Origin of the sequence: Chitinophaga tropicalis (genome assembly GCF_009758205.1) — a bacterium.
In the GTDB taxonomy this organism is placed as follows: domain Bacteria; phylum Bacteroidota; class Bacteroidia; order Chitinophagales; family Chitinophagaceae; genus Chitinophaga; species Chitinophaga tropicalis.
Genome location: NZ_WRXN01000001.1, coordinates 173,015 through 403,700, shown reverse-complemented (window position 1 = coordinate 403,700; position 230,686 = coordinate 173,015). Strand labels below are relative to the sequence as shown.

Annotated in this window: 181 protein-coding genes and 1 pseudogene (2 of these 182 cut by a window edge); 109 read left to right on the top strand and 73 right to left on the bottom strand. The window is 45.9% G+C overall.

Features of this window, described 5'->3' with window-relative positions; genetic code table 11:
• The 4 genes from kefF to GO493_RS01665 all read right to left on the bottom strand — a co-directional run.
• Positions 1–395 carry the 5' portion of a glutathione-regulated potassium-efflux system oxidoreductase KefF gene (kefF, locus tag GO493_RS01680; protein ID WP_157304326.1) on the bottom strand. Its footprint begins 154 nt before the window's first position, so the window shows 395 of its 549 coding nt (coding positions 1–395); the start codon lies at positions 393–395; its stop codon lies beyond the left edge, outside the window.
• 29 nt (positions 396–424) lie between these two features.
• Positions 425–2,269 carry a chloride channel protein gene (locus tag GO493_RS01675; RefSeq protein WP_157304325.1) on the bottom strand — a complete coding sequence of 615 codons (1,845 nt, stop codon included), beginning with the start codon at positions 2,267–2,269 and terminating at the stop codon, positions 425–427.
• A 22-nt stretch (positions 2,270–2,291) separates the two neighbouring features.
• A complete protein-coding gene (locus GO493_RS01670; RefSeq protein ID WP_157304324.1) occupies positions 2,292–3,200 on the bottom strand; it encodes a transglutaminase-like domain-containing protein in 909 nt (302 codons plus the stop codon).
• Between the two features lie 126 nt (positions 3,201–3,326).
• Positions 3,327–5,888 (bottom strand): NACHT domain-containing protein, encoded by a 2,562-nt coding sequence (locus tag GO493_RS01665; RefSeq protein ID WP_157304323.1) that lies wholly within the window; start codon positions 5,886–5,888, stop codon positions 3,327–3,329.
• A gap of 622 nt (positions 5,889–6,510) precedes the next feature.
• On the opposite strand from GO493_RS01665, the gene GO493_RS01660 reads away from it, so the two are divergent.
• The 3 genes from GO493_RS01660 to GO493_RS01650 all read left to right on the top strand — a co-directional run bounded on the left by GO493_RS01660 (position 6,511) and on the right by GO493_RS01650 (position 21,356).
• Positions 6,511–18,243, top strand: coding sequence for an Ig-like domain-containing protein (locus GO493_RS01660; protein WP_157304322.1), 11,733 nt, complete (start codon positions 6,511–6,513; stop codon positions 18,241–18,243).
• Between the two features lie 72 nt (positions 18,244–18,315).
• Positions 18,316–19,326 (top strand): PorP/SprF family type IX secretion system membrane protein, encoded by a 1,011-nt coding sequence (locus GO493_RS01655; protein ID WP_157304321.1) that lies wholly within the window; start codon positions 18,316–18,318, stop codon positions 19,324–19,326.
• Positions 19,327–19,343: 17 nt separating this feature from the next.
• Positions 19,344–21,356: an OmpA family protein gene (locus GO493_RS01650; RefSeq protein ID WP_157304320.1), complete on the top strand. Its 2,013-nt coding sequence runs from the start codon at positions 19,344–19,346 to the stop codon at positions 21,354–21,356.
• A 156-nt stretch (positions 21,357–21,512) separates the two neighbouring features.
• Here GO493_RS01650 and GO493_RS01645 read toward each other — a convergent pair whose 3' ends face one another.
• Positions 21,513–22,004: a hypothetical protein gene (locus GO493_RS01645; protein WP_157304319.1), complete on the bottom strand. Its 492-nt coding sequence runs from the start codon at positions 22,002–22,004 to the stop codon at positions 21,513–21,515.
• 560 nt (positions 22,005–22,564) lie between these two features.
• Between GO493_RS01645 and GO493_RS01640 the strand changes: the two genes are divergently transcribed.
• The gene (locus GO493_RS01640; RefSeq protein WP_157304318.1) at positions 22,565–23,977 is read left to right on the top strand and encodes an MATE family efflux transporter; all 1,413 of its coding nucleotides are present in this window, start codon (positions 22,565–22,567) and stop codon (positions 23,975–23,977) included.
• Between the two features lie 57 nt (positions 23,978–24,034).
• Positions 24,035–24,958: a PfkB family carbohydrate kinase gene (locus GO493_RS01635; protein WP_157304317.1), complete on the top strand. Its 924-nt coding sequence runs from the start codon at positions 24,035–24,037 to the stop codon at positions 24,956–24,958.
• Between the two features lie 37 nt (positions 24,959–24,995).
• Here GO493_RS01635 and GO493_RS01630 read toward each other — a convergent pair whose 3' ends face one another.
• On the bottom strand, positions 24,996–25,796 hold the full coding sequence (locus tag GO493_RS01630) for a S1/P1 nuclease (RefSeq protein ID WP_232538716.1): 801 nt from the start codon (positions 25,794–25,796) through the stop codon (positions 24,996–24,998).
• 274 nt (positions 25,797–26,070) lie between these two features.
• Here GO493_RS01630 and uvrB point away from each other — a divergent pair, with 274 nt between their 5' ends.
• The 4 genes from uvrB to GO493_RS01610 all read left to right on the top strand — a co-directional run bounded on the left by uvrB (position 26,071) and on the right by GO493_RS01610 (position 32,074).
• Complete coding sequence (gene uvrB, locus GO493_RS01625) at positions 26,071–28,128, top strand: excinuclease ABC subunit UvrB (RefSeq protein ID WP_157304316.1); 2,058 nt, start codon at positions 26,071–26,073, stop codon at positions 28,126–28,128.
• A gap of 435 nt (positions 28,129–28,563) precedes the next feature.
• Positions 28,564–29,952: an ammonium transporter gene (locus GO493_RS01620; protein WP_157304315.1), complete on the top strand. Its 1,389-nt coding sequence runs from the start codon at positions 28,564–28,566 to the stop codon at positions 29,950–29,952.
• 251 nt (positions 29,953–30,203) lie between these two features.
• The gene (locus tag GO493_RS01615; protein ID WP_157304314.1) at positions 30,204–31,283 is read left to right on the top strand and encodes a porin; all 1,080 of its coding nucleotides are present in this window, start codon (positions 30,204–30,206) and stop codon (positions 31,281–31,283) included.
• 125 nt (positions 31,284–31,408) lie between these two features.
• A complete protein-coding gene (locus tag GO493_RS01610; protein ID WP_157304313.1) occupies positions 31,409–32,074 on the top strand; it encodes a DUF2461 domain-containing protein in 666 nt (221 codons plus the stop codon).
• A gap of 181 nt (positions 32,075–32,255) precedes the next feature.
• Here the strand turns inward: GO493_RS01610 and GO493_RS01605 are convergent, their stop codons facing one another.
• On the bottom strand, positions 32,256–32,507 hold the full coding sequence (locus GO493_RS01605; RefSeq protein WP_012788212.1) for a hypothetical protein: 252 nt from the start codon (positions 32,505–32,507) through the stop codon (positions 32,256–32,258).
• Between the two features lie 308 nt (positions 32,508–32,815).
• The gene (locus GO493_RS01600) at positions 32,816–33,805 is read right to left on the bottom strand and encodes an aspartate-semialdehyde dehydrogenase (protein ID WP_157304312.1); all 990 of its coding nucleotides are present in this window, start codon (positions 33,803–33,805) and stop codon (positions 32,816–32,818) included.
• A 122-nt stretch (positions 33,806–33,927) separates the two neighbouring features.
• Between GO493_RS01600 and GO493_RS01595 the strand changes: the two genes are divergently transcribed.
• From GO493_RS01595 to GO493_RS01585, 3 genes are all read left to right on the top strand, one after another.
• Positions 33,928–36,183 (top strand): lamin tail domain-containing protein, encoded by a 2,256-nt coding sequence (locus GO493_RS01595; protein WP_157304311.1) that lies wholly within the window; start codon positions 33,928–33,930, stop codon positions 36,181–36,183.
• 122 nt (positions 36,184–36,305) lie between these two features.
• Positions 36,306–36,947, top strand: coding sequence for a DUF5606 family protein (locus GO493_RS01590; protein WP_157304310.1), 642 nt, complete (start codon positions 36,306–36,308; stop codon positions 36,945–36,947).
• Between the two features lie 252 nt (positions 36,948–37,199).
• The gene (locus GO493_RS01585) at positions 37,200–38,927 is read left to right on the top strand and encodes a M3 family oligoendopeptidase (RefSeq protein WP_157304309.1); all 1,728 of its coding nucleotides are present in this window, start codon (positions 37,200–37,202) and stop codon (positions 38,925–38,927) included.
• Positions 38,928–38,976: 49 nt separating this feature from the next.
• Here GO493_RS01585 and GO493_RS01580 read toward each other — a convergent pair whose 3' ends face one another.
• From GO493_RS01580 to purN, 4 genes are all read right to left on the bottom strand, one after another.
• Complete coding sequence (locus GO493_RS01580; protein ID WP_157304308.1) at positions 38,977–39,405, bottom strand: Fur family transcriptional regulator; 429 nt, start codon at positions 39,403–39,405, stop codon at positions 38,977–38,979.
• A gap of 6 nt (positions 39,406–39,411) precedes the next feature.
• Positions 39,412–40,044: an SCO family protein gene (locus GO493_RS01575; protein ID WP_157304307.1), complete on the bottom strand. Its 633-nt coding sequence runs from the start codon at positions 40,042–40,044 to the stop codon at positions 39,412–39,414.
• 227 nt (positions 40,045–40,271) lie between these two features.
• Positions 40,272–40,940 (bottom strand): hypothetical protein, encoded by a 669-nt coding sequence (locus GO493_RS01570; protein ID WP_157304306.1) that lies wholly within the window; start codon positions 40,938–40,940, stop codon positions 40,272–40,274.
• An 89-nt stretch (positions 40,941–41,029) separates the two neighbouring features.
• Complete coding sequence (gene purN, locus GO493_RS01565; protein ID WP_157304305.1) at positions 41,030–41,596, bottom strand: phosphoribosylglycinamide formyltransferase; 567 nt, start codon at positions 41,594–41,596, stop codon at positions 41,030–41,032.
• Positions 41,597–41,952: 356 nt separating this feature from the next.
• Between purN and GO493_RS01560 the strand changes: the two genes are divergently transcribed.
• The 15 genes from GO493_RS01560 (at position 41,953) to GO493_RS01490 (ending at position 58,205) form a co-directional block, all read left to right on the top strand.
• Positions 41,953–43,230 (top strand): c-type cytochrome, encoded by a 1,278-nt coding sequence (locus GO493_RS01560; protein ID WP_317165392.1) that lies wholly within the window; start codon positions 41,953–41,955, stop codon positions 43,228–43,230.
• A gap of 105 nt (positions 43,231–43,335) precedes the next feature.
• On the top strand, positions 43,336–46,422 hold the full coding sequence (locus tag GO493_RS01555) for a TAT-variant-translocated molybdopterin oxidoreductase (RefSeq protein WP_157304304.1): 3,087 nt from the start codon (positions 43,336–43,338) through the stop codon (positions 46,420–46,422).
• A gap of 122 nt (positions 46,423–46,544) precedes the next feature.
• Positions 46,545–48,023: an NrfD/PsrC family molybdoenzyme membrane anchor subunit gene (gene nrfD / locus GO493_RS01550; protein WP_157304303.1), complete on the top strand. Its 1,479-nt coding sequence runs from the start codon at positions 46,545–46,547 to the stop codon at positions 48,021–48,023.
• A 69-nt stretch (positions 48,024–48,092) separates the two neighbouring features.
• Positions 48,093–48,686, top strand: a complete 594-nt coding sequence (locus GO493_RS01545) for a DUF3341 domain-containing protein (RefSeq protein ID WP_157304302.1) — start codon at positions 48,093–48,095, stop codon at positions 48,684–48,686.
• Between the two features lie 78 nt (positions 48,687–48,764).
• Positions 48,765–49,409: a c-type cytochrome gene (locus GO493_RS01540; RefSeq protein WP_157304301.1), complete on the top strand. Its 645-nt coding sequence runs from the start codon at positions 48,765–48,767 to the stop codon at positions 49,407–49,409.
• Positions 49,410–49,450: 41 nt separating this feature from the next.
• Positions 49,451–50,659 (top strand): quinol:cytochrome C oxidoreductase, encoded by a 1,209-nt coding sequence (locus tag GO493_RS01535; protein ID WP_157304300.1) that lies wholly within the window; start codon positions 49,451–49,453, stop codon positions 50,657–50,659.
• Positions 50,660–50,756: 97 nt separating this feature from the next.
• Complete coding sequence (locus GO493_RS01530) at positions 50,757–51,815, top strand: cytochrome c oxidase subunit II (protein ID WP_157304299.1); 1,059 nt, start codon at positions 50,757–50,759, stop codon at positions 51,813–51,815.
• 102 nt (positions 51,816–51,917) lie between these two features.
• Entirely contained in the window at positions 51,918–53,741 is a 1,824-nt protein-coding gene (locus GO493_RS01525) for a cytochrome c oxidase subunit I (protein WP_157304298.1), read from the top strand.
• 80 nt (positions 53,742–53,821) lie between these two features.
• Entirely contained in the window at positions 53,822–54,697 is an 876-nt protein-coding gene (cyoE, locus tag GO493_RS01520) for a heme o synthase (RefSeq protein WP_232538715.1), read from the top strand.
• A 40-nt stretch (positions 54,698–54,737) separates the two neighbouring features.
• A complete protein-coding gene (locus GO493_RS01515; RefSeq protein ID WP_232538714.1) occupies positions 54,738–55,292 on the top strand; it encodes a cytochrome c oxidase subunit 3 in 555 nt (184 codons plus the stop codon).
• A 31-nt stretch (positions 55,293–55,323) separates the two neighbouring features.
• Entirely contained in the window at positions 55,324–55,998 is a 675-nt protein-coding gene (locus GO493_RS01510) for a cytochrome c oxidase subunit 3 (protein ID WP_157304295.1), read from the top strand.
• Positions 55,999–56,049: 51 nt separating this feature from the next.
• A complete protein-coding gene (locus GO493_RS01505) occupies positions 56,050–56,457 on the top strand; it encodes a cytochrome C oxidase subunit IV family protein (RefSeq protein ID WP_157304294.1) in 408 nt (135 codons plus the stop codon).
• A 129-nt stretch (positions 56,458–56,586) separates the two neighbouring features.
• On the top strand, positions 56,587–57,273 hold the full coding sequence (locus GO493_RS01500; RefSeq protein ID WP_157304293.1) for an SCO family protein: 687 nt from the start codon (positions 56,587–56,589) through the stop codon (positions 57,271–57,273).
• Positions 57,274–57,402: 129 nt separating this feature from the next.
• A complete protein-coding gene (locus GO493_RS01495) occupies positions 57,403–57,972 on the top strand; it encodes a DUF420 domain-containing protein (protein ID WP_157304292.1) in 570 nt (189 codons plus the stop codon).
• Between the two features lie 23 nt (positions 57,973–57,995).
• Entirely contained in the window at positions 57,996–58,205 is a 210-nt protein-coding gene (locus GO493_RS01490) for a hypothetical protein (RefSeq protein WP_157304291.1), read from the top strand.
• A 53-nt stretch (positions 58,206–58,258) separates the two neighbouring features.
• Here GO493_RS01490 and GO493_RS01485 read toward each other — a convergent pair whose 3' ends face one another.
• A complete protein-coding gene (locus GO493_RS01485) occupies positions 58,259–58,516 on the bottom strand; it encodes a DUF2024 family protein (RefSeq protein WP_157304290.1) in 258 nt (85 codons plus the stop codon).
• Between the two features lie 270 nt (positions 58,517–58,786).
• Here GO493_RS01485 and GO493_RS01480 point away from each other — a divergent pair, with 270 nt between their 5' ends.
• Positions 58,787–60,031, top strand: a complete 1,245-nt coding sequence (locus GO493_RS01480; protein WP_157304289.1) for a chloride channel protein — start codon at positions 58,787–58,789, stop codon at positions 60,029–60,031.
• Here GO493_RS01480 and meaB read toward each other — a convergent pair.
• Entirely contained in the window at positions 60,028–60,927 is a 900-nt protein-coding gene (gene meaB / locus GO493_RS01475; RefSeq protein ID WP_157304288.1) for a methylmalonyl Co-A mutase-associated GTPase MeaB, read from the bottom strand. The genes GO493_RS01480 and meaB overlap by 4 nt on opposite strands.
• Positions 60,928–60,987: 60 nt before the next feature.
• Between meaB and GO493_RS01470 the strand changes: the two genes are divergently transcribed.
• A complete protein-coding gene (locus GO493_RS01470; protein WP_157304287.1) occupies positions 60,988–61,860 on the top strand; it encodes a glycosyltransferase family protein in 873 nt (290 codons plus the stop codon).
• A 33-nt stretch (positions 61,861–61,893) separates the two neighbouring features.
• Here GO493_RS01470 and GO493_RS01465 read toward each other — a convergent pair whose 3' ends face one another.
• Both GO493_RS01465 and GO493_RS01460 read right to left on the bottom strand, forming a co-directional pair.
• Positions 61,894–62,937: a glycosyltransferase family 4 protein gene (locus tag GO493_RS01465; protein ID WP_157304286.1), complete on the bottom strand. Its 1,044-nt coding sequence runs from the start codon at positions 62,935–62,937 to the stop codon at positions 61,894–61,896.
• Between the two features lie 21 nt (positions 62,938–62,958).
• Positions 62,959–64,008, bottom strand: a complete 1,050-nt coding sequence (locus GO493_RS01460; protein WP_157304285.1) for a glycosyltransferase family 4 protein — start codon at positions 64,006–64,008, stop codon at positions 62,959–62,961.
• Between the two features lie 149 nt (positions 64,009–64,157).
• On the opposite strand from GO493_RS01460, the gene GO493_RS01455 reads away from it, so the two are divergent.
• A complete protein-coding gene (locus tag GO493_RS01455) occupies positions 64,158–64,793 on the top strand; it encodes an LON peptidase substrate-binding domain-containing protein (protein WP_157304284.1) in 636 nt (211 codons plus the stop codon).
• A 36-nt stretch (positions 64,794–64,829) separates the two neighbouring features.
• Positions 64,830–65,384, top strand: a complete 555-nt coding sequence (lptC, locus tag GO493_RS01450; protein ID WP_157304283.1) for an LPS export ABC transporter periplasmic protein LptC — start codon at positions 64,830–64,832, stop codon at positions 65,382–65,384.
• Between the two features lie 1,041 nt (positions 65,385–66,425).
• On the opposite strand, the gene GO493_RS01445 is transcribed toward lptC, so the two are convergent.
• The 3 genes from GO493_RS01445 to lysS form a co-directional block, all read right to left on the bottom strand.
• Positions 66,426–68,555, bottom strand: a complete 2,130-nt coding sequence (locus GO493_RS01445; RefSeq protein ID WP_157304282.1) for a S9 family peptidase — start codon at positions 68,553–68,555, stop codon at positions 66,426–66,428.
• Between the two features lie 89 nt (positions 68,556–68,644).
• A complete protein-coding gene (locus GO493_RS01440; RefSeq protein WP_198315429.1) occupies positions 68,645–68,995 on the bottom strand; it encodes a hypothetical protein in 351 nt (116 codons plus the stop codon).
• Between the two features lie 129 nt (positions 68,996–69,124).
• Positions 69,125–70,636: a lysine--tRNA ligase gene (gene lysS / locus GO493_RS01435; protein WP_157304281.1), complete on the bottom strand. Its 1,512-nt coding sequence runs from the start codon at positions 70,634–70,636 to the stop codon at positions 69,125–69,127.
• A gap of 178 nt (positions 70,637–70,814) precedes the next feature.
• On the opposite strand from lysS, the gene GO493_RS01430 reads away from it, so the two are divergent.
• Positions 70,815–71,648, top strand: coding sequence for a universal stress protein (locus GO493_RS01430; RefSeq protein ID WP_157304280.1), 834 nt, complete (start codon positions 70,815–70,817; stop codon positions 71,646–71,648).
• Between the two features lie 102 nt (positions 71,649–71,750).
• Positions 71,751–72,488, top strand: coding sequence for a DUF4197 domain-containing protein (locus GO493_RS01425; RefSeq protein ID WP_157304279.1), 738 nt, complete (start codon positions 71,751–71,753; stop codon positions 72,486–72,488).
• A gap of 226 nt (positions 72,489–72,714) precedes the next feature.
• On the opposite strand, the gene GO493_RS01420 is transcribed toward GO493_RS01425, so the two are convergent.
• Together GO493_RS01420 and GO493_RS01415 are read right to left on the bottom strand one after the other, a co-directional pair.
• On the bottom strand, positions 72,715–73,599 hold the full coding sequence (locus tag GO493_RS01420; protein ID WP_157304278.1) for a flavin reductase family protein: 885 nt from the start codon (positions 73,597–73,599) through the stop codon (positions 72,715–72,717).
• Positions 73,600–73,602: 3 nt separating this feature from the next.
• The gene (locus GO493_RS01415; RefSeq protein ID WP_157304277.1) at positions 73,603–74,610 is read right to left on the bottom strand and encodes a fumarylacetoacetate hydrolase family protein; all 1,008 of its coding nucleotides are present in this window, start codon (positions 74,608–74,610) and stop codon (positions 73,603–73,605) included.
• Positions 74,611–74,872: 262 nt separating this feature from the next.
• Between GO493_RS01415 and GO493_RS01410 the strand changes: the two genes are divergently transcribed.
• Positions 74,873–75,535 carry a sterol desaturase family protein gene (locus GO493_RS01410; RefSeq protein ID WP_157304276.1) on the top strand — a complete coding sequence of 221 codons (663 nt, stop codon included), beginning with the start codon at positions 74,873–74,875 and terminating at the stop codon, positions 75,533–75,535.
• Between the two features lie 4 nt (positions 75,536–75,539).
• On the opposite strand, the gene GO493_RS01405 is transcribed toward GO493_RS01410, so the two are convergent.
• The 6 genes from GO493_RS01405 to GO493_RS01380 form a co-directional block, all read right to left on the bottom strand.
• A complete protein-coding gene (locus tag GO493_RS01405; protein WP_157304275.1) occupies positions 75,540–75,866 on the bottom strand; it encodes a hypothetical protein in 327 nt (108 codons plus the stop codon).
• Positions 75,867–75,911: 45 nt separating this feature from the next.
• Positions 75,912–76,874: a DUF6263 family protein gene (locus GO493_RS01400; protein WP_157304274.1), complete on the bottom strand. Its 963-nt coding sequence runs from the start codon at positions 76,872–76,874 to the stop codon at positions 75,912–75,914.
• Positions 76,875–76,887: 13 nt separating this feature from the next.
• Positions 76,888–77,661 carry a TIGR02757 family protein gene (locus GO493_RS01395; RefSeq protein WP_157304273.1) on the bottom strand — a complete coding sequence of 258 codons (774 nt, stop codon included), beginning with the start codon at positions 77,659–77,661 and terminating at the stop codon, positions 76,888–76,890.
• A 75-nt stretch (positions 77,662–77,736) separates the two neighbouring features.
• Positions 77,737–78,876, bottom strand: a complete 1,140-nt coding sequence (locus GO493_RS01390) for a cystathionine gamma-synthase (protein ID WP_157304272.1) — start codon at positions 78,874–78,876, stop codon at positions 77,737–77,739.
• A gap of 421 nt (positions 78,877–79,297) precedes the next feature.
• Positions 79,298–79,906, bottom strand: coding sequence for a DUF2911 domain-containing protein (locus tag GO493_RS01385; protein ID WP_198315427.1), 609 nt, complete (start codon positions 79,904–79,906; stop codon positions 79,298–79,300).
• Between the two features lie 53 nt (positions 79,907–79,959).
• On the bottom strand, positions 79,960–80,541 hold the full coding sequence (locus tag GO493_RS01380; protein ID WP_157304271.1) for an acyl carrier protein phosphodiesterase: 582 nt from the start codon (positions 80,539–80,541) through the stop codon (positions 79,960–79,962).
• Between the two features lie 255 nt (positions 80,542–80,796).
• Here GO493_RS01380 and GO493_RS01375 point away from each other — a divergent pair, with 255 nt between their 5' ends.
• The 3 genes from GO493_RS01375 (at position 80,797) to GO493_RS01365 (ending at position 83,814) form a co-directional block, all read left to right on the top strand.
• On the top strand, positions 80,797–81,321 hold the full coding sequence (locus GO493_RS01375; protein WP_157304270.1) for a hypothetical protein: 525 nt from the start codon (positions 80,797–80,799) through the stop codon (positions 81,319–81,321).
• A 219-nt stretch (positions 81,322–81,540) separates the two neighbouring features.
• Positions 81,541–82,515, top strand: a complete 975-nt coding sequence (locus GO493_RS01370) for a deoxyhypusine synthase family protein (protein ID WP_157304269.1) — start codon at positions 81,541–81,543, stop codon at positions 82,513–82,515.
• Between the two features lie 117 nt (positions 82,516–82,632).
• Positions 82,633–83,814: an aldose epimerase family protein gene (locus GO493_RS01365; protein ID WP_157304268.1), complete on the top strand. Its 1,182-nt coding sequence runs from the start codon at positions 82,633–82,635 to the stop codon at positions 83,812–83,814.
• Between the two features lie 94 nt (positions 83,815–83,908).
• Here GO493_RS01365 and hemW read toward each other — a convergent pair whose 3' ends face one another.
• On the bottom strand, positions 83,909–85,036 hold the full coding sequence (hemW, locus tag GO493_RS01360) for a radical SAM family heme chaperone HemW (protein WP_157304267.1): 1,128 nt from the start codon (positions 85,034–85,036) through the stop codon (positions 83,909–83,911).
• 149 nt (positions 85,037–85,185) lie between these two features.
• On the opposite strand from hemW, the gene GO493_RS31305 reads away from it, so the two are divergent.
• The 8 genes from GO493_RS31305 to GO493_RS01320 all read left to right on the top strand — a co-directional run bounded on the left by GO493_RS31305 (position 85,186) and on the right by GO493_RS01320 (position 95,530).
• Positions 85,186–86,253, top strand: a complete 1,068-nt coding sequence (locus GO493_RS31305) for a DUF4271 domain-containing protein (RefSeq protein WP_157304266.1) — start codon at positions 85,186–85,188, stop codon at positions 86,251–86,253.
• Between the two features lie 36 nt (positions 86,254–86,289).
• The gene (locus GO493_RS01350) at positions 86,290–87,081 is read left to right on the top strand and encodes a uroporphyrinogen-III synthase (RefSeq protein WP_157304265.1); all 792 of its coding nucleotides are present in this window, start codon (positions 86,290–86,292) and stop codon (positions 87,079–87,081) included.
• 225 nt (positions 87,082–87,306) lie between these two features.
• Positions 87,307–89,349, top strand: coding sequence for a thioredoxin domain-containing protein (locus GO493_RS01345; protein WP_317165390.1), 2,043 nt, complete (start codon positions 87,307–87,309; stop codon positions 89,347–89,349).
• A gap of 434 nt (positions 89,350–89,783) precedes the next feature.
• Positions 89,784–91,079 (top strand): T9SS ring complex lipoprotein PorK/GldK, encoded by a 1,296-nt coding sequence (porK, locus tag GO493_RS01340; protein ID WP_232538712.1) that lies wholly within the window; start codon positions 89,784–89,786, stop codon positions 91,077–91,079.
• A 235-nt stretch (positions 91,080–91,314) separates the two neighbouring features.
• Positions 91,315–92,070, top strand: a complete 756-nt coding sequence (porL, locus tag GO493_RS01335) for a type IX secretion system motor protein PorL/GldL (RefSeq protein ID WP_157304264.1) — start codon at positions 91,315–91,317, stop codon at positions 92,068–92,070.
• A 59-nt stretch (positions 92,071–92,129) separates the two neighbouring features.
• On the top strand, positions 92,130–93,668 hold the full coding sequence (gene porM / locus GO493_RS01330) for a type IX secretion system motor protein PorM/GldM (protein ID WP_157304263.1): 1,539 nt from the start codon (positions 92,130–92,132) through the stop codon (positions 93,666–93,668).
• 12 nt (positions 93,669–93,680) lie between these two features.
• A complete protein-coding gene (gene porN / locus GO493_RS01325) occupies positions 93,681–94,727 on the top strand; it encodes a type IX secretion system ring subunit PorN/GldN (RefSeq protein ID WP_157304262.1) in 1,047 nt (348 codons plus the stop codon).
• A gap of 248 nt (positions 94,728–94,975) precedes the next feature.
• Positions 94,976–95,530: a DinB family protein gene (locus tag GO493_RS01320; RefSeq protein ID WP_157304261.1), complete on the top strand. Its 555-nt coding sequence runs from the start codon at positions 94,976–94,978 to the stop codon at positions 95,528–95,530.
• 6 nt (positions 95,531–95,536) lie between these two features.
• Here the strand turns inward: GO493_RS01320 and uvrC are convergent, their stop codons facing one another.
• The 3 genes from uvrC to gpmI all read right to left on the bottom strand — a co-directional run bounded on the left by uvrC (position 95,537) and on the right by gpmI (position 99,721).
• Positions 95,537–97,351 (bottom strand): excinuclease ABC subunit UvrC, encoded by a 1,815-nt coding sequence (gene uvrC, locus GO493_RS01315; RefSeq protein ID WP_157304260.1) that lies wholly within the window; start codon positions 97,349–97,351, stop codon positions 95,537–95,539.
• A gap of 13 nt (positions 97,352–97,364) precedes the next feature.
• A complete protein-coding gene (locus tag GO493_RS01310) occupies positions 97,365–97,934 on the bottom strand; it encodes a hypothetical protein (protein WP_157304259.1) in 570 nt (189 codons plus the stop codon).
• 263 nt (positions 97,935–98,197) lie between these two features.
• On the bottom strand, positions 98,198–99,721 hold the full coding sequence (gene gpmI / locus GO493_RS01305) for a 2,3-bisphosphoglycerate-independent phosphoglycerate mutase (RefSeq protein WP_157304258.1): 1,524 nt from the start codon (positions 99,719–99,721) through the stop codon (positions 98,198–98,200).
• Positions 99,722–100,030: 309 nt separating this feature from the next.
• On the opposite strand from gpmI, the gene GO493_RS01300 reads away from it, so the two are divergent.
• The 4 genes from GO493_RS01300 (at position 100,031) to GO493_RS01285 (ending at position 102,695) form a co-directional block, all read left to right on the top strand.
• Positions 100,031–100,450 (top strand): DUF4783 domain-containing protein, encoded by a 420-nt coding sequence (locus GO493_RS01300; protein ID WP_157304257.1) that lies wholly within the window; start codon positions 100,031–100,033, stop codon positions 100,448–100,450.
• Positions 100,451–100,585: 135 nt separating this feature from the next.
• Entirely contained in the window at positions 100,586–101,431 is an 846-nt protein-coding gene (gene nadC, locus GO493_RS01295; protein WP_157304256.1) for a carboxylating nicotinate-nucleotide diphosphorylase, read from the top strand.
• 26 nt (positions 101,432–101,457) lie between these two features.
• Positions 101,458–102,339 carry a diacylglycerol/lipid kinase family protein gene (locus tag GO493_RS01290; RefSeq protein WP_157304255.1) on the top strand — a complete coding sequence of 294 codons (882 nt, stop codon included), beginning with the start codon at positions 101,458–101,460 and terminating at the stop codon, positions 102,337–102,339.
• Positions 102,340–102,365: 26 nt separating this feature from the next.
• The gene (locus GO493_RS01285; protein ID WP_157304254.1) at positions 102,366–102,695 is read left to right on the top strand and encodes a translation initiation factor; all 330 of its coding nucleotides are present in this window, start codon (positions 102,366–102,368) and stop codon (positions 102,693–102,695) included.
• A gap of 58 nt (positions 102,696–102,753) precedes the next feature.
• Here GO493_RS01285 and GO493_RS01280 read toward each other — a convergent pair whose 3' ends face one another.
• Both GO493_RS01280 and GO493_RS01275 read right to left on the bottom strand, forming a co-directional pair.
• Positions 102,754–103,662, bottom strand: coding sequence for an AraC family transcriptional regulator (locus GO493_RS01280; protein ID WP_157304253.1), 909 nt, complete (start codon positions 103,660–103,662; stop codon positions 102,754–102,756).
• 421 nt (positions 103,663–104,083) lie between these two features.
• Entirely contained in the window at positions 104,084–104,872 is a 789-nt protein-coding gene (locus GO493_RS01275) for a biotin--[acetyl-CoA-carboxylase] ligase (RefSeq protein WP_157304252.1), read from the bottom strand.
• Between the two features lie 195 nt (positions 104,873–105,067).
• Between GO493_RS01275 and rsfS the strand changes: the two genes are divergently transcribed.
• From rsfS to GO493_RS01250, 5 genes are all read left to right on the top strand, one after another.
• Entirely contained in the window at positions 105,068–105,478 is a 411-nt protein-coding gene (gene rsfS, locus GO493_RS01270; protein ID WP_157304251.1) for a ribosome silencing factor, read from the top strand.
• Between the two features lie 44 nt (positions 105,479–105,522).
• Positions 105,523–107,547 carry an ATP-dependent zinc metalloprotease FtsH gene (gene ftsH, locus GO493_RS01265; protein ID WP_157304250.1) on the top strand — a complete coding sequence of 675 codons (2,025 nt, stop codon included), beginning with the start codon at positions 105,523–105,525 and terminating at the stop codon, positions 107,545–107,547.
• 6 nt (positions 107,548–107,553) lie between these two features.
• A complete protein-coding gene (locus tag GO493_RS01260) occupies positions 107,554–108,183 on the top strand; it encodes a LutC/YkgG family protein (RefSeq protein WP_157304249.1) in 630 nt (209 codons plus the stop codon).
• A gap of 72 nt (positions 108,184–108,255) precedes the next feature.
• A complete protein-coding gene (locus GO493_RS01255; protein WP_157304248.1) occupies positions 108,256–108,693 on the top strand; it encodes a hypothetical protein in 438 nt (145 codons plus the stop codon).
• A 39-nt stretch (positions 108,694–108,732) separates the two neighbouring features.
• On the top strand, positions 108,733–109,503 hold the full coding sequence (locus GO493_RS01250; RefSeq protein WP_157304247.1) for a UDP-2,3-diacylglucosamine diphosphatase: 771 nt from the start codon (positions 108,733–108,735) through the stop codon (positions 109,501–109,503).
• A 30-nt stretch (positions 109,504–109,533) separates the two neighbouring features.
• Here the strand turns inward: GO493_RS01250 and recO are convergent, their stop codons facing one another.
• Both recO and porZ read right to left on the bottom strand, forming a co-directional pair.
• Positions 109,534–110,265 (bottom strand): DNA repair protein RecO, encoded by a 732-nt coding sequence (gene recO / locus GO493_RS01245; protein ID WP_157304246.1) that lies wholly within the window; start codon positions 110,263–110,265, stop codon positions 109,534–109,536.
• 27 nt (positions 110,266–110,292) lie between these two features.
• On the bottom strand, positions 110,293–112,524 hold the full coding sequence (gene porZ, locus GO493_RS01240) for a type IX secretion system anionic LPS delivery protein PorZ (protein WP_157304245.1): 2,232 nt from the start codon (positions 112,522–112,524) through the stop codon (positions 110,293–110,295).
• 117 nt (positions 112,525–112,641) lie between these two features.
• On the opposite strand from porZ, the gene GO493_RS01235 reads away from it, so the two are divergent.
• The 9 genes from GO493_RS01235 (at position 112,642) to GO493_RS01195 (ending at position 131,512) form a co-directional block, all read left to right on the top strand.
• Complete coding sequence (locus GO493_RS01235) at positions 112,642–115,062, top strand: efflux RND transporter permease subunit (RefSeq protein ID WP_157304244.1); 2,421 nt, start codon at positions 112,642–112,644, stop codon at positions 115,060–115,062.
• A gap of 190 nt (positions 115,063–115,252) precedes the next feature.
• Positions 115,253–115,930 carry a LuxR C-terminal-related transcriptional regulator gene (locus GO493_RS01230; RefSeq protein WP_157304243.1) on the top strand — a complete coding sequence of 226 codons (678 nt, stop codon included), beginning with the start codon at positions 115,253–115,255 and terminating at the stop codon, positions 115,928–115,930.
• Between the two features lie 501 nt (positions 115,931–116,431).
• Positions 116,432–119,644, top strand: coding sequence for a SusC/RagA family TonB-linked outer membrane protein (locus GO493_RS01225; RefSeq protein WP_157304242.1), 3,213 nt, complete (start codon positions 116,432–116,434; stop codon positions 119,642–119,644).
• A gap of 20 nt (positions 119,645–119,664) precedes the next feature.
• Positions 119,665–121,113, top strand: a complete 1,449-nt coding sequence (locus GO493_RS01220) for a SusD/RagB family nutrient-binding outer membrane lipoprotein (RefSeq protein WP_157304241.1) — start codon at positions 119,665–119,667, stop codon at positions 121,111–121,113.
• Positions 121,114–121,415: 302 nt separating this feature from the next.
• Positions 121,416–124,403, top strand: a complete 2,988-nt coding sequence (locus GO493_RS01215; RefSeq protein WP_198315424.1) for a SusC/RagA family TonB-linked outer membrane protein — start codon at positions 121,416–121,418, stop codon at positions 124,401–124,403.
• 4 nt (positions 124,404–124,407) lie between these two features.
• Positions 124,408–125,847, top strand: a complete 1,440-nt coding sequence (locus tag GO493_RS01210) for a RagB/SusD family nutrient uptake outer membrane protein (protein ID WP_198315422.1) — start codon at positions 124,408–124,410, stop codon at positions 125,845–125,847.
• 524 nt (positions 125,848–126,371) lie between these two features.
• On the top strand, positions 126,372–129,473 hold the full coding sequence (locus GO493_RS01205) for a SusC/RagA family TonB-linked outer membrane protein (RefSeq protein WP_157304240.1): 3,102 nt from the start codon (positions 126,372–126,374) through the stop codon (positions 129,471–129,473).
• 18 nt (positions 129,474–129,491) lie between these two features.
• On the top strand, positions 129,492–130,964 hold the full coding sequence (locus GO493_RS01200) for a SusD/RagB family nutrient-binding outer membrane lipoprotein (protein ID WP_157304239.1): 1,473 nt from the start codon (positions 129,492–129,494) through the stop codon (positions 130,962–130,964).
• A gap of 32 nt (positions 130,965–130,996) precedes the next feature.
• Positions 130,997–131,512: a hypothetical protein gene (locus GO493_RS01195; protein WP_157304238.1), complete on the top strand. Its 516-nt coding sequence runs from the start codon at positions 130,997–130,999 to the stop codon at positions 131,510–131,512.
• Between the two features lie 69 nt (positions 131,513–131,581).
• On the opposite strand, the gene GO493_RS01190 is transcribed toward GO493_RS01195, so the two are convergent.
• Both GO493_RS01190 and gatB read right to left on the bottom strand, forming a co-directional pair.
• The gene (locus GO493_RS01190; RefSeq protein WP_157304237.1) at positions 131,582–132,742 is read right to left on the bottom strand and encodes a TlpA disulfide reductase family protein; all 1,161 of its coding nucleotides are present in this window, start codon (positions 132,740–132,742) and stop codon (positions 131,582–131,584) included.
• 12 nt (positions 132,743–132,754) lie between these two features.
• Complete coding sequence (gene gatB / locus GO493_RS01185) at positions 132,755–134,209, bottom strand: Asp-tRNA(Asn)/Glu-tRNA(Gln) amidotransferase subunit GatB (protein WP_157304236.1); 1,455 nt, start codon at positions 134,207–134,209, stop codon at positions 132,755–132,757.
• Positions 134,210–134,489: 280 nt separating this feature from the next.
• Between gatB and GO493_RS01180 the strand changes: the two genes are divergently transcribed.
• Positions 134,490–135,860 (top strand): aldehyde dehydrogenase, encoded by a 1,371-nt coding sequence (locus GO493_RS01180; RefSeq protein WP_157304235.1) that lies wholly within the window; start codon positions 134,490–134,492, stop codon positions 135,858–135,860.
• Positions 135,861–135,894: 34 nt separating this feature from the next.
• Here GO493_RS01180 and GO493_RS01175 read toward each other — a convergent pair whose 3' ends face one another.
• Together GO493_RS01175 and alaS are read right to left on the bottom strand one after the other, a co-directional pair.
• Positions 135,895–136,908 carry a PDZ domain-containing protein gene (locus GO493_RS01175; protein ID WP_157304234.1) on the bottom strand — a complete coding sequence of 338 codons (1,014 nt, stop codon included), beginning with the start codon at positions 136,906–136,908 and terminating at the stop codon, positions 135,895–135,897.
• A 131-nt stretch (positions 136,909–137,039) separates the two neighbouring features.
• A complete protein-coding gene (gene alaS / locus GO493_RS01170; protein ID WP_157304233.1) occupies positions 137,040–139,655 on the bottom strand; it encodes an alanine--tRNA ligase in 2,616 nt (871 codons plus the stop codon).
• Positions 139,656–139,911: 256 nt separating this feature from the next.
• Between alaS and GO493_RS01165 the strand changes: the two genes are divergently transcribed.
• The 3 genes from GO493_RS01165 (at position 139,912) to GO493_RS01155 (ending at position 142,196) form a co-directional block, all read left to right on the top strand.
• The gene (locus GO493_RS01165) at positions 139,912–140,880 is read left to right on the top strand and encodes a M23 family metallopeptidase (RefSeq protein ID WP_157304232.1); all 969 of its coding nucleotides are present in this window, start codon (positions 139,912–139,914) and stop codon (positions 140,878–140,880) included.
• 170 nt (positions 140,881–141,050) lie between these two features.
• The gene (locus tag GO493_RS01160) at positions 141,051–141,668 is read left to right on the top strand and encodes a MerR family transcriptional regulator (RefSeq protein ID WP_232538711.1); all 618 of its coding nucleotides are present in this window, start codon (positions 141,051–141,053) and stop codon (positions 141,666–141,668) included.
• A gap of 9 nt (positions 141,669–141,677) precedes the next feature.
• Complete coding sequence (locus GO493_RS01155) at positions 141,678–142,196, top strand: TlpA family protein disulfide reductase (protein ID WP_157304231.1); 519 nt, start codon at positions 141,678–141,680, stop codon at positions 142,194–142,196.
• A 90-nt stretch (positions 142,197–142,286) separates the two neighbouring features.
• Here the strand turns inward: GO493_RS01155 and GO493_RS01150 are convergent, their stop codons facing one another.
• Together GO493_RS01150 and GO493_RS01145 are read right to left on the bottom strand one after the other, a co-directional pair.
• A complete protein-coding gene (locus GO493_RS01150) occupies positions 142,287–143,378 on the bottom strand; it encodes a mechanosensitive ion channel family protein (protein WP_157304230.1) in 1,092 nt (363 codons plus the stop codon).
• Positions 143,379–143,408: 30 nt separating this feature from the next.
• A complete protein-coding gene (locus GO493_RS01145) occupies positions 143,409–144,563 on the bottom strand; it encodes an amidohydrolase family protein (protein WP_157304229.1) in 1,155 nt (384 codons plus the stop codon).
• An 89-nt stretch (positions 144,564–144,652) separates the two neighbouring features.
• Between GO493_RS01145 and prfA the strand changes: the two genes are divergently transcribed.
• Positions 144,653–145,717 (top strand): peptide chain release factor 1, encoded by a 1,065-nt coding sequence (gene prfA / locus GO493_RS01140; RefSeq protein WP_157304228.1) that lies wholly within the window; start codon positions 144,653–144,655, stop codon positions 145,715–145,717.
• Positions 145,718–145,884: 167 nt separating this feature from the next.
• Positions 145,885–146,562: an OmpA family protein gene (locus GO493_RS01135; RefSeq protein WP_157304227.1), complete on the top strand. Its 678-nt coding sequence runs from the start codon at positions 145,885–145,887 to the stop codon at positions 146,560–146,562.
• Between the two features lie 135 nt (positions 146,563–146,697).
• Here the strand turns inward: GO493_RS01135 and GO493_RS01130 are convergent, their stop codons facing one another.
• The 5 genes from GO493_RS01130 to GO493_RS01110 all read right to left on the bottom strand — a co-directional run bounded on the left by GO493_RS01130 (position 146,698) and on the right by GO493_RS01110 (position 149,277).
• Positions 146,698–147,102 (bottom strand): VanZ family protein, encoded by a 405-nt coding sequence (locus GO493_RS01130; RefSeq protein ID WP_157304226.1) that lies wholly within the window; start codon positions 147,100–147,102, stop codon positions 146,698–146,700.
• Between the two features lie 137 nt (positions 147,103–147,239).
• On the bottom strand, positions 147,240–147,620 hold the full coding sequence (gene gcvH / locus GO493_RS01125; RefSeq protein WP_157304225.1) for a glycine cleavage system protein GcvH: 381 nt from the start codon (positions 147,618–147,620) through the stop codon (positions 147,240–147,242).
• A gap of 82 nt (positions 147,621–147,702) precedes the next feature.
• Positions 147,703–148,362 (bottom strand): peptidylprolyl isomerase, encoded by a 660-nt coding sequence (locus GO493_RS01120; RefSeq protein ID WP_157304224.1) that lies wholly within the window; start codon positions 148,360–148,362, stop codon positions 147,703–147,705.
• Positions 148,363–148,371: 9 nt separating this feature from the next.
• Positions 148,372–148,902, bottom strand: a complete 531-nt coding sequence (locus GO493_RS01115) for a GNAT family N-acetyltransferase (protein WP_157304223.1) — start codon at positions 148,900–148,902, stop codon at positions 148,372–148,374.
• Between the two features lie 33 nt (positions 148,903–148,935).
• Positions 148,936–149,277, bottom strand: coding sequence for a hypothetical protein (locus GO493_RS01110; protein WP_157304222.1), 342 nt, complete (start codon positions 149,275–149,277; stop codon positions 148,936–148,938).
• 291 nt (positions 149,278–149,568) lie between these two features.
• Between GO493_RS01110 and GO493_RS01105 the strand changes: the two genes are divergently transcribed.
• From GO493_RS01105 to rsgA, 5 genes are all read left to right on the top strand, one after another.
• Positions 149,569–150,570: an AAA family ATPase gene (locus GO493_RS01105; protein ID WP_157304221.1), complete on the top strand. Its 1,002-nt coding sequence runs from the start codon at positions 149,569–149,571 to the stop codon at positions 150,568–150,570.
• A 35-nt stretch (positions 150,571–150,605) separates the two neighbouring features.
• Positions 150,606–151,472 (top strand): DUF58 domain-containing protein, encoded by an 867-nt coding sequence (locus GO493_RS01100; RefSeq protein ID WP_317165388.1) that lies wholly within the window; start codon positions 150,606–150,608, stop codon positions 151,470–151,472.
• Between the two features lie 26 nt (positions 151,473–151,498).
• Complete coding sequence (locus GO493_RS01095) at positions 151,499–152,482, top strand: BatD family protein (RefSeq protein ID WP_157304220.1); 984 nt, start codon at positions 151,499–151,501, stop codon at positions 152,480–152,482.
• 81 nt (positions 152,483–152,563) lie between these two features.
• Complete coding sequence (locus tag GO493_RS01090) at positions 152,564–153,574, top strand: vWA domain-containing protein (protein WP_157304219.1); 1,011 nt, start codon at positions 152,564–152,566, stop codon at positions 153,572–153,574.
• 190 nt (positions 153,575–153,764) lie between these two features.
• Positions 153,765–154,700 carry a ribosome small subunit-dependent GTPase A gene (gene rsgA / locus GO493_RS01085; protein ID WP_157304218.1) on the top strand — a complete coding sequence of 312 codons (936 nt, stop codon included), beginning with the start codon at positions 153,765–153,767 and terminating at the stop codon, positions 154,698–154,700.
• 12 nt (positions 154,701–154,712) lie between these two features.
• On the opposite strand, the gene GO493_RS01080 is transcribed toward rsgA, so the two are convergent.
• The 3 genes from GO493_RS01080 to GO493_RS01070 are packed head-to-tail and all read right to left on the bottom strand — an operon-like array spanning position 154,713 to position 155,615.
• Positions 154,713–154,868 (bottom strand): hypothetical protein, encoded by a 156-nt coding sequence (locus GO493_RS01080; RefSeq protein ID WP_157304217.1) that lies wholly within the window; start codon positions 154,866–154,868, stop codon positions 154,713–154,715.
• A gap of 18 nt (positions 154,869–154,886) precedes the next feature.
• Positions 154,887–155,042, bottom strand: coding sequence for a hypothetical protein (locus tag GO493_RS01075; protein ID WP_157304216.1), 156 nt, complete (start codon positions 155,040–155,042; stop codon positions 154,887–154,889).
• 42 nt (positions 155,043–155,084) lie between these two features.
• Positions 155,085–155,615, bottom strand: a complete 531-nt coding sequence (locus GO493_RS01070) for a gamma carbonic anhydrase family protein (protein ID WP_157304215.1) — start codon at positions 155,613–155,615, stop codon at positions 155,085–155,087.
• A 137-nt stretch (positions 155,616–155,752) separates the two neighbouring features.
• On the opposite strand from GO493_RS01070, the gene GO493_RS01065 reads away from it, so the two are divergent.
• Positions 155,753–156,958 carry an aspartate aminotransferase family protein gene (locus GO493_RS01065; RefSeq protein ID WP_157304214.1) on the top strand — a complete coding sequence of 402 codons (1,206 nt, stop codon included), beginning with the start codon at positions 155,753–155,755 and terminating at the stop codon, positions 156,956–156,958.
• A 24-nt stretch (positions 156,959–156,982) separates the two neighbouring features.
• Here the strand turns inward: GO493_RS01065 and GO493_RS01060 are convergent, their stop codons facing one another.
• Positions 156,983–159,490: a DUF5686 family protein gene (locus tag GO493_RS01060; protein WP_157304213.1), complete on the bottom strand. Its 2,508-nt coding sequence runs from the start codon at positions 159,488–159,490 to the stop codon at positions 156,983–156,985.
• A 239-nt stretch (positions 159,491–159,729) separates the two neighbouring features.
• On the opposite strand from GO493_RS01060, the gene GO493_RS01055 reads away from it, so the two are divergent.
• Genes GO493_RS01055 through GO493_RS01040 form a run of 4 tightly spaced genes read left to right on the top strand, consistent with a single transcriptional unit; the run spans position 159,730 to position 162,448 of the window.
• Positions 159,730–160,374: a hypothetical protein gene (locus GO493_RS01055; protein WP_198315419.1), complete on the top strand. Its 645-nt coding sequence runs from the start codon at positions 159,730–159,732 to the stop codon at positions 160,372–160,374.
• 28 nt (positions 160,375–160,402) lie between these two features.
• The gene (locus tag GO493_RS01050; RefSeq protein ID WP_317165387.1) at positions 160,403–160,702 is read left to right on the top strand and encodes a winged helix-turn-helix domain-containing protein; all 300 of its coding nucleotides are present in this window, start codon (positions 160,403–160,405) and stop codon (positions 160,700–160,702) included.
• A gap of 51 nt (positions 160,703–160,753) precedes the next feature.
• Complete coding sequence (creD, locus tag GO493_RS01045) at positions 160,754–162,061, top strand: cell envelope integrity protein CreD (RefSeq protein ID WP_157304211.1); 1,308 nt, start codon at positions 160,754–160,756, stop codon at positions 162,059–162,061.
• An 18-nt stretch (positions 162,062–162,079) separates the two neighbouring features.
• Positions 162,080–162,448: a diacylglycerol kinase family protein gene (locus GO493_RS01040; protein ID WP_157304210.1), complete on the top strand. Its 369-nt coding sequence runs from the start codon at positions 162,080–162,082 to the stop codon at positions 162,446–162,448.
• Positions 162,449–162,528: 80 nt separating this feature from the next.
• Here GO493_RS01040 and GO493_RS01035 read toward each other — a convergent pair whose 3' ends face one another.
• The gene (locus GO493_RS01035) at positions 162,529–165,918 is read right to left on the bottom strand and encodes a hypothetical protein (protein WP_157304209.1); all 3,390 of its coding nucleotides are present in this window, start codon (positions 165,916–165,918) and stop codon (positions 162,529–162,531) included.
• A 56-nt stretch (positions 165,919–165,974) separates the two neighbouring features.
• Between GO493_RS01035 and GO493_RS01030 the strand changes: the two genes are divergently transcribed.
• Complete coding sequence (locus GO493_RS01030) at positions 165,975–166,613, top strand: MBL fold metallo-hydrolase (protein WP_157304208.1); 639 nt, start codon at positions 165,975–165,977, stop codon at positions 166,611–166,613.
• A 38-nt stretch (positions 166,614–166,651) separates the two neighbouring features.
• Here GO493_RS01030 and GO493_RS01025 read toward each other — a convergent pair whose 3' ends face one another.
• Both GO493_RS01025 and arfB read right to left on the bottom strand, forming a co-directional pair.
• Positions 166,652–168,187: a lipopolysaccharide biosynthesis protein gene (locus GO493_RS01025; RefSeq protein WP_157304207.1), complete on the bottom strand. Its 1,536-nt coding sequence runs from the start codon at positions 168,185–168,187 to the stop codon at positions 166,652–166,654.
• Between the two features lie 26 nt (positions 168,188–168,213).
• Positions 168,214–168,594 (bottom strand): annotated as a pseudogene (arfB, locus tag GO493_RS01020) (alternative ribosome rescue aminoacyl-tRNA hydrolase ArfB); the annotation flags it as partial.
• A gap of 89 nt (positions 168,595–168,683) precedes the next feature.
• Here arfB and GO493_RS01015 point away from each other — a divergent pair.
• From GO493_RS01015 to GO493_RS00995, 5 genes are read left to right on the top strand one after another with little or no spacing between them, the layout of a single operon-like run.
• Positions 168,684–170,033, top strand: coding sequence for a hypothetical protein (locus tag GO493_RS01015; protein WP_157304205.1), 1,350 nt, complete (start codon positions 168,684–168,686; stop codon positions 170,031–170,033).
• 39 nt (positions 170,034–170,072) lie between these two features.
• Complete coding sequence (dtd, locus tag GO493_RS01010; RefSeq protein ID WP_157304204.1) at positions 170,073–170,525, top strand: D-aminoacyl-tRNA deacylase; 453 nt, start codon at positions 170,073–170,075, stop codon at positions 170,523–170,525.
• A gap of 13 nt (positions 170,526–170,538) precedes the next feature.
• A complete protein-coding gene (locus GO493_RS01005; RefSeq protein WP_157304203.1) occupies positions 170,539–170,865 on the top strand; it encodes a nucleotide pyrophosphohydrolase in 327 nt (108 codons plus the stop codon).
• Between the two features lie 26 nt (positions 170,866–170,891).
• Positions 170,892–171,845, top strand: a complete 954-nt coding sequence (locus GO493_RS01000) for a YihY/virulence factor BrkB family protein (protein WP_157304202.1) — start codon at positions 170,892–170,894, stop codon at positions 171,843–171,845.
• A gap of 44 nt (positions 171,846–171,889) precedes the next feature.
• On the top strand, positions 171,890–173,320 hold the full coding sequence (locus GO493_RS00995) for a glycine--tRNA ligase (RefSeq protein WP_157304201.1): 1,431 nt from the start codon (positions 171,890–171,892) through the stop codon (positions 173,318–173,320).
• Between the two features lie 36 nt (positions 173,321–173,356).
• On the opposite strand, the gene GO493_RS00990 is transcribed toward GO493_RS00995, so the two are convergent.
• Entirely contained in the window at positions 173,357–174,082 is a 726-nt protein-coding gene (locus GO493_RS00990; protein ID WP_157304200.1) for a ferredoxin--NADP reductase, read from the bottom strand.
• A gap of 104 nt (positions 174,083–174,186) precedes the next feature.
• Here GO493_RS00990 and mfd point away from each other — a divergent pair, with 104 nt between their 5' ends.
• Both mfd and GO493_RS00980 read left to right on the top strand, forming a co-directional pair.
• On the top strand, positions 174,187–177,561 hold the full coding sequence (mfd, locus tag GO493_RS00985; protein ID WP_157304199.1) for a transcription-repair coupling factor: 3,375 nt from the start codon (positions 174,187–174,189) through the stop codon (positions 177,559–177,561).
• Positions 177,562–177,790: 229 nt separating this feature from the next.
• Positions 177,791–178,513, top strand: coding sequence for an SIMPL domain-containing protein (locus GO493_RS00980; protein ID WP_157304198.1), 723 nt, complete (start codon positions 177,791–177,793; stop codon positions 178,511–178,513).
• A 227-nt stretch (positions 178,514–178,740) separates the two neighbouring features.
• Here GO493_RS00980 and GO493_RS00975 read toward each other — a convergent pair whose 3' ends face one another.
• The 5 genes from GO493_RS00975 to GO493_RS00955 form a co-directional block, all read right to left on the bottom strand.
• Entirely contained in the window at positions 178,741–180,129 is a 1,389-nt protein-coding gene (locus GO493_RS00975; protein WP_157304197.1) for a SusD/RagB family nutrient-binding outer membrane lipoprotein, read from the bottom strand.
• 17 nt (positions 180,130–180,146) lie between these two features.
• The gene (locus GO493_RS00970) at positions 180,147–183,185 is read right to left on the bottom strand and encodes a SusC/RagA family TonB-linked outer membrane protein (protein WP_157304196.1); all 3,039 of its coding nucleotides are present in this window, start codon (positions 183,183–183,185) and stop codon (positions 180,147–180,149) included.
• 216 nt (positions 183,186–183,401) lie between these two features.
• Positions 183,402–183,881, bottom strand: a complete 480-nt coding sequence (locus GO493_RS00965) for a hypothetical protein (protein WP_157304195.1) — start codon at positions 183,879–183,881, stop codon at positions 183,402–183,404.
• Between the two features lie 253 nt (positions 183,882–184,134).
• On the bottom strand, positions 184,135–186,114 hold the full coding sequence (gyrB, locus tag GO493_RS00960; protein ID WP_157304194.1) for a DNA topoisomerase (ATP-hydrolyzing) subunit B: 1,980 nt from the start codon (positions 186,112–186,114) through the stop codon (positions 184,135–184,137).
• A gap of 114 nt (positions 186,115–186,228) precedes the next feature.
• A complete protein-coding gene (locus GO493_RS00955) occupies positions 186,229–187,908 on the bottom strand; it encodes an AsmA family protein (RefSeq protein WP_157304193.1) in 1,680 nt (559 codons plus the stop codon).
• A gap of 180 nt (positions 187,909–188,088) precedes the next feature.
• Between GO493_RS00955 and GO493_RS31300 the strand changes: the two genes are divergently transcribed.
• A complete protein-coding gene (locus GO493_RS31300) occupies positions 188,089–189,012 on the top strand; it encodes a helix-turn-helix domain-containing protein (RefSeq protein ID WP_157304192.1) in 924 nt (307 codons plus the stop codon).
• A 693-nt stretch (positions 189,013–189,705) separates the two neighbouring features.
• Here the strand turns inward: GO493_RS31300 and GO493_RS00945 are convergent.
• Positions 189,706–190,173 carry a PepSY-like domain-containing protein gene (locus GO493_RS00945; protein ID WP_157304191.1) on the bottom strand — a complete coding sequence of 156 codons (468 nt, stop codon included), beginning with the start codon at positions 190,171–190,173 and terminating at the stop codon, positions 189,706–189,708.
• 250 nt (positions 190,174–190,423) lie between these two features.
• On the opposite strand from GO493_RS00945, the gene ileS reads away from it, so the two are divergent.
• On the top strand, positions 190,424–193,987 hold the full coding sequence (gene ileS / locus GO493_RS00940; RefSeq protein ID WP_157304190.1) for an isoleucine--tRNA ligase: 3,564 nt from the start codon (positions 190,424–190,426) through the stop codon (positions 193,985–193,987).
• Positions 193,988–193,991: 4 nt separating this feature from the next.
• Complete coding sequence (locus GO493_RS00935; protein ID WP_157304189.1) at positions 193,992–195,038, top strand: TraR/DksA C4-type zinc finger protein; 1,047 nt, start codon at positions 193,992–193,994, stop codon at positions 195,036–195,038.
• Positions 195,039–195,243: 205 nt separating this feature from the next.
• Here GO493_RS00935 and GO493_RS00930 read toward each other — a convergent pair whose 3' ends face one another.
• Positions 195,244–196,779 (bottom strand): HAD-IB family phosphatase, encoded by a 1,536-nt coding sequence (locus GO493_RS00930; RefSeq protein WP_157304188.1) that lies wholly within the window; start codon positions 196,777–196,779, stop codon positions 195,244–195,246.
• A gap of 186 nt (positions 196,780–196,965) precedes the next feature.
• Positions 196,966–198,792 (bottom strand): ABC transporter ATP-binding protein, encoded by a 1,827-nt coding sequence (locus GO493_RS00925; RefSeq protein ID WP_157304187.1) that lies wholly within the window; start codon positions 198,790–198,792, stop codon positions 196,966–196,968.
• A gap of 146 nt (positions 198,793–198,938) precedes the next feature.
• Here GO493_RS00925 and rbfA point away from each other — a divergent pair, with 146 nt between their 5' ends.
• Positions 198,939–199,313 (top strand): 30S ribosome-binding factor RbfA, encoded by a 375-nt coding sequence (gene rbfA, locus GO493_RS00920; protein ID WP_157304186.1) that lies wholly within the window; start codon positions 198,939–198,941, stop codon positions 199,311–199,313.
• An 11-nt stretch (positions 199,314–199,324) separates the two neighbouring features.
• On the top strand, positions 199,325–200,551 hold the full coding sequence (locus GO493_RS00915; RefSeq protein ID WP_157304185.1) for an FtsX-like permease family protein: 1,227 nt from the start codon (positions 199,325–199,327) through the stop codon (positions 200,549–200,551).
• Positions 200,552–200,622: 71 nt separating this feature from the next.
• Here GO493_RS00915 and GO493_RS00910 read toward each other — a convergent pair whose 3' ends face one another.
• Positions 200,623–201,465 carry a transketolase gene (locus tag GO493_RS00910; protein ID WP_157304184.1) on the bottom strand — a complete coding sequence of 281 codons (843 nt, stop codon included), beginning with the start codon at positions 201,463–201,465 and terminating at the stop codon, positions 200,623–200,625.
• A 177-nt stretch (positions 201,466–201,642) separates the two neighbouring features.
• On the opposite strand from GO493_RS00910, the gene GO493_RS00905 reads away from it, so the two are divergent.
• Both GO493_RS00905 and frr read left to right on the top strand, forming a co-directional pair.
• Positions 201,643–202,794, top strand: a complete 1,152-nt coding sequence (locus GO493_RS00905; protein ID WP_157304183.1) for a glycosyltransferase family 4 protein — start codon at positions 201,643–201,645, stop codon at positions 202,792–202,794.
• A gap of 113 nt (positions 202,795–202,907) precedes the next feature.
• A complete protein-coding gene (gene frr, locus GO493_RS00900; RefSeq protein ID WP_157304182.1) occupies positions 202,908–203,471 on the top strand; it encodes a ribosome recycling factor in 564 nt (187 codons plus the stop codon).
• Positions 203,472–203,527: 56 nt separating this feature from the next.
• Here frr and GO493_RS00895 read toward each other — a convergent pair whose 3' ends face one another.
• The gene (locus GO493_RS00895; protein ID WP_198315416.1) at positions 203,528–204,397 is read right to left on the bottom strand and encodes a DMT family transporter; all 870 of its coding nucleotides are present in this window, start codon (positions 204,395–204,397) and stop codon (positions 203,528–203,530) included.
• 107 nt (positions 204,398–204,504) lie between these two features.
• Between GO493_RS00895 and GO493_RS00890 the strand changes: the two genes are divergently transcribed.
• The 10 genes from GO493_RS00890 (at position 204,505) to GO493_RS00845 (ending at position 211,973) form a co-directional block, all read left to right on the top strand.
• Positions 204,505–205,251 (top strand): PPK2 family polyphosphate kinase, encoded by a 747-nt coding sequence (locus GO493_RS00890; protein WP_157304180.1) that lies wholly within the window; start codon positions 204,505–204,507, stop codon positions 205,249–205,251.
• A 57-nt stretch (positions 205,252–205,308) separates the two neighbouring features.
• The gene (mscL, locus tag GO493_RS00885) at positions 205,309–205,740 is read left to right on the top strand and encodes a large conductance mechanosensitive channel protein MscL (RefSeq protein WP_157304179.1); all 432 of its coding nucleotides are present in this window, start codon (positions 205,309–205,311) and stop codon (positions 205,738–205,740) included.
• A gap of 189 nt (positions 205,741–205,929) precedes the next feature.
• Complete coding sequence (locus tag GO493_RS00880; RefSeq protein WP_157304178.1) at positions 205,930–206,877, top strand: DUF3078 domain-containing protein; 948 nt, start codon at positions 205,930–205,932, stop codon at positions 206,875–206,877.
• Positions 206,878–206,959: 82 nt separating this feature from the next.
• On the top strand, positions 206,960–207,748 hold the full coding sequence (locus tag GO493_RS00875) for a segregation and condensation protein A (protein ID WP_157304177.1): 789 nt from the start codon (positions 206,960–206,962) through the stop codon (positions 207,746–207,748).
• Positions 207,745–208,644, top strand: a complete 900-nt coding sequence (locus GO493_RS00870) for a helix-turn-helix domain-containing protein (protein ID WP_157304176.1) — start codon at positions 207,745–207,747, stop codon at positions 208,642–208,644. Before GO493_RS00875 ends, GO493_RS00870 begins: the two co-directional genes overlap by 4 nt.
• A 201-nt stretch (positions 208,645–208,845) precedes the next feature.
• A complete protein-coding gene (locus tag GO493_RS00865) occupies positions 208,846–209,373 on the top strand; it encodes a YceI family protein (protein WP_157304175.1) in 528 nt (175 codons plus the stop codon).
• 206 nt (positions 209,374–209,579) lie between these two features.
• Positions 209,580–209,990 (top strand): OsmC family protein, encoded by a 411-nt coding sequence (locus GO493_RS00860; protein WP_157304174.1) that lies wholly within the window; start codon positions 209,580–209,582, stop codon positions 209,988–209,990.
• Positions 209,991–210,135: 145 nt separating this feature from the next.
• Positions 210,136–210,846 carry a pirin family protein gene (locus GO493_RS00855; RefSeq protein WP_157304173.1) on the top strand — a complete coding sequence of 237 codons (711 nt, stop codon included), beginning with the start codon at positions 210,136–210,138 and terminating at the stop codon, positions 210,844–210,846.
• A gap of 26 nt (positions 210,847–210,872) precedes the next feature.
• Complete coding sequence (locus GO493_RS00850) at positions 210,873–211,349, top strand: Dps family protein (RefSeq protein WP_157304172.1); 477 nt, start codon at positions 210,873–210,875, stop codon at positions 211,347–211,349.
• 249 nt (positions 211,350–211,598) lie between these two features.
• A complete protein-coding gene (locus GO493_RS00845) occupies positions 211,599–211,973 on the top strand; it encodes a hypothetical protein (RefSeq protein ID WP_157304171.1) in 375 nt (124 codons plus the stop codon).
• A gap of 19 nt (positions 211,974–211,992) precedes the next feature.
• Here GO493_RS00845 and GO493_RS00840 read toward each other — a convergent pair whose 3' ends face one another.
• Positions 211,993–213,051 carry a 2Fe-2S iron-sulfur cluster-binding protein gene (locus tag GO493_RS00840; RefSeq protein WP_157304170.1) on the bottom strand — a complete coding sequence of 353 codons (1,059 nt, stop codon included), beginning with the start codon at positions 213,049–213,051 and terminating at the stop codon, positions 211,993–211,995.
• Positions 213,052–213,139: 88 nt separating this feature from the next.
• On the bottom strand, positions 213,140–215,068 hold the full coding sequence (dxs, locus tag GO493_RS00835) for a 1-deoxy-D-xylulose-5-phosphate synthase (protein WP_157304169.1): 1,929 nt from the start codon (positions 215,066–215,068) through the stop codon (positions 213,140–213,142).
• 301 nt (positions 215,069–215,369) lie between these two features.
• On the opposite strand from dxs, the gene GO493_RS00830 reads away from it, so the two are divergent.
• The gene (locus tag GO493_RS00830) at positions 215,370–216,413 is read left to right on the top strand and encodes a sensor histidine kinase (RefSeq protein ID WP_157304168.1); all 1,044 of its coding nucleotides are present in this window, start codon (positions 215,370–215,372) and stop codon (positions 216,411–216,413) included.
• A gap of 57 nt (positions 216,414–216,470) precedes the next feature.
• Complete coding sequence (locus GO493_RS00825) at positions 216,471–217,199, top strand: LytR/AlgR family response regulator transcription factor (protein ID WP_157304167.1); 729 nt, start codon at positions 216,471–216,473, stop codon at positions 217,197–217,199.
• A gap of 39 nt (positions 217,200–217,238) precedes the next feature.
• Here GO493_RS00825 and GO493_RS00820 read toward each other — a convergent pair whose 3' ends face one another.
• The gene (locus tag GO493_RS00820; RefSeq protein WP_157304166.1) at positions 217,239–217,997 is read right to left on the bottom strand and encodes a geranylgeranylglyceryl/heptaprenylglyceryl phosphate synthase; all 759 of its coding nucleotides are present in this window, start codon (positions 217,995–217,997) and stop codon (positions 217,239–217,241) included.
• Between the two features lie 966 nt (positions 217,998–218,963).
• On the opposite strand from GO493_RS00820, the gene GO493_RS00815 reads away from it, so the two are divergent.
• Positions 218,964–219,545, top strand: a complete 582-nt coding sequence (locus GO493_RS00815) for a hypothetical protein (protein ID WP_157304165.1) — start codon at positions 218,964–218,966, stop codon at positions 219,543–219,545.
• Positions 219,546–219,563: 18 nt separating this feature from the next.
• Complete coding sequence (locus GO493_RS00810; protein WP_157304164.1) at positions 219,564–220,043, top strand: YcxB family protein; 480 nt, start codon at positions 219,564–219,566, stop codon at positions 220,041–220,043.
• 104 nt (positions 220,044–220,147) lie between these two features.
• On the opposite strand, the gene GO493_RS00805 is transcribed toward GO493_RS00810, so the two are convergent.
• From GO493_RS00805 to GO493_RS00790, 4 genes are all read right to left on the bottom strand, one after another.
• A complete protein-coding gene (locus GO493_RS00805) occupies positions 220,148–221,617 on the bottom strand; it encodes a SusD/RagB family nutrient-binding outer membrane lipoprotein (protein ID WP_157304163.1) in 1,470 nt (489 codons plus the stop codon).
• Positions 221,618–221,646: 29 nt separating this feature from the next.
• Entirely contained in the window at positions 221,647–225,162 is a 3,516-nt protein-coding gene (locus GO493_RS00800) for a SusC/RagA family TonB-linked outer membrane protein (protein ID WP_157304162.1), read from the bottom strand.
• Between the two features lie 137 nt (positions 225,163–225,299).
• Positions 225,300–225,746, bottom strand: a complete 447-nt coding sequence (locus GO493_RS00795) for a GNAT family N-acetyltransferase (RefSeq protein ID WP_157304161.1) — start codon at positions 225,744–225,746, stop codon at positions 225,300–225,302.
• A gap of 122 nt (positions 225,747–225,868) precedes the next feature.
• Positions 225,869–226,786, bottom strand: a complete 918-nt coding sequence (locus tag GO493_RS00790) for a ribose-phosphate diphosphokinase (protein ID WP_157304160.1) — start codon at positions 226,784–226,786, stop codon at positions 225,869–225,871.
• 244 nt (positions 226,787–227,030) lie between these two features.
• On the opposite strand from GO493_RS00790, the gene GO493_RS00785 reads away from it, so the two are divergent.
• Positions 227,031–227,786: a carboxypeptidase-like regulatory domain-containing protein gene (locus GO493_RS00785; RefSeq protein ID WP_157304159.1), complete on the top strand. Its 756-nt coding sequence runs from the start codon at positions 227,031–227,033 to the stop codon at positions 227,784–227,786.
• Positions 227,787–227,925: 139 nt separating this feature from the next.
• On the opposite strand, the gene GO493_RS00780 is transcribed toward GO493_RS00785, so the two are convergent.
• Both GO493_RS00780 and GO493_RS00775 read right to left on the bottom strand, forming a co-directional pair.
• Positions 227,926–229,239 (bottom strand): TolC family protein, encoded by a 1,314-nt coding sequence (locus GO493_RS00780; RefSeq protein ID WP_198315414.1) that lies wholly within the window; start codon positions 229,237–229,239, stop codon positions 227,926–227,928.
• A gap of 13 nt (positions 229,240–229,252) precedes the next feature.
• Positions 229,253–230,686, bottom strand: the end of a protein-coding gene (locus tag GO493_RS00775; protein ID WP_157304157.1) for an efflux RND transporter permease subunit. Its footprint extends 1,677 nt past the window's final position; the window shows 1,434 of its 3,111 coding nt (coding positions 1,678–3,111); the start codon falls outside the window, past its right edge; its stop codon occupies positions 229,253–229,255.

Here is a 230,686-nt window from a genome sequence, read left to right as displayed (position 1 = left end):
AAAGGCAGCAGAAAATCAGTTATACTGTGTTTGTGCCATCCGTTTGGATGATAGCTGGATTCCTGTGCTCCGGCAGAGATGACATTACCCAGGTATTTGCCGCGCAATGCGGTTCCTGTATGTCCGTATGCCCATCCGTGCTCCAGCACCAGGTCCATCCATTGTTTGATGATAGCTGGTGCGCTGTACCAGTACAGCGGATGCTGGAACAGGATAATATCGTGTTGTAATAATAAAGACTGTTCGTGCCTGACATCGATGTTCATGTCAGGATAAACTTCGTACAGATCGTGCAATGTCACTCCCTGTATACCCCGGAGGGCGGTTAATAATTGTGCATGCACCCTGGATTTTTCCAGCGCAGGATGCGCAAATAAGATCAGAATTCTGGCCATAAACCCGTTTTACTAAGACCCTGCGTTGATCAGGAGTATTCCTGTAATAGTAACCTGTATTGATTGAGGATACTTGATTTTGATATAAAGCCTACCAGTTTATTGTCGTCAACAACCGGCAGGTTCCATACCTGTACTTCATCAAATTTACTGATCACATTGGCAACATTATCATGCAAATGTATAATCGCGGGAGGAGGTTTCATCAACTGCCTGACAGTGACCGTGTCATACAGTGCAGGGTTGAACATGATAGGCCGTATATCGTCGAGCGTAATAATGCCATCCAGTTTATCTTCTCCGTTTGCAACCGCTATAATGTTACGGGTACCCAATTTCACCAGTTCTATCAGTTCGCGGAGATTGGAGGAGGGATCTATTTTTTGCATATTTCTTTCTACCAGGTCTTCTGTTCTGAGCATTGACAGGATATTCCTGTCATGTTCTGTTGTGAAGACCTGTCCTTTATCTGCCAGGTGTTTCACGTCAGGCGATATAGGGGAAAACCATTTGGCTATGAGGAAGGAAGTGGTGGATACGATCATCAACGGAATAAAAAGATCATATCCTGAGCTGGATTCTGCTATGAGGAAGATGGCAGTAAGCGGGGCATACATGACGCCGCTCATGACACCGGCCATTCCTACTATTACCATGTTGGTAACAGGTACATTTTCAAAACCCAGCTGTGTACATAGCATGGCAAAGAAATAACCCAGGAAGCCGCCGGCAAACAGGGAAGGCGCGAAATTACCTCCGTTGCCGCCGCTGTTAATAGTAAAGGCAGTTGCAAATACTTTCATGAGGCAGACGCAACCGGTGAAGAGCAGGATCATCCAGCTTTGTTCGGGGAAGTAGCGGAAGAAACTGTGCTGGATAATACTTTCTGACTGGCCGCTGGCCAGGAGTTTCACGCTTTGATAGCCTTCTCCGAACAATGGCGGCATCATTACGCACAGAACGGACAGTATCACACCTCCGATAATGGCTTTACGCAGTGCCGGCCATTTAAGGCCAGTCATGAAGTGTTCTATTCTTTTGGATATCACTATGAAATAGCGGGCGTATAATGCGCTTAGCAGGCCTAATACAATGTAAAAAGGCACATTATAGTAATTGAATGCCTGCCGGGATTCAAAGTGGAACAATACTTCTTCCTGCAGGATGATCTTTGACAGAAGGCTGCCGCAGACAGCGGCGAGGATGAGCGGGATGAAATCGGAGAACACTACGCCGGTGAGCAGGATCTCAAAAGCAAACATAACGCCTGCTATGGGAGCGTTGAAAGCCGCTGCGATACCTGAGGTAGCTCCGGCTGCCAGGAGTAATGTTCTTTCTTTATATCCCAGTTTATAATTGCGGGCATAGTTGCTGCCAATGGCTGCGCCTGTTACGGCAATAGGGCTTTCCAGGCCCGCAGAGCCACCTAATCCTACTGTAATAGCGCTCTGTATGATCTGGGAATACATCTTTACCGGGGGGATGAGGCTGGAGTTTTGGGCTATTTCATAAAGAATGACCGCAATACCCTTTCTTGACTGCCCTTTAAAGAACCAGATCACTATTATGGTGGTAAGTACTATGCCAAGGAAAGGGAAGAGAGCATAGAAAAAGATCTGTGTACTGAAATGCACTTTGTAGGTAATAAAGTAGTGGATGTAATGTACCAGTACTTTAAGTACCACACCTGCCATACCGGCAACCAGTCCTACCAGGATACCTGACAGGATCAGGAACTGGGTCCTGTTCAGTTTACTGTGCAGCCAGTGGATAATGATCTCATAGCTCCTTACCCTGCGGAGGCTGTAACGTTCAAAGTCGCGTTTAAATCTGAAAAAAGAGTAAAACTTTTTTATGGTCTTGAATTGGCTCATAGTCTGGTGCTTCTTGCTTTCATCATAATTCAATCACTGCATAAACCTTATCGTTCATATACGGACCGCCAGGATGCCGGGCTGTATAATCAAGGTTAATCCAATATTCGCCTTTCACTTCGTGGTAATGTATTTCTTTTACAGGTGGGTGCGGGAATAAGGTGACGATGGCCTGTTTCATGATCTCAAAATCTTCTTTGTTACCACAGTAGAGTTCCGGGTATGCATGACCCTGGATCAGTACTATGCGGCAACGGGCCCCGATAGATTGCAGGCAGGAGGCCATGAGAATGGAGTGGTCATCACAATCGCCTCCGAGGCCATTTTGGATGGTTTCCATGGGAGTGGCGAAGTATTCGTCACGGCGGGTGTCGGGCACATATTTGAAGTGCCGGTTAATATAATTGAACAGTGCCAGGTAGCGGGATACTTTCCCGTATTTAGGGAAGTATTCATCGAAATCGTTAACTGAATGTGCTACGGAGAAATTACGGACCAGGGAATCTTTATAGTTGGTCTTATCTCTTATTCCCCTTACGGTTTTGTCGCGATAGGGCTCTACACGGCGGGGGTAGAGGCTGAGAATGTCAAACTGTTTGTTGTTCTTGGCGCCCCAGTTGCCCTGGACCATTCCCTTATAATCGTTCAAAACGTTGGTGAACGTATAATTGTCTGTGAAGTAGTTGAAACATAAAATGCCTAATACCAGGGCAAATGCCGGAATAATAAGTGGTTTGAACACCCAGAGGAGCAGCCTGGTGAAAAGAAAGGCTATGAGCACAGCTACCAGCATATCCAGGTGCCAGCCCTGGAAAATCAGTGTGGGCAGGTACCGGTTCAGATATGGTGCCAGCGGTATAATTGTTAACAGGCTCAGCAGATTGAGCAAAAACTGTTGAAAGGTGGTGTATTTACTTTCATCTATTGCCATTACAAACTGCAATAACGCAAAATTATGCCAGAAGACATGGAAAAATCTGGCAGATAGCAGTGGCGGACCTATTTGCTATAGGTGTAATTGATTGATAGATAAAATGTTAATGTTCTGATGTTGAGGTCAGAATATGTTTGATAGTTTAAATGAGGTGCTTTTAGTGATCAGGGAGATCTGTAGCTGTGTCTGGTTATATTGCTTTTCGAAGCTAAGTTCCGGATATATTTTCCGCAACATTTTATGACCGATCAGCATGAGTAATTTCAGGTCCATTTTCTGAGAGATATCTATGGCGCTTTCTGCTGTACGCATGGCCTTTGTAAATTCTCCGTCGTGGAAATGGATATCTGACAGGATAAGTTTCTGGAAGACTTCCAGGTGCCGGCTGTTGGTGAAGTCAAAAGTGTAGGTCCGGATCAGCTTTTCTGTGTGGCGGCATATTTTGGCAGCATCGGCGGTATTGCCGGTGTTTAACAGGGAGAAAGCCTGCCAGCAGAGAAGTGATAATCTTAATGTGCTTGTTTTCTGGTATACAAGCTGTGGATGATGTTTAAAGACAAGCTTTGTGTAGTTGAACAGGTTTTTGTAGTCGGATAACACGGAGAATGCCATGCCGGTAAACCTGTATACTATTTCCTGTGATACGGAAGGGGTTTCGCGGGTGGGGCCGCTGAGATAGACAGCATAATTGTATATCTGGTCTTTTATGTTCTCATTGATAATACCAAACTTCATGTATTCATATATGAAGAGGTATAATTCATATGGTGTTACCCAGAGTTCCTGGTCTTTCTGGTTATCGCTGACCAGTTTTTTGATGCTGTTCACTTCCAGTTCACATTGTTCTGCATCCAGCTGGAGGAGTGATGTAGAGAAAAGGATACTCCGTACTTTTAATTTGTCATCTGCAGCTTCTGTCAGTTCCAGCAGGGCGCTGAGCACTCTTTTCTTGCCAAAGTGAATGAAGTTGTCGTTGATGATATTACTGAGTGGTAGTTTACGGAAGTAGCCCTGGGGGAAGACAGATTTAAGAGTGATCTGTTTTTCTTCTTCGTGTTCATGCTGGTAATGAACGGCCAGGTATTCAAGCAACAGGGATTTTTCCATGTTGCTAAGTGGAAGATAGAATATTTTATGGATGCTTTGTATCTGGCCTGTATTGATTGCATACCGCAGCATCCATTTTAACACGCCGGTGCGGTAAGAGGAAGCGGGCAGTTTTTTCAGAACGCGTTGCAGCATTGCATCGTCAATAATATCGTCTGACTGCCGGAGATAATGCATGGCGGTAAAGTATTCCAGCAGGAACTGGTGTGCAAACCGCACTTTTACTTTGAACATTACTTCCTGGCTAAGGTTTTCCTCTACCAGTATATTATCTGCCAGGAGTTCTTTGTAGGATGAGAAAAGGTCTATGTTTTTGTTCAGCAGTTCGCTTTTGTCAGCATATTGCCCTGTTCTTCCCAGGTCCAGCAGCCAGAGCATCTTTTCAATGATCCTGACTTTGAAATTATTGGTGGGAGAGTTGAATACTTTGTTCTGTACAAATTTGGAGATGATCTCAAATAGGCTCAGATGCTCATTTGAGAAGGGTTGACCGGGTCCGGTATTCAGCTGACAGAATAATTGCAGGTAATATGGATACCGCAGTTTCTGCATGAAGCTTTCGCTGAATGTACGGACGGTTGCCGGATCTATGCGGTGATTATATAATACTGACTTGGCTTCCTGTTCTGTTAAGTAAGGCAGGTTGACGTTTGTTTCTTCGTCCATCTCTGCGCCGAGGTACCAGTATCGTCTGAAAGCGGGGTATTGAAGTGAGTGCTGGAAAACTTCCGACCATGTGCTGCTGCGTATGGAGAGGATCACTTTTACCCAGGGGAACATGTCATTTGAATAGACAAATTCTTCCAGCTTTGTATATAATATTTTCAGTTTGTCTGCTGCGATGGTTATCTCGTCAAACCCGTCTATGATGAGGATAAGCCGGCCTTTTACTTTATCGAAGTGGGCTGCGAAATATTCTCTGAAGTTCTCGCCGTTTCCGAGGTTGAGCTGGTTGTCCAGCCAGGATGCGAGGGAGAAGCCTCTTAAGAGCAGGCTGCCGGCGGCGTGAGCATGAATGAACCAGCAGATGTCTTTTTTATATTTTGCGTCTTTACTGAACCAGAAATGTTCGGCCATATGTACCAGGGCGATTGATTTACCCCATCCGGAGGGGGCTATTAATGCGGTGGCAGCATAGTTGCTTTCCAGGAAGCGTTCTGTGTGTGCGAATATCTGTGGCCGGGGGACAGTATGGGAGAAGGGGATCCCTGACCTGTTTTTCAGGGTGAGGATCGTATAATGGGAAACGGTAGCAGCTTTATTTTTCAGCTCCAGCCATTTACCGTCATTGAGTTCGGCTGTATCTGTCTGCAGGTAATGTTGCGCCTGGAAATCGTCCCAATCTTTGTACTGACAGTACTGGGCTAACGTATTTAATGTATAACGTGAAAAGCTATGCTTTGTGGTGGCAAATCCGAATACTCTTTTCAATGTGGTTTCGCTGACTGCTTTGGCTGTTTCGTCTCTGATAAGATCTGACAGCCTTTTACAGTCACTGGGAGTAATAGAGTCCACACCAAATTTACGAGACACCTCGTTCTGAAGTGTTATGATAAAGTCATAGGAGAGATCTATCATACGGGGACAAGAAATGGATTTTATTAAGTAAATGGATTTTGGTTCTGTCGACATAAACTTACGTATAGGTTATGAGTTCAGATTTATTCAGATTAAAATGGATAAAATGAATGAATTGAATATAAATGAACACAATATGATTGTAATTGATAATGAGTGTATAATATTTGAAAAAGTATTTATGGTAAAATATTGGATTTTCTGATTAGTACTGCTTACTAAAATGTATTGCAGAACTACCCGTTTGGTAACACAACTCTTTATAAGAATATTTCCTGTTATTTCCAACTAATGAATGAAATGAACGGCCTTTAAAATAAAATGAACAGGCTGGTTAGCATCCCTAATACTGAATAGGAAAGGTTTATCTACTTTTTATTCTCACAACCTACATTCGTGCCTTATTCCTTTATACGCAATAAGGACGGCTGCACGTGTGACTGACCATTACTGTTTTTGACTGCTTTAACGCTCTATCCTTATCCCCCAAGCTTCATAGCCCTGCCATCCAAAGACTGAATACATCGTGTCCAGGCGAAGAAAGTTCTCTATGCGAAACGATCGGAGAGATTGCAGAAAACACATCATCATTACCCTTTATAACCCGAACCAATTATTAGCTATGTATTTGAAAGCTACTCCTAAAAGCCCGTTGAGAGCTTTTTCTATTATTGTCTTATGTTTACTTTGGTTGCTTGGAGGGCTTGCCAACGTAACTTATGCAATTCCCCTGTCCGGGACGAAGGTTATGAAAGCTGAAGACCAGAGTATGAAGAACTGGTTGAACAGCTATATGGCCAGTCATCCTTATTCCCCTTTGCTGAGAAGCGCCTGGAATGCCACTGACGCACGTGCAGACGGTCCTCTCTGGAGCTTTGCAGGCAGCCAGACCTCGGTTACTTTCGGGCTGGCATGCGCAGCCTGTACGGTTGAGAACGGGAATAATGCTATTGACGGTAATATAAACACCGCCGCCAGAATGGTGTTGCCTGTTGGTGCTATAGGAGGCGTTGGTCTTAAAATGAAATTTACAGGCAGTTACTTTGCCGGTGATAATGTAGCCGTTGATCTTGAAATTCCGGATCAGGGCCTTAGCGGGCAACTGTTGTCAGCATTATCAATAAGCACATTTAACGCCGGCGTTGCAAACAACGATGCCATATCGTTAGATAGTGCGATAGCAAGGATACAGATGCTGGGCGCGGGCTTTGGCTCTACTCCTAAGTTCCGTGTAATCGTTCCTGTAACACATAATTTCGATGAGATACAAGTGAGTTTTTCTGCGCTTGTTTCTGCTTTTTCCAGTCTGTATGTTTATGAAGCTACTGCATTTGTGCCGGTAACGGTAAGTCCGGCGGCACCTGTTGTAACCTCAGGTGGAACAGTTACTTTTTCTTCTTCCAGTCGCCTGCCTGTTACGGGCTTCCGCTGGTATGCGAGTGCAGAAGGCGGTACTCCCCTGGCTACGGGCAATTCCTTTACCACACCTGCTTTAAACCGTACCACTACATATTATGTTGAGGCATCGACAGGAGATGGTCTTACCAGTTATGTAAGAACACCTGTTACCGTACAGGTAAGCGGCGGCGCTGGTCCGCTGTGGACATTTGCCGATCAGCAGGAAAGTCCGATTACCGGCGGAATAGCTTGTGTAGCGTGTTATGTGACAGACCCCGGAAATGCTGTTGACGGAGATACTACTTCTGCGTCAAGGATAGTATTGCCGGTGGGCGTGATCACTTCAGTAGGTCAATTGCTGAAATTCCCGGGAGATTATATAGCCGGGGATCAGATCATACTGGACCTGGATATTCCAGACCAGATGATGTCTCTTCAGGCATTATCAGCTATACAGGTACAGACTTATAATAATGGTTCGGCCAATAATGACGCTACCTCACTTGGAGTAGCCGGTGTACGTACCCAGTTGCTGGGATTGGGCCTGGGCACAACTCCGAAGGTGAGGGTTACTATTCCTACTACAAGAGATTTTGATGGAGCATTGATCAACCTGACATCCGGGTTTGCGGCATTCGGCGCATTGCGTGTTTATGAGGCGGCAGCAGCTATACCGGTTACGGTTACTCCTGCTGCACCTACTATCACTGCCGGCAGTACGGCATCTCTTACTGCTGCTATTGATGGCCGGGTATCTTCTCCTATATTCAGGTGGTATACTACTCCTACGGGTGGTACACCTGTTGCGACAGGCAGTAATTTTGTTACGCCTGCGCTGGCGCGTACCACTACTTACTATGTAGAGGCATTTGATGCTACGGATAACCTGAGCAGTTACTCCCGTACTCCCGTAACCATTAAGGTAGCAGGAGGCCCGGGTACAATATGGAGTTTCGGACAGGATCAGGAAGGCCCCTTAACGGCAGGGGTAGCCTGTGCTGCCTGTATGGTAGATAATCCGCAGCTGGCTGCTGATGGCGATACCACTACGGCGTCGACACTGACAGTACCACTTGGCCTTGCAGCTACAGTAGGACAGCTGGTAAAACTGCCGGGTGTTTACCAGGCGCTGGACAGCATTGTGCTGTTCCTGGAATCGCCGGCGGAAGATATTGCAGGAGTGCTCCTGCCCCGTGTGACCGTTACTACCTATAATAACAGTATTGCAGGACCCGCCGTATCGAACAACGATCCTGTTACACTTGACCAGTCTGTAGTGAACGTACAGCTGATGGGTGGGGGATTGAACAATACCCGCAAATTCAGGGTTACCATACCTGCTACCAAAACCTTTGATGGCGTGCGGGTGGATTATGGCGGGCTGATTGGAGTGTCGGGATCCCTGAAGCTCTATGAAGTGGCAGCCATGATCCCAGTGAAGGTGCTGCCCGATCCGGCCAGAACGGCTTATAATACTTCTATTACACTTACACCTTCTATACGTATTATTAACCCTACTTTTAAATGGTATACCACTCCAACCGGCGGTGCGCCTGTGTTTACCGGCAGCGGTGCTTTTGAGACGCCTAAGCTGTTCCGTAACACTACTTATTATGTGGAGGCGCAGGACCCGGCCGGTACTACCAGCCTGTTAAGGACTGCGGTACCGGTTACTATAGGTGGTGGTAATGGTCCGCTGTGGACATATGGTGTAGATCAGCAGGCGCCTGTTATTACAGGTATATGTGCATTGTGTAATGTAACAAATGCTGCCCTGGCGGCAGATGGTGATACTACCACAGCATCCAGGCTGTCTCTCCCATTGGGAGTAGGCCCTACCCTGGGACAGAAGATCAGTTTCCCGGGAGTATATCATGCGGGAGACAGTATCATTTTAATACTGGGATCTCAGGGTGACCTTCTGGCAGATGCTTCTCTGCTGGGAAGTATCCGTGTGACCACTTCCCTGAATGGTGTCAGCAATAACGATGGACAGGCATTGAATGCTTCGCTGACACATGTGAATCTGCTGCAGCCCGGAGCTATTAATAAATTCCGTGTTGCTATTCCTGTTTCCAAGACATTTGATGGTGCACAGGTAGATATTGCAGGATTGTTATCATTGTCCAACCTCCTGTATATCTATGAGGCGGTGGCTATGATACCGGTTACAGTAGCTCCCAGCCCGGCTAATATAAGCGCGGGTCAGACCGCCACGTTGAACGCCACCTTGCCGGCTATTCCGGGAGCGGTGTTTAACTGGTATGAGTCGAAAGAAGGCGGTGCTCCTGTGTTTACCGGTAACAGCTTTACTACTCCCCCACTTTATCAGAATAAGACTTACTATGTAGAAGCGCTTTCTCCGACTGATGGCCTGATCAGCTTTGTACGTACCGGTGTACAGGTAAATGTAGACGGGCAGAGTGGCAATGGTGCTTTGAGCTGTAGCGGGGCAGAAACGCAGACCTCCGGTACCGGTGGGTTAGCCTGTTTGCTGTGTGTTACAGAGAATGGTGCACTGGCAGTGGATGAAAATCCGCTGACTGCTTCTACTTTACGTCTCGGTATTGGTGCATTGGGTTATGTATTCCAGGACATGATCTTCCCTGTTTCAGGCAAGGCAGGGGATTCCATACGCCTGGGCCTGGGTACTACAACAGGTTTGTTAGATCTTGCCCTGTTGGGTGGCGTTACTGTAGGTGTGGGTAATGGGGCCCGTCCGTTGGATGCGGATATGAGTCCTTTGCAGGATGAGCTGCTGACATTACGTATCATTAATAATGGTCCGCAGAATGCGTATACATTTGTTGCCAATAAGGACTTTGACCGCGTGGAACTGCGTTTCGGAGCGGTTGTTGGCGCTATATCAGCGTTGAATATATATTATGCACAGGTAGTAACACCGATAGCGCAGGTAAGCGCCGGAACTGTGTTTACATGTGCAGGTAACACTGCCACATTGAGTGCTGTAGGCCCGGCAGGATATACCTACCGCTGGTATACTTCTTACGCAGGCGGTACGCTGGTAGGTTATGGTACTACCTTTACTACTCCTGTTATTACGAAGGACACTACCTATTTTGTAGAAGCAGCAGGTAAAGACAGCTGCGGCAGTGAGAAACGTACGGCTGTACAGGTGAAAACGGGCCTGCCTGGCGTAAGTGTGACCCCTTCTGCCGCTTCAGTTGTTGAAAACGCTACTCCTACTTTTAATATCGTATCTCCGAGCGCTGGTAACCAGTACAACTGGTACAATGTGCCGACCGGTGGTACGCCCATATTTGTGGGCACCCAGTTTACAACGCCTCCGGTAACGGCGAATGTTACTTACTATGCGGAAGCGGTATCACTTGGTGATCCTGCCTGCCGTAGTCTGCGTACGCCTGTAGCTGTAACATTGAGCGGTAGCGGTGGGCCAGTACCTCCGGGAGATATTGATTGCGGTGGTGCAACCAGCCAGGTAACAACTACTGCAGGTATCTGTGTTGGCTGTTATGTAGAGAAGCAGGATTCCGCTGTAGATAACAGTACGCAGACAGCGTCAGTGATGCATACTATTCTTGGGGTAGGCTCTTATGTACAGCAAACCCTGATATTCCCAGGGGTTGGTGTGAAGGGAGACAGTATCCGTATTAAGATAGGCTTCCCGGTTACACTGGCTGATCTGAGTGCACTGTCAGGTATACAGGTTTCTTCTGCCAATGGAGCTATAAGTAATAATGATGCAGTTACGTTAAGCGGATCATTACTGAACTTTAAGTTTATAAATGCCAATGAGGCTCTGTTCTCCTTTGCTCCTGGTGCAAACTTTGACAGGGTGAACGTTCGCCTTAATGGCCTGGCAACGGCGCTGACAAGCCTTAAGCTGTATTCTGCGCAGATCTTTGCAGGCACACCTACTGTAGAGAAGGACACAGTGTATGTATGTCAGGGTAATACGGCTACATTAAGAGCTACCGGTCCGGGTACTGTGTTCCGCTGGTATAATCAGCCTACAGGTGGTACACCGCTGGCTACCGGTGCTACTTACCAGGTAACAGGCACCACAGATGCTATCTATTATGTAGAAGCAATTTCTTCTGCGGGTTGTATCAACCCTGTAAGGAAAGCAGTATATGTAATTGTAGGTCTGCCTCAACCACTGGTAACGCCGCTGGTAAGCAATATCAATACGGGTGAAACAGCCACTTTCACGGTAAACAATCCTAATCCTGCTTATCAGTATAACTGGTATACTGTTCCTGCGGGAGGTACGCCGGTATTGGCTAATTCGACTACTTTCACTACTCCTCCGTTAACTGCGTCGGCGGTGTATTATGTGGAGGTAAGAGATCCTGTGAGTAACTGTACCAGCCCAACGCGTACGATGGTACGTGCAGAGATCAACCTGCCTACAGAGCCAACACCATGTAGTTATGCTACACAACAGCAAAGTCCTATCATCAATGGCATCTGCCTGTTGTGTGGAGTGTCTGACCCTGGACTGGCCGTAGACCAGAATGCCAATTCTGCTTCTACTATTACGGCAACATTGAGTGCTGTGGGATATGTTGGTCAGCTATTACGTTTTGATAATGCTCATCCGGCAGGCGATAGTATTATACTGGACCTGGAAGTACCTGGTCAGGTAATAGATGCGTCATTGCTGGGAGGTGTAAGACTAGAAACATATGCTAATACTACTGCTAACGGGGATGCCAGATTCCTAAATGACCCTGCAGTTCACTTTACCTTCTTAAATACAGGTAATAAGGTAAGGGTTACTGTTCCTGCTACCAGGACCTTTAATGGGGTGCTGATAAGCATTAATGGCCTGTTAACTGCGGTTACCAGTGTGAAGGTTTACTTTGCAGCGGTGGTAACGCCAAGACCAACGGTGGATGTTCCCACAGTAGATATATGCAGTGGTAATACTGCTACACTTACCGCCACAACTACCAACGGCGCCAGCCTTTACTGGTATGCCGGCGCCGTAGGCGGTACTCCGATGGATACAGGCAGCACGTTTACAACGCCTGTATTAACATCTTCAACTACGTATTATGTAGAGGCATCCCGTTATGGTTGTGCTAATCCTACAAGGGTGCCTGTACGGGTGAATGTAGGTACTGTTCCTACTGCTCCTGTGGCAGCTGGTCAGAGCATCTGTTCCGGAGGTCAGGCTACTTTGCTGGCAACAGCGCCAACAGGGGCTACTTTCCGCTGGTATACTGCTGCAACTGGCGGCACCCTGCTGGCATCTACAGCAAACTACACTACCAATGCCCTCACTGCTGATACTGCTTTCTATGTGGAAGCATTTAATAATGGCTGCTCCAGTTCTGTAAGGACGAGGGTGCCGGTGATTGTCAGCCCGGCGCCGACCAACCTCACTGTTACGCCGATGGGCACTTCTGTGAGCAGTGGTCAGGGGGCTATCTTTACAGCCAACGCTACCGGTACCAATGTTATCTACAAATGGTACAATGCCGCCGGAGACTCTATCTTTACCGGTGCAGTGTTCAATACCGGCCCGCTTACCGCTACTACTACCTATACTGTGGAAGCAGTGAATGCAAGTGGTTGTAAGAATGGTCCGCGTGTATCTGTTACTGCAACAGTGATCTCCTCTAACAATGACGTGCCTTGTGATGCTGCCAAAACTGAAACTAATGGCGCTAATGGTATCTGCCTGGGATGTTTTGTGGAGAACCCGTTACTGGCGGTAGATAACAGCACTTCTACCAGTTCCAGTCTTCATGTGATACTGGGGCTGACCAATGGTTATATAGAACAGAAACTTATCTTCCCGCAGGTTAGTGAGCCGGGAGACAGTGTACAGGTTTCCATCTCGTTTGATGGTTCCCTGGCAGATATAGGACTGCTGTCTACCCTGCAGATAGGCTCTTTCAACGGAGGAACGTCCAATAATGACTTTGTTGCGTTGAACAGTTCTGCAATACGGGTAACATTGCTTAACGGTAATCAGCAAGCTATGGTAGGATTTAAGCCGGCAGCCCTGTTTGACAGGATCGCTATAAGACTTAATTCCGGGGTGGCAACTGCACTGAGCGCAGTGAATGTACATTATGCAAGCAGGCTGGTAGGGTTGCCGGTTATAACCGGTGATACCATCTGTGCCGGCAACAGCGCTACGCTTACTGCCAGTGGCCCTGCCAATGTATCGTTCCGCTGGTATACTACAGCGGTAGGTGGTACGCCGATCTTTACCGGCACCAGCTTCCCGACACCGGCGCTCAACACAAGCACTACCTATTATGTTGAGGCTGTGAAAACAAGCCTGAACTGTCCGAACCCTCAGCGTGTTCCGGTAGTTGCCAAGGTTGATCCTACCCCGGATGTTCCGGTACTGGATACTACTGCACTCACCATTTGCAGTGGCAGCACGGCTACCTTCAATGTACAAACGGCAGCGGGTGTTACCTATAAATGGTATACAACCCTGGCTGGCGGTACGCCTATCCATACAGGACCATCCTTCACTACTCCTGCATTGACGGCTACAACAGTTTATTATGTAGAAGCATCCAACACAGCAGGATGCGCCAATACCACACGCAGACAGGTAACTGTAAATGTCACTACACAACCTGTGGCGCCATCGGTAACTCCGACAGCCGCTACTATCTGCGCAGGCTCCAGCACCCAGCTGGTGGCCGCGTCTACTACTGCGGGCGTTGTGTTCCGCTGGTATACTACAGCTACCGGAGGTACTCCTGTATTTGAAGGAGCTTCTTTCCAGACGCCTCAGCTGAACACAACTACTACGTACTATGCAGAGGCAGCTGCAGGAGCGTGCGCCAGCAGTACCAGGACGGCGACTATTGTAACGGTTAACCCTGTTGCAGCAGCTCCGACAGTAACAACGGTGCCGGCAGACGGTAATGTGGTATCTGGTCAGTCAGCTACACTGACGGCTACTTCCACTACTCCTGGAGTAGTATATAACTGGTACACTGTAGCTACAGGCGGAAGCCCTGTATTTACGGGACAGGTATTTAACACGCCAATCCTCACCAGCAGCATTACTTACTATGCAGAAGCTGTTGTGCCGGGAGGTGATTGTCCGAGTGGCCGTACTGCGGTACCGCTCACTGTCAGCGTAATACCAAATACTGCGTGCGACTTTGCGAACTCACAAGCTAACAGCACTACTGCTGTATGTGTGCTCTGCTCAGTACAGGATGCGAATAATACTACAGATGCAGATCTGAATAACTTCTCCATACTGTCAATACCGCTTGCTGCCGGTAATAACGGAGGTGTACAGCAAAGCCTGATCTTCCCATCTGTTGCGGCAGCCGGAGACAGTGTACGCATCACTATGGAATTGCCATCACAGGTGATAGATGTTTCCCTGCTGAGTGCAATAGAAGTATCCAGCTTTAATGCCAATACGGCTAACAATGATGCTCAGTTGCTGAACAGCAGTAATGTAAGTGTGAGAATACTTACAGGCGGTACCAAGTTCACCGTGGCATTTGCGCCTGGAGCTGCATATGACCGCGTGCAGGTGCGTCTGAGAGCGGGTGTGATAAGCGCTCTGCTGAGGTTGAACCTTTATTATGCAACAAGGCAGGTATCTGCTCCGGTGGTGGCCACACGTAATGTGACCATCTGCAGCGGATCTACAGCTACGCTTTCGGCTACTGCAAGCGCGGTTGCGAAACTTGAATGGTATGATGCTCCGGTTGGTGGTAACAAGGTGTTTGATGGTGCAACCTTCGTAACACCGGCATTGACTGCTACGAAGACCTACTATGTACAGAGTGTACGTACCAGCAACGATTGCGCTAACCCGAACAGGGTATCAGTAACTGTGAGTGTGGTACCGGGCCTGACAGCGCCATCTGTCAATAACGCTACAGTTTGCGCTGGTCAGCAGGCTACACTTGCCGCTAATGTAACAGGAACAAATGTAGTGACCAGATGGTACAGTGCTCCGACAGGAGGTACTCTGTTGTTTACCGGTACTACTTATATAACCAACGCTGTGAATGCAGACACTGCATTCTATGTGGAAATTGCTAATGGTGCATGTACTCTGGCAACAAGGGTAAGGGCAACTGTGACAGTAGGTGCAGCAGCGCCTACACCAACCCTGGCGGCCAATAATGTAAATATCTGTGCAGGTCAGCAGGCAATCTTTAACGTAACCTCTGCAACAACAGGTGTTACCTACAGGTGGTATACGGCTTTGACAGGAGGTACTGCGATCTTCACCGGTCCGGCATTTACTACTCCTGCTCTCAGTGCTACTACTGTATACTATGTGGAAGCTACCAGCAATGCTTCACAGTGTGGTACCGGATCTGCAAGGGTGGCTGCTACTGCAAGCGTAGCGCTTAACCCGACAGCGCCTCAGCTGATAAGCGGCAACGTAAGTGTCTGCTCAGGCCAGGACGCTGTACTTGCGGTACAGAATCCGCAGGCAACGCTGACTTACCAATGGTATGATGCGGCTACTGGCGGCACATTGGTACATACCGGTGCAACCTTCACTGTACAGGCAGTAACTGCCAATGCTTCTTATTATGTACAGGCAGTGAATAACAACGGCTGTATCAGCACAGGTGCACGTGCACAGGTTAATATCACGGTTGCTCCTGCTCCGGCGGCTCCAACTGTAAATGCCGCTTCAATAACTGTTTGTGCAGGAAGTACGGCGACGCTGGCGGTTACGAATCCGAATGGCTCATTCACTTATCGTTGGTTTACGACAGCCACAGGCGGCACTGCTGTGTACACCGGCAGTACAGTTATCACAGGGGTCATCAATACAAATACCGACTTCTATGTAGAAGCCAGCAATGGTAACTGTAACAGTACCACCAGGACGCTGGTACGTGTAACAGTAACGCCGGGCGCACCTGTTCCGACCCTGGAATCCAATAACGTGAGCACCTGTGGCGGCTCTACAGCTACCCTGCGTGTTACATCGGCTACGGCAGGTATAGAATACAGGTGGTATACTGTGGCAACGGGAGGAACGCCGGTATTTACAGGTCCTGTATTTACAACTCCTGCGCTCAGCGCCACTACTGTTTATTATGTGGAAGCAATTAATACATCCGGCCAATGCGGCAGTAGCAGTGCGAGAACAAGCGCTACCGTTACCGTAGGACAGGCGCCGGAAGTGCCGGTACTGACCGCGGCTAATGTAAGGGCATGTGCAGGTGGGGATATAACCCTGTCAGTGCAGAACCCGCAGGCGGGCATCACTTATCAGTGGTTTAACGCGGCAACCGGCGGTACATTGGTATTTACCGGTCCTGACTTTACTGTAAGTGCTGTTAACAGTGATGTGACCTATTATGTACAGGCAGCTATCGGCACTACATGTGCAAGTGCTTCCCGTGCAGCGGCCAGCATTACTATAGACGCTGCAGCGCCGACACCGGATGTTGTGGCAACCAACCTGGTAACGTGTGTAGGTGGTACAGCTACTCTGAATGTGCAGAACCCGGATGCTTCACTGACCTATCGCTGGTATAATGCGCCGTCAAACGGCAACCTGCTGGCAACTGGTCCTGAATACACTACGGGGGCACTGAATACCAATACTACCTTCTATGTGGAAGCCCTGAACGGTACAGGTTGCAGCAGCCTGGCCAGGAAAGGAGTAACGGTGACTATTGTAAACACAATAGATGCACCGCTGGCAAACGGAACTACTATCTGTGCAGGTAACACAGCTGTACTCTCAGTAGAGAATCCGCAGGCAGGCATATCCTATAAATGGTATAATGCGGCAACGGGCGGTAATCCTGTATTTACCGGTGCGAACTTCACCACAGATCCGCTGACAGCTACTGTTACCTACTATGTGGAAGCAGCTACCGGTGGTTGTGTGAGCGCAAGCCGCACAAGTGTGATCGTGAATGTGAACAGTACTCCGGCAGTACCTGATGTAGACATTGCGAACCTGCAGGTTTGCGCTGGTCAGGCAGCAACGCTGAGTGTGCAGAACCCTGATGCGTCAGTGACCTATAACTGGTACACTACTCTTACCGGTGGTACTCCGGTGGGTACAGGTGCAACATTTGCAACACCAACCATCAATACAAACACTATGTATTATGTAGAAGCGCTGAATGCGAACGGATGCGCCAGCATGAACCGTGCGGCCGTAAGCGTGACAGTAGGCGCTCCTGTGAATAATACAACAGTAGTTGGTAATGATGCTGTTTGTCCGGGAAGTACAGTAACGCTTACAGCATCGACAACGACAGCAGGAGCTACCTTCCTCTGGTATACAACGGCTACAGGCGGAACAGCTATTGCAACAGGCGCGACTTACACAACTCCGGCGCTCACCGCAAATGCTACTTACTATGTAGAGACTGTTTCTCCAGGTGGTTGCAGCAGTGACAGCCGTACAGAAGCGCAGGTGACTGTGCTTGAACAACTGGATGCACCGGTGGTGACAGTAGATTCTACCAATGCTCAGAGTGTGACCTTCAAGTGGGATGCTGTACCAGGGGCCGTGAGTTATGAAGTAACGCTGGATAACGGAGTAACCTTCTCTGTTCCAAGTTCAGGTGCAGCGGGACTGTCTCATACTGTAACCGGTCTTACGCCTGCGCAATCTGTAAGTATACGTGTAAGGGCTATAGGCACCAGCAGCTGTCAGAACAGTGAGCTGTCTGCGTCTGTCACCGGCAAGGCTGAGAACCCGCTTGGCAACAAGATCTTCATACCGAACGTGTTCACACCAAACGGAGACGGTCTGAATGATGTGCATATGGTATATGGTAATACTATTGCCAATATGGTGATAAGGTATTACAACCAGTTTGGTCAGCAGATCTTTGAATCAAAAGACCAGCGTACGGGATGGGATGGCACGATGAGCGGCCGTCAGCAGCCGGTGGGCGTATACATCTACGTGTTCCGTGCAACGCTGCAGGATGGCTCTGTAGTGAATATGAAGGGAACTGTAACGATAGTCCGTTAAACAATCAACTGATAAAGGCCGGGATAGTTGGAAGACTATCCCGGTCATTCATAAAAGTTTAAACATCTTCCTATGAAGAAAAAGAATATACACATTATTGTATCGATGTTGCTGACTGTGCTGGTGCCCAGGCTGGTCCAGGCACAGGTTGATCCTCACTTTTCACAATATTACGCCTATCCCCTCTGGCTGAACCCGGCGCTTACCGGTGTTGTTGACGGCGATTATCGTGTCAGTGCAAACTACCGTAATCAGTGGGTGAATATAGGGAAGCCATTTTCTACTACCGGCGTATCGTTTGATGCGGCTACGGCAAACAATGTGGGTGTGGGGCTGAACATCATTAATATGTCTGCCGGTGATGCAGGATATAACTACCTAAATGCGATGGCCAGCTTCTCTTATCGCGGAGTAAGGTTTGGTGAGACGGGTACCAGCCAGCTGGTGTTTGGTGTGCAGGGCGGCATGATCAACCGGAAAATAGATCCTGCGAAATGGCGGCTGGGCAGTCAGTATGACCCTGTGATAGGATTTGATCCTTCCAAGGGCAGCGGGGAAAATATCAACACTACTTCCTCCAATGTATTTGATGCAGCTGCAGGGGTTATGTTCTTTGACGGCAATCCCAACCACCAGTTCAATCCATTTGCGGGATTTTCTGCGGGGCATATTACCCGTCCTAAAGACCCGTTTGTATCCGGCGACAATGACAGGCTGCCGGTTCGTTATATGACGCATGGAGGTACACGTATCAAACTGAATAATACAATCAGCATTATACCCAACGGATTGTATTTAAGGCAGGGTAATGCACATGAAACAGTAGTAGGCGTATACGGGCAAATGTACGTAAACGAGGAATTCGATTTTATGGCCGGTGGCAACTACCGCATTAAGGATTCTGCTATACCTTTTGCAGGATTCCACTATAAGAGCTTTGTACTGGGAGTCAGCTATGATATTAATACTTCAAATCTCAGAAGGCTGGCAAACGGAAGCAACAGCTTTGAAATATCCTTATCATTCATCAACAGGAAAAGAAGGGTCTTTTCCGAAGAAAATTTCTTCTGCCCGCGGTTGTAAAAATTAAAAAAACACGGATGAAAAAAATTGAACGCTACTGGCTGATTATCGCACTAATATGTACTGTTAGCTCTGTAAATGCACAATACGTTTACGATTACAAGCGGACCGGCGATATTTATTTTGAAGCCAAGGATTACTATTCTGCTGCCCAATACTACAATAAAGCGCTTGGTACATTTAAGATAAAGCCCCAACAGATACTTCCTTATACTGTGGGATTGAGGGGAAAGGAATCAGGGAAGATCAAGGATTATGAAACAGTGGTTTATCGTCTTGCGGAGTCATACCGTCAGTACAATGATTATGGCAATGCAGAGAAATACTATGAGCAGGTTGTCGGGTTTAACAATGAAACGCTTTTTCCTCTTGCCCGTTTCTGGTATGGAGTAAGTTTGCGGGCAAACGGCCGGTACCAGGAGGCGCTGGACCAGTTCCGGCAGTTTAAGGCAAAATATGCCAAGGTGGATGAATATGCCACCAGGGCTGGCCTGGAGATAGCCTGCTGTGAATTTGCTATATCTGAAGCAAGTAAAATGCCTGGATATACTATAGCGAAGATAACGGGTGATGTGAATGAAGGCGGAGCTAACTATGCTCCTGTTGTGATGAATGAAAATATGCTGATGTTCACGTCCTCACGTGCGGACAGCAGCATGCTGGAAAAGGAAAAGAAAACGAAAAAGGTAAACCCCTATGTGAATAACCTCTTCCAGGCAACAGGTAAGGGTAATAATTTTACCAACAGTAAGGCGGTCATTATGCCTGAGATGAAGGATGTTGACCAGGGAGTATCGGCGGTCAGTCCTGACGGGAACACCATTTACCTGACACGCTGGACCGTTAAGAACGGGGTCAAGGCCGCATCTATCTATATGAGCTCCCGTAAGGGAACTGAATGGGCGGAGCCGAGGGCGCTGGGGGCAAATGTGAATGTGGAGGGGTATAGTTCTATGCAGCCGTTCATTACTTCAGACGGCAAGTACCTGCTCTTTGCGTCTAACAGGCCCGGGGGGATGGGAAAAAATGACCTCTGGTATTGCCTGATAGAAAATGGTTCTATAGGCGCTGCCCGGAATATGGGTACCGGTATCAATACACGGGATGAGGAGCAGGCGCCGTTCTATGATTCGGAGAAAAATGCGCTGATCTTCAGTTCTGACGGCCGTGTAGGCCTGGGGGGGCTGGATTTCTATAAAAGCGAGGGTGACTTCAGTAACTGGGGTGTACCTCAAAACCTGGGGGCCCCGTTGAATTCTCCTAAAGATGATATCTACTATGCGGCAACGGACAGCAAGCGTCCTATGGCGGCAGGGTATATCAGTTCTGACAGGGAATCAGTGTGCTGCCTGGAACTTTTTAGCATCAAAAAGATCTCGAAAACAATTAATGGCCTGGTACTTGATTGTGATAATAAGCTGCCTCTTACAGGCGCTAAAGTGACCCTCCTGGACACGATTAAACAGAAAGTACTGCAACAGATCACGCTGGATGAATCAGGCAGGTATGAGTTTGAAGTAGAGCCATTAAAGCATTATAAGATAATGACGGAGAAGGAGAACTATTTTTCAAAAGCAGCCTATGTGAATACGGATGAGCTTACCAGGATAGATTCTATGGCAAGTCCCTCTCTCTGTCTGAAACGTTATGAAATAGGCAAACCTATTATACTAAAGGATATTTATTATGACTTTGATAAAGCTACATTACGCCCGCAGTCTCTGATAGTGCTGGATACCGTTGTGTCTATCATGATGGATAATCCGAACATCATTATAGAAATGAGTGCGCATACGGACAGTAAGGGTAAGGATGCTTATAATATGAAATTATCTCAGAGGAGGGCGCAATCCTGTGTTGATTACCTGATCAGCAAGGGAATATCAAGTGACCGTATGATTGCAAAAGGTTATGGGGAGTCCAGGCCTATTGCACCGAATACGTTACCTAACGGTAAAGATAATCCGGAGGGCAGACAGTTGAACAGGAGAACAGAATTTAAAGTGCTGCGTGTAACTCAGTTGAATTAGAGCTTACACGGCTAAACCTGGTAATTCCGGCCTGGCCGGGAGCCATATCCTAATCGAGAGTAGACCATCATAATAATGGCCGGATTTTTCCGGCCATTATTATTTCATCAACCTAAACCTATTACTAGTAGTGTCTCAATTGAGACATAAGAGATATTACTGAGCGCTTTTCCAGATATTGCCGATAGCAATGATGCTGTCTTTAGTTGCGCTGAATTTCATTTTTGCGAAGGCACTGATAGCTACTGCGCTGTCGTAGTTGAATTTGCGTGGTGCGCCGTTAACATCAACTGTTTTCAGGTTCTTCCAGATGGTTTTGGTAACTGCGTTACCTGTGCCAGTGATAGTATCGTTCAACAGTACAGTTTCTGTAGGTGCTGCAACAGTACCGGCTAACAACTGATAAGGGTGTTTTGTGCTTGCTGTTGTTTTGTTGATAGTGATAGTCATATCTACGCTGCTGTCTCTGTTTTCAGTCAGCTTAATGGTACCAACCTGTGTGGTTGATGTAGCGCTACCAGTAAGTTTGTATTCTTTACTACGCAGGGTTGGAGCCGGATCGTCATCATCACTGCAAGCTGCAAAAGAAATACCCAATACAAGGCCCAGAGCTCCCAGTTTGAGAGCATGTTTTTTAATCGTAAGCATGGTTTCCGTTTTAATTAATCAGGTTATAATTCGATGGTTTCCTATTAGTCTTTTTTTTCAATAATGGTTTTTCAATGTTGATGCAATTGTTAAACGGGAGTGTATCTGAAATGTTACAATGAGATTAGAAAAATTATTTAATGTGTTTTACTCATCAGTTTAATCTCTTCGGGAAGAAGCGGGAAAAGCTATAAGAAAAGGGAAAGTATACAATAGTTGTGCAGATAATGTCAGGAATGGAGTATATATGGATATATGCCAGGAACGTACCTGGAACTTGCTACTATCAATGCTTTTGATATGGGGTTGATGTGGATTTGATGTGGACTTGATCAGGAATTGATAAACGGAACTTTGTTGCAGGAAATGTTGATAAAAGGTAAGTGAATCTAAGGATGTAAGGAGAAATAAAAAAAACAATATACCTTTGTGCTCTTCAACCTAGAAACCATGAAAATGTAATCCAATATCCGGTACTTCCGGATATGTTCTTCGCCCCTTTTTTTAGCAGGTACAGATTGATACCTCAAGTTTCATTTATTAATATCCAAAGCAGAACTATGCGTAATACACAGGCAACATCCGGCCTGGGCAGGGTATTCCGGCTGTTTATCACGGCTATATCCGGCAAGGAGAAGGAGTTTACGAGCGGTAGTATTAACCGTGCCATCTTTTTATTATCGGTACCGATGATCCTTGAAATGGTGATGGAATCACTGTTTGCGGTAGTTGATATTTTCTTTGTAAGCAAGTTAGGCAAGCATGCCATTACTACTGTAGGTTTAACAGAATCTATGATGACGCTGGTCTATACGGCGGCTTTTGGGCTAAGTATGGCAGCCACAGCTGTTGTGGCAAGGCGTACGGGAGAGAAGGACGCTGATGCGGCGGCACACAGTGCTGTACAGACGCTTTATATTGCGTTGGCACTGGCAACGGTGATTGGCATTACGGGGGTGATATTTGCGCCTGATATACTGACATTGATGGGTGCATCTGCGGAGGTAAGGGAAAGTGGTCATATTTATACCCGGATCATGCTGGGAGGTAACCTGATCGTTGTGTTGCTATTTCTTATTAATGGTATTTTCCGTGGTGTGGGTGATGCCGCCATTGCCATGCGTTCTTTGTGGATAGCTAACATTCTGAACATTATCCTGTGCCCTATAATGATCAATGGCTGGGGGCCTGTTCCTGCGTTCGGCCTTACCGGAGCTGCCCTGGCTACTACTATTGGCCGTGGGTTGGGTGTTTGTTACCAGTTGTATCATCTCTTTGGTGGTAAGGGGCTGATAATGATCAAGAGGTCTCATTTATGGCCTGATGGGGAGGTTATATGGCGGCTGATGAAGATTGCAGGCGGTGGTACTGCACAGCTGCTGATCAACACGGCCAGCTGGATATTCCTGGTAAGGCTGATAGCCCGTTTCGGGGAGGATGCGGTGGCTGGTTATACTGTTGCCATCAGGGTAGTGATCTTTACGTTGCTGCCGGCGTCAGGTATGGCCAATGCGGCGGCGGCGCTGGTGGGACAGAACCTGGGCGCTGGTCAGCCGGACCGGGCTGAACGTTCTGCATGGAGGGCTGCGTTCTTTAACATGGTGTTCCTCGGTATGGTATCTTTAATGTTCCTGTTCAGTGCCCGGAGCATTATAATACTGTTCACGCAGGACCCGCTGGTAGTTACTTATGGAGCGCAATGCCTGCAGCTGGTAAGTGTGGGATATATCTTTTATGCGTTTGGTATGGTGCTTTCACAGTCTTTCAACGGGGCCGGGGATACGAGGACGCCGACCATTATCAATCTTTTTGCTTTCTGGATGCTGCAGATGCCGCTGGCATGGATACTGGCCGTTATGTATAACTGGGGGCCGGCGGGTGTTTTCTGGGCTATTTCCATTTCAGAATCATGCCTGGCCATAGCTGCCATCTTTATATTCCGTAAAGGATGGTGGAAGCAGGTAAAAGTTTAGTTACATTTGCGCGGTATTTTTATTTATCATGTAACTAAACCCAATAAAAAAATAAGCATGTCGCTAACAGTTGTAGGCAGTATGGCGTTTGATGATATAGAGACGCCCTTTGGTAAATCTGGTCGTATTATAGGTGGGTCAGCCACTTTTATTGCATGGGCAGCTTCAAATTTTGTACAGCCCATCAACCAGGTTTCTGTGATCGGGGGAGATTTTTCCCAGGAAGAACTCGACGCACTGGCATCTAAAGGAGTGGCGCTTGAAGGCGTACAGATAAAGAAAGATGAAAAATCTTTTTATTGGGCGGGTAAGTATCACATGGATATGAACACCCGTGATACACTGGCTACGGAACTGAATGTGCTGGCAGATTTTAAGCCTGTTATACCCGAGAGCTACCAGGGCAGTGAGTTCCTTATTTTGGGTAACCTGACACCACAGGTGCAGATGGATGTTATAAAACAGCTGAAGGTAAGACCCAAGCTGATAGTAATGGATACTATGAACTTCTGGATGGAAGTGGCTATGGACGATCTGAAGAAGGTGCTGAAAGAAGTGGATGTGCTGCTGGTGAATGATGGTGAGGCGCGTCAGCTGAGCGGAGAGTATTCCCTGGTAAAGGCTGCGCGTAAGATCCTGACTATGGGGCCGCGTTACCTGATCATCAAGAAGGGGGAGCATGGTGCGTTACTGTTTCATGAGAATCATGTATTCTTTGCTCCGGCCCTGCCGCTGGAAGATGTATTTGATCCTACCGGTGCGGGCGACACTTTTGCCGGAGGCTTTATCGGACATCTGGCTAAGACAAAGGATATCTCTTTTGAGAATATGAAGACGGCCATCATTGTAGGTTCTGCAATGGCTTCTTTCTGTGTGGAGAAGTTTGGTGTAGGACGTTTGCGTGAAATAACACAGGAAGACATCAATGCCCGCCTGGAGCAGTTCGTTGAACTGGTGAATTTTGATATTGATCTTGTATAGAAATATTCAGGCTGGCCTCTGGCCAGCCTGTTTCTCTTTATTTATAAATCTCATTCAGAATAGCCGCCAGCCTCAAGCCTCCTTTCAGTAACTGCTGATTCATATATCCTACAAACCAGTAATTATAACGATAGCTCAGCTTATCATTTGCATGAGTAAGTGAATAGATCTTATCTGCCAGCTGATGTGATTCAAACATCCAGTCAGCAATACTGCCACTCTGCAGTTTCGCAATTTCTGCTTTTGAAGCGGTGTCCAGTGCCGCAGTGTATTCTGTATAACTAAGCTGCTGGAAATCTACAAGGTGTTCATCCCATACCCTGTGCAGATTGGTTTGTTTGTCAAACCACATAACCTGTACTTTATTTCCGCCGAGGTCTTCATCCCTGCCTACATGTAACGGCTGATGCATATCTCCTATCATATGGATAAGGAAAGAAACAGCAAATACTTTATCTGCTTTTGATACGGCTGGATCTTTTAATTGCCTGATAAGCGCCTGCGTCTGCGTATAGAGGTTCTCTTCAGTATGTTTATGCAGGAGTTCATCAAACTGTACGCGGGTGCTGTTTGCAGGAAAGTCGAGATAGTGCCAGGGGGAGGTATTGTCATACTTATGAGTGGTATCAGATTTGATGAAATCAGGCCAGTTAGCCACCATTGCCATGCTTTGCGGGCCAAGCAATGCAAGGATAGCTTTGCGGGCTTTGGGCGTAAGATGATGGCTTGCGATTTCAGCCACTATGCGATGACCGGTAACACCCCATGCAAAGCCTGTAGCCGGAATAATGAACAGGAACAGCATTGCCGGTAAAACATGGTATAATTTTCTAAGCATAAAAAATGAGTCGGTTAATTAAAGTAGATGCCAATATATTATATAAAGGTGAGCCGGATTTCTGATATGAAAAAATGGGAGTGTGCCAGTTTGAGTTTCTTTTTGATGTAGAACCTGAAATAATTGCTCAAAAACAGGGTTTTGCCGAAGGCGAAACCCTGTTTTTGAGAGGAGAGGATTAACCGGCCGCAGGCCGGTTAAAATTCAGATTGCTGCACTACTGAAAAAGCGGTGACGATTATTTGTAAATTTGAAAACGTTATAATTAGAAGATATGCCATTCAAAATTAATGCACCATATGCCCCTGCGGGTGATCAGCCGGAAGCTATACGCCAGCTGGTGGAAGGAGTACAGAACGGAGCTCCTTACCAGACATTGCTGGGAGTGACCGGATCGGGAAAGACCTATACTGTAGCTAATGTGATCCAGCAGGTACAGCGGCCCACGCTGGTACTGACCCATAACAAAACACTGGTGGCTCAGCTGTACGGAGAGTTCCGCCAGTTTTTCCCTGATAATGCGGTTGAGTATTTTGTGTCTTACTATGATTATTATCAGCCGGAGGCTTACATGCCGGTGAGTGATACTTATATAGAGAAGGATCTGTCTATTAATGAGGAGCTGGATAAGTTGCGTCTGAGGGCAACTACGAACCTGTTGTCTGGCCGGAGGGACATCATTGTTGTGGCCAGTGTGTCCTGTATCTATGGTATGGGTAACCCTACGGATTATGAGAATGGTATTATACGCCTGCACCAGGGGCAGACCATTGGCCGGAACACTGTACTGCATGGATTGGTGAACTCTCTTTACACCCGTACCACGGGAGATTTTAACAGGGGGAATTTCAGGGTGAAGGGGGATACGGTGGATATTAACCTGCCTTATGTGGATTATGGCTACCGGATCACTTTCTTCGGGGATGAAGTGGAGGAAATAGAAAGCTTTGATATAGAGTCGGGGAAGCGTATCATGACGATGGAAAATGCCGCCATTTTTCCGGCTAACCTGTACCTGGCCCCGAAGGACATGATGGCGCAGATCATTTTTGAGATACAGGATGAACTTACGGCGCAGGTAGAATATTTCCGTTCAATTGGCAAGCACCTGGAGGCACAGCGTTTGTCTGAGAGGGTGAACTATGACCTGGAGATGATCCGGGAGCTGGGTTATTGCAGTGGTATTGAGAACTATTCCCGTTTCCTGGACAGGCGTAAACCGGGCACCCGTCCGTTCTGTCTGCTGGATTATTTCCCAAAGGACTTCCTGCTGGTGATAGATGAAAGTCACGTTACGATACCCCAGATAGGTGGTATGTACGGAGGGGACCGTTCCCGTAAGCTGACGCTGGTGGATTATGGTTTCAGGCTGCCTTCGGCGATGGATAACCGTCCGCTGAACTTCTATGAGTTTGAGAACCTGGTGAATCAGGCCATTTTTGTGAGTGCTACTCCCGGTGACTATGAGCTGAGGCAGACGGAAGGGGTTGTAGTGGAGCAGGTGGTAAGGCCTACCGGCTTGCTGGAGCCGCCTATTGAAATCAGGCCCAGTGTTAACCAGGTAGATGACCTGCTGGAGGAAATAGACAAGCATGTTTTAAAGGGTGGCCGTGTGCTGGTTACCACCCTGACCAAGCGTATGGCAGAGGAGATGGATAAGTACCTGCACAGGATCAATATCAAGTCCCGTTATATCCATTCGGAGGTAGATACGCTGGAGCGTATTGAGATATTGAGGGACCTTCGCCTGGGCAATATCAATGTGCTGGTAGGTGTAAATCTATTGCGTGAGGGCCTTGATTTGCCGGAGGTAACGCTGGTAGCTATACTGGATGCAGATAAGGAGGGCTTTTTGAGAGATGAGCGCTCTCTTACGCAGACGGCGGGTCGTGCTGCGCGTAACGTGGATGGGCTGGTGATCTTTTATGCAGATAAGATCACGGACAGTATGCAGCGGACCATTGATGAGACTACGCGCCGCAGGGAAAAGCAGGTTGCTTATAATACGCTTCACAATATTACGCCGAGGACGGTACTGAAAAGCAAGGAGCAGATACTGGGGCAGACTTCTGTGCTGGAGATCAAGCATTTCGATGAAAATTCGCCGTATGCTATACATGATGAGGTGAGCCTGGTAGCGGAGGATGTAACAGACCTGGCCAGACAGGAGGCATCGACTGCCAAAACGATACCTCAGATGGAAAAGGCTATTGGTAAGGTTAAGAAGGACATGGAGAAGGCTGCCAAGGATTTGGATTTTATGGAAGCTGCCAGGTTGCGTGATCAGATGTTCGCAATGCAACGTGAATTAGAAAGTATGAAGCAATCATAGCGCAGCCGAATCATTTTTTATGTTCCAGATCATAGAATTCAAATGTTGATTTTTTTAATGTATTGATAATTTTCAAAAAGGATTTCAAACCTGTTATAAACTTATTAATATTTATTATGTTGATATACATTTTATTAGGAGGTATATGACAGAATAGCAGTAGCATGCCACTACCCAGTGTTAGAAAATTGTTAAATGTACTACTATAATAGGTGTAATTATTTGGTAGCCAATACTTTGAAAGTGTTGGCTATTCTTTTTTATGCTATCTCAAATCGCTAAATCTAATATTAATATTATTATTATTTATAATATACTTGATCTTTGACCCCTAATACCACACTTTTCTTCAATCATTTCTATTTTTTGCCTATCCTATTTGATGTTTTGAATATGATTTATACTTTTATTAAAAGAATTTAAAAATCAAATGCTATGAAGAAAACATCATTTCAAGACTATTTGCCTTTCATTTTCCTGGCATTGGTTGCGATAATTGGGTTATTTATGCCAAGGGAGGCAAGTTTTGCCGATCCTAAGGGTCAATACAATTATGGTGACATTGCCTGGATATTGGTTGCATCTTGCCTGGTATATCTGATGACACCTGGTTTGTCATTCTTTTACGGTGGTATGGTTAACCGTAAGAATGTGATCTCTACCATGGTCCAGAGCTTTATAGCTACCGGTATAGTGAGTGTACTGTGGGTTGTTATTGGTTTCAGCCTGTCATTCGGTACCTCTATAAATGGTCTGATTGGTGATCCTACTACATATCCTTTCTTCAGCGGCGTTTCGTCAGGAGAGCCCTGGGAGTTTGGTAAGACTATACCTTTATTGGTGTTTGCACTTTTCCAGATGAAATTTGCGGTGATCACGCCTGCCTTGGTTGTGGGTGCGGTTGCTGAGAGGATACGTTTCACTTCCTATGTATTATTCATGGTGTTGTTCAGTTTGCTGGTATATGCGCCTATTGCTCACTGGACATGGCATCCTCAGGGTCTGCTGGCTGGTATGGGTGTGCTTGACTTTGCAGGTGGTACGGTAGTACATATCTCTGCCGGTTGCGCTGCTTTGGCTGGTGTACTGGTACTGAAGCGTCGTAAGGACCATATTGAAAAGAAGGAGCTGCAACCTGCAAACATTCCTTTTGTATTGCTGGGTACAGGTTTACTGTGGTTTGGCTGGTTTGGCTTCAACGCGGGTTCTGCGCTGGGTGCTAACGGTCTGGCTGCTTCTGCTTTCGCTACTACAAATACTGCTGCTGCTGCTGCTGGTCTTTCCTGGATCTTCTTCGATGTGATCCGTGGCCGTAAAGCTTCTGCACTGGGTTTCTGTATAGGTGCTGTAGTTGGTCTTGTGGCTATCACTCCTGCTGCCGGTTTCGTAGGTATTCCGCAGAGTATCATGATAGGTTTTGCTGCTGCGATCGTTTCCAACCTGGTAGCTCATTACAAATCCAAAACCGCTATTGACGATACGCTGGACGTATTCCCCTGCCATGGTGTAGGCGGTATGGTGGGTATGCTGCTGACTGGCATATTTGCTACTACTGCTGTGAACAGCGCTGGTAAGGACGGTTGGTTCTATGGTAACTTCGATCTGTTCAAGAGCCAGTTCCTGGGTCTGCTGATCGTGGTAGTATACAGCTTCACTGTATCTTATGGCATCTTTAAGCTGATTGACCTGATCCATCCGCTGCGTGTAACTGACGAAGAGGAAGCACTGGGTCTGGATGCTACACAGCACAACGAACAATATCATCCTGCAATGATGAGCGTGTACGACAACGGCACTCTCAAAGAAGAGCAGATGGTGCACTAAGATGCATATACGTGATTAAAATAGTTTGATACCCAAAAAAAGAATAGCTGATAGTTAATAAGGGAGTATAATAAAACATTCTATCAACCAGGAGTTTTATCAACCAATATCTATATTCTCTGACTTAACATTTTTTATCCCCCGTTAATTATCAGCTATTCTTTTCTCACTCTTCCGGCTTAAGAACAGGAAAACAGCATACCACAGGAAAAACACGCACGCACACCATTTTATCATCCAAATTTCATTGCATGAAAAAAGTTCTATTGGCAGTATTTGCTGCCTGCCAGGTTTCGATTGCCTTTTCCCAAACGGCCGATACAACGCAGGCTCCGGCATTCAAACTTTCCGGTTCAGCCGATGTTTATTACAAGTACAATTTCAATGGCAATGTTACAGACAACAAGACAAGCTTTACAAATTCCCACAACAGTTTTGAGCTGGGAATGATTTCCCTGAAGGCAGAGCATGAATTCAAAAAGGGAAGTATTGTTGCCGATCTTGGTTTTGGCAGAAGAGCCGCTGAATTTTCCTACAATGAAACAACCGATAAAAAGAATACTGCTGAATTGGCTATCAAGCAGTTGTATATAGGTTACCAGGTACTGGACAAGTTAAAGATCAGCATGGGTAGTTTTGCTACGCATGTAGGATATGAGCTGCTGGATGCGTATCTGAACAGGAACTACAGTATGAGTTATATGTTCAGCAATGGTCCTTTCTTCAGTACGGGTGTAAAAGCAGATATTACCATTAATAAGTCGCTTACTGCTATGGTGGGCGTTTTCAATCCCACTGATTTTAAATCAGCTTCCTGGAGCAATCATAAATATATAGGCGCTCAGCTGGGATATACTTCTACAGTTGCCCCGGTTAAATTATACCTGAACTACCTGGAAGGTAAAGACACTATCGGGATACAGAACCACCAGGTTGATCTTGTAGCTATATACCAGGTGAACAATGTTATTGGTCTTGGGTATAATGGTACTGTAAGCACTTATAATAATACGAGGGATAAGGAGTCTGGAGAGGGAACTAAAAAATGGTGGGGATCTGCGCTGTATGTTAACCTGGACTTTAATCCCAATCTGGGGCTGACATTGCGTGGTGAGTATTTTGACGATAGCGATGCTCTGAAAACGCATGCTGGCCGAGAGGGTGGAAATATAGTAGCGGGTACGCTCTCTTTCAATTATAAAGTCGGTAATCTCACAATTATACCTGAATTCAGGGTTGACAAAGCTTCAACAGATATTTTTAATAAGAAGTCAGGGGCTGCTACCAGCACGTCTCCGAATGTTCTGTTAGCTGCAACTTATCATTTCTAAGCAGGACATCCTCCCTGCCCTGCGTTCCTTTTCTCCTTTCCGGCATCGGGAGAAGGGAGCGCGGGGCATTTGCATATTCCCTTATTCAAGGGAAATTTTTTTATTTTGTGAGTAAAACTGATTACATGCTACAGGCCCCCACGTTGAAATTCTTAAAGTCGTTAAGTAAGAATAACAATAAGCCCTGGTTTGATGAACATAGGTCTGAATACCAGGAAGCAAAAGAGGATTATGAGAGTGTGGTACAACAGATACTGGACGGTTTATGCAAGCAGGACCCGGCTATAGCGGGATTGCAGGTAAAGGACTGTACGTTCAGGATCTATAAAGATGTGAGGTTCTCTAAAGATAAGACTCCATATAAAACCAATATGGGTGCCGCTTTTTCACCTGGCGGCAGGAAAACGCCACGTCCGGGTTATTATTTTCACCTGGAGCCGGGAGGAAATAGTTTTGCCGGTGGCGGGTTGTGGATGCCTGATGCGGCAGTACTGAAAAAAGTAAGGCAGGAAATAGATTACAACTTTGAGGAGTTCCAGCAGATCATATCTAATAAGGAATTTATCCGGTACTTCGGAAAAATAGAGGGAGAGTCATTGAAGACAGCTCCGCAGGGCTATCAGCCAGATAATCCGGCTATAGCATACCTGAAACTGAAAAGTTTTACCGTATGGCACCACATTCCGGATGAAGCTGCGCTGCAACCGGCGTTGGTGAGAGAGATATTAAAGATATTTTCGGTGATGCAGCCTTTTGTAAAATTTCTTGACAGGGCGCTCGATACTGAGTAATTTTCAGTCTTGATGTACTGTATAAAGCTATTACGTATGCTGCCTGTTCTCATGGACAGGCAGTTTTTTGCATATAGCTCATTCACATGACGGCTGTTTGTCTATCCGCCGGATAGGCACCTGATAAATATATGAGTACTCATCCGGCAGATAGCTACAGTGTAAAAATGTTTTATACGGGTTAGTTTTTGTGGATCAGAAACTCAAACGGTCTTGCTTTGCGGTTTTTCAACAGATTCTCCTTATCAGTCTTAGTGTGTGCAAACCTCTGGTTATACACATTAGCCACTTCGATGATCGGAATGATACCATCCAGTGTATCATGTTGATCTACAATATTCATGATGCGAGAAACCTGAGAAGAAAAGTTAGTACTCCACTCTTCTGTAAATTTGTGCATCAATAAAAGCTCACGATTGGCGTTGGTTTTCATAGGACTTAAGGGTGTTTACGGATTTGTGAATTTTAGTTCTTTCGCACCTTACTTTCTTACAAAGTATGTCTTTTGGAATAAGTAAGCTGGCATAGGATTATTAATACCAAAATTGAATTTTATCCTTCATAAAGCAATACTACTTCTGTGTAATTTTTGTTCTGGTGATACTAATTTCTCTCGAAATCGATACTAAAAGAGCAAGTGCAGGCGCACTTGCTCTTTTATTTTGAAATTAAAACGTATATCCGTTCCGGAAATCATTTTTAAAGAACTAACAACATCACTGACAAGAGCTTCCGGGATGGTTAAATCCATTTCTGTGCGTGCAGATATTCAGCTATCTGCACTGCATTGGTTGCAGCGCCTTTACGGAGATTATCTGCTACTATCCAGAGATTCAGTGTTTTAGCCTGAGTCTCGTCGCGGCGGATACGTCCTACAAACACTTCATCCCTTTCATGCGCGTCTTTAGGCATGGGATATTGTTGTTTGGAAGGATCGTCGACTACTATTACTCCGGGCGTTTTTTCCAGGATGCTACGTATATCGCTGAGTTCAAATTCATTATCAAAAGCTACGTTCACAGATTCGCTATGACCACCGATAACAGGAATACGAACGGTAGTAGCTGTAACACGGATACCATCATCGCCCATGATTTTTATGGTTTCTTTTACCATCTTCATTTCCTCTTTCGTGTAACCGTTATCGAGGAAAACGTCGATCTGTGGTATAACATTCAAATCTATTCTGTGTGCATATGCTTTTTCTCCTTCCACACCTTTACGCTCATTCATAAGCTGATCTACTGCTTTGACACCGGTACCGGTCACTGACTGGTAAGTAGATACCACTACACGGTTGATCTTATATTGCTCATGCAGCGGGTTCAGTACCAGTACCATCTGGATGGTAGAGCAGTTAGGGTTGGCAATGATCTTATCTTCAGGAGTCAGTGTTTTACCATTGATCTCTGGTACTACCAGTTTTTTGGTTGGGTCCATTCTCCAGGCAGAGGAGTTATCGATCACTGTTATTCCTGCAGCGGCAAATTTAGGAGCCCATTCCAGGGAAGTGCTTCCTCCGGCGGAGAACAGGGCAACATCCGGCTTCATTGAAATAGCCGTATCAGCATTCACCACCTTATATGGCTTGCCCTTAAATGTTACTTCCTTACCAACAGACTTTTCAGAAGCTACGGGTATCAGCTCTGTAACCGGAAAATTCCTTTCCGTTAACACTTGTAACATTTTTGAGCCTACCAATCCGGTAGCTCCTACTACGGCAACTTTCATTGTTTTTACATTTTAAATTTTTGGAAGTGCAAATTTAACATAAGCCAGCCGGTTTTCAATGTATTGATCAGAATCATAGAAATTCACTAATTTTCAGCCTAAACCAACCCAAATTTTTAGAAATGCGTTTTTCCATTGTTTGCGCATACCTGCTATTGCGGGTATCCTTCTCGTTTTCTCAATTCGTAGAACGTTTTGATTATCAACAAATTGGTCCGGATTTTCCATGGCAAGGTACTGATACTGCCTGGCAATTGAACAGCGGCCAGTTGCAAAGCAGCTTAAGGCGAGTAAACAGCAGCTTTTATATTGCCACGCCGCTGGCCCTGACAGGGAGTATTACCTGGGAGTGGTGGATCTGGCTGAATTTTAATACTTCCTCCCAGAATTATGTGGATGTATACCTGATGGCGGATACGTCTAACCTGCTATCGGAAGTAAAGGGCTATTATGTGAGGATAGGTAATACGAGGGATGAGATCTGTCTTTACCGGCGTGACGGCACAGGTACTCCTTCCCTACTGGTAGATGGAAGGGACGGTATCACTGATCATAGTTCAAATATTCTTAAGATAAGGGTGATAAGGAGTGCTACCGGTCAGTGGGAATTATGGACGGATGAAACAGGAAAAGGGGATGCCTATGTTTCTGAAGGAGGGGTTACAGACAATATATATAATACGTCCCGGTTCATGGGATTCCTGGTACGGCAATCCACTTCGTCATTTTTTCGTCGCCATTATATAGATGATGTAATTGTATGGACCGAGGCTACACCTCCGGACACGGTACAAACCGTTCCTGTAAAAAAGTATGATGTGCTGATACATGAGTTCCTGCCCAGGGCATTACCTTCTGCGGGTCTGCTGCCGGCGCGCTTTATTGAGCTGAGGAATAACAGTGAACATGCCATACAGCTGAAAGGCTGGAAGATAGGTAACAGTACCAGGGAGGTAGTGCTGCCGGCATACCTGCTAAAGCCGGACAGTTTGCTGGTGTTGTGTGATAAAGGGAGCGCCAGTGCTTACAGCATTAATAATATACTGGGCATCAGCGGTATGCCGTTGCCGGGAGACAGTGACGTTATTACCTTATATAATGACAGTAATGTCCTGGTCCATGCCGTGGGATATGACAGAAGCTGGTATAATGATGCTGTAAAGGCCAAAGGGGGCTGGAGCCTTGAAATGAGGTCTGTTCAGTGGCCCTGTGCGGGTGGAAGTAACTGGCAGCCGTCTGCAGCACCGGGAGGCGGAACGCCGGGAACAGATAATACTGCGAATGGAATACCATTGCCGGTATCGTTACAACGGTCATATATGTACGATAGTGTAACGGTGCAACTGATCTTTTCCGGCGCTATGGATAGTCTGACAGCAGTTGACATTGCAAGGTATTCTTTACCGTTAGAAGGGATCAGCATCTCTCCTCCCTTATATAACACAGTAATACTGCATCTGCAAAGACCTTTATCTCCGGATACCATTTATATGCTTTCTGTTGATGGGCTGAATGATTGTAAAGGGCTGCCTGTAAAGGCAGACAGTATACTACTGACGCAATCAGCAGTACCGGATAGCCTGGATGTAGTGATCAATGAAGTATTATATGACGGGGCCATTGAATTTATAGAATTATATAACCGCAGTAAAAGGAGTATTAACCTGCAGGAATTATATGTTAACGGAAAAACGGTGACAATACCTGCATTGTTATTGCCCGGAGAACTGGCTGTGTTTACATCTGATCCTGCCGGGCTATGTATGTTATATAATTGTATGACGGATGCAAATATTTATGATGTCAACATTCCTGTATTAAAAAATGGTGAGGGAGATGTTGTATTGAAACGCAGTGACGGGCAGGTACTGGATTCGTTCCATTATTCAGATGACCTGCATTTTTTGCTGGCGGGGAATACAAAAGGTGTTTCCCTGGAGCGGCTGGACCCGGATGCCCCTACACAGGATAAGTATAACTGGCATTCTGCGGCATCGACAGTGAAATATTCAACTCCTGGCACAAATAATTCGCAGCGATTGCAGCTGCCGGGGACAGAAGGTGTGTTTTCGGTAGCGCCCTCCTTATTTTCTCCGGATAATGACGGGACGGATGATGTGGCTGTGGTCAGCTATACGCTGCCCGGGCCCGGGTATGTAGCTAATATGATGATATTTGATGCTTTGGGGAGGTTGGTACGTACTCTTGAAAAGAATATTTTATTGCCGGTAAGCGGCCGCATCTTCTGGGATGGCCGGGGAGACGGGAACCGTGTGCCGGGTACCGGTATATATGTGATTTTTATAGAGATATTTGACCTTAATGGGAGAACCAGCCGGTGGAAATTGCCGTTGGTATTAGCAAAAAGGTTAAATTAGTTGATAGTGTCAAGATGAATAGCTGACAAAGTCAATAATGGAAAAAAGAATTAAATGAACGGGATCTCCAATTTGTCGGATAGAAACGATTTTTTATATTTGCGCTTCTTAAAAATTTGAACATGCAGTATAGAGAAATAGTTGCAGTAACCGGTTTGGGTGGTTTGTTTCAATTGATTGCCAGCAAACAGGATGGCGCTATCGTAAGATCTCTGGAAGACAAGAGCACAAAGTTTGTGAGCTCCCGTGTCCACAACTTTACTCCCCTGGAAAGTATAGAAGTATTTACTACCGGAGAGAATGTGAACCTGGCTGAGGTTTTCAAGGCTATGCAGGACCAGGAAGCGAAAACAGCTCCTGTTGATGCAAAGGCAGATAATAATGCTATCAAGGCTTATTTCAAGAGCGTATTCCCTTCTTTTGATGAAGAAAGGGTTTATGTGAGCGATATGAAGAAGATGGTGAAATGGTATGCCATCCTGAAGAGCAATGACCTGCTGAAATTCGAAGAAGTAGCTGAGGAAGCTGCTGAAGAGGTTGCAGAGGTGAGCGCTCCTGTAGTGGAAGAAGAGAAACCAGCTAAGAAAGCGGCTAAGCCTAAGAAAGCGGCGGCGAAAGAAGGTGCGGATGCTGAAGAAGCGCCTGCGGAAAAGCCTGTTAAGAAGGCAGCGGCTAAGCCTAAGAAAGAGGAGGCTCCTGTTGCTGAGGGTGAAGAAGCGCCTAAGAAGAAGGCTGCTCCTAAGAAGAAGAAGACAGAAGAATAGTCCGGATTACGGATTGATGATAAGAGCCTGGCACTGATTGTTTTAATCAGTGCCAGGCTTTATTATTCAGGGATGGTAAGGGGGAATTGCTCAAAACAGGGTTTTGCTGAAGGCGAAACGCTGTTTTTGAGAGGAAGATCTGGCCTGCGGCCGGCTGGGGGAAGGTGAGAGTTTTTTAGAGGAAGGGATGGGGGCTGGCGGAAGAAAAAGTGAGGGGTGTTTGGAAGCCTTATAATTTCTTATTTTAGTAAAATGAATACGTTAGACGCAAATATTGAGAAACAGCCACGTAAATTATTACCGGAAGATTTTACGGTAACTACGTGGGAGGCCTTGCAGCCTTTTTTTGAGGAACTGCAGCAAAGACCGATAGACAATGTGCCTGCACTGGAGCAATGGCTGAAAGATGTTAGTGAGCTGGAGGCGGTGGTCAGTGAGGATGCCTGCTGGCGGCAGATCCGTATGACCTGCGATACTACTGATAAGTCGCTCGAGGAGGCATTTGCCTACTTCTGCATGGAAATACAGCCCAAGTTACAGCCCTATGCAGATGCGCTGAATAGGAAGTTACTGGCCAGTGAAGCTGTAAAGGCCCTTGACCAGGAACTATATGCTACTTACCTGCGTAATGTACGCAAGCAGGTAAAACTGTTCCGCGAGGAGAATGTGCCGTTGCTGGCGGAATTAAGTGTACAGTCGCAGCAATACGGCGCTATTGCCGGTAAAATGACTGTGACCGTGAATGGACAGGAATATACCCTGCAGCAGGCTGCCCGTTTCCTGGAAAGCAGTGACCGTGCGCTGAGAGAAGAGGTATTTAGTAAAACAGCTACCCGCCGGCTGGAGGACAAAGATACCCTTGACCAGCTGTATACTTCCCTGGTGCAGAAGCGGGACCAGGTGGCAAAGAATGCCGGATTTGCCAATTACAGGGATTACAAATTTGAGGACCTGGGTCGTTTTGACTATACAAAAGAGGATTGTTTCCAGTTCCATACAGCTATAAAGGAGCATATTCTGCCGCTGGTAAAGCAGTTACAGGAGAAGCAGCGTGAAAAGCTGGGACTGGATGTATTGAAGCCATGGGATAGTGATGCTGAGCCGGCGGGGGTGAAACCGCTGGAGCCTTTTCATACAGGTGAGGAATTGATCAATAAAGCAATTGCCTGTTTTGATGAGCTGGGGCCGTTCTTTGGTAACTGTCTGCGGGTGATGCAGAAAATGGGGAGGTTGGACCTGGAGAGCCGTAAGGGCAAGGCTCCGGGAGGATATAACTGTCCACTGGCGGAAACAGGAGTGCCTTTTATTTTCATGAATGCTGCCGGTCAGATGAAGGACCTGACCACGATGGTGCATGAGGGCGGGCATGCTGTACATTCTTTCCTGAGCCATAACCTGCCGCTGAGTGCATTCAAGGAATATCCGATGGAGATAGCGGAAGTAGCTTCTATGAGTATGGAGCTGTTCACAATGGACCATTGGAATATTTTCTTCAGCAATGAGGAGGAATTGCGCAGGGCTAAGTTACAGCAGCTGGAAAGGGCTATAGTGATCTTCCCGTGGATAGCGACGATAGATAAATTCCAGCACTGGATCTATGAAAATCCGCAGCATACTGTGGAAGAGCGTACGGCCAGCTGGGTGAAGATCCAGGATGAGTTCTCTACCGGGGTGACTGACTGGTCAGGCTGGGAGAATTACCGTGCTATTGGCTGGCAGCGCCAGCTGCACCTGTTTGAAGTTCCTTTCTATTATATAGAGTATGGTATTGCTCAGCTGGGAGCTATTGCTATGTGGAAGCAATATAAGGAGAACAAGCAGCAGGCGCTGGATAATTATGTAAAGGCGCTGAGCCTGGGAAGTACCCGTACTTTACCTGAGCTGTATAAGGCAGCCGGAATCAGGTTTGATTTCTCTCCTGCTTATGTGAAGGAGCTGGCTGAGTTTGTGAGAAGGGAGATAGACCAGATCGGTCAGTAATGTATTATATATATTATATAGGCCGGCAGCGGGAAGCTGCCGGCCTTTTTTATTTACATTGTTTGCATACTCCGCTTACCACTACGTCTATGTTATGCATGGCGTATCCTTTTGGGAGGTGTATTTCAGGTACATCTGTATCGTCCAGGCAGATAGTATTGCCGCACTCTTCACATTTGAAATGTACGTGATGGTCATGATGATTATGCTCTGTGCATTCTGATTTGCAGAGGGCATAACGGATAGAAGTATCTGTGGTAGGGATGCTATGGATGATCCCTTTATCCAGGAATGTTTGTAATGTGCGATACACTGTGACGCGGTCAAATGTCTGTCCGGCCAGTTTTTCAAAACTGCTATGTTCCAGTGCGCCATTACTGTTCATGAACAGTTCCAGTATTTTCACCCTTGTATCTGTTATGCTAAGTTTGCTGGCTCTGAGCAGTTCTGTAATATTTGCTTTATTCTTGTTGCTCATACTGAATTATTGTTTTTCCTTTAGCAAACGGCCAATGTCTGCAATGAGCTTGTCGACATCCGGCTTTTTGGTGCCTTCATAGAGGCCTCTTACCCGGCCTACCCCGTCTACCAGGGCGAACCATTGGGTATGTACAAAATCTTCGTCGCCCGTATAGGTGCCGTCATCTACCAGGTAGCCGGCTCTGGCAAGTTTATAAAGTTCTTTTTTGGTGCCGGTGAGGAACCACCAGTTAGATGGGTTGGCTCCGTGTTCTTCCGCGTATTTCTTGAGTACAGGGATGCTGTCTGTTTCAGGATCTACTGTATGGGAGAGGATGCGGAAGCGAGGTTCATCTTTATAAGTGGCATATACCTTTTCCATGTTGGCGTTCATCTTTGGACAGATGCCGGTGCAGGTAGTAAAGAAGTATTCTGCGACATATATTTTACCTTCTACGTCTTTACTGGTAATAGTGCGTCCTTCCTGGTTGGTGAAGGAAAAGCCTCCTACAATATGACCATTTGTACCTAAAACCGGGAGTTTTTCTTCTCCGAAAAAGCTTCCTTTTTCTCCTTTGATTACGTAGCCGGAGTACCCGAGGAAGGCGATTGACAGCAGGACAAAAAAGATAAGATAAAACACGTTCTTCTTGGACATAAGGCCGTTCGTTTGTTATATATGCAAAGGTAGTACACAAAAGGGTAACTATGGACGAGGTTTTGGTTGAGGGAGGAGTGGGCTAAGCATTTAAATTATAATCATATTATGCAACTAAGTTGCAAACAATGGTTATCTTTATGGGGAAGTCATACGTTGTCCCCTATACAATACGCATACATAGAATTGGAATTATACCGTGCTGCAACTTCTGCTGCGGCACTTTTTTACATTTTCAGTCCCAGTTTAACGCCGAGATGCAGGCTGGGCAGTATGCTGACAAGCCGTCCGTCGTTGGCCTGGACGGTGCCGTTATTGTCGTTGAAGTTACGGTAGTTATATACTTTGGCGCGGACACCTATACCGATATATGGGTCTATGATGAATTTATCTTTCCTGATCTGCCGGCCCAGGAGGAGCTGGAGGCCATAAACGTCTTTATCGGCGGATTCCTTGTATTTGATATTGTTGAGGGTTACATCTTCATTTGGGTAAAATACTTTCCTGAAGAAGAGGACGGTTTGAAAGTAGGTACCCTGGGCGCGGAACAGGGTTTCATCTTTCTGGGAGAAGAGATACCAGCGGAGGGCGGCTTTGAACCCGAGGCCTCTGCCGTCTACAAATTGTTCTGTACTGATATCCGGTTTTTTTTGTCCGAAATCTATTTTTTTAGCCAGGATATAATCCGGGTAGTCGGTATATATTCCGCTGACGGCCAGTTCCAGGCTTAATTTCTCGTTGAGTTCCTGCTCTATGGAGACTTCCAGTTCATTAATAAGGGTAGTGGGATTTACCTTGATATAGGTAGATCTGCGAAAGGAGTTGTCATTGCTTTGCGAGAGGGCGGTCAATCCGCAAAGGCATGACAGGCATGTAACAAGCAGTGGTCGTTTCATATAATTGTCTGCAAATTATAGACTACAGGTAAATGGCTGTAAGCTGCGGGGGCAGGATCACAGACTGTGACAGTAGCTGTAGGTATTGCTTATTTAGTCAATAATCGTTCCACAATTAGCGGGTACCATTTATGTTCGAGCAGCTGGATTTTGCCTGCTAATGTAAGCGGGGTATCATCCGGAGTGATGATACAGCGTTCCTGGAGGATGGTGGCGCCATCGTCATATTTCTCGTTCACGTAATGGATGGTGATACCGCTTTCTGTTTCTCTGGCAGTGATGACTGCTTCATGAACGAAGTGTCCGTACATACCTTTTCCTCCGTATTTGGGTAAAAGTGCGGGATGTATATTAATAATGGTGTCTGGAAATGCCTGTACCAGGTTGGCAGGTACTTTCCAAAGGAAACCGGCTAATACTATGAGATCGATACCTGCTTCTTTGAGGATTGTAATGTAATTGTCTGTATGGAAGAAGGATTCTTTCTCTATTAAGACGGAGGGTATCCCTTCTTTTTCTGCGATCTGAAATACGCCTGCTCCTGGTTTGTTGCAGAGGATCATTGAGACCCTGGCAATGGCTGAATTTCTGAAATGGTCTATGATCTTCTGAGCATTACTACCTGTACCTGAAGCGAAGATGGCTATATTTTTCAATGTTATATATTATTAAGAACCCGGCGCAAAAGTAATTAATTGGCATTTATTATTCAGGCGGGAGATGGGGGAAGTTAAAAAAGTACAGGGGTGAATCAAAAATAATACCAGCCTGGTGTTTATATGTAAGATATACATATTAATATATGGATCCGACATGAAAGAGATCTCAGGATATGACATTTATCATGTTTTTTTTCATGCAAAACGTCCTGCTTTCCCGCGTCCTATATAGGAAAAAGGATTCTGTAGTGCAAGTAAGAAATTTTTATAATTGTTGGTAAATTGTCAACATTGTGTCTTATTTTTGTGAGCACTTTTAAGAAACTTAAGGTCAAATCTAAACTAAATAGGCTGTGTATCGTCGTGTTTCCATTCTTATGCGCAAGCATTTTGTGAGTGTTCTTGTCCTATGCGTTGGCATGATAGCATCCTTGTCTGTAAAGGCTGCTGATCCGTCAAAGGGTAAAACACTGTTTCAGCAGAATTGCGCAAGCTGCCATAATGTTTTCAAGCAAGTAACTGGTCCAGCCCTGATGGGTGTGGAGGAACGTTGGTCTGACAAGAAATTGTTACACCAATGGATTAAGAACTCATCTTCTGTGGTAGCATCCGGGGATGCGTACGCTACTGACCTGTTCAGCAGGTTCAACAAACAGGTGATGCCTGCTTTCCCTTCCTTCTCTGATGCTGATGTGGATGATATCCTGGCTTACATCTCTGAGACTGCTGCCAAAGGCGCCGGTGGAGATAAAGGCAAGGGTCCTGCAGGAGCAACTGCTGCTGCAGGAGCGGAAGAGGGTGGTAACAACAGCCTGCTGTTCGGTATCATTACCCTGATCCTGGCGGTTGTAGCGCTGATCCTGATGCAGATAAACAGCAACCTGAATAAGCTTGCTGCTGACAAGGATGGAGTTGCTGTTCCAGAGCCGGTTCCTTTCTACAAGAACAAAGCTTACATCGCACTGATTATCCTGGCACTGTTCATTGTTGGTGGTTATTTCACTATCAATGGAGCTATCAGCCTGGGACGTCAGAAAGACTATATGCCTGAGCAGCCGATCTTCTATTCTCACAAAGTACATGCGGGCATCAACCAGATCAACTGTCTGTATTGCCATGCAGGTGCAGAGAAGAGCAAACATGCCATGATCCCTTCTGAGAACATCTGTATGAACTGTCACAAGACCATCAGTGAATATGGCGGTCCTGATCTGTACACTGCAGAAGGTAAGAAAGTAAATGGTACTGCAGAGATCCAGAAATTATATGATCATGTAGGATGGGACTCTAAAGCCCAGAGCTATACTAAACCCGGCAAACCTATTGAATGGACCAAGATCCATAATCTGCCTGACCACGTATACTTTAACCACTCTCAGCACGTAGTAGCCGGTAAGCAACAATGTCAGACCTGTCATGGTGCCATCACTGAAATGGATGAAGTTCACCAGTTTGCAGACCTGTCAATGGGATGGTGCGTGAACTGTCACCGTACTACCAAAGTGCAGTTTGCTGACAACAAATACTACAGCATTTTTGAGAAATTCCACCAGGATATCAAGGATCACAAGATTGACAGTGTAACTGTTGAGATGATTGGTGGTACTGAATGTCAGAAATGTCACTATTAATATAATTGTTGTAAAAAATCTGATGAAGGAAGTGAAATGTATAGGTGATGTATGTCAACTTCCTCAGTTTCAAATTATAATCCGTAACTCGTTAGTATAAATAACATGGAGCAAAAAAAGTATTGGAAAGGCCTGGAGGAGTTGCACAATACCAAGGAACATCAGGAGAATGTGAAGAATGAATTCAGAGAGGATTTGCCTTTTGAAGAGAGTGAAAGCCTGTTGAATGCTACTACCCCCCGCCGGGATTTCCTGAAATACCTGGGGTTCACTACTGCAGCGGCTACTATTGCTGCCAGTTGCGAAACGCCTGTTAGAAAAGCAATACCTTATGTAAATAAGCCGGAAGAAATTACCCCCGGCGTTCCTAACTATTACGCTTCCACTTACGCTGTAGACGGAGAGTACGTGCCGGTTGTGGTAAAGACCCGCGAAGGCCGTCCTATCAAAATAGATGGTAACGAACTGTCTTCTGTTTCCGGCAGCGCTTCCACAGCAAGGGTACAGGGTGCTGTACTGAGCCTATATGATGCAGCCCGTCTGCGTTTCCCTACTATCAACGGTGCAGAAACCACCTGGGCGGAGCTGGACAAGCAGGTAACTGCTGCTCTGGCAGGTCTGGCAGGCGCTCCTATTGCGTTGCTGACCTCTACCATCATCAGTCCTTCTACTAAAAAAGTAATCGCAGCCTTCCAGGCTAAATATCCTTCCTTCCGTCACGTTACTTATGATGCAGTTTCCTACTCTGGTATGCTGCTGGCTAACGAGGCTTCTTATGGAAAGAGAGCATTACCTGTTTATCACTTCGAGAACGCGAAAACCATCGTGAGCCTCGGTGCTGATTTCCTGGGTACATGGCTGAACCCTGTAGAATACGCAAAACAGTACGGTGTTAACCGTAAGATCGATGAGAAGAAGCCGGAGATGAGCAAGCATTTCCACTTCGAGAGCATGATGAGCGTAACAGGTGCTAATGCAGACGAAAGATATACACATAAACCTTCTGAGACAGGTGCTGTGGCCCTGGCCCTGCTGAGCGCTGTAGGCGGTGCTGTAAGCAAACCGGCTATTGCTGACAAGCGTCTGGCTGAAGGAATTGAGAAAGCAGCTAAATCCCTGAGAGAGAACCAGGGTAAGGCGCTGGTAGTGAGCGGCAGCAATGATGTGAATATTCAGATCATTGTAAACGCTATCAACAATCAGATTGGTGCTAACGGCGCAACTATTGACTGGGCTTCTACAGTGGGCTACCGTCAGGGTATTGACAGCGACATGGTCCAGCTGGTAAGTGACCTGAAATCAGGTAGTGTAGGTGCACTGTTTGTTTACGGTGTAAACCCTGCATACGATTATTATGATGCAGCGGGTTTCACTGAAGGTATTAAGAAAGCGAAGCTGACTGTTACTTTCAACGACCGTAAAGACGAAACTTCCGAACTGTTCAAATATGCGGCTCCTGCCCATCACTTCCTGGAAAGCTGGGGAGATGCTGAAGGCCGTACCGGATATTACAGCTTTATACAGCCAACCATTGCACCGTTGTTTAAGACACGTGCATTCGAAACTACCCTGCTGACCTGGAGTGGTAATACTACTACCTGGGAAGATTTCCTGAAAAATGAGTGGATCACCAAACTGGGTGGACAGGAAGCATGGGATAAAGTACTGCAGGATGGTATCATAGAGCCTGCGCTGGCTCCTGCCCCGGGCAGTGCTGCTTTCACAGGAGATGTTGCTGCTGCTGCTGCTGCTATCAACAGCGCCAAGAAAGGTGGTAAACTGGAGCTGGTACTGTATGAGAAAGTAGCTATCGGTAACGGTAAAGAGGCTAACAACCCATGGCTGCAGGAAATGCCAGACCCGATTACCCGTTCTACATGGGATAACTATGCAGTTATTTCCAACACCCTGGCTAAAACGTATAACACTCAGCTGGGTGATGATTACGAGATCAACGCTGAAAGAAAAGTTCTGAAAATAAAAGCGAACGGTAAGGAAATAGAGCTTCCGTTGCTGATACTGCCTGGTATCCATCCTGATGTGATTGCCATTGCAGTTGGTTATGGCCGCAACCAGAATGCTGGTAAAGCTGCGGGTGGTGTAGGTAAAAATGCTTATCCACTGGTGAGCTACAACGGTAAAACCTTTGATTATTTCTCAGTAGACACTGCTGTTGAAGCTACGAGCAAGACTTACGAGATTGGTCTTACCCAGACGCACAATAGTTACGAAGGCCGTCCTATCGTAAAAGAAACCACCCTGGAAGAGTTCATCAAGAACCCTAAAGAGGTGAACGAAGACCGTGAAGAACTTGCTCAGCAGTTTGATCACGATTTCCGTAAAAATGGTACCCTGTATCCTGATGTACACCAGTATAACGGTATTAAGTGGGGTATGTCTATAGACCTGAACACCTGCTTTGGTTGCGGTGCGTGTACTATTGCCTGCCAGGCAGAGAACAACGTATCTGTTGTGGGTAAAGAGCAGGTGATCAAGGCGCACGAAATGCACTGGCTGCGTATTGACCGTTATTTTGCGGGTGATGAGAACAATCCTGAAGTGGTGTTCCAGCCTATGCTGTGCCAGCATTGTGATAACGCTCCGTGTGAGAACGTTTGTCCGGTTGCTGCAACCAACCACAGCTCTGAAGGTATTAACCAGATGGCTTACAACCGTTGTATCGGTACCCGTTACTGCGCTAACAACTGTCCTTATAAAGTTCGTCGCTTCAACTGGAGAGACTGGAACGGTGCGGACAGCTTTGATAATAACCTGTATGATGTAGGCGGTATGAATGACAGCCTGACACGTATGGTGCTGAACCCTGATGTAGTGGTTCGTAGCCGTGGTGTGATGGAGAAATGTTCTTTCTGCGTACAGCGTTTACAGGATGCCAAACTGACTGCCAAGAAAGCGGGCCGTCCGATGAAAGATGGTGAAGCTAAAACAGCTTGTCAGGTTGCATGTTCTGCCGATGCTATCGTATTCGGTAACGTGAATGACAAAGAAAGCCGTATCTACAAAGTACGTAACGAAGAGCAGACAAACAGAAGCTACTATGTACTGGAGCAACTCCACGTACTGCCTTCAATCAGCTACCTGGCGAAGATCAGAAACAAAGATGCTGAGCCTAAAGCTGAGGTAAAAGGTCATCACGAAGCGGCTCATGAAGGTGCAAAGCACGAAGCATAAGCCAGTTGGTTGCCTGCTAAAAGAACGAAAGATTAACAGAGAGATAAAGTTTTAAGTTTAGAACAATTAAAGCTCCTTATTCAGCATGAAAGTGCAGGTTAGGGGTAAAAGCTTAAAGAATTATGCATTTAAAGTACGAATCCACACTAAGAGAACCATTAGTTGATGGGGAGAAGAATTACCACCAGGTAACAGAGGATATTATCAGTCCTATTGAGGCGAAACCTGGTAAACTGTGGTATGTAGGCTTTTTCATTTCCTTATTACTGCTGGCCTTTGGTGCCTTCTCCGTAACCTGGGAGGTATACTATGGTACAGGTGTGTGGAACCTGAATAAAACCATCGGATGGGGTTGGGATATTACCAACTTCGTATGGTGGGTAGGTATTGGTCACGCTGGTACCCTGATCTCTGCGATCCTCCTGCTGTTCCGTCAGGGATGGCGTACAGGGGTGAACCGTGCGGCAGAAGCGATGACGATCTTCGCGGTAATGTGTGCCGGTCAGTTCCCGATCTTCCACATGGGGCGTGTATGGATGGCCTTTTTCGTATTGCCTTATCCTAACACCCGTGGCCCGCTGTGGGTTAACTTTAACTCTCCACTGTTGTGGGACGTATTTGCGATCTCTACTTACTTCACGGTATCTCTTTTATTCTGGTATTCCGGTCTGATCCCTGACTTTGCAACAGTGCGTGACAGGGCTAAAACCAAACTGCGTAAGCTGTTGTACGGTATTGCTTCTTTCGGCTGGACGGGTTCTACGAAACACTGGCAGCGTCATGAGGCTTTGTCCCTGGTACTGGCAGGTTTATCTACTCCGCTGGTATTGTCTGTACACACGATTGTATCTTTTGACTTCGCTACTTCTGTAATTCCAGGCTGGCATACTACCATCTTCCCTCCTTACTTCGTGGCGGGTGCGATCTTCTCCGGATTTGCGATGGTACAGACCCTGCTGATCATAGTACGTAAGGTATTAAATCTTGAGGAGTACATTACTATGGGCCACATGGAGGCAATGAACAAGGTAATTGTACTGACGGGTTCTGTTGTGGGTTGTGCTTACCTGACTGAGTTGTTCATGGCATGGTATGCAGCTGTTCCCTATGAATTCGATACATTCTATAAATTCCGTGCGGCTGGTCCGCTGGGTTGGTCTTACTGGATCATGATGACCTGTAACGTGATCACTCCGCAGGTGTTCTGGTTCAGGAAGATGAGAAGGAACGTTGCGGTAACATTCGTAATGTCTATCATTGTGAACATCGGTATGTGGTTTGAGCGTTTTGTGATCATCTGTACTTCACTGTACCGTGATTATCTGCCATCCAGCTGGGGTTACTATCGTCCGTCCTGGCCTGAAGTTGGTTTCTATATGGGAACTTTCGGTCTGTTCTTCACATGTTTCTTCCTGTTCGCTAAATACTTCCCGGTAATTGCTGTTGCTGAGATCAAGAGCATTCTGAAGACTTCCGGTGAGAACTATAAGAGAGGTATGGAGCAGTATGAAGGGCAGAGTGCTGAACAGTTTGAAAAAGGCCTGCACCATGATGATCATCATCATGATACACATGGCGCGGTAGCACATGCTCATAACTAATCTTTGGCAGGGTAACACCGGTCTGTAAGAGGACCGGACTTATTTCAGAATTAGAATTTTTTTAAACATATGGCGGTTAAAAATTTTGTTGTAGCAAGTTTCGATGATGAGGCGGTATTGTTTCCGGCAGTAAAGAAGGTCAGGACTGCGGGCTACAAGATTCACGATGTGTATACACCTTTTCCGGTGCATGGTCTTGATCATGCTTTAGGTTTGCGGGAAACCAGCCTGCACACCGCCGGCTTCATTTACGGTATAACCGGTACTACTACAGCATTATCCTGCATGAGCTGGGTATTTAATTCAGACTGGCCTTTGAACATAGGTGGTAAGCCTCACTTCCCGCTGCCGGCGTTTATTCCGATCACTTTTGAGTTGACGGTATTATTCTCTGCGGTAGGTATGGTGCTGACGTTCTGCTACCTGTGCCAGCTGATGCCTTTTGTAAAGAAGCATATATTCCATCCCCGTCAGACAGATGATCTGTTTGTAATGGCGATAGAGGTTACTCCCAAGACAAACGCTGAGGAGCTGAAGGCTTTCCTGGCGAGTGTTGGCGGACAGCAGATAAATGAACAGAAAGCGGAAGCAGGCTGGTGGTATGGTCGTTATGACCGTGAAGACCGTCTGTTTGAACAGAAGGCTGGAACTGTAAACGCATAAACGTAGATTTTAAAACTTCCCGGTTTGCAGACTTCCGGGAGGTTCACATAGAACATAAGCTTGAATTATAATAAACAGATGAAAAGGACTTCCAACATATTGATCGCGGCTGCTTTGGTAAGTGGAGCTTTGTTATCAGCGTGCAACAGGGGAGAAAACAACAGAAAGCCGGGCAGAATTTATATGCCTGACATGTATGAATCCCGTGCATATGAGTTCTACAGCGAGCGTGTTTCGTCACTGAAACCAGTGCCAGGAACAGTAAAAAGAGGAGAATTGCTGCCTTACCATCTGAAGGCTGAAGATACAGCGCTGGCTAACGCAGTTAAAAACCCACTGATTCTGACAAAAGCGGATCTGGAGGAAGGAAAACGTTTATTCAACATTTACTGCGGCATCTGCCATGGTACGAAGCTGGATGGTAATGGTCCGCTGTACAATGGTGGTAATGGTCCTTATGTAGCTGCTCCGGCCAACCTGGCCAGCGGTGCTAAGGCCAGCTATACTGAAGGCCGTCTGTTCCATGTAATGACCTATGGCTATAATGCGATGGGTAGTTACGCCAGTCAACTGGACAGGGAGCAACGCTGGAAAGTGGCTGCTTATATACGCAGTGTACAGAACGGCGGTGCTAATGCCCCTTCTTTAGGCGGTGACACAACGAAACCTGCAGCAGCCGCAGTACCTGCGCCTGTTGTGGCAGATTCCACTGCAACGAAATAATGAGTAAACTAGCATTCAATCAAGTATTTTAATATACAGTAATGAAGGACCAATTTGTAGTACCGGCAAGATTAAAAAGGACCAGCTTCGTGTTAATGGGAATCGGCTTGCTGACTTTGTTGATCGGATTATTTGCATTTCATGGTGAGCATGGCTCTACACGTTTCTGGGCTGGCCTGTTGCAGAACAGTACTTTCTTTCTGCTGATAGTATTAGCCAGCACCTTCTTTATAGGCGCTACGACACTGGCGCATGGTGGCTGGCAGATCGGTTTCCGCCGTGTGCCGGAAGCTATTTCAATGGCGGTTCCTTACCTGGGAGCTGTTCTGTTCGTAATATTAATGTTGATTGTTTTCCTGGAGAAGGAGCATATCTATCACTGGATAAATGCGCACCATGTAGCTGAAGATCCGATCCTGTCCTGGAAGTCAGCCTTTCTGAATAAAGGAATGTTTACAGGATTTGCTGCTGTGACAATAGGTGCATGGATCCTTTTTACAATAAAACTCCGCAGAATGTCCATCGAGGAAGATGGATGGGACCTTTCCCCTGCTACCGGCCGTCGTATTATCTGGAGAAATACCGTAATGTGCGGTGGTTTCATCGTAATATATGCACTGAGTGTTGGTTCTACCACTCCATGGTTGTGGTTGATGAGTATTGATGCTCACTGGTATTCTACTATGTACAGCTGGTATACTTTTGCCAGCACATGGGTATCTGGTCTGGCGCTGATCACTCTGTTCGTTGTTTACCTGAAACGTAATGGCTATCTGCCGATGGTAAACGAAGAGCACCTGCATGACCTGGGTAAATTCTGTTTTGCGTTCAGCATTTTCTGGACTTACCTGTGGTTCTCCCAGTACATGCTGATCTGGTATGCGAACATGCCTGAGGAGATTGTTTACTTTAAACCACGTGTGTGGGGTGAATGGAGACCTATTTTCTTCCTGAACCTGCTGATCAACTTCATCACTCCGTTACTTTACCTGATGAAACGTGATACCAAGCGTAACTATTCTTCCATGGTGTTCATTTCTATCGTGATCATTGCTGGTCACTGGATGGACTTCTGGCAGATGGTAGGACCTGGTACTTATAAAGAACTGGTGTTCCCATGGTACGAACTTGGTCTTGGTGTAGGTTTTGTTGGTCTGATCATACTCCTGGTTGCCAATCAGCTGACTAAAGCGGCACTGGTACCAAAGAATCATCCTTATCTTAAAGAAAGTATTGTTCACCATACCTGATCAGAAGCAAGCAATAGGACCGTCCGGGTTGCTCCGGAGGCAGTGATTGGTCAAAAAAGAAAAGCATCATTAGATAACTTAATTATTTCAAATAGCAATGTCAGGATATTTAGCAGTCTTAGTTGTTGTGCTCATATTCGTAGTCATCTTCCAGATTGCGAAGGCCAGCGAGTATGTGTCCATATTGAAGGGGGAAAAGAAGTCGCGTCAGCAATCAAACCGTGTAAATGGTTTCCTGCTGATCATTTTCCTGGTGCTGGGCTTGATAGGTGTATACTACTGTAACGATGCCCTGAAAGGCAGGCTTAATGGTGAAGCTGCATCTGTGCAGGGTGAAGGTATAGATAACATGATAGCCTGGACCCTGGGTATCACCGGTATTGTATTCGTGATAACCCAGATACTTCTGTTCTGGTTTGCGTTTAAATACCAGGAGAAAGAGGGGCAGAAGGCTTTCTATTTTCCTCATAACAACAAACTGGAGTTAATATGGACAGTGGTGCCTGCTATTGCGCTGACTATCCTGGTAGCTATCGGTTTAAGGCACTGGTTCCGTATCACTTCTGAAGCACCGAAAGATGCGATGGTTGTTGAGATAACCGGAAAGCAGTTCAACTGGCTGATCCGTTACCCTGGTAAAGACGGACAACTGGGCCGTAAATTCTTTACAAACATCAACGATGCAACCAATCCTGTTGGCCAGGACTGGGATGATGAACTGAACAAGGACGACTTCATGGCTACAGAAATGCACCTTGTTGTTGGTAAACCTGTTAAACTGATCATTGGTTCCCGCGACGTTATACATGACGTAGGTTTATCTCACTTCCGTCTGAAAATGGATGCTGTTCCCGGTATCCCTACTACCCTGTGGTTCACTCCTAAATACACCACAGCGCAGATGAAAGAGAAGACCGGTAATGCTGACTTTGTTTATGAAATCTCCTGCGATCAGATGTGTGGCTCAGGTCACTATTCCATGAAGGCCAACATAGTGGTTGAGACACAGGCTGAATATGATGCGTGGGCTGCAAAACAGGTTTCTCAGTATGCGGCGGCACATCCGGCTCCGGAAAAACCGGCAGCACCGGCTACTGAAGCTCCGGCAGCAGATTCCACTCAGAAAGTGGTAGCTTCTAATGACGTGAAGCACTAAATTTGCAGAGCAGTATTAATTAATTGACGCAGGAACATAAAACTATAATACAAACTGATAACGGTACTCCCTGGCATCAGTTTTATATAAACAGCACCGATTATGAGTAACGAAGCAACATTGCACAGTAAGGAGGTAGTTCATGGCGCGCACGCGCACGATGGGCATGATGACCATGAGCACCATGAGGGCGGCTTCATTTCGAAGTACGTTTTCAGTATGGATCATAAAACCATTGCCAAGCAGTTCCTGATAACCGGTATTATCTGGGCTATCATCGGCGCTTTCTTCTCCGTACTGTTCCGTTTGCAACTGGGTTTCCCTGATGCTACTTTCCCATGGCTGGAAAGCATTCTGGGACATTGGGCGAAAGGTGGACGTATTACACCGGAGGCTTACTATGCACTGGTAACAATGCACGGTACCATCCTGGTATTCTTTGTATTAACAGCTGGTCTGAGCGGTACATTCTCCAACCTGCTTATTCCTCTGCAGGTAGGCGCCCGTGATATGGCTTCTCCTTTCATGAACTGCCTGAGCTACTGGTTCTTCTTCATGGCGAGCGTAGTGATGATGAGTTCCCTGTTTGTACAGACAGGACCTGCATCTGGTGGCTGGACCTCTTATCCTCCGCTGAGTGCATTGGGAGACGCTTCTATTGGTTCTAAAATAGGTATGGACCTCTGGCTTACAAGTATGGCGCTGTTCGTTGTTTCACAGCTGCTGGGTGGTCTGAACTATATTTCTACTATTCTGAACATGCGTACAAAAGGTATGACAATGACCAAGATGCCGCTGACTATCTGGGGCTTCTTCTTCACTGCCATCCTGGGTGTACTTTCTTTCCCAGTATTATTATCTGGTTTTATCCTGCTGCTGTTTGACCGTCATGCAGGTACCAGCTTCTACCTGAGCGAACTGTTCGTTGCCGGTAAAGCACTGTCTAACGAAGGTGGTAGTGCCATCCTGTATCAACACTTGTTCTGGTTCCTCGGGCACCCTGAGGTATATATCATTATCCTGCCTGCGATGGGTATGGTATCTGAGATCCTGGCGGTTAACTCCCGCAAGCCGATCTTTGGTTACCTGGCGATGGTTGGCTCTATGTTCGCTATCGTTATCCTGGCCTTCCTGGTATGGGCGCACCATATGTTTGTAACGGGGCTGAATCCGTTCCTGGGTGCATTCTTCGTGTTGCTGACATTATTGATTGCGGTACCATCTGCTATCAAGGTGTTCAACTGGATCACTACCATCTGGAAGGGTAACCTGCGTTTTACTCCGGGTATGCTGTTCTCTATCGGTTTTGTGAGCACATTCATTTCCGGTGGTCTGACAGGTATCTGGCTGGGTAACTCTTCTATCGATATTCACCTGCACGATACTTACTTCGTAATTGCGCACTTCCACATTGTAATGGGTGTATCCGCATTCTTCGGTACGTTTGCCGGTGTATACCACTGGTTCCCCAAGATGTTTGGACGTTACATGAACAATACTATTTCTTACATACATTTCTGGGTTACCCTGGCAGGTGCTTACCTGATCTTCTGGCCAATGCACTATGAAGGTATGGCGGGTATGCCAAGAAGGTATTATGATTACTCCAGCTGGGAGTCTTTCAAACAGTTTGCTGATCTGAACCATTTCATCAGTATTGTGGTGATCGTGGTATTTGCTGCACAACTGCTGTTTGTATTCAACTTCTTCTACAGCATTTTCAAAGGACGTAAAGTAACTGAGACCAACCCATGGAATGCAACCACTCTTGAGTGGACCACTCCTATCAATCCTGGTCACGGTAACTGGGTAGGCGAGATCCCTGAGGTACATCGCTGGCCTTATGACTACAGCAAGAACGGAAAAGACTTTATTCCGCAGACTGTACCATTATCTCCTGAAGAAGAAGCTGAAGGAAGTCACTAAGAGATTGAAATTTTGGACAAGCTATGGACTATGGGCCATAGGCATGGACTGAAGAAATGATAAGAGAAAACTCCATAAAATTGTCGTCATCGTATGCAGTAGCCAGTAAAGTGAAAGATTACTCTCAGCTGATGAAGTTTAATCTGACCTTTATGGTAGTGTTTTCAAGTGTGGTGGGATATCTGCTGGTGCCGGGTATTGAGTTTTCACTGATAAAAGTTCTTATTTTATTTGCCGGCGGATTGTTGGTATCTGGTTCAGCCAATACCATCAATCAGTTGCTGGAGAAGGAAACAGATAAGCTGATGGCGCGTACGGCGGTACGTCCTCTGCCGGCCGGCCGGATGTCTGAGACAGAAGCTATTATTGTAGCGGCTGTAACGGGAGTAGCCGGACTGGTGATCATGGCCTGGGGCTTTAACCTGCTGTGTGCTATATTGAGCCTGGTATCCCTGGTGTTGTATGGTTTCGTGTACACGCCATGGAAAAAATGGAATTCACTGGCTGTGCTGGTGGGCGCTATACCCGGAGCGATGCCGCTGCTTATAGGATGGGCTGCCGGCGCCAATGAACTTGGTGAAGGCGGATGGTCTCTGTTTGGCATCCAGTTCCTGTGGCAGTTCCCTCACTTTTGGGCAATTGCCTGGATAGGGCATAAAGATTACAGCCGTGCCGGTTTCAAATTACTGCCAGGCAGTGGTGAGCCGAACAAGCTGATCGCGTTGCAAGCGGTGATGTACACGCTGTTGCTGGTGCCCGCGGGATTATTACCATATTTCTTTCATATCAGCGGTCCGATCTCTGCTATTGTAGTGATACTGGTGACATTGTTCTTCCTGTACCGTGCTATTAACCTGTACAGGAAATGTGATGTACCTTCGGCGAGGAAGCTGATGTTCGGGTCTTATATCTACCTGACCATTATGCAGCTGGCCTTACTGGCAGATAAGATCTGATTAAATATTTTGAAATCAATTTAGAAGAGTGATGCAGGCAATGAGCTTACAACGAAATAAGATACATCCGCACAAGTACTCCCTATGGATAGCTATGGGTAGTATTACTATGATGTTTATAGGTTTTACAAGTGCATATGTAGTAAAACGTTCGCAGGCTAACTGGTACACTTTTCAATTGCCGATGATCTTCTGGATCTCTACTGCCATTATTGTGGCCAGCAGTGTAACCATCCAGATGTCGGTAATGCAGTTCCGTAACCGGCACATGCAGCGTTATAAGCAGCTGATCACGCTTACAGCTATCCTGGGCGTGGCATTTGCAGTGTGCCAGTGGATAGGGTTTAAGCAGATGAATGATCAGGGGCTTCCTTTGAACGGGCCAGCATCGGTATCTTTCATCTATGTAATAGTGAGTGTACACCTGTTGCACGTATTAGGTGGTGTAGTGGCCCTGCTGGTTATGTTTGCCAGGGCGTTCCGCACCAGGGTACGTACTTACAGTCCGGTGCCGATTGAAGTAGCAGCCACTTACTGGCACTTTGTGGATGCGTTGTGGATCTACCTGTTGATATTTCTGAGTATAGCCAGATAAACTTTCTAAAAATTAATTTACAAATCAAACAATGGATACAGCAGTTACAGCGAAGAAAAAATGGTGGTCCGGGGGACATTCTCCTTTTAATGTGAGCTACGGCAAGTTGATGATGTGGTACTTCCTGATGTCAGATGTCTTTACTTTTGGAGCATTGCTGATATCATACGGTACTATCCGCTTCATGAGCCCTTCATGGCCTGACCCTAATGCCGTGTTCAAGTCATTCCCACTCATGGGCCATGCAGACCTGCCACTGGTATTCGTGAGCTTAATGACATTCATCCTGATCATGAGCTCTGTAACAATGGTACTGGCTGTACATGCTGGTCATATGAGAGACCGTAAAGCTGTAGCAAAGTGGCTGACATGGACAATCATTGGCGGTAGCGCTTTCCTGGCCTGTCAGGCATGGGAATGGACACATCTGTTCCATGAAGGTGCATGGTGGGGTAAAAATCCGTTCCTGAACGTAGATGGTACCCAGGCATCTACCAACTTCACTAACTTCTTCTTTACTATTACCGGCTTCCATGGTTTGCACGTAACTTCCGGTGTGGTACTGAACATTGTGATCCTGGCAAACGTACTGAAAGGTACTTATGAGGAAAGAGGTCACTATGAAATGGTTGAGAAAGTTGGTTTATACTGGCACTTTGTAGACCTGGTATGGGTATTTGTATTTACCTGCTTCTACCTGCTCTAATCGTACACGTCAGTAAGAATTTGTAATCGGAACTTTAAAAGCGAAAAACTAATGGCACATACACATACAGAAGCGGTACACGAGGAACACGTACATGATGCTTCCACCAAGGGTATCTGGAAGACCTTCTGGATATTATTAGTGATCACAATTATAGAAGTTGGTCTGGCATTCCTTCACCTGGAAACAGGCATTCCTCCAAAATGGTTGCTGAACTCAGTTTTTGTTGGCCTTACAGTACTGAAGGCGTTCTTTATCGTTGCTGAATTCATGCACTTACGTAATGAGATCAGGAACCTGATCATGACGATCCTGATACCTTTACTGCTGTTCGTATGGTTCATTATTGCTTTCCTGGCTGATGGCGATTCATGGAAGAACATGCGTAAAAACCTGTCTCCCGGTACTCCTGCACCTGTTGAAAAGGTAAAGGTTACCAACGAGGAAGCACATCACTAAAACAACTTTATATATTACGCTTTACAGGTGCTGTGTTATCCTTCTGATGGCCGGTATTTGTAAAGCGTAAGTTTTTTTAAGGACCTTTAAATTTTTTGGGCCATTTCCAGAACAGGACTCATAGGATTAATGCTGGCGATACTGGTGCCTTTAGCAGGCTACCTGATCGTGGACCACTATGGCAAAAATGTAGTGCCTATCCCTGCTTACTATATTTTTGAGCGTGTGGATACAGTGGTGAAGAATGGGAAGACTGTCTATGACAGTGTTTTTCATACAGTGGAAGATATTAAGCTGACCAACCAGCTGGGGCAACAGGTTACTCTGAGTGACCTGCCTGACAAGGTATTGCTGATCAACTTTTTCTTTACATCATGCCCAAGCATATGTCCACGCATGATGGGAAACCTGGAGAAAATACAACAGGCATATATCAAGAATGATACTTTACTGCAACTTCTTTCAATCACTGTAGATCCTGAAAGGGATTCTGCAGAGACGCTGCGTATGTACGGTGTGAAGCATGACATCAATCCGGATAACTGGTGGCTGCTTACAGGCAGTAAGAAAGAGATCTATGAGTTTGCGAGGAAACAGGTATTTGTGAGTGTTACGCAGGGAGATGGCGGACCGGATGATTTTATTCATACGGAGAAACTGATCCTTGTTGATAAGGACCATCATATCCGCGGATATTACGATGGACTGGATTCAAATGCGGTGCGTAAGTGTGCGAATGATATTGCCGTACTGCACCTGGAGAAAGACAAGCACAGGCCAGGATTACTAAAAAGGCTTTTCTCTACAACAGAATAGTTTAAGCAGGCATGTGAACACATGTTCTAAAAAATTGAAAATGAAAATTAAATGTAAGAGTGAAATATGAAGACGCTTTGAAGCGCTCATATTTCACTTTTTACTTTACAGATAAAACTAAACACTGCTATGGATATAAAGAGTAAGAACCTGAATACGCCGATCGCCATAATTTCAATAGCAATACCGGTAGTGGTAGCCATTCTTTTCTATTTACCCCGTCCAAACATTGAAGCGGGATTTAATGTATACATACTGCCATTGTTCCATGCCATATTGAATTCCACTACAGCTGTGCTGCTGTTGGGAAGTCTTTATTTCATACGCCGGGGGCAGGTTAAAGCGCATAAGGTCACTAACCTGATAGCAGTAGCGCTTTCTGCTCTCTTCCTGGTATCTTATGTTACTTATCACTTCTTTACAGAGAGCACCAAATACGGCGATATAAACCATGACCATATAATAGACGCGGCGGAAAAGGCTGCAGTGGGAGGTTCTGCCTATTTTTATTACTTTATCCTGCTGACGCATATTCTGCTGGCTATCGTGATAGTGCCGCTGGTATTGTTTACCTTGCTGCGTGGGTTTCAGTCTGATTTTGTGAAGCATAAGAAGATAGCCCGTATTACATGGCCTATCTGGTTTTATGTAGCTATAACAGGGGTGATAGTATATGTGATGATCTCTCCTTATTATTGATCAGGATTACTTAATTTTATAGTATGAAAAAGATCTGGCAGATAATAGTGTTGATGCTGTGCTTCAGTGTTCAGACAATGGCACAGTGCTCTCTTTGTACAAAAACGGCTCAGCAGCTGGGAGAAGGCCCCGCGAAGGGGTTGAATAATGGTATTCTCTACCTGGCTGTTACGCCTTTGGTCATTATTGGTATACTGGGGTTCCGGTACTGGAGGAATGCCCGTCAGTCATAACGTAATTTGCGGAAGATATAGAGAAAGGTCCTGCCAGGTGGCAGGACTTTTTTTTAGCAGCCTTCCATTTCATAAATGTGATAGCCATGCTGCCTGATATTCTGTTCCCAGACTGGAACGGTTTCCTGTATATGACAGAAACGACAGTCCCTAGCGGAAACGGATTGCCGGTCAATAGATTTGGATTTAAGGTATGCGTTTCCAAAAGTGAGGACACTTTCATAATTAGTGTCTGCAGAAACGATAATGTCGAAATGCATGTAGCCGCCTTCCCGGCGTTTTACGTAGGTGTCAAAGATAGCAACTTCCATAATGGTTAAAGGTTTAGTGGTGTACGGTAATGGATTATTAAGGTTGATACAAAAATGATTAACCGGATGAAACCTGAAAAATCTTTAACATCTTATTTGCTAGTAGGGAAAACGCAGGTGAAAGAAAGGCAAATCTTATTTAAAGAGCTGATTTATATGTTATAACGCAGACCCTATTTGTTAATGTATGGTTAATCATTTTATTTATTAACCGGTCATTAACATTTATGCAGTCGTAATTAATACTTATTTTGCCGGAAAAACAGCACGTTGAGAACCATCCTTAAAACCTTTGTACGCGGCGGCATACCTGTAATATCTCCTATAAGTTTTTTGCCGGAACGGCAGCCGGCCGGTAATCGTCCCCTGCAGTTAAAACGGGTGTTATTGGGCGCTGTAGTTACTGCAGTGTGCGCCTCTGCTATTGCATTGGGTATTCTAAAAAAGGGAATGCTGGTTTTTTCCACGGATAAAATGGGACCATTGACGGTGATCGTACCGTTGTTTGGTGCGGGGCTGGTAATAGCTATGTTGCGTATCAGGTCAGGTAATCTGCGGATATTACTGCAGCCACTCATGGTGTTTGTGGCTGTAATAACAGGGACGCCTCTGGGACATGATGGGGTAGTGACCAGTCTGGGTAAAGTACTGCGTGATGGCATGCGAAAGGGGCTACCCCAGGCGAAAGAGAGGGAAATTGTTGCAGTAGCTGGCCTGGCAGCGGGTGTGGCCGCCTTGTTTGGTACTCCTCTTGCGGCATTATTCCTGGTAGTGGAATTGTTGCTCACAGAGCTGACCCTGACCAGCATTCTACCTGTTGTATTGGGTGTGGCTATAGGCGGTGGATTACATTACTTATATGACGAATGGGCACTGATGTCAGTAGTATCTGCTGATGTTCCGTCTTTGCTGGGATACCTGGTAATGGGGCTTTTTATTGGTTTGTTTGCAACACTGGCAGAAAGGGTGCAGGCCGGTTTGCGGTTTCTGTTTGAGAAGATACCTGCTAACCGTTCCTGGCTGACGCTGGTCGTAGCTGCCCTGGTAATTGGCATCAGTATATTTTATATTCCGGAACTGGCGGGAGCACCTTTCGAGGATATAGACAAGCTGTTTGACGGACATGTGACGCTCAGTTTCCTGGTAATACTGGGTCTGATCAAGCTGGTGCTGGCGATGTTGTCAATTGCAGCAGGTGTGCCTGGCGGGAGTATGCTACCTCTGATGACTTCCGGAGGTGCTTTAGGGATGTTGCTGATTCTCCTTATACAATGGGCAATGCCTTCATTACACCTGGATATGATGATTGGTGTGCTGGCCGGAATGGCAGCCATGCTGGCGGGAGGATTGCGTATACTGCCGGCAGCTGTGCTGCTGATAATAGAACTTACACATGAACCGGATTTGCTTGGACCGGTGATCTGTGCAAGTGCAGCTTCTTACCTGGTAGTGTTCCTGCTGGCCAGGAAGAAGGGAGTACTGCGGGAAGCGGATATTAAGGCCTCAATGAACTAAATATCTCCTACAAAACGATAAAGATTAAACTTTCCTAATGAAAGTTGCTGCAGGATGTGCTGCTGCAGTTGTTTGCGGGTTATATCTTTCATTCTCCGGTGTTGTAATAGCTGGTAGGCTTTTTCTGCCAGCAGTAAGGCATGCCTTTGGCGGTCATTTTTTACCTGGTCCCGGTGATGATCTATAGCTGTAACCAGTGCGGCCAGTCCTTCTTCTTTTGTGGCAATGGTTTTAAGTACGGGTATTTCCCAGGTTTCCTTCTGCCGGGTATGCGCCAGCAGCCGGAGGTTCTTTACAAACTCGTCTGCATTATCCCGGTCGGCTTTATTTACCACAAAGATGTCGGCTATTTCCATCAGCCCGGCTTTCATAGTTTGTATCTCATCTCCTGCTTCGGGGACTACGACCACTATAGTAGTGTCGGCGACACCTGCAATTTCCACTTCACTTTGCCCTACTCCTACTGTTTCAATAAAGAGATAATCAAAGCCGGCAGCTTTTACCAGGTCACTCACTTCTATGATCTTGGGGCTGAGCCCTCCCAATGCTCCCCTGCTGGCCATGGAGCGGATAAATACATTGGGATCATTAAAATGTTGGGCCATACGGATACGGTCGCCCAAAAGCGCCCCGTAATTAAAAGGAGAGGATGGGTCTACAGCAATGATAGCGATACGTTTCTGCCGGTCAAGCAGGAATCCTATCAGGGCATTTACCAGGGTGCTTTTACCGGCTCCCGGTGGTCCTGTCACTCCGATCACCCGTGTACCTTCTACAGGTGGCAGGCTTTCCAGCAGCTGTTCATAACCTACGGCTTCATTTTCCGTGAGGGAAATGCAACGTGCCAGGGCTTTTATGTCACCATGAAGGAGCGAGGTTAAAAGAGAGTGATGCATGTTTCGAAATTACGCAATTCATAACTGATTATATATCTTCGCAGCCAATATATCCAGTATATGAAAGTATCCGGCTTCACATTTGTCCGTAATGCAGTAAAGTATGACTATCCTGTGGTGGCTTCAATCCGGTCTATTCTTCCCTTATGTGATGAAGTGATTGTGAGTGTTGGTAATTCTGATGATGGCACACTTGAACTGATAGAATCTATCGGTTCTCCGAAGATACGCATCACACATTCTGTGTGGGATGATTCGCTGAAGGAAGGCGGGCGTATCCTGGCAGTGGAAACAGACAAAGCATTTGCTCATGTTAGTGCGGATGCAGATTGGGCTTTTTATATACAGGCAGATGAAGTGGTGCATGAAAAGGATCATGCAGCTATTCTTGCTGCAATGGAAAAATATAAGGATGATCCGAAAGTGGAGGGATTGCTGTTCAAGTATATGCACTTCTTTGGCAGCTACGATTATATAGGCGACTCACGTGTATGGTATCAGAATGAGATCCGTGTGATAAGGAACGATAAGAATATTTCTTCTTACCGTGATGCGCAGGGTTTCCGTAAGCAGGGAGAGAAGCTGCATGTAAAGCGTGTAGATGCCAGCATGTATCATTATGGCTGGGTAAAAGATCCGGAGGCGCAGGCGCGTAAGCTTAATAACTCATTCCAGATGTATCATGGGCGGAATGAGGAGCGTATGAAGAAACGTGTACCGATAGAGCAGTTTGACTATGGCGTGGTTGATTCACTGGCACGTTTTACGGGAACGCATCCGGCGGTAATGCAACCGAGGATCAATGAGAAGAACTGGAAATTTGAGCATGATATCAGCCGTAAAAAATTCTCCTTTAAAGACAGCATTCTTTACTGGATAGAAAAGAGAACCGGCAGGCGTTTGTTTGACTACAGGAATTATAAGATCATATAATAAAGTTACTGCCGCGTAAGCGGCAGTTTTACTTTAGTACATACTCCTGTATAATTTCATATATTCTTTAGCGTTGGTATCCCAACTGAATTGCAAAGCGTGTTGCTGTATTGCAGAAACGGGATTGGTGTTGGCATAATGTGCCATTCCTTCTTCGAATACCTGTTGCATATATTCTTTACCAAAGTCTTTGAAGAAGTAAGCGACATTACCTCCTATTTCCGGCAGGCTTGTTTTATCTGACAGGAACACTGGTTTGCCAAAGTGCATTGCTTCAACTACCGGAGCTCCGAAGCCTTCTGCCAGTGAGGGGAAAAGGAATGCGCTGCAGTTCTTATAGTACCAGTATTTCTCTTCGTCGGTCACGGTTCCCAGCAGTTTAACGCGATGGCTTACACCGAGGGCGGCGGCTTCTTCTTCTACTTTTTTGATATAGTCGCCCTGCGCCCTGCCGGCAATGATCAGTTCATAATCATTGTGCTCAAGGAGAGCGGGTAATACATGAAAATTCTTTTTGGGAAGGATCATGCCTATACTAAAAAGGAAAGGTTTAGCCGGTTTATATGCGGGGGTGTCAAAACCGGGAAATTCTTTTACTTCAGAGCCCTGGTAGATGATCTTACATTTGCTTTTGGGCACCTGAATATATTCCATGATAGTGTTCAGGGTAAACTGAGAGATAGCTACTACCTGGTCTGTTTCATTTACCTGTTTCTGCAGTTCATGTAACCCCTGTCTTCTTTCTCTTTTACTTTTACGGCTGTCAAACAGGAAGTTAAGATCATGAATGGTGACGATGGTCTTTTGCGCGTGTGGTCTGGGCCAGGTATTGCCGGTTTGATGTACGGAGTGCCAGATGTCCATTTGCGGAGGATGGAATGTATAGCGGTGATACCATTTATAAGGCAGTTTTTTGTAACTGCCTTTAAAGTCGTTAAAGCCGGAAGGCATGTAATACAGCAACTTTTCATCTTCCTGCGCATGTTGCAGGAGCCTTTGTCCCAGTTGCAGACAAAAGGTGTACAAGCCGTTGTGAGGATATTTTAATTTCTCGAAATCTATTCCGATAAGATGCATAAGGAAAATGAGATAAATACTTTAGTAAAGACTGCGGTATACCTGTAAATACTTGTGTGCCATCTGATGATACGTTAAGGTGGCAGCATGTTTTACAATGGCATCTGCCCTGTTATTGATCTTGTAGTCATGTAATCCGTTAATAAAGACCTGTTGCATTACATCCGGCTCAAAGGTCTGAAAATAATAGCAGTGTTCACCGCCTACTTCCGGCAGGCTGGTCCTGTCTGAAATAAAGCAGGGCTTACCCTGGCTCATGGCTTCCACTACTGGTATTCCGAAGCCTTCTGCCAGGGAAGGGAAAAGGAATGCGGTACAGTGGTTATAATACCAGTATTTATCCTGGCCGGAGATGCTGCCGAGGACACTGACCCTGTTTGCTACATTGTGGGCTGCAGCCTCTTGTTGTATTTTCTGTTTATATAGCGGATCAAAGACAGGTCCTGCCAGTATCAGCTCATAATCATTGTTCTTCAGCAGGGCTGGCAGTACATGGAAGTTCTTTTTTGCATTGATACTTCCGATAGCAAAGAGGAAGGGCCGTTGGGGCCGGTAGCCGGGCTGATCGAAACCGGGAAAAGTCTCCAGATCACCTCCATTCAGGATCACGCTGGCAGGTTTGTTGTGCAGGTCCAGATGGCGGGTTACGTCTTCCATCACAAAGGTAGAGATGGTCACTACGTGATCTGCCCGATCGATATTCCTCTGTATCTTTTTGAGATAGGCGGCTATTCTGGCGGGCGACTTACCCTCATGGATGTAATTCAGATCATGGATTGTAAGTATATGCCTGGTACGGGAACCTGAAGGGCGGTAATGAGTGGTCTGAAAAGTGGAATGCCAGATATCTATATTCCCGGACGGGGGCATAAGGAACCTATGGTATCTCCTCTGGGTGCGATACCGCTGTTCCGGGCCAAAGATACCTTTCAATGCCGCAGGAGTGTAAAAGGTGAGGGATTCATTTTCCGCGTGCTGACGGATAAGAGAGTTACCTAATTGCCTGCAGAATTCAAAAAGGCCGGTATTGGCATATTTCATTTTCTCGCAGTCCAGCAGTATATGTGGCATTCAATTTACATGTGTGCGGGCAAATATAGGGATATTCAGCAGTGTATCAGTCCGAACTTTTTCTTAAGAGCGGTTTGGGGGCTATGGCAGCCAAACCGCGATAGAAGCAATATTTCGTTCCTAACGGTTAATTATATAATTTAGGCTATATGACCAATTTTATTCCCATATTCCCGCTTGGCATCGTGGTATACCCCCAGGAGCAACTGAACCTGCATATTTTTGAACCAAGATATAAACAACTGATCCGTGAATGCCTGGCAGATAAGAAAGCTTTTGGCATTCCGGCTGTAATTGATAAGAAAGTAGTTGAGTATGGTACACTTGTGGAAGTAGTGAAAGTGGAAAAGGAATATGAGAATGGTGAGATGGATGTTGTGACCAGAGGGGTACAGGTATTCCGTATACTGGAAATGATCGGAAGCATTCCTGAGAAGTTGTATACCGGTGCTATTGTCAGTTATCCAGAAAACCGTTTTAACGGCAGCGCCCGGCTGCATAAACAGGTAATGACGGCGCTGAGAGAGTTACACCATATTTTACAGATCAATAAGTCCTTTAAAAAGGCGGATGAGGACCTGTTATCTTATGATCTGGCTCATCATGCCGGTTTGTCATTGCATGAGGAATATGAAGTACTGCATCTCTTTGAGGAGCTGCAACGGCTGGAATACCTGAAGCGTCACCTGCTGAGGGTCATTCCTTTAATGGCGGAAATGGAACGTCTGAAGGACAGGGTAAAGCTGAACGGGCACTTCCGTAACCTTAGCGCCGGTGATATATAAGTGTAATTATTTTACATTTGGGTCTGAAAAATGAATATGAACAAGATAATAGCGCGTGTAGCGTTTGTTTTTTCCTTCCTGGTGCTGGTTGCCTGTGAGAATGATATGGAAGCTATTATGAATCTTGATAAAAAGACGGCGGCTGTTGAGGAGGGGAAGGATATTGAGTCGATGTACAGTCAGCTGGGTAAGGTCAAGGCGAAGTTGACGGCGCCTTCTATGCTGAGGCATTTGCAGGCTCCTGTATATGTGGAATTTAATAAGGGGCTTAAGGTGCTGTTCTTTAATGATACCCTGGATGTGGAGAGTACTTTGACGGCAAGGTATGGTAAGTATTTTGAGAATGATGCCAATATTTACCTGAGAGATCATGTAGTGGTTATTAATAAAAAGGGGGAAAGGCTGGATTGTGAAGAGCTGAACTGGGATTCCAAGAAGGAGATCTTTTATTCGAATAAGCCTGTGCGTATCAGTACGGCGACGGATACTTTATATGGGACGGGGTTGGAATCTAACCAGGATTTCAGTAATTATACTATACTGCATCCGAGTGGGCCTTTTGTGTTGCAGGATAGTACGACGTTGCAATAATTTGTTATTGATGCGGAGAAGCTACTCAAAAAAGATAGGTTTCGCCTTTGGCGAAACCCATCTTTTTGAGTAGGATTTTTTTTGTGCTGCACGCGGCTGGTTTTTTGAGGGGGATAAAGCGAAGCTTATTGTTAAAAGTAGATTGATCTGCGGCTAAAAGGAGATAAACGATAACGGCCCGACATTGCTCAGCAATGTCGGGCCGTTTCGCTTTAACCTATTTTTTAACCTAAAATTTTGTCATTATAGAAACGCAAGAACCATGCCATTAAGTATGTAATGATAGAAAGCTTTTTCTGTATATAAGGGGAATATGTTATGCAAGACAAATTTGATTTTTTTATGCAGTAGTGATTGAAAATGATGAGATTGTTTAAAATTTTACCTATATTAGAAAAATGAAATGACCATATGACCGGATTTTAAAAAATGCCCGTCAAAAATAGCCTGAGAATAGGCTAAAATGCTAAGTAATTGATCCTTCCCTCACTATTATATAGCCCTAATAAATAATTGGAAATTAATTTAATATGATAATATTTGGTATATGATTGCTGACCTATCCAAACTTACCGTTTTACGAACTATTTTATAACGTTCACGGAAATGGGAAGATAATGCATGGAAGCCTGGTATATCTTTGGCTCAGGTTTTTCATAGGATATGGTTAAAATTATTACAAGGGCGGTATTCTTACCGCCCTTCTATTTTACCCCTTACTGCATTTAATAATATTGAAGATCACTTTTACTCCCTGAATTCAGCTATTTTTCACCCGTTTTTCCCCTACGTTCACCTGTTTTTTCATTACGTTCCCAAACAAAAATATAGCATTCACCAGAATGGGTTAGGGAGATATGCAAAATAACGCCATCTTTGGTTCAGGTTTTTCAATAAAGATATGGTTAAAATTTTTCGGGGCTGTAGTCTTGCAGCCCCGTTTCTTTTTTTATAACTCTCCGTTCATGTCTTTCCGGCATCAAAAAAGCCGGTCAATCTTTCGACTAACCGGCTCTTCTGTTCAATAATCAGTTTTTATTATTATTCAAATTCCTGAGGAAAGGGTTTTTCCAGCAGATACCTGTATATGAAGCGATAGATCTCATTATCGCTGTGCCTGCTTTTGATACTGGTTCTCCAGCCGTGGCGTTCGCCGGGGTAAACCATGAACTCGAAATGTTTGCCCAGGTTTTCCAGCTTATCTACCAGCTGAATGCTGTTCTGCATATGTACGTTGTCATCCATGGTGCCATGAATGATCCTGATCAGGCCTTTGTATTTGTCGGCATAGTTGAGTACGGAGGTGGTCTTATACCCTTCCGGGTTCTCTGCCGGGGTATTCATATAACGTTCGGTATAATGGCTGTCATACAGGTGCCAGTCGGTCACTGCATAGTTGGCAATCCCATGGGTAAATACATCTGCTCCATAGGTGAGCGCCATACAGGTCATGTAGCCACCAAAGCTGCCACCGGTTATGCAGATCTTGGAAGGATCGGCCCAGGGCTGTGAACGCAGCCAGGTAGCTGCATCCATATAATCTTCTATTTCATATCTGCCCAGCTGCCGGTAAATATAGTTCATGCCCATTTTGCCCAGTTGTCCTGAACTGCGGTTGTCTATCGCCACCTGTATCACGCCTTCTTCTGCCCACCACTGTGAAGTAAGGGGTTGTTTCCAGGTATCGTATACGGTACCTGCACCGGGGCCACCATAGATACTGATCAGAACGGGGTATTTTTTGCCGGGCTGCATGTGCAGGGGCATGGTGATGGTCATAGGAAGCTCCAGGCCATCTCTTGTTTTATAGTATTGCAGTGTGGTGCCTGCCAGGTTGTACTGATCAAACTGGTTGCCTTTGCTATTTCCCAGCTCCCTGATCACCTTGCCTTTGTTATTGAGGAGGGTCATGCGTGCAGGGGTGGACAGGTTGGAATAGGTAGTGATGAAATAGCTGCCCCCGGGGCTGGCGCTTATGGTATGCATGTATTCGCCAAACGTGAGACGGGTAATAACGCCTGTTTTCAGGCTTACCTGGTAATAGTCTGTCCGGGTGGATGCTTCTTTGCGGGCAGTGAAATAAACCAGTTGTTGTTTATTATCAACATAGTCAAACTGTTTCACTGACCATTTACCTGAGGTAAGCTGTTTGTTCAGCGAACCGTCCATATTATACCAGTAGAGGTGGCTCCAGCCGCTTTTATCGCTCTGCAGGAGAAATCCTTTACCATTTTCGAGGAAAGGTAAGGTGAAGTACCAGTCTATCCAGGTAGATTGTTTTTCATCATAAATTTCTTTTTTAGCGCCGGTTTGCGGATCAATCTCGTAGATCTTCAGGTGATCCTGTTTACGGGGTTTCCATTGTATCCAGAGGTGTCCTTCAGGTGTGAAGAAGGGAGGGCCGAAGTACTGGTCATCATTTTCGTTGAAATCAGCCCAGACGGTATTACCGCCTTCTACTGACACCATTCCTACGCGTACGGCCGGGTTGGTATCGCCAGCTTTTGGATAGCGGGTATTCTCCAGGTAGCCATGTTGTCCTTTTTCGCTATAGATAGGGAATACCGGGACTTTGGAGTCATTAAAGTGCATATAAGCCAGGCGGCGGCTGTCGGGGCTCCACCAGAAAGCGCGGTAGCGGGAAGAGCGGCCCAGGATCTCTTCATAATATACCCAGGAGGCCCAGCCGTTGTAGGCTACGTCGGAGCCATCTGTGGTGTAACGGATCTCTTTATGTGTGGCTATTTCAATGCTGTAAAGGTCGTTGTTGCGGGTAAAGGCCACGTACTTACCGTCCGGGGAAAGTGTGGGGTTCTTTTCTTCGGCGGAATCGGCAGTAAGCTGTGTTTCCATTCCGTCTGCGGCAGTATAAAAGATGTTGTTGTTCCTTGTTTCAACGCTGGCGCCTTCAGGCGGAGTTGAATAAGGTGTGGCGCTGCCGGTTTTGACATCTACTTTCCATGCTCTTGCAGAACCGTTTTCCGGGCGCATTTCAATGTAATGGGTATCGTCTGCCCATCCTCTGATAACAGGTAGTGGTTGATAAAGCCCGGTAGCTTCTCCTTTGAAGATCTGCCGGAAGGTCAGGTCTTTTTTTTCCTGCGCTTTCAGGGTGAAAGAAGTAGCGCACAGTACTGTGAAACAGACTGACCAGTAATGTTTTGTGTGCATAAGTTCTTAGCTGTTGTTGTAACAAAGCAGCTAAAATAATGAAATAAGCATTGCTCAGTCAGGAATAACTGATGGGTGGAGAAATATCACTATTTCCCGGTGTTTGCTATCAATATGGCTCCTGCCAGCAGTCCCGAATCTTTGAGGAGCATGGTCAGGGATTGCTGATCGGTGGAGGCATGGGGGGCATGTACCAGCACTATGACAATAAGCAGGAAGAGGGCCAGCAGATATCCGGCGGGTTTTACGGCTATGTTGATAATGAAGGAAATACCAGCCAGCACCAGGCCCAGACCTGTAATATAGATCCAGATCTTACCTCCGGGAATGGGAACGCCTGGAGCCATAGCACTTGCGTAGAGGAAGTGAAAAGTACCGAAGACGAGCATGACGAGGCCGTAGATAATGATAGCCATCCTGTTGGGAATAATTGTTTGCATGATGTATTTATTTTATTTATAAAACAACAAACAGGTTCGGGAATAGTTGGCTCAAAAAGCTGGCCACAGGCTATAAAAAAACGCTTTTACCAAAGGCAAAAGCGTTTTCTAAGAAAAAATGATATCAGATTATATCTTCTCCGGTTTCATCTGCGGGAAGAACAGTACATCCTGTATGGATGGCTGATTGGTCATGATCATTGTGAGGCGGTCTATACCTATACCGATACCGGAGGTTGGCGGCATGCCATATTCCAGTGCACGGAGGAAGTCATAATCAATGTACATGGCTTCATCATCGCCACGTTCCATCAGCTGTACCTGATCTTCGAAGCGCTGGCGCTGGTCGATAGGATCGTTCAGCTCACTGTAGGCGTTAGCCAGTTCCTTACCATTTACCATCAGTTCAAAGCGTTCTACCAGGCCTGGTTTGCTGCGGTGTTTTTTGGTGAGGGGGCTCATTTCTACGGGGTAGTCGATGATGAAGGTAGGCTGAACATAGTGATGTTCACTGGTTTCGCCAAAGATCTCATCGATGAGTTTACCTTTACCCATGCTTGGGCTTACACCGATGTTCAGCTGCTGGCAGGTGGCGCGCAGCTGGGCTTCATCCATATTGGTAACATCGATACCCGTATGTTCTTTAATAGCGTCGTAGAGGCTTACCCTGCGGAAAGGCGCTTTAAAGTCTATTATTTTATCTCCTACCTGTACCTGTGTAGTGCCGTGCAGTGCCAGGGCTACTTTTTCCAGCAGGGTTTCGGTGGTACGCATCATCCAGTCATAGTCCCTGTAAGCGGCGTACATTTCCATTACGGTGAATTCCGGGTTGTGGGTACGGTCCATACCCTCGTTGCGGAAGTCTTTCGCGAATTCGTATACTCCTTCAAAGCCACCTACGATCAGGCGTTTCAGGTACAGTTCATTGGCTATGCGGAGGTATAATGGTATGTCCAGTGCGTTATGGTGCGTAGTGAAGGGACGGGCTGCGGCTCCGCCGGGAATTGGCTGGAGGATAGGCGTTTCCACTTCCAGGTAACCCATGCTGTTGTAGAAGTCACGGATGGTCTGCATGATGCGGGTACGTTTGATGAATACGTCCTTTACCTGCGGATTAATGATCAGGTCTACGTAGCGCTGGCGGTATTTGAATTCCGGGTCGGTTACGGCGTCGAAGGCCTCTCCTTCCTTCTCTTTCACCACCGGCAGGGGGCGTAAGGATTTGGCGAGGAAATCGAACCTGTTTATGTGGATGGACAATTCGCCGGTTTTGGTAATGAAAGCAAAACCTTTGATGCCGATAATATCTCCTATATCTGTGAGCTTTTTGAAAACAACGTCAAACCGGGTCTTATCGTCACCGTCACAGATATCGTCCCGGCGGATGTACAGCTGTATACGGGCGGTGCTGTCCTGTATTACAACGAAGGCAGCTTTACCCATATCGCGTACGCTCATGATACGACCTGCCAGGCACACGTCCTGGAACTGGTCTTTTGTTTCTTCCGTATACAGGGCCTTGATATTGGCAGCTGTATTGTTTACGGGATATTCTTCCGCCGGATAAGGGTTTATACCCAGTTTCTCCAGTTCCTGCAGTTTTTCCCTGCGTATGATCTCTTGCTCAGATAATGGTGTCATGTAGTACTGATTACAATAATGGAGTGCAAAAATAGTCGATTTAGGCAGGAAATATGTCAATGGCTGTTAACTCTCTGAAATACTGTAACTTTCATACATTGAATTGGCACTAAATTTTCTTTATAGTGATTGCCCCGGACCAAGACTGTATTGATTCATCAGAATAAAACAATATAAGATGAAAACCATTATCTTACCTACAGACTTTTCGGCAACTGCTTATAATGCAGCGCGTTATGCGTTGGGACTGGCACAACAGATGGGGACTGCCCGCATCGTTCTGTACCATGCCTATGAGCTGATAGTACCTATCCCGGATGTACCTACCTCCATACCCATGGTAGATCCGAATGAGCTGAAGGAGGCCAGCCTGGAGGGACTGCGTAATATGAAGGCAGAGCTGGAGCCAGACCTGCCGGAGGGGGTGATACTGGATTACAGGGCTGATAATCATCTGTTGGCTGCCCATGTCAATGCAACTGCCAAAGAGGAACATGCAGACCTGATAGTGATGGGCACCACCGGGGGGAGTCAGCTGGAAGAGATATTGATAGGTTCCAATACTATAGATGTGGTAAAGCATACCACCTGCCCGGTTATAGTAGTACCGGCGAAGGCGGTATTTGCACCTATAAAGAAGATCGTTTTTGCGTGTGACTTCAAGAAAGTGGCTACCTCCACTCCTATTCAGCCTTTGAAAAGATTACTGGACGTATTTAAGGCGGAACTGCATGTGATCAACATTGATAAGGACAGCAAGGGCATCAGCCCGGATACTCCGGCGGAGAGCCTGCTGCTGGATACCCTGCTTGCCGGCTATCATCCTCTATATCATTTCCTTGACCATAGTAATGTAGTACAGGGTATTATGGAATTTGCAGATAAGGAAGGGGCAGATCTTATCCTGACGATTCCGAGGAAGCATGGTTTGTTTGAGGGGATCTTTAAGCGGAGCAGGACGGCCCAGCTGTGTTTTCATACTCATATCCCGTTGCTGGCTATCCATGAGTAAAACCATTTATACCACTTTAAACTTCCGGTGGTTGAATTGTTCTAATTTTAGAACCCGATAAAAATATTGTTATTATTTTGCATATAAAACCACATCAACTTTATGTACAAGAAACTATGTCTTCTGTTATTGTCAGGTATTGTCTTTTTACCCGCATCCCAAGCCCAGTTATTAAATAAATTGAAGAAAGCTGCCAGTTCTGTTTCTTCCGGAAGCAGTTCCTCATCCGGCAGTGTTACTGAAAATGAAGCCGGCAGCGCCATTAAAGAAGCATTGGCAAAAGGTATTGCCAATGGTATTGCTAACCTGAACAAGAAAGATGGATTTTTTGGCAGTGAGATATACAAGATGTTGTTACCTGAAGATGCTGTGAAGATAGGAAACACCCTGCGTGCAGTAGGTCTGGGCAGCCAGGTAGATAAGGCTATCCTTACTATTAACAGGGCTGCTGAAGGTGCGGTAGGTCATGCTGCTCCTATTTTTGTGGACGCTATCAAGCAGATGACCATCACAGATGCGCTGAAACTGATACAGGGTGGTAATACTTCTGCTACAGATTATTTTAAATCAAAGACGACTGATAAACTGAAAGCTGCTTTCTCTCCTGTGGTGAAGAATTCCCTGGATAGTACCAGTGCCACTAAATATTACGGAGACATTGTGACTTCCTACAATAAGCTGCCTACTACCAGGACCAAAGCTAATCCTGACCTGCAGGACTATGTAACTACCAGAGCGGTGAGTGCATTGTTTGACCAGATTGCAAAAGAGGAAGCAAATATCCGTGCTAATCCGGCTGCCAGAACTACAGATCTGCTGAAGAAGGTATTTGGAATGTAGTCATCCTGAGATAAAAAAGGAGGCACTTTCTTTTGGGAAGCACTGTGGCGCTAAAGTGATACCGCAATGCATACACTATCCATACTTTATAGTAGGCTTTGAGTGGGAGTATCTATATGGGATCTATGCTCTAAGTCTGGTAAATATGGGGTGACTTAAGATAAAGAAACTGATAAAAAACGCCTTTGCCATTTTGGCAAAGGCGTTTTTTATCAGTTCAAAAAAATTAAATATTTCCTGCCAGCAGTACCTGCCATGCTTCCTGTACTTTATTGTTATCAAGCAGCTGTTTTGCATGCAGATGCAGTTCTTTTTCCATTTCATCCGGGGCGATACTGTAATACTGGAAGATGTTTTTCAGGTGATCGTCTGCATATGCTGCATCTACTACAGGTTGCTGATTGACATTAGCCAGCTGTGCGAGGTTATTTCCTGTCAGGACGTTGCTGTTCCTGACTGAAACAGGCAATGCGTCTATTCCTATTCCCAGACTGGTATTGGGTTTAGCGACTTCGAATACAGCGGCGCCGGAAGCGCGGCAATAGTAGTCGGCACCCATACGTGCTACAAGATCTATTTTATGAGGATCGATAGCACCTTTTGCGTCCAGTATTGCATCGCTGATATGGATCAGTAATGGTTCGCAGATAACAAGATTTCCTGCACCACCTTCGGTGCCTGTTTCGATGATCTGTTTAACAACGCATTCAAACTGTACGGGGCTTTCCTTTACGCGGAAAGGCTTTATCTTTTCTGATGGAACTGCTGTAAATCCGGACTTCTCAAATTCGTTGACGCCTTTGGGGTATTCGCAGCTGGAAAGGGAAGCCTGGTGCACCATCGCATAATTCACTACGTTGATGACCACTTCTTTTGTTTCATAAATATTTTCCAGTGTGTGTTTGATCGTGTTATCCCTTACGCGGCGGGAGGGAGAAAATATGAGGGTAGCAGGGTTGCTGCCAAAGATGTTAAAGAAGCTGAAGGGTGACAGGTTGGGCTGTCCGTTCTTATCGATGGTGCTGGCAAAGCAAATAGGCCTGGGGGCTATGGCGCCCTGCAGGTAGCCCTGAAGTTCTACTGTTTTTACCTGCCCTGGAATGATCTGCATGATTTATTTTTTCAGTTTCAGGATGGAGAAATCCGAATCCTCTTTTACGATGGTGTTGGTGAGTGTACCCAGTCCGTCTATTTCCATTTCCACTACGTCTCCTGGTTGCAGCCATTGTTCTTTATAGTCCGGATCATTGAGCTTACCGGTACCGTTTAATTCAAGAAAGCAACCGGTACCAACGGTGCCGCTTCCTATTACGTCGCCAGGGTGGATGGTAACGCCGTAAGCGCAGCGTTCAATGATCTCTGCAAAGGTCCAGTCCATGTCACCCATGTTGCCTTCGCTTACCTGGATACCATTTACGCGGCATATCATTTTAAGGTTGTAGTTATTGCCTGTATGACCTGGTCTGGCGGGGATGATAAGGTGTTCCAGTTCATCCGGTGTAACGAGCATGGGGCCTATTACAGTGCTGAAGTCTTTACCTTTTGCGGGCCCGAGGTTGAGTTTCATTTCTTCCATCTGCAGTGTGCGGGCGCTCATATCATTCATGATCATGAAGCCGCCTATATAGCTGTCAGCTTCTGCGGCTGTGATGTTACGTCCCTGTTTGCAGATCACCACGGCGGCTTCCAGTTCAAAATCCAGTTTATCGAAATGATCAGGCATGCAGCGTATTTCACCGGGGCCTTGTATGGCATTATGATTGGTGAAATAGAAGATGGGATACTGATCGAATTCGGGGATCATTTCTATTCTGCGGTTGCGGCGTGCGGCGGCAACATGTTGCCGGAAAGCGTACCCGTCACGGCAGGAGGTTGGGAATGGCACCGGGGCTAATACTTCGACAGAGGCATAGTCTACCGGGCGTGCAGAGCCGATATGCTGGCCGGTTTTCAATTGCTCATTTACTGTGAGCGCTATATCTATCACATCTTCCCACATGTGCAGGAAAAGTTGCATGGTGCCGGGAAGAGCAGGATGAAGGTCCTGTGTGTTATATAGTTTATCGCCTATTAATATGGCCAGTTGATCAGCCCCGTCGTGGAGGTAAGTAACAAGTTTCATAATTTGTTGTTCTGGTTGTATGATCTGTAAATATAGGTAAATTGGTATTTTTACGGCTGTGTGCGTAATGCAGGATAATTTATAAATTTGAGCTGTAGCAACCCCGTTAGTATGTACCCAATCTCCAAAAAATAGTAACGCTAAAGGATAAATACTAATATCGGCATAATATTCGCGGGTAGCATCTTTTTCCGACAGACTGTAGAACAGGAATCAACGCGACATTTGTTTTAGCATTTATTTGCATTAAATAAAGGGAGTTATGAAGTTTGATAAGATCAAGAACAAGGGACAGGCTAGACTATTTGAGAGCAGGTATCTGGAAATGCTTACTAAAACCCACCCCCTTGTAATCTGGGCCATGTATGTGCCTATTATCGGTTACATGCTTTATTACAGTTATGCTTCTCTTGGTTTCGGCATAGCCAGGGTAGCAACTGTTTTTTTCGGAGCCATGTTTTTCTGGACATTTTTTGAGTACATTATGCATCGCTACATTTTCCACCTGAGTAGCGAGAATCCCAGGGTAAGGCGTATTATTTATGTTATGCATGGCAATCACCATGAATATCCGAGAGATAAGCAGCGGTTATTCATGCCGCCGGTGCCCAGTCTTATACTGGCGTCAGTGATCTTTGGCGCACAGTATCTTTTCCTGCAGAACATTACATTTATGTTCTTCCCGGGATTTATGCTGGGCTATCTTATTTATGGGAGCATGCACTATGCTATTCATGCCTGGAACCCTCCGTTCCGGTTTATGAAGGCTTTATGGCGTAATCATCACCTGCATCATTATAAGGGAGATGAAAAGGGTTTTGGTGTAAGTTCCAGCCTGTGGGATTATGTATTTGGCACCAGTTTCGACCTTGAGAAAGAGAAGGAGGACAAATCGAAAGTAAAGGAGCTGATGTTTAATAAGTGATCAGTTACCATTTTTCTTCTCCGTCATTGGCGGGAGGTTTTGAGTGGGTTTTACGGGAGATGATCTTTTCCTGTTGTCTTTCTATCAGCATGGCGGCTATTTTCCGGTATACTTCCGGGCTGAGATCGGCAGCCAGTACATCGCGCACTTTCTGTTCAGCAACATCAATCTTATAAAGCAGCAGGACAAACTGCTGAAAATTGTTGCTGATCATTATTTCCAGCTGTTGCGCCAGAAGCGTTTCCAATGCCTCGTATGAGATCTGGGGATTGAGTTTCAGGGAAGCGTCTTCAGCAAGCTGAGAAACTGTTTCAGGAAGTAATGTTATCATAGAAAAAATTAAGGGAGGTTCACTGAGCCTCCCTTTTTATATTGTTTATTTCATTTGTTTGATCTTATAGGAGGCATTGGTAACGATCTTTACCGGTACCTTAATATCTTTTTTGATCCTTTTAGCTTTGTTGGCCTTATAGGTGTAAGTACCGTTCATTTCTGTGTTTTGCGCACATATGCTGGGCATGCCGGTATTACGGTCTATCAGGTAGTTGGTCATGATATCTCCGTTGATCTCTGCGGTTGCTTCAATTCCGTCTTCTATTGTAAATGTTTCTACTTTGTTGGTAGTGACTTTACCTGTACCGTTTATTTTGGCGGTCTGGGCATCCCATGTCTGGAGGTTCCAGTAGAGGTCTATGTTGCCTACCAGTCCTGTGCGGATAGGTACATTTTCTTCCCAGCGGGTACCTGTTTTGATGCTGCGTACCGGGTATATTACCAGCAGTTGTTCCAGCCAGGAGCGGAAGGCGTTTGTGCCAAACTGGTCCATCATGAGCTTTTTATAGGCGTCCTGTTCGTCTTTTTTCAGGTTGGTAAAGGTAGCGGAGGCTTTGTCCAGCAGTTCATCGAGCCCGGTAACTTTATTGATAAAACCGGAGTTCTGGATATCTACTGAGAACGGGTGGTTCAGTATGCTTTTCAGGGCTGCCTGGAAAGGTTCTTTATCATTCGGAACATTGGCATCTACCAGGATATTCTGGTTCCTGGCATTGAAGGTGAATTTCAGCTCTTTATAACGGAAGCTGAGAACAGAGTGGCTGGGAGAAATGTCTGTTACTTCTATGGCGATGGTGTTGTTAAAATCGCGTGATACGCGTTTCATTACATCATCTACGGTGGTATAGGTTTCACTACGGCTTTCCTGTTTCAGTTCAAACTGCTGACCTTTCTGGAAGTTGTAGCCAAGATCTATATAATCCCTCTTTTCATCCTGCTGCTGGGCTATTGCCGGCAATGCCAGGCCTGCACCCAGTGCCAGAGACACAAAAAATCGCTTCATCATTACGCTTTATTTATTATACATATTTTTCAATTACTCCCAGGCCAAACAGGGCAAAATCGTATTTGGCGGGATCCAGCGGGTCCAGTTGCCGGAGTTTCCCGGTAAGGGCAAGGGCGGTGCGCCAGTCAGACTTTGCGTCGTCTATCAGGCCAAGTCTTGCTGCTACCCTACCTACATGGACATCTACCGGGCACACCAGCTGAGAGGGCTGAATATGACGCCATACTCCAAAATCTACGCCATTTTCGTCCTTTCTGACCATCCACCGGAGGTACATGTTCAGGCGTTTACAGGCGGAGTTTTTGGCTGGAGTGGAGATATGTTTCCTGGTCCTTTCCGGGTGTTCCGGCAGGAAGAACATATGGTGAAAGCCGATGAGGGCTTTTTCCACTGTATCATCTTCCGGTGTAAGGTGCCCGCTGAAGGCGAACTCCAGGGAGGTGACGTCGTTATAGTATTGCTGCAGGTATTCTGCGAAATACATAAGGTCTATCCCGTTAAAGGTGCGATGCCTGAAGTTCAGCAGCTTCATCCTGTCTTTGGGGGCATGATTCCTGATAAAATCGTACGGTGCATTGTCCATCAGCTGCAGCAGTTCAGTGCATTTGTTGATGATGGTGGTGCGGTTCCCCCAGGCCAGCAGGGCGGCAAAAAGCCCTGATATCTCTATATCCTGCAACTGAGAGAACCTGTGTGGGATACAAACGGGATCTCCTGGAATAAAATCAGGAGTATTATAGTATGCCGCCTTTGTATCAAGGAAGGCCTTCAGTTGCTGGAATTTCATAATTCAGTGTGTATACGGTTCGGTGTGTGCCCGAAAAATAACGAAAGATGTTCACAATGTGACATCTGTTTTAATTTATCCGATGGCTTTCTGCAGGTCGGCAATGAGGTCTTCGGCATCCTCTATTCCTACGCTGAGGCGGATAAGGGAGTCTACCAGGCCGTTGCTGATCCTTTCTTCTCTTGGAATGGAGGCATGGGTCATGCTGGCCGGATGGCCTATCAGGGACTCTACTCCTCCGAGTGATTCTGCAAGAGAGAAAAGGTGAGTGCCGCTTAATACCTTCATCGCTGCTTCCTGGCTGTCATCTTTCAGGGTGAAGGATATCATACCTCCAAAGCCGCGCATCTGTTTTTTAGCGATACTATGATTAGGGTGATCTTCAAAACCGCACCAGTATACTTTATCCACTTTAGGGTGTTGACGGAGGAAATGTGCGATGGCGGCGCCGTTCTCGCAGTGGCGCTGCATGCGTACATGAAGTGTTTTCAGTCCGCGGAGCACAAGGAAGCAATCCTGCGGCCCGGGCACTGCGCCACAGCTATTCTGGATGAAGTAGAGTTGTTTGGCGAGGGCTTCGTCTTTTACAATGATGGCCCCGTGAACTACGTCACTGTGGCCTCCCAGGTATTTGGTAGCGGAATGTACCACGATGTGTGCGCCGAGGTCCAGCGGGTTCTGGAGGTAAGGAGAGGCAAAGGTATTATCGACAGCAAGCAGGATATTGTGTTCCTGTGCAATCTTTGCACTGGCTTCAATATCAATGATATTGAGCATGGGATTGGTGGGAGTTTCTATCCAGATCAGTTTTGTGTTTGCGTTGATATACTGACGGATATTATTTGCATCCTGCATTCCGATGAAGTGAAACCTGATGCCGTAGCGTTCAAATATTTTTGTGAAGATACGGTAGGTGCCACCATAAAGATCGTTGGAGGCAATTACTTCATCTCCGGGGTTCAGCAGTTTCATTATTGCGTCTGTAGCTGCGAGCCCGCTGCCGAAGGAAATACCGAATTTGCCGTTCTCTATGGCAGCAAGGGCGTTTTGCAGTGCGTCCCGTGTGGGGTTCTGGGTGCGTGCATATTCATAGCCTTTGTGTTGGCCAGGGGCACTCTGTACATAAGTGGATGTCTGGAATATGGGTGTCATAATGGCCCCGGTAGATGGGTCGGGTTCTACACCTGCGTGTATGAGTTTAGTTCCGAGCTTCATGCCTGTAAGTATTTTAAAAATTGAAGGATCTGTTTTCCTGAAAGCATCAAAGGTACTAATTCCGGTCATTTTGCATTTCTACCGGTCAGATTTGCTTTCCATTCGATTGATAATCTATTCAGATATGAAAAGTTGATAATAAGTATAAATACGTATTGGCTGAAATAAGGGGAAATGCGTAATAAAGTAGGGGTTTTTGTCTTAAATGGCTCTAAAAAATCACTACACGGAGAAAAACGTAACACTTACGAACAATTTTTGTTCATTCAGCCGAAACCGTAGTATTCCCGCAGTTATTCCGGTTATTTTTGAAAAGGTTTTTCATAGGATATGGTTAAAATTCGTGGGCGGTAATCTTACCGCCTATTTTTTTTCACTTTGCCGGCATGGTTAAGGTGATCCATACCGGCAAAGCGGACTATTATTTTTTCTTTGTAGTTGCCGGTGCTTTGTCAGACCATTTAATGGGCAGGCTAACACTTACGGTATCCCATGCAATGACGAGGTTAGCCCCGATCTCTGCTTTTTCGAACACCATGGTAAATGGTTCTACCGGAGTGGTTAGTTTTACCACTGGTATATCAGTTCTCACTATATCTTTTGCTTCGTTGTATTTGAAGGCTCCCCAGATATCGGTATCGCGGTTAATGATGATGGTCCATTTCTGTTCTGTAGGAATGGCGTACATAGTGTAGCGTCCTTTAGGTATGTTTTTACCACCGATGACAACGGAGCGGAAGAACTCAATTTCAGTGGCTTCGTTGGCGCCGAGGCGGTAAATTTCTCCATAGGATTCGAGGTCGCCGAAGATCTTCCTTCCTTTTCTTTGCGGGCGGCTGTAAATAACACGGGCTACGAGGGTGCCTGGTTCGCCTTTCACTCTTACAACGTATGGATACATTACAGGATAATATGCCATGTCCATAGGGCTGGCATCCAAGGGTGGCAGCTTTTTATCCTGTGCTCCGGCCCGGGTAATGGTGGTTCCAAGCAGGAGGATAATAAGCATTGCACGTAGCAGATTCTTCATTGTTTGCTTGCAGTTCGTTTGTTGAATTAGAATTTATAGTGCAAACCTACGATTTAATGTGGGTATGTTTTAACGAATGCGATCAATTCGGGAAAGAATGTGCGGTAATGCATCGCAATGTTTTCATAATGATCTTCCAGGGCCGCCAGTGGGGCATCGGCGGTAACGTCGAGGAATTTTGCGCGTCGTACAATACCGTTGAAACTCTTATAAATACCGTTCATCAACCGATAATTATACAACCAGTTCTGGGTGCGCATATAGTAGAATACCTGTTGAAATACGGGAGGTAGAGTATCATGCCGTTCATCCAGTATGGAATAGACATTTTCTGTGAAGGAGGCGAGGGTTTTCTCTGTAAAAATGGTAGTGTCTGTAGCCAGGAAATGGTCATATACGATATCTATGAATACAGCGCTGTACCTGCCGCATGAAGGTTGGAAATATTCTCTGGCCATCAGTGTGGAGGGATGTGTATCTGTAAATTCATCTATGGCCCTGTGCAGCCTGATGCCTGTCTGTACGCGTTCTTCGTATTGCAGTAACTGTTTGCCTTTCACGAAGTCTGCAATCATGTTGCCAACGGTCAGTGCAGGGTCATGGAAAGAAAGGTAAGCGTGGGCCAGGTAGTTCATATAATGAAGATAGAATAAAATATTTTCTGTCCAGTTTAACAAAAGCTTAACGCAGGCGGCTGCAACATTTGGGCTTCTGGTGCAACTTCCATACAGTAAAGGAAGTAAGTGTTATTAAAGGGGCTGTAAGGTGCTGATGCCATGATAGCCGCTACAGCCAATTAATCTAGCGCATCCATTTATAATAAAGCATTTGACTGCCCCTATATTATGCACGTATCTTTACATCATCAAAAACAACTAAAAGTTTCCGCCATGAAACCTAGTATCATTTCAATCAGGAAAACCAACACACCTGCGGGTGTCTCCCGGATTTCAGTCCGTGGTGTCATGAAGAGAATGCTGTTCTTATTTGCAGCAATTTTGCTGAGCACATCTTTAACGTTTGCTGCTACCAAGGAAATGGAAGCAACCAATACGCTGAAAGAGGCGCTTAATAAAGAATTTGCCGGCGCTTCTGCTATTAAGTGGTATAGCGAAGATAATAAAACCTTCATGGCCAAGTTTACGCTGAACGAACGCAGCGTAACAGCTTACTTCGACGCGAACGGTACATTGCTGGCCACCCGCCGGTACATTGCCGTAGAACATCTGCCACTGGCAGTTTCCACTAAACTTACAAAACGTTATCCGAAAGAGCAGGTACGTTGGGTTGTGGAATTTGAAAAAGAAGGTTCTACTGTGTATTTCATTACGCTGGAAAACACTGATACCTGGAAGGTGATCAAATCCAGTTCAACCGGCGATATGAGCGTACATCAACGTCTGAAGAAAGCGTAGTTTCAGTTCATAGCAGATAACATAGCCCATGGTAACGGTCGTTATTATGGGCTATATTTTTATATATGACCCGGTGGAGTAAATTTTTTATGATGGAAAGGCCTGCGGCCGGGCCAGGGATTCAGGCTGATGCGATACCTCACAAACTGTTAACCTTCCACACTGTGAAAACTTCCTTACCTTTGCCCCTCTGTTTTGGATTTTAAACTTTTTATCGGCATGAACAAAGGGCCCATTTCTCAATTTATACAGCACCATTACCGCCACTTTAATGCGGCTGCACTGGTGGATGCTGCAAAAGGATATGAAACACATTTACTGGAAGGTGGAAAGATGCTGGTATCCCTGGCAGGCGCCATGAGTACCGCTGAGTTAGGTATATCCTTTGCGGAAATGATCCGCCAGGGAAAGGTGGATATCATTTCCTGTACCGGTGCTAACCTGGAAGAAGATATCATGAACCTGGTAGCACATACGCATTATAAAAGGGTGCCTCACTACCGTGATCTGAGCCCCCAGGAAGAATGGGACCTGTTGCAGGATGGGTTTAACAGGGTTACAGATACCTGTATTCCTGAGGAAGAAGCTTTCCGCCGTATACAGGAACATATCCACAAGATATGGAAAGAGGCTGATGATAAAGGGGAACGTTACTTTCCGCATGAGTATATGTACAAGCTGTTGCTGAGCGGTGTGATGAAAGAACATTACGAGATCGACCCGAAGAACAGCTGGATGATAGCTGCTGCAGAGCGCAATATTCCTATTGTAGTACCGGGCTGGGAAGACAGCACCATGGGTAATATCTTCGCTTCCTACATCATCAAAGGTGAGCTGAAGGCATCTACCATGAAGAGCGGTATTGAATACATGGTATGGCTGGCGGACTGGTACCGTCAGAACTCAGCTGGTAAAGGCGTTGGGTTCTTCCAGATAGGCGGTGGTATAGCGGGTGATTTCCCTATCTGTGTTGTGCCTATGATGTACCAGGACCTGGAATGGCATGATGTTCCTTTCTGGAGCTATTTCTGCCAGATATCTGACTCTACTACTTCTTACGGTTCCTATTCCGGAGCTGTGCCAAATGAGAAGATCACATGGGGCAAGCTGGATATTAATACTCCGAAATTCATTGTTGAATCTGATGCTACTATTGTAGCTCCATTGATATTTGCTTACCTGCTGGGCTGGTAAGCGCAGCTCTCTCTTTTTTAGAAAGCTTTTGTCTTCCGGGGCAAAAGCTTTTTTTTTGAACAGTATTCTGTGCTAAAACTGAAAAGCGTATATTGTACCCTTATAACTTCCCAAAATATGAAAAACATTATTCCACTTTTAACAGTAGCAGCCGCGGTAAGCCTGAGCGCCTGCCAATCTGGTACAAAAACCAATAATAATTCCGTAGATAGTATGAGTACCAACAAAGACAGTCTTTCTCTTGAAGGAAGCATCCCGGCATCAAAATTTGACAGCACGGTAGATGGAAAGCAGGTAAAGCTTTATTACCTGAAAAGTAATGGTAGTGTCCAGGTGGCCATTACCAATTACGGTGCGAAGATAGTAGCGCTGCTGGCGCCTGATAAGCAGGGCAAGCTGGAAGATGTGGAACTGGGATATGATAACATTGCGCAGTATGTGAGCACGAAAGAAAGGTATTATGGCGGTATAGTAGGGCGTTATGGAAACCGTATTGCGAAAGGGAAGTTTAAGGTAGATGGCAAAGAATACACCCTTGCTCAGAACAACGGGCAGAATCACCTGCATGGTGGTAAAAAAGGTTTCAATGATGTGGTATGGGATGCAGAGCAACCGGATGCGCATACCCTGAAACTGCATTACCTGTCTAAAGATGGTGAAGAAGGATATCCGGGTAACCTGGATATTACGCTTACTTATGAACTGACAGACAGTAATGAGCTGAAGATAAGCTACCAGGCGACTACAGATAAAGCTACTGTGGTGAACCTGACCAATCACTCTTTCTTTAACCTGCATGGCGCTGGTAACGGAGACATCAATGATCATATCATGATGATCAATGCAGATAAATTCACCCCGGTTGACAGCACGCTGATCCCTACGGGTAAACTGGAAGATGTGAAAGGTACTCCGATGGATTTCACTACGCCTACTGCTATTGGCGATAGGGTAGATAACAACTTTGAGCAGCTGAAATTTGGTAAAGGTTATGACCATAACTATGTGCTGAACAAGAAAGGCAATGAGCTGTCTCTTGCCGCTACTGTACTGGAGCCACAGAGTGGCCGTTACCTGGAAGTATGGACAAATGAGCCGGGTGTGCAGTTCTATGGTGGTAACTTCCTGGATGGAACGGATAAAGGTAAGGAAGGTAAGACCTATGTACACCGCGGGGCTTTCTGTCTTGAAACACAGCATTATCCTGATTCTCCGAATCAGCCTTCTTTCCCTTCAGTGGTACTGAAACCAGGAGAGACTTATAATTCTGTTTGTGTGTATAAGTTTGGAGTGAAATAATACCGACTTTTTATAAATGCAGCGAAAGCTGTTCAACAGAAAGGGTTTTGCCATTCGGCAAAACCCTTTCTGTTGAGAGGATATTTGTGGTGTTTTATGAGAAGAAGAGGTCTGAAGCGATACCATCTGCAAACAATCTGCCTTCGGGGGTTAGCACCAGGGCATTATTCTTCAGCACCATCCATTTTTTCTGCAGGAAGGGGTGTGCTGCCTGCAGCAGCTGATCACGGGAGTCTTCTCCGAAGCGCCCTGCCACTGTGTCAAGCACACAGCCTGCTGAGGTACGGAGAGTGGTCATGATATATTCATTGAGCATCATGACAGGCGTCAGTTCTTCCCGTTCAAAAGGTATGATACCCTGTTCCAGGCTTTTGATGTAACCGGCGTTACTGGCGAGGTTCCATTGCCGGGAATGGCCGTTGAAGGAGTGGGCGGAAGGGCCCAGCCCGAGGTAGGGTTGTCCCTGCCAGTAGCTGCTGTTATGCCGGGAGTGCCAGCCGGGAAGGGCGAAGTTGGAGATCTCATAGTGTTCATAGCCTGCCTGTGCGGTCCGGTTCATGAGTTGTTCAAAATGGCGTGCTGCTTTGTCGGCATCTACAGCCGGCATTTTCTTTTTGCGGATGAAATGGTCCAGCGCGGTGCCTGGTTCTACGGTGAGGGCGTAACAGGAAAGATGGGTGATGCCCAGGCCGATGGCCTGTTGTACGTTCCTGGCCCAGCCTTCGTCAGTAAGCGTGGGGCCTCCGTATATGAGATCTATAGTGAGGTTTTTGAAGCCGGCGGCTTTAGCATCGAGGATGCATTGAAGCGCCTGTTCGCTGTTGTGGGCCCGGTGCATCCAGCGGAGGTCTTCTTCATGGAAGGACTGGATGCCTATGCTCAGCCTGTTTATGCCGGCGGTGCGCAGTTCCTGGAGCTTTTGTGGCGAAAGATCGTCCGGGTTGGCTTCCAGCGTGATCTCTGCGTCAGTGTTTATGTTGAAGAGAGTATATAACTGGTCCAGGAGCTGCCGGAGGTCTTCCTGTGGCAGCAGGCTGGGGGTACCGCCTCCAAAGTAGATGGAGGAAACGGGTTGGTTACCCAGGTAATCTTTTTGCAGCACCATTTCCTGCAGCATCTGCTGAATCAGTTGCGGGCGCTGCGCCAGGGAAGTGGAAAAGTGAAAATTGCAATAGTAACAAGCCTGTTTGCAGAAAGGAATATGTAGATAGATACCTGCCATTGTTATCAACCCTGTGCGGGAAAGTAAAAAGAGATTTAGTAAGTACTGCTTAAATAAGTAGATGGTAACGATGCACTATTGCCTGTTGACCATGGACTATTTTTATATATTTGCAAACATCAAAATTACAGCATTAAAAATATTTCGTGGTGCGAAGCTGGTTATTGTTCCTGTTCATTATACCCTGTTTAAGATTAGCTGCTCAGACGGACACAACCGTTAAGCCTGCCCAGGTTGTTAGTCAGCCTGTACGCCGGGACACTTCCCGGCCGGTAAAAAGAACGGCTCCTGTGATACGCCGGGACAGCGGTGTGGCTGTGGCAAAGCCTGCTCCTATACGCCGGGACAGTCTGGTACGGGCTGCTATACCGGCTTCTGTAGTGCGCAGGGACAGTTCTGCTGTTGCGGGCGGGGTTGCTACTGACAGTTTATCGCAGCAGGCGGTGGTACCTTTACACCAGGAAACAGCTTATGAAAAGTTTCTGAAGGGGCTGAGTACAACGAATGTTTATCTGCGGAATAAATCTACGAGGCTGGATGTAAATAAGCTGAGGGTCTATGATGATCTTGACTGGCTGGTGTATGTGATGGCTGGCACTGTATTGCTGCTGGGCATTATCCGGATGAGTTACATGAAGTATTTTTCTGATCTGTTCAAGGCTTTTATGAATCCTACTTTGAGCCAGCGACAGTTGAAGGACCAGCTTTCCCAATCTCCTTTCCCGAATTTCCTGCTGAACAGTTTTTTTGTGATCAGTCTTGCGTTGTACCTGTATCTGCTTATGTACAGGCAGCAGTATATTCCGGGCAATACTGCCTGGATGGCCATCCCCGGGTTAATAGTGCTGGTGGCGGTGGTATATGGGATAAAATACGTGATGCTCAGGTTTTGCGGATGGTTGTTTGGCAGTTCTGAGCTGGCAGACGCTTATATCTTCATTTTGTACCTGATCAATAAGGTATTGGGGGTTTTACTGGTGCCATTCCTGGTAATTCTGGCTTTTTGTCAGCCAGGTATAGCAAAAGCCTTTATCTATATTTCAGTGTTTTTTATTGTTTTGCTGGTGGCTTACAGGTATATCAGGTCTTATTCCGTAGTAAAACAATACTTATCTTTCAGCAGATTGCATTTTTTTCTTTACCTTTGCGCATTCGAAGTAGCGCCGGTTCTAATAATAACTAAGGTGTTGCTGGTCGCGTTAACTGGTGGTCATTAAGCAGCCACCTATTGTTAACACAAGAGCAAAAAACGTATGATTAAAGGCGGGCCAAAAAAAGATTTGCAAGCAAAACACATTCAGTCAATTCTAATTTCCCAACCTAAGCCTGAAACAGAAAAATCTCCTTACTTTGAACTCGCAAAAAAATTCAATGTTAAATTGGATTTTTATCCGTTTATAAGAGTAGAAGGATTGTCCGCGAAAGAATTCAGGAAACAGAAGATTGACATACAGAATTTTACGGCTGTTATTTTCACCAGCCGCAATGCTGTAGACCACTTTTTCAGGATCTGTGAGGAAATGAAGATCAAGGTGTCGCAGGACTGCAAGTATTTCTGTATTACTGAGGCTATTGCGTTGTATCTTCAGAAATTCATCCTTTACCGCAAGCGGAAAGTGTTTTACGGGGCGGATGGTTCTACCAAGAGCCTGCTGGAGGTGATGAACAAGCATCGTGACAATGAGAAGTTCCTCTTCCCCAGTTCTGACAGTCAGCGTAAGGATATTGAGGAGTGGCTGAAAGCGAATAAATGTGAATATGCTACTGCAACCCTTTACAAGACCGTTTCAAACGATGTAAAGGAGCTATTGGAGGGAACCGAATATGATATGATCGTGTTTTTCAGTCCTTATGGTGTAAAATCACTGTTTGAGAACGTACCAAAATTCGAGCAGAATGGTACAAGGATAGGTGCTTTTGGCCCTACTACTTCTGCAGCAGTGGAAGAAGCCGGTTTAAGGCTGGACGTAAAAGCCCCTGCTCCCCAGGCGCCTTCTATGGTAGCAGCATTGGAGCAGTACCTGGCTACGATCAACAAAGAATAGCATTTACCTGCCATAGCTGCCACGAAGAGGGGATTTTTGTGACCTGAAAGGCCTGGCAGCCGTATAATTTACCCCGGCGGGTAACACTAAAATAACAAGAAATTATTTTAATTAGTAGGGACAGCGTTGGCTGTCCCTTCTTATATTTGGGAAACGATGTAGAACGGTGGAAGCCAGCATCTTTCCATCCGTGAAAAACCAGAGAAATCAGCAATAGCCATTACTGTGAACAGACTAGCAAAAGAAACCAGTCCTTACCTGCTGCAGCACGCACATAATCCGGTGGATTGGTATCCCTGGGGTGAGGAAGCACTGCAAAGGGCAAAAAATGAAGATAAACCGATCTTAGTCAGCATTGGATATGCAGCCTGTCACTGGTGCCATGTAATGGAGCGGGAGAGTTTCGAGAACGAGGAAACTGCCCGGATAATGAATCAACATTTCATCAATATCAAGATAGACCGGGAGGAGCGTCCGGACCTGGACCATATTTATATGGATGCGGTACAGGCAATGACGGGTTCCGGCGGCTGGCCGCTGAATGTGTTCCTTACGCCGGACAAGCTGCCGTTTTACGGAGGCACTTATTTTCCTCCTGTGAAGGCATATAATCGTCCTTCGTGGACGGATGTGCTGCTGGCTTTATCGCAGGCTTTTAAAGAGCGAAGGGAAGACCTTGAAACACAGGCAGGTAATATGAGAGATCATTTGCAGCAGTCTTCCCGGTTTGGAGGAAATGCTGCGGCTATGGCGCTGGTACCGGTGGAAGAGCTTTTTACCCGTCAGCAGTGTGATACTATTTACGGGAATATTATGCAGCAGGCGGACAAGGTATGGGGTGGTTTTGGCAGTGCGCCGAAGTTTCCCGGCACCTTCAGTATACAGTACCTGTTGAGATATTACCATAGTTATAAGGAGCCTAAAGCGCTGGAGCAGGCTTTGTTATCGTTAGACAAGATGTTGCAGGGCGGGTTGTATGACCAGCTGGGCGGAGGTTTTGCCCGTTACAGTACTGATGCCAGGTGGCTGGCACCGCACTTTGAGAAAATGCTTTATGACAATGCTTTGCTGGTAGATGTTCTGAGTGAGGCGTACCAGCTGACCGGTAATAAGGTATATGAACAGACGATTGCGGAAACGCTGCAGTTTATACAGCGGGAGATGACGGATGCCGGTGGTGGTTTTTATGCTGCGCTGGATGCTGATTCTGAGGGAGTAGAGGGGAAATTCTATACCTGGAGCAAAGCTGAGACGGATGCTGTGCTGGGACCTGATGCCGCTCTTTTCAATGAATTTTATGATGTAACGGAAGAGGGTAACTGGGAGGAGCAGAACATATTGTGGATCAGGGAGCCTGCAGCGGCTTTTGCGGCTGCCAGGGGAATGAGCACGGAGGAGCTGAATGGCCGGCTGGCTGCGGCGAGGGCGAAGCTGATGGAAGTGCGGAGCGCAAGGATACGCCCTGGACTGGATGACAAGATCATACTGGGATGGAATGCGTTGATGGTACATGCCTGTTGTAAGGCTTATGCGGCCCTGGGGAAGAGCAGTTACCTGGAGATGGCAGTGAATGCAATGAATTTCTGCCTGAAGGAAATGCAACAGACTGGTACTGAGGCGTTTTATCATACATGTAGGGCTGGTAAAGCAAAATATCCGGCATTTTTGGATGATTATGCGTGGCTGATCAGGGCGCTGATTGCGCTGCAGGAGGTGACGGGAGAGCTGTTTTGGCTGGAAAGGGCGGCAGTGCTGGCGAATTATGTTGAAGACAACTTTTCGGACGAGCAGAACGTATATTTCTATTACACGGAGCGTGGGCAGGGGGATGTGATTGTGCGGAAGAAGGAGGTTTACGACGGGGCTACGCCCAGTGGGAATGCGGTGATGGCGGCTAACCTGTTCTATCTTTCTGTGGTATTTGACGAGGAGGAAAGAGGACGCCGGGCTACGGCCATGCTGGCGGGGCAATCTCAGACGGCGGTAAGGTATCCTACTTCTCTGGGCGTATGGGCGGGACTGTTGTTGCAGCAGGTGGAGGGAACGAAGGAAATAGCTATAGTGGGCGTGGATTATAAATTACGGATGCAGGATACTAACAGGCATTATATTCCGTTTAAAATATTGCTGGGAGCTGGTAGTGACATTAGCGGCCTGCCGCTTTTAGAGCAAAGGGAGAGGGCTGGAGAAACGTTAATATATGTCTGTGAGCATTATCATTGTATTAAACCAGTTAATTATATAGAGGAATTTTTTAATTTAAAATAATATTTATGTATCTTGCATGACCATATCTGTCTTTCGATATCAGCGAAAAATGATTTTAAGAAGATATAATAAAATGTTAAAAAATACGTTTAATTTAATTGTCACACTTTCCTGAAGAGAAGTGAAAAAGTTGGGTGAAAACTAACTACGGATTAAAATTAATCATTACATTTGTTATCTTACTTAAGGGTAAGAGTGTGAACGGGTGGGTGAGACTGAGAGGAAGGACCGGGAAAAAGTAATTGTAATTAGAAAAGCGAAACCAACAAGTATAACAACCGCTAATTTCTGAAGTTGCACAATACGTGCTTTAGAGTTTATTGTGTGTGAATGGCTGGTTGGTTTATTTATCGGCCATGTTTCAGAACAAAGCGACACCCTCAGTATCATTGTGGCCAATGGAACTGCGTCGCCTACGAAATAAATGATTTTCAATGAAAGCTACCCTTATGAAGCTTAATTTCTCAAGTGGTCTGTTAGCAGTATTGCTGGTTAGCCTGCTAGCCAGCTGCGGAGGTAGTAAAACCCCCAAAAATGCGCAAGGACAGCTTATCGGCGTAAGTCCCAGACCTAAGTATTTCCCGCCCGTGCCCTATGGAATGGTATATGTTCCGTCCGGAACCTTTCATATGGGACCCAGCGATGAGGACCTGAACTATGCGTACACCGCCCGTAACAAGTCTATTTCAATTTCCGGCTTCTATATGGATGCTACGGAGATTACAAATAACGAGTACAGGCAGTTTGTACAATGGGTTACAGATTCTATTGCGCACATTCTGCTTGGTGACGTTAAAGGCGATGGCGGAGAGGAAGTTATAGACTGGAAGAAGAAGATCAATTATAAAGACAAGTCCACCATCGAGAAGCTGGACCAGATGCTTTATGCTCCGGAAGACCGCCTGTATGGCCGTAAGGAGTTTGATGTAAAGAAGCTGGTTTATCATGCTGAGACATTTAACTGGGAGCAGGCAAAGAGGCGTGAAAACGCGAATGTGTCCCGTTCCAAGTTCATTGTAAAGAAGGACGTTGCTATTTATCCTGACACATTGTGCTGGATCCGTGACTTCTCTTATGCTTACAATGAGCCAATGACGAGGATGTACTTCTGGCACCCTGCGTTTGACAACTATCCTGTAGTGGGCGTGACCTGGCACCAGGCGAATGCTTTTGCAGAGTGGCGCAGTAAGTTCTGGGAGGACTACCGTATCTCTAAGGGATTATTTACTGAAGATAAATTCCAGCTGCCTTCAGAAGCGCAGTGGGAATATGCAGCCCGCGGCGGCAGGGAGCAGACTCCTTACCCATGGGGTGGTTATTATATCCGCAACAAAAAAGGTTGTCTGCTGGCTAACTTCAAACCAGGCCGCGGTAACTATCCTGAAGACGGTGGTTTCTACACTGTGAGGGCGGATGCTTACTGGCCAAACGACTACGGTCTGTATAACATGGCGGGTAACGTAGCGGAGTGGACTCAGGATATTTACTATGAAAATGCTTACTCTTTCACTTCTGATATGAACCCTTATCTGCGTATGGACGTACCGGACAATGCGGTTCCGAAAATGAAACGTAAGGCAGTAAGAGGCGGATCCTGGAAGGATATTGGATATTTCCTCCAGACAGGTACACGTTCTTACGAGTATCAGGACAGTGCTAAATCCTACATTGGTTTCAGATGTACGATCGCATTCCTGAGCCGTTCTAAAAACGATTTTGGTCACAGGTAACAAACGAGTAACAGTTATTACGGATAGATGGGTATGAGAACAACAGGCAGTATCGGGGAACCAGGAGCAGAAATTCCTGTATGCCTTTGGGACGGGCATGTGTGTGTTAAACAACTTAAAATATGTTGAAATGAAAAACCGTAAGATGTACATCAGGAAACCGCAAATCATCGTTGAGCAACAACTATTCCATAACAATTTAACCTTTAACACTTTAACCAGTAAATTTTGACCTATGGCTATGAATCCTACTACATCGAAATGGCTTAATTTCTTTGTTTGTATTGCGGCATCAGTAGTAATTATCGGAGCATTGTTCAAACTCCAGCACTGGCCAGGCGCAGATATTGCCCTGATCGTTGGTTTGAGCACTGAAGCCCTCATCTTCTTCGTTTATGCATTCGTACCGGATAGCGGTGGTGGAGATCATGGAGAGACCCATGTATCTGTAGTTGCCGGCGGTAGCCCTGCACTGGCTGGTCTGGACAAAATGCTGGAAGAAGCTGACATCACTCCGGTTAGTCTGCAGCGCCTCAGTGAGAACTTTCAGAAATTGGGTTCCACAGTAGATAAAATGCGGGATATCAGTGATGTAGTTGCTGCTACAGGCGATTACACTCAGAAAACAAGGGAAGCTGCCAGCGCAATTGGTAGTGTTGCTCACGCTTACACGACAGCTGCTTCAGCGGTTTCTTCTTTCAACAGTGCTTCTGAATCTACAAGAAGCTTCCATGAGCAGATGCAGGGTATGACCAAAAACCTGGCTTCCCTGAATGCTATCTATGAGCTGGAACTGCAGGACACAAACAATCACCTGAAAGCCATGAACAACTTCTATGGCAATCTGCTGAGTGTTTCTCAGGCAATGACCAGCAGCGTTGACGACGCACGCAAAACTCAGGATCAGATATCTAAGCTGGCCCATAACCTGAGCAGCCTGAACAACGTTTATGGCAACATGCTTAGTGCTATGCACAATGCCGGCAGATAAGGTACGCCGATAGTTATTTGAATCAACAACAGACAATCATTCAAACCTGAGAACAAACTATGGCACTACCTAAAGATCCCAGGCAAAAGATGATCAATATCATGTATCTGGTCTTGACGGCCATGCTGGCATTGAACGTCTCTGCTGAGATATTGAACGCGTTTAATATAGTCAACAATTCAATCAATACTTCGAACAACTCGATCACAGATAAGAACAACGATACCTATGCGGCATTCGTTGACCAGATGAGCAGGGACGCTGCGAAGGCTGGTCCTTTCAAAGCAAAGGCAGACCAGGTAAAAGCGGTTTCTTCTGAAATGTTCACTTACATCGACTCCCTGAAAGAACAGATCATCAGAGCAAGCGGTGGCCGTGACGAATTCGGTGAGCTGAAAAGCAAAGACAACCTGGACGCTCCTACTCACGTAATGGAGAATCTGAAACAGGGTCCTGCATTAGAGAAAAAACTGAAAGACCTGCGTGAGCAACTGCTGACTTACGTAGATCCTAAGGATAAAGCGAAGTTCGACAAATCTCTTCCTTTGCACATCCAGGTTGGTCCTTCCCACGGTGGTGGCCACGGAGTTGTAAAGAAAGACTGGACCGCTTATCACTTCAACATGGTCCCTACCATTGCTGCGGTGACTATCCTGAGCAAATTCCAGAACGATATCAAGAACTCTGAGTCACTGATCATCGATGACCTGCTGAAACAGATCGCTGCTAAAGACTTCCGTTTCGACAAAATCAGGCCTTTCGTATCTCTGAACTCAAAGAACCTGATGGAAGGTCAGACCCTGACAGCTCAGATCGCAGTGGGTGCTTACAGCAGCACTGTAAATCCTGAGATAGTAGTTAACGGTACACCTGTTACTGCTGCTGAAGGTCTGGGTACTTATACAATGCCTGTATCCGGTATCGGTGAGAAAACTATCTCCGGTGTTGTAAAAATGACCAACCCAAGCGGAGAAGTAGTTTCTTATCCTTTCACAGAGACTTATAGTGTTGGTGCTTCTACCACTTCTATCTCTGCCGATAAGATGAACGTACTGTATATTGGTTTGCAGAACCCGATCTCTATCTCTGCCGGTGGTGTTCCTGCTGAAAAAGTATCTGCAGGTATCAACACAGGTTCTATGACTAAAACAGGTGCCGGTAAATACTCTGTAGTAGTTAACAAGCCTGGTACTGCAATAGTGTCTGTAACAGCAGACATTGACGGTAAAGTAAAAACACTGGGTTCCAAGGAATTCCGTATCAAATACATTCCTGACCCGGTATTGAAAGTAGGTCTGAGCAAAGGTCCTTCTATGAAGGCTGCTGAGTTCAAAGTACAGGGCGGTCTGCGTGCTGACCTGGAAGACTTCCTGTTTGAAGGTATAAAATACGAGGTAGTAAGCTACCGTATAGGTATCGACGCAAAAGGCAAGGAGTACGTTGAAGCTGAAGCTAACTCTGCTTACTTCCCAAGTGGCGCTATGGCTGCTATCCGCGCTCTGCGTCCGGGTGACCAGGTGTACTTCGATAACGTACGTGTAAAAAGTCCGGATGGAAGGGTGAGAGATATGCCAAATATCAATTTCAAGATTAACTAATATTATTTTTCTATGCGAGCAGTCATTCTTAACAGAATTGGTTGGTGTTCTCTGATGCTGGTACTGGTACTGGCAACCGAAGCCGATGCACAACGTCGCGGTGGAGGAACCACACGCCGTAACAGGGCTGCGGAATCTACAACCCCGCCAGCAGCTGACGCTGTGGTAAATCCCGCCACAGGAAACAGCGTTGAAACACCGCCTCCACCTCCTCCTACAACAACAGGAGCTCCCCTGCGTCCGGATGGCGTTGGTGTTCCTGTAGCTGATACGCCGCGTAAATCGCTGCGTGTGGATGGTATCTCTGAAAAGAACTTCATCAAGGACCGTGTTCCTATTCCATATGACCATATCCGCTCAGATGACGAATTCTGGGAGAAGAAAATATGGCAGGTAATAGATATCCGTGAAAAGATGAACCTTCCTTTCCAGTATGATGTTGAGGATGAATCAGGTACAAACCAGCTGTTCATCAATATCCTGATCAATGCCGTAAAGAACAAGGAAGTAGAAGCTTTCAGTCCTATAGACGACAGGTTCACTACTCCAATGCCATGGACTGAGGTTCAGGCTAAACTGAGCGGACAGGAAAAAACAGTTCGTAGTATTGACCCTGTGACCGGCGAGGAAACAATGGTAACTACCCGCGATGAATTTGATCCGCGTACTGTTGTTCAGTACAAGATCAAAGAGATCTGGGTATTCGATAAAGAAGCTTCTGCATTGAAAGTACGTATCCTGGGTATTGCTCCTATGGTGTCCCGTATGAATGAAGATGGTTCTTTCCGTGCCGCTATTCCGCTGTTCTGGGTATATTATCCTGATATGCGTCCTATCCTGGCTAAATACGATGTATACAACCAGAATAACGATGCTGCTACCATGAGCTGGGAAGACCTTTTCGAAATGCGTTTCTTCTCCAGTTTTGTGATCAAGGAAAACAATACTTACAACCGCGAGATCAAGGATTATATTAAAGACGGTACGATGCGTCTGTTGGAAGGACAGGCTATCAAAGACAAGATCTTTAATAAAGAACAGGATATGTGGCAATACTAATCTGCTCGCTATAAAACAAAACGTAAAAGGGAGTCTGTGTCAATACAGGCTCCCTTTTACGTTTGAGGCTATCTTACAAATACAAGAGCTCATGCGCATCAAGTCTGGAAGGCCAGGCTATCAAAGACAGGATCTTTAATAAAGAACAGGATATGTGGCAGTATTAATCTGCTCGCTATAAAACAAAAAATAAAAGGGAGTCTGTGTCAATACAGGCTCCCTTTTACTTTTTAAACTACCTTACATGTATGAAATCTGATACCTCTGTACTATTGAATGATCTGCGTCTGCAGGTAAAAGAGCTTATGCGTATCACGCAGAGCAGATTCCTGGCAGAAACGCAGGAAACACTGTTAAAACAGCCGGAACCAGGTAAATGGTGTGCGGCAGAGTGCCTGGACCATCTGAACGCCTACAGCCGCTTCTATATTCCAGAAATGGAAGCTGCTGTTGCGGCACATAAAGGCACTGCGCCTGCCAGTTTTAAAAGCGGATGGCTTGGTAACTATTTTACGAAGATGATGCAGCCTAAACAGGACGGTACCTTGTCTATGAAAATGCAGGCCCCTAAAGCTTACCGTCCGCAGGCTGATCTTAATGCCGGACAGGTAGTCCAGGAATTTTCCATGTGGCTGCAGAGAATGGATGATGTGCTGGTGCGTGCTGCACAGGCAGATATTCAGCATATCAGGATACCTACTACGCTGGGTAACTGGCTGAAGTTTTCACTGGGAGATACTTTCAGGTTTGTGCTGGCTCATGAAGACAGGCATGTACGGCAGGCGTTGAGGGCAATGGTGTAAAGCTGGCTATTCTTCCTGTGCGGGATGAAAATGCTGATATACCAGTTTTGCCTTTGCTGTGCCTATTTCCTTTATGAGATCTTCTTCGGATAAGAGTTTTATCTTACTGACGGACCTGAATGTTTTCAGGAGCTGAGTGGCGGTGTTCTCTCCTATGCCTTTGATAGTTTCCAGTTCATTTTTAAAGGTGCCCTTACTGCGTTTCTGACGGTGGAAAGTGATACCGAAGCGGTGTACCTCGTCACGTACGCGCCGGATAAGTTTGAGGCTTTCGCTGTCATACGGCAGCTTGATACTTTCTTTATCTCCCGGGAAGAAGATCTCTTCTTCATTCTTAGCCAGGCCTATTACCGTCATACTACCTACCAGGTTCAGTTCCCGGATGCTTTCCATGGCAGAGCCCAGCTGTCCTTTACCACCATCTATGATGACCAGCTGGGGCAGTGGTTGTCCTTCAGCCAGCAGGCGATTATAGCGGCGGTATACTACTTCCTTCATGGAGGCAAAGTCATTGATGCCTTCTACGGTCTTAATATTGAAATGACGGTAGTCTTTTTTGGAAGCCACACCGTCCTTGAACACTACGCAGGCTGATACAGGATAGCTGCCCTGGAAGTTGGAGTTATCAAAGCATTCAATATGAAGAGGAAGCTCCTGCAGTTCAAGATCTGCCTGTAGCTGATACAGTACCTTTTTCCTTTCCATATCACTCTTTCCTTCCAGGTGAAGGATCTTCTTTTTATAAAGTTCTTCCCTGAAATAGTTGACATTCTTTTCGGACAGTTCCAGCAGTTTTTTCTTATCGCCTGCTTTAGGTACAGTTACGGTCACTTCTTCTTCGGGGTATTCCAGTTCTAATGGTACAATAATCTCCCGTGCAAGACTTTGAAAGGCGTCCCGCAGGTAGCCTACGGCATAAGTGAGTACTTCTGTATCGTCTTCTTCCAGTTTCTTTTCCAGCGTTACTGTTTTGGTATCGGCGATGGTGCCGTTCAGTACGCGCAGGTAGTTTACATAGGCGTGATTGCCTTCGCTGATAATGGAGAATACGTCTACGTTGCCAACGCGGGTGTTAACAATGGTAGATTTAGCCTGGTAGGCATGGAGGCTTTCTATCTTCTTGCGCATGATCTCAGCTTTTTCAAACTCCATGTTCATGGCATGTTCCTGCATCTGGTTGCGGAACATCTGCAATACAGGCCCCAGGTTGCCGCGTAATACGTTTTTAACAAGCTGTAATCCTTCCCGGTAGTCTTCTTCTGTCTGCAAGCCTTCACAGGGGCCTTTACAGTTGCCCAGATGATATTCCAGGCATACTTTGTATTTCCCTTTATTGATGTTCTGTTGTGAGAGATTGAGCGTGCATGTACGGAGCGGAATGTTATACCGGATCACTTCCAGCAGTTCTCTTACCCTTCCAACGGAGGTGAACGGGCCAAGATATTCTGAACCGTCTTTGATCACGTTCCTGGTCAGGAATACGCGTGGAAACGGTTCGTGTTTGATCACTATATAGGGGTAGGTCTTATCGTCTTTGAGGTTGATATTGTATCTGGGCTGGAACTGTTTGATCAGTGAATTTTCCAGCAGGAAAGCGTCCTGTTCGGAGCTTACGATAGTGAATTCTACATGGTGTATGGTTTCTACAAGTTTTTTTGTCTTGTAGTTATCGTGATTTTTCACGAAGTAGGAGCTGACCCTTTTACGCAGGCTTTTGGCTTTACCTACGTAGATCAGTTCTCCGGCCTCATTGTAGTATTTGTAGATTCCCGGCTGAAGGGGTATTGTATGTGATATCTGTTGAAATTCCGCTGCTGTCATGTTAAAAGGAAGATCAGTTTTGATGTTTCAGCAGCACTTTCACGTCCAGTTCCTTGGCTGGCAGAAAGGCTATTTTTTGCCAGGTCACGATGCGGATATGTTTGTTTTGCTGATACACCAGGTTCTGCTGGTATTCGTATACCAGGTTACGTACATGTTTATTCATTTGTACGTTGGTGATACGTTGGTTATTGTCTATATCGAGGATCACTTCCTGTGGAACGGTAGATGTGTTACGGGCTTTATACATGAGTGAATGTTTGCCGGTAAACTGGTCTGCCAGCAGGATGGTATCGTATGCTCCCTGCAGGGATGGTTTGTTCAGATCTGCTTCCAGGAAGGGTTGCAGGAGGTGTTGTAATTGTGAGGAGTCGGGAGTGGTAATGGTCATACTGTCCCTTTGCCCGTTCAGTACAACTGTTTTCTGAAGGGAGGGCCTGTGGGCTTCCATGTTATTCAGTTCCTGTTGAAAGTATCCTTTCAGGTCTCTGTACAGTCCGTTTGCATGTCTGCTGCCTGTGTTGGCGCTGCAGGAGGCCAACAGTGAGGCCAGGGCTATCAGTGTCCAAGAAAAACGATCCATTCAGCAAAGGTACTAAAAGTAAATGCGCCGTGAAAACGGCGCATCTGATGCATGAGCAAATCTGTCGAGAGCACTAAAAAACGTAAAACGGTTTATCTATCGTAATAGTTACAGGTTAGAATAATTAATTATTTTCTGTTCGTTTTTATACATTTTTGCCTGGTATTCTGTTAAAACGAAAGGCTGCTCTGCTTTTCAGCAGAACAGCCTTCCAGGGTGCGCATAGCGCGATCAGAATTTTTTATGACTAGATAAGATGATTATCAGATCAGTATATTACCTGTCATTTCTTTAGGAATTGACAATCCCATCAGGGTGAGAATAGTGGGCGCTACGTCTCCGAGTTTACCTGCTTTCACTTCACCTTTGAAATCATTGCTGATAATGAAGTAAGGCACCAGGTTGAGAGTATGCGCTGTATTTGGGCTACCGTCATTGTTGATCATGAAATCGGCGTTACCGTGGTCTGCAGTAAGGAATACGGTATAGTCGCTTTTCAGTGCCGCAGTGACAACTCTGTTTACGCAGGCATCTACTGTTTCTACGGCTTTGATGGCAGCTTCCCATATACCGGTGTGTCCTACCATGTCAGCATTTGCGAAGTTCAGGCAGATGAAGTCTGCTGATTTGCTTTCAATTTCAGGAACGATGGTATCGGTTACTTCAAGTGCGCTCATTTCCGGTTTCAGGTCATAGGTGGCTACTTTAGGGGAGGCCACTATCAGGCGGCGTTCGCCTTTAAATTCTTTCTCTCGGCCACCGGAGAAGAAGAAGGAAACGTGCGGGTATTTTTCTGTTTCTGCGATACGGATCTGGGTGAGGTTATTAGCTTCCAGTACTTCGCCGAGGGTGTTTTGCAGGTTGTCATTCTCGAATATAACGTGTACGCCTTTGTAGGTCTTATCATATTCGGTCATGGTGGTGTAGTGCAGGGGCACTACGCTCATGCCATAGTCAGGGAAATCCTGCTGGGTGAGCACCTGGGTGATTTCGCGGCAGCGGTCTGTCCTGAAGTTGAAGCAGAGTACTGCATCACCTTCCTGCAGGGAGCCTATAGCCTGGCCTTGTGCGTTTACGGTAACGATAGGTTTGATGAATTCATCTGTCACGCCTTCAGCATAGGATGCTTTGATGGCGGTAATAACATCCTGGGTAGGTGTGCCGGTGCCGTGTACCATGGCATCATAGGCAAGTTTCACGCGTTCCCAGCGTTTATCGCGGTCCATGGCATAGTAGCGGCCTGTTATGCTGGCTACCTGGCCGGTAGTTTTCTGCAGGTGCTGTACCAGGTCTTCCATGTAGCCGAGCCCGCCTTTAGGGTCGGTATCGCGGCCATCTGTGAAGGCATGTATGAACACTTTGGAAAGTCCTTTTTCTTTGGCTATTTCTGTGAGTGCTTTGAGGTGATTGATGTGGGAATGTACTCCGCCATCGCTCACGAGACCGATCAGGTGCAGGGCTTTGCCGTTATCTTTAGCGTAGTTGAAAGTAGCCTGGAGCACGGGATTGGCGGCCAGTTCTCCGGTGCGTATCGCTACGTTAATGCGTTGCAGTTCCTGGTATACAATGCGGCCTGCTCCAAGATTGAGGTGTCCTACTTCTGAGTTACCCATCTGGCCTTCCGGCAATCCGACATCTTCTCCGCAGGTGATGAGAGTACTGTGCGGGTATTTGTTATAAAGACTGCTGACAAAAGGTGTCTTTGCATGCGCTATAGCATCAGCGGCAGGAACCTGTCCCTGCCCCCATCCGTCCATGATAACGAGAATGGCTCTTTTCTTTTCCATATTTCCAGTGCGATTTTTTTTTGCAGTGTTACAAAAGACAGTCAAAGGTATGAAGCCTCTGTGAAAACGGCATCAAACTTAATGAAGTGCGTCCAGAATTTATAATTATAAAATTTTAAGCAGTGAACTGAAAAACTTTTATTGCAGTTAGGCTTTAATTTAAAATTATATATAACTAACTTCGTATTAGTTACTGTTTGTACTGTACAACGATAATTGTATTTTAGCCACTGCTCTGCAATTTGGCATAGTTTTAGCCCATTTCAAGTCAGGATGACCAAAAATTTACTACTTAATAAAAATCAGACGATGAAAAAGTTAATGTATGTGCTTGGTGCTGTGTTGTTTGGCGTCGTTATCACTGCATTTACACTTTCGGCCGCTACCATTAAACCTACTGTTACCGGGCCTTTTGAAGATGTAGTGAGTGCAATAAAGCAAGGTGATGTAAGCGCATTATCCCGTTACCTGGATAACACCGTTGAGATCAACATGGCGGGTAAATCCAATTCCTACAGCAAGGCGCAGGCAGAGATCATTCTGAAAGATTTCTTTGCCAAGAACCAGGTGAAATCATTTGAACTGATACACCAGGTTGAAAGTTCCGGAGGTTCCCGTATGGGTATTGCAAACCTGGGAACTACAGGAGGCTCTTACAGAACTTCCTTTTTCCTTCAGAAGAAAGGCGGTTCAATGGTATTGAATGAGCTTCGTTTCGAAAGTAAATAAAGTGTATTGTTAAGATTGATAGTGAAAGTCCGGGATGAATAACCCGGGCTTTTTTTATTTATGAAAGGCGTGTGGGAAGTACCGTCATGTGCAAAAGAGGAAATTGCCTTACTTTCGTTCTTTCAAACCGTGAGTATGTACCAGGAAGCAGCATTTACAGCACTTATACGAAACGCATTGGCAGAAGACATAGGGAGTGGGGACCATTCTACTTTAGCATGCATACCGGCTTCGGCGAGAGGAGGTGCAAGACTGAAGATAAAGGAAGACGGTATACTGGCAGGTATAGAGGTGGCAGAAGCCATATTCCGGATGCTGGACCAGTCTTCGATATTTAAGCCGCTGAAGAAGGACGGAGAAAAGATGACGGCAGGAGAGACTGCGTTTGAAATAGAGGCTTCTGTACATACCCTGCTGATGGGAGAACGACTTGTACTGAACTGTATGCAGAGAATGAGTGGCATAGCGACCCTTACACACAGCTATGTTGAGAAACTCAGAGGATATCATACCCGTTTGCTGGATACGCGTAAAACCACGCCTAATTTCCGCCTGCTGGAGAAGGAAGCGGTAAGGATAGGTGGCGGTGTGAATCACAGGATGGGATTATATGATATGGTGATGCTGAAAGACAATCATATTGATTTTGCGGGGGGCATTACAGCGGCGGTCACCAAAACGGTGGCTTACCTGGAGGAAAAGCAGTTACCCCTGCAGATAGAAGTTGAAACGCGCAGCCTGGAAGATGTGAAGGAAGTACTGGCTGTGGGGCAGGTACACAGGATCATGCTGGACAATTTTCCGCCGCAGCAGATCAGGGAGGCGCTGGCGTTGATAGGCGGCAGGTATGAAACTGAGGCTTCCGGGGGCATTAACCTGGGCAACCTGGAGGAGTATGCAGAGACGGGGGTTGATTATGTATCTGCCGGGGCTATTATCCATCACGCCGTAAGCCTTGACCTGAGTTTAAAAGCAATCTGATATCCAATAATGAAATATCCCTTACGTTGAGAAAGATACTTTTCATCATTAACCGTAAAGCCGGAACAGACAGAGAAAAAAGACTGGAAGGAGTGATCCGCCGGTATCTGACCACCAAGGCCTTTTCTATAGAGATAAAGCACCTGGAATACCTGGGGCATGGTACTGACCTGGCGCGTGAAGCGGTAAAGTCAGGTATTGATACGGTAGTGGCAGTAGGTGGAGATGGTTCTATCAATGAGATAGCCCAGGGACTTACCGGCACAGATACGGCATTGGCTATTATACCGCTGGGAAGCGGCAACGGACTTGCCAGGGCACTGAAAATACCATTGAAGGTGCCACATGCACTGGAGGTAATTGCCAATAACAGACGGAAGGCGATAGATGTGGGATATGCCAATGAATATATGTTCCTGAGTAATGCGGGTGTAGGTTTTGATGCGTTGATAGCAGATCAGTTCAGGCATACTACCAAAAGAGGTTTGTGGGGATATGCGAGACTGGTCATCAAAGGATTTACAAAATATAAAGGTCCTGCCTATTCTATTAATATTGACGGAAAAACCATGCAGGAAAGGGCTTTCCTGCTTACGGTGGCTAATGGTAACCAGTTTGGCTATGAGTTTAAGCTGGCGCCGGGAGCAAATGTATTTGACGGGCAGCTGGACCTCTGTGTGGTGCCTCCTATTGGTTTCTGGGGACTGATACCGATAGGACTGTATTCCCTGTTGGGCAATATTGATAAGACGAAGTACATGCAACATCTTACCGGCAGGGATATTGTAGTAAAGAGTGAGGAACTGGCATACCTGCAGGTGGATGGAGACGCCGTGCCGCTGAATGGTGCAGAGCAGGTAAGGTTCAGGGTGCAGCCGGGATCTTTACAGGTGATAGTAGCGCAATAAAGATTAGAGAGCTTAAACATAGTTTTATGTCCAAGAAAAAAAACACCGGGGGGATTGTTTATTCCACAGACCCTGACTTCCGGCCGGAGAGCGATAAACCGGAAGAAGTGGAAACGCTGGCGCCAGCACAGCAACAGCTGAAAGTGAAGCTGGATACCAAACAGCGTGCAGGTAAAGTGGTAACGCTGGTAGATGGTTTTATTGGCAAAGCAGAGGACCTGGAGAAACTGGGAAAGGAACTGAAAACAAAATGCGGGACGGGTGGCAGTGCCAAAGACGGGCAGATACTGATACAGGGAGATTATAAGGAGAAAGTGATCAAATGGCTGCAGGACTGGGGTTATAAAGCAAAATAATTATCAATACAGATACAGGACTCCTGGTATAACGATGGTATACCGGGAGTTTTGTTTTTTACAATGTTCTGAACATATGAGGTGTAAAGCTGGTCTGGCTCTTGAAGAAATGTGAGAAGCTGGCAGGTTCTTCAAAGCCCAGGCTGCGGGCTATGGCTGCAATGGGCCAGTCTGTATGTACCAGCAGCAGTCTTGCCTCCAGCAGGATACGCTGGCGTATATGTTCTGTTGTAGTACGGCCGGTCACACTTTTCACGGTAGCATTCAGGTGATTGGGATGTACGTTCAGCACCTGTGCAAATTCTCCAGCGGTTTTCAGGCGTATATGGTCCTGATCTGATGTGATGGGAAATTGTTTTTCCAATGTATCAGTGAACCGTTCTGCCAGCAGCTGTGCGGTGGTCAGGGAACGGTGCGGGGTATATTGCGTTGCGGCGGCCCGTCTGGCTTCCAGCAGGAGCAGCTGAAGATAGAGTGCTATGGCTTCATGGCTGTAGGAAGTGACGTTGCAGCTTTCTCTCATCATATGACAGAAGAGCCGCTGCATATGCTCACTCTGTTGTTCTGTAAGATGTACTACCGGGGTCCCTCCTATCTGGAACAACGGGTAATGTACCAGTTCATCACGGTTATGCCGCTGCATTTCAAAAAGCTGCTCGGTGAAGATGCAATAGTATCCATCCTGTTCTGTGCCTTTGGGCTCCCAGGTCTTTATTTCGGACTGGTTAATGAAAATGAGGACAGGAGGAGTGATCTGGTAGGAACGCCCACCCAGTGTAAAGAGGCCTTCCCCTTTTGTGATGAGGGATATCTTGTAGTAATCACGTCTGCTGGCTGAAATATATTCCCTGCATGGGTTAGTAGCGCGGGAGTGTACTGCAAAATGACCTTTGGGAGGTACTTTGAGTGCGGCCTTCCCCGGATTTACACTTATTTCTGAGAGATCATTACTGTTAGTAGCGGGCATATAGTAAAGTTACTGAAGCATCTTCATAATATGCTATTAAGGTGATGGCAAGACGATACGTTGATGATATGCGGAGTAATAAGGCGATAGATGGTTGTCTGCAAGGTTAAAGGGAGATTGTTTGTAGCCTTGTTGCATTTTTATTTTTGCAGAATTAACAAATATTTCACAACTTGGGAACACCTTTATCAACCAAAATCTTGTTTTCATCAACTGGGCTTTTTGATGAACTGCCTTAATCAACCAACTATCGCAGCAGTATACAAGATATAGATGGATTACATGTTATCAGAATACCTTACCTATGATTCTGACAACATGATAGCATGTAATCCATATCGTTTTTCAACCTGTAATTCCACTCTTTTACAAAACCGGACAGCGGGCAGTATCAAAACCGGACAGGTTTTACTGACCAGGCTTATTTCGTGAAAATAAATTCTATTTCTCCGAAGCCGAATTGCAGCATTTCACCTTCTTTTTCAACACAGAGTTTGCCATCTGGCAGTACGTCTCTGATAATACCTTCAAAGTACTCTCCGTTTGCGCGGTAAAGGCCGGGTTTTTCCATGCGGATAAGCTTGCTTTTATAAGTTTCCAGCAGGGTCGTGTACTGAGCGGGATGGAGCATCTGAAGCCGTTCCTGGAGGGCGGTGCAGAGTTCTCTGGCCAGTTGTACCGTGTCGAATGTTTTGCCTGTTATCTGGCGGAGAGATACAGGATTGGTGAGGTGTTCGGGGAATACTGCCTGGTTGATGTTGATGCCGAGACCGGTAATGGCATATTGCCATGTGTTGCCACGCAGGACATTCTCAATCAGGATGCCTCCTGCCTTTCTGTCACGCCAGTAAAGATCATTGCTCCACTTGATGGCGGTTTCATCGCCGGCGTATTTACTGAACCAGTCATACGCGCCGAGGGCTACTGCAACGCTGAGCATAAACTGCCTGGAAAGAGGCAGGGTGCCGGGTTGCAGGGCAATGGTGAGGATAATGTTTTCTCCGGGGGGCGAGAGCCATTGTTTACCACGCTGTCCTTTTCCGGCAGTCTGTTCCATTGCAAACCATGCTGAACCCGGTGTCACAGTGCCGGTGTTTACCTGCTCCATGGCATAGTTATTGGTGCTGTCTACTTTGTCTAAGATGTAAAATGGCTGTCCGATCACAGGGAAAATCTTTTCTTTTTGTTTTGAAGGAGCAAAGTAATTCATTTTATCTTTTTCTTAACAGAACGGGCAGAAGGGAAGTTAAGCAGGCAGTTGTGACAAGTGTATGAGTTACAGGCGATAAAGCCTTATTTATCACTAACTATTACGCATTATAACAATATCTTATTCCGGCGTTTATTTGCCGCTTCTTTAGTAATTTTGACAATTAAAGATTATTTTTAACCAAAAGAGATTTTATTGGCACCCTTAACCGTTCTGAGTACGAGAAAAAAGGCGTTAACACGCCTGAGTAGAGAAAGCGAGATTTTTTCCACCATCATTAAGGCCATCCAGGAGAAAAAAGGTGAAAATATTGTTTCTCTGGATCTGCGCCAGATTCCTGAAGCTGTGGCTGATTTCTTTGTTATATGCGAGGCGAACTCCACTACACAGGTGAAGGCAATTGCTGATTATGTAGAGGAGCAAGTACAGGAGCATACGGGAGAGCAGCCCTTCAAGCATGAAGGATTTACCGCACAACAATGGATACTGGTTGATTATGTGAATGTAGTGGTGCATGTATTCCAACCTGAAACCAGGCAGTTCTACAGCCTGGAGGATATGTGGAGTGATGCAGAACGAATGGAGCATAATGAGACTAACTTATAACTTTTAACTATTACCCGACATCCTTAAAAAGGGATCGTAAGATTATGGAAAGAGGCAACAACTTCAACAAGGGGTCAGACAAATCGCCAAAGAAAGGACCAAAGTTCAACATATACTGGGTGTATGCCTTTATCGGGGTAGCCTTGCTGGCAATGAACTTTTTAAACTTCGGGGCTCAGCCTAAAGAGCTTAGTTTCCAGGAATTTCAGCTGAATTACCTGAAACCGGGCGATGTGGACAGGCTCGTCGTAGTGAATAAAAAGTCAGTAGAGGTTTACATCAAAAAGGACCGCCTGAATGAACCTAAATTCGATAAAGTAGCGAAAGGCCGTTTCGGCGCCCCCAATGCGGGACCACATTTCCGGTTCAGCATAGGTAGTGCGGAAAGCTTTAAGACCGATCTGGACAAGGCCCAGGCCAACACACCACTGGAAGACCAGGTGAAAGTGACATATGAGGACAGGCAGGGATGGTTTGAGCCATTCATTCAACTGCTGCTGCCCCTGGTGTTACTGATAGGTCTGTGGATATTGCTGATGCGTAAAATGGGCGGCCCTGCCGGCGGTAGCGGCGGTCCCGGCGGTATCTTCAACATTGGTAAATCCAAAGCCACCCTCTTTGATAAAGGCACCCGTGTTAATATCACTTTCAGTGATGTAGCCGGTCTGGATGAAGCGAAGGTGGAAGTGATGGAGATAGTAGACTTTCTGAAAAATCCGAAAAAATATACTGCACTGGGAGGTAAGATACCTAAAGGTGCATTGCTGGTAGGCCCTCCGGGTACTGGTAAGACCCTGCTGGCAAAAGCAATGGCAGGTGAAGCACAGGTACCTTTCTTCTCTATGTCCGGTTCTGATTTCGTGGAGCTGTTTGTGGGTGTGGGCGCCAGCCGTGTGCGTGACCTGTTCAAACAAGCCCGTGAGAAAGCGCCATGTATCATCTTCATTGATGAGATAGACGCTATTGGCCGTGCAAGGGGTAAGAATGTGATGATGAGCAATGACGAACGTGAGAATACCCTGAACCAGCTCCTGGTGGAAATGGATGGTTTTGGTACAGACAGCGGTATCATTATCCTGGCGGCTACCAACCGTCCGGACGTACTGGACAGTGCGTTACTGCGCCCGGGCCGTTTTGACCGTCAGATCTCTATCGATAAGCCAGATCTGGCAGGCCGTGAGGCTATCTTCGATGTGCATCTGAAACCAATCAAGACCTCTCCTAACCTGGATATTAAGAAACTGGCCTCCATGACCCCCGGTTTTGCCGGCGCTGATATTGCCAACGTATGTAACGAAGCCGCACTTATTGCTGCCCGTAAAGGCAAGAACGAAGTGGAAATGGAAGACTTCAACGATGCGGTAGACAGGGTAATTGGTGGTCTGGAGAAAAAGAACAAGATTATTTCTCCTGAAGAGAAAGAAGTGATAGCTTATCACGAAGCCGGCCACGCTATCTGCGGATGGTACCTTGAACATGCCAACCCGCTGGTGAAGGTGACAATTGTACCACGTGGCGTAGCGGCACTGGGATATGCACAATACCTGCCTAAAGAGCAGTACCTCTATAATACCGAGCAACTGATGGACGATATCTGTATGACCCTGGGTGGCCGTGCAGTGGAAGACATTGTTTTCGGTAAAGTATCTACCGGCGCACAGAACGACCTGCAGGTGATTACCCGTATGGCGTATGCAATGGTAACCGTTTATGGTATGAACGACAAAGTAGGTAACGTATCCTTCTACGATCCGAACAGTGATCAGGCGTTCACCAAACCTTACTCTGAAGAGACTGCCAAGCTGATAGATGAAGAAGTACGTCAGCTTATTGAGAAAGCATACCAGCGTACCAAGAGCCTGCTCACAGAAAGGCTTGAGAACGTAAAAGTTCTGGCGCAGGAACTGCTGAAGAAAGAGGTATTATACCAGGCAGATCTTGAAAGACTGATAGGTAAACGTCCCTGGGATGTTCATCGTGAACATATCGCTAATAAGGAAGGTATGACCACAGAGGGCGTACATCCTACAGATATTATCAATCCTTCGCCTACACCTGCTAACGCGTAAGCTGATATGAAAATATCTCCCGCCAAGGAAAATATTCTTAAGAAGGTAAGAAATGCATTAAGTCAATCGGTACCGTTGCCCTTCCCCAATTCGGAGGGCAACAGTTCCGTTTTTATAAAGGAGCATGAAGGGCTGGAGATGAAATTTGCAGAAGAATTTGCCCGTTTACAGGGGAAATTCATTTTCTGCACAGGCAAGAACGAAGTACTGGACAATCTCCAGGCGCTGGCAGATTCCAGGGAATGGACAGATGTTCACTGTCAGACCCCTTCCCTGGTGAAACAGCTGCAGCAGCTATCCTTTCTGAACAAGGGAGACATGCATACCGCAGATGCTGCTATTACAGATTGTGAATGCCTGGTGGCGCGTACAGGCACTATCGTACTGAGCGCTGCACAGCCTTCAGGAAGAGCGTTGCCGGTATATACTCCTGTTCACATAGTGATTGCATACACTCATCAGCTGGTGTTTGACCTGAAAGATGCTATTTCCCGTCTGAAAGATAAATACCAGGGAGATCTTCCATCGGCAATCTCTTTTGCCTCAGGCCCCAGCCGCACGGCAGATATTGAAAAAACGCTGGTAGTAGGAATACATGGCCCCAGAGAGGTATATGTATTCCTGGTGGATGAATAAGAAATAAATTATTTAAGCATAATTTTGAGCAGCGCGTGATATTATCATGCGCTGTTCTTTTAAATGATCATGATGTTCAGGTTATTCCTAATCCCGCTGAGTGCAATTTTATTAGCCTCCTGCTCACAAGCGCCTTCTCCGGGCAGTGCAGCAGATTCCCTTTACACATTTACTGTGGATAAGCCATGCGCTGTAATTTTCAGGCCAACCGGCGATAAGCTCCGTGCCCTTAAAGCGGCTTTCGGAGAAAAGTCTTTTTCCGGCCTGATGGAAGTAAATAACAGTACCCTGATCGCAGACAGCCAGTTCCTGGCATCCAGGGGAGTGAAGATCTTCAGTACCAGCCTTACCCACCTGAAATTTGTACAGCCATTGGGAGAGCCGTTGTTTATCAATCTCAACCATGAGAAGTATGCCTGGGAGATATTCCTTTACCAGGGAGCAGGAGATCCGGTAAAGGCAGACCTTACAGATATTGAAGGCGCTTACAGGGAGTCAGGGTTGAAATGATAACAGTGGATTCCGGTATTTTTTTCATCTTTGCGGCTTATGCAGCATAAAATTCATCTTCCGGCAGGCAAAAAGGTCTATTTCGCATCTGATTTTCATTTAGGCACTCCTGATGCCGCAAGCAGCAGGATACGTGAAAAAAGGATCGTACGCTGGCTGAACAACGTTGCAAAAGACGCTGAACATATCTTTCTTGTAGGAGATATCTTTGACTTCTGGTTTGAATATAAAGAGGTCATCCCCAAAGGTTATACCCGCCTGTTAGGTACTCTGGCCGCATTAAAAGACCGCGGCATAGGCATCTCTGTATTTATCGGTAATCATGATATGTGGATGAACGGCTACTTCGAAGAAGAGCTGGATATTCCTGTTTATTACGAGCCTCAGACCTATGATATTGGTGGTAAGCTATTCTATATTGGGCATGGCGATGGTCTTGGTCCGGGAGACCATGGTTATAAAATGCTGAAGAAAGTATTCCGTAACCCGGTATGCCGCTGGTTGTTTTCTATCATTCATCCTTCCTGGGGTATAGGGCTGGCCAACTATTTCAGCCGTAAAAGCCGGGCTGCCACCGGTGGAGAGCTGGAAAAATTTCTGGGTGAGGAAAATGAATGGCTGGCTATCTACAGTAAAGAGATACTGCAGAAAGAACATTTTGACTACTTCATATACGGACACAGACACCTGCCGCTGGACCTTCAGGTTGGCCCTGGCAGCCGTTATATTAACCTCGGAGATTGGATCAATTATTTTACTTACGCAGTGTTTGATGGTGAGAAAACGACACTGGAATATGATGTTGACTAGAGCAATTACTTATTTGCTGAGGTCAACATATTAGTCTAAGATCTCATGCAGTATTGGAGGAGAGTTCAATTCTGTGAAATCAGGCATATGCAGTTTGAAGAAATCGAGATAGGCATATAACAGTTTCCTTCGTTTATCCTTATTCATTGTTATCTCTCCTAATTTTTCCCATTCATTACATTGGAACAGGCGGTCTGTTATTTCACTGCCGGCAGCATCGAGGTAGTTGCTGTGATGTGGAGGCAGGTCGGTGAATGAACCTTCCTGGAGGTCCAGGTAATGTGCGTATTCAGAATAGCGGCCATTCAGTCTGAACCCTAAATGTTCTGCCACTTTCAGTGTAAAATATAAGGGAATATTGGCCGCAATAGTGAGCGGAGCTGCATCAAGCACCTGTAGCGCCCTTTCTGCAAAGTAGTACATCTCCGGGTGCTGTTCCGGCTCTTTCAGGCTTTTTTGCAGTAACTCTATCATGTAGAGCGCTACTGTATTCTTTACTATATTAAAATGCAGGGAGGTATAGATGAAAGCCAGTTTAAATTCGGAGATACGCTGAATGTTTTTCTGTTCATGATGATATACCACCAGGTCCAGGATGTTGCCGGGCTGAAAGAGATTACCCTTTGCGGTTGGTTTGGAGGACCGGACCCCGTTGACCATATAGGACTGTACGCCGAACAGTTCGGTAAAGATATTTACGATGGCGCTGGTATCGCCATATTTAACTGTTCTTAATACTATTCCACGTGTTTTGTGTAACATATCTGCAAAGGCTCCCCTTCAAAATTACTAATTAATGAACACGATCTTTGTAACGAGGTGCTCTCCTCCTGTTTCCCCTGCAGCAAATACCAGGTATACACCACTTTGCGGCCTGTGGCCGGTATAATCAACTCCATTCCAGACAGCCTGTCCTCCCTGTGCGCGGGTCTGATATACCATTTTACCGCTTATATCTGTGATCTTTACCAATGCATTCTGTACCAGGCCACGGATGGCAATAGTGCCGCTGTACCCGTGAGGGACAGGGTTAGGAAATACCAGTACAGAGTCTTTCCGCATGGTGACCGGTTCTGTAGCTGTACCGCGCCAGGACATGAGTCCTTTGGCGGTGGCGAAATACACTTCCCCGGTAAGCGGGTCTATTGCTATCTGGTAAATATTGTTATCTGGTAAAGGGCTATTACCTGTATTGAAATGTTCGAGGATGGCATCCCCGGTTTCGTTGACCAGCCATGCGCCGTTAAGGGTGCCTACCCATTTCCTGTTGGCGCCATCTGTTGCAATGGTATTGACCTGTTCATCCTGGAAGAGGTAGCCGGCAAAATTACCCTGCTGTATGATGGGTAGAACGGCATCGCAGTTAACAGAGGCTGTATTCCCGTCACAGCTCAGTACAGCTATACCCCTGCCGGTGCCAATCCAGATGCTGCCGTTATGGTCTTTTGCCACACAATACACATCGTTGGACGGCAGGTTGCCCTGGCCGCTGCCCATGCGTAATTGCCGCCATTGATCATCGCTGGTATTGCGAAGGGTGTTGTTATGGTAAAATACATACAGCCCGTTGCTTTTGGGGGATACCATGTATACCTGGCCATAGTCGTCCGTAACCAGCTGGCTGATGGCATTGCCGGTCTGTGCGTAGGGACTCCTGAAGGTGAGCCAGGTATTATCGGGTTGTTTTGCCATCAGGTTGTAAGTGGCGCCATAGGCAGCTACCCATAGGTTAGCTGAGGCATCTGTTGCAAGTCCGCTTATATTATAACCTTTTGTTTCTGTCGTATAGGCGCCGTCTTCCCTGATATGCAATAGTCCACCGCCAAAAGAGCCTGCATAGATACCATTGCCTGAGGGATCTGTCGCCAGGGACATTACATCTTTTATTGTATCAGAGAACTGCTTCCATTCCCGGTCACGGAAAGAGTAATATCCGTTTGTATTGCCCTGGGCTGTCCATGAAGCGGTAACGCCTCCTGCTGCGGCCCAGAGGCTGTTCTTATAGAACAGCAGATCTCCTGAAATAATGCTGGCAGGAGCATCAGGACGGACGGGTATGCAGGCGCTGCCATCGTACCGGAGCAGTCCGCTCAGGCTGTCTGCTATCCATATTTCCTGTTCATAGGTAATGGTTTCACGAGGCCTTTTAATAAGCGGATACTGAATGGTGTTGATTATGGCAGCTTCGCTGTTGAGCACCACAATACGACCGGTGTTCGCATTGTTTTTTTCACTGAGTATGAGTTGCTGCTGATGTACGGTGAGGTTGAGAATATCCTGGTTATCGCTGTACCAGGGTACCCAGGTATTGTTTGTCAGCCTGAACAGCTGATTATCATACAGGCATATGAGCCGGCCGTTAAATGAGATAATCTGTTGGGATAAAGTGCCGGGGAGGCCTTCTGAAGCCGGTAGCCAGTTCCTGTAATCTGCCAGGTTGCGGCCTTTGAGGGGCGCTTTGTAGATACCTGAGGCTGTGGCTGCGTAAAGGGTGTCCTGTTGAATGGCAACTGCAAATACAGCGTTGTAGTTACCGGAGGGAAGGTAGGTATTGGTGATTTCTGGTATGGAGGTATTAATGACAACAATACCGAATTCTGTACAAAGGTAGGCATCGTCATTATTAAAGACAATACGGTACGTTGTTTTACCGGCATCTATCTGTTTGCGGAGCAGCTCGGGGATATTGATGATGTTATTGCCCTGCAGGAGATCCAGGTTGCCGTTGTTATATGCTACCAGTATGCATTTGCCGTTAGCCCCTATGGCGCTTATACCAATATCATGGAGGCCGTTCACTTTACTGTACCGGGTGATGTCCTGTTCAGCCCCAGTGGTAACGGAATACAGTCCCTGTGCGGTTGCGCAGTAGACCTTACTGTTATGAAGGGTGACGGAAACGGCGGGTAGAGATGGCAGGTGTTCCTGCCATTGACCAACGGGCACCTGCGCTGTGGCAGGAAAGGCCAGCAGGCAGTAAAGGATTATCCAGGTATAGCGGGTAACGGAAATACGGACCATAAGACAAAAATACTCATATGTTATTACTTTATGGCCGGGTTGTTATATATCCGAATCTCCCCCTTTTTTAGACAACTTTGATTACCTTTACGGCCTTACTAAAATACAACGATGCTTATGTGGCAACGCTTAGCGGGTTTCGTACTGAAATTCAGGTTATCCTTGCTGGTTTTATTGCTGGCAGGAACGGTGGTGATGGCATATTTCGCCAAGAAAGTAGAACTGTCCTATGAGGCCAACAAATCTATTCCGCTTGATAATATCAAGTATAAAGAATACATGGAGTTTAAAGGCCGTTTTGGAGAAGATGGGAACATGATGGTGATTGGTGTACAGACCGACAGCTTTTTTCAGAAGGATTTCTTCAATGACTATATACAGCTGAACAATGATCTGAAGAAAGTAGAGTTTGTGGAGAATGTGCTGAGCGTACCATTTGCTATCAACCTTGTTAAGAACGACAGTACGCGCAAGCTGGCAGCGCTGCCTATATTTAAGGGAGACCTGCAGCAGCAGGCAGCAATAGACGGTATGGCAGGTATTTTCCGTAACCTGCCATTTTACAAGGGCTTGTTGTATAATCCTGACACTCATGCCTATATGCTGATGATCAATATCAGGAAAGGCGTGATGGGAACGGCCCGCCGTTCGGAAGTGGTGGATAATGTGATGAAGCTGGGAACAGCTTTTGGGGAGAAGCATCATACAGAAGTACGTATGAGTGGTTTGCCGCTGATCCGTACTATCATGGCCAACAAGGTAAAGCGGGAGCTGAACCTGTTCCTGATGTTATCTTTTGCGCTGACAGCGTTGATACTGCTGGTATTTTTCAGGTCTATCAGCGCTGTGCTGATGTCTATGGTAGTGGTGGCTATCGGGGTGATCTGGTCTGTAGCCACTATTGTACTGTGTGGTTATAAGATCACGTTGCTGACGGCCCTGATACCTCCGTTAATTGTAGTGATAGGTATTCCCAACTGTGTTTATTTCCTCAATAAGTATCATACAGAATACGCGAAAGACGGCAACAAGACCCGCGCGCTGGTACATATGATACAGCGTATGGGAATTGTGACCCTGTTTACGAACCTGACAGCAGCTATTGGTTTCGGGGTGTTTTGCTTTACCAAGAGCGCCCTGCTGAAGGAATTTGGTGTAGTGGCAGGTCTGAACATCATGCTGATCTTTGCTATCTCGTTCGTATTCCTGCCGGCCGTGCTGAGCTATCTGCCTCCACCAAAAACAAAGCATACCAGTTACCTGGACAACCGTATGTTCCGCGCTTTGCTGGACGGGCTTACGGCCCTGGTATTCCAGTACCGCAAATGGGTATATGTTCTTTCTGTGGTATTCATTGCGGGTGCTGTGCTGGGTATGCTGCAGCTGAAGTCTGAGGCGCATATGCTGGATGACGTTCCGCAGAGTGACAAGCTCTACACTGATCTCAAATTCTTTGAACATAACTTCAAAGGTGTGATGCCGCTGGAGATTGCTGTAGATACAAAGAAGAAGAATGGTGTAATTGGATTGCAGACACTGGAGAAACTGGACCAGCTTACTAAGCTGGTAGAAGCGCAGCCGGATTTTGCGCGGCCGCTGTCTGTTGCAGAGGGGATCAAGTTTGCAAAGCAGGCTTATTATAATGGAGATGCCACCAACTATAGCATTCCCAACCAGTTTGATATAGGCTTCCTGGCCCCTTATCTGCGTATGAAAGGTAGTGAAGGCTCCAGCAAGGATGCTGCTGCTTTTGGCAAGCTGGTATCATCTTTTATGGACAGCACCAGGCAGGTGGCGCGTGTAAGTGTAAACATGAAGGACGTAGGTTCTTCAAGGCTGCCGGTGTTGCTGGATTCTTTACGTCCGCAGGTTAACCAGATCTTCGATACCGCTAAATACAATGTGACGTTTACGGGTACGAGTGTGATCTTCCTGGAGGGTAGCCGTTTTATCATTAACGGTCTGACAGAAAGTATAGTCCTGGCGTTTGTGCTGATCATTTTTTGTATGTTATATCTTTTCCGTTCGTGGAGGATGCTGTTAATATCGCTGATCCCGAATATTATTCCGCTGGCGGTAACAGCGGGTGTGATGGGCTGGCTGGATATTCCGCTGAAACCATCGACGGTGCTGGTGTTCAGTGTGGCATTGGGAATTGCGATAGATGTGACTATCCGTTTCCTGGTTAACTTCAAGCAGGAGTTGCCGCATCATAACCTGGATATTTCTGCTACGGTAAAACAGACCATTCAGGAAACCGGGTTGAGCATTATCTATACTTCCCTGATATTGCTGGCTGGCTTTATGATATTCAGTTTCTCAGAGTTTGGTGGTACCAAGGCGTTGGGCTGGCTTACTTCTCTGACATTACTGATGGCGATGATCACCAACCTTACCATTCTTCCTGCGTTGCTGTTGTGGATGGAGAAGGCGTTGTTAAAGAAGGCGCAGAAGAAGCAATTATGGAATACGCTGGATGAGGAGCAGGATCTGGACATGTCAGAATTAGGTCTGAAAGACAGAGAGAAAAGAGGTTAGAGATATTGATAGTTCATATATTAGAAAAAACGCTCAAGGCAAATTAACTTGTCTTGAGCGTTTTTCGTTACTCTCCAAATAATCTAGTGGGCTACATTCATCCACCCCATTTAGCCGTTTGTATAAAAGGATGTTTAATACCCACTAAAAAGTATGAGGTTTATCATGCCATTCTAACCTCTTTTAGTTCATGAAAAACAAGTACTTAAAGGGCGCTCATTTGTCTGAGCGTAAATTTAAGGAGATACTGCGGCTATTTGCCGAGGATCTCACTGCCACTCAGATTGCCAACATCAGCGGAGTAAGCCGCGTGACCGTTAACAGCTATCTCAAAAAGATCCGCCAGCAGATAGCCCGTCATTGCGAAGCATTGCAACCTTTAGAGAGCGGTCATCGTTCTCAGGCCGTGCGTAATGTTCACCATTCTACAGAAGAAACTGCAGTTAAAACGGATGCAGGCCGTAATATCCGGCCGGTGGTCTTTGGTATATACCGGTCTTTTGACAGGTTGCATACTGAGATACTGCCTGATGTAAGCAGGTCTATGATCCATTCTGTGATACGCAGTAACCGTTCTGTACTGGAAACGCAGAACGTAGCGGAAAGGATCCGACGTTTCAGTAATGTAGCAGATCTTGGTCAGTACAGGCTGTACAACCTGGAGAACGACGGTGCCATAGCGGTTGCTGATGACGTGGATGCTTTCTGGGGCCTGACAAAACATCGTCTGGCCAAGTTCAAAGGATTAAACCGTAGTACGGTATATCTGCATTTGAAAGAGTGTGAGTTCCGGTATAATAACAGGAACGAGGACATTTATGAAACCTTGCTTGAGTTGCTGAAGGAACAGCCATTAAGTCTTTCCTGACAGGGTCTTTTTATGCAGAGAATAAGTTTTTATTTAAATCTGGTAACCCGGATTTAGATTTTGGTTGATGAGCGCGCAGGTGGCACTCTTGCCGCCTGCCTTTTATTGATAAAATGTATGTAGAATTTAAGAAATAAAATTTTCCATGTTATGTTAATGCATAGTTAAAGGAATGATCCAGAACATATTTTTCGGGTATTTATTTCAGAAATAAATGTTAATAATCTAACTTTGAACGTTAAAGTTAAGTTAAACAACAAGATCAAGGGGAATGCTTATGAGAGGCGATGCCAACTCTTAACCCACCTGTACTATTCAAGGTAATGTATTGTTAGTTTATTATTATTTATCAACGGAAACTAAAAATTAAACCAGGGGGTTTATCAGCGAAATTATTTGTGTTTACTAATGTAGCGTAAACAAAGATTTTCGGGATCAGTGGTCGGTTCCGGAGGGTTTTTTCTATTCATATATTTTAAAAAACGGAAACAAAACATGCTTATGAGGAAAAGTTTATTTTTCCTCCTGTCCGCCCTATTGCTTGTCGGACAGGTGGTTGCGCAAAACCGTACCATCACGGGGAAGGTTACTTCCGGTGATGATGGTCAGCCGGTAATTGGCGCTACAGTTATTGTAAAAGGCACTAGTGTAGGTACCGTAACCAATACAGATGGCGTTTACACCATCCAGGTACCTGAAGGCGCTGGTGTACTGGTTGTTAAGTTTGTAGGGATGAAGGACCAGGAATTGAAGGCCACCGGTACAAAAGCAAACGTGGTACTCTATCCTGATGTAACCAAGCTTACAGAAACAGTTGTAACGGCAAATGCTATACGAAGAGATAAAAGCTCTCTTGGTTATGCAGCTCCCACTTTAAAGAATGATGAACTCACAAAAGGACAAAGCACCAGTCCGCTGAATGCGCTGGCAGGTAAAGTGGCCGGTGTGAACATTTCTACCAGTGCCAATGCTCCGGGAAGTTCTTCGAGGATAGTGCTCAGAGGGGGTTCTTCTATTGCCGGTAACAACCAGGCGCTGATGGTAATTGATGGTGTGCCTATCGATAACTCCAGCATCATTGGTGGTGGAGACAGCCGCAGCACTGTAGACTTCGGTAACCGAGGTAATGATATCAACCCGGAGGACATCGAATCTGTTACTGTGCTGAAAGGCCCCGCTGCCGCTGCGTTGTATGGTTCACGTGCTTCCAACGGTGCGTTGATCATCACGACGAAGAGTGGTAAGAAAGCAGGCGCCAACAAGAAGAATGAAGTTACTTTCAACACAGGTGTTACTTTCTCCAACATTGCCAAGCTGCCGGAATTCCAGAACAGATATGGTCAGGGATATGATATGGCAGTTATAGACCCTCGTGAAAACTGGAGCTGGGGACCTGAATTTGATGGTGTGGAAAGAGAATGGGGACAGTCTATTAACGGTGTAAGACAGAAGAAAGCTTACTCTGCCGCCAAAAACAATGTGAAGGATTTCTTTGAACTGGGTAAGGCTATCAACAGTAACCTGTCTCTGTCAGGTGCAGGAGAAAAGACCACTTACTACCTGTCTCTCAACAGTCTGAACTCTGATGGAGTAATGCCAGGCGATTACGATAAGTATAACAAATACGGTATTCGCTTTAATGGTACTGCTCAGCTGAACAACAAGATCTCTACCTCTGTTTCATTTAACTATAATAAGATAAACAGCCAGATGATCCAGGGTGGTCAGGGTGATGCATCTGTATTTGACAACGTATTGCAGACCCCGCGTGATATTCCTGTTGATAAAATGGGTGACCTGAGCAATCCTTATAACAGCTTCGGTAATACTTTTGATGAAAATGGTAATCCTACTTATGGTTACTATGGCGCTTATACGAAGAGCCCTTACTATATCCTGAAGAACTACAAGAACCTGAATGATGTGGACAGGATTACGGGTAACTTCACCCTGAACTATAAGCCACTGGCATGGTTAGATGTAGTTGAAAGGGTAGGCGCTGACGTTTATTCTGACCGTCGTACCTATAAATATCCCAAGTTTGATCTGTTGCCTGCAGACGATATTAAAAGGTATTACAAACCAGGTTCCCAGAACCAGACTTCCCTGGGTATGTATTCTAAAGACCAGTACAACCTGAGTGAAGTTACTCATGACCTGATGGTGACTGCTAAAAAGACTTTCGGTGATTTCAATACTTCACTGATGGTAGGTCACAACATCCGCCAGCGTATATTCAACACCACTGAAATGCAGACCAACCCTGCAGGTCTGGTAGTACCAGGTCTGTACAATGCAGATAACAGTAATGGTCCGCTGGTTACTTTTGATGAAGTGACCAAACGCCGTCTGATAGGTTTGTATGGTGAATTGAACGTGTCTTATAAGAACATGATCTATCTGGGTGCTACTGCAAGGAATGACTGGTCTTCCACTCTTCCTGTGCAGAACAGATCATTCTTCTATCCGAGTGTGAATGGTGCATTTGTATTCACCGAACTGACTAAAGATACCAAACTGGCAGAGATACTGAACTACGGTAAAGTACGCGCCAGCTGGGCACAGGTAGGTAACGACGCGGATCCTTATCTGCTGCGTACTTACTACCAGAAAGCAATGATAGACAGGCTTGGTTTTGGTAATACCACTTTCCCTTTAGATGGTGTGAACGGCTTTACCCTGGGCGACCTGATAGGCAATCCTAACCTGAAACCGGAGATCACTACTGCATTTGAAGTAGGTACTGAACTGAATTTCCTGGATAACAGGCTGTCTGTTGATTTCTCTTACTACAGCAACAGATCCAAAGATCAGATACTGAAAGTGCCTTTGCCTCCTTCTTCCGGTTTTACCCAGAAAACATTGAACACTGGTGTTGTTGAGAACAAAGGTGTGGAACTGAGCCTGAGGGGTACACCGCTGCGTACTGCTTCCGGCTTTACCCTGGAGCTGTTTGGTACTTATACCAAAAATACCAACAAGGTGCTGGATATTACCGGTGCTGACCAGGTTGTAATTGGTGGTTTAAGCGGTATGAGCATTGTAGCTGCAAAGGGAAAACCTTATGGTACTTTCTATGCACAGGATATTCAGCGTGATGACCAGGGCCGTGTAATAGTGAGCAGCAATACGGGTATGCCTTTGCTTACCAGTGGTGCGGTTTACCTGGGTTCCTATAATCCTAAATACCAGGCTTCATGGGGTGCTAACGCTTCTTACAAGAACTTCAGTTTCAGCATCCTGTTCGATACCAAACAGGGCAATAAATTCTTCTCACGTACCAAAGACATCCTGGACTTCACCGGTGCTGCCTATGAAACTGCTGTTGGCGGACGTGAGAATACTGTATGGGAAAATTCAGTGGTGGATGATGGTACCGGCAAACTGGTGCCTAATACAAGCGTCACATATGATAAGCAGAACTGGTTCCCAAGTGTGATCCCATCCGGACAGCACATAGTGGACGCATCTTATATCAGACTGCGTGAGGCCAGCCTGAGTTACCGTTTACCTCAGCATCTGCTGAACAGGACTCCGTTTGGAGGTCTGAGTGTGGGGGTGTTTGGTAACAACCTGGCATTGTGGACTGCAAAAGAGAACAGATATGCTGACCCTGAAGTAAACTCAGGCGGCGCCGGTAATGAGCAGGGCTTTGACTTCACTGCACAGCCATCTCTCCGCAACTTTGGTTTCAATGTAAGGGTGACATTCTAAGGTTTTAAAAAAAGAGAATAATGACAAAGCAACATATCATCAAATCAGCCGCAGGTTTCCTGGCAGTGCTGTCTCTTTCATTGACAGGATGTTCCAATTTCCTGGATACGAACGTGAATCCGAATAATTCTGATAGTGTGGAAGCCAACCTGTTGCTGCCTTCAGCGCAGGGGGCTATTGGTTATGTGCTGGGCAACCAGTTCCAGATCTATGGCAGCATATGGAGCCAGTACTGGACACAGGCTCCTACTTCTTCCCAATATAAAATTGTGGACCAGTACAATGTACAGGCATCCAGCTTTGACCGCCCCTGGCAGTTCCTGCTGGCAGACGGTATGAAGGACCTGGATGTGGTGATCGGGCAGGGGCGCCGTGTTCCCAAATACAAGCAATACGCAGCTATTGGCCTGATCCTGAAAGCATATGATTTCCAGCTGGTAACCGATGCATTCGGTGATATTCCTGTGAAAGAAGCGGCGAAAGGCGATGAGGGTATTCTCACTCCTCATTATGATTCGCAGAAAGAGGCATATGATACCATTTTCAGCCTGATAGACCAGGGCCTGGCTATGTTAGATGAAGAATCTGAATTTGCTCCCGGCGATGAGGACCTGATATTCAGAGGTAGATTAGTTAAGTGGAGAGCGTTTGCCAATACCCTGAAGCTGCGTGCCTATATGCGTCTTTCTGAGGTAGCTCCAACTGAAGCAGCTGCTGGTATTGCTTCTTTACAGGGAGCAGTTTTCCTGACTGAAGATGCACAGATCAACTATACCAAGCAGGGTGGTAACACTAACCCGCTGTATTCTGAAATGCTGGGTCTGGGGCTTACCGAGAACCTGGTGGCCAGCGAAACTAACGTTTCCCAGATGATCTCCCTGAACGACCCCCGGTTGACCACCTTCTACCAGATAGCGGCAGATACTGATAAAGTGGTGCCTATCCCGCAGGGTAGCTACAACACCCAGCCGGAGTATTCTGTGTCCCTTCCGGGAACTGCTGTAGGCGCTGCTCCACGACAGGCAGCTTCCGCACTGGCTCCTGTTAAGTTCATCTCTGCAGCTGAGAGCTATTTCCTGCAGGCTGAAGCTGTATCCCGTGGCTGGCTGACCGGCGACGCGAAAGCGTTGTACCAGCAGGGTATTGCAGCCAGCTTTGCTTCCTATAAAGTTGATCAGGGATCTTATGTTACTGACAGGGTAGCTGAATTCCCGGCTGATAAAGACGGACAGGTTAAAGCTATCATCACACAGAAATACTTTGCTATGTGCGGTAACCAGGGCTTTGAAGCATGGTCTGAATGGCGCCGCACAGGTTATCCTGATTTCTTTGTTACTTCTCAGGCTTCTGACCTCGGTGATGGGGTGTTTCCTGTAAGAATGCTGTATCCTAATACAGAGCTTACCAGGAACCCTAACTTCCCGGGAGCTAAAGTTATTACAGACAAAGTCTGGTGGGATGCTAAATAGTATTAGCTATAAGTAAGTGAAAAACGCTTTAGTCTTTTGGCTAAAGCGTTTTTTTTTGAGAAATGCTCCAATTCTTTAAAATACAGCCCGGTTCAAATTGATCTTACTTATATCTTCATAATAAATTTTATATCTTGTGCCTGCATTTTTCTATCAGCGACTCTATTAAAATTATAAGAGACACGGGGGACTATATAGTATAGGTATCAATATCAGGGATACCATGAGAGACAGTGTAACGTAATGTATTATTTGTTTTTGTCAGAATACCCGCAACCAGCGTAAAACGTAAATTTCTGTAGATGAAGAAAAGTTTCATCCTGTATCTGTTGTCATTGATTTCAGCATCAATTATGGCACAGACAAGGACCATTACCGGTACTGTATCTGCCGATAGCAGCGGCGCTCCATTGCAAGGCGTGACTATCCGTATTAAGGGCTCTGCTTACCGCCTGGCCAGTGGTACGGACGGGGCCTTTTCTATTAGTGTGACCGGTACGCCGGAGCTGCAGTTCTCTATGATAGGCTATATGAGCAAGGAAATAAAGGCTACCCGGGAAGTAACCCGATTGGATATACGTTTACAGGCCGACCCGTCAAAATTGTCTGAAGTAGTGGTTGTAGGTTATGGTGAGCAATCCCGTCGCCTGACAACGGAAGCGGTATCAGTGCTCCGGCCGGACAACTTTAAGAACATGCCTGCCGTTTCTCCTCAACAGCTTTTGCAGGGGCAGGCAGCTGGTGTACAGATGACCAATTCTTCCGGTTTACTGGGCAATGCATCCCTTGTTCGTATAAGAGGTGCGGCATCTATTAATGCCGGTGGTCAGCCGTTATTTGTAATAGACGGAGTGCCCCTGAATGACGGTACCTATAATACAGCCTATAGTGGTGGAGCTGCATTGAACCCGCTGCTGGAAATAAACCCGGAAGATATTGCTTCTATCTCTGTATTGAAGGATGCGGCAGCAGCAGCTGTATACGGCTCAAGGGGCTCTAACGGTGTGATACTGATAGAAACAAAGAAGGGATCAGTAAGAGGAAAGACCAGAGTACAGCTGGACTATTATACCGGCTGGATAAAGCCTACCAATAAACTGGAGGTTATGAATGCGGAAGAATACCGCACTTTTTACAATACCTATGTTACTACTGCAACCGGTAAAACACCGGTTGATTTCCCTGAGAAAGGATTTGACTGGCCTGCCGCAGTAACAAGGACTGGTAAAGTGAACAACTATGCACTTTCTGCCAGCGGGGGAAATGAGAAAACGCGTTTTTATGCCGGTGGCAATTACCAGGATAACGAGAATTTTGTGATAGGCAATAACCTGAAAAAACTGTCGGGAAGGATTAACCTGGAACATAGCGTCAGCAAGCGTGTGCAGTTTGGGGTTAATTTCAGCATGGCTTATACGAATATGGACAGGATCTACCTGGAAGGTAATACACTGGCTCCCTATACAGGTGGTTTCCTGAATACGCCTTTTACGCCAGCCTATACAGAGACCGGGCAGTATTATAATCCATCAGGTAATGTGCTTGCTAATATTGCATTAAGCACTAATAAATATTATACAAGGCGTAGTACCGGTAATGCATATGCGAAGATCAACATTACAGACGAGCTCTGGGTTAAGAGCGACTGGGGCATTGATCAACTGGAGACAGAAGAGCGTTATCGCAGATCATCTAAACTTACTACCGGTGGTTCTGCCGGACGTACTATCTGGCAGGATAATAAATGGCTCAATACCAACAGCCTGAATTATGAGAAGCGTTTTGCAGATGCGCACACTATAACGTTACTGGCTGCACATAGTTATGAAACGTCCAGGTATGATGATATTAAAGTGAGCGGCAGTGGCTTTACCAGCGATCAGCTGCCGAATGTAGGCTCTGCTTCCACTCCGCTAACTACTTCAGCTACTGGTAAGGACTGGGCAATTGAATCTTATATTTTCCGTGCGCATTACAACTATAAAGACAAATACCTTGCAGAAGGTACGTTGCGAAGGGATGGCTCTTCCCGTTTTGGCGGAGATAAAAAGTATGGTAACCTCTGGGCTGTATCGGGGGGATGGATAGTGTCACAGGAGCAGTTCATGAAGGATATCCGTTTCATTGATTACCTGAAACTGACTGCCAGCTATGGTGTAACAGGTAATGACCGGATAGGCTATTATGATTACCTGGGACTATATACTGCCGGTACGGACGCTAATTATGCCGGTCAGCCGGGGCTCAGGCCCACACAGGCGCCCAGTAAGAACCTGGGATGGGAGAAATCGGGGCAGCTGGACATCGGTGTTACGGCTAATGTGCTGAATAACCGTATACAGCTGGCGGTAGACTATTACAATAAAGATTCCAAAGACCTTTTACTATATGTGGCTTTCCCTTCCACTACAGGTTTTGGCTATGGTACGAAGAATGCCGGCCGGATGCGTAATACCGGTGTAGACCTGCAGCTGACAGCTATTCCTGTGCGGCAGAAAGACCTGGAATGGAGCGCTTCACTGAACATGGGATTTGTGAAGAATAAAGTGATCACCCTTCCCGGCGATACCAAAGATGAAGAAGGCCGGAATTTTATTATAGGGACGTATAATGGCCAGCGTGCTATACAGGGATATGCTCTGAACTCTTTTTACCTGGTAAGGTACAAAGGTATCAATCCGGAAACGGGCGATCCTGAATGGTATACCAAAGATGGGAAGGCCACTACCAGCCCTACCAGCAATGACCAGGTAATAGCAGGCAATGCCATGCCGAAATTTACCGGGGGATTTAACAACACTGTACGCTATAAGAACTTTGACCTGGGGGTTAATTTCTATTTCTCTTATGGAAATAAGGTTATGCTGACGGAATTCACTTACCTGGATAATGTGAGAATGGGATATAACCTGAGTAAGGACATGCTGAACTACTGGAAGGAAAGCGGTGACCATGCTTTTGCTCCTGCCGCTACCAGTGCTTCCTGGAAGAGTACCAACAGTTTTGCCCGTTTGTCTACCGCTCAGCTGTTTGATGGTTCTTTCCTTCGTCTGAAGACGCTGACACTGGGTTATAATATTCCGGCAGGTTTGCTGGGACGTACACATGCGTTGAGCAATGCCAGGATATATGCGCTGGCGCAGAACCTGTGGACAGTTACTAAAAAAGGATTCCGCGGAGCAGATCCGGAGATCTCCCAGTATGGTACCAACGGGCAGGCAGTGGGGGAATCTTTCTTCTCTTTACCGCAGCCTAAAACAATTACTGTAGGTGTAAACCTGGTATTCTAAAACAATGAAAGCAACAACAATGAGCCGATATACAATAGGGAAATGGATGCTGACCGTGGCCTGTATGGGAATGTTCTCCTGCAGCAAGCAGCTGGACGTGGACCCGGAGCAGGCTATTCCTACTGACCTGGTATTTACTTCCGGCGCTACATCTTTAAGCGCTTTATATGGCGTTTACAGCCGTACACAGCGTGTGGAGGTATTTGGTGGTCAGCCGCAGGCTATAGCTGATTATATGGCAGATAATGTGGATTATAAAGGGAGCACTACCCTGGCAGATATTGCCACGTTTACCACTATGCCGGGCAATTCTTATGTAAGTGAGATATGGAGGATCAACTATGACGCCATTATGGGCGCCAATGCGGTGATAGATAAAGTGCCGGGTGTACAGGATGCTACTTTTACGGATACGGACCGTAAGATGTATGTGGCAGAAGCCAAATTCCTGCGTGCTATACTTTATTTCCAGATGGTGAACCTGTTTGCACAGCCTTACCAGGTAAGCCAGGGTGCAAATGAAGGCATACCATTGGTAACGGCTTCATTTGACGGTACCATTACTTATCCTTCCAGGAATACTGTAAATGAAATACATGCACAGATAGAAAAAGACCTGCTGGAGGCGTTGCCAGATCTTGCCAATACTTTCACCGATGCCTCACTGGCCAGGGGAAGGGCTACGAAGGGAGCTGCCAATGCTTTGCTATCCAGGCTGTACCTGTACAGGGAACAATGGGATAAAGCCGCTGTATACGCAAAAAGTGTACTGGACGCTACAGCCTATTATAAACTTGCGGCAGACTATTCTTTCTATGATGGAAATACGGCAGAAGATGTTTTCTCTATCCAGAATACTGACAGTGATAATCCTGGCGCCGGCAGCTGGGCCTCTGTTTACCGTCCTACAAATGCAAACGGCCGGGGAGAATGTCCTTTTTCTACCAACCTGGTGACAGCCTTTGGACAGGAGACCAATGACAAACGTTTTGCCATGAGTGATATGGGGACTGCCGCTAACCAGGAGACCCGCCGTTTCACTACAAAGTTTCCGAACGTTACAACTTATAAGGACAATGCACCTTTAATAAGAGTAACTGAAATGTACCTGAACAGGGCGGAGGCCCTTGCTGCTTTAAATGGGGTGAACCAGGAATCTATTGATCTTATTAATGCACTGAGAACAAGAGCAGGGCTTGACACATGGGAGGCCACTGACTTTGCTGACGGGAACGCGCTTATCTCTGCTATCCTGACTGAGAGACGTAAGGAACTGTGTTTTGAGGGGCACAGGAGGATGGACCTGCTGAGGAGGGGACAATCCCTGAGGGCAGATGATGCCAGTAAAAAGGCCGGTGCGGACAGGATAATATTACCAATTCCCCAGCGTGAAATAGATCTTAGTGATGCCTTAAAGGGGCATCAGAATCCGGGATACAACTAAGATGTTAATTTGATATTTTATTAGCTGATATTTTAAGAGAGCGTTATTAAACGCTCTCTTTTTTTATCAAAAAATGCGGTGAAAGATCACTTCCAATATTTACGCTATCATTTTTTAAAAAAATGTGAAGGATAATTTCCGTCTAATTTTATATATTGCATATGCTTGTGAAATTCAAGTTTACCAAAATCTAAATAAACTCTAATAACAAAATCTATACTGAGACTGGAAACTTTATACTGTAGCGAAAGAAAAACTATTTAGATCGGAACTATTGAACTTGGTTTTTGCTGTATTGTTTGTGGGGATAGAATTACATCGGAATTCTGTGCTTTATCATGCATTATTATAATTACTTTAACCTTACGGGGAACAATTTGTTAACAGTGATACCACAATTTTAAAGAGTTGTACCTGTAGCGTATACATTGATTATAACCTATAAATCTATTAAATACAACAATCAGATATGATGTAGCATAACCCAAGGGTTACAAGATTTTCAATTATCAAACAATTCGCTTATGAAACAAACTTTACTACTATGGCTATTCGTGGCCATAAGCGTAATGCCCGCGCTTGCCCAAACACGAACGATCTCCGGAAAAGTAACTGACGCGAAGGATGGTTCACCTATTCCGGGAGTGACGGTGATTGTAAAAGGCACCACAACAGGTACAGTTACCGGCGCTGGTGGTAATTTCTCTTTATCAGCAGATCAGAATGCCAGGACTTTAATTGTTTCATTTGTGGGGTATGAGACCCAGCAGGTGAACCTGGACGGCGGTACGACGTACAACATTGGACTGAAAGAAGATCCTAAGAGCCTTGAAGAGGTGATCGTTACTGCGCAGAACATTTCCCGCGATAAACGTTCTCTGGGTTATGCTTTCGAGTCAGTGAAAGGGGATGAACTGGCACAGCGTTCAGAGCCCAATGTATTGAATACATTGAACGGTAAGCTTGCCGGTGTGACCATCACCGGTTCCAGTGGCGCTCCCGGCGCCAGCACCAACATCAACATCCGTGGTATTACTTCCTTTACCGGAAGCAACCAGCCGCTGATAGTTGTGGATGGTATTATATTCAGTAATGACCTTGATGCAACAGAAAATACCTTATTCGGTTCTCAGCCGGCTAACCGTCTTGCGGATATCAGCCCAGAGAACATTGAATCAGTGAGTGTGCTGAAAGGCCCTGCTGCTGCGGCTTTATACGGTTCCCGCGCATCTGCCGGTGCATTGGTGATCACTACCAAAAGTGGTAAAGAGTTGAAAGGCAAATCTGAAGTAACCTTTACTTCTTCTGTGTCTTTCCAGAATGTGTCAGGTTTACCTAAGTTCCAGAATCAGTATGGACAGGGTGCTAACAATGACTTCAACAATACTTCCAGCAACTCATGGGGTCCGGCTTTTGGTACTATTGATTCTGTTACTACTGTACAGGGTGTAAGAGTGCCTTACCGCGCTTATCCTAATAACGTAAAAGATTTCTTTAAGACAGGAAGCATTATCCAGAATGGTCTTAATTTCTCTTCCGGTACTGCAGAGAACAACATCTCCCTGTCACTTTCCAGCACTTTCCAGAATGGTATCATTCCTGAATCCAAGTTTGATCGTAACAGCGTGCAGATAGGCGGTGTAAAAACATTGAACAATGGTGTTAAGTTAATGACCTCCGTAACTTATGTACGCAGTTCACAGCGCGGCGTACCGCAGGGTAATGGTGGTAGCGCCTTTGGTCAGCTGACCCGTATACCGAGAAGTTATGATCTCACAGGGATGCCTTACCAGGATGAGAATGGAAAGAGTATTTTCTATAATCTGACACAGAACCATCCGTTGTGGAGCACTGAGCATGAAAAGCTGCAGGGTAGCACCGATCGCGTATTCGGTTATTTTACAGCCGGTTATAACATTATGAAATGGCTGAATGTTTCTTACCGTGTAACCGCTGACGTTTATAATGACCGCCGCAGGTTCTATAATGAGATCGGCTCTGTAAGAAATCCTACAGGAGCTACTGTTCGTGACAACTTCTTCCGTTCTGAACTGAATGGTGACCTGATGATCAAAGCTAACAAGAGCAATCTGTTCACCGAAGGGCTTGATCTGAATGTATTGTTGGGTCAGAACATTAACCAGCGCGATTATCAGAACGTTACATTGTACGGTGAAGAGCTGACCATTCCAAATTTTGAGAACCCAAGCAACGCGAGCATATTCTCCCAGAGTGGTGAAACTGTCCGGAAACAGCGACTGATCGGTTATTACGGCCAGTTAAGTTTTGGGTATAAAAATTATCTCTTCCTGGAACTGACAGGAAGGATGGACCAGTCATCCACACTGCCGTCAGACAAGAATAAATACTTCTATCCTTCTGCAGCATTGAGCTTTGTGCCCACAGATGCGTTCCATATTGAATCAAATGTGCTGTCTTACCTGAAATTGCGTGCAAACGCGGCAAAAGTTGGTCGTGATGCACCTCCTTACAGACTGCAGACTTACTTTGTTGGCGCTACATTCGGTAACAACCTGGCGAGCATCACGTACCCGATCAGTGTCGGCGGTTCAAGCATTCCAGGCTTCCTGACCAATACCCGTATTGGTAGCCCGGCCCTGAGCCCTGAATTTGTGACTTCTTACGAGGGTGGTTTCAACATTGGTTTATTCCAGAACAGGGTAAGCCTGGATGCGACATACTTCTATACAAGGAGCTCAAAACAGATCTTTGATGTGGCAGTATCTAATGCTTCCGGTTTTGATACAAGAACTACCAACGTGGGTCTGATGACCAACAAGGGTATAGAGCTGGTATTAAATGCGACTCCGCTGAAAATAGGCGCTTTCCAATGGGACGTGTCAGCCAACTTTACCCGTATCCGCAATAATGTAAAAGAAATTGCGCCTGGTATAGACAATGCTCCACTGGAAGGTAATGCGTTCATTGGTATCAACCCTTCTATTGCTGTTAACCATGCTTATGGTGTGATCATTGGCACCAAGAATGCACGTAACGACGCAGGAGAGTTGCTGATCAATCCTTCTACAGGTTTATTCGTACCTGGTATTGCCGGTGAAGTGATTGCAGATCCTAACCCTGACTGGCAGGCTGGTTTAACCAACACCTTCCGTTATAAAGGTTTCTCCCTGTCTTTCCTGATCGATACCCGTCAGGGTGGCGATATCTACTCTTTCAGCATGACAGATCTGAAGAACAATGGTAGCCTTGAGATCACTGCTAAAGATCGTGACAAACCAAGAATTCTGCCTGGTGTTATTCAAACCGGTGATGGAAAGTATATCAAGAACAACATACAGATCAGTGCACAGTCTTATTGGGGAGCCCTGGGGGGCCTTGCTTCAGAAGGTGCTGTTTATGATGCAACTGTATGGCGTTTAAGAGAAGTAGCATTTAACTATTCACTGCCTTCTTCTGTATTGCGCAGAACCCCATTTGGAGCTGCCAGCATTGGCCTCAGTGCTCATAACCTGTTTTTCTATGCTCCTCATTATCCTGCTGATCCTGAGATTAACACCCAGGGTGCGGGTAATATCAGGGGACTTGATCTGAACGGTGCTCCGAATACAAGGAACTATGGCGCGAATCTGCGTGTTACTTTTTAATTGAAAAAACAGAAACAGATGAGAAGACTTTCAATATATACAGGATTACTACTACTTGCAGTCACCTTTACGGGTTGTAAGAAGTTTTTTGATATCAACGATACACCGAACTCCCCTACCAGTGTACCTCCGTCGCTGTTGTTACCTACAGGGTTATCTGGTTCGGCCTTTTCCAATGCAAATGAACTGAACCGTTTTGCCTGTACTATCATTGACTACCAGGCAGGTGCTGGCGGCAGTCCTGCTACATATGATATCTACAACACCAATGGTGCTGACTTTGGTAACCAGTGGCGTTTTGAAATTTATGGCGGTGCATTGATAGCTTACAAGAAAATGATCGATGCTGCTGATGCAACAGGTGCTAAAGCTTATACCGGTATTGGCAAGATCATGATGGCATATACTTTTGCTATTGCTACTGATGTTTGGGGAGATGTGCCTTACACAGAAGCTTTGCAGGGCGACCTGGATGTTATTCAGCCTGCGCTGACAACCCAGGAGGCGATGTATAAAGGCGGAACAGGTGTAACCAGCCTGTTTGACATGGTACGTGCAGGTTTACGCGACCTGGACACTGTTACCACTTCTTCTCCTGAAACAGACGATATCGTATACGGTGGTGACATAGACGCCTGGAAAAAAGCAGGTAATACATTGCTGCTGAAACTGGCGATACAGATCAGCAAAAAGGAACCAGCACTGGCAGCGAGTGTTATCAATGAAGTATTGGCAAAAGGTGAGGACGCTTACATTACCAGCAATGCAGAAACCCTGGGCGTTAACTTTGGCGCCAGCACCGGTAGTCAGAGCCCTGTTTACTACTACACTTATGTGAGCAGCTTTGCAAACGATCTGATAGTGAGCACCCGTTACGTAAACCGTTTGCAGGCGCTTGGGGACCCACGCCTGGATAAATTCGTAACCAAACCATCCGGTAGTTTTGTAACAATAGATAATGGTTTCCGTGGTACCTTACCCACACCAACTGCTAACTGGTCAAGGTGGAGCTCTACATTGCTCGGTGCAAATGGTGTAGGTCCTGTAAAACTGATCACCAATGCAATGCGTGCATTCATCCTGGCTGAAGCTGCTGTGAGCCTGCCTGGTATTAACCTGGGGGGCAACACTGCACAGGGATGGTACACAGAAGGTATCAAAGCTTCAATGCAGGACGCCGGCCTTTCATCTTTGGAAATAGACGCTTACTTTACTGCTCACCCTGAAGTTGTAACCCTTTCAGGAACTGTTGAGCAACAGGTAGAACAGATCATTACACAGAAGTACATTGCTAATACAGGCAACGGCCTGGAAGCATGGAATGACTGGAGAAGAACCGGGTATCCTGTAATGCCTGAGCATGACAATGCTGTAGGTATTGATGGTACAAGACCTGTAAGAGCACAGTATATTGACCAGGAGGTTGCACGTAACCCTGCTTTCAAGAATGGTCCGCTGCCTAACGTGAAAGTATGGTGGGATGTAAACTGATAAATGTATTTGATCAAATTAAAGTAAGAATCATGAAAAAAATTATCAATAAAATAGTGCTGGCTGCTGCTGCTGTACTTACCTTCGGGCTTACAGCATGTGATAAAGATTTTACGGACGACCTGGTAAAGGATAATCAGCCGGATATACCGGTAACATTCACCGGAGCAACTACCTATGGTTTCAATCCTTACTACACCGTAAATATTAATGGTACCGGCGAAATAAAAATAACACTTGAAATACCCGGTTCATCTGCAGTAACAATTAAAGAAGTGGCTGCTGTTACAGCAGGTACTACTGCTATCAATGTAGCGTCATTGGGTGCTCCTAATTATGTAACCGCTCCGGTTTCTGTGAATGGCACCACTTATACATTGACGACTTCTCTTACCGAGTATAATTCAAAAGTACCGGCTTCTGCACGGGTGACTGCAGCGTCTATTACAGGCGCTTTTCTTGAGCGTGCATTTATGTTCAAACTCACTATGTCTGACAATACAGAGATCGTCCCGGTTCAATGCCGTATAAGATTCACAAAATCTTAAAAGGGGTCAACGAAAATAAAAAGGAGCAATCGTTATGATTGCTCCTTTTTTATTTAGCCCGAAAAAATATTATTGCAATACTTCTTTCAGTTTTGCTTCCAGTGCTTCTCCTCTCAGTCCAACAGCGAGGATCTTTCCTTGTGGGTCCAGCAACATATTGGAAGGAATGGAATTTAAGCCATATAAAGGCACTACGGCAGATTCCCAGAACTTCAGATCACTTACATGGCTCCAGGTAAGGCCATCATCTTTAATAGCTTCCAGCCATGCTTCTTTCTTTTTATCCAGGGATACTCCGAGGATGGTGAAGTTTTTGTTCTTATAAGTATTATATGCCTTTACTACATTTGGATTCTCCATGCGGCATGGCTTGCACCAGCTGGCCCAGAAGTCTACCAGCACGTATTTACCACGGAAAGAATTCAGGGTAACTACTTTTCCTGAAGCATCGGGCAAAGAGAAATCAGGCGCTTCCTGTCCGATCTTTACGGCAGTAAGATTGGCATCTTCTTCCATATTAGGCTGACCGGCGCCCGGTGTAGTCATTTCAGTTACTTTATTGGCGAGTGCAGTGATAAGTGTGTTTTCAGGGAAGCGTTTTTTCACATCTGCCAGTGTCTTTTTATCTTCTGCTAGTTTATTGGCGTCTACAAAGCTGATAGCAAAAGCTGCTACCGCAGGAGATTGGGTAGTAGTAGCTTTCTTTATGAAGAATTGATCCAGTGCTTCCTGCTTGTTCCTGAAAGAAACCAGCTTAGCCTGCATCAGGCTGTCTGAAGGTTTGGACTGTGCAAGGCTGTCCAGCATCATCCTGTCTGCCGTCAGTTCGGTTTGTTTTGCACTGAATTCATTCAACAGCTGTTGCAGTTCAACAGTAGCCTCAGAGTTTTCGACCTTGATGTTCTCCAGTTTGTGAAAGTCACCTTCTATGCTCATAGTACCGGCATCGAGCCCAAGGAGAATAAATTTCTCACTTTCGCCAAAGCGTATGCGGTAAAGCGCCTGTTCCGGCAGCATTCCTTTGAGTGTGAATTTGCCGCTGGCATCTTTGATCTTTGTTCTATCTACGATCTTTACTTCATCCAGTGTCAGCTCTTCCAGGTAGATGGAATCCAGGGGGGCGTTATCAATATGGGCATTGATGACAAAATCTCCCTTTTCCGTCTGTTGATTGCAGCTTGCAAGCGCCAGTCCGGCCACTGCAAGCAAAGCGAGTTTCTTTATATTCATCAGTTACGAGTTTTATTTTAGTTTTTCAGCCAGCAGCTGGTTGGTAAGTTTAGGATCGGCTTTGCCTTTGGACAGCTTCATCACTTCTCCGACAAAGAGGGACATAAGGCCTTTTTTGCCTTTACGGAACTCCGCCACTTTATCGGGGTATTTAGCCAGAACTTCGTCAATGATAGGGGCAATATTACCTGCGTTGTTATCCTGCAGGAGGTTAAGCCTGGTAGCAATGTTCAGCGGGCTTTCTTCCGGATGCTGCAGCAGTTCCGGGAAAATGCGTGAAGAGGCAATGGAGAAGTTCACTTTACCGTCTTCTACCAGCTGTATCAGTGCGGCCAGGGTAACCGGAGGCAGGGTAAACCCTGTCATATCCGTGCCCTGCTCGTTGAGGGTGGATTTAATGGGGCCCAGCAGCCAGTTGGCAATAGCCTTCTGTTTGGGGATATGCTTAACTACCTGTTCAAAGTAGTCGGCGGTGGCTTTATCGTCGCAGATGACGCGGGCGTCATAGTCTGACAGGCCATACTGGTTTACATACTGGTGTATCAGTTCATCCGGCAGAGCGGGGAGCGACTGTTTCAGTGTTTCCAGGTACTCATCTGTCAGGTGAAAAGGAGCCAGGTCCGGCTCGGGGAAGTAACGGTAATCGTTCGCTTCCTCTTTGGAGCGCAGGGAGAATGACGTACCGTTACCGGCGTCAAAGCTGCGGGTTTCCTGTACGATGGTGCCACCTGATTCCACCAGGGTGATCTGGCGTTTTATTTCACCTTCCACGGCGCGTTTCACGTTGCGGATAGAGTTCAGGTTCTTCACCTCCACCTTGGTGCCCAGCCGGGTCTCTCCTTTCAGGCGGATGGAGATGTTGGCATCACAACGCATGCTGCCTTCCTCCATATTCCCGTCACATACGTTCAGCCAGCGTACCAGCCTGCGCAGAGTGGTAAGAAAGGAATATACTTCTTCACTGTTGTGAAGGTCCGGTTCGGTAACGATCTCTACCAGTGGCACACCGGCGCGGTTATAGTCTACCATGGTGAAAGACGGGTCCTGGTCGTGCATGGACTTGCCGGCATCTTCTTCCAGGTGAATGCGGTTCAGTTTTATCTGCCTTTCGCCATCCTGTACGGGAATGGTTACAATACCGCCATTACAGATGGGGGCAGTATGCTGAGATATCTGGTAACCTTTGGGAAGGTCCGGATAAAAGTAGTTTTTGCGGGCAAAGTAGTTTTCCTTTTCTATCCGGCACTGGCAGGCAAGCCCCAGACGGATAGCGTATTCTACCGCTTTACGGTTCAGGAACGGCAGGGTGCCGGGATGGCCCAGGGTGATAGGGCTGATATGGGTATTGGGAGCGCCTCCGAAAGATGCACTGTCAGCACAGAATAGTTTACTCTCTGTTTGCAGCTGGGCGTGTACTTCCAGGCCTATAACTACCTCATACTTATCAAAATCGATGGTTGCGCTCATGAAATGTTTTAAAATAAATGTTCTTCAGAAACCTTCAATAGCGCAAATATAGAAAATGAAGGGTACAAAGGGGAATCCTGAGGGCGTCACTATTCCTCAAAGCCAATATTTAAGGTTTTTTTGGAAGGCTTATACATGCCTCTAAGTCTAAACCGATACATTATTCTCAAATCTTTCTTGGATTTTAACAAAATATTAGTATTTTCGTTCCGCATCCATTCAACCTATATTCTTTCCTCCCTTTTTTCCTTTCTTTCTGAATGAGTACCTTCAAGGTACCATGAGCATTGAAAACATCTATAAAGCCCAGCAATCTTATTTTGCCTCCGGCAAAACTTTGCCCTATGAATTCCGTAAGCAGCAGCTGAAAGCGCTCAGAAGGGCTGTAAAAAAGTATGAGAAAGAGATACTGACCGCTTTACAGCTGGATTTACATAAACATCCTGCAGAAGCATTTGCCAGTGAACCAGGATTGATATATACAGAGATAAGCTATCTCCAGCAGAACCTGAAGCGCTGGATGCGGCCGCAGGCGGTAAGCAGCCCTTTCCTGCAATACCCCAGCAAAAGCAGGATATACCGTGTTCCGCTGGGGCTCACGCTGATCATTGCTCCCTGGAATTATCCTTTTCAATTGCTTATGAGCCCGCTGGCAGGCGCTATTGCCGGTGGTAACTGTGCTGTGCTCAAACCTTCGGAAATGACGCCCCATACGTCGGCTATAACAGAAAAACTGATCAAAGAAACTTTTGATCCCGCATATATCACTGTTATACAGGGAGAGGGACATGTTGTGATACCGGAAGCTATGCAGTACAGGTTTGACCATGTATTTTTTACCGGCAGCCCGGGGGTAGGCAGGAAGATCATGGAAATGGCGGCAAGGCATCTTACACCGGTGACGCTGGAATTGGGAGGAAAATCACCCTGTATAGTTGATGATAAGGTAAATATCAAAGTGGCTGCAAGGCGGATTGTGTGGGGAAAGTACTGGAATGCCGGGCAAACCTGTGTAGCGCCGGACTATATACTGGTACACAGTAAGGTAAAAGAGGAGCTGGTAGCTGCCATGAGAAAAGCAGTAGTGAAGTTTTTCGGGAAAGAACCGGCAGCGAGTAAGGACTATGGCCGTATTATTAGCGGGGAGCGTTTCCGTACGCTGAACAATTACCTGGAACAGGGAAATGTATTGCATGGCGGGCAAATAAATGAGCAGGAACGTTACATGGCTCCTACCCTGATGGACGGTGTGGATTGGGATAGTCCTGTTATGCAGGAGGAGATCTTTGGACCTGTACTGCCTGTATTGACGTTCAATAAGCTGGAAGAGGCCCTGGAAATGATAAACAGGCAGCCGGCGCCGTTGTCAGTATATGTATTCACTGAAAGAGCCGCGACAGAGGAAGCTGTACAAAAGAAATTGCGTTTTGGCGGCGGATGTATTAACAATACGCTGGTGCATTTTACCAACCCGGAGATGCCGTTTGGAGGGGTGGGATACAGTGGTATGGGGCAATATCACGGGAAGTATAGTTTTGAGACTTTTACCCATCCCCGCGGCATGATGAAGTCGGGCACCTGGGTGGATACGCGTACGAAGTATCCTCCTTTCGGCCGGTTATTGAGTTTACTGAGAATGATGATGAGATAATTAAAAAGGGGGCAGGAAGCCCCCTTTTCTGTTTCTATAAATCTGCTTTATGTAATTTCTTCGGCACTTTTACCTGGAGTGTCTTTTTCTGTCCGTTCCTGGTCACTGTTGCAGTAAGTTCGCTTTTACCCTTGTTCTCGCGGTAGGTTTCAGCTACATCGCGGGTGGAATTTACATCAGTTCCTGCCAGTTCAGTGATGATATCATTCTTTTTAAAACCAGCTTTTTCTGCAGCGGACCCTGGCAGTACTTCCAGCACTACTGCTCCTTTGCCATCTTCAGTATCCTGTACTGACAATCCCAGTTTTGCGTCGTTGCTTTCGGCGCCAAAACGCTGGCCTCTCGGGCTTCTCAGGCCTGGATTGAACCTGAAGAAATTGTTATCAGGGGCCAGGTCACTACGGGGAGAGATCTGCAGTGTACCAACGCCTTTTCTTTCATCCAGCGTTACGGTAACGGTGTTTTCTTTTTTGTCTCTCAGGTAGGTAACAGTTACTTTATCTCCAGGATCGTGAGCACCTATTTTCTCAAACAGGTCCTGCGGTTCTTCTATCTTATCTGCATCAATGCGAGTGATCACGTCTCCGGTTTTCAGCCCGGCTTTTTCAGCAGGGCTATCTTTGGCCACATCCCTGATAGTGGCGCCGGCGGCTTCTTTTTTCTCAGTAAATACCCCTAATACGGCTTTGCCCGGAGTGATGGCAAGATCGCCGGGGCCGTCCTGTTTATCCGGGCCATAGTTGAAGAACTGCAGGCCCCGGTGAGAGGGACCGTTGAAGTTGAATGTGTTACCATCTACAGGTCTGATACGGCGGCGATATACGGATATATCTCCGTCTTTGTAGGCATCCATCTTTTCTCCATCTACCAGAATGTTCCCGTCCTTGATCTCTATGGTCACTTTCCCGTCTTTATTACTATTCCTTTTAATAACGATCTCATCATACTCTCCCAGTTTGTCATTCTTCTGGTCCTGAGCGAAAATAGGAGCTGAAAATGCCAGGCAGGTAATGCCGGCAAGGGTTAGTGAATGGATCAATTTATTCATATAGCATTGCTTTTATAAGAACAAATTTAGCGGGGTGGTTAATAAAGGAAAAGTTAAAATAGATAGTTGGGGTTTAGTTCAAAATAAAGGGTCCCGCCAAAAAAGCGGGACCCTTTATTTTGAGAGTGAGATTATAGCATTCCTTTTACCTGGGCAATTACCTGCTGCAACTGGCCTGCTTCCTGTCCGCCGGCAGTAGCAAAGGACTTCTGTCCACCGCCACCGCCTTTGATCAGCGGAGCTATCTTTTCTTTAATAATTTTAGGTGCTTCCAGTCCTTTTTCTGCCACCAGGTTATCGGAGATCATCAGCGCCACATTTGCCTTACCAGCTATATTGGCCGCAAAGAGCAGTACATGGTTACTGATCTCGTTCTTCAGGTTAAAGCAAAGCTGTTTAAGGGCATCTGCACTACCGGCTTCTACCACTTTACCCAGGAAGTTGATACCATTCACCTGTTCTACCTGTTGTAACAGGCTGGCAGAGAGTTGGCGTACTTTTTCCTGTTCGAGCACTTCCAGTTGTTTTTCGAGAGCAGCTTTATCCTGGATAAGGGTTTCTATTGCCTTAACGGGCTCTTTCGCATTTTTGATGGCTGCTTTGATATCTTTCAGCTGCTGGAGCTGTTCGTTAACGAAGGTCAGTGCATTGCCGCCGGTAACCGCTTCTATACGGCGTACTCCGGCAGCCACGGCGCCTTCAGAAGTGAATTTGAACAGGCCCAGCTCTCCGGTAGCGCCAATATGGGTGCCACCGCAAAGCTCTACGGAATAGGCGGGGTCCATGATCACTACCCGCACCACGTCTCCGTATTTTTCACCGAAGAGGGCCATAGCGCCCAGCTGCATGGCTTCATCTTTCGGCATTTCCTTTATGACTACCGGGATGTTGGCACGGATCTTTTCGTTTACAATATCTTCTATCTGTGCCAGTTCTTCATCAGTCACTTTAGCAAAGTGAGAGAAGTCAAAGCGCAGGTATTCCGGGTTGACCAGGGAGCCTTTCTGTGCCACATGTGTGCCCAGCACCTGGCGGAGGGCCGCATGCAGGAGGTGGGTAGCGGAGTGATTCAGGGTGGTATTTAAACGGTTGTTCCTGTTGATCTCTGCTTTTACAGAAGTGGTAACATCTGCAGGCAGTTTATCCACAAAGTGAACTATCAGGTTGTTCTCTTTTTTGGTGTCAGTAACGGTGATAGATTCGCCGTTGAAGGACAGTGTGCCGGTATCTCCTACCTGTCCGCCGCTTTCTGCATAGAAAGGTGTCTGAGCCAGTACCAGCTGGTATTGTTCTTTTCCTTTGGCTTTGATCTTACGGTATTTGGTAACGGAGGTATGGGTTTCAGACAGTTCATATCCTACAAAAGTGGATGCCGGGTTCTCGTCCAGGATGGTCCAGTCGCCCATATCCAGTTCTGTAGCGGCGCGGGAGCGGTCTTTCTGCTCTTTCATGGCAGCTTCAAAACCTTTCTCATCCACGCTGAAGCTGTTTTCTGCAGCTATCAGGCTGGTAAGGTCATATGGGAAGCCGTAGGTATCGTATAATTCAAAGGCGGTGCGGCCGTCAATGGATTTCTGTTTAGCGTTGCCCATAAAGTCTTCTATCCTGCGGATACCGCTGTCCAGTGTGCGGAGGAAGTTGTTCTCTTCTTCGAACACTACTTTCTTCACGAAATCCACCTGCTGTTGCAGTTCGGGAAAAACGTTGGCAAACTGTTGTGCCAGTACGGGTACCAGTTCATGCAGCAGTGGCTTTTTCTGTTCCAGGAAAGAGAAGTAATACCTAACGGCACGACGCAGGATGCGGCGGATAACGTAACCGGCGCCGGTATTGGCGGGCAGTTGTCCGTCGGCAATGGTAAAGCAGATAGCGCGGATATGGTCTGCAATTACGCGGAAGGCTACGTCCTGTTTGTTGTCTGTACCACCATATTTAAGATGGGTGAGTTGTTCGGTATGCTGGATGGTACCGGAAAATATGTCTGTATCGTAATTGGAGAACTTGCCCTGTATTACGCGTACCAGGCGTTCAAAGCCCATACCTGTGTCCACGTGTTTGGCCGGCAGAGATTCCAGGCTGCGGTCTTTCAGGCGGTTGAACTGCATGAATACGTTGTTCCAGATCTCTATTACCTGAGGATTATCTGCATTTACGAGGGTTTTCCCGTCTACTTTTGCTCTTTCTTCATCAGGGCGGCAGTCAACATGGATCTCGGAGCAGGGGCCGCAGGGGCCGGTATCTCCCATTTCCCAGAAGTTATCCTTTTTATTACCCATAAGGATACGGTCTTCCGGAACGTGTTGTTTCCAGAAATCGAAAGCCTCCTGGTCTTTTTCCAGGTTTTCCTTTGCATCTCCTTCAAAGACAGTTACATAAAGTCTGTCTTTCGGGAGTTTATATACTTCTGTGAGCAGTTCCCAGCTCCAGTCTATTGCTTCTTTCTTGAAATAGTCGCCAAAGCTCCAGTTGCCCAGCATTTCAAACATGGTATGATGATAGGTGTCTATACCTACTTCTTCCAGGTCATTGTGTTTTCCGCTTACACGGAGGCATTTCTGTGTATCCGCCACTCTTTTCCAGGCCGGCGCCCTGTTGCCCAGGAAGTAGTCTTTAAACTGGTTCATACCTGCGTTGGTAAACAACAGGGTAGGGTCGTTCTTTACTACGATGGGAGACGAAGGCACTATGTGATGGCCTTTGGACACAAAAAAGTCCAGGAATTGCTGTCGGATCTCGGGAGCGGTCATAAATATTTGAAATAATTGGTATGTATTATAATTTTGTGTGGCCTAAAAGGCTTTAATTTGTATTTTAAGCCAACCGGGGGGCTTTAGAAAATTGACATTCAAAAGATTGACCTTTTAGTCTAATTCCCTTAGGTTTGCACACCCTGCCGTTTTTTGCGGAAAGGAGTGCAAAAATATTGAAAAAGTCTATAAACCCTCATCCATATGTATCTTACCCCATGAAAATTAGGTTCTGCTTAATGCTTAAGCCCGGTACATGAAGAAGGTTAAATACTTTTATAATACACAGACTCTCAAATATGAAAAGCTCGTAGTTTCACTGCGGGTGAAGGTTTTAAGGATACTGGGATTTGTTTCCGCGGCTATTGTGACCGGGTTTATTTTCCTTTCCGTTTCTTACCGTATTTTCCCTTCTCCCAAGGAGAAAAACCTGTTGCGTGACCTGGATGTGATGAATGAGAAATATGAGGCGATGCAGAGCAGGATGAACGAGGTGAAGTCTAAACTGGCCGAGCTGGAGCATAGGGACAATGAGATATACCGGGTAATATTTGAGGCCTCTCCTATACCTGACAGCACGCGTGCGGGCAGTATGAAAGAGGAGGAACTGAGCCAGCTGCAGTCTTTTTCAAGCAGTGAGATTGTGGCCAGCACTGGGGCTTTGCTGAATGAGCTGGTGCACCGTATCGGGGTACAGGAAAAATCATATGTAAAGATTGATGACCTGGTGAAGAACAAGCAGAAGATGCTGGCTTCCATTCCGGCCATACAGCCGGTGGCCAACAAAGACCTGAAACGTATTGCTTCCGGTTTCGGGTATCGTATCGATCCTATCTATAAAACAGTTAAATATCACTCCGGTCTTGACTTTGCCGCACCCAGCGGAACACCTATCTATGCTACCGGTGATGGTGTGGTGGAAGATGCCAGTATGAGCGATGTAGGGTATGGCAACCATGTGCTGATCAATCATGGTTATGGTTATAAGACCCTGTATGGACATATGCTGAAGATCAAGGTGAAATCAGGCACAGCTGTAAAACGCGGTGATGTGCTTGGCTGGGTGGGTAGTACGGGTAAGTCTACCGGTCCTCACTGTCATTATGAGGTGATCAAGAACGGAGATAAAGTTGATCCTGTATACTTCTTCTTTAATGACCTTTCTCCGGAAGAGTTTGATCGTATGTTGAAGATTGCCCGCTCCGGCAACCAATCGTTTGACTAACCAGTTACATTTTTGTGCAATATATGACGCGAAGAGTTGCTCAAAAGATCGGTTTCGCCTTTGACGAGACCTATCTTTTGAGGGCGCTTTTTTGCGCTGTGCGCAGTTTAAATGTTTTTGTGGTGGGTTGGAACTTTTAATAACAGACTGGAATTTCGTAATTTGCCGCTATGATGCATCAACTGGATCTTTTTTCTTCGCAGGAATCTAATCGTCCGTTACCGCCTGAAGAGGAGGTAAAGGCGCCGGAGCCGGTTGTAGTGAAAAAACCGATAGTAAGGGAGATCCCGGAAGTGGAAATACCTGTAAGGATACAGGTACAGTTGCCACCGGATAATCTGCCCCCTGTTGCATTTACAGGAGGAGGCTCGTCAGTGACGGCTATCCAGCCCCCTCAGAAGAAGCGCGGACGTAAATCGCTCAAGGAAGTAGCGGACGATCCGGACCTTATCAAAACGCTGGATGCGATACCGCTGGATAAACAGTATTATTCTATCAGTGAAGTGGCTACCATGTTCCGTGTCAATACCTCACTGATACGTTACTGGGAGAATGAGTTTGATATACTGCAACCCAAAAAGAACAGAAAAGGAGACCGTCTTTTCCGCCAGGAGGATATCCAGCACCTTAAATTGATCTACCACCTGCTTCGTGAAAGAAAGTATACCATTGAGGGGGCAAAACAAAAATTAAAGGAAGATCGGAAACTTGCTGCCCGAAATTTCGAAATGGTACAGGCTTTGCTAAGGGTAAAGGGTTTTTTAACTGAACTGAAGGAACAATTATAAAATTACATTATGCGATTGAAATCATTACTACTGGCAGGTAGTCTGTTACTGTCCACCCTGACATGGGCGCAAAGTAATTCCGGTAAAGCATCCGGCACAAAGAAGGTGATAAAAGGAAAGGTGACCATGCAGACGTTGATGAATGACAGTGCCTTACCCTGGTTCTATACCGGAGTGAATAACTACCAGCCTAACGATAATATGCTGAACTATATCAGGGACAACCGGGGTAAATTCAATGTAGTGGCTGTGGCTGGTACATGGGATGATGAGAGCCAGCGTGTGTTGCCTGCTTTATATAAGATCATGATCCTGGCAGGAAGCCCTGATGAACAGGTACTGACCTTCGGTGCAGATGAGAAATTACAGTTTGATGCACCGGAAGATTATAAAGTAAAGAAACTGCCTACTATTATCCTGTTCAGGGAGGGTAAGGAGATTGGACGTGTAAGTGGTGAAGTAGGTGAATCCCTGGAGAGCGATATGGCGAAGATATTGCTGAAAGCTAACAGGAAAGATAAAGATTGATGTGTGTAGAATACATAATTAATCAACATAAAAAAACGCTTTAACCTTTGGTTAAAGCGTTTTTTCTTTTAAAGAAAATAAGCTACCGTCTTATTTCTCATAGATCTCCACCTTTGTACTTGACAGCTTCGCTCCTCTCTTATCAAGTGCACTTATTATAGCCAGGTTGATATCGCTGCGCAGTGCATTATACTGTACACCTTCAATCACGGGTGTCAGGTAAATGATCTGAATTACATAAGTATCTTTTGTGAAATCATGCAGGTTAACAATAAAGCCTTCCTGTATTTTTTCATTTTTCTGCAGCAATTGTTTAATATCCTGCAATACCTGTATGATACTGTCTGCCGAGGTATCGCCGGCAACTTCCAGCCGCATAACGGCGCGTTGATGTGTGCGTAGTGACAGGTTGTCAAGTATGCTGTCTACCATTTTTTTATTGGGGACGGTTACATATGTTTTATCTACTGTACGTACACGTGTGCTGCGTAAACCTATTTTTTCCACGGTACCCTGGAAGGCATCTACCCTCACAGAATCGCCTACACGGAAAGGTTTGTCAAAGAAGATAATGAAGGAACAGATCAGGTTCTCAATGCTTTCCTTGGCGGCCAGTGCAAGGGCGGCAGCGCCGATACCGAGACCGGCGATGATCTTGTTTACCAGCACGGCACCAAAGAGTATCCGTATTACGGCAATGGCGCCAAAGATGCAAACGATGGCTTTAAAGAAATCCCGGAAAAATACAATGAACTGGTTGTCTGTAACATCGTGCGAAAGGTCTGCGCTTTTGCTGATCATCAGTGATACGAAGTCTATCACACGTAATATTATCCATGTGATAGATACTGTAAGCGCCAGTTCCAGGATAGCCGTCAGTACCATTTTCAGCGTGAACCCGTTGTATACTGTAATGTCCAGTTCCGGCGGATACGTGAAGTGATCTATAGTAAGCATGAAGGTAACCAGCAGGAAGAAGTATTCCAGTGGTACCAGGAGCAGGTGTGAAAACTCATGTTTATCGATTTCAGGCGCCCAGCGTTTAACCTCTTTATACAGGAGGTTAGCCATTCCCTGTGAGAGATAGCGTTTAATCATCGACACAAACAGCAATACGATTGCCAGTATAAAATAGTTCTGGATAGGGTTGCCGAGAATTACCCGGTCTAAGAAATTGTTCATGGTTATTTATTATGCATTCTGCCTGCGAAATTAGAGAATCCTCCGGCTTTCTGTTTCACTTATTAGTGTGATACCAGGTTGTTTATCCTTTTCAAAGCCGCCGTATGTATGCGTAATGCCCAGTGCCTCAGCGCCGTTGAGTGTAGCCCATTGCAATATTTCTTCCAGCGAAATTTCCGGGAACTGTTTACGTATAGCCTGTATTTCCTGCCATACAGATAAACTGTGGTTAGATGCCAGGCTATCTGTGCCCAGAGTAATAGCGCTGGCATGGCTGCGTAACAGTGCCACGTCAGGCAGGCGTTTCTCTATGTACAGGTTTGCCTGGGGGCAAAGGCACCACCAGGCTTTCGGGGCCTGTTCTTTTGTAAAGGCAATATCTGATGCTGTGCTATAGGTATTATGTACCAGGATGACCGGCAGGTGTTTAAACCAGGGCAGCCATGCCGGCAGGCTGTTGGTGCCGGGAGGTGTGAATGCTGAGGCATCCATCCCGAAATGTGCATAGAAGTCAAGGAAGGCGCCTGTTTTGTCCTGGTAAAGTGTATTTTCTGCTTCACATTCCTGATTGTGAATGCTGACAGGAGTATTGTCCGGAGTACCTGCCAGCAGGGCAAACAGTTCGCTGCTTACGGAATAAGGAGCATGCGGCACAACGGAGCAGGTGTGCATAGGGCTGTTCAATGTCCTGAATTGGTGTAGGATGTCCATGCTGTAATCATACCGGCTTTGCGCTGCGGCGGGTATAAACCCCATGGATTCTATAAAAGAGTGATAATATAGCTTTGTATGCTGTTTTTGTGCAAGGGTGGCCGTACCGTTGCAGATATCGCCTACTGCGGAGATGCCGCTTTCCCACATGGCGACATCTGCCCTGCTGATGGCTTCCTGTTGGGCAGCATGGTCCTGCTGCCCCCTTTTTTCCATTACGGAAGTAAGAAATGCCGGCAAACCGGTGCCTTCGGGAATAACGCCTTTCATATGGGATAATTCCAGGTGACAATGGGTATTCACAAAGCCGGGGGTAATAATCCCGTTCAGCAGCCGGACATCTTCCCCGGCGCTGCTTTCATGTACAATATCCAGTACTTTTCCGCTGTTTGTCGTGATCAATACCATGCTGCCGGGGAGTAACTGCCTGCCGGTAAATAATGCCGTGCCCTTAAATTTCAGCTCTTGCGCCATATACTTGCAATGAATTATGCTAATTGGTGTTAATTTTGCGAAATTGTTCGGGGAGCCTCCGGCTGCCCTAACATCCATCAAAGATAATTATGATAGATAAACTAGACGCGATAAAGGGTCGTTTTGAGCAGGTTTCCCTGGCATTAACCAACCCGGAAATTGTAAGTGATAACAAGCAGTTCAGCAAGCTGAGTAAGGAATACCGTCAGCTGGAGAAGATCGTAAAGGCATATAATGCCTATACCAACCTGCTGGACAGCATTGCATTTAATAAGGAAGTCCTGGAAAGCGGCGATGAAGAAATGAGGGAGCTGGCAAAAGAGGAGACTGAAGGGCTGATGAACCAGAAGGAAGAGCTGGAGGAGACGATCCGTAACCTGTTGATCCCCAAAGATCCGCAGGATGAAAAGAATGCCATTCTTGAGATACGTGGTGGTACCGGCGGTGATGAGGCCAGCCTTTTTGCGGGCGATCTGCTGCGTATGTACCTCCGTTACTGTGAAGTTAAAGGATGGAGCACAACAATTATGAATGAAACCCCGGGAGCTGTGGGCGGATATAAAGAGGTGGTAGTGGAAGTGAACGGGGATGACGTATATGGTACCCTGAAGTTTGAATCCGGCGTACACCGTGTGCAGCGTGTACCGGCTACGGAGACTTCCGGCCGCGTACATACATCCGCAGCTACTGTGGCGATATTACCTGAAGCAGAAGATGTGGATGTGGATGTTCGCGAAGCGGATATTAAAATGGATACTTTCCGTTCTTCCGGTGCGGGTGGTCAGCACGTAAACAAAACGGAATCTGCCGTGCGTCTTACGCACATACCTACCGGCGTGGTGGTGGAATGCCAGGAGGGCCGCAGCCAGCACTCCAACAGGGATATTGCTATGAAAATGCTCCGCACCCGTATCTACGAAGCGGCAGTGCGTAAACATGAAGAGGCTATTGCTTCCCAGCGTAAAAGCCTTGTTTCTACGGGAGACCGTTCGGCAAAGATCAGAACCTATAACTATCCACAGGGCCGTGTTACTGATCACCGTATAGGTATGACCGTTTATAATCTTGATGCTTTTATGAACGGAGATATCCAGGAAATGGTACAGGCACTTCAGTTTGCAGAGAATGCAGAGAAAATGAAAATGGGCAGCTGATAAGGAATCCTGTGGAGATATAAAAGTATTTTGTAATTATTATTATACGTTACATTTGCGTTATAACTAATACTTATTAGACTGTTATGCTGCCTGTTTTAAAATCTGGCAGCATATTTGTTTCTTGATTTTCTCTTAAAAGACTCATAAATTTTAAAACAACTCAGATGAAAAGAATTAATCCTATAGTAGCAATCGTGCTGTCTGCAACAATGCTGTTTGGCTGTTCCACCTGGCAAGGTATGGATAATACTAAGAAAGGTGCTGTGATCGGTGTTGGCGGTGGTGCCGCTACCGGTGCTGTAATTGGTAAAGCAGCAGGTAATACGGCCCTGGGAGCCATCATTGGCGCAGCGGTAGGTGGTACTGCAGGTGTACTGATCGGTAAAAAGATGGATAAGCAGGCACAGGAGATCAAGAACGAAGTACCTAACGCTACAGTAGAACGTGTAGGTGAAGGTATCAATGTAACTTTTGCATCAGGCGTACTGTTCGGTTTTGATAAATCAGACCTGACACCTGCAGCGCAGGCTAACATCCGTGAGCTGACAACTATCCTGAACAAATATCCTGACACATATGTACGTGTAGAAGGTCATACTGATACTACCGGTACTTATGCTTACAACATGGGCCTGTCTGAAAGACGTGCAGTTGCTGTAGCTAACTACCTGAAAGCACAGGGTGTTGCAGCCAACCGCGTACAGCCTTTCTGGTATGGTGCTACACAGCCTGTTGTACCTAATAACAGCGATGCTAACAAGGCTAAAAACCGTCGTGTAGAGTTCTCTATCTTTGCAAATGAGAAGATGAAGTCTGATGCAAAGAATGAAGCAGGACAGTAATCAGCACTAAATATTTAAAATAAAAAGAGCCTGTATCATACTTTTGATACAGGCTCTTTTTATTTGGATACCTGATGGAGTCAGGTAGTCATATAAGCGATTCTCAGCGTCTGATTTTACTTTCGGGTTTTCCTCTTATTTGTTAGGAGCAGAAGGGCTTTTAAGCCAGCCCCATTTCCTGATGAGATTAAAAGCAATGATACCACCAATAGCGCCCAGTGTATCAGCTGCAACATCATTCATATCAAAGCTGCGGTGGATGGCAATGTATTTCTGGATATATTCAATAGCCAGCCCGTAGAAAGAGGCGGCTATAGCAATGAGCGTGAGATTTGTTTTAGAGATCATGCCTTTTTGCCGGTACGCTCCAATGCACAACAGGAGTACGGTACAGCCAAACAGGCTGAAGTGCACTATCTTATCCATATGGATCTTTTCGAAAAAGGGCGAAGTTGGCACCTTTTCTCCTGGAATGGTACATACATAAAGCACCATTAATATCCATATTATAGCTGGCAGGTAGTATCTTATGAGTCGCATTGCTGGCACTTCTGATCTGTTTTGGTAAGGGTGTAAAGATAAAGGTTATAAAGCTGGAGACCAACCTTATAACCTTTTTATCTCAGGGATGACACCCTTTTTAACCTTTTATTAATAACATGCGATGTAGAATGGATTTACTCGCCGATCAGCGCCTGATAAGCTGCTGCATCCAGCAGGGCTTCTACATCCGCAGGATTTTTAACAGTCATTTTTACCATCCAACCTTCTCCGTAAGGCTCCTGGTTTACCAGTTCAGGAGAGCTATCCAGTTCCGGATTGATCTCATTGATAGTACCTGCAACAGGCAGGAACAGGTCAGATACGGTTTTCACGGCTTCTACGGTACCGAATACTTCTTCAGCTTCCAGTGTTTTACCTACTGTGGGGATATCTACGAAAACAATATCTCCTAATTCACGCTGTGCAAATTCAGTGATACCGATGGTGGCTGTGTTACCTTCCAGTAATAACCATTCGTGGTCTTTGGTGTAACGCAGGTTTGACGGAAAATTCATGGCAAGTTTGATTTTAGGCCGTAAAATTAAGGAAATTCCTATTCAAAGACTTTATGAGCTTTTTATCAGGGGGAGTTTACTCCTAAAAGAAAATGAATTTGCGGACCAGTTTTATTTTCACGGGAACATCTGTAAGCGGACGATCATGGCTATCTGTTTTCAGCGATGCTATTTTATCTATTACTTCCAGTCCCTCGATTACCTGTCCAAACACTGTATAATTCTGATCAAGCTGAGGAGTGCCTCCTGTTTTTTTATAATACTCCCTTTGATCTAACGGTATTTTACGGCCGCCGAGGCGTGTATTTTCCAGCTGGTCCAGTTGTTCATCTGTCCATAATTTTCCCTGTACAATGTAGAACTGACATCCTGAGCTGGCTTTTTGGGGGTTATTGTCTCTTGCCGCAGCGAGGGCTCCTTTTTTGTGAAAGAGGTCCAGCTGGAACTCGGCCGGGACGGTATAATCAGTATCTCCGTTACCCAGTACCTGGCCGGCCCGGGCATGCCTGGATTCCGGATCTCCGCCTTGTATCATAAAGGTGTTGATAACACGGTGAAAGAGCGTACTGTCGTAGAAGTGTGCTTTTACCAGTTTAATGAAGTTGTTCCTGTGTTTTGGCGTCTGGTCATACAGCCGGATGATCATGGTGCCATACGGTGTAATCACTTTTACCTTACGGTTCTTGGCTATGGCGCCGCTGAAGGTAAGCAGGAGGAAGAATGAGAGTAACGTTTTTTTCATGCCAATGGTTTATAGTAGGTGTTTTTTGAGCAGCCAGTCGGTATCTTCCTGGTTGCCTACACGGAAAACATGTTCGCCGAATCTTTCGAAGCCTTGTTGCAGATAGAACTGAAAAGCTTTGTGATTATGCTCCCAAACGCCGAGCCAAACAGTTTTTACCTGGTTGTTACGGGCTATTTCCATTGTTTTTTCTATGAGTAGTTTGCCCAGTTTTTTACCCTGGAATGCCTGGAGTATATAGATCTTTTCCAGTTCCAGCACCGGGCCGGGAAGGGGGCCTCCGCTATCGGGCTGCCGGTGCAGGTTTATTTTCAGGAATCCTGCCGGTATGTTATTGCAGTAGATAATAAAGTAGCTGCTGCCGGGTTGCGTCATTTCTTTCAGCAGTGCAGGGCCGCTTTTTTTATCCTGGAGGAATGCGGCCAGATCTTCCGGTGTATATGTGCCATCAAATGTTTCAGTGAAGGTTTGTTGTTCCAGCTGTACAAGAAGAGGCAACTGATCCGGGGTTGCGGGGCTGATAAGATGAAAGTCTGCCATTTACCTGTAATATAATATGAAGGGAGCGCTGGTTCAGCGTCCCTCCTGATCATCAAAATAGGCAATAATGTGTTCTTTCAGGAATCTTTCCTGATCGGGCATGCTCATTTTCGGGATGGCCTGTACTTCCCTGAAATGGGGCCAGCCGTCCTTATCATGGCCTTCCAGCTCATAATATCCGCTCTGGCTGAGCAGGGTGCATGTGGCAATATGCATGAGGTCCTGTTTTTGTTCTTTTGTGAATTTCTTTTTCAGGTGTCCCAGCTCCTGCATGCCTATTAAAAAAAGGATGGCTTCCATGTTGGGCGTCTTGCCAAAACGCTCTGTGAGCATATCCTCTACCCGTTTCCATTGCTGCGCAAATTCATCCTGCATCTTCTAAATATTTAATTATGAACTCTATATGGAGAAGTTTCGGTCACAAATGTACGTTATAAAAAAAGATGATATAAATATCACGTGGCTTTATTAATTTGGTCAGATAGTCATTATAAATTAGTAAATGGCTAAATACGATTGTACTGACCTGATAATCAGGAACGCAGTTCTTAAATTATCATTCGTAATTGTATTATTAACAGCATTTTAACGGCTTTTTTCTGCGATTGGTGCAGGGTTTTACCGGTGGAATGTTTACTTTAGCAAACTTGTAAATTATATATAAGCATGGAGAATACATCGTATGATATCCGTCAACTGAACGAAAAGATCCACCAGGCCAGCGCATTTGTGGACCTGCTGAACCTGGAATTGGGAAAGGTGATAGTAGGTCAACGCTACATGGTGGAGAGATTGCTTATCGGCCTGCTGGCAGGAGGTCACGTATTGCTGGAGGGGGTTCCCGGACTGGCAAAAACGTTGTCTATCAAATCCCTCTCATCTGCTATTAACGCAAAATTCAGCCGTATCCAGTTTACTCCCGACCTGTTACCGGCAGACGTACTGGGTACTATGATATACAACCAGCAAAAGAACGAATTTGTTGTACGCCGCGGTCCTATTTTCGCCAACTTCATCCTGGCGGATGAGATAAACCGTGCCCCGGCAAAGGTACAGAGTGCCCTGCTGGAGGCCATGCAGGAACGCCAGGTGACCATCGGGGATACCACTTTTAAACTGGATGATCCTTTCCTGGTACTGGCTACCCAGAACCCGATAGAGCAGGAAGGTACCTATATGCTGCCTGAAGCCCAGGTAGACCGTTTCATGCTGAAAGTAGTGATAGGTTATCCTACCAAAGAGGAGGAGCGTCATATCATCCGCCAGAACCTGAACCCTCAGGCTACTGCTGCTATCAATGCTGTTGTACAGCCAAACGATATTATCGAGGCACGTAAGCTGGTGCGTGAAGTTTATATGGACGAGAAAATTGAGCGCTATATTCTCGATATCGTTTTTGCAACCCGTAACCCGGAAGATTACAAGCTGCAGAAGCTGAAGCCGCTTATCTCTTACGGTGGCTCTCCAAGGGCCAGCATCAGCCTGGCGCTGGCAGCGAAAGCATATGCTTTCACCAAACGCCGCGGCTATGTTATTCCGGAAGATGTACGCAGCATCTGCTTTGATGTAATGCGTCACCGTGTAGGTCTGACCTATGAGGCAGAAGCGGAGAACGTGACCAGCGAGAATATTCTCAGCGAGATACTGAACGCAGTGGAAGTACCTTGATAGCTAGCAATCATTATTCATTTTAATCATTACCGGTGGATACTGCAGAAATACTTAAAAAGGTCAGGCGACTGGAGATCAAAACCAGGGGGCTTTCCAACCATATCTTCTCCGGGGAGTACCATAGCGCGTTCAAAGGACGTGGTATGTCTTTCAGTGAAGTAAGGGAATACCAGTTCGGGGATGATATCAGGTCTATAGACTGGAATGTGACAGCGCGGTTCAACCATCCTTATGTGAAGATATTTGAAGAGGAGCGTGAACTGACCGTGATGCTGATGGTAGATGTGAGCGAGAGCTCTGTCTTTGGCACAGCCAAGCAGAACAAACGCAACATGATGACGGAGCTCTGTGCTGTACTGGCTTTCTCTGCTATCAATAACAATGATAAAGTAGGTGTGATCTTTTTCAGTGACGGAGTAGAGAAATACATTCCGCCCAAGAAAGGTAAATCACATATCCTCTTTATCATCCGTGAGCTGATCTCTTTCGAGCCCAAACGTAAAGGCACCAATATCAAGGAAACCCTGCGCTTCTTCAACAATGCCGCTAAAAAGAGGAGTATTGTTTTCCTGATGAGCGATTTCCTGACAGACCATGCCTACCAGGATGCACTTAACATTGCATCTAAAAGGCATGACATGGTAGGTGTACATATTTATGACCAGCGCGACAAGGAACTGCCTTCAGTCGGGCTTATACAGATGAACGACCTGGAAACGGGCGGTCGTCAGTGGGTAGATTCTTCAGACAAAAGAGTGCAACAGTACTACTCACAGCAATTCCAGCAGCATGTACAGTATTGCCGTAATTCCTTCCTGAAAAGTGGTGCAGAACTGATCAGCATCCGTACGGATGAAGATTATGTAAAGGCCCTGCAGTCATTTTTCGTGAACAGGTGATAGTTTAAAGCTGAGCAAGTATTAACATGGGTAAACTCATAATAGTTAAACGTCTTTTTTTATTATCCCTGCTGGGAGCAGTTTTCTTTCCTTTAGCTTCCCTGGCCCAGCAGGTGGAAGTAAAGGCTTCTGCCGACACCGACAGGATACGGCTGGGAGAACAGGTACAGCTGCGTCTTACCGCCTCTGTACCACAGAAAGGAGTGAACGTTGTATTTCCACAGGTGCCTGATTCATTCGGGCATTTTGAAGTAGTACGCCGCTCTGCCCTGGATACTTCTATTGTTTCCGGTACACAGTTGTTTGGTCAGACTATTGTGCTTACCAGCTTTGACTCCGGCAGATGGGATATTCCTGCGCTGAAGTTTGAGGTAATGAACGGCAATGTGGCTGATTCTGCTTTTACCGGGCCGTTGAGCATTGATGTCAACACTGTTACTGTAGATACTACAAAGGCATTCAAACCTATCAAGGCTGTACGTACTGTAGGCTGGAGCTTCTGGGACTACTGGCTGTATTTTGCCATAGGTATCTCTGTAGCACTGATAGGCGTAGGGTTGTTCATATATTTCCGCAGCAAGCCGAAGAAAGTGGCTGTAGCGCCTCCTGTGCCGGTTACACCGCCTTATGAGATAGCGCTGCAACAACTGCAGCAATTACAGGAAGAGAAAGTATGGCAGCAGGGAGATATCAAACAGTACTACACCAGGTTAACAGATATCCTGCGCGGCTATTTTGAACAGCAGTTCAATATACCGGCGCTTGAACAGACAACGGAAGAACTGTTACAGCATATCAAGCCTGTTACTATTCTGAATCAGCAGCGTGATAAGCTTCGTACGTTGTTAAGCCTGGCAGACCTTGCAAAGTTTGCGAAACTGGCGCCTACTCCTGAAGAGCATGCAAATGCAATGGTACAGGCACGGGAAATTGTGGAGTGGACCAAGCCGGCGGCGGTGAAGGACACTGCTGCAGAAGGAACGGAAGAAGCCAGGCAGCCTGCAAAGTAGGATGAACTGATAGCGCTTCAGCCTGGCTATGCCTGGCTAATACCTACAGATGTACTTGTAAAGAGAAATTATTATTAATAAATGGACTTTTCGATCTGGAAAAATATTGAATTTGCTTACCCTGCCTGTTTTGGCCTGCTGATACTGGTGCCTTTTATGGTATACTGGTACATTGCCAGGCAGCAGAAGCGGCAGGTAGCTATGGAAATGTCTTCCCTGCAGGGCCTGAAAGGATTGCCTGTTTCCTGGAAAGTGCGGTTCCGGCCCCTGTTGCTGGTATTGCGTGTCCTGGCTTATACAGCGCTGGTGGTAGCATTGGCAAGACCACAAACCAGCAATACTTCTGAAAGCATTGACAGTGAAGGGATCGATATTGTGCTGGCTATTGATATTTCAGGTAGTATGCTGGCGCAGGACCTCCGGCCCGACAGGCTGGAAGCTGCCAAGAAAGTGGCAATGGATTTTGTGGACAGCCGTATCAGCGACCGTATAGGCCTGGTCATCTTTTCAGGAGAGAGCTTTACACAATGTCCTATCACTACAGACCATGGTGTGCTGAAAAACCAGATCATGCAGGTGAAGAGTGGTATGTTGCAGGATGGTACTGCTATAGGTATGGGACTGGCTACTTCGGTTGACCGTCTTCGTACCAGCAAGGCTAAAAGCAAAGTGATCATCCTGCTTACGGATGGTGTGAATAATACTGGTCTGATAGATCCGCTGACGGCGCTGGAAATAGATAAATCTTTCAAAATAAGGGTATATACCATTGGAGTGGGGACTATGGGGAAGGCGCCTTTTCCGGTTACTATGCCTGACGGCACTATACAGATGCAGATGCAGGATGTGCAGCTGGATGAACCGCTCATGAAGAAGATATCCAGCGAGACGGGGGGTAAGTATTTCCGTGCTACCAATAATAAGGACCTGGAAAATATTTATGCAGAGATAGATCAGCTGGAAAAAACGAAAGTAGAGATCACGTCTTACAAGCGTTTTGCGGAGCATTTCTTCCCGTTTGCTATACTGGCGCTGGCTTGTATCCTGCTGGAAGTGGTATTGAGATATACTGTATTCAGAAGTCTTCCGTAAGAATATTTACAGAGGAAACTGCTCAAAAAAATGGGTTTTGCCAAAGGCAAGACCCTTTTTTTTGAGAGGAGACCGGTCTACGACCGGCCGGAGATAAAGGCAAAACCCATTTTTTTGAGAGTGGAGGGCTGACCTGCGGCCAGCCGGAGAAATATTTAATACCTTTACAGCCTCAATATAAAACTATCATTTGCAAGCAACTATTTACAGATCAACAGGTAGCTGGTATGTAGCCAAGACGGCTTCGGGGGAAGTATTCCAGGCCCGTATGAAAGGGGTAATGAAAATAGATGAGGAGATCTCTTCTACCAATCCCATAGCCGTGGGTGATATAGTGGAAATTGTACCGGAAGACGGAGACGCTACCGCCAATAATGCCATGATCACTGAAATTGCTGACAGAAGAAATTACATTGTACGCAGCTCTCCTCATAAAAAAGGGAAGCAGAAACATATTGTGGCCGCTAACCTTGACCAGGCCATGCTGATCTGTACAGTAAAAGAGCCAAGAACTTCCAATGGTTTTATGGACAGGTTCCTGGTTACAGCTGCTGCTTATCATATTCCTGTTACCCTGGTGTTCAACAAAAAAGACATTTACAGGGAGAAAGAGCTGGATAAATTTGCCGGTTTGCAGGCCCTGTATGAGGATATCGGGTACAAAGTACTGCTGGTATCTGCTGTTACAGGAGAAGGGATAGAGGAGCTGAACGCTGCTATGAAAAATAAGATCACCCTTATGTCCGGGCATTCCGGCGTGGGTAAATCCTCGCTGATCAACCGTTTGCTGGGGCTTGAGCTGAGAACCAAAGCGGTAAGCGGCTGGAGCGGGAAAGGCTTGCATACCACCACTTTTGCGGAAATGTATGATATACCGCAGGGCGGGCAGCTGATAGACACTCCTGGTGTCAGGGAGTTTGGCGTGGTGGAGATCGAAAGGACTGAATTATCGCATTATTTCCTGGAAATGCAGCCATATCTGAGCAGGTGCCAGTTTAACAACTGCCTGCATATCAATGAGCCCGGCTGTGCCGTCAAAGCGGCTGTAGATGCCGGGGAAATAGATGTGGATAGATATGTCAGCTATGCTTCTATACTGGAATCTTTACAGACAGAGTCATATTAATGCTGAATCATACTAACGATCCTTCTTTTTCTTAGGCGCGCTCATTTCATCCAGCAATTTTTCCGCACCCCAGTTCTTGCGGGGAGTAGGACAGCCGGTTTTCCGTGTACGGCAGGCAGATAAACCTGTGATGGACAGTATCATCACAAACAATAATAATCTACGCATATAGGGACCCTTTAAGCATTAAAATACCCTGCCATCCATCTGTTTGGATGACGATCTGTTCTGCTTTACATTTTTAGCTCCATAGAAATTATTGCTGGGGCAACCTGTACGCTCGGTAGAGCAGCTCATGGCCATAAAGGCACATGCCACCATTAAGAATAGTAACTTTTTCATAGGGCAAGGTGTTAATATTAGATGCAAGATAATTAAAATATGTTACTTGCCGTCCGGTTCGCCCTTGAACCAGCCGGAGTACATCAGGTAATTGTTGGCAATACGGTCTATTTCTCCGCTGATCAGGGTCTGGCTGATGTCTTTCACTTTTTTGGCGGGTACGCCTGCATAGATAGACCCGGGTTCTACTTTGGTGCCTTCCAGCACTACTGCGCCTGCAGCAATGATGGTATTGCTGCCTATATGAGCATTATCCATTACAATGGCCCCCATGCCTATCAATACGTTATCTTCAACAGTGCAGCCGTGTACAATGGCGTTGTGACCTATAGATACGTTATGGCCGATAATGGTCTTTGTTTTCTCGTAGGTACAATGGATCACGGCGCCGTCCTGGACGTTCACCTTATTTCCCATTACTATGCTGTTCACATCTCCCCTGATCACGGCATTGAACCAGACGCTGCATTGATCTCCCATTACAACATCGCCGACGATAGTAGCATTAGGTGCAATGAAGCAATCGCTTCCCATTACTGGCAGAACTCCTTTTACAGGTAAGATAACAGGCATATAGTAAGTTTAAACGCAAAAGTAAAGAAATTCGTATTGGTACCTTCCTGGCGGGTAAAACCCTTTTTGAGAGGTAACTGGTCTGCCTTTGGCAGACTGCCGGAGATAAAAGGCGAATCCGTATTTTTGCCGGCAGAATGAACAACAGACAACTCTTCCTGAGACACCTGGCGCAGCTCTCTGATGCGCCGCTGGCACTCGAAATAGTGAAGGCCTCCGGTATGTATATGTGGGATACGGAAGGCAAGAAGATCATGGACCTTATAGCAGGTATCAGCGTATGTAATGTAGGACATTCCCATCCTGCGGTGGTACAGGCTATCCGTGAACAGGCGGAGCAGTATATGCACCTGCTGGTATACGGAGAGATCATACAAACGCCACAGGTAGCATTTGCCACGCTTTTAACAGAACAGCTGCCTGCTTCCCTGAACAGTGTATACTTCACCAATTCCGGTGCAGAAGCAGTGGAAGGGGCTATGAAACTGGCCAAACGTTATACTGGCAGAACAGAGATCATTGCGTTTGAAAAAAGTTATCATGGCTCTACGCAGGGCGCTATGAGCATTATGGGTGATGAATCCTGGCGGAATGCTTACCGGCCGTTATTACCCGATATACAGCATCTTACTTATAATACCTGGGAAGCGATTGACCGTATTACGGAACGCACCGCCTGTGTTGTGGCAGAAACTGTGCAGGCAGAAGCCGGAGTATATGTGCCGCAGAAAGAGTGGCTGCAGGCGTTGAGAAAGAAATGTTCTGAAACCGGTACCCTGCTGGTGCTGGATGAAATTCAGTGTGGCCTGGGAAGGAACGGTACGTTGTGGGCCTTTGAACAATCTGGTATTGTGCCGGATATCCTGTTGCTGGGTAAAGCATTGGGTGGCGGTATGCCTATGGGGGCTTTTATAGCTGACAGGGAGATCATGTGGTCACTTACCAACAGGCCGGTATTAGGTCATATGACCACTTTTGGCGGTCACCCGGTAATGTGTGCCGCTGGTCTGGCAGGATTGCGCGTGTTGCTGGAACAACGGGAAGAGCTGGTGGATGGTGCGAAAGCAAAAGGTGAATTATTTCATCGTTACCTGAAGCATCCTGCCATTAAAGAGATCCGTTCTCTCGGTTTGATGATGGCTGTTGAAATGGAGAGTTTTGAGGTGAATAAGAAGGTGATAGACCGTTGTATTGAGAAAGGAGTATTGACAGACTGGTTCCTGTTTGCGCCTCAATGCCTGCGTATTGCTCCGCCGTTAATTATTAATGAGGAGGAGATAAAACAGGCATGCGATATTATTCTTGAAGCAATTGATGCAGTATATAATAAAGCCTCCGTTTAACGGAGGCTTTATTATATACTGTGATCAGAACTGTAATTTGAAGCTACCGAATACACCAAAGCGCCGGCTTGCACTTTCATCGGGCAGTTGTGCAGGTGTAACCCGCCATACAAAATCCACACGAAGAAACTTAAAGATATTCTCAATACCGGTACCTGCTTCCAGGTAAGGATTACCCTGTAATGAACGGAAAGGATAGCCCAGGTTAAAGTTCATATTTTTATTGGCGGATGATAGCGTGCCTATCACTCCTTTGGCTGTCCAGAACTGTCGCCATTTCAGTTTTTTGATTAATGGAATGTATCCTAAAATACCATTGCCGATGGTGTGCTCAATGTTGAAACCTGCATACTGATCGCTGATGAACTCATAGCGATTCATCATATTGAAGGCATATTTATTATAGTAGTAGATCTCGTTGCCCGGATGAATTTCAAGTAACTGATATGGCAGTGTACCGAATATTTTGCCACCAAAAAAGTTATAGTATAACAGACCGAATGGCGGGATCTTTACATAGTCAGATACTGTCATAGACAGTTTGTGATAACTGTTACCGCTGTTCATAACGTTACGGATACCGACTGCATATTTCATTTCTACGATCGGATATTTACTGCCCAGGCTGTAACGGTAGAAATTACCTTCTAAAAATTCTTCATGGTATGCATATCTTACTTTCAACGAGGCCTCCATATTCGTGAAAAGATCGGTACCATCAGGTTTTACTTCGAAGAGATCTTCTGTTGGCAATGGAGTATAGGCATTATATTTCCGGTGTACCAATGCTAACTGATGAGAGAAACCACTATAGTATTCCTTGAAAAACTCAAACCGTTTTTCTTCTATCATCATAAACTTTTGCGGTACGCCGCTTTTGCGGATGGCCAGTGTAAAGATGTTATCCATTCCGACTTCATCATAGTAGGTTGCGCCGTTATCGAAGTCTTTCGTGTATGCGCCGTAGATGTATGTACGCGGATGCCGTTTTAATAACCAGAGCGCAGACATTTTACCTTTCACTGCTTCATCTTTAAAGCCATATGCCAGATAGCCGTAGAGATAAATGTTTTTGTTGAACGAAGGCGTAGTACCAAGATCGAGCCGTAAGCGGAACCCTTCTATCCTGTTCTGGCTGAAGAGATAATAGTAAGGGCCCCATTCCCAGTTCCCAAGTGGTTTATAGCCGGTAGCAAGGAAACGGATGGTATTTGAATACTTCTGGAAAAGTGGCATTTTTTTCAGTGTATCCACCATCCTGTAGATACTTATTTCGTTACTGCTGAGATCTTCATGTCTTTTGTGTGACCAGAAGGAATCCTGCCTGTGAGTAGCATTTTTCAGCAAGACTATATTCTGCGGATAACGTTTATCGTCAAAGATGTTTGTAATGGTAGTGTCGTCAGTGACAATGTCCCGGTAAGTTGTTGTTTTACGGCCTGTAAATTCGAGTGTTTTTAAAGGATTTGGGCTGGGTGTCCAGAAGTCGGCGATAAACTTATCTTTTATGAGGAACCATGAGCCGTTGGGGAGTTGTTTAAATTCCTGTACCAGGCTTATTTTCCGTACAAAGTTGATGTTGGCTTCTTTGGGAACTGATAGAGTGGTTTTCTGTACGGCATAGGTTGTATCCTGTACCCAGATGTCTCCTATAAATGTGTTTTCTCCTTTCCGTTTGGGTGTAAAGTTCAGTTTAATGTAGCGGTGATTACTTACATATTGTGTATCTGCAATGCGATAATTATAGTAGAAAGCGCCGTTATTGTTAATAGGGCTGACAAACTCTTTATCAAGAACAGGAATGAAATTGTCGTAAATATTTATGTTCTGGTACATGCCTCCCAGGTATTTACTTACGCTTTCGTTATCCAGCCCGGAGTTACGGCTGCCTTTGATGATCTCTTTACTTTTCTTCGGACTTTTCTGATAATAGTAGTCGGAAATACTTTCGGAAAGGAACATGGGGAGAAAGGGCTTTTCGTCTGAGGTGCTGTCGATGTTATCGAGCAGGAATGCAAAGGGTTTGGTAAAACGGTTCCTGGACAGTTTTTCTTTGTTGATGTTTTTCATGTCCAGTTCCATCTTATTGTACACTTCGTATTTATAGCTTTCAAAGTGATCGTAGTTATTCTCCGGCTTATGCTTTATGATCTGTTTAAGAAGGATCAGTGCAAAGTTGACATTGGCTTTTATTTCGTGTGTTTTAAGGGAAAGGTCTGAGCGTATTATTTCAAAATTGAGGGTCTGTTCTGCGGTATTACGTTTTACGGGCAGGGCGGTGATGTTATATCCCATTACTCTTACCAGCAGGGTATCTGAAGGGATGTTATTCAATTCAAAGAGGTAAGTGCCGGAGGCGTTGCTGACCATGCCGGTGGCGGTACCTTTAAATTGGAGGGTTGCAAAGGGAATAATTTCCTGCGAGTGGGCATCTCTGACCACTCCGCTTATCCTGTATTGCTGGGCATGAAGTGCCGGGCAGCATAGGGTTATGCAATATAACAGTGTAATTAGTGGTTTCCAGCCTCGCATATAGATGGCAATATTGCAATTATTTAACGTTCAAAAGCGGCTATTCCCCTATATAGCTGATTATACCGTCAGGTAAGAGGATTGTGTCGCTTAAACGATGTTAGTTGCAGGTTGATAGGTTCTCATAGCTTTCGTATACTAAGATGCACATTTATTTTATTATGTGAAAGCCTGAAAACGAAGAAATATTTTGTTATATGTCAAAAAAGAGTAACTTTGATTTACAAAGTACTTTAATCATGACAGAACAGCAACATCTGGAGGTATTAAGTGACATCAAAAGGATGATGGAGCGGAGCAGCCGCTACATGTCACTAAGCGGCCTGAGTGGGGTATTTGCGGGTGCAGTTTCCCTGATAGCGGCAGGCATTGCTTACTACTGGTTGCATGATTACTATACACAATGGAACACTTCCGGCCGTTTTGATCCTGCCGCCTTTGACCTGCTGAGGATACGCCTGATAGTACTGGCGGTGACGGTGATGGGCCTGGCTTTTGCCGGTGGTACCTATTTTACCTGGAAGAAAGCTAAGTTCAATAAACTGCCTGTATGGGATGCTACTTCCCGTAAGGTATTTATTAATGGTTTGATACCTATGGCAGCCGGAGGGGCGTTCATAGCGGGGTTGTTATACAATAACCTGGAAGTAATGGTAGCGCCTTCCTGTCTTGTGTTTTACGGACTGGCCCTGGTAAATGCAAGCAAGTATACGTTGACAGACATACGTTACCTGGGTATAGCAGAGATAGGCCTGGGTATACTGAATGTTTTCTTTTTGCGGAAAGGACTTTATTTTTGGGCTATAGGTTTTGGCATAATGCATATCCTCTATGGAGTGATCATGTGGTGGAAGTATGAGAAAGGCGCCGCCAAAGAGGAATGAACTGTTTTGAAAAAGTAAAGCGCAAGCTGTGAACAATCCAATAGGAAATTTAAATAAGGTATTTGATAGCCGTATACGCCTGGGCGTTATGAGTATACTCATGGTGAACGAGGAAAGCAGCTTCAACGACCTGAAGCAGATGCTGGAGCTGACAGATGGGAACCTGGCTTCCCACCTCAACACATTGGAGGAAAACGGCTATCTGAAAGTACATAAGGGATTTGTTGGCCGTAAGACCAATACCACTTATTCTATTACCAAAGCGGGCGAAAAAGCCTTCAAGGGGCACCTCGCAGCACTCGAAAATATGATCCGCTCTATTGAGTGATTTTTTTTGCCTTTACACTTTGAAATACAAAGCACTTTAAACTAAACTAATATGGAAATCGTCAATCCTGAAGGGAAGGGAAAACCTTCGTTCTTTGAAAAATATGCCTATGGCATAAAAGCCTTGCTGATAGGCATCCTGGTACTGGTATTGCTTATTCCCGCTGCTATGATCATGGGGCTGATCTCTGAACGGGAACAGCGGCAGTCTGAAGCCACAGGGGAAGTAAGCGGGAAATGGGGTAATGCGCAAACTATTACCGGGCCGGTACTGGTTATACCTTATGTCAGCAAACCGGGAGAAACGGCCATTGCAGTGTTCCTGCCTGAGAAGCTGACCATCAATGGAGAATTGCTGCCAGAAATACGCCGCCGGGGTATTTATGAAGTAGCTGTATATGGGTCTCACCTGCAGCTGAGCGGTAGTTTCCCTGTACCAGATGCTGCCAGCCTCAATATTCCGGTTGAAGCGTTGTTGCTGAAGGAGGCTTACATTGCTGTTGGGCTGAGCGATATGCGTGGCATCAGCAACCAGGCCGGTGTACAATGGAACGGAAAGAGCTATTTCTTTAATCCCGGCGTGCCGGCCAATATCCTGCTACCCAGTGGTATGCACACAAGGATACCATTGGAAATGAGTGATTCCGGTCTGACAGCCAGTAACTTTGACATTAACCTTGAGCTGAGAGGGTCAGGACAGCTGTTCTTCTCTCCTGTTGGGAAAACTACTGCTGTGAATATCAATTCCAGCTGGTCAGATCCTAAATTTGACGGGGCTTATATTCCTGTTAAGCATGATGTACATGCAAAAGGATTTGCGGCCTCCTGGCAGGTGTCTAACCTGAACCGGAATTTTCCCCAAAGCTTTACAGGAAGCAGTCATAACCTGCATGCGGCAGATTTTGGCGTGAAATTATTCCTGCCTGCAGATGGTTACCAGCAATCTACCCGGGCGGTGAAATATGCTATTCTTATCATCGGACTAACTTTCCTTGTATTTTATTTCATAGAGCTGTTGCAGCGTACTTCTGTTCATCCATTACAATATATACTGATAGGCCTGGCTTTGTGCATTTTCTATACCATGCTGATAGCCCTGGCTGAACAGTTGAATTTCAGCATTGCTTACCTGGTAGCCGGCCTGCTTACAATAGGACTGGTAACGGCTTATACGGCCAGTATTCTGCGAAGTGCCCGAATGGCGCTGGGAATAGGCGGAACGCTCACTATCCTGTATGGATTTATCTATGTCATTATCAGGTCTGAGGACCAGGCATTACTTATGGGTAGTCTCGGATTGTTTATTATACTGGCGGTTGTGATGTACTTTAGCCGGAGAATCAGGTGGGCTGAATTATAAACAACAAACCGTTTCAGTATGAGTACCGGTCATTATCTGCGGCAGCGCGCCCGGAGTTTCATGTTTGCTTTCCAGGGAATAGCTGCTTTTCTGCGCAGTGAACCCCATGCAAGGATACACGCTGTGGCAACGGTGCTGGTGATAGTGGTCGGCTGGTATTTCAGGTTATCTGCCAATCAGTGGATAGCATTACTGATAGTTACGGGTATGGTGTGGATCACTGAGATGCTGAATACAGTTATAGAGAAGATCATGGACCATTTATCGCCGGAGTATCATCCGCAGGTGAAGTGGATCAAAGATGTAGCTGCGGGAGCGGTATTGGTGGCCGCGATCGTGGCGGCTGTTACCGGGTTTGTCATTTTTGTCCCTGTACTATTAAAATGAAAACGGAGATAAACTGAGATCAATAAAAAAACGCTTTAGCCGGGAGGCTAAAGCGTTTTTTTATTGGCTGAAAATTCTTTTTAGAAATCGACACCCATTCCGAAATACCAGATGGGACTGCCGCGGAAGAAGGCTATCATTGGCCAGCCTGCATCTATACGCAGGAAGTAGCCGGCGATAGTGGTGCGGGCGCCAAAGCCGTAACCTGCAACAAATGGTCCGAGGAAACCTTCTTTCACCTTCACAGTTACAGTACCGTCAGGACCGGTATAATATGTGTAATTGGCATCTTTAAAGTTCAGTTTTTCGTTCCAGGCAGTTCCTATGTCGAGGAAGGACGTTACCTGGAAGTTACGCACGATAGCGGAGTTGATTGGCCTGTTCATAAACGTAGCGAATACCGGCAGGCGTAATTCTGTGTTCATCACCATTACGTTGTTACCGTTACGGGCGTTCTGTTTATAACCACGTAAAGGGTTGGCCAGTGTCTGGTAAGCGTAGTTGGCGCTCATGTTTACAGGTGTATTGGTGTTGATCTTAGGGATCAGCCAGTTATCAGTACCACCCAGGTAATACAGGAGTTTGCGGGTACCCCAGGAGATATCGGCAGAGAAGCGTGTGGCCCAGATAAAGTTGCGGAAAATGGATTCATAATGTCTCCAGTCCATACCCATATTATAGGTGAATTTGCCTTTACCTACAGAAGAGCCCTGGTCAAAGATATCGTTAAGGTTACCGTTGATCTGTGCGTTCATGTCTGCATAGATCTTATAACGGGTACCATGCCAGATGTTGATAGCCGGGTTGATGGTATTGTCGTATACGTATTCCAGTCGTAATAAAGCGTAATTGTCTTTATAGTCCTTCAGTTTCAGGGTGGTCTGATCTGAAGCTGCTATTACGAATTTGTCATTACGCAAACCTACCTGCATGCGGATGCTTCTTGCTTCATCAAACGGATAGCGTACATCCAGCTGGAAGAGGTTGGTCTTCATTTTAGCGGGGAAGTCCAGCAGGATTGAGCCGCTGCTGTCTGTGCCCAGGCTGCTGTATTTATCTACTTTGCGGTAGTAAGTGAATTTGAAGTCGAACCGTTTTTTCAGGTAAGCGGCAGAAATGAAATATTCGGTACCATCCAGTGAAGATGGGATACGGAAACCACCGCTGATCTTGTAATCTTCCATCAGGTCACTCACGCCGATGCGGATCAGTCCGTTCAGCGGATCTGTGAGGCGGATAGGGCTTGTAGGGGGACCAGTAAACGGCTGATAGCGGTTGATCAGTATGGAGTTATCCAGTTGTACGATCAGGTAATCTGAAGAGAATTTCAGTTTGTAAGGCAGCAGTTTTGCTTTTTTCAGTACCGGCTCTATGAGCGGGATCTGTACAGCGCTGTTTTCTGCAGCTACGGTGGAGGAATCGGCAGGTTCATTGCCAAATTCGCTCTGGAAGAAATCGTTATGTTTAGCGGTATCTGTTTTGGGTTTGGCATGATAGGTAGGCAGGCCCAGACGGACGCTGTCTTCTCTCATCTGGCGGGCCCTGAAAGCTGTAGGCCTTGCGTTGATATTCCTTTTGCGAAGGGTTACGGTATCTATTCTCAGCTTCTGGAGATTTTTATATCCATATTGCTGTATCACCTGGGATACCTCTCCCTGGTCGCCGGCTCCCCTGGATTCTTTAATACCAAAAGAATAGTTGGACAGCGGGAAGGTGTAGGTAGAGTCTTTGGTGATGGATACGGCCATAACGGAATCGGGCGCTGTACTGCCATATTCGGCCAGGGCGGAGTCCAGTTCGGTCTTGTCAGGGTTGGTCAGGATCTCTGAGCCTACGAAGAAGAGGGAGTCTACTCCGGCGCGCTCAGTTTTGAAGAACCCTGCATAACGGTTACGGATACCGTTGGCGTCAGACACAAAGGTGAAGTGGGTAGTGTTGTACTGCAAAGGAAGGCGTGCATCACCGTATTTCAGGTCTGTGAGCTGGGAGATCTGTTTCTGAGAGCTTTTGTTCCAGTTATCTACCAGGAAGATGTTGTAATGACCGGCCGGAAGTACGGTATCGCCACTTTTAGCGGTTGGCGAAGGCCTGTTAGAAGAGTAGATGATACCGCTCTTACCCGGGAACGCCACAAAGGAGGGGTCCAGGTCATCATAAACGTCGTTCGTGATCTGGTCTACCTTGTTATTGGCAATGCTGTAGGTGTAGATATCGGTATGACCGTTCTTTACGGCAGACAGCAGCAGGGAGTTATCGTATTCGAAGAAATACTTCATATCTATCACCCTGTCAAACCTGGTAAGGTCGTGTTTGGTGGAAGTCCTGGAGATCAGGTCATAGACCATGAGTTTGGTCATGCCTTCATGTTCATAAACGATAGCCAGGCGGTTCCCTTTCTGGTTCCAGGCCAGCAGCGGGTAGTTGGGATCGAGCTGGCTTTGCTGCATTCTTACGCCACTGCGCAGCAGGATCTTTGGTTTTACATCGCCTATCTGGATCTGTACCCTGTAGAGGCCTTTCTTGAATTCCACCACTGCATAGGTGTTGTTCTTCGGGTTGGCCTGGAAGCGGTAGAAATCTGACTTTTTCAGTTCTCTGGCGGCAATGGTACGGCCGCGGGTCACCTGGCGGCGACGGCGGTTGTCTTCCTGGTAGCGTTTTATGTTGAAGGCCATGAAATCTTTCATGGCATTTTTAGGCTTCTGGTTAAGTACCTGTTCAAAGCCTTTTTTCAGTCCGCGGTTAATGCGGGAGATATACATCAGGTAAGGAACGGCGTCTTTACCATATTTACTTTCTACATAATACCAGAACGCCTGACCTGCCAGTGCGGGTTTTTCGTAGGCCAGCTGGTAGAAGTCCTTATATCTGCCGGATTGGATGGCATCTTTCAGCTCTTCGTCGAGTTTAGGGTTCCAGTTCTCAGCAGCATAGGCAATAAATCCGTCGGTGAACCATTTGGGGAAGTCTATCAGAACGGCATTACCCGCAAATTCGCCGATATCTTCCCCGAACAGGAGATTTTCAAGCATAACGCGGGCAATTCCCTGGCGTATTAACATACGCAGGTGATCATGGTCTCCATCAAAGTAAACGATCAGCTTGTTGCCCACCAGCTTGGTAATACCGCCGGTGTTCTGCCAGTCAACGCCAATGCCTATATTGGATTGCTTCATTTCACCGAAGCTGTTGTACACCACAATATTTACCCGCTGGCGGAAGGTGAATTCCATGAACTGTTCCAGCTGAGGTAATTCCTTTTCTGCAACCTGTGCCACGTATTTACCCAGCTCTAAACCGTTTTGGCTGAAATAAGTATTAAAATGGCGGGTCTGGTAATAACGCCATTTGAAATTCTTATGCTGTATGCGGTTTTGTCCAAATTCCACGGTGTTGGTCTGTGCCTGGGATAGATACGAGCCAAGTAATAGGGTACCGGTAATTAATAACCTGGTAGTAAATCGGTTCATACAGAAAGTATTGATAATATTGCGTTCTGAATTAAAAATAGCAAAAATCGGCAACAATGATGGAAATACAACATTTCACCTTTAATCCGTTTCAGGAAAATACCTATCTACTCATTAACGAAAAAAGGGATTGTATAATTATAGATCCGGGCTGTTATTTTGAAGAAGAAAGAAAAGAACTACTTACATACATCGAAAGAGAGGGGTTAAATGTTACCCGTCTCCTGAATACACACTGTCACCTGGACCATATTTTCGGAAACCGGCTGGTTGCTAAAACGTATGGCCTGGGGCTGGAAATACATGCCCTGGATAAAGTAGTGCTGGACAGACAGGGAGAAATAGGAAAAATGTATAATGTACCTTTTGAGCCTTCTCCTGAGCCATCACGTTACCTGGTGGAAGGGGAAAAGGTGTTTCTGGGAGAGGATGAACTGGAGGTGCTGCTTACTCCCGGTCATTCTCCCGGAAGCGTATGTTTCTACAATGCTGCCCGGCGCTTCGTTATAGGGGGAGATGTATTGTTCTACCAGAGCATTGGCCGTACAGACCTGCCTGGCGGTGACCACCAGACTTTATTAAACAGCATACGGGAGAAATTGTTCGTATTGCCGGACGATGTGAAGGTATATCCCGGTCACGGGCAGCCTACCACTATTGGTTTTGAGAAGAAACATAACCCGTTTTTGCAATAAGTAGTTATGCTATAAGGGGCTGTATTGCCTACAGCGCCTTATAGTTTAGCGAGGATCTTATTAAGCACCGGTATCCTTTCAAACTCTTTTTTCTCCATTTTCAGCACAAACCAGGCATATGCTGCGAAGAACACTGTAGCCACTAAAAGCGGCAATGGCTTCAGCGCATATACGTCTCCGGGAGAGAGCAGTGTTCTGTTCAGGAAGCTGAACAGGTAGTAGGTCAGCACGGCGGTGATGATATAAGTAAGGATGCGTGGCAGGTGATAAGGTACCGGGTAAAACTTCTGTCCCAGTGCATAACAGATGCTCATCTGTACAAAGTAGCATACCATAGTGGCCAGTGCAGCGCCGAAATACCCCATAGTGGGTATCCACCACCAGTTGAGCAGGAATGCCAGCGCAGCGGTTGTAACCGTAATGAAAGCTCCCATCAGGGTACGGTCTGTCAGTTTGAACCAGATAGTGAGGTTATAATAAATGCCCAGGAACATATTGGCCAGCAGCAATACCGGTACTATCTGCATACCGGGATAATATTCCGGCCGGCGCAGGAAAATTTTCCATATGTTCAGATAGAGGCTTACAAAAAGGAACATCAGGCAGAGCATCACTACAAACAGCTTCATGATACGTGCATATACTTTCTGCGGATTAGCGCCTTCTGCCTGTTTAAAGAAGAAGGGTTCCGCGCCTAACTTAAATGCCTGTATGAACATGGTGATCAGGATGGCCAGCTTGTAGTTGGCGGCGTAGATGCCTATCATCTGTTTTTTGACCAGCATGCTGTTTCCCGGCAGGAACTGCGGGAGGAACCAGGCCCTGTCAAAGGTTTCATTCACCATACCGGCCATACCAACTATGATGAGCGGAACTGCATAGGTCAGCATCTGTTTCCACAGGTGATTATCAAACTGCCAACGGATCTTTAATATCTGCGGGATGAACAGCAGTAAAGTAACACCACTGCCCAGCATATTACTAAGGTAGATGTAGCCCACCTGGTTGCTGCTTTTAATTTCGGGCAGCCAGGTATTGCCGGAGGCATAGAGTTTAGGTATGATGACGAGGAAGAGGATATTAAAGCTAATGGTGCTCAGTATATTTGCAAGGCGTATAATGGCATAGCGGACAGGCCTGTTCTCCAGCCGGAGCTGGGCAAAGGGGATGGCGGTCAGTGCATCGAAGGCCATGATCAGCACTATGTAAGTATAGAAAGAAGGTTTTCCTGCAAGCCCGCTCAGTTCTCCTACATAGGAATTGATGATGGTGCCACGGAAAAGCAGTAGTAAGAAGGTAAAGCTGATGGTAGTGACCAGCAGGGAAATAGTAGCTGTACTTAAGACTGTCTGGCTGTTCTCTTTTTTTGCAAAGCGGAAAAGAGCGGTTTCCATACCATAGGTCAGCACGATGTTCAGGAATGGAATATAGGCATATACCGTAGACATTTCTCCATAGGAGGCCTGGGTCATCAGCTCCAGATAGAGAGGGGTGAGAAAGTAATTAAGCAGCTTGCTTGCTATGTTACTAAAGCCGTAATAAATTGTCTGTCCTGCCAGTGATTTTATACTCAATGCCCTGAATTTTTTGCCAAAATTAATTATTCCAGTCCTTTCCGGCGCTGCTGTTTTTTATCGGACAAGCGTTTTTTGAACTGCAGCCGCTTTTCTTTTTCGGCTTTGGAAGGTTTGGTGGGCACTCTTTTCTTAGGTTTCAGCAATGCTTTATGCACCAGTTCGTTCATTTTTTTTACTACCAGCTGTTTGTTACCCAGCTGGGTGCGTTCTTCCTGGGAACGTACCTGTAGCAGCCCCTCGGCATTAATGCGGTGGGCCAGTTTTTCCTGTACAAGGGTTTTCTGTTCGTCAGTTAACAGGGAGGACGCCGCCACATCAAAGTAACCTTCCACCATGGTTTCCACCTTATTAACGTTTTGTCCGCCTTTTCCTCCGCTCCTGGCGGTGCGGAAGGTAATTTCGGCGGAGAGATCTATGGCCATTTTATTAACGTTTCTTTATAATTGATTATCGTAATTTGATAAAGGTAAATGATTTTAAAATCCCCTTACGTATGTCTTTCTTCAATCCTATACAACTCCGCGTTCTGAAAACAAGCTGGATACCAGTTGCTCTTGCATGTTCAGTTATGATGATCACCGGTTATCTGCTTCCCGGCCTGCTTCCGGAAAACCCGGAGCAATCTGCGCTGCTACTTGCGTCTGCCGTTACTTTCCTGATGGTGACGTGGGAAGCTGTGGTAAAGAAAGACTGGAAGCAGCTGGGTATTATGACTGTAGTGGTCATTGCAGCGGAATACCTGTTGTCTTTGTTATTGGGAGCAATTGTGAAGCAGGGAATTCAGAATATGCTTTTTGTGTCTTACGTGAATGGGTTTGCAACGGTGCTGGTAATAGTGATGACCCGTTTTTACCTGAACGGGATGGGAGATAAACCCGGTGCGGCGTTACTGGCAGCAGTCATTTATTCTGTGATGCCTAAAACGGGAGATCCTTTGGGATTTGTGCGTATGCCTGTGGATATTCATCTTTCTATATTACAGCGGGAGGTGTTTCACATGGCAGTTAACGTGCTTGTTACGGGCTGCACGTTTGTGTCTTATTATGTGATCATGTTCCTGACAGAGAACAGTTTCCGTGTTCCTGCATTCTTTGCGAAGCTGCAGTCCAGGTTGCAGACAACCGGCAGATGGGAATATTTCTTCATTTTCCTGAGCGGGTGGTTTGCCTATATGGGTGCTACCGGGGAAGTGAACCAGGTGCTGGCTTTCTTTTTTGAGGCTAATCTCAGGCCGGTATCAGAAATAGCGGTGTACATACTGCGGATGCTGTTACTGATGCTGCTGATCTATTCCTGTGCGGGACTGATACGTAATGTGATCATGGGCAGGATGTTGTCTGCCGGAGGGTATTCTCCCTGGACGATGATCCTCCATTACATTCCCCTGCTGAATATTGCCGGTCTTGCAAGCCTGTTCTTTTCCAGGGAGAAGCCTGCCAGCCAGGTAGAACATGCAGTTACTTACCTGGAAGGCAACCGGAAGGATGCGCAGTATTTTATGATCGCTGCCGGAATTTTTGTTACCCTCTATAACATTTACTGCCTGCTGACCGAACCAACAGGGTTCCGGTTGCCTGTTATAGGGTTGCTGTTCGGGATCTATATCCTGAAGATATTTGCATACGCGCGTCTGCGTGCGGGTAAATCCTATCTTTACCTTGTTACCGTGCTAAATGTGATCACCATTCTCTTTGCTATCAATGAATTTCTGCTGATATCCCTTTCTTTCCTGTTCATGTACTATTATCTGCTGACAGAGCTGTTCTATCCGCAGCTTGAAATAGAGGATACCATGCAATATCCTGAACCGGAGCAGCACGATATTTTTACACATACCGCGTAATTCTTTTTAATTTCCGCTTTTTATAAATCATACCTACACATGCGTGCAGTTATACAACGTGTGTCACGGGCTTCCGTGACCGTAGACGGAAACATTACCGGCAGTATCCGGGAAGGGCTGCTGGTGCTGCTTGGAATAGAAGATGCAGATAATGCGGAAGACATTGCCTGGTTAAGCAATAAAATAGTTAACCTGCGGATCTTTAATGATGAGGGAGGTGTAATGAACCTTTCCCTGAAAGAGACGGGGGGCGATATATTGCTGGTAAGCCAGTTTACCCTGTATGCAGCTACGAAGAAAGGCAACCGTCCGTCCTATATTAAGGCCAGTAAACCGGATGTGGCTATTCCCCTGTATGAACAAATGATTAAACAGATGGGGGCAGATCTGGGAAAACCGGTGTTTACAGGTATCTTCGGGGCGGATATGAAGGTAGATCTGCTGAATGACGGACCTGTTACTATTATTATTGATACCAAAGTAAAAGAGTAAATTCATTTATAATATGACTATTAAAGAAGCGCAGGAAAAGATCGATGGCTGGATCAATACGGTGGGAGTGCGTTATTTCAGCGAGCTGACCAATATGGCTATCCTGACGGAAGAAGTGGGAGAAGTGGCGCGTATTATGGCGCGGCAGTATGGAGAGCAGTCATTTAAGGAATCTGACAGGAAGAAAGAGCTGGCTGATGAGCTGGCAGACGTGATGTGGGTGTTGTTGTGCATAGCCAACCAGACGGGCGTAGATATGACTGAAGCCCTGGAAAAGAATTTTGAGAAAAAAAACATCCGGGACGCCAACAGGCACCGGGATAATGAGAAGCTGCAATAAGGCAGGTTTTTTGATAAAAATACAATATGAAGCTCCCTAAACTAGTACGTGACTACTGGAAGATCCTGAAGCAAACGGCCGTTGATTGCATGGATGACAAGGTATTCAAGCTGAGTGCCGCCCTTTCCTATTATACCGTTTTTTCTATTGCTCCCATGCTGATCGTGATCATCACGCTTTGCGACATATTCCTGGGGAAGGAGGCTATAGAAGGCAGCATTTACGGGCAGATCAATTCCCTTGTAGGGAATCAGGCTGCGTTGCAGATACAGCAGATGATCAGGAATGCCTCTCTTTCCGGCGATTTTACCTGGGCTACCATTGTGGGGGTGGTAACGCTGGTGATAGGCGCTACCAGCGTATTCGGGGAGATCCAGGATTCTATCAACTTTATCTGGCAGCTGAAGGCCAAGCCGAAGAACGGCCTGCTCAAAATACTCATTAACCGGGCATTGTCCTTTTCTATGGTGATAAGCCTGGGTTTTATACTTATGGTATCCCTTATCCTGAACGGTATTATTGAGCTGTTCAGCAAGCAGCTGGCCCATTTGTTCCCGGAAGTGACGATGGTGCTGATCTACGTGGTGAACCTGGCCCTTACCTTTTTCATTATCACCCTGTTATTTGCCATCATCTTTAAGGTGCTGCCGGACGCCAAGGTGAGGTGGAAGCATGTTTTTACCGGGGCTATGGCCACTTCTGTCCTGTTTATGGTAGGAAAATTTGCCATAGGTCTTTACCTGGGTTCCAGCAAGGTAGGTTCTGCCTACGGCGCAGCCGGTTCTATAGTGATCATCCTGCTCTGGGTATACTATTCCGCTATTATCCTGTATTTCGGGGCTGAGTTCACCCAGGTATATGTACAGTACTATGGGGGGAAGATCCAGCCCAATGAATACGCTGTCTGGGTGAAAGAAGTGCCGGTGGAAATGGAGGAAGAACCCAGGACACTGGATATATCTACTCAAAATCCGGGCTAACTGTCAACTTTTATTCCGAAAACCCTTATTATATTTGCGCCATTATGGCAACAGATCAGAACAAATTCCAGGCGATCATCTCGCATTGTAAAGAATATGGCTTCGTTTTCCCGTCCAGTGAAATATATGACGGTTTAAGTGCAGTTTATGATTATGGCCAGTATGGCGCACAGTTAAAGAAGAATATCCGCGACTACTGGTGGAAGAGCATGACCCAGATGCATGAGAACATTGTGGGGATAGATGCTGCCATTTTCATGCACCCGACTACCTGGAAGGCTTCCGGTCACGTGGATAATTTCAGTGATCCTATGATCGATAACAAAGACAGCAAAAAACGTTATCGTGTGGATCACCTGATTGAAGCACATGCAGAAACCCTGCCTGCTGCTGAGGGAGAAGCCCTGCTGGCACAGATGGATAACCTGCTTAAAGAAAATGACTTTGCAGGTCTCAAAAAACTTATAGAAGATAAAAAAATAAAATGCACTGTCAGCGGTACTTCCAACTGGACAGATGTACGTCAGTTCAACCTGATGTTCTCTACACAGCTGGGTAGTGTAACAGACGAGGCAAGTGAAATATACCTGCGCCCGGAAACGGCTCAGGGTATCTTTGTAAACTTCCTGAACGTACAGAAGACCGGCCGTATGAAAATACCTTTTGGTATTGCACAAACCGGTAAAGCTTTCCGTAATGAGATCGTAGCCCGTCAGTTCATATTCCGTATGCGTGAATTTGAGCAGATGGAAATGCAGTTCTTTATCCGCCCTGGCACTCAGAAAGAATGGTATGCCTACTGGAAGGAAGAGCGTCTGAAGTGGCATCTGAGCCTTGGTGTTTCTCCGGAAAAGTATCGTTATCATGATCACGTGAAGCTGGCGCACTATGCTGATGCGGCTGTTGATATTGAGTATGAGTTCCCGATAGGTTTCAAGGAAGTGGAAGGTATTCATTCCCGTACAGATTTTGATCTGAAAAGCCACCAGGAATACAGCAGGAAGAAGATACAGTATTTCGATACTGAGATCAACCAGAACTATGTGCCTTATGTAATAGAAACCTCTATTGGTCTGGACCGTATGTTCCTGCTTACTATCTGTAATGCTTATGAAGAGGAAGATCTGAGCAAAGACGGTAAAGAAGACAGCCGCGTGGTGATGAGATTTCCTGCAAAGCTGGCTCCTATACAACTGGCTGTATTCCCGCTCACTAAGAAAGATGGTTTGCCTGAAATAGCGCGTGAGCTGATGGATAAATGTAAATCTTCCTTCTTTTGCTTCTATGAAGAGAAAGATGCCATTGGTAAACGCTACCGCCGCCAGGATGCTATTGGTACGCCTTTCTGCGTAACGATAGATCACCAGACGAAAGAGGATAATACCGTAACTATCCGCTACCGTGATAGTATGGAACAGGAAAGGGTTCCGCTGGATAAAGTGAAAGAGATAGTACTGAATAAGATCAACGAATAATTAAATATAAAAGGAGCGGTACCCCGCTCCTTTTTTTTATCCATAGAGTTCCTGGTGAATAGCATGCCTGTCATACCCCATAGCCAGTATCCGCTGTTTAGCTTCATCTATCATGTTCTTCCATCCGCAGAGAAAGAAATGAGCGGGCTGTTTATTCAGTCCCACTAATTCCTCATAGATGAGATGTACATACCCTTTTCTGCCTGTCCACTGGTTATCTTCCCTGGAGAGGGTGGGCAGGTAACGGAAGCCGGGCATTTCTTCCTCCAGTTTCCGCATCTCGTCTGCATAAAGCAGGTCACACTGCTGCCGGCAGCCGTAGATCAGGTGGATGGGGGCATGGGGAATGTTATGGCTGTTAATGTAGTGAGCCATGGCCCTGAAAGGGGCTATGCCGGTACCGGTGCAGATGAACATTAATTCTTTATCCAGGTTTTCAGGCAATACAAAATGGCCCAGGGGGCCTTTCAGCACCAGGGTGCTACCTTCTTTTATTTCATTGAAAAGGTAGGTAGTGCCTGCTCCTCCTTCCAGCAGTACAATAACCAGCTCAATTTCGTTGGTGCCATCCGGCGGAGAGGCTATGGAATAGCTGCGCCAGCGTTTGTTCTTTTGTTCGTGAATAGGAAGGTCCAGGGTAACAAACTGACCGGCTTTGAAATCAAACACCTCTTTTCCCTGGATCCGGATCCAGAACCTGCGCGTGTTATGCGTTTCCTGTACAATGCGGGTCACGACCCCGTTATACCATTGGTCCAGCATTTGTGTGGAATTTAGTTATTACTAAATATAAATAAAATAGTTCAGGGGGGCGCTTCCCGGAGGTGAAAGCGAAATTTAAGCAATTCCGTATCTTTGCAACCCTCATGAATATACAGGCTGTTTTACAACTGTACCAGCGAGATACCCGCCTGCAACAGCTGGTGAAAGGGATACATTTGCCCGGACCACAGTATTTCCAATTAACAGGATTAACCGGTAGTGCCACCACGTTTATTGCGGCGGGAGCGTGGGAGCTGGCCAATTCCGTGAATCACCTCTTCATCCTGAATGATAAAGAAGAGGCTGCTTACTTTCATAATGACCTGGAACAACTTTCCCAGGCCCTGGATATCTTTTATTTCCCGGATTCATTTAAGAAGACCGGTCAGTTCAATGAGCTGAACAGCAGTCACAATATGCTGCGTACTGAAGCGCTGATGAAATTCTCCGGCAGTGGCGTACATAAAAAGGTACTGGTCACCTACCCGGAGGCGCTATGGGAAAAAGTAGCGGCTTCAGTAGCCTTCAGCAGCAACATGGTGCAGCTGAAAGTAGGAGATGTGCTTAAAGTGGACGAGCTGCTGGAAAAGCTGGTAAGCTGGGGCTTCAGTTATACTGACTTTGTGTATGAACCCGGGCAATACGCACTACGCGGAGGGATACTGGACATCTACTCTTTCGGTAATGAGAAGCCATACCGTATAGAGCTGTTCGGAGACGATATAGATTCCATCCGCCTGTTTGATCCGGAAAGCCAGCTCAGTGAAAGGAAGCTGACGCAGGTAACCCTGATAGCCAACATGGATACCCATGGGCTGGAGCATCAGAAAACCTCTCTGCTGGACTTCCTCCCGGAAAATACCATTGTGTGGATGAAAGATCCTGCCTATGTGCAGGATGTGATCCTGGGGCTGGAAGAAAGACTGGACGCGTGGCTGCAGACAGGGCAGCAGGTGAAGGTAGGAGATGATGAGACAATGACCCTGTCAGAGGACGATTTCGTAAAAGCGCATCCGCTGATGCAGCAGCTGCTGCACCGGCATTGTGTTGTGTTTGGCGGCAGACAATGGTGGGAAGAAACGAACCGCTCCTATACGCCACTTAACTTTGAAACGCAGGAACAGCCGGTATTTAACCGGCAGTTTGAGATGCTGATCAAAGACCTGGACGCTCATAACAGGAATAAATATTCACTTTTCATCTTTGCAGATAATGCCCGTCAGCTGGAAAGGCTGCGGAGCATCTTTGAAGACCTGAAAGCAGAATTTACCTTCTACCCTATTCCCATACCGGTAAGCCACGGTTTTATAGATCATACGCTGAAGCTGGTATGTTATACAGATCACCAGATCTTCCAGCGTTATCATAAGTACAAGGTTAAACAGGCCTACAACAAGAACAAGGCTATCACGATGAAGACGCTGAGGGAACTCCAGGCGGGCGATTTTGTGACGCATATTGATCATGGCGTGGGTGTTTACAGTGGGTTACAGAAAATAGAAGTAGGGGGTAAAATGCAGGAGGCCATCAGGATCATTTACAAGAATAATGACCTGTTGTATGTAAATATCAACTCCCTGCATAAGATCAGCAAATACACGGGTAAAGAAGGCGTAGAGCCCCGCGTGAATAAGCTGGGCAGCGATACCTGGGATAAGCTCAAGGAAAAGGCTAAAACACAGGTTAAAGACATTGCGAAAGATCTTATCAGGTTGTATGCCGCCCGTAAAGCACAGCAGGGTTTTGCACATTCTCCGGATACTTACCTGCAGACAGAGCTGGAAGCATCCTTCCTGTATGAAGATACGCCGGACCAGAGTAAGGCTACTACCGATGTGAAGAGAGATATGGAAGCGTCTTCCCCGATGGACAGGCTGGTATGTGGCGATGTAGGCTTTGGTAAGACGGAGATAGCCATACGTGCAGCATTCAAATCGCTCGTAGATGGGAAGCAGGCTGCTGTACTGGTGCCTACCACCATACTTGCCTTCCAGCACTATAAAACTTTTTCAGACAGGCTGAAAGATTTTCCGTGCACAGTAGATTATCTGAACCGTTTTAAATCAGCCAAAGAGAAAAAAGAGACGCTGAAGAAACTGGCTGAAGGAAAGATAGATATCATTATCGGTACACATGCGCTGCTGAGCAAAGACGTGAAGTTTAAGGATCTGGGCGTACTGGTAGTGGATGAAGAACAGAAATTCGGTGTATCTGCAAAAGAAAAGCTGAAACAGTTCAAGGTAAATGTGGATACTCTTACACTAACGGCCACACCTATCCCAAGAACATTACAGTTCTCGCTGATGGGCGCGCGTGACCTGTCTGTGATCAATACACCTCCGCCTAACCGCCAGCCTATTGAAACAGAGCTGCATGTGTTTGATCATGACCTTATCCGAGATGCTATTTACTTTGAGACAGAACGTGGCGGACAGGTATACTTTGTATACAACAGGGTGAAAGGACTGGGTGAGATGAGCAGTCTTATCAAAGGGCTTTGTCCTGACCTGTCTGTAGCTACAGCACATGGGCAGATGGAGGGACATGAGCTGGAAGAAGTGATCCTTGATTTTATAGATCGTAAGTATGATGTACTGGTATGTACCAATATCGTTGAAAGCGGTGTGGATATTCCCAATGCCAATACCATCATTATCAATAATGCACATCACTTCGGTTTGAGCGATCTGCATCAGTTGCGTGGGCGTGTGGGACGGAGTAATAAAAAAGCTTTCTGTTACCTGTTATCGCCACCTGTCAGTACGCTTCCCGCAGATAGCCGTAAGCGCCTGCAGACGCTGGAACAGCATAGTGAGCTGGGCAGCGGTTTCCAGATAGCTATGCGGGACCTGGATATTCGTGGTGCGGGTAACCTGTTGGGCGGAGAGCAAAGCGGTTTCATGGCAGAGATAGGATTTGACATGTATCAGAAGATACTGGATGAGGCTATCCGCGAGTTGAAGCAGAATGAATTCCGCGACCTGTTCAAGGAGCAAATGGAAGAGAAGAAAGATTTTGTGAGCGACTGTACCATTGACACTGACCTGGAAATACTGATCCCTGACAGTTATGTGGAAAGTATACAGGAACGTCTGAACCTTTACCAGGAACTGGATAACATCACAATAGAAAGTAAGCTGCAGGCATTTGAAACAGAGCTGCAGGACCGTTTCGGGCCTGTGCCTGAGCCGGTGAAAGACCTGTTGTGCATGATACGCTGCCGCTGGATAGCTATCCGTTTAGGTTTTGAAAAGATGATGCTGAAAGATGAAACGCTGCGTTGTTATTTTATCAACAACCCGGATTCGCCTTATTTCGAATCTGCTACTTTCAATCATATACTTGTGTACCTGCAAACAAGAGTGAATAATGCGAAGTTAAAGCAGGTAGGCAAGAACTTTATGCTGGTGGCAGACCGTATACGTTCAATGAGTGATCTGTATGACTTCCTGAAGGCAATGGAAGATGCGAGAACATAAGCAGACTTTCTGAAGAGATATATAAGTAATCGCCTCCGCATTTTACGCGGGGGCGATCTTTATTCAGGAATATTTTTCTTTTTCTGTAACATATTGAGTGGTGGTGCGTTCAAGGCTAAATGTTAAATTGTGTTAAGATATTAACACGTTTATGGAACCTCATAAAAAGTAGCATCATATAGCCAAACAACGGAAACCACAAACATTAAAATTTAAAAACTGAATAATTATGAAAAAGGTAATGTTTTTACTGACAGGATTAGGATTAATGATCTCTTCTTTCAGTCAGGCACAACAAACAGATAACAAACCCCCGGTAAGAAAAATTGAGGTGACAGGATCTGCGGAAATAGAGATCACCCCGGATGAGATCTATCTTGACATTGCATTGCGTGAATACAAGAATAAAACAACAAAGGTAGAGATCGGTGTGCTGGAAGCTCAATTGCAGAAAGCGGTGAAAGATGCCGGTATACCTGCAGAGAACCTGACCATTGCCAATGTATTTGGCAGCAACTATGATCAGTGGTGGAAGAAGAAAAAGAAGGATGCTGATTTCATGGCTCGTAAGCAATACCGTCTTAAGCTGAGCAAGCTGGATAAGGTGAATGATATACTGGGTAAAGTAGATGATGAAGGTATTGAGAGCGTGAACATAGCGAGCTATACACATTCTAAAATGTCTGATTACCGTAAGCAGGTGAAGACGAAAGCGTTACAGTCTGCTAAAGATAAGGCTACCTATATGCTGGAAGGTATTGGAGAGCAGGTTGGTGGTGCGTTGGAGATCCAGGAGATAAATACTGATAACTATTCAGATAATATTTCGCAGGTAAGGTTGGCTGGTTTTGCTAACAGTGTAAATTATGAAGCTGCGGCTGCTCCTGCGGATATTAATTTTAAGACGATTAAGGTGCGTGCGGAAGTAAGGGCTACGTTTTTTATTAAATAGTGCCGGGGAGTTTATAACTGCGCAAAAAAAATCGCTTTTGCCAAAGGCAAAAGCGATTTTTTTTGCGGGGGGATTTTGGGCCTGCGGCCGGCTGAAAGCGTTGTTTAGAGAGCGAATGGCTGGTTGAAGGTATAAGAGTATGTTTTTACTGCGGCTGGCTGAAAGCTAAAAATAAAAAAGAGCTGGTTTTATGGCCAGCTCTTTGTGTATAATGATGGATGAACCTGTCAGCTATCCCACCATACCTTGTCAGTCAGTTTTGCGCTTTGTTCACTACGCGGATTGGCCGTAGCTTCATTCAGCGGATAAAGGAACCTGCGTGGTATTTCAGAGATATTATTGTTAGTGATCACTTTCAGAACGGGGTAACCTGTACGTCTCCAGTCTACCCATATTTCGGGGGAGAAGAAATTGGCAGTTGCCTTTTCTTCAATGATCTGCTGTAATGCGTTAGCGGCAGAGAGCACGCTATATTTTGCAAGATATGTCTGTGCGGCAGTTCCGTTGGTGTCAACCCCGAGTTTCAGTATGTTCTCAGCTACGGCCTGACGGAAGATAGGCTGTGCAACGGCGTAACCTGAGTTGATTAAAGTAGCTTCTGCTTTCAGGAACAAAGCTTCTGCCGCATTCAGTATATATACATTGGAGCTGATGCCGCCGTAGAAGCTTCCTGCAACCGAGTAATCATCCAGGATGCCGGCGCCGGAGCCTATATCATTTCCTGTATAGAGCCCGGTGTTCTTTGCTTTACCTGCAAGAAACGGCAGACGTGGATCGTTCCTGCTCTTCAGGGAATCTACATACCTGGACGAAAGCACCAGGGTGCTGGTATTATAGAAGTGCAGGTACCAGGCATTGGAAGAAGTGGAAGTGCCGGTATATGCAAAGTAGCAATCATCATCATTGCTGGTCATGCCACTGTTCAGAGCGGTGAGTGCAAGGCTGGCCTGTTGTGCGGCTGTGTGACCCGGCGCTTTGGTGAGGTGCATATAGTAACGGGCTTTTAATGTATAAGCCATCTTTACCCATTTACCCATATCTCCGCTATAGTAATAATCTGCTGTTCCGGGGTTCTGGCCTTTCCCTTCATTCAGCTGTATGATGGCGCTGTCAAGCAGTGATTGTACGGTAGTATAAATGGTTTCCTGTGAATCATAAACGGGAGTGCTGTTACCTACTCCGTTAAACGATTCTGAAAAAGGGATATTCCCCCAGAGGTCAGTAGCGGTTCCCAGCGTATATGCGGTCAGCACTTTTGAGATGCCGGCATACATGCCATTGCCATTTACATTAGCCTGCCTGTTAAGCAGGTAGAGGTTATTCATGACAGGTACATAGAAGGAGTTCCAGAAATCGTCGAAAGTGGAACTGGTAACCATGTAATTGACAGTATTGGGTAAAGGCTGATTAGGAACGCAATTTTGCATCCACTGGTTTATCAGGGATGAAGCATTACCTGCAACGATATATTGCGAAACAGCAGCCTCTATTGGCGATAAAAGCAGGCTCTCTGAAACATCAGAAGGTTTGTTCGGATTCTGATTAACGTCCAGGAATTTTTTACACCCTGCAAAAGACATAGCTGTCAGGGCAAATATGATGAGTGATCTTTTCATGTTCTGCATAGTTTGAATTAGAAAGTAAGTTTGATGGTGCAGTCGTATGAACGGGAAGTAGGAGCGGAGAAAGTGTATACACCCAGACCGCCGTTCTGATTACCCCATGAGTTTACTTCCGGGTCGCCACCGGTGAAGCTGGATGATTTATGGATCCAGAGATTGCGTCCTGTCAGTACGATGGAAGCGTCTTTGAATGGCAACCTGACCAGCGTTTTTTTGCTGAGGTTGTAAGAAAGACTTACGTTACGCAGTTTGATGTACGAGTTATTCTGTATCACAGCTTCTGTTATACCGCTAACCTGTTGCCAATATTGTTGTCCGGTAACAGATACTTTGTTGGCGGCGCCTGTAGCATCGCTGATACCTGCTACTACCCTGTCAGCCCTGTTCTCTGTCTGTTTTGATGTACCGTAGTACAATCCGTAGCCATCGTCAGAGTTGAGGATATCTCCACCCTGTTTGGTATCTATAAAGAAGCTGAAACCAAACTGTTTGTAACGGAGCTGGTTGGTGATACCGCCGGTCCAGTCCGGGGTGATGTTACCAACGATGTCAAAATCTCCGGAAGCATAGGGCAGACCGGCATCATTGATCTTCAGTTGTCCGTCTGAGGTCCTTGCATATTTGGTTCCGTAGATAGCGCCCCATGGTTCTCCTACTTTTGCATAGATGCCACCTACGCTGGTCTGGGTGAGGCCTGCACCTATCTGTTTTACCAGGGATTTGAATTTTGTGAAGTTCACCGTTACATCCCAGGTAAAGTCTTTGGTCCTTACAGGTGTGAGGTTCAGTAATGCTTCTACACCTTTGGTTTCCATTTTGGCTGAGTTGATGGTCGTAGATGCGTAACCAGTAGAGTTGGCCAGTGAAATGCCTTCTACTATACCATTAGACATCTGCCTGTTGAAGTAGGATGCTTCCAGTCCTATTCTGCTATCGAGCATTTTCATTTCCAGTCCGAACTCATATTCTTTCTGCAGCTCATTCTTCAGGTGAGGGTTACCCAGTGTTGCATCTATAAGGAAGCCGTTCTGGCCCTGGTAAGGGAAGGTCAGGTTGCTGCTTACATCGCCAGCAATGATAGCCTGTGTATATGGTGTGGTAGTTGAATATGGTTTTACGTTATCGTTACCTACTGAAGCGTATGACGCTCTTACTTTACCGAAGTTGATCACTTCTTTGAGTTTGCTGCTGTGGAACAGTTCTGAGAAGATGAAGCTGGTGGCTACAGAGCCATAGGGGTAATACCTGTTGTTGGCCGCCAGCACCGAGCTACCGTCAATACGTCCGCTCAGCGCAAGTACCAGCATTCTTTTATAGTCTACTTCTGCCTGTGCATAGAAGCCTACTTTTCTTGCCAGTGAGCTGAATTCTGTGCTTGTAACAGTGGATGCGCTGGCCAGGTTGTAGTAGCCTGGTTTGGCGAGGCCTAAGCCCAGATTGGTTTTATAATCAGTGTGAGTGGAATAGACGTTGTTGCCCAGCATCAGGCTGGCGTTGGTAAGACCAAACTGTTTCTTCAGCTGTATGATGAAGTCATGGTTGAATTGCCTGAAGTTAAGGTCTTCTTTATAGATCAGACCTGTGTTATATGTGATATCATTCATATTCACGTGGTAGTCCTGCTGGTCTGTGTAGATATCTGCCCCCATACGTTCGGTAACGGAGAGCCAGTCTGTAGGTGCATATACAAATGTCATTACCGGCAGGAACCTGTTTACCAGGGTGGTGTTGAGGATATTATCCAGTACCCAGTACGGGTTGTTACGGCTGGCGCGGTAAAGGCGTTGTGAGCCGTCGTCGTTCAGGTAAGGTTTCAGGTTGTAGGATACAGGTGCGGTGAAGATGGTCCATAAGGGAGATTCAAGGCCGTACCCTTCAGGCATTTTATTGTTCTTCGCTGTGCTGTAGGTGAGCTGGAATGTAGCAGAGAGATTATCCAGTATCTGTGTATTATATTTTGTGAAAAGGCTATGCCTTTTGTAAGATGTTTTAGGAATAGCGCCTTTCTGATCAAAGTAAGAGTAAGAGAGATAGTAATTTGAAGCATTATTACCTCCTGATACGGCTACTGAGTTATTGGAAGTGACGCCTGTCCTGAAAAATTCTTTCAGCGGATTATGTGCCTGTACTTTCTGGCCGTTCACTGTGAGCGTATCCATGAGAGGGCCCCAGGAGGTGCTGCTCTTCATTGTTTCTCCATCGTAATAAACGCCTTTCACGCCCTGTGCATATTTGTATTGCCTGTCGGGGAAGATGGCATTTTCAAAGGAGAGGCCGGAAGAAACTGTAACAGTAGGTCTGCGGTTGATAGCTCCTTTTTTAGTGGTGATCAGCACAACGCCGCGTGCGCCGGCAGAGCCGTAAAGCGCGGTGGCGGCGGCGCCTTTCAGTACGTTTATATTTTCGATGATGGAAGGGTCTATATCTGCAAGCCTGTTGGTACCAGGGCCACCGTTGTAGGTGCCACCGTTCTCATCATTATTGATAGGTACGCCGTCCATAACAATGAGCGCCTGGTTTTCGCCGGAGATAGAGGTGATACCTCTTATAACGATACGTGCAGAGCTGCCTGGCATGCCGGAAGAGCTGGTGATCTGCACACCGGATACTTTACCGGTCAGTGAGTTCAGGATGTTAGGTTCTTTTGCGCGTAAGATCTCTTCGCTTTTTACTTCCTGTGAGCTGAAGGTGAGATTACGTTTTTCTTTTCTTACACCGAGTGCTGTTACTACTACTTCGCTGAGATCGCTGGCATTCTCTGTAAGTGTAATGTTCATTTGTGTTTCGTTGCCGGCAGGTAGTTCTTTTGATGTGTAGCCTACTGCCCTGAGTACCAGGATAGAGCCTGGTGCGGCATCCAGTCTGAAGGTGCCATCTTTGGCTGTTGTTGTTCCTTTGCTGGTGCCTTTGATCATTACGGTAACGTAACTCAAAGGCTGTTTCTTTTCATCGGTCACAGTTCCTGTTATTGACCTGTTCTGTGCATACGATACGGCACAAAGCAGTAGCCCTGTCAACACTGCAAGCAGGTGAAGTACGTTTTTTTTCATACAACGAGATTAGATATTGGTTTATGTATTACCCCTCTAAAGATTAAATCCGGCCATTGCGCTAATGGCCAATATGACATGTACCCAAATGTAATATCAGAACGGGGCTGAGGCTTTTATGATTCTTGACTATCTATAGGCAGATATTAACCTAAATAAAAAGTCCCGCCTTGAAAGGCGGGACACGATGGAAAAAGATTTCAAAAAAAACGATGATCAATAAATGTTTACTTTAAACTTTCCGTCCGTTAATGGCTTTTCTGTTTCACCATTTTTTAAAGTGCCGAAGAATTCGCCTTCGGCGTATTTACTATTTATGCTTGTAATCTTTATAGTTGTTTTAGTGCTCAGATAATGAATATTGCCTGACATTGAGTAAGTGAACATCATGCTGGCATATTCATTCTGTGTGTAAGTACCCACTGCAAGGGTATCGGGGAAGAAGATGGTTGCAGTAAAATGGCTGTTGAGGGAACTGGTAAGTGCTTCTATGGTAAGCGCCTTACCTGTAAAGGTAGTGTCCTCATCCTTGTAAACTGAGTCTTTTGCGGAAGCCATGGCGTTGTTGGCAGAATAAGCAATGCTGTCAAACGCGAACGTACAGGAACCCGAAGCCAGCACTGCTTTGTCTTCATTACAGGAAGTGAAAACAATAACAACCAGGTACAGAAGACCCAGAAGGGATTTGAGTTTCATAGGATAGGTAGTTTCTTCAGGTATAGTGATAAATACAGTGCAAAAATACAGTTTTTTAGACGAATTAAAGAAAATATTTATAAGTATTTTAACAGTTATAATGCAATAAACTGGTAACCAACGGTTGGGTTAAAGCCTTATTTTAAAAAAAAACGCTTTAGCGGAGAAGCTAAAGCGTTTTTAAAATATTATTAAGTGCGGTAGTGAGCCAGGTTGAGTTTTTTATAGAAGAGGGCTCAACTGAGACATTCCCTTAAGCGTCGATCTTCGCATATTTTGCGTGAGATTCGATGAATTCCCTGCGTGGGGGTACTTCATCTCCCATCAGCATACTGAACACCCTGTCTGCTTCTGCAGCGCTTTCGATAGTTACCTGTTTCAGGGTACGGTTATCGGGGTTCATGGTAGTATCCCACAATTGTTCAGCGTTCATCTCACCGAGACCTTTGTAACGTTGTATAGTTACGCTGTCTTCTTTACCGCCGCCTATTTTCTGAATGGCGGCTTTACGGTCTTCTTCTGTCCAGGCGTAGATCTGTTCTTTATTCTTTTTAACGAGGTACAGTGGTGGCTGGGCAATGTATACATAACCCTGTTCTACCATTGCTTTCATATAACGGAATATGAAGGTAAGGATAAGTGTAGCGATGTGGCTACCATCCACGTCGGCATCCGTCATGATGATCAGCTTGTGATAGCGGAGTTTTGAGAGGTTGAGTGCTTTATCATCTTCTTCTGTGCCAATGGTTACACCCAGTGCGGTGAAGATGTTCTTGATCTCTTCGTTCTCATATATTTTATGCTCCATTGCTTTTTCTACGTTCAGGATCTTACCCCTGAGCGGCAGGATAGCCTGGAAGCTACGGTTACGGCCTTGTTTGGCTGTACCACCTGCGGAGTCACCTTCGACAAGGTACAGTTCACATTTTTCAGGATCGTTTTCAGAGCAGTCTGCCAGTTTACCTGGTAATCCGCTGCCACTCAGTACGCTTTTGCGCTGTACCATCTGGCGTGCCTTACGGGCGGCTTCACGGGCCTGTGCAGCCAGTACAACTTTGTTGATGATGGTTTTAGCCTCACGGGGGTGTTCTTCCAGGTATGCGTCCAGTACGGAAGCTACGGAGCTGTCTACCACACCCATTACATCGGAGTTACCCAGTTTGGTTTTGGTCTGGCCTTCAAACTGTGGTTCCGGCACTTTTACGCTTACAATGGCACTCAGCCCTTCGCGGAAGTCATCACCGGTTACTTCTATCTTGGTTTTCTCGAACAGTTTGTTCTTATCGCCATAGCTTTTGAATACACGGGTAATAGCGCGGCGGAAACCGGCTACGTGTGTACCACCTTCGATGGTGTTGATATTATTAACGTAGGAGAAGATGCTTTCGCTGAAGGAGTCGTTATAGATCACGGCTACTTCTACAGCTACGTTGCTGGTGGGGTCATGCGCTTCTATAAAGATGGGTTCCGGCAACAGGCCATTGCGGCGGCCGTTGCGGTCCAGCATCTGTACAAATTCAATGATACCACCTTCGCTGTAGAAGGTTTCGCTAACGGAATTACCTGCTTCATCTTTCTCGCGGTCATCTGTCAGGGTGATCCTGATCTTACGGTTCAGGTAAGCCAGCTCACGCAGACGGCCTGCGAGAATTTCGCGGTTATAGGTCGTGTCTTTAAATATCTCGCTATCAGGCTTAAAATGAACGGTAGTACCGGTAGTATCTGCGGTACCTATTTCCCGTACAGCGTACTGGGGGATGCCGCGCTGGTATTCCTGTTCAAAGAGTTTGCCTTCCCGGCGTACAGTTACATGCAGGAGGATGCTTAGTGCGTTTACGCAACTTACGCCCACACCATGCAGACCGCCGGACACCTTATATGTATTCTTGTCAAATTTGCCACCCGCGTGTAATACGGTCATTACCACTTCCAGTGCAGAACGGCCTTCTTTGGTGTTCATACCGGTAGGGATACCACGGCCGTCATCCACCACTTTGATGGAATTATCTTCGCAGATCGTAACCTCAATGTTCTTACAGAAACCAGCCAGTGCCTCATCTATAGAGTTGTCTACTACTTCATACACAAGGTGATGAAGACCTTTGATGCCGATATCGCCGATATACATCGCGGGACGCTTACGCACAGCCTCCAGGCCTTCAAGGACCTGTATACTATCCGCATCGTAGCCACTCTGGGCAGGGGTAGTTATTTGCGCTAATTCTTCGCTCATATTTGGGTGAAAATGTAGTTTAGAGTTGCATTGTCGTGAATTGTGCAAAAATACGAAAATTGGGCCTTATTTCCATAATAAAAGGGTGGTTTTTGTCCCGTTGATATCCACAGATCAGATAGGGGGATTTTTCCCCAGTGCTGTTTCCTTAATTCCTGTAAAAAGGGTTTTCCATACGAGGTTAAAGAAAGACTTTTCCGGGTCTCTGGTAAAATGCGGATAGGTTATCCGGGTTTCTCCGTTGTCGGGATTACTGTCTTTAATAACAAGGGCGTTGGCAAAGAGGCTGAGCAATCCTTTCCTTTTATATTCATGGGAATCTTCTTCTTTTTTCAGTATGCTGATCTTCAGGTCTTTATACAGGAATTTTATCTGTCCGGAGGCCTGGCGTTCATTGCCGGTCATGCTGAAGGTGAGATCATCTATATAGCATGATTTTACTTCTACCATGCCCAGAGGCTTGAGGATGGGATTTAATGACTTTCCTTCCATGTCTTTCAGTTGTCCGGACACGCCGAAGCCGCCGGTGGTATCTTTCAGGGAGAAGTCAAAATGTGCCCGCAGTTTGCCGCTGTTCATGAATACGGCGTCAAGATCGGCCGTGATCGTGCTTTTTTTCCGGATCATGCTGTCTATGTTCGTTATGTTCCGGAATGTGCCTCTCACTTGTTTGAAGCTGAGCTTGCCGGCTTCGTCAGATTTCGGGTTGATCTCTGTATATGTCAGATCTGCTTTTTTGCCGATCAGTGTATCTATATATATAGGTATGGGTATTTTCAGCAGTAGCTGGTTAGGGAACTGGCCATATTTTAATTGTCCGGACATGGGCAGTTTACGGTTGTGGTAAATATCCAGGTCTCCGTTTCCGATAACCAGTTTATTGGCCCAGATGACCTGTTGTTCCAGGAGTCGTCTGGGCTGGAGCTCGGAAAGTTCTATATCATTCAGTTTTACATCGAACCTGTCCCGCTGGTATACAGATCTTATATCGAACTGTTGCCGGGAATACCGGGGCTCTGCTGCGAATTGTCCTATACGGAGCATTTGTTTGCCGGCGCTGTAGCGGATATTTTTCAGGTGCATCCAGTAAAGGCTGTCGGGTGTCCGGTAGCGGTATTCTTTCAGGCCGAATTCGTAGTTGCGGGCATAGAGGAAACGGGTGGGATCTTCCAGGGCGGCGGAATCTATCAGGAAATCCTTTACCTGGATGCTGAGGTCTTCCAGGTGGGTGAATACCAGGCCGCTGTCTTTTTTGACAACGTTATATCTGAGGTTGGTGTGGTCCAGTATGAGGTTGCCCAGGTAGAGGGACTTTATTTTAGAAGAAATGTTCTGGTAGGCGTTCCGTTTTGCTGTGGTATCTATATTGCGGCTGTTCAGTTCCAGCATTACAATGGGATTCTGAAACTGTAATGAGCCGGCGCTCAATCTTTTTGTTGTGAAGTAGCGGAATACTTTAAAGTAGCGGAGGGAAACCCGGTCGGCCGTAAAGGAATAGATCAGTTTAGGCGCTCTTTGCTGTGCCTGCATGCGTTTATATACGTCCGGGTCTCTTATGAGGCTTACTTTTTCCAGGGTGAGGCTACCGGTGAGGAGGTTCAGGTCCATATTGGCATAGCGGAGAGTGTACAGGCTATCGGATATATCCTGTACATAAGAGCGTAGCTGCCATTGGATCTGCCTGTTCCAGCGGTGACTGATGTACCGGGAGACGCCGAGGACGAATACGATCAAAATGGCAAGAGCCAGAAGGGCTTTCTTCCAGATACGGGACAAGAATGATTTCTTTTGCATTGTGAATGAAATAAACGAAATTCATACCAAGAGTACGGTGATCTCAATCCGTTAATTATCAGCCAGCAGTAAAATAGATATATCGATCATTGTCGATGAATTGTAACGGTATTGTCAAACTCTCCCCGATTAAATTTTGAATGCCTATTTTTGTGACGGTTTTAACAAAAAAGTAAGGTCGTGAAAGAGGTACAGGATATATTATCATTAGCCATCCGGCAGCCCGCCATGAGCGATCAGCTGCAACTGGCAGAGAACGACACTGTTGCGGTGCCGGACTGCCTGGATTTTACATTGCAGCGGTTTACGTATGACCGTCCGTTGCCGGTAGAGGATGTGGCTATGGTGTTATATCAGCCTGCCAAGAGGGGACAGACAGCTGCTATAGAGCTCCGTTATTGTGTGGCGGGCAACAAGTACTGTCAGAATCCGGGTTGTACTGACCAGGTTTGTGCGGATAAGAAGAAGGATAACTGTGTACAGAAGTCTCCTTCTATAGACATGATCACCGTTCGTTTTCAGCCTGCATTTATACAGTCTTTACAGAAGGGCTCCACAAGTTCTACCCTGTTTGACATGCAGTCCCGTAAGCCTTTTGTTAAAACTATCCAGCCCAGTACCAAATCTAAAGAGGTATTGGACCAGATGGTGCATCATAATTATGACGGCGCCCTGAAAAACATCTTTCTCCAGAGTAAGGCGCTGGAACTCCTGCTTTTCAGCTCAGACCAGTTTGTACAGAATGATACTGACGACCGTTTTGGTTGCCGTTTCCTGACTCATCTTGAGGATAGGGAGAAGATCGAAAAGGCCAGGGGGATATTGCTGGAGCAGCTGGATGCGCCTATTACCATCCGTGACCTGGCCCGCCGGGTAGCTATGAATGAGTGCTACCTGAAGAAGGGGTTCAAAGCTATGTATGGTACCACTATTTATGATTATTTCCAGAAAGAGAGGATGGAAAAGGCGAAGAGCCTGTTGTATGAGAAGGGAATGTCTGTGTCTGAAGTGGCTATATTGATGGGATATTCCTGTATTTCTCATTTTTCTACTGCGTTTAAGAAGCATACGGGATTGAAGCCTTGTGAGCTGTTGCTCAGGTAGTTTTCGGTCTTTATTTTATATAAATGGGCTATAGATTGCTGGTAATCAGTTGTCTGTAGCCTTTTTTAATTTGCAGTGGAGAGAAAACTGCTCAAAAAAGCGGGTTTTGCCTTTGGTGAAACCCGCTTTTTTGAGGGGGCCTGTGGCCAGCTTGAAATTGAAATTTAACCTTTTCCCGATTTGATTATTAGTTTTCCCGAATACAAAAACGAAACCTGGAATATTGGTGTTTCTTTGTATCACGATCGGCAGATATCTATCCCGATCTTCCTTATAAGCTTCCTTATCAGATTTGACCGAGGTGAAAGCTTATAGACAAAGAGAGTAAAGCCATCAATTTTTTTTGCACGGTATCAAACACCAATTTTGACCTTTTGAAAGTGCAATTTTTGTCTGTAAGCTTTCTACCGTAATTACATAAAGCCGTCTCGTTCTTAAGCGAGACGGTTTTTATTTTTACGGGGTACGACAAAAAGACATGAGGGTATGGTGGCGCTAAAGTGCTACCGCAGTTCATACACTATCCATACTTTATAGTAGGCTTTGAGTAGGAGTATCCATACAGTATCCAGGAGGGGGCTTTGGCGTTGGGGGTGCCTTATTGGCAGTTCATACAAAAAGAAAACCCCGCCCAAAAGAGCAGGGTCTGTCCTATTTATCCCTATACCTATGAAATACTGATTTGTGAAAGTGTTATTCTATAACGGAACCGCTATCGTTCACCAGCACAGATTTCTCTGCTCCGTTATCCTGAATATTCACTTTATAATATGCAGTGGCTACGTCTGCTCTTTCAATTTTCCAGCCATCTTTTATTGTAGCGGCCGGATATTTTGTTTTCAGAGTAGTGGCTACTGTTTCCGGTAACCTGTCTGCTGCATATGAACTCCGGGTTGCTATCCACTTACCATCTGCGTCGTATTCTGCCGAAGTTTTTACGTCTTCTTTTGTGAAGTTAGCAATCCAATGTCCACTAAAATTCTTCGACCACTTTGCTTCGGTGCCGGAAAAGTTCTGCTGAAAAGCGTCCTTTACAACAACCGGAGCTACTACTTCTTTTTTAGCAACTACCTTCGTTTTTGTTTTTGCTGATTTTTTTTGTGCAAAAGTTGTGCCGGAAGATATGATCGCCACACAAAATATTACTAATAACTTTTTCATACTCAGATATGGTTTTTCTTGTTTGGGTTCGGTTTTTCAACCCTTTTTTCTTCCGTCGATAGTTACCAAAACAATGCCAAAGTCTTAAAAGCGAACAAATGCCCGGTAAAAATACAAAAAAAATCAGCAAATAAAAGCAAATTGGTTTTTTTTCCGGATGGAGACCTTTCCCAGCCTGCTTAAAAATCCGTAACTTTGCAGAATTTTAATCAACTATTTACATAAACGTCAAAGGGCGCAGAATTGTTTTATGGCCAGCAAATATCAGGAATATAATCAGCTGAATTTACCGCAGATAGAAAAAGAGATATTGGCGCACTGGGAGAAAAACCAGGCATTTGAACAGAGTGTAACACTGCGTGAAGGCGCTACTCCGTTTGTTTTTTACGAAGGTCCGCCGAGTGCGAATGGTATGCCTGGTATTCACCATGTTATTTCCCGTACCCTGAAAGATCTTGTGTGCCGTTATAAAACAATGAGCGGTTTCCAGGTAAAGCGTAAGGGTGGTTGGGATACACATGGATTACCTGTGGAACTGGGTGTGGAAAAAACGCTCGGTATTACCAAAGACGATATTGGTAAGAAGATCTCCGTTGAAGAATATAACAATACCTGCCGTACAGAAGTACTGAAATATAAAGATAAATGGGATGACCTGACCCGTAAGATGGGTTATTGGGTTGACCTGAAATCTCCTTATATCACTTTTGACAATAATTATATTGAGAGCCTCTGGTGGTGTGTGCAGGAACTGTATAAAAAGGGACTTCTTTATAAAAGTAAAAGTATCCAGCCTTATTCTCCGGCTGCCGGTACAGGTCTCAGTTCTCATGAGCTGAACCAGCCAGGTACATATAAAAATGTAAAGGACACTACTATTGTGGCCATGTTCAAGGCCCTGGAGTCTGAAAACTCTGCATTTCTTTTTGATATAGCCCGCAAGGCAGATCCGGCTGCGGAGGTATTCTTTATGGCATGGACCACCACGCCGTGGACACTGCCTTCCAACCTTGGCCTGACGGTAGGAGCTAATATAGAATATGCGCTGATCCGCACTTTCAATCCTTATACTCACCTTCCGGTGTTTGTTGTAATGGCAAAAGACCTGACCGGTAAATATTTCAAGAAAGAAGGAGAAGACGGAGATTTCAGCGCTTATAAAGAAGGAGATAAAGTAATACCCTGGCAGATACTTTCTGTTTTCAGGGGCAGCCAGCTGGAGAATATCCGTTATGAGCAATTGCTGCCTTATGTACAACCGGAGTCCGGAGACCCTTTCCGTGTACTGCTGGGTGATTTCGTTACTACTGAAGATGGTACGGGTATAGTGCATACGGCTCCTGCTTTTGGTGCGGACGATAACCGTGTGGGACAGAAATATGGTATAGGGATAATGACGCTGGTAGACCGCCAGGGTAAATTCCTGGATACAGTGGGAGAGTTTGGCGGCCGTTATGTAAAGAATTATAAATCAGACCCTGATTATAAAGATGTGGATGTTGATATTGCGGTGAAACTGAAAAAAGAAAACCGCGCTTTCAGGGTAGAAAAATATGAACATACCTATCCGCATTGCTGGCGTACTGATAAGCCGGTATTGTATTATCCGCTGGATGCCTGGTTTATCAATACTACGGCTGTCAAGGACAGGATGGTGGAACTGAACAAGACTATCAACTGGAAGCCATCTTCTACCGGTACCGGCCGTTTTGGTAACTGGCTGGAGAATATGGTGGACTGGAACCTGAGCCGCAGCCGTTACTGGGGTACCCCGCTGCCGGTATGGAATACCCTGAACCATTCATTCTTTAGTCCTGCTCAGGTGTATGGAAGTTTTGAGCCTTTAACCCGGAAATGTATTGGTTCCAGGGCAGAATTGAAAGGGGGGTATCAATTTGTTAAAAAAGAAGAATTTACGCGGGATATTCTGGATGAGAACAGCGAATTATATAAAAAAATTAAAAAATATAATTCAAAGCTTACGAATAGCAGGGATGAGGATCGTATAAATGTAGCGCCCATCCGTACAAAAATTTCAAAGAAAGAAGAAGTATTCGCTATTGATCTGGCAGCTGCAAACTGGTATTATACAGATCTTATTAAGAAATATTGTGTTGAAATAACAAATAGTGTAATTGAGTCGATTGATCTGCATAAGCCAATTGTTGATGATATCCTGTTTGATCATGAGGGTGCGATAATGTATCGTGAGCCGGACCTGATAGACGTATGGTTTGACAGTGGCGCTATGCCTTATGCGCAGTGGCACTATCCGTTTGAGAATAAAGAGGAATTCCAGAAGAGCTTCCCGGCAGATTTCATTGCAGAAGGTGTTGACCAGACCCGTGGCTGGTTCTATACCTTACATGCGCTTGGCGCCATGCTGTTTGACAGTGTAGCTTATAAGACAGTAGTGTCTAACGGGCTGGTGCTGGATAAGAACGGTAATAAGATGAGTAAGAGAGTGGGCAATGTTGTTGATCCGTTTGCTACGCTGGAGCAATTTGGCGCTGATGCTACACGCTGGTACCTGATCACGAATGCTTCCCCATGGGATAGCATGAAATTTGATCTGGAAGGTATCAAGGAAGTGCAGCGTAAGTTGTTCTCTACTGTTTACAACACGTATAACTTCTTCGCCATGTATGCCAACCTGGACAAATTCACGTTCAAAGAAGCATATATACCGCTGGAAGAGCGTCCTGAAATAGACCGCTGGATCATTTCTGTACTGAATACACTGGTAAAGGATGTAACGGCTTACTTTAATGATTATGAGCCTACCCAGGCGGGCAGGGCCGTACAGACCTTTGTAGATGAGCACCTGAGTAACTGGTATGTGCGTTTATGCCGCCGCCGTTTCTGGAAAGGCGATTACGGGCATGATAAGATCTCAGCTTACCAGACGTTATATGAATGCCTGGAAACTTTGTCCCAGCTTATGGCTCCGGTATCTCCGTTCTTTGCAGACTGGTTATTTGGCAATCTGAACAGCGTGAGTGCACGTCATGCGGAAGGTTCGGTACATCATATGAATTTTCCTGTTGCGGTTGCAGGCGCTATAGATGCTGACCTGGAAGAAAGGATGCAGCTGGCGCAGGATATCTCTTCCCTGGTGTTGTCTCTCCGTAAGAAGGTAAATATTAAGGTGCGCCAGCCTTTGCAGAAGATCCTTATACCTGTTCAGAACGTTCATATAAAGGAGCAGATAGAAAAGATCGGGCACCTGATAAAAAGTGAGGTGAATGTGAAAGACATTGAGTATCTTACAGAAACGGAAGGTTTCATAAAGAAAAAGATCAAGCCGAACTATAAATCCCTGGGTAGTAAGATGGGGGCAAAGATGAAAGCTGTAGCAGCTGCTATAAGTGCTTTCTCGGCAGCTGAGATTGCCTCCCTGGAACGTGAAGGCCAGTTTAACCTGCTAGTAGAAAATGAGGAGCTGTTAATACAGCTATCTGATGTAGAGATCATTTCAGAAGATATTCCCGGATGGACAGTTGCAAACAAGGGCGCCCTTACTGTAGCGCTTGACATTACCATTACTCCTGAATTGCTGGATGAAGGGAATGCCCGGGAACTTGTTAATCGTATCCAGAAAATCAGAAAGGACAGTGACTTTGAGTTGACAGACAGGATACAGGTAAAAGTGGCGGTAATAGACAGCCTGAAATCGGCGATTATTAACTATAATGACTATATTTGCACGGAAATTTTGGCAGATAGTCTGGAAATGGTGCCGGAATTACAGGATGGAATTGAAATAGAAGTAAATGATTTGACATTCAACGTATTAGTTAACAAAAAAAGCTAATCCCATGGCAACAAGCAAGAAAGTTGCTATTAAAAAGACCCAGAAAGCAGCAGCACCGGCTAAGAAAGCAACGGTAAAGCAGGCTACACCCGCTAAAAAAGCAGCTGCCAAACCCGCAGCAAAAACTTCGGCGGTATCACCTGCCAAGGCGCCTGTTAAAACGGCAGCGCCTAAGGTGGCCAGCAAACCGTCTAAACCCACTGTTGCAAAAAAGGTTGTTGCCACAAAAAGTAAATCACCGGTTACCCAGACGGCTTCGTCCAGTAAATCTGTAGTAAAAAAGACACCCGTAGCGGCCTCCGCAGCGCCGCAACCCGTTAAGAAAGCAGTCACTGCCAAGCAGGCTGCTTCTGTGAAAGCGCCTGATACAAAAAAAGTAGTGACGCAGCGCGTTACTGCAGATAAAGAAAAACAAATTTCCAAGCCAGAAGAAAAAGTAGTAATAATGCCAGTAAAAAATAATAAAGAAGATAAAGAAAAGGCTGTTGCTAAAGATGCGGGTAAAAAAACTGCTGAGAAAGTACAGAAAACAGAAAAGGTAGCGGCTAAGGCTGAGAAACCGTCTGGGGAACGTACTGAGAAGGCAGATAAAAAAGGCTCTAAAGCAACAACATTGGTTACCTACCAGCCGGAGTTCACAAAGTCTGTACTGGATCAGCCGGAACAGCCTGCCGGTCCCGTATACCGCTATAGTGATACAGATCTGCAGGAATTTAAAGATCTTATCCTGAAAAAGCTGGAATCTGCCAAGAAAGAACTGGTTTACCTGCAGGGGTTAATTACCCGTAAAGACGAAGCCGGTACTGACGATACAGAAAACAAATACATGAGTATGGAAGATGGCAGTGGTTCTCAGGAGAGGGAACAGCTGAACCAGATGGCCAGCCGTCAGATCCAGTTCATTGATCACCTGGAGAAAGCCCTGGTGCGTATTGAAAATAAAACTTACGGTATCTGCCGTGTAACAGGTAAGCTGATAGATAAAGCCCGTCTGCGTGCAGTTCCTCATGCTACGCTGAGTATTGAAGCGAAGCTTGCGAAGAGTAAATAAGATCTTTTTAAGATAGAAAAACTCCTGGTCTGTAAGATCAGGAGTTTTTTTATTGGAAGTAATAGTGTGTGAGAAAGGTTATTGGACCTGTGGCCGGACTAAGAATTCAGGCTGAGATACTAAGCCTCTATTGAATATAAAAAAACGTCTCTCCGGATGGAGAGACGTCAAATTGTAAATAAACAGGGGTTCCAAGGAGATTATTTTATGAAACCTCTTGTTCTTTTTTACGTTTTCCGATATGCCTGGCGGCCAGGTACATAAGTCCTACGGACGCCAATCCTATCAGACTGCCAACACCAATGCGGCGTGCCTGTTTTTTGCTGATAGCCGGAAGACGTATCCTGAATTTCTCGGGACTTGCCTGGGCAATCTCTAACAAGGGTTCCATCCATGGGCCGGGAATAATTTTATCGGCAATCCGTTCTATACGGTTATCCACCGCGTCGAATGCCACTCCGATGCCTGCTGCCTCCAGCAGTTGGGTACTATCGGAACCACTGCCAACGTAGATTATGTTCTGCGGCAAAACGTGGTATTTGTCTGCAATATAGGACAATATATTGCTCTTGCAATAAAACGCTGCTTTAGTGGGGTCTTCTTTATCATGACAGAGGAAGTATTCCGGGATTGTAATTTCGCCGGTTGCCACGCTATCAAACAAATGCAGCCGGTTGGCAAATACAAAATCCATTCCCAGCCGGTTCCTGATATGACGTGCTATACATTCAAATCCGTCGGTGATGAGCCCGCAGGTATACCCTCTTTTCTTCAGTTCACGTACCACTGCTTTAATATCTGGCGTCAATGGTATATCATCTGCTACTTCCAGCAGCTCTGCGAGGTTGCGGTGGCGTAACATGGCGGCAGTATGTTCGAGGATGCTGGGCTGGTCTGTGTACCGGGCCCTGATGTCCTGCAGTTCTTCTTCAAAGCCAAATTCCCTGGCGGCATGCTGCAGGTAGTCTTCTGTGAAGATGGTTTCATCCAGGTTGAAGATCACCATTTTGTGCAGCTTGTCGATAGATTCGAGGATGGAATATTCCATCTGTTCCCTGATAATGTTGATGTTACCGAGTGTTGCCAGGTTTTCCTGCGGAATGTTCTCTGCTTTGCGTAGGATGGTCCTGGATACTTCGCGTGACATTTTACTGAGTTGTTCCCAGGTCTGCATGGCATTCTCTACCCTGCCAATATTAGCTTCTGTAATGCGGGCGCCCATCAGATGCATATCTATCAGCAACCCGATATCGACACCGTAATCATTTTCAAACTGTACCTGTGAGAGAAAAGATCTTTTTGCTGCTATCATGCCGCTGAGTGGCTGATTAAAACCTGCCAGGCCGGGAAAGAGGATGCTCAGCAGCGGTTTTGCTACCAGTTGTGTTACTCTTCCTGCCTGCCTTTCGAAATAGGATTTTACAAAGTCGGCTTTACCTTCAATGATAGGATCTGTGAGTAATTCCACAATGTTATCCGGGTATGTAAGGATATCTCCATCCACATACATCACAATATCATTCTTGGCTGCCATCATTCCTTCGCGCATGGAGATACCTTTTCCACGCTGGCTGCTTGTAATTACACGAACTTTCTCCTTTAATGCTTCTTCTACTGAATTGTCGTTCGAATCATCGTCAACAACAATGATCTCAATCTTGCGGGACGTCTTTTTAATAGTTTTGATTACCTGCCGTAAAGTTGCGCCTTCATTCAAAACCGGAATAACTATGGAAATCATAGGCGATGCTGATTGATTAGAAGGTGAAATAATGCCCAGTCACAAAGGCTGGAGTAATGGATTTAGCGCCAATAGGTCGCAAAAATGGGGCCATAGCCGGGGTTGCATGCAGGGTGTAAGGCATATATGAAGCAGAACGGCCGCAGGAATTTTCCTGCGGCCGTTACTGACAAGTATCTTTATCTGTCACTTAAACTCCTGCATTTCAACGAGTTTTCTGTAAATGCCGTCGTTAGCGATCAGTTGTTCATGTGTACCTTTTTCTTTGATCTCTCCTTTATCAAGTACTACAATTTCGTTGGCATGCTGGATAGTGGAAAGGCGGTGTGCTATTACAATAGTGGTGCGGTTTTCCATCAACTTGTCCAACGCTTCCTGCACCAGTTTTTCTGATTCGGTATCCAATGCGGAAGTTGCTTCATCCAGGATGAGGATGGGAGGATTTTTGAAAATGGCGCGGGCAATGGTGAGGCGCTGGCGCTGGCCGCCGCTCAGTTTCATACCGCGGTCGCCAATGACAGTATCATAGCCGTTTTCCAGCTGTATGATAAATTCATGTGCATTGGCAATTCTGGCTGCTTTGATGACTTCTTCTTTGTCAACGTTGTGCTGGCCAAATGCGATGTTATTAAAAACGGTATCGTTAAAGAGGATGGCCTCCTGGGATACCATGCCCATCAGGTTGCGGAGATCGTGCATTTTTACATCGCGGATGTCCTGGCCGTCTACCAGGATGCTGCCGGAGGTAACATCGTAGAAACGGGGCAGCAGGTCTGCCATGGTAGATTTACCGGCGCCGCTTTTCCCTACCAGGGCTACCATACGGCCTTTAGGGATGGTGAGCTGCACATTTTTCAGCACAGCATGTTCCTTATAGGCAAAAGTGATGTTGTTGTATACGATCTCCTTGTTAAAGGAAGCCAGCGGTTGTGCGTTAGGTTTATCCTGTATGGGATTGGGAGTGTCAATGATACGCAGCACTCTTTCTCCTGCTGATAATCCTTTAGGCAATGCTGTGAGGGCTGAGCCTATGGATTTGGCGGGGGCAAGTATCTGGAAGTAGAAGCCAAGATATGCAATGAAAGATCCTGCATCCAGCTTGGAAGAGCCGGACAGGATAAGGTTTCCGCCATACAGCATGATCACAATCACTACCATTACTCCCAGGATCTCTGATACGGGAGAGGCCATTTCGCGCTGATTCTGTATGGATTTCACGGTACGGGCAAAGGCCATATTATCTGAGTCGAATTTCCTGCTGATGAATTTCTCTGCATTAAATGCCTTGATAATACGGATGCCTGACAGTGTTTCTTCGCTGATATTCAGTATTCTGCCCAACAGGTTCTGACTGAGGTTGGATTTCTTTTTCAGCTTTTTGGATACGGAGCTGATGATGAAACCGGATACCGGAAAGAATACGAGAGTAAAAAAGGTCAGTTCCTTTGAGATGAGGAACAGGGAAATGAATGTGCCTATAATTACCAGCGGGTCGCGGAAGATGGTTTGCAGTGAAGTAACAACGGAGTTTTCCACTTCCACAACATCGCTACTGATGGTAGAGAGCAGGTCTCCTTTACGTTCGTCATGAAAGAACTGCAGGGACTGGGTACTGAACTGGTGAAACAGGTGTTCCCTCATTTTGCGTACCATGCTCACCCTCATACGGGTCATTACTTTCTGGCTGAGGTAGCCAAATATGTTTTTCAGTATGATGGTGATGAAAAGAACGACGCAGACATATACTAAAACTATAAATTCGGAGTAGTTGGTTAAAAGAACGTGCATATAGTAATAAAACACATCTTTCAGGTAGGTAAAGGAGAGGGTAAATGCCGGCAATTGGGTCACTACTGCTCTTTTACCTGTTTCGAACAACTGATTCATCAGGGGGATGAGCAGTGTAAAGTTCATCAATCCGAAAATGGTATAGAGGACGACGTATACAATATACTCCGGAACATAGTGGTGATAAGGTTTTGATAAACTCAACAGCCTAAAAAAAGTCTTCATCTTATAATTATTTATTCTTATCAGTTCATCCGTTCCGGCAGCGGGGAGTGAATTTAAGTCGTCCCGCGCATGCCTGTTTCCTTATCTTTGCCGGAGAGGATTGAATTAAGGGTGCAAGTTAATACAATCTCAAATCTTATATCATTATGCAGGAAAGCAAAAGACAGAAACAAATCGGACAATTGTTGCAGAAGGAACTGAGTGAGATTTTTCAACGTATGGGGTTTAACGTGCTGGAGGGCGGGATGATCTCCATTTCCGCGGTAAGGATCACGCCGGACCTGCTTGAGGCCAGGGTGTACCTGAGTATGTTCCAGATAGCTGATACACATGAAATGGTGAACAGGATAAAGGAGAGGATGGGTGAAATAAAGAAGGAACTGGGTAACCGGGTGGGTAAGCAGCTGCGCCGGATACCTGAGATCTCTCTTTTCCTGGACGATACCCTGGAGTATGTGTTTAAAATGGAGGAGTTATTTAAGAAGATCAAGGACGACGAAGCAGGGAAGGAAAACAAATAAAAAACAGGAATTTGATCTGGCAGTTCGCATCCCGTTATTTCAGGGCCAAGAAAAGCACCAATGCCATTAATATCATTGCCTGGGTGAGTGTAACGGCCATTGCTGTCGGTACAGGAGCGCTGATCATCATACTCAGTGTGTTCAATGGGTTTGAGGGATTGGTAAAATCGCTGTATTCTACTTTTTATCCGTCGGTAAAAGTCAGCCCGGTAAGCGGGAAGACCCTTACCCTTACTTCGCGGCAGCTGCAGGAGATTGCGGGTGTTCCCGGGGTGGCCTATGCTACGGAAGTAATAGAGGAGAAAGCGGTAATGCGTTATGGCGAGGGGGAACAGACCATTGCCATTCTTAAGGGGGTAGACAGCAACTACAACAAGGTGGCAGCGGTGAATAAAAGCATTGCCAGGGGCCGTTTTGATACAGGAGATGAGCTGGCGTACCGGGCAGTGCTGGGTGTAGAGCTGGAAATGGCCCTGGGGGTAGATGTGGAGAAAGATATGATGCCGCTTACCGTATACCTGCCACGGAGGAATGTGGGCAGCGGGGCACTTTCAGAGGAGGCCCTGGGCACAGGCACGCTTTATCCTGCCGGCTCTTTTGCTATTCAGCAGGAGTTTAACAGCAAATATGTGATCACCAATATTGCTTTCATGCGTGGGTTGCTGGGTATGAAGGAGAATGAGATGTCTGCGCTGGAAGTAAAGGCCAGACATGGTGTAGATGATAACCTGCTGAAGAAGCAACTGGAAACTGTGCTGGGAAAGGGGTATACGGTTGAAACACGTTATGAACAGAATAAGACGCTGTATGGTATTATGCAGATGGAGCGCTGGGCGGTGTATGTGATCATGACCTTTGTGCTGGCCATTGCAGCTTTCAATATGATAGGTTCCCTTTATATGCTGGTGATGGAAAAGCAGAAAGACATTACTATTCTGAAGGCCATGGGGGCAAAATCCAGTCTTGTTACCAGGATCTTCCTGGCGGAGGGGTTGATCATTGCGGGGATAGGTGCTGCGATCGGATTTGTGATCAGCATTGTGTTCTGTGTATTACAGCAGCAGTTCGGGCTGATAAGGCTGGATGAGCAGTCGTTCCTGGTGAATGCATATCCTGTAAGCATGCAGGTAAGTGATTTCCTGCTGGTGGGAGTTACTATACTGGTGATAGGTGTGGCGGCAAGCTGGTATCCTGCCAGGAGGGCGGGGAAGCAGGCTATAGAACTGAAGGCCACCTGATCCTGATATTGTATTAAAAGGAAAGGCTCTCACCGCGGTGAGAGCCTTTCCTTTTAATATTTTAGCCTGGATTAATAATCGCCCAGTTCTGCTGGTTCCGGCAGTTGTGCCAGTGCTTTAGCCAGTTGTTCATCACTTGGAGCGATGCCATGCCATTCGTGGTGACCTTCCATGAAGTCAACCCCTTTACCCATCACTGTTTTCATGAGGATAACGATTGGCTGTCCTTTGCCGGTCAGGCTGATAGCTTTTTCCAGTGTAGCTACTACTTCATCCATATTGTTACCGTCCATGTGCAGCACTTTCCAGCCAAAAGCGGCAAATTTAGGTTCCAGGTCTCCCAGGCCGGCTACATCTTCTACTGTACCATCAATCTGCTGGCCGTTCCAGTCAACTGTAACGATGAGGTTATCTACTTTATGATGGGGAGCGAACATGATGGCTTCCCAGTTCTGACCTTCTTCGAGCTCGCCATCGCCATGGAGGGAGAATACGAAGCGGTCGTCGTTATTGAGTTTTTTTGTCAGTGCAGCGCCGATAGCCACGCTCATACCCTGGCCCAGGGAACCGGAGGCGATCCTTATACCTGGCAGGCCTTCGTGAGTGGTGGGGTGGCCCTGTAAGCGGGAGTCCAGCTTACGGAAGGTGGACAGTTCTTTTTTGTCGAAGTAACCGGCATGGGCCAGCGTGCTGTAGAATACAGGAGAAATGTGCCCGTTGGAAAGGAAGAACAGATCCTGGTCTCCACCATCCATATCAAAAGGCTGCGGTTTGTGCTGCATTACTTTGAAGTAAAGAGCGGCAAAGAAATCCGCGCAACCTAAAGATCCGCCCGGATGGCCGCTCTGGCAGCCATGCACCATACGAACTATATCCCGTCTTATCTGAGTAGCTATGTCTTTCAACTGAGGCATGATAATTGCAAATTTATGAGTCGCTAAATTAATAGAAATTAGATATAATCATACATAATTTATGTGTACAAAATACCGTTTTTTATCAACCCAAGGTATCAAATCTTTTAATTTCCTATTTTTATGATACACATTTGGTTGAAATTAATATCTTTGTAATAATCAAGCCCCTCCCAGATGGAGAATGTTTTAATCGCTACTGTCCTAAGTTTTGTTGTTACCTATTTTGCGATACCTGTACTGATACGGGTTGCAGAATTGAAACATCTTTATGACGAACCGGACGAACGGAAATCACATAAGGCCAGAATCCCAACTTTAGGGGGAATTGCCTTTTTTTCTGGATTTGTAATGGCCTCTGCGGTATGCGTACCTGCTTTGGCTGATTCTCCGTTCCAGTACCTGGTAGCAGCTTTCCTGGTTATTTTCATGGTAGGTATGAAGGACGATATTGTTGGCCTTTCCCCGCTGAAAAAGCTGATAGGCCAGCTGATGGCTTCTTTTGCAGTGATCTATCTCGGCAATCTCCAGATCAACAGTATGTATGGATTAATGGGTATGTATGCCCTGCCTCCTCATTTCAGCCTGTTGCTCACATATTTTACTTTCCTGGTTATTATTAACGCTTTCAACCTGATAGACGGGGTAGATGGCCTGGCAGGCAGTATTGGCATGCTGGTGTCCGGAGTACTGGGTACTTATTTCCTGTATACGGGGGAGCTGATATATGCGGTAATGGGGTTTGCCCTGGCCGGAGGCCTGGCAGCTTTCCTTATCTATAATATATCTCCTGCAAGGATCTTTATGGGGGATACCGGTTCCCTGCTGGTAGGGCTGGTAAATGCCATCCTGATCGTCAAATTTATAGAAGTGGGAGGCAATCCGTCCGGCAAATTGCCTGTAGAAGCTGTTCCCGCTATCGCTATTTCTATCCTGATCCTGCCATTATTCGATACATTACGTGTATTCTCGATCCGTATGATGCATGGCCGGTCGCCTTTTTCTGCTGACCGTAACCACATACACCACTATCTTCTGGCATTGGGTCTGAATCATAAACAGACTACCCTGACGTGTGTGACAGTAAATGCCATGTATATTGCTGTTGGTTTTGTACTTCAGGACCTGGGCGCTACCTGGCTGCTGCTGGCGGTAGTAGGATCTGCCCTGGTGCTGACAGGTATCCTCTATTACATGAAAAAGAAGAAGGAAGCTGTACTGCGTGCGCTGGCAGTGTCTGCCATCAGGGATTCTGTTACTGACAGCACTGCTATTACCCAGCCTAAAGTGCTTAGGGTAAGCACTAAAGGGATGTTGCAGGATAAGTAGCTGTTACCTGTAATTATATTGTCCACGGCTTTAATGAATACTCCCTCCTTTGTTACGACTTTCGAATTTCAGATAAATCCTGTAGGTTTGCAGGCACTTAATTATTTTTTGCTATGCAAGATGATCTAACGTTAATTATGGACGATGCAGCCGGGTCTATGCAAAAGGCCATCGCGCACCTGGAAGTGGAACTCACCAAGATCAGGGCCGGTAAGGCAAACCCCCAGATATTGGATGGTATTACGGTAGAATATTATGGTGCTCCTACTCCCCTTGCACAAGTTGCAAACGTGAGTGTAGCTGATGCCCGCACCCTGACGGTACAACCCTGGGAAAGAAACATGCTTCAGCCCATAGAAAGGGCCATTATTGCCTCCAACATCGGTATTAACCCCCAGAACGACGGGCAGATCATTCGTTTGTTCCTGCCACCCCTTACTGAAGAAAGAAGGAAAGAATTTGTGAAACGTGCGGCTGGTGAAGGTGAACAGGCAAAAGTAGCTATCAGGAACATCCGCAGGGATGCTATTGAGGGTATTAAAAAACTACAGAAAGATGGTTTGAGTGAGGATATTGCGAAAGATTCAGAAGCTGATATCCAGTCGCTGACCAACAAGTATATTGAGATCGTGGATAAGCATTGCGCTCAGAAAGAGAAAGAGATCATGGTGATCTAAAACCTGTTCTTTAACCGCCGGTGGCGGGGTAAAGCAAAACGCTGATCCGGAACGGATCAGCGTTTTGCTTTATTGACCATATATACTCCGATCAGTATTACTCCAAGGCATATTACCTGCAGGAAGGAGATCTGTTCTCCGGCTACAAGTCCCCAGCCAATAGCTACCACCGGTAAAGCATAAGTGACCATAGAGGCAAACAGGCCACCGGCCTGTGTTATGAGGATGTAGAATAATACGGAGGCTATGCTGCTGCCTAATATTCCCAGTGTAATACTGGCTGCCACAGAACTCCACGGTATGGCAGGGCCGGACAATAAACTGAAGAAGCCAGAGAAATAGAGTACCGGCAAGGTGAATAGTCCGCAGAAAAAGAGTGCAATAGATCCCAGCTGCAGGGAATTGTAGGTCTTCAGGTGATGATGTACCAGGGAGATATTCACTCCGTAACATACGGTAGCCAATACTATCCACAGCCCATAATACCAGTATCCTGTATCTACGCCATTCACGGCAAAGAGCATGGCCACACCGGCCAGGCCTATACAGATACCCAGCAGCTGCTGCCTGATAATGGGCGTTTTATAAATGAAAAAGCCCGCCAGTAGCGCCATTAGTGGCGTCAGGCCATTCAGGATACCTGCCAGGGCGCTGTCAATGCGGGTTTCCGCAATACAAAAGAGGTAGGCGGGTATAAGATTGCCTAAGATGCCGGACAGAATGATAAGAGGTATCTTGCTGACAGGGGTTTGCCGTATATATTTGAAAAAGAATGGCAGCAGGGAGATGCCGGCACTGAATATTCTCAGGCTGGCTACCTGGTAAGGGGTAAGTCCCTGCAATCCTATTTTCATCAGGATAAAGGAACTGCCCCAGGTTAAAGAGAGCAACAGGAAAATACTCCAATGAAGTGCACGTTGGTTCAAGATGTGGCGGTTTAGATGCGCAAAGGTCTGCATATTTTTTATTATGGGGGAAATTTTCAACACTTCGGAGTATTTTTTGTTAGTCATAGGAGATAAGACCCATAATAATGAATAAGATCAAATTATCCTCCATCAGTACAGATGCACCCAAAGACATCAGTAAAGAAGAAACCAAAGAAATTACGAAACAGCTGTTGAAAGAACTGGATGAGTTGCAGAACCTCCTGTACGCTGAACATAAACATTCCCTGCTGGTAATTGTACAGGGTATGGATGCCAGCGGTAAAGATGGATTGATCAGGAAAGTGATAGGTAGTATGAACCCATATGGAGTGACCATACAATCTTATAAAGCCCCTACAGCTGAAGAGATGGACCATGATTTTCTCTGGCGCATTCACCGCTGCGCCCCGGCTAAAGGAGCGGTACAGGTATTTAACCGTTCACATTATGAAGATATTCTCATTCAGCGTGTGCATAAATGGATAGATGATAAAACTGCACAGAAAAGAATGAAAGCTATCAATCATTTTGAATGGCTGCTCACTGAACATAATAATACTACCATACTGAAATTCTATCTGCATGTATCGCAGGAAGAGCAGGCTGCGAGGCTGAAAGAGAGAACAGAAGACCCGAAGAAGATGTGGAAGTACAATGCAAAAGACCTTACGGAAGCAAAGCTCTGGAAAGAATATATGGAGATGTACGAAGATGCTTTCGAGAACTGTAATGATATTCCATGGATCATTGTGCCTGCTGACCGTAACTGGTACAAGGAATACGTAGTGGCGAAAACGTTAGTAGAGACATTGCGTTCACTTGACATGGAATACCCTGTCTTGAATAAATAATGTTTTAAATCTATCTTAGCTATATCATTCCATCTTCACTTCTAAAAAGTTATAATTATGTCATTCCTGAAGGAGTTCAAAGAGTTTGCAACAAAAGGAAATGTAATGGACCTGGCCGTTGGTGTGATCATTGGCGGTGCTTTCGGAAAGATCGTTTCATCTCTCGTAGAGAACATACTGATGCCGGTGCTGGGGTTATTTACGCAGGGCGCGAATTTTACGGATAATTTCTGGCTGATGAACGATAGTAAGGGTACGGGTTTCAAATCTCTTGCAGAAGCTAAAGCTGCCGGAGCGCCTGTATTTGCTTATGGTGCATTTATTCAGAGTATTATTGATTTTGTTATCATCGCTTTCTGCATTTTCCTGCTGATAAAATTCATGAATCGTCTTACACGTAAGAAAGAAGAGGCTCCTGCAGCGCCACCAGAGCCAACTACACAGGAGAAGTTGCTTATGGAGATACGGGATGCTTTGAAGAATAAATAAATCAGGCGAATATTTTTTGCTCAACAAAACCACTTTTGCTGAAGGCCGGCTGCAAATTAGCCGGAGATAAAAGGCGAAAGTGATTTTGTTGAGCAGTTTAGTTTTATAATTTTGCAGCGGTACAAATTTTAAACGGCCCCTGTTTGTAAATGCCGTAATTGCATTAATTGAAAATTAACTATTTAGCTGATGAGAAAATCTATCCTCATTATTATCTGTCTGTTATCGTGCCGGCAAGCACTCTTTGCACAGAGCGACTGGATGAAAACCTCCCGCGAAGAAGCCAGCGGTAAGATCAAGAAAGATGATAAGGATACAACTGTTGCCTTATGGAAGAAAGGAGGCATATTTAACCTGAACGTTAACCAGGGCTCACTGACCAACTGGGCCGCAGGTGGTGACAAATTCTCTTTCTCAGTAGCTTCTTCACTGAGTGCTTTTGCTTTCTATAAAAAAGGGAAGCATACCTGGGATAATGTGCTTGATCTCGCATACGGCTATGTGAACACCACCAGTCTTGGCGGCCGTAAAAGCGATGACCGTATAGGCCTTACTACCAAATATGGTTACGGCATTGCCAAAAATCTTTATCTCAGTGCTTTGCTGGATTTGCGTACACAGTTCACCGATGGTTATCTCTATGGTTCTGATACTGTAAAACCGGAACTGGTATCCCGTTTCTTCTCTCCTGCATATGTCCTGTTATCTCCAGGTCTTGATTATAAGCCCAATAATGAGCTTTCAGTCTTTTTCTCTCCTGTTACAGCCCGTTATGTAGTGGTAATGGACAATTACCTGGCATCGCAGGCTGCTTTTGGGGTGGATACCGGTAAGCATGTGAAGTCTGAATTTGGTGCTTATCTGACAGTTAACTGGGTGAAGACCTTAGCTAAAAATATAGTGTACAAGACGAGGATGGACCTTTTCTCGGATTACAAGCATAATCCTCAGAATGTTGATCTGTTCTGGACAAACAGCCTTAACCTGCAGGTAAACAGGTATATTTCTGCTGTTATATCTGTAGATATGATCTATGACGATGATGTAAAAGTGTTCAAGAATGAGAAGACGGGCGTTATGGGGCCACGACTACAGGTCAAACAGGTAATCGGGGTCGGGTTTACGGCAAAATTTTAGGAATGGCTGCGCTTAGCGCAGCCATTTAAATATCTGGCAGATACCTACCTGTTTTTTCCTATTTTTGGAGGCCTGATCTATTATGAGCGATAATTCCTACAAAATAAAACTCCCCCAGTTTGAGGGGCCGTTTGACCTGCTGCTTTTCTTTATTGAAAGAGATGAGCTGGATATCTACAATATTCCTATTAATACGATTACCCAGGACTTCCTGGCCTATATCCATCACCTTGAATCGCTGAACATTGAACTGGCCAGCGAATTCATCCTTTTTGTGTCTACCCTGATGAGGATCAAGGCTAAGATGCTGCTTCCGCGTAAGGAACTGGATGAACAGGGGCTGGAAATAGACCCCAGGCAGGAACTGATAGATAAGATACTGGAATACAAGCGTTTCAAGCAGGCCGCTGCAGAGCTGGCAGAGCGGGAAGCAGAACGTATGCTCCAGATCAAAAGAGGGAATATTGCCAAAGAACTGGCCAATATCGGGGAAATTACCAGTGAAGGTACTGAGGTACAGACACTTACGCTGTTTAAGCTGACCAAGACCTTCGAAAAGGTGATGCAGCGTGTGAAACAGCGTGAAAATAAGCCTCAGCACGTGGTATATAAATATGATTATACCATGGAAGGCTCCCGTGAATATATGATAGACCTGGCAAGACAGGAAAAGACAATGGCTTTTGAGAAGATATTTGACCTGTGCCGGGACCGTGTGCATGCTATTTTCCTTTTCCTGGGTATGCTGGAGCTTGTGCAGATGAAATACCTGGGAATTATGGTAGGTGAAGGCAGGAATAACTTTATAATTGATTACATTGAACCTGAAGACCGGGAAATAGAAGTGGCCGGTACCTTAGACCTGGAATGAGTGACAAACGTGAACATATAGAGATCGTATCCTTACCGGAATACGCGCATACGGACCCCAAATTCGTTGTGTCAGGTCTGTGTGAGCTTGGGAAGGGATTCTTTGACAATAACAGCATTCCACACCGGCATGATTTCTATACTGTTTACTGGATAAAGAAAGGGCAATTGTTACATACCATAGATACAGTGACCCATGCCGTAAAGAAGAACACCCTGTTCTTCCTGGCGCCGGGGCAGGTGCATAAAATGGAATTCAGCGAGAAAGTAGAAGGTTATATGATCGCTTTCCAGGATGCCTTTATGTGTCTGAAAGACCAGGCAGCTACTCTGATGGGCATTAACTCTTCCCTTTTCTTTAACAACCAGTTCAGCAGCGTGATCACCCTGAACCCTGAACAGGAGAAGGATTTTGAGATGCTGGTGCACATGATGATGAAAGAGTTGAAAGAGCAGGCTGCTGAATATGAAACCGCCCTGCATGGCCTGCTGAGATATTTCCTGGTGCTGGCTTCCCGTATTAAAGGCAGCAGTGTTGTAGCTACCCCCGATCAGCACGTTACCCATAACAGTTCTGTTTTCCTGCAGTTCAAGAACCTGATAGAGGAAAAATATACTATATTGAAGAATGTGTCTGATTATGCCAGCCTGCTCTATATTAAACCGGTATTACTGAATGAGATCAGCAAGCAGCTGTCTGGTATTACGGCGGGAGAGCATATCAGGAACCGTGTGATCCTGGAAGCGCAGCGTTATTTATATAATACAGACCTTTCTGCAAAAGAAATAGCCTATAAACTGGGCTTTGAAGACCCCCATTACTTCAGTCGTTTCTTCAAGAAATACACCAGCCAGACCCCTTCTGAGTTTAAAGAAGCTTCTAAAGCAAGCGTTTGATCTTCCTCCGCAAAAAAAAGTCCACCACTTAAGTCTTTTTATCCATTCCGAATATTTGTTGCAACAGCTAATTTTGTATTGTCTTAATCAAACGGATATGGCAATGGGGTGAAAGAATAAGGTTAAAGGCAAAGTAATTGCATATCAATCTTTAAATAAGCATACTTAAAACATTAAACTCAAAAAATTAAACTTACAGTTATGGCAATCTGGAAAATCGATCCTACTCACAGTGATGTAGAATTTAAGATCAGGCACCTGATGATCACCAATGTAACAGGATACTTTGGTAAGTATGATGCTACAGTGGAAAGCAACAGTGATGATTTCACGGATGGTAAGATCACTTTTGAAGCTGATGTAAACAGCATTTCCACGAAGAACGAACAGCGCGATCAGCATCTGCAGGCGGAAGATTTCTTCCATGTAGCGCAGTATCCGAAGCTGAATTTCGTTTCTACCGGTGTGAAAAAAGTAGATGATGAGAATTATAAAGTATCCGGCGATCTGACTTTGCGTGGTGTGACCAAACCAATAGTACTGGATGTTGAGTTCAGTGGTATTGTGAAGGACCCATATGGACAGACCAAAGCAGGATTTGAAATAAAAGGCAAGATAAACAGGAAGGATTTTGGGGTTTCATTCAATGCGGTAACTGATAATGGTGGATTGATGCTGGGTGAAGAAGTGAAATTGCTGGCTAGTGTGCAGTTTGTAAAACAGGCTTAATGAATGAATGTGTTTTCTGGCACAGGAGGGGAAAATAATGGTTCAAAGAAAGATTTTTTAGGATTGATTGCCAGAAATAGTGTGCGGAGCCGGATGAAGTAATTCATCCGGCTTTTTTGTGTGCAGAAAAAGAAATAGTAATTTGGGATGATTAACCAGTCTTTCACTGATTCAAATATTCATTAATCCATACAAAAGCATTAATCATGAAAAGATCTGCATCCGCTAACTGGAAAGGTACCGGTAAAGATGGAAAAGGTACAGTAAGTTCACAGTCGGGCGTATTGAACAATACTGCTTATTCCTACAAAAGCCGCTTTGAAGATGGTGTTGGTACTAACCCAGAGGAACTGATAGCTGCGGCACATTCCGGCTGTTTCACCATGAAGCTCAGCTTCCTGCTTTCCGGCGCAGGTTTTACCCCGGAGAATATTGACACCAAAGCTACTATCACCCTGGATAATGGCGTTATTACCAGCAGTCACCTGGAACTGAAAGCTACTGTTCCCGGTCTGGATAAAGATAAATTTGCAGAGCTGGCAGAAGAGGCAAGGACTAATTGCCCTATCTCCAAATTGCTGAATACCGAGATCACCCTGGATGCAGTTCTTGTATAAGTGCTGTACAGATGAAAAATAGCTGAAGGGTCCTGCGTAAGCAGGACCTTTTGATTTTAAATAATCCACTCTTTTCTGTATTCGATCCATTTGCCTGTCCTTATTATATCCGGAAATTTGTATTGTAAATAAGGAGAGCAGTTTTATGGAGAAAATTATTCACAGGGCAGATTCACGCAGTTTTTCCAATCATGAATGGTTACAGAGTTATCATACGTTCAGCTTTGCAGGTTATTACAACCCGGAGCGTATACACTTTGGTGCATTGCGTGTATTGAATGACGATCATGTAAAAGGTGGTATGGGTTTTGGCATGCATCCGCATGATAATATGGAAATAGTATCTATTCCACTGAGTGGTGCACTGGAGCATAAAGATAATACCGGCCGGCATGAGATCATACGCAGCAATGAAGTACAGATCATGAGTGCGGGTAGTGGTATTGCTCATTCGGAATTCAACGCATCCAAGACGGAACCGGTCAGCTTCCTGCAGATATGGGTATTCCCCAAGCTGCGTAATATCACTCCGCGTTATCAGCAAAAAACGTTTGAACCTTCAGAGAGAAAGAACAAACTGCAGGTAGTAGTATCGCCGGAAGGTGATAGTGATGCGCTGCTTATAAACCAGGATGCATGGTTTTCACTGGGGCGGTTTGATGAAGGACAAACTGTAGAGATTACTCCCGGGATGCCTCAGCATGGAAGCTATCTTTTTGTGCTGGAAGGAGAAGTGGAAGTAGCTGGTGAAACGCTGCAGCGCCGTGATGCTATTGGACTCAGCAATTATGATAGCGCTACTGTTAAAGTACTTAAAGCGGCAGAGTTTTTGTTGATTGATGTTCCGATGAGCTGATTAAAATTACCCTAAAATATCAGTATATGAGTACAGCAACAACGAACATTGGATTAGCAAAAAAGACTTCAAAAGAACTTGCTGAAAAACTGAATACCCTGCTTGCGGCTTACCAGGTTTTTTATCAGAATGTGAGAGGGTTTCACTGGAATATTCGTGGTGATAAGTTCTTTACGCTTCATGCCAAGTTTGAAGAATTATATACGGATTCGCTGACGAAGATCGATGAAATTGCGGAGCGTATATTAACGCTGGGTTTTACTCCGGCGCATGCATTCTCAGATTATATTGAGCATTCTCTTATTAATGAAGTGACACATGAAAGTAAGGATGCAGCTTGTGTGCAGCATGTGCTTTCGGGGTTGCAGACATTGATAGAGATAGAGAGGGAAGTTTCTTCTATCAGTGATGAGGTAGGTGATGATGGTACTAATGATCTGATCACTACTTATATTCGTGAGCAGGAGAAATTAGTGTGGATGTATAATGCGTTTCTTCGTTGAGATCAGATTTTTCAGATAAAAATATAGTACCGCAAAGATTGTTTTCACCTTTGGAGAAAGCAATCTTTGCGGTATTTTTTTGCGCTGTTTTATGCTTTTGATAAAGGCAATTTTTGCGGTGTTTTTTGTGTTGTATGCGGCTGGAAAATGGAAAAAGCTTTGTAACTTAGAAACAAGTAACTGACAGGAAATTGTATTGCAACACGGAAATGATGAATATACTTATCATTCACATTAAAATCAATACATATGGAAGTTTCCGCACAAACCTCAGATCTTGAACAGATCCAAAGCTGGAAGGACGAAGTCAATGTTACCAGGGAGTCCCTCCGGTCAATGCGCAGTCACCTGGAAGAAATAGCACCAAACAAAAAAGATGAAGATTCCCTTGCGCAGGTAGAGCATTTTCAGAACCAGTTTATCCGCCAGATGGAAGTAGCTGATGAGATGCACCACGATTTGAAACAATCTGCAAAAAAAATCTCGAACAATGGTCAATCACTTATCATACATGATGATCGTCCTGTTGATGACGTTGATGTGATGCTTGACCGTATGCAAACGTTTAGAAAGCTGTATAATGAGCTGCAGGAGGAATTCAAAGGGTTCAGCGCCTTCTCGTAACCTTATTTATTGTTTGCATTTATAATTCAATAATCACGGTTTCACTTGCCGCATATCCGGTACAGGTAAGTACCAGGCCCTGCTCAATTTCCTTGTCAGTCAGTACTTCATTCAGGGCCATCCAGACTTTTCCTTTTGTGCACCGGGCAGTGCAGGAGCCACATACGCCGCCTTTGCAGCTATATGGAAGAGCTATACCCTGTGCAAGGGCTTCCCCGAGAATATTCTTATTGCCGGGAATGGAAAGGTGATAAATATCTCCATTGATATGTAATTCTACCTGCTTCATGGAAGTGTCTGCAGGATGGCCTATTCGTGCCAGCTGAGGAGCTGTATTCACTACGAAGTTCTCTTTATGGAGTTGTTCTTGCTCAAATCCCATGAATTTTAAGGTCAGCAGTGCCATGCGCATATATTCCGGCGGGCCGCATACAAAGAACTGTGCGTCTGAACGCTGGTAGCGGAGCTTTTCATTTACCAGCGGTTCCAGCATGGTATTGCTGAGTCTGCGGAGAAGTGTTTTATCATCCAGTGGCTCACTGCTGAAAAGGTACATGATGTGCAGTTGTTCGGCGTATTGCTGTGCGAGCTGTTGCAACTGCTGATAGAAGATGGTGCGGTCATAAGAGGGAGTGCTGTATACCAGCTGAATATGAGCTGTTGGCTCATTATGGAGGATATACTTAAGCAGGGAGAAAAGAGGGGTAATACCGCTGCCGGCGCCAAGCAGGAAGATATCCCGTGGCTGAGTGGCTGGTTTGTCCAATGTAAAACGGCCGGAGGGTTGTAATACGGTAACCTCATCGCCTACTTGCCAGTTGCGTAATATATGCCTGGAGATTTCACCATTTTCTTTTCTACGGATGGTGACAGCCGGGAGTGGATCAATGCCGGGAGATGAACTGAAGGAATAGGAACGGCGATATTCTGTACCGTGCAGGTTTACAAGGAAGGTCAGGAATTGTCCTGCCTGGTAAATGAGCGGTTGTTTGTTTATTGTAGAGAATCTGTATGTAAAGGTGTCTGTTGTTTCCCTGATAATGTCCCGGATAACGAGCTGTATGTGCAATGGATCCATTTATTTAACTATTAGACTTAAAACCTTCTCTTAAAAAAAATGCTTTTACCGAAGGTAAAAGCATTTTTTTTAAGAGAATTTCCCTGTTTTATATAGCGGTCACAGTGATCTTTTCTTTCAGCATTTTACGGGCAGCGGCAGCTATGCCGGCAGCGTCATAACCACATTCGCGGTGCAGTTCTTCAGGTTTACCATGCTCAACAATACGGTCAGGAATACCCAGCATCCGCACGTTAGCTTTATAGCCATGTTGTGCCATGAATTCAAGGATGGCGCTGCCAAATCCACCGGTGATAGCGGCATCTTCTACTGTAATCACATTGCTGAACTCGCTGAATATTTCATGTAATAATGCTTCATCAAGTGGTTTCACGAAGCGCATATCATAGTGAGCTGGCTGGAGGCCGTCGGCTATCAGTTCTTTGCAGGCTTCAGTGACGAAGTTTCCCGGATGGCCCAGGGAAAGGATAGCAATGTCCTTACCACTGCGCAGTTTGCGCCCGGTACCTATTTTGATCTCTTTGAAAGGCTGTTTCCAGTCAGGCATTACACCTTGTCCTCTCGGATAGCGGATCACAAAAGGCAGTTCCTGTGAAGGCAGCTGGGAGGTATACATGAGGTTGCGCAGCTCTTCTTCGTTCATTGGTGAGCTGATGATAACGTTTGGTACGCAACGCATATAGGCAATATCATAGGCACCATGGTGAGTGGGGCCATCTTCTCCTACCAGTCCGGCACGGTCCAGGCAGAACACAACGGGCAGTTTCTGGATAGCCACGTCATGGAGGGCCTGGTCATAAGCCCTTTGCATAAAGGAGGAGTAGATGTTACAGAACACTCTCATGCCTTGTGTTGCCAATCCGGCAGAGAGGGTAACGGCGTGTTGTTCGCAGATACCTACGTCGAATGCGCGGTCCGGCATTTTTTCCATCATGAATTTGAGGGAAGAGCCGGAAGGCATGGCGGGGGTGATCCCCATGATGGTATTGTTCTGTTCGGCCAGTTCTATGATGGTATGGCCGAATACGTCCTGGTATTTGGGAGGTTGTGGTTTCTCCTGTGGTTTCCTGAAGATCTCTCCGGTGATCTTGTCGAACAGACCTGGTGCATGCCAGGTGGTCTGGTCTTTTTCTGCCAGGGCATATCCTTTACCTTTTGTGGTAACGATGTGCAGCAGTTTCGGGCCTGGAATATCTTTCAGGTCCTGGAGGGTATCTACCAGTTTTACGATATTGTGGCCGTCTATGGGGCCGAAATAGCGCAGTTTGAGCGATTCAAACAGGTTACTGGAACTGGATACAACGCCTTTCAGGCCGGCTTCCAGTTTGGATGCCATATCCCGGGTAAAGCGTTTACCTACCGGCAGTTTGCCCAGCAGGTTCCATACGTCATCACGCAGTTTGTTATAGGTAGGAGAAGTGGTAATATCTGTCAGGTATTCTTTCAGGGCGCCTACGTTGGGATCTATAGACATGCAGTTATCATTCAGGATGATAAGCACGTTGGCATTGGCCACGCCGGCGTGGTTCAGGGCTTCGAATGCCATTCCTGCTGTCATGGCCCCGTCTCCTATTACGGCTATGTGCTGGCGGTCTGCCTCTCCTTTGTATTTGGAGGCCATAGCCATGCCTAAGGCGGCGGAAATGGAGGTGGAAGAGTGCCCTACCCCAAAAGTATCGTACAGGCTTTCATCCCGTTTAGGGAAGCCGCTGATGCCGTGATATTTACGGTTGGTATGAAAAACGTCCCTGCGTCCGGTGAGTATCTTATGGCCATAGGCCTGGTGACCTACGTCCCATACCAGCTGGTCATACGGGGTATTAAATACATAATGCAGTGCCACGGACAGTTCTACCACACCCAGACTGGCGGCAAAATGGCCGCCATGAACGCTAACCACATCAATAATGAACTGGCGGAGTTCTTCACTTACCTCATGCAGTTGCTCTTTGCTCAGATTCCGCAGATCGGCAGGGGATTCAATCTTGCCCAGCAGTGGGCCTGGCGTTATGTTCATACTTTATGGTTGCAGGATTTATTAACAAAAGTACAAATTAATGTGCTAATGTGAATGCCGGCTGAAAGCGGGGAGAGATTTTGCGCTGCGCGTGGCAGAAAATTTTTAAGTGAAGGGGATCGGGCCTGTGGCCAGCTGAAAGAAAAGGGGAAGCGATTTCCCGGAAAAAGATAGAAAACCCATACATCAGCACATTTGTACTTCCGCCATGCTGCACACCCATTCATAACATTTGGGTTCGGTCAGGCGGCTCCCATCGGTATTTTTGAAATATTGCAGTAGTTTACTAATTTTCAGATAGATGTTTAAACGAATATCAAAATACTGGTGGTGCCAGATATTGGGGTGGTTGGCCTATTTCGTAGTAAACCTGTTCTTTGCTTATTCCTTTGCCGGTTTTGTAGGTACAATTTACCTGGTAAACCTTTTCCTGATCATATTTTTCGGGCTTGTAGCCACGCATGGGCTGAGAAGTGTGATCAAGCGGCTGAGCTGGTTCCAGTTCAGTTTTGAGAATCAGATGTTGCTGTTCTTTGCTTTGACCATCGGCTCGGGAGTGATCATCTATCTGGGAAAAAGTGCTATAGGCAGCCTCCTGATCCAGCTATGGGGCCGGAGGTCTTATAACGAACGGTCGGATACGGTAAATTTCCTGTTATCTACTTTCCTTATTACGGCTATCTGGTGGCTGATCTATTTTGTCTGGCATTATATAGACAGGAACAGGAATGCCCAGGTAGATAAGTTAAAGCTGGAAACTACGGTAAAGGAGCTGGAACTAAAGACCATCAAATCACAGCTTAACCCACACTTTATCTTTAATGCGTTAAACAGTATCCGGGCATTGGTGGACGAGAATCCACAGCGTGCCAGGACCGCCATAACAGAGCTTTCCAATATCCTCAGAAGTTCCATGCAGGTGGAGAAGGCAGAAACAGTGAGCCTGGAAAATGAATTGAATATTGTAAAAGATTACCTTGCACTGGAGAATATCAGGTTTGAAGAACGGCTGAAAGTAACGTACAATATTGAGCCTGAAACATTGGGACTACCTATTCCGCCTATGATGTTGCAAACGCTGGTCGAGAATGCCATCAAGCATGGTATCTCCCGTATTATCAAGGGAGGTGTTGTTAATATAAGCTCTCACCTGGTGGGCGTACATCACGAGATAACGATAGAGAACACAGGGCAGATCGTAGAAGAAAAAACAACCGGCCACGGATTTGGCCTTCAGAGCACAAGACAGCGTTTAAGCCTGTTGTACGGCAACAGGGCTTCTTTCGATATTTACAATAAGAATGGTGAAACGGTTGAAGCGAAAGTGCTGATGCCTTTGTTTTAATTTTAAATCCTTGTCAGGAGCAGCAGGCGAAGCTGCTGCCGGTAAAAGTACCTGCTCATGAAAAAAGCATTGATAATTGATGACGAACGTCTGGCCAGAAGCGAGCTAAAAAAATTACTGGCAGACCATCCGGAGATCGTGGTAGTGGGAGAAGCGGTGAATGCAAAGGATGGACTTGAAAAGATAGAGACACTCCACCCCGATCTGCTTTTCCTGGATATACAGATGCCGGACAAGACCGGTTTTGAGTTGCTGACGGAACTGGAAAGAACGCCGCATGTGATCTTTACCACTGCATATGACGAATATGCCCTTAAGGCATTTGAGTACAATGCGCTGGATTACCTGCTGAAACCTATAGAGCCCAAGCGGCTGGCAGATGCCATTCATAAGCTGCAACAACAGGAAGAGAAGGAGCGGCAGGCGGAGGCTGGTCCTATACGCACTATTCTTTCTGAGAATGACCAGGTATTTGTGAAGGACGGAGACCGTTGCTGGTTTGTAAAGTTGCAGGAGATCCGTCTTTTTGAAAGTGTGGGAAACTATGCGCGGGTATATTTTGAGGCCAATAAACCGTTGATCCTGAAATCTCTGAATGCCCTGGAAGAGCGTCTGGACGAACGTACTTTTTTCCGGGCCAACCGCAAGCATATTGTGAACCTTCGTATGATAGAGAAGATAGATACCTATTTTAACGGTGGGTTGCTGCTGGAGATGCGCGGAGGGGAGAAAATAGAGGTGAGCCGCAGGCAGGCAGTGAAGTTCAAGGAGATGATGAGCTTATAAAAAATATAAGGGAGGGCACCGGCCCTCCCTTTAAAAGATCTATTTGAGCGCAGGCATTGCTGCGTGAACAGCATCTGCAATTTCTTTAATGAGAGAAGTTTCTTTCTCAATAGCATTACCGACTACAATAACATCGGCGCCGGCTTTACAGTTGAGGTACGCTTTTTCAGCATCACGGATACCGCCGCCTACTATGAGAGGGGCCGATATCTGGCTGGCTACACGGGCAATCATACTTTCGGTAATGGGTTTGCGCGCGCCGCTGCCGGCATCCATGAATATAACTTTCATTCCCAGCATTTCACCTGCCATTGCGGTACAAAGCGCGATATCGTCTTTATCTGCCGGGATGGGCGTTGTGTTACTGATATATGAAACGGTTGTAGGTGCTCCACCATCTATGACCATATAACCGGTGGAAATCACTTCCAGCCCGCTTTTCTTGACTGCAGGAGCTGAGAGGACATGTTGACCAATCAGGAGCTCAGGATTACGTCCTGAAATTACAGAAAGATATAACAGGGCATCCGCATGGCGGGATACCTGAGAAGGACTGCCTGGAAACAAAACTACAGGAATATCACAACGGGCCTTAAGCTGTTGAACGCATTCATCCAGATGGTTAGTGATCACAAGACTGCCTCCCAGAAAAATGTAATCTACCTTGGCAGCAGTACACTTAGCTGCCAGGTCTGCTATTTCAACGGGCGTAACCTTGTCCGGATCAATCAGAACGGCGAAAGACTTCGTTCCCTTTGCCTTCCTATCGATAAAAGAATTGTATATTTTATTGTGCATTAAAATAGCATTGTTCCGGTTGTCGCAAATGTATAAAAATTTTGGTAATAAGTCACATTCTTAGTCAAATATGCATGTCATTCATTTTTTATCCGAGAAAATCCTGTGTCCATAAGGGTTTCATAGGTGCCGGGGAAATGGTTGATCTCTTTCCTTGCCAATAAACCTATGATAATAAAAAACTTATACTGAGTATCTTATAAAATAAAAGTATACCTTTTTAATGGTTTGCACAATTACTTGTATAAGCCTCTCTTATGGGCAGCTAATCAAACGTTTCAGCTGTCTTCTTTGTTACAATAAGCCTGTAAACAGCCCCAACAGTACTGTTTTTATACTTTTTTAACAAATTTAGCAAAAATGGACAAACGTACCAAAGCCAATACTGTACTGATTTTCAGGGGACTATCGGCCACAGCCTTTGTTAACGATTTGTTATTGTGGGTCAAAAATTTCAAAGAAAAATAACATGCCCTTACATTTGTATTCAAATAGGGTTTTCATAGGATAGTAACAAATTGAGGGCGCCTTTCCAGGTGCCCTTACTATTTCTACACAGTTCCGTTTCTCTTCTTTTTTCTGCCCCGAATCCTTTATCAGTTTGTTTTAGCAATTCCTTACGGTCATCCCCGCTTATATTTTTAACTTAATTTTAATATATCTAATATAATAAGGGTTTTACATTTATCATAAAAAGCGACAACTTTTTATGCTTTTTTAATTTTTTGCACTAATAAATTGAAGTATTTCAAATATTTAGGATTGGATTACTCATTACTGTAGATAATTATTATATTTGTTTTAATATTAATTTTATTATGGTTACTGTCCTATGAAAAACCAAATATTACTACAAGCATGATTCATCATGCACTGTAAAAATGACTCTCGAAAGCAATGGTTCATCCATTGCTTTTGTATTTTTAACATGTATTTTGTATTTTGTGCTACAAATTTTACACATCTATGAAAAAGCTGTTGTTCCTGCTGTTGGTAACTTTGGCCACAGCCGCATCAGCAAGCGCAAGTAGCGGTAAATGCATAGAAGATAAGAATAAGGCTAAAGAGAAGGAAAAGGAAGGAAAGGAGAAAGAAGGGGATAAAGCCAACAAGGGAGATAATAAGAACGCTAATTGCGATAGTTCTGATAAAACGGTTTCTGCCACTAAAGTTGCTCGTCCCAGCCGGGTCGAAGAATACGTGTGGATGCTACCCAAGGACCAGGATGGTGATAAAATGTACGAGGAAGAACTGAAGAAAGGTATTCTTGATCTGTACAAGTGGTATCTGCAGAACGAATCCCGTATAAATAATAATGAAGCACTAAGAGCTCCCAACCAGGAGCTGGCCTTTCCTTTTAAGGTAGACGCAAAGACCTTACAACAATATTTTCAGTTCGTGAAGAATAACTTTCCCGGGCTGAGTGAAGATGATCTGACTGATGGTACAAGTGTTAACAAGAAGCCTGTAGCCAACCGTAAAAAATACGCTCCTGTAAGCAGCAGGGATGATATGGAAAGTCAGATGACTATTCCTGTTAACAAATAAAAACGATTGCCTGCCATAATGCATTTGGAGTTTAGCTACAAAAAGGAGGAGGTATTACATGCATTGCGCTACCACTTTCTGCAACGAGGAGAGATCAAAGTTCTGCGTAACACGCTTTTTGCCCTGCTGGCCTTTGCACTGGCCGGTTATGCTTTCAATATAGTCACAATAGGAGCTCTGGTAGGTATTGCAGCAATGGTGCTGCTGATAGTTGCTGCGTTCTGGTTTATGCTTCCTGTGTCTATTTATAATAAAGCAGCTACATTTAAAGACAATATCTATCTCAAATATTCTGAAGAGGGGATCACTATTTCTACCCGTACTAATGAACAGCAACGCCTGTTATCATGGCATACTTTCACACAGGTAGTAGAGGCAAAGAATTTTTTCTTTCTTTACAGGGGGAAGAAGAATTTTTTCCTGGTGCCGACGAGTGCTTTTGAAACTGAGGCTGAGCAGAAGGAATTTGGCCGTTTGGCGAAGGATAATATTAATTAAGATAGTTTAAGGGTTTAAGGGCTTGCTCAAAAAAATAGGTTTCGCCTTTGGCGAAACCTATTTTTTTGAGCGGGGAATTAACCGGCGGCAGACCTGTTAATCTGTTAGCGTTTGTTAAAGAATAACCTTGTGCCTTTTGTGTCTCCTCCTATTGCTGATGCGGCTTCCTGGTAGTGTATTGTATTCTGTTGCTGTTCTGCTGTAGGATAAGTAAGGCGGAACGGAACAAAAGTAACGTTCTGGTCCAGCGAGCCATCTACAGGTGCTATGAACAGATCTGTACCATCAGGTTTTTTGAAGTCAAGACGGGTGCGTTCAAACCAGCCCTGGAATCCCTGTGGATATAAGGCCAGCCATTTTTGTGTGCCAATGACATTTCTCCAGTCGCCCGCGGTATAAGGTACACGTGCCAGATAGCTGTTAACAGTATCTGTATTGGTAATACCCCAGTATTCGAGGGAAGAGGTAACACCTGCATTGTAATGTGTTGCGGCATCGCCAACGGCCATACCACGTGCAGCAGCTTCAGCCAGTATGAATTCTACTTCAGGATAGGTCATCAGGATACCAACCATATCTGCAGCATAGATCCTGGTACCGGGCCAGGAATAGCTGTCTGACGATTTCCTGCTGGGATTGGAAGCGGCCGTACCGTAGGGCATGCCAACATACCCACTCCCGTCAGCGGCAGGACGTACATATACTTCCAGCCGTGGATCTTCTGTTGCTTTCAGATAATCTACCATTGTAGCGCTTACAAAGAAATCCAGGATATCACGTTCAGAGTCATTCTGCGGATATTTATTTGGCGCTGTGGTGAGGTACTGAAACTGGGCATTATCTGCATTGGAGGTCATTGCATTTGTATAGTTGGCCTCTATCACGCTTTTTGCTGTAGCAGGATCAGCATCTGCCAGGCGTATGGCCAGGCGCAATGCCAGTGAATGTCCCAGCTTCTTCCAGGCGGCTACGTCACCGTTGAAGATAACATCCCCGCTACCAAATCCCGGCCTGTTTTCATCCATCACTGCCAGCTGTTGCTGCAGTGTGTCCAGCAGGCCTGTATAGATAGCCCGTGCATCATCATATTTGGGCTGGATATTGGCATCTCCCTTTACTGCGTCTGAATAAGGAACGTTGCCATAAGTATCTGTCAGGATCTGGAATGCCCAGGTCTTAAGAATATAAGAGATGGCTATCTGGTTAACAGCACTGGAATCCTGCGGAGGGTCTGTCTGTGCCAGACGAATGATCTCGTTCAGGTTATGTATCACGACTGTGTACATGGTATTCCAGAGGGCTGTATTGTTGTTTTCATCCAGCAGGTACTGGCTGTCGTTTGTTCTTGTATTGCCTGACCAGTATTGTGCAAAGTGGCTGCCAATAAAACCATTCTGCAGTCCTGAGTATAATATGTCCATCGCACTTTTCTCTGCGCCTGTGAGCAGGTAGGCAGGTTCTGTGTTGACGGGTTTGGTCGGGTCTATATTCATGTTCTCCAGTTTATTGCATCCCGCTGTTACAAAGCAGGCCAGCAACAAACCGCATCCGTATTTGATGATTCCGTTAAGCATATCTTTAGTTTTTTCCTTACAGACAATGGTTAAAATGAAACATTCAGGTTAATACCATAAGAACGCAGTGATGGTAATGCACCTCCTTCTATACCCTGCACATTGGAAGATGAGTTAAGGATATTGGAAGGGTCTACATTGGGTGCATTGGATTTGATCAGCCAAAGGTTACGTCCGTACAGTGAAAGCCTTGCACTTTGTGCGCCTATCCTGGAGAACCATGCGTCCGGCAGGTTATAACCCAGCTTTACTTCACGCAGGTAGATATAGCTGGCATCATAGAGATCTGCTTTACTGATCACATTACCACCGTTCTGCGCAAAGTGGTTCACGGCGGTGATGCGTACATCATTAGTCCTTCCATCTTCTGTTACACCGGGAACAATGATACCGTTCTCACGGATGCCATTGGCGGCTGTAACGTCCAGCAAGCCGGATTTCTTACCATACAGGTTGGTGTAGGAGAAGAAGTCACCGCCTGACTGGAAATCGATCAGACCAGACAGGTAAATACCTTTAAATGTAAAGGTGTTGGTGATACCACCTACAAAATCGGGATAGGCGTTACCGATAGGAACTGACTGATCTGTTACTTTATAATAACCATTGCTGTTCACTATCTTATTGCCATTTGCATCATATACATAGTCCCTGCCTATAATAGTGCCCAGTGGTTTACCTACCTGGGCTACAACAGATACTTTGGTAGTACGCCTGTCTGTGCCCAGCACATACTGTTCAAGCGATGTGTTGTACTGAGGAATATTCATTTCCAGCAGCTTGTTCCTGTTGCGGGAAACGTTGGCTATGATGTCCCAGCGGAAACCGTTCTTCAGACGGATAGGGTTCAACGTTAGTCCTACTTCAAAGCCTTTGTTCTCTACTTTACCACCGTTCACAAAAGTGACAGTGTAGCCGGAGGCTGCGGAGATGGGTAATGTCAGTATCTGATCGCTGGTCCGGCGGTTATAGTAAGTGAGGTCCAGTCCTATGTGATTGTCGAGGAACTTAAGTTCAACACCTCCTTCAAATTCACGTGTACGTTCCGGTTTCAGGAAGCGGTAGTATTTAGTTGTCTGGAACTGTGTGATGGGATTAGTGCCGAAGGGAGCGCCGAAAGCATATGTATCGTAGATGCCATAAGGATCGGTATCATTACCTACGGAGGCAACGCTACCTCTTACTTTACCGAAGTTCAGCCATTTCCAGTCTTTCAGCAGGTCTGAGAAGATGAAGGACATAGATGCTGACGGGTAGAAGTAAGGGTTATTTTCCGGTGCAATGGTAGAGCTCCAGTCTGTGCGGCCTGTCAGTTCCAGGAACAGCAGGTCTTTATATCCGACGCTGGCTGTTGCAAAAGCAGAGTTAATTTGTTTCTCATAATATTCATCGATGATCTGTGCGGGCTGAACGGAGTTGTTCAGGTTGTAGATGCCGGGCATCATCAGGCCGCCTACTGTCATGCCGCCGGTAGTTGTCCATTTACGATGCATGATATTTCCGCCCAGTGTAGCGTTCAACGTAAATACTTTGGCAAAGCTTTCTTTGATATTGGCGGTGAACTGGTAGTTCATCTCGCGGGATGTGCGGATGCGTTTTATATATCCGCCTACAAGATAATCTTTCGCTGTTTTCTCTTCCTCCAGTGTGTTGTAGTCATCCATGAATACGCGGCCGCTGAAGCTCAGCCATTTTGTAGCGTCGTAGTCAAAGCCTGCATAACCGAACATGCGGTTCCTGCTATCGTCTTCATAATCCATATAGCGGTTCCAGTAAGAGCCGTTGTGGAATGCAACGGTAGGATCGCTCCAGGACCTGCGGTTCCAGGTGATCTGTGAACCATCTTCGTATTTATAACGACGTTGCCATTCGTCAGACAGCTGGCGTTGTCCGTACATGGTGAATTGCAGGGTAGGGTTGTTCCCAACGAAGCCTGTACCGGGCCTGCCTACTGCTTTCAGCATGCTGTAGTTCACGGCAGCTACTGCTCTAAGGTTATCTGCAAGTTTATAGCTTCCGTTAAAGGAGAGATTATCACGTTTAAGGGTAGCGTTAGGTAATACGAATGTCTGATTCATGTTACCGTATGATGCGCGGAACTCGCCTTTATCATTACTTCCGCTCATGGAAATATTGTTGGTGAGGGTGTACCCCGTTCTGTAGAAATCTCTCACGTTGTCGGGTTGTGCAACCCAGGGAGTGGTTTGACCAAAGTAAGGATTACCCTTATCACGGTCCCATGACCAGTATGCGCGTACCAGCTGGCCATTCAGTTTCGGTCCCCATGATTCATCGACAGTATACTGAGGAAGCAGGTCATATCTTCCTTTACCATTATTGTCATCATAAGTGGCTGCCTGCTCGCTCAGGAATGCTTCAGGATGGTCGTTGTAATACAGTGTGTCGAAACGGCCGTTGGAGCCGCCTCCATACTCATTCTGGTAGTGGGGCAGCACATATACTTTATCCATCTGAGCGTTGATGCTATAAGTAATGCCTATGCCTTTTCCTGTATCAGGACGTTTTTTGGTAGTGATCTGCAGTATGCCGTTACCGCCGCGACTGCCATATAATGCAGTAGCAGCAGCGCCTTTCAGCACAGAGATACTTTCCATATCTTCCGGGTTCAGGTCCTGCATGGGACTACCATAATCGTAACCACCGCCTCCGTTCTGCTGACCGGGCTGATTGGTACTGTTGTTCTGTAACAGTACTCCATCTACAACTACCAATGCGTTGTTATCACCACGGATAGATTTCACACCACGGATAGTGATCTTGGTGGACCCGCCCATAGAACCGGTATTGGTATTGACCTGCAGGCCAGGCACCTTACCTGTCAGTGCATTGACGAAGTTCACTTCCTTTGCTTCCTGTACAGCATTGCCACTTACTTCTTCAACAGCATAACCAACAGCGCGGGTATTTTTCTGGATGCCTAATGCGGTTACCACTACTTCTTTCAGTTCTTTTTTACCGGAAGATGCGGAGGTGAGCGTGACTTTCAGCGTATCCCGGGATTCAATGGGAATGAGCTGTTCAGCAAAACTTACAGAAGCGATCTTAATAGTATCGCCTATAGAAGCTTTGATGGTGAATTGTCCGTTGGCATCTGAAGGCACGGCTACTTTACTGCTGAGGTTGATGACCTGAGCACCGGGTATGGGAGTGCCTGCCGATTCTTTTACACTACCCCGGAGTGTGAACTGGCGTGCCTCTTTTTTCAATGTGTTTGAATCTCCCGGAAGGATCAGAGCAGTGTCTGATGCGGGTTTCTTTGTAGTATCCTTTGCTGCGGGTTTGCTGCTATCGGGTTGTACAACTGTAGCGGAATCTTTCCCGGGCTTCTTTGTAGTATCAGACGAAGGTTTGATCACTACAGGGTTAGCAGTGGGCTTTACAGTAGTATCTTTTTGCTGAAAGCAGATACCGGCATTGGGTTCAAAGGACTTGTGGTTATTTCGTGTGCCTGCTACTGTTGGGTTCACACTGCTACAGTAAAAGGCAAAGCACAGCCATAACCAGTTAAGTACATGGCTTCTCATCTTTATAAAGGAAGATTTGGTTACAAATTTTTTCCGGGAGCAGGCGGCTGCTCCTACTATATCCTGACGAAACTGATATTTCTCTGCTTAGATATAATACAATTTAAACGCCTTTCACAATGAGCCAGGAGGAGGATTTATTTCAATTCTTTGCTCATTTCGTAGTGCGGAATACCTACTTCTGTAAATTCAGGTCCCTCGATATGGTATCCGAGTTTCCCATAGAAACCTGCTGCTTCTTTACGTGCGTGCATCATGAGAAGTGTAAAACCTTCCTTCAGAGCTTCCTGTTCGGCAAAGCTGATCAGTTGGCGGCCTATGCTTTTGCCCTGATGCTCCGGGTGTACAGCCATCTGGCGTAATTGTACCGTATATTCGTTAACAGGACTAAGTATGCAACAGCCGATTAATATTTCATCCCCCTCATTACCGGCGTAACATCCCAGCAGATGGTCATTGATCTCCCGCTGCAGATATTCTTCTGAAAAACTGAGTCCCAGAGGTTTTCTTAAGACTATATCGCGTAGCTCCACCATTTTTTGATAGTTGCAGCTACCATGTTCAATGATTTTGAATATCAGCATGGATTTGTTGGTTATCATGCCACAGCATCAGCAATCCCTACCTTTTCTATTGTGTATCAAACATCTTGCCAGCTCAACGCCTGATACCTGTGAAGGGAATTGACCTGCAGCGGGTTAAGAGTTCAGATGAAATAACCTGCAATGATCTTATCTACTGACTTGATCACAAGCATATCGTCCTGTATGGTCAGTGCGTTGGGATGTGTATCGGTACACACAACTTTCTTTATAATGCCACTATTTTTTATTTTCTGAAATCCGCCTCCTGCAAAGATCCCATGTGTGGTGATCACGGAAATGCCGCAGGCGCCGGCATCAAGATAAGCGCTGGCTGCATGCAGCAGGGAACCGCCTGTACGTATCATATCATCATAGATGATCACAGTTTTATCTTTTACATCTGCACTGATAGCGGTCACATGTGTTTCTTCTCCTGATATCCTGCGTTTGAAAACAAATGCTGCAGGTACATGCAGATCATTTGCAAGGGATTCTACCCATTTAGCTCTGCCGGCGTCTGTACTGGCCAGTACAAAAGGACCGCCTCCTGCCAGTTCCAGCGCAGCTTCTTTGACGAGATCTTTTCCATAGAGATGTACCGGGCGGATACCACTCTCAAAGTAGTAGGTAATTCCATCCACATGAAGGTCCATCATCAGTATTTTATTTCCCGCTGCGGTGGGCGGTAGTGCAGAGAACAGTAATGCTCTTGTTTTGGCTTTCACTATTTCGCCAGGTTTTACTGCCCGTTCCATAGTTGAATAGCCGAAATAAGGAATTACGATGTTGATGGAATGTGCACCTTGCTGTATGCAACCATGGGCAATGTCAAAAAGTTCCAGGGTTTCTTTGTCGTCTATGGTGCCTCCTACTATGATCACTTCCTTGTTCACTACATTGCTTTCTATACGGTGGTAATGTTCCCCATCCGGGAAATCAGTGATGTCCAGTGTTCCTTCTTCCCATTCCGGGGTCAGTGCCAGCAATCTGTTTTTCAGGTACTGATAACGTTGTGTTGCAAATACGATCTTCTGAGGCATAATATTTGAAAATAATAAATAAAGATAATAATATACTGTATTGGCCGCTAACAAAAGAATGGATAAGAGCTTAACAGAGAGTAAATAATGTATAGTTAAATAGCATAAACAGGTGGCATAATTTTATTATTCTGCAATAAAATCCTATGTTTATCGACCGTTTCTATACTATGAAGCATGTTCCCGACGTTGAGAGCCTCTTTTTTTAACGTTTCATTTGCGTCGGGAAAATTAAATTTGAGAGATGCCTAGACGAATTAAACAACTTTCCGGAAGCATCGGAGCACTGTTAGTTTACCTGTTCCTCTGTCTGCAGCATGCCAATGCGCAGGTGAGAGTGACCGGTATAGTAGCTGACGCCGATAATAAATCTGGTATTCCGGGGGTAACAATCCTTAATAAAACCAGCCGTTCGGGGGTGGTGAGCGCTGAAAGTGGCAGCTTTGCTATAGAGGCTATGCCTGGTGACACGCTGGAATTTTCTATATTGAGCTATTACCGGAAAACTATTCCCGTTCCTTCTACTTCTATGTTCGTCAACATATATCTTACCCACCAGGTGATAGATCTTACCGGTGTAAGGGTGGTGGGCCGTGATTACAGGCGTGATTCTGCCGCTACAAGGGAAGAATATGGAAGATATTTCAATTATCATAAGCCAGGGGCAATGGATGTATTGAAGACATTGCCGGCTAATCCTGTTACGGCGCTGTCTTATCTTGTGCCGAGTAAGGCGCGTAAGAGGAAGGAACATTTCCAGGAACAGCTGGTGTACTGGGAAAAAGAGAAATTTATTGATAACAGGTATAATCCTGAACTGGTGGAGAGTATGACAAAGCTTAGTGGTGATGAGCTGGATACCTTTATGCTACGTTACAGGCCGGGGTACCAGTTTTTACAGGATGCCACCCAGTATGACCTGATGTTGTACATTAAAGAGAGCTTTAAGCAATATCAGCATGAGAAGGGGGCATCGCCGGCTAAGAAGGAAGGGCAGTAAATAAGTGGGTGCAGACCCGTAAATATAATTTCAACAAAAAAGCTTTCATCTTTGGTGAAAGCTTTTTTGTTGGGGGGACGCTGTGCGGCGGTTTGTACTGAGTGGATGTTTTTTGTTATGTGTAGCTTTATGAAGCTTTCTATTGAACTAACATTCCATTTAGCCGCAGCAACTGTGTTTCCGCCAGTTTAATATTATACCTTGCATTGATCAACCTGTTATAGGCATCTTCTAAGCTCTGCTGTGCTTCTTTCGTTTCAATAACAGTAGACACTCCCTGTCTGAACCTCTCCATGGCCACCATTACATTTTCTCTTGCCAGCTCCAGGTTCTCTTCTTCCAGTGTTACAGCAGTTTTATAATACTCATAATCCTTAAAGGCGGTGGTAAGCGACAGGTCTACCTGCGTACGTGCGTTATCCAGCGTTAGCCGCTGATAGTCTACGTTCAGCTTAGCTGCATTGACCTGTCGTTTTACATTCAACCCGTTAAAGATCGGGATGGTGGCAGAGAAGCCGTAGTTGATCACTCCGTTCTGGTTATATATAGGGCTGAATGAGTTGGTAGCGGCATTTGAATTAACGCGGGAATAGTTATAGGCGGAGTTGAAGTTGATAACAGGAAAATAGTCTCCTTTACTTTCTTTCAGCTGCAGCTGGGAGACCTTCAGGTTTTGCTGCGCTACCATTAAACCGGTATTGCGCTCCTGGATCTGTTGTTTTAATGAGCCGTATGAAAGTTCCATATTCAGCGGAATGGTGTCCATTACATCATATGTTGTATTACCGGCTTCGATTGCCATCAATTGATTGAGGGTGGCTTTGCTTTGCTCTATCAATGTTTGCTGGCGCAGGTAAGATGCTTTCAGTGCATTATAATCTACTTTAGACTGCAGCCAGTCTGTTTTAGGTCCCAGGCCTGTCTGGAATTTAGCATCAGACAGTTTCACTCTTTCTTCTGATATAGACAGTTGTTCGGTGATATTGCGCAGTTGTTGTTTCTGTTGTACAACATTATAATATCCTGCAACTACATTGGCCACAGTATTAATGACCTGGTCTTTCACTGCCAGCTCTCCAAGATCGCGTACGGCTTCAATGCGCTGGCGGGTAGCGAACATTTTAAGTCCGTCGAACAAGGTCCACTGCAGGCTGACGTTGCCGGTAAGATTGCTGCTGCGGATGCCGCTGGTATCACGTTTGCTGCCATTGGCAAATTCCTGTTTTGTCTGGGTAACATTCCAGACTTTACTGATAGTACCATTTACACGTGGAGCAAATGCGAAGTTGGCATATGCGTAATCGTTAGCAGTGATGGCTGCATCATTTTCAGCCAGGCGTATATCGTAATTATTCTTCAATGCCAGGTCTATTGCCTGTTCTGGTGTCAGCAGCCTTTGCGCATTTGCTGCCAAAGGGAGCAGAAAAGAAAAATATATAAGTGTTCGTTTCATGTAGTTGCTGATATTAGGCATGCGCTGTTTCCATCTCTTCCTCTTCTTCCTGGTTTTGTTCTGCAGCTGGTTTTCTTCTTGACAGGAAAGTGTACATAGCTGGTATTACAAATAATGTGAGGATCAGTGAGAACACGATCCCTCCTACTATAACAATACCCAATGGTATACGGCTGGTAGCGGCTGCGCCAAGCGATAGTGCGATGGGCAGTGCCCCCAGCGCCATAGCAAGGCTGGTCATCAGGATAGGGCGCAGGCGCATGGCAGAGGCTTCTACTGCTGCCCGGGCTTTACTCATGCCACTGTCCCGTTTGTGGTTGGCGAACTCTACGATGAGGATACCGTTTTTAGTAACCAGCCCTATCAGCATGATAACACCTATCTGTGAGAAGATGTTCCAGGTCTGGCCAAACAGCCAGAGGGAAAGCAGTGCACCTGCAAAGGCCAGCGGTACGGTCAGCATAATGATGAACGGGTCCACCCAGCTTTCAAACTGTGCTGCCAGTACGAGGTAAATAAGTACCAGAGCCAGTACCAGTGCGAACATGGTGTTGGAACCGCTTTCTGCATAGTCACGCGAGGAGCCGGACAGTGCTGCCTGATAGGTATCGTCCAGTACGCCTTTGGCCTTTAGCCTGTCGTAAATAGCATACATGGCATTTATACCGTCTCCGATGGTTTTGCCGGGAGCCAGGCTGGCAGATACAGTGGCAGATTTATAACGGTTGAAGTGATAGATGATAGGCGGGCTGGTCTCTTCTTCTATGGTCACTACGTTATCCAGTTGTATGGCCTCTCCTCTGCTGTTCTTTACATAGATATTCTGCAGGTCTGTAGGCTTGTCGCGGCTGCCGCGGAACACCTGTCCCATTACCTGGTATTGTTTACCGTTCCGGATGAAGTATCCGTAGCGGAGGTTACTCAGTGCCAGCTGTAATGTTTGCGAGATATCGTCGACGGATACACCCAGCTCACTGGCTTTGGCCCTGTTGATCTGTATGCGGAGCTCCGGCTTATTGAATTTAAGGTCTACGTCCACACCTGCGAAGGTGGGATCGTTGCTGGCTTCGTCCAGGAATTGAGGCAATGCTACAGAAAGGCTGTCGAAGTTGATATGCTGTAATACAAAAGATACGGGTAAGCCGCTACGCCGGCCTACCTGGATGGTCTGTTGTTCAAGAGCAAATACTTTACCTTCCGGGAAGCGGTACATGTTCCTGTTCACCATGTTCACAATATCCTTTTGTGAGCGGTTGCGTTCTTTGGGCTCTGTCAGCACTACGTTGGCAAAACCGCTGTTCACAGCGCTGCTGCCAAAGCCGGGGGCCGTAACAGTGATGAGTATTTTTTTTTCAGGAATGGAATCTATCATGAACTGTGTCAGTCCGTCTACATACCGTTCCATATAATCGTAAGAGGTGCCTTCCGGTGCAGAGACAGAGAGGCG

What these genes read in the sequence shown, in the direction of transcription:
- GO493_RS00975 (WP_157304197.1), bottom strand. Translation starts at nt 180,129, where the DNA reads ATGAAAAGATCACTCATCATATTTGCCCTGACAGCTATGTCTTTTGCA.
- GO493_RS01090 (WP_157304219.1), top strand. Translation starts at nt 152,564, where the DNA reads ATGGACTTTTCGATCTGGAAAAATATTGAATTTGCTTACCCTGCCTGT.
- porK (WP_232538712.1), top strand. Translation starts at nt 89,784, where the DNA reads ATGAAAGCTACCCTTATGAAGCTTAATTTCTCAAGTGGTCTGTTAGCA.
- GO493_RS01415 (WP_157304277.1), bottom strand. Translation starts at nt 74,610, where the DNA reads ATGAAACTTGTTACTTACCTCCACGACGGGGCTGATCAACTGGCCATA.
- GO493_RS00840 (WP_157304170.1), bottom strand. Translation starts at nt 213,051, where the DNA reads ATGGATCCATTGCACATACAGCTCGTTATCCGGGACATTATCAGGGAA.
- GO493_RS00795 (WP_157304161.1), bottom strand. Translation starts at nt 225,746, where the DNA reads ATGCTGATATTCAAAATCATTGAACATGGTAGCTGCAACTATCAAAAA.
- GO493_RS01490 (WP_157304291.1), top strand. Translation starts at nt 57,996, where the DNA reads ATGAAAAAGATCTGGCAGATAATAGTGTTGATGCTGTGCTTCAGTGTT.
- GO493_RS01195 (WP_157304238.1), top strand. Translation starts at nt 130,997, where the DNA reads ATGAAAAAAATTATCAATAAAATAGTGCTGGCTGCTGCTGCTGTACTT.
- GO493_RS00850 (WP_157304172.1), top strand. Translation starts at nt 210,873, where the DNA reads ATGAGTACAGCAACAACGAACATTGGATTAGCAAAAAAGACTTCAAAA.
- ileS (WP_157304190.1), top strand. Translation starts at nt 190,424, where the DNA reads ATGGCCAGCAAATATCAGGAATATAATCAGCTGAATTTACCGCAGATA.
- GO493_RS01515 (WP_232538714.1), top strand. Translation starts at nt 54,738, where the DNA reads ATGAGCTTACAACGAAATAAGATACATCCGCACAAGTACTCCCTATGG.
- GO493_RS01165 (WP_157304232.1), top strand. Translation starts at nt 139,912, where the DNA reads ATGAAGAAGGTTAAATACTTTTATAATACACAGACTCTCAAATATGAA.
- GO493_RS00880 (WP_157304178.1), top strand. Translation starts at nt 205,930, where the DNA reads ATGAGAAAATCTATCCTCATTATTATCTGTCTGTTATCGTGCCGGCAA.
- GO493_RS00890 (WP_157304180.1), top strand. Translation starts at nt 204,505, where the DNA reads ATGAATAAGATCAAATTATCCTCCATCAGTACAGATGCACCCAAAGAC.
- GO493_RS01080 (WP_157304217.1), bottom strand. Translation starts at nt 154,868, where the DNA reads ATGCGTAGATTATTATTGTTTGTGATGATACTGTCCATCACAGGTTTA.
- GO493_RS01525 (WP_157304298.1), top strand. Translation starts at nt 51,918, where the DNA reads ATGAGTAACGAAGCAACATTGCACAGTAAGGAGGTAGTTCATGGCGCG.
- hemW (WP_157304267.1), bottom strand. Translation starts at nt 85,036, where the DNA reads ATGGCAGGTATCTATCTACATATTCCTTTCTGCAAACAGGCTTGTTAC.
- GO493_RS01375 (WP_157304270.1), top strand. Translation starts at nt 80,797, where the DNA reads ATGAAACCTAGTATCATTTCAATCAGGAAAACCAACACACCTGCGGGT.
- nadC (WP_157304256.1), top strand. Translation starts at nt 100,586, where the DNA reads ATGTACCAGGAAGCAGCATTTACAGCACTTATACGAAACGCATTGGCA.
- GO493_RS01610 (WP_157304313.1), top strand. Translation starts at nt 31,409, where the DNA reads ATGCTACAGGCCCCCACGTTGAAATTCTTAAAGTCGTTAAGTAAGAAT.
- GO493_RS01365 (WP_157304268.1), top strand. Translation starts at nt 82,633, where the DNA reads ATGAAAAACATTATTCCACTTTTAACAGTAGCAGCCGCGGTAAGCCTG.
- GO493_RS01300 (WP_157304257.1), top strand. Translation starts at nt 100,031, where the DNA reads ATGAAAAAGTTAATGTATGTGCTTGGTGCTGTGTTGTTTGGCGTCGTT.
- GO493_RS01675 (WP_157304325.1), bottom strand. Translation starts at nt 2,269, where the DNA reads ATGAGCCAATTCAAGACCATAAAAAAGTTTTACTCTTTTTTCAGATTT.
- GO493_RS01215 (WP_198315424.1), top strand. Translation starts at nt 121,416, where the DNA reads ATGAAGAAAAGTTTCATCCTGTATCTGTTGTCATTGATTTCAGCATCA.
- GO493_RS01280 (WP_157304253.1), bottom strand. Translation starts at nt 103,662, where the DNA reads ATGCCCGCTACTAACAGTAATGATCTCTCAGAAATAAGTGTAAATCCG.
- GO493_RS01400 (WP_157304274.1), bottom strand. Translation starts at nt 76,874, where the DNA reads ATGATGAAGCGATTTTTTGTGTCTCTGGCACTGGGTGCAGGCCTGGCA.
- GO493_RS00820 (WP_157304166.1), bottom strand. Translation starts at nt 217,997, where the DNA reads ATGCACAATAAAATATACAATTCTTTTATCGATAGGAAGGCAAAGGGA.
- GO493_RS00925 (WP_157304187.1), bottom strand. Translation starts at nt 198,792, where the DNA reads ATGAAGACTTTTTTTAGGCTGTTGAGTTTATCAAAACCTTATCACCAC.
- GO493_RS00970 (WP_157304196.1), bottom strand. Translation starts at nt 183,185, where the DNA reads ATGAAAAAAAACGTACTTCACCTGCTTGCAGTGTTGACAGGGCTACTG.
- GO493_RS01600 (WP_157304312.1), bottom strand. Translation starts at nt 33,805, where the DNA reads ATGAAAGTTGCCGTAGTAGGAGCTACCGGATTGGTAGGCTCAAAAATG.
- GO493_RS01275 (WP_157304252.1), bottom strand. Translation starts at nt 104,872, where the DNA reads ATGAATTACTTTGCTCCTTCAAAACAAAAAGAAAAGATTTTCCCTGTG.
- GO493_RS01570 (WP_157304306.1), bottom strand. Translation starts at nt 40,940, where the DNA reads ATGAAACGACCACTGCTTGTTACATGCCTGTCATGCCTTTGCGGATTG.
- GO493_RS01545 (WP_157304302.1), top strand. Translation starts at nt 48,093, where the DNA reads ATGGCGGTTAAAAATTTTGTTGTAGCAAGTTTCGATGATGAGGCGGTA.
- GO493_RS00845 (WP_157304171.1), top strand. Translation starts at nt 211,599, where the DNA reads ATGGAAGTTTCCGCACAAACCTCAGATCTTGAACAGATCCAAAGCTGG.
- GO493_RS01660 (WP_157304322.1), top strand. Translation starts at nt 6,511, where the DNA reads ATGTATTTGAAAGCTACTCCTAAAAGCCCGTTGAGAGCTTTTTCTATT.
- GO493_RS00805 (WP_157304163.1), bottom strand. Translation starts at nt 221,617, where the DNA reads ATGCTTAACGGAATCATCAAATACGGATGCGGTTTGTTGCTGGCCTGC.
- GO493_RS01655 (WP_157304321.1), top strand. Translation starts at nt 18,316, where the DNA reads ATGAAGAAAAAGAATATACACATTATTGTATCGATGTTGCTGACTGTG.
- GO493_RS01460 (WP_157304285.1), bottom strand. Translation starts at nt 64,008, where the DNA reads ATGCCACATATACTGCTGGACTGCGAGAAAATGAAATATGCCAATACC.
- GO493_RS01260 (WP_157304249.1), top strand. Translation starts at nt 107,554, where the DNA reads ATGAAAATATCTCCCGCCAAGGAAAATATTCTTAAGAAGGTAAGAAAT.
- GO493_RS01235 (WP_157304244.1), top strand. Translation starts at nt 112,642, where the DNA reads ATGTGGCAACGCTTAGCGGGTTTCGTACTGAAATTCAGGTTATCCTTG.
- GO493_RS01000 (WP_157304202.1), top strand. Translation starts at nt 170,892, where the DNA reads ATGAAGCTCCCTAAACTAGTACGTGACTACTGGAAGATCCTGAAGCAA.
- GO493_RS01395 (WP_157304273.1), bottom strand. Translation starts at nt 77,661, where the DNA reads ATGAAATTCCAGCAACTGAAGGCCTTCCTTGATACAAAGGCGGCATAC.
- GO493_RS01320 (WP_157304261.1), top strand. Translation starts at nt 94,976, where the DNA reads ATGAAATCTGATACCTCTGTACTATTGAATGATCTGCGTCTGCAGGTA.
- GO493_RS01035 (WP_157304209.1), bottom strand. Translation starts at nt 165,918, where the DNA reads ATGAACCGATTTACTACCAGGTTATTAATTACCGGTACCCTATTACTT.
- GO493_RS01370 (WP_157304269.1), top strand. Translation starts at nt 81,541, where the DNA reads ATGAACAAAGGGCCCATTTCTCAATTTATACAGCACCATTACCGCCAC.
- mscL (WP_157304179.1), top strand. Translation starts at nt 205,309, where the DNA reads ATGTCATTCCTGAAGGAGTTCAAAGAGTTTGCAACAAAAGGAAATGTA.
- GO493_RS01030 (WP_157304208.1), top strand. Translation starts at nt 165,975, where the DNA reads ATGATGGAAATACAACATTTCACCTTTAATCCGTTTCAGGAAAATACC.
- frr (WP_157304182.1), top strand. Translation starts at nt 202,908, where the DNA reads ATGCAAGATGATCTAACGTTAATTATGGACGATGCAGCCGGGTCTATG.
- GO493_RS01650 (WP_157304320.1), top strand. Translation starts at nt 19,344, where the DNA reads ATGAAAAAAATTGAACGCTACTGGCTGATTATCGCACTAATATGTACT.
- GO493_RS01005 (WP_157304203.1), top strand. Translation starts at nt 170,539, where the DNA reads ATGACTATTAAAGAAGCGCAGGAAAAGATCGATGGCTGGATCAATACG.
- GO493_RS00905 (WP_157304183.1), top strand. Translation starts at nt 201,643, where the DNA reads ATGGAGAATGTTTTAATCGCTACTGTCCTAAGTTTTGTTGTTACCTAT.
- GO493_RS01205 (WP_157304240.1), top strand. Translation starts at nt 126,372, where the DNA reads ATGAAACAAACTTTACTACTATGGCTATTCGTGGCCATAAGCGTAATG.
- GO493_RS01620 (WP_157304315.1), top strand. Translation starts at nt 28,564, where the DNA reads ATGAAGAAAACATCATTTCAAGACTATTTGCCTTTCATTTTCCTGGCA.
- GO493_RS00815 (WP_157304165.1), top strand. Translation starts at nt 218,964, where the DNA reads ATGAAAAAGCTGTTGTTCCTGCTGTTGGTAACTTTGGCCACAGCCGCA.
- GO493_RS00790 (WP_157304160.1), bottom strand. Translation starts at nt 226,786, where the DNA reads ATGCCTCAGAAGATCGTATTTGCAACACAACGTTATCAGTACCTGAAA.
- GO493_RS01350 (WP_157304265.1), top strand. Translation starts at nt 86,290, where the DNA reads ATGATTAAAGGCGGGCCAAAAAAAGATTTGCAAGCAAAACACATTCAG.
- GO493_RS01665 (WP_157304323.1), bottom strand. Translation starts at nt 5,888, where the DNA reads ATGATAGATCTCTCCTATGACTTTATCATAACACTTCAGAACGAGGTG.
- GO493_RS01590 (WP_157304310.1), top strand. Translation starts at nt 36,306, where the DNA reads ATGCAGTATAGAGAAATAGTTGCAGTAACCGGTTTGGGTGGTTTGTTT.
- GO493_RS00825 (WP_157304167.1), top strand. Translation starts at nt 216,471, where the DNA reads ATGAAAAAAGCATTGATAATTGATGACGAACGTCTGGCCAGAAGCGAG.
- GO493_RS01175 (WP_157304234.1), bottom strand. Translation starts at nt 136,908, where the DNA reads ATGAATAAATTGATCCATTCACTAACCCTTGCCGGCATTACCTGCCTG.
- nrfD (WP_157304303.1), top strand. Translation starts at nt 46,545, where the DNA reads ATGCATTTAAAGTACGAATCCACACTAAGAGAACCATTAGTTGATGGG.
- GO493_RS00830 (WP_157304168.1), top strand. Translation starts at nt 215,370, where the DNA reads ATGTTTAAACGAATATCAAAATACTGGTGGTGCCAGATATTGGGGTGG.
- mfd (WP_157304199.1), top strand. Translation starts at nt 174,187, where the DNA reads ATGAATATACAGGCTGTTTTACAACTGTACCAGCGAGATACCCGCCTG.
- GO493_RS01380 (WP_157304271.1), bottom strand. Translation starts at nt 80,541, where the DNA reads ATGAACTACCTGGCCCACGCTTACCTTTCTTTCCATGACCCTGCACTG.
- ftsH (WP_157304250.1), top strand. Translation starts at nt 105,523, where the DNA reads ATGGAAAGAGGCAACAACTTCAACAAGGGGTCAGACAAATCGCCAAAG.
- meaB (WP_157304288.1), bottom strand. Translation starts at nt 60,927, where the DNA reads ATGCATCACTCTCTTTTAACCTCGCTCCTTCATGGTGACATAAAAGCC.
- GO493_RS00945 (WP_157304191.1), bottom strand. Translation starts at nt 190,173, where the DNA reads ATGAAAAAGTTATTAGTAATATTTTGTGTGGCGATCATATCTTCCGGC.
- GO493_RS01075 (WP_157304216.1), bottom strand. Translation starts at nt 155,042, where the DNA reads ATGAAAAAGTTACTATTCTTAATGGTGGCATGTGCCTTTATGGCCATG.
- GO493_RS00935 (WP_157304189.1), top strand. Translation starts at nt 193,992, where the DNA reads ATGGCAACAAGCAAGAAAGTTGCTATTAAAAAGACCCAGAAAGCAGCA.
- GO493_RS01645 (WP_157304319.1), bottom strand. Translation starts at nt 22,004, where the DNA reads ATGCTTACGATTAAAAAACATGCTCTCAAACTGGGAGCTCTGGGCCTT.
- GO493_RS01135 (WP_157304227.1), top strand. Translation starts at nt 145,885, where the DNA reads ATGAAAAGAATTAATCCTATAGTAGCAATCGTGCTGTCTGCAACAATG.
- GO493_RS01160 (WP_232538711.1), top strand. Translation starts at nt 141,051, where the DNA reads ATGATGCATCAACTGGATCTTTTTTCTTCGCAGGAATCTAATCGTCCG.
- GO493_RS00955 (WP_157304193.1), bottom strand. Translation starts at nt 187,908, where the DNA reads ATGCAAAAGAAATCATTCTTGTCCCGTATCTGGAAGAAAGCCCTTCTG.
- GO493_RS01575 (WP_157304307.1), bottom strand. Translation starts at nt 40,044, where the DNA reads ATGTCCAAGAAGAACGTGTTTTATCTTATCTTTTTTGTCCTGCTGTCA.
- GO493_RS01585 (WP_157304309.1), top strand. Translation starts at nt 37,200, where the DNA reads ATGAATACGTTAGACGCAAATATTGAGAAACAGCCACGTAAATTATTA.
- GO493_RS01310 (WP_157304259.1), bottom strand. Translation starts at nt 97,934, where the DNA reads ATGGATCGTTTTTCTTGGACACTGATAGCCCTGGCCTCACTGTTGGCC.
- GO493_RS01495 (WP_157304292.1), top strand. Translation starts at nt 57,403, where the DNA reads ATGGATATAAAGAGTAAGAACCTGAATACGCCGATCGCCATAATTTCA.
- GO493_RS01430 (WP_157304280.1), top strand. Translation starts at nt 70,815, where the DNA reads ATGAAAACCATTATCTTACCTACAGACTTTTCGGCAACTGCTTATAAT.
- GO493_RS00875 (WP_157304177.1), top strand. Translation starts at nt 206,960, where the DNA reads ATGAGCGATAATTCCTACAAAATAAAACTCCCCCAGTTTGAGGGGCCG.
- gyrB (WP_157304194.1), bottom strand. Translation starts at nt 186,114, where the DNA reads ATGAGCGAAGAATTAGCGCAAATAACTACCCCTGCCCAGAGTGGCTAC.
- GO493_RS01470 (WP_157304287.1), top strand. Translation starts at nt 60,988, where the DNA reads ATGAAAGTATCCGGCTTCACATTTGTCCGTAATGCAGTAAAGTATGAC.
- GO493_RS01210 (WP_198315422.1), top strand. Translation starts at nt 124,408, where the DNA reads ATGAAAGCAACAACAATGAGCCGATATACAATAGGGAAATGGATGCTG.
- GO493_RS01580 (WP_157304308.1), bottom strand. Translation starts at nt 39,405, where the DNA reads ATGAGCAACAAGAATAAAGCAAATATTACAGAACTGCTCAGAGCCAGC.
- GO493_RS01190 (WP_157304237.1), bottom strand. Translation starts at nt 132,742, where the DNA reads ATGAATATAAAGAAACTCGCTTTGCTTGCAGTGGCCGGACTGGCGCTT.
- GO493_RS01225 (WP_157304242.1), top strand. Translation starts at nt 116,432, where the DNA reads ATGAGGAAAAGTTTATTTTTCCTCCTGTCCGCCCTATTGCTTGTCGGA.
- GO493_RS01110 (WP_157304222.1), bottom strand. Translation starts at nt 149,277, where the DNA reads ATGCAGGATGAATTTGCGCAGCAATGGAAACGGGTAGAGGATATGCTC.
- GO493_RS00800 (WP_157304162.1), bottom strand. Translation starts at nt 225,162, where the DNA reads ATGAGAAGCCATGTACTTAACTGGTTATGGCTGTGCTTTGCCTTTTAC.
- GO493_RS01595 (WP_157304311.1), top strand. Translation starts at nt 33,928, where the DNA reads ATGCGTTTTTCCATTGTTTGCGCATACCTGCTATTGCGGGTATCCTTC.
- GO493_RS01670 (WP_157304324.1), bottom strand. Translation starts at nt 3,200, where the DNA reads ATGGCAATAGATGAAAGTAAATACACCACCTTTCAACAGTTTTTGCTC.
- GO493_RS01465 (WP_157304286.1), bottom strand. Translation starts at nt 62,937, where the DNA reads ATGCATCTTATCGGAATAGATTTCGAGAAATTAAAATATCCTCACAAC.
- creD (WP_157304211.1), top strand. Translation starts at nt 160,754, where the DNA reads ATGGAAATCGTCAATCCTGAAGGGAAGGGAAAACCTTCGTTCTTTGAA.
- dtd (WP_157304204.1), top strand. Translation starts at nt 170,073, where the DNA reads ATGCGTGCAGTTATACAACGTGTGTCACGGGCTTCCGTGACCGTAGAC.
- alaS (WP_157304233.1), bottom strand. Translation starts at nt 139,655, where the DNA reads ATGACCGCTCCCGAGATCCGACAGCAATTCCTGGACTTTTTTGTGTCC.
- GO493_RS01390 (WP_157304272.1), bottom strand. Translation starts at nt 78,876, where the DNA reads ATGAAGCTCGGAACTAAACTCATACACGCAGGTGTAGAACCCGACCCA.
- GO493_RS01605 (WP_012788212.1), bottom strand. Translation starts at nt 32,507, where the DNA reads ATGAAAACCAACGCCAATCGTGAGCTTTTATTGATGCACAAATTTACA.
- GO493_RS01285 (WP_157304254.1), top strand. Translation starts at nt 102,366, where the DNA reads ATGTCCAAGAAAAAAAACACCGGGGGGATTGTTTATTCCACAGACCCT.
- GO493_RS00930 (WP_157304188.1), bottom strand. Translation starts at nt 196,779, where the DNA reads ATGATTTCCATAGTTATTCCGGTTTTGAATGAAGGCGCAACTTTACGG.
- GO493_RS01455 (WP_157304284.1), top strand. Translation starts at nt 64,158, where the DNA reads ATGACCAATTTTATTCCCATATTCCCGCTTGGCATCGTGGTATACCCC.
- GO493_RS01405 (WP_157304275.1), bottom strand. Translation starts at nt 75,866, where the DNA reads ATGATAACATTACTTCCTGAAACAGTTTCTCAGCTTGCTGAAGACGCT.
- GO493_RS01040 (WP_157304210.1), top strand. Translation starts at nt 162,080, where the DNA reads ATGAGTACCGGTCATTATCTGCGGCAGCGCGCCCGGAGTTTCATGTTT.
- GO493_RS01540 (WP_157304301.1), top strand. Translation starts at nt 48,765, where the DNA reads ATGAAAAGGACTTCCAACATATTGATCGCGGCTGCTTTGGTAAGTGGA.
- GO493_RS00995 (WP_157304201.1), top strand. Translation starts at nt 171,890, where the DNA reads ATGGCAACAGATCAGAACAAATTCCAGGCGATCATCTCGCATTGTAAA.
- porN (WP_157304262.1), top strand. Translation starts at nt 93,681, where the DNA reads ATGCGAGCAGTCATTCTTAACAGAATTGGTTGGTGTTCTCTGATGCTG.
- gatB (WP_157304236.1), bottom strand. Translation starts at nt 134,209, where the DNA reads ATGAGCGCAACCATCGATTTTGATAAGTATGAGGTAGTTATAGGCCTG.
- uvrB (WP_157304316.1), top strand. Translation starts at nt 26,071, where the DNA reads ATGCCATTCAAAATTAATGCACCATATGCCCCTGCGGGTGATCAGCCG.
- GO493_RS01130 (WP_157304226.1), bottom strand. Translation starts at nt 147,102, where the DNA reads ATGCGACTCATAAGATACTACCTGCCAGCTATAATATGGATATTAATG.
- GO493_RS00865 (WP_157304175.1), top strand. Translation starts at nt 208,846, where the DNA reads ATGGCAATCTGGAAAATCGATCCTACTCACAGTGATGTAGAATTTAAG.
- GO493_RS01055 (WP_198315419.1), top strand. Translation starts at nt 159,730, where the DNA reads ATGACAGAACAGCAACATCTGGAGGTATTAAGTGACATCAAAAGGATG.
- porZ (WP_157304245.1), bottom strand. Translation starts at nt 112,524, where the DNA reads ATGGTCCGTATTTCCGTTACCCGCTATACCTGGATAATCCTTTACTGC.
- GO493_RS00980 (WP_157304198.1), top strand. Translation starts at nt 177,791, where the DNA reads ATGAAAAAGGTAATGTTTTTACTGACAGGATTAGGATTAATGATCTCT.
- GO493_RS01635 (WP_157304317.1), top strand. Translation starts at nt 24,035, where the DNA reads ATGTCGCTAACAGTTGTAGGCAGTATGGCGTTTGATGATATAGAGACG.
- prfA (WP_157304228.1), top strand. Translation starts at nt 144,653, where the DNA reads ATGATAGATAAACTAGACGCGATAAAGGGTCGTTTTGAGCAGGTTTCC.
- GO493_RS01445 (WP_157304282.1), bottom strand. Translation starts at nt 68,555, where the DNA reads ATGCACACAAAACATTACTGGTCAGTCTGTTTCACAGTACTGTGCGCT.
- gpmI (WP_157304258.1), bottom strand. Translation starts at nt 99,721, where the DNA reads ATGGAAAAGAAAAGAGCCATTCTCGTTATCATGGACGGATGGGGGCAG.
- GO493_RS01150 (WP_157304230.1), bottom strand. Translation starts at nt 143,378, where the DNA reads ATGAACAATTTCTTAGACCGGGTAATTCTCGGCAACCCTATCCAGAAC.
- porM (WP_157304263.1), top strand. Translation starts at nt 92,130, where the DNA reads ATGGCACTACCTAAAGATCCCAGGCAAAAGATGATCAATATCATGTAT.
- GO493_RS01485 (WP_157304290.1), bottom strand. Translation starts at nt 58,516, where the DNA reads ATGGAAGTTGCTATCTTTGACACCTACGTAAAACGCCGGGAAGGCGGC.
- GO493_RS01120 (WP_157304224.1), bottom strand. Translation starts at nt 148,362, where the DNA reads ATGAAAAAAACGTTACTCTCATTCTTCCTCCTGCTTACCTTCAGCGGC.
- GO493_RS01500 (WP_157304293.1), top strand. Translation starts at nt 56,587, where the DNA reads ATGCTGGCGATACTGGTGCCTTTAGCAGGCTACCTGATCGTGGACCAC.
- GO493_RS01425 (WP_157304279.1), top strand. Translation starts at nt 71,751, where the DNA reads ATGTACAAGAAACTATGTCTTCTGTTATTGTCAGGTATTGTCTTTTTA.
- GO493_RS01200 (WP_157304239.1), top strand. Translation starts at nt 129,492, where the DNA reads ATGAGAAGACTTTCAATATATACAGGATTACTACTACTTGCAGTCACC.
- GO493_RS01060 (WP_157304213.1), bottom strand. Translation starts at nt 159,490, where the DNA reads ATGCGAGGCTGGAAACCACTAATTACACTGTTATATTGCATAACCCTA.
- GO493_RS01015 (WP_157304205.1), top strand. Translation starts at nt 168,684, where the DNA reads ATGTCTTTCTTCAATCCTATACAACTCCGCGTTCTGAAAACAAGCTGG.
- GO493_RS00990 (WP_157304200.1), bottom strand. Translation starts at nt 174,082, where the DNA reads ATGCTGGACCAATGGTATAACGGGGTCGTGACCCGCATTGTACAGGAA.
- GO493_RS01410 (WP_157304276.1), top strand. Translation starts at nt 74,873, where the DNA reads ATGAAGTTTGATAAGATCAAGAACAAGGGACAGGCTAGACTATTTGAG.
- GO493_RS01155 (WP_157304231.1), top strand. Translation starts at nt 141,678, where the DNA reads ATGCGATTGAAATCATTACTACTGGCAGGTAGTCTGTTACTGTCCACC.
- lptC (WP_157304283.1), top strand. Translation starts at nt 64,830, where the DNA reads ATGAACAAGATAATAGCGCGTGTAGCGTTTGTTTTTTCCTTCCTGGTG.
- GO493_RS01630 (WP_232538716.1), bottom strand. Translation starts at nt 25,796, where the DNA reads ATGCTTAGAAAATTATACCATGTTTTACCGGCAATGCTGTTCCTGTTC.
- gcvH (WP_157304225.1), bottom strand. Translation starts at nt 147,620, where the DNA reads ATGAATTTTCCGTCAAACCTGCGTTACACCAAAGACCACGAATGGTTA.
- GO493_RS01180 (WP_157304235.1), top strand. Translation starts at nt 134,490, where the DNA reads ATGAGCATTGAAAACATCTATAAAGCCCAGCAATCTTATTTTGCCTCC.
- GO493_RS01255 (WP_157304248.1), top strand. Translation starts at nt 108,256, where the DNA reads ATGTTCAGGTTATTCCTAATCCCGCTGAGTGCAATTTTATTAGCCTCC.
- GO493_RS01440 (WP_198315429.1), bottom strand. Translation starts at nt 68,995, where the DNA reads ATGCAAACAATTATTCCCAACAGGATGGCTATCATTATCTACGGCCTC.
- GO493_RS01640 (WP_157304318.1), top strand. Translation starts at nt 22,565, where the DNA reads ATGCGTAATACACAGGCAACATCCGGCCTGGGCAGGGTATTCCGGCTG.
- rbfA (WP_157304186.1), top strand. Translation starts at nt 198,939, where the DNA reads ATGCAGGAAAGCAAAAGACAGAAACAAATCGGACAATTGTTGCAGAAG.
- GO493_RS01420 (WP_157304278.1), bottom strand. Translation starts at nt 73,599, where the DNA reads ATGCAGATCATTCCAGGGCAGGTAAAAACAGTAGAACTTCAGGGCTAC.
- GO493_RS01105 (WP_157304221.1), top strand. Translation starts at nt 149,569, where the DNA reads ATGGAGAATACATCGTATGATATCCGTCAACTGAACGAAAAGATCCAC.
- uvrC (WP_157304260.1), bottom strand. Translation starts at nt 97,351, where the DNA reads ATGACAGCAGCGGAATTTCAACAGATATCACATACAATACCCCTTCAG.
- GO493_RS01510 (WP_157304295.1), top strand. Translation starts at nt 55,324, where the DNA reads ATGGATACAGCAGTTACAGCGAAGAAAAAATGGTGGTCCGGGGGACAT.
- GO493_RS01530 (WP_157304299.1), top strand. Translation starts at nt 50,757, where the DNA reads ATGTCAGGATATTTAGCAGTCTTAGTTGTTGTGCTCATATTCGTAGTC.
- GO493_RS00965 (WP_157304195.1), bottom strand. Translation starts at nt 183,881, where the DNA reads ATGAAACTCAAATCCCTTCTGGGTCTTCTGTACCTGGTTGTTATTGTT.
- GO493_RS00780 (WP_198315414.1), bottom strand. Translation starts at nt 229,239, where the DNA reads ATGAAACGAACACTTATATATTTTTCTTTTCTGCTCCCTTTGGCAGCA.
- GO493_RS00785 (WP_157304159.1), top strand. Translation starts at nt 227,031, where the DNA reads ATGCCTAGACGAATTAAACAACTTTCCGGAAGCATCGGAGCACTGTTA.
- GO493_RS01505 (WP_157304294.1), top strand. Translation starts at nt 56,050, where the DNA reads ATGGCACATACACATACAGAAGCGGTACACGAGGAACACGTACATGAT.
- lysS (WP_157304281.1), bottom strand. Translation starts at nt 70,636, where the DNA reads ATGACACCATTATCTGAGCAAGAGATCATACGCAGGGAAAAACTGCAG.
- GO493_RS01535 (WP_157304300.1), top strand. Translation starts at nt 49,451, where the DNA reads ATGAAGGACCAATTTGTAGTACCGGCAAGATTAAAAAGGACCAGCTTC.
- GO493_RS01095 (WP_157304220.1), top strand. Translation starts at nt 151,499, where the DNA reads ATGGGTAAACTCATAATAGTTAAACGTCTTTTTTTATTATCCCTGCTG.
- GO493_RS01145 (WP_157304229.1), bottom strand. Translation starts at nt 144,563, where the DNA reads ATGGCGCAAGAGCTGAAATTTAAGGGCACGGCATTATTTACCGGCAGG.
- GO493_RS01615 (WP_157304314.1), top strand. Translation starts at nt 30,204, where the DNA reads ATGAAAAAAGTTCTATTGGCAGTATTTGCTGCCTGCCAGGTTTCGATT.
- GO493_RS01385 (WP_198315427.1), bottom strand. Translation starts at nt 79,906, where the DNA reads ATGAAGAATCTGCTACGTGCAATGCTTATTATCCTCCTGCTTGGAACC.
- GO493_RS00910 (WP_157304184.1), bottom strand. Translation starts at nt 201,465, where the DNA reads ATGCCTCAGTTGAAAGACATAGCTACTCAGATAAGACGGGATATAGTT.
- GO493_RS00810 (WP_157304164.1), top strand. Translation starts at nt 219,564, where the DNA reads ATGCATTTGGAGTTTAGCTACAAAAAGGAGGAGGTATTACATGCATTG.
- dxs (WP_157304169.1), bottom strand. Translation starts at nt 215,068, where the DNA reads ATGAACATAACGCCAGGCCCACTGCTGGGCAAGATTGAATCCCCTGCC.
- GO493_RS01065 (WP_157304214.1), top strand. Translation starts at nt 155,753, where the DNA reads ATGAACAACAGACAACTCTTCCTGAGACACCTGGCGCAGCTCTCTGAT.
- GO493_RS00870 (WP_157304176.1), top strand. Translation starts at nt 207,745, where the DNA reads ATGAGTGACAAACGTGAACATATAGAGATCGTATCCTTACCGGAATAC.
- GO493_RS01555 (WP_157304304.1), top strand. Translation starts at nt 43,336, where the DNA reads ATGGAGCAAAAAAAGTATTGGAAAGGCCTGGAGGAGTTGCACAATACC.
- GO493_RS01250 (WP_157304247.1), top strand. Translation starts at nt 108,733, where the DNA reads ATGCAGCATAAAATTCATCTTCCGGCAGGCAAAAAGGTCTATTTCGCA.
- GO493_RS00855 (WP_157304173.1), top strand. Translation starts at nt 210,136, where the DNA reads ATGGAGAAAATTATTCACAGGGCAGATTCACGCAGTTTTTCCAATCAT.
- recO (WP_157304246.1), bottom strand. Translation starts at nt 110,265, where the DNA reads ATGTTACACAAAACACGTGGAATAGTATTAAGAACAGTTAAATATGGC.
- GO493_RS01220 (WP_157304241.1), top strand. Translation starts at nt 119,665, where the DNA reads ATGACAAAGCAACATATCATCAAATCAGCCGCAGGTTTCCTGGCAGTG.
- porL (WP_157304264.1), top strand. Translation starts at nt 91,315, where the DNA reads ATGGCTATGAATCCTACTACATCGAAATGGCTTAATTTCTTTGTTTGT.
- GO493_RS01115 (WP_157304223.1), bottom strand. Translation starts at nt 148,902, where the DNA reads ATGGCAGACTTTCATCTTATCAGCCCCGCAACCCCGGATCAGTTGCCT.
- GO493_RS01230 (WP_157304243.1), top strand. Translation starts at nt 115,253, where the DNA reads ATGAAAAACAAGTACTTAAAGGGCGCTCATTTGTCTGAGCGTAAATTT.
- GO493_RS00860 (WP_157304174.1), top strand. Translation starts at nt 209,580, where the DNA reads ATGAAAAGATCTGCATCCGCTAACTGGAAAGGTACCGGTAAAGATGGA.
- GO493_RS01070 (WP_157304215.1), bottom strand. Translation starts at nt 155,615, where the DNA reads ATGCCTGTTATCTTACCTGTAAAAGGAGTTCTGCCAGTAATGGGAAGC.